This is a genomic window from Synechococcus sp. N19, from assembly GCF_900474045.1.
Classification (GTDB): Bacteria; Cyanobacteriota; Cyanobacteriia; order PCC-6307; family Cyanobiaceae; genus Parasynechococcus.
On the sequence record NZ_UCNR01000015.1, the window covers coordinates 1 to 214,731 of the forward strand.

Sequence of the window (214,731 nt, forward strand, 5' to 3'; positions counted from 1 at the left end):
ACGATTCAGATCAACTGAATCGGAAAGCCCCCTCCTCGGAGGGGGCTTTTTGTTGCTGTGTTCGCTGTGAAGGTTGGGCGGTGCATCAGGCCCCTTCAGGGCACCATCCGATCTGCTTCTCCAGCCGTTGCATCCATTGATGGCAGCGGTGTGTGAGGTGTGCCCCCTGGGGGATGCGCTGTTGGTGGTGTGCACAGGCTGGCTGGGTGACCCCCGCCTCAGCAAGGGTGTGCTGAAAGTGCTGGCAGGTGAGGCACACCATGATGGATCGGCTCGGTCGGAGTTGCCCTGATCCCATCGGTGGCCAGGCGCTTGGCGGCGGAGCGTTGACGATGCCCATACGCGTCTTATTGGTAACTATGTACTACTCGCAGTCCTTTTGGTTGTCAACGTGGTGTTGGGGAGAATGGAGTCATGAGTGAGCCTCGCCCCACCCTCCAGTTCGATCTGGACCTTGAAGCTGTTCGCCTGCTCCACCGCTCGGTGAGCTTTCACCTTGAGAAATGGCCCGGGGGGCCAGATCCCAGAGAGCAGGAGGCCCTGCAGTCGATGAAGACCTTGCTCACGGCAGCGTTGCTTGAGTTCAGCCTTGACCAGGACGGTCAGCGCTGAAACCTGCTCCCTTCACGGGTGAGCAGGGAAGCAGCGACAGCGCTGCGTTGGCCGCTGTACAACTCATTGAGTCGGTTCAGGCCTGGCTGGACTGCATCGCCACCTGTTGCATTAACGATGGAAGAGAACTTGGCTCCAGCAGCTTTGGTTCCTGCGTTGTTCTCTTAAGCCGTTGTCCCCGTGGGTTGGTTGATCGCCCTTGCCATCGTCGTGGTGCTGTCCTGGCTGGGATGGCGTTGGAATCAGCTGGAATGTGCTGAAAGCCGCTCCGTCAGCGGCCGTTTGGTGAAGCGGATGCGTCGTCATTCGCGGCGACGCAAGCACCATCACTAGGCCTTCAATCAGGCCATGGGCATGCGACAACCCATTTGAATCCTGCCTTCGTCGATCAACCGGCCGAGCCGTTGGGCGACAGCCTCCTCAGTTCGTGTGAATTGATCCTGGCGGGCGGTCACCCACGCCATCTCACCGTTGGTGATCACGCCGGTGGACATGGCTTCGAGAAAGAGTTCGCCGAGTGTCATGACACTTGTGCCGTTGGGATCACGTTGATGGGACTCCGAAGGGGGTGCATGACCTGCTCACCTTTCTTCATGGCAAGGGGTCAAGGATGGTTTGGAGGGCCCGGTTGATCTGATCGCTGAGCTGGGGGCCGGCGGGATTGAGGCGAATCAAGCTTGTGAATCCTTCGCTGAGGTCGGGCCTGTTGGGGGGGCTGTTCAGGCTCAGGTGCATCGCACGAATCACGGCCTCTGGAACGCACCGTTGGCGGCTGCGGTTCCAGACCAGGCACTGATTCAACGGTGTCTGCAACCACCAGCCGGTCCATGGCAGGTGCTGGGCCCCCATGCTTCGCTGCATCAACCCCTGGCGCCAGTTGAGTTGCGCATGGGTTGCATCCACCAGCACGTTGTCGCCATCGGCGATGGCGCGGTCGATGGCGCCATGCAGACGGGGTTCCAATTCAGACCAAGGACCCTGCACATTCGCCTCTCCCCACAGTTGTTCCCTCAGCACGTCATTGGCGATCACCCGTGCAGGGAGCAGCGGAGCGAGGATCGCCGCGAGGGTGGACTTGCCGCTGCCCGGGGGGCCGATCAAAAGATGGCCCTGGGGCCGTGGTTCAGGCAACGAAGCGTTTGTAGAGCCAACGCACCAGTCCACCAATTACGGGCACGGGAGCAAACGTGGGGCCGACGAAATCGAAATAATCGCGGTGGTCCCCGATCTTTCCATCTGGATTGAAGCGGAGCCGGGTCGCCCCGGGATAGATGAACTCAATCCCTTTGATCTTGAGGCCCATGCGCCATTCAACAAAGGCTGTTTCACCGTTCACCACCACCGATTCCGTTTCCAGGAACACGTCATCACAGCGCTGCATCAGACCGTCCTGGGCAAGGATGTAGGCGTCAATGCCCTGCCGTTCCTGGGTTGGATCGGTGAAATGCACGTCGCTGGCATAGACGGCTTTCCACTGCGCAGCTGTGGGGCCGGGCGTGCCGTAAGGCTTGGTGAACAGGGCACGGATCTGTTCTGCGCCCAGCGGAGGATGAGGCATGGGTGTTGTCATCAGAAGTCGGCGCCCACCTGAGCTGTCATGGTCTCAGCCCAGCTCACGCTGGGAACCAGGCCGAGGCCGAGAAGTCCAGCCGTGGCGAGGAATCGATGCATGGCGTCAGTTGAAAAACCCCTTGGACTGAAGCCAGAGGCCGATGGCGACCAGGGGCCCGAAGCCGGCGATCAACACCGTGATCTTGAGGCGCAGCGGTGACACCTGGGGTTTGGTCTCTCGAAGAGCCATGGCAAGGCACGAAGGCAACTGGAACCTAAACGCTGTGCTGCGTTCGTTCCTGTTCAGAGCTCGTACTCCTCTTCAAACTGCTCAATCAAGCCCTTGTACAGCGCCAGAAGACCCTCGGTTTCTTCGCAGAATCCGTCCGTTGTGTACTTCGCGATCAGATTCACCACGGCGCTGCGGATCTGCGTGAAGGCGCCGAGGTACTCACCCTGGATGTCTTCATCGCGGATGTCGTTGATCAGCGCGCCCACCAGCTCAATCTTGCGCTTGGCAGCGGCCATCTCCGCTTCCATCTCTTTGTTGAGCTTGCGGCGTTTCTTCGGCATCCCCTCAACCGGTTCAATCAGCGACATTACGGGAGCCGCAGGCCTTCCTCGTTCGAGCGACTTCCCCTAGCGTCGGGTTCGCTAAACCCATGGCCTTGTGAATCGGACCTTCCGCGGTGTTGCCTACGTGTCCGTCTGGGTGGTGATATGGGGAACGGTGGCGTCCTTGATGGACTGGATGCTGCTGACAGGTGAGGTTTACCAAACGGCCAGCTCTGGTCAGGCGGTGACGTTCATCGCCTACGGGGCCGCAACAGTGGTGTTGGCCACGCGTTTTTCGGGGCGTTTCCTTGCAGATGCCGATTCAGAGGCTGCGGATCAGGAGTGATCCGCCCATCAGCAGCGCCAAGATCTCGAACGCTTTTTTGACCAGGCGGCTTCCTTTCACCAGGGAATAGTGGGCCCCCAGGAAGCCTCCGATCAGTGAACCCAGCACCAGAGGTGGAAGCCAGTCCCAACGGATTTCGCCGCTCAAACCCAGCACCAGCGCCCCGGTGCCATTCCACCCCAGGCCCACCAGCACCAGGGTGTGAGCAACGGCTCTGGCGTAGCTCAGCCCAAACCAGCGCACCAGCCACAGGGTGACGAACAACCCCGTGCCTGAGGTGAGTGAACCGTTTAGAACGCCAATGATGAACAGCCCGCAACTGCCAAGCCCAACGGTGCGGGCTGTCAGCGGGTAGGGCTGGTCTGTCGTCCCCAGATCCGGTTTCCGAGCCGAATAAACCCCCAGCCCAAGGGTCAGCAGCCCAAGGCTCGCTGTGGCCACTTGATCGGGCAGCGCAAGAACCATGCTGGCTCCCACAAACACACCTGGAAGACCGGCCGCCAACACCAGCGCTGAGCGTTTCAGATCAAGACTGCTGGCACGCCAATGACGCCCACTCGCTCCCAGCCCCAGCGCAACGCTGGCCACCTTGTGGGTGGCCAATGCCATGGAGAAAGGAAGGCCCAGAAGGATGAGGGCGGGCAGTTGCACCAGTCCTGCTCCCCCTCCCGCCAGAGCCGAGAGGGCATTGGCGCCAATGGCGATGCCCAGCAGGGCGATTTGCATCAGCAGTTCGGACACACTCAATCTCGTGTCAGGAAGGCGATGGGAACTGAAAAGGTGATGATGCGGTGTGGATCTCCCGGAAGAATGGCAACGCAGGCCACTTCACGATCAGCGTGAGCCTCGCGGGACTGCACCACAAAGGCTGTGGCGTCTTCGATGCTCCACATCGGGGCATCACCACAACGGCGTTCATCCCTGTAGGCCTGCCAGACCTCGCAGAACGCCTCCCCATCCTCACCATGTTTCATTTCCGTCAGCGCCTGTTCCAGGCCCACGTCTTCGAACCGTTCGAACAGGCGCACCATCAACGGGTGGGCAATGGTGGATGAGGCCTTCAGGGTTGAGTTGATCGTGCCGATGGCACTCACCATCAGCTTTGGTTTGGAGCGTCGTGCATCGATCACTCCCACAGGCAGATTGAGATCCCAGATTGGGTGTCCGCTGACGGCACAGGCCAGATCGAACAGCCCCAAGCTGCATTGCTTGATCAGGCTCTGAATGGTCTCTCGATCCATAGCTCAGTTCCGCGTGGCCCGATTCACCGTTTGCGTTCCAGTGTTGCCAGGATGGCCATCGGTTGATGCCGCCCTGGATGTCCCTGGTTCAGATCTACCTTGATGCCGTCACCCACCAGGTGATCACCAGTGAAGAGCTTGCCTATGTGGCCGGCCATCAGGAGCAATTTGATCGAACCGAACGGAAACTCACTGCACGGCTTGAACAGTTGATTGGCGCAGGGAATATCAGTGTTGGAACGCGTTGATCATCCGAACAAAAAGCGTTGAAGTCGTTTCAGGAATTGGCGCAGTGGCTTTTTGTCACGGCTAAAGATCTGCCGCTCATCTGACAGCATCGCGCGACTCACCCGATCTGCGCTTCTGATAGGCGGGAAAGGCTGTCCAGTCAACCTTCACGGCAGGGCAACCACCCCCGACCAACTCTGCAGAACGTCAGGTGCGCCTTGGGTCAGGGCGGCAACAGCAGTGGCTGAGCCAATTCCGATTCCCACCACAACTCCCACGGCGAAGACAAGCAGCCCTGTCAGAACGCTGCGTTCGGAAAATTGCATCCACTCAACATCAGCCAACCCGACTTTCCTGCGGCTATCGACCAATGGCCACTGTGGTGTCACAGGACGTGATGGGGCCCGGAGCGGATCTGTTGTGTGGTTTCGGCCACAAAGGTAGATCTACCGACTGATCGATCGGGGTGGTCTTCGCTAACAACCGAATGTCAGCCAGATGACAGTTTCAGTCATGAAAACGATTGACGAGCACATTCAGAAGGACCAGGAGGAGTTCCTTAAGGCCCTGTCTGAGCACAACGAAGGTAAGGTGCGTCATCTCACGGAGGAGCTGCAGTGGCTGTTGGATCACAAGAAGGAATTTCCTGATGATCCCCATGACCCCTCACCCCTTGAGCTGTTCTGCGAGCAGAACCCCGATGAGCCCGAGTGCCTGGTCTACGACGACTGAGTAGAAATACCCATTCCTTGCTCCGTCCTGGCGCGAAGCCGCGTAACTACACGCAACTTATATAAGTTGTGTGTAGTCGATGTGTTCTGTGGTGATTCGCGCCATTCTGACCCGCCCCATTGCTGGCGATCTCGGTCTGCTCCTGCTTCGGGTGTTCACCGGCGCGCTGCTGATTCACCACGGTTACGAAAAGCTCGCCAATATCGAGAATTTTGCAGATGCATTCGTTCGCCCTCTGCATCTACCCTTCCCGATCCTTCTCTCCTACGTCGCAGCGTTCTCGGAGGTGATCGGCAGCTGGCTGTTGATTACTGGCTTGCTGACGCGGATGGGAGCCTTGGCAGTCGCCGGGACCATCTCCGTCGCCATCTATCACGCCATCGTCACAGCGGGCTTCAACATCTATCTATTGGAGCTTCTTGGCCTTTATTTCGCGGCTGCCGTGGCCATTCTCGCCTGTGGCCCAGGTGTCTTTTCCATTGACGAACTCATTGCCCGCCGCCTTGAGCCCGACATGCAGTTTTCCGCTGCGGAAGACACGGATTTCGCCGCTGGCGAAGCCGTTGTTCTGGAAGAAGCCGTGGCCAGCCGCTGAACACCAGCGTGATCAGATTCAAAAGCCCCGCCATCGCGGGGCTTTTTTCATGGCTGGCGACGGTATGGGCGAAAGACGCGTCAGAATCATCGAAGTTGGATCAACGCGATGAAAGAGGTCAGCCTGCTCGAGATGATTGGCCGTTCTCTGGCAAAGGTTGCAGCAGGGGCTGGTGTTGCAGCAGTGCTGATTTGGCTCACCTACGTGATGCTTGATGTTGGTCATATGCAGTCGGGCTTCACCCTGCCCCAATCCAGTTACTGAACTCAGATGCAGTGGAATGATCTTGAATCTCCGGTTCTGATCATTGCTTCGCTGTTGATTGTTCTGCAGGTTTGTTGGATTGGAGCTGCGCTTCGGCGCAACCAACGCAGGCGCCTTGGGGAACCCCTCAGTGCCACAGCATTTCAACGCGAACTCCAGCGGATTTTCTCAAGCGCGAACGGACTGTCCTGAGCCATGAAGCAACTTCCAGGTCAACAGAGCAGAACCCTGCCGCGATGGCTGAAGACGGTCATGGCAGGTGCAATCACCGTGATTGCCACCATTTGGCTGGTGTCGTTGCTCCCCTTTCTGCTTCTCGCAGCCTTGGTGCTTTCAATCGCGCTCATCCCAATCACCCGTCGGCTGAGACGGGAGATGGAAGAAGCTGGATTCAGTGTTGATCAACCCAGGTCGAATGTTCAGCGCCCTGATCTCAACATCACCCCCTGGCACCGACAGATTCGCAATCTCTGGAGAGACTTCAGCTCTTGAACAGGTCGTTAGCCATTGAGCGATAACGACCAAGAGAACTGCCTGCGCGACGAGACTTTGTGGGCACACTTTGTCCCGGCAACAGGTTCAATGGAGCGAAATTCACCAACGTCAGCTCTGAGCGCTGCTGCTGTTCGGCTGCCAGCAATTCGGCAATGGCTTCTGATGTGGTTTGTGCGGGAGCTGCGCTCTCCGAAAAAGCTTCGGTGGTCTCCACCGGCTCGGTCTTGAGAGATGTTTTGGTCTTGGAGGTGCCGAGGGGCCACAGAAAAACCAGACTCAGCAAAAGAGCAACGGCGGCCGTGAGGGTGCCGGTGAGTCCAAAGGCCAAACCCTGAAAATTCCACAGCAACCCGGAACCCGCCATGCCGAAGGTGCCGAGGATCGCCAGCATCAGGCCGAGGAAGGATGCCTGTGGTGCCTTGATCTTGAGGGGCTGGCTGGTTTCAGGGACTTCAACGGGTGAAAGTCGTGGTTCAGGCCGAAGCAGAACAAAGCTGATTCCCAGCAGAACCAATGCCGTAACCGTGCTGCCAAGCCCCAGAGTGCGGCCTTGAAAATTCCAAAGCAAACCACCGCCGGCAAGACCTGAAACTCCGAGGGTTGCCAATGCAAGTCCGCTCAAAAAAGGAAGACGATTGCGCATGGCTCAGTTGCTCCGGTTTTGCATGGCGGCGTAAGCAACGGCTCCGCCAGTGATCACAGTGAGTAGGCCTGTGGTGAGTAAGAAGCTCACCAACATGGCGAATCCAAGAACAGATCCCAGGAGGGACATCTTGATTCGCAGCAATTTCGACTTCATCAACAACACCAACAGCAAGACCACGGTGGTCTTCAAGCCAGCGATTTTTGCCGCACTGATCGGGCAAAAAGGATTAATCAACACCATCGGCCGGTCTTGCCCTTACCAAGCATTTATGAAGTCTGGCGAAAACCAGAGCGCACTGTGAAAAAAGCACCGTGAAGAGGGCGACGGATGGGCACAAAAAAACGGGCCCGAGGGCCCGTTTGGAGCTGACATGTCGTGCGAGCTCAGCGACGACGGTTGCGTGAACGCTGCTTGAGCTTGCGCTTGTATTTCTCAACGGGGGTCTCGTGGTGACGGATCCGACGCAGATCAGAAAAGATGCCGGCTTTGGCGACGGAGCGCTTGAAGCGACGCAACGCGGATTCAATACCTTCGTTTTCGCCGACAGTGACCTGACTCATCCGTTCCCCGAAAGAGAGCAATAAACAATTACTTTACCAGCCGCCCTCTACCCCATCCCCCACCACCTGCCCGGGGTGGGATGGGTCTCTTGCATGACGCTTGTTGAAGAGATCGTGGCGCGTCCCGGCTTCTGCTTTGGGATGGGTCCATCACTCCGGCAGGTCCCTGTCTTGACCCTCACGCACTGCCCCCTGTGCATTGGTCTGGCTGTTCTTTCGGCCGTTCGATTTATGGCCCACTGCGTGATGGCCGTTCAGCTCGAACGCAGCACGGCAGGGGAGTCAACCCATCCCGCCATGCTGCTGGGCACTCTGTTTGAGCTTTAAAGCCGTTCTGCCTCAGGGATCGCTGGGATCAACCAGCTGCAGATAGGCCGTATCGGCGTTCTGCAGGACGACATCATCGTGATGAGCGTCAACGCTGTAGATGAGGTGAAGCAGGCGGCCGCGATCCATGCCACGGTCGGCCACGTCTTTCCAGAGGCGTGAGCTGAGCTCCACATCACGCCATCTGAGCTGGGCATCGACCAGTGCCCGCGTCATCGCGATGTAGCTCTGCCGGTCGTTGCGCAGCCGGTCTTCGGAGAAGCTGTGTTGAGTTGCCGGCTTGAGCAGATTGCGAATCGTCTGTGAGGCCGCCTTCAGCACCTTTGGCATCGTCGTTGTCCGACTCAGTTCAGTCTGATTCGGTCGTCTGGGCTGACAACGGAGTGAAATGCCTATGCCTGGATCAGAAATGAGTATTTGAACTCACTCCAGCGGGACGGTAGTGCTGATGACTTTTTGTAAAGTCAAACCCGTTAAGTTCAATCAGCTGACCTTAAGCCTGTGGAAATATTTGTGATGGCGGCCCTATTTGTGCCCTTTTCTGCCCTCGTGATGAATGCATTTTCTGGTGATTCGGAAGACGATTTCGATTTCCTCTGAATGGAAGCCAAGCTCCTGGCGATGATGGCCTTTGGTGCCGCTGTTATGACCCTTTGGGCTTGGTTGATGGCGAATTTGCCGCGGATGGGGTCTGACCGGAGCAAGCCTGACAACCGCCGTTGATGCGGTAAGGCGCGAGGTGTCCACGCAGGCAAGTTGTGCCGCGGAAGAAGAGTTTTTGTCCCAGTTCTCGTGCGTGAGCATCGGTGAGCGGCAGGGAAAGCCAGCGATCAGGCACTTGACCCTTCAGCTGTGATCTGGCTTCCAGCGCTGCTTGGCGGCGTTGTTTTTCCTCCCGATCGTTTTTGCGATAAACCCCTTCAATTTGAAGTTCGCGGGAACAGATTTCACAGGCATTCACGGTGGGCTTGCGGCGAGCCGTGTTCAGCGACAACTTGTCGCTGGGAACTTCCCGCTCGGCCCCGCAGCTGCAGCGGCACCACCAAAAAGCGTTTCCTGCTTTGGTTCGCCGTTCGGATGCGCGCACCACGGTGAGTTTGCCGTAAACCTCGCCAATGCGGTTGCGTGGACTGGAGGGCATGGCTCAGGCCGATTTCTGATCAGGAGCGTTGTTCAAGTCAGTAAACTTGGCTGCCATAGTTGGATTGCGTCGGGTCAACTTTTTAACGGTCACATCCTGTGCCTTGTCATTGGCAAGCCTCAGGTTTCGATCCGCACCCATCAGGGCATCCTTGGTTTTTTGGAGGTGATCGATCGACTTATCGATTTCATCGATTGCCGTTTGGAAGCGTCTGGAGGCGAGGTCGTAGTTGCGTGAGAAGGCTGTTTTGAAGGTTTCGAGGTCGTTCTCGAAATTGGTGACATCAATGTTCTGTGCCTTCACCAGAGCTAGTTCAGCCTTGTATTCCAGAGACTTCATGGCTGCATTGCGGAGCAATGTGATGAATGGAATAAAGAATTGTGGGCGAATGATGTAGGTCTTCGGGAAGCGATGAGACACATCAACAATGCCTGAATTGTAAAGCTCATTTTCAGGCTCCAGTAGGGAGACGAGCACCGCATACTCGCAATTTTTTTCGTTTCTATCTTTATTTAGCTCTTTGAGAAAGTCTTCGTTTTTCTTTTTCGTGGCCGTTGTATCAGCCTCATTTTTCATCTCAAACATGATCGAGATGATTTCGTTGTTGTGGTCGTCCTGGTCGCGGAAGATGTAGTCACCCTTGCTTCCACTGCGCGCGTCGTTGTCTTTTTCGAAATAGGCCTTGGGGAAAGCCGCTGCACGAATCCTGTTGAATTCGGTTTCGCAGTGTTGCTCGAGAGTTTCTCCCACCATTTTGGTGGAAAGCCGCGCCTTCATGTCGCGCAAGCGTTCAATGGCCTGATCCCGATCACTTAGCTGGGCTTCGTAGCGATCTTTCAGTGACTGAGATTCCAGTTGATGCTTCAGTTCCGCTTCCTTCAAGCCGCTTTGAAGTGCATCGCGTTGCTTCTCCACGGAACTGACCGCTTCATTCACGGCCAGCTGGCGCTGCATGGCTCCAGCCTGGAGCTTCGCCTGCAAATCCCTCACTTCACTGTCTTTTTGCAGCGTCATCGCCTGCATTTCTTTGGCGAATTTGGTTTCAGCCAGGCGTAGTTCTGTGGCCTGCTGCTCACGAATTTGCTGGAGCTCAGCGGCAATGCGATCACGCTGTTTCTCCGCTTTGTTCACGGCATCTTTAATCGCCAGTTCCTGATGGATTGCACTTTGCTTGAGTTGGGCCTCAAGCGTTTGCATTTCCCTATCTTTTTTGGCAACGGCCAACTCGATGGCATTGCGTTTGTCCTGTTCGGCGAGGGCCAGTCGCTTGTTCAGTTGCTGCTCAAATTCACGATCCCTCACCTGTTTGAGGATGTCGGCATACCCGGCCTCATCCACCTTGAAGGCGGTATTGCAGTGAGGGCAAATGATGTCGTGCATGTCTGACGATTTGTGTTGAACGTTCGCGCTACGTGCTGGGATTTTATCCGGCTCTGGCTAATACGAGATCAGCCCACGGTTCATGCCATGCCCGATTGGATCGATCCACGTTCGCTGCTCGACACGGTGATCATCTTGAGCATCGTGGCCTTGGCCGCCATCGGATTCGTGGTTGGCATCAAGGAAATGATCACCGATCTGAGCAAACTGCGTCGCGCCAAGGTTTAAGCGGCCTTCATCTCTCCAGCCCCGACCGCAGCACCGCCAATCGTGCGGCGTTCACACCAAGATCCGAGTCGCCGAGACGCGACTCGGACCGTGCCTGGATCCGGTTGTTGTCGCGATCAGCGAACAGCTCCAGGTCATCTACAAAGCCAAAGAAAGCGCTGCTGGCCTCGGCATGCAGATAGGTCTCGGTTTCATCAATCACAACCGTCCGCAGCGACTCCTGCACCAACCCACTCAGCTTGCTGAAGTCCGCCATCGGGTCGGAGCTCGCCCAGGTTTGGCTGGAACAGTGAGCTGTTGTCGAGCAGTCGCGCAACGCCCCGTTGCTCACGCCGAGATCCGCAGGGACGGGGCCAGAAAGATGGAAGAGCATCAACACGGGGGCCAGTAGGCCGGCGAGGAAGGTCACTGGTCTCTGCGGGAACGACCGCCCCAGTTCAGCATCCATAGCCAGATGCCGAACAGGGTTCCAACTGGTAAGGCGATCACCACCAACTGGCTGATCACGAACTGGCGCGCCTCAGGATCCACGGTTGCACTGATGGGGGGACATGCAGGCATGACTCGCGTCCCGTTCGCCATCATGGAGCGCATTGCTTGGCAACGATGACAAATCCGGGTTGGATTGTGCTCGCATGGTTGGTGGTGGCGCTGGCGTCTGCCCTCAAGTTTTGGTCGATCACGCGCCCCTATCGCGACAAAACAGCTCTTTCCCGTGGGCAAATTGACCAAGCACGTCAGCGATTGGAACGACGCTGGCGAAACGACAGCAAAGTGTGATGCTTATTTCTCGGCGATCACCCAGGCCGTGGCAGCTCTCTGACGCACATAGAGATCTGCGAGTTCCCGTGCCAGAGCTTTCAACTGGTCAAGATCGTCGGTTTCGTTGATGGACCGCTTGATCGCTTCAGCTTCGAACTGCTGAGGCAAGCTCAGGTTCATGACTTCCAAGCAGGTCAACCAACTGTAACCAAGCGTTATTTCTTGTGTGGGCTGGCTGCTGCCCGTGAGCGGGCAATCTCCTGCTGCCAAGCCAGAAGCAGATCTTTGCTGATCTCCTGAAGCTGTTTCACGTCAGTCATTGAATTGATATCGCGACTGCGCTGTTCAATGTCGAATTGTTGGCCAAGTGTCAGAGCGATGGGCTCCATGGTGACGTCGGCAGGTTCAGCTCAAAGTATTGACTCGATCCTGCGTTGTCGTAACAACGGGTACGTTTTATCCCTGCTGTGTGCTGTTCCGTACTTGGTCTGGATAAAAGAACATTGACCCTTATTCTTGCCATCGTGATGTGAAGCAAGCGCCGGTCGCTAAATGTTGATATAGAAGGCGATGCCGTTCTGCATTGCTTATATTTTGTGGGTGATTTAGGTAGAGCTTTGGACGGTTCCGGACAAAATCTCGAGCGCCGTTATCACCTGGAAGTTTGGAGGGAAACGGTGTATTGGATGCAAGCGCGATGTAGCGACTTGCAGGAGCTCGATCGTGAGGGCGATGCCGCTTCGATTTATATGGAATTTCGCCTGAAAGAGATCGGCTGACTCGAAATCAATTCTGGGATTCAGCGACGGGCAGGGAAACAGCCACCAACAGGGCAATTCCGATTTCCGTGGCAGCAATCAGCAGTTCGGTAACGATTCCCATGCTCAGTTGCGGTTCTCGTCGATGGGTGGCATGTCACTTGGACGCATCAGGGCAAACACCACAGCAGCCGTCAACACGATGCCAATGCCCACCATTGCGATGATTGCGGTTGTGTAATCACCCATCAGGTGTGTCCAGCTCTCATTACGTTACACGAATGTAACGCTCTGTAAAGCATCTCTCAGTTGGTTGGAGTCGTTGCCGTTCTCTGATTCAGCAGCTCCTCTCCCCGGCGATGGATCTCCTGGGCATAGTCGGTCCAGGTTCCTTGACCCCAGTAGCGAAAACAACTGGTTTCCAGCAGCAGCACATGCAGCAACGCTTCCTGATAAGCCCGGGTCCCGGTGGTGGTGGGGTCTGCGGCGACTGAGCGGTCGAACAGCGCATGAAACTGAGCGCTGAGTTGATTCATCGGGGCCAGCACATTGGCGTAACCCTCAACCCAGCTCAGGTCGTTGGTCCAGGACGCACCCTCCATGCTGAAGCTGGTGTCGTCAGCCCTCAGTTTGCTGATGGTCTCTTCCATCACTTCGGCTGAGGCGTTGTAATCAAGCTCTTGCCAAAGGCGGTGTTGTTGTACCGCCTGGATGGTGGGGAAGTGGTGGCGATTCACTCCCTTGCGCTCCAGGGCCTCAAGGTATTCACTGCCGTTGATGGCTACGGTGCCGTTGGGGTTGTCACGGATGTGGCGATTGGCCTGCCGGAACGCCTCTGGGAATTCATTCATCATCACCCCACCGTTTTCTCCGTCGGCGATCTGGCTCACCAGAGATGGCAGCGCAACGTCACCAAGACGTTGCCGTTCGCAACCCAATGCCTCGTAATAAGGCTGCATCTGGCCCACAAGTTTGGTGTCAGACCCCTGTGTTTTGATCAGTGCCGTCATGCTGATCTCCTCGCCTCGACTGTTCCTGGCGAGAAGTTGATTGGGAATGAAGCATTGGCTGCGCGGCAGTGGACTGCCGTCCATGCGTTCAACGCTGTGCTCCTGCACCAGAAGCCACTGATATCCAGCTTCTTTGAGGGCTTTGATGAATTCGAACAGGGTGTCGGGATGGTTGGGTAAAGCCATCTCCGGCGGTGAGAACCCCTTCACTCGCTCCAGGGCAGCGCTGCCAAAACAGGCCGCGAACTGCTGTTGCCAGGCGCTGATTTGCAGTTTCAGGTCTGGGATGGGTGTGGATGGAGCCACGGCATGGCTCCAGAAGGTTCCAAGCCACTCCACATGTCCCTGCATCAAAGGGTCACAGGCGAGGTAGTGGAGTGCATCGCCAATGTCGCCGCGCCCCATCTGCTCGATTCCCCAGAGCAGATTGCCCGAATAGTCGAGCATGATTCTTGGGTTGCAGCCTTCGTTGATCAGTTCAGGCAGCAGCTCGGCAAGACGCCGATAGCAGTGGGCGAATGGCTCTGCGTTGTGGTTATCACCCTCGTTGGGGTGATCGAGCATGTATTGAAGATGGGAGATCAATCTGTTGTTCGCCCCCGCCGGCACCGTTGGTTGGTGCATGTGAAGAGCACAGGCAAATCCGGAACGCAGTTGTTCAAGATCGATCGCGCTGTTGGCCCACACGTGACGCGGGGTCAGCATCACAGCGGCGATGTCCGCTTCTCGTCCGCTGATCGGGGGACAGCCTGTCATTGCACTCCGCTTGTTATGACCAGCCGGCACGCGGTGTTTGGCGCAGCATGCCTTCCCAATGATCACGCCAGGTGTGCTGATCGCCAATGCCAGCCAGCAGTTCAACCTCAGCAGGGGCCTGATCCAGCCGATGCCTCCAGCGGGTGATGTCTTCGGCTTGATCGAGCCAGGTGCTCATCACGTCGTGACGAATTGCCTCCCCATCCCAGTGGTGCTGGTCGGCCATGTTTTGCGACCAGTGCATCAATTCATCCAGGCTCAGTGGCCTGAATCCCATGATTGTGAGACCTGTGATCTGCTCGAGTTCAAAGCGACGCAGAACGTCTCCAAGGCCAAAGAAGTGAAGAAGGATCATTGAGCTGATCACTTTTGTGTGAAATTTATGAGCCTTTCTTTCTTCGAATTGTTCAGGTTGATGCTCTTTGTTTGTGGAAATATTTCAATTGGATCAACATCCAGGTCTTGGCACTCCTGGCACGAGAGTGCCAAGCTTCTCCCAGCATTCTTGAGCCGATGCCTCTGATCAATGTGCGCACGTCGCTTCCAGCACTGAAAGACGGATCGGCGTTGCTGCAGGAGCTTTCGTCTGAGTTGGCCAACCAGAAGGGCAAGCCGGAGGCCTATGTGATGACGCTCCTGTAGACGGGCGTGCCGATGACCTTCTCCGGCAGCCACGAGCCGTGCGCCTACGTGGAGGTGAAGTCGATCGGTGCCCTGCGTCCGCCCGCGATATTGGCCGCATTCTGTGAACTGATCCAGGCACGCACGGGAATTCCTGCCAACCGGGTGTACATCGGTTTTGAGGATGTGCAGGCCAGCTGTTGGGGTTGGAACGGCAATACCTTTGGGTAACAACAGCTGCTAACAACAGGTAACAAGCCAATTCGCGTTGTCAATCAACTTGCTTAGCGTTTGCTCAGCACGAATGATTGCTGTGAGTGAATCCTTCGGTTGTCTTCCCAACAAAGAATTGAGTTCTGGTGTGTCGCAGTGGTGGCGCGAACGGGTTCAACACCTGATTGATTGCGGCCGGGCTGAGGATGCCCGCTGCCTCTACCTGGAGTTCGGGGAGGACAGTGCAGGAACTCTGGGTTTCTGAAACTGCATAAAAAAGGAGGGTTCCCTAGGCCCTCCCGGAGTCGACGCATTACCCCTCACCGGGGTGCACCAAGTGTTACGTGCTGAACACTCAAGCGCTGTAAGTGTTGATACTTATTCTTGGACGTAACGATCAACTTAAGGATTGTTCCTGACGCCGCAGAATTTCATAGGCCTGCCAGAGACCTTCAACGTCAGAGCACCCCGCGTATCGATTGCAGACGCGATAGCGGCCCTGGCCGATGGCATCAATGGTTGTGCCCTTGAAGGTGGCACAGATGCGGCTGATGCTCTCCATGGAATTTGCTCAGTGGATCAAGGATCTACAGCCGTGAGGGGGCGCCATGCACATCTGATTTGCAGATCTAAATCTCTTTTGCGGGAGCAAAGATCCATGGCTAACAGCTCAGCGCCATAAAAAAAACCGGGCTTGGCCCGGTTTTGATCAACATTTGCTGGCGTTTTGAACGCTCAGGCTTTGGAAGGCTTGGTTGTGAGTGCAGCAGACATGGCGGAGGCCAGGAGCACGCATCCGGCGACGGCGAGGAAACCCATGGATCAGGGGGAGGGAACGACTTGAGCATCATTCCCACAGCTGGCGTCAGCTTTTGTTGCTGTTGGCACGGAATTCGGAAGAACCTTGCTTTCGGCCGCCCTCGGCCGTTTTCACAGGCATCTCCTGACGGTCGAGACACGATGAGCACAGCAATTTCCCCTTGTTGCGCCAGTACGCCGCCATCGAGCGCTCGATGCGCATGGAGCACCCTTCACAGCGAAATAACGGCATCGACGGCTCCGCGACGCAGCCCTTCTAACGCAACGGCGCGGTTGAACCGGTGTTCTCTGTGACGATGGGTGCGCTTCGCTCGCCCCAGCCTTGTGATGCAGGTCCTGCGTTTGTTGCTGCTCACTCTGATGGCGCCTGTCGCCTCTGCCTCCACGTCGTTTCAGCCCTTGGATCGGGTGGAGGGTTGGTTGATCGAGCGACGTTTGGACACAAACCAGGATCCGATCTGCCGTGCGTCTGTGCCTGGACCTGGCACCTGGTTCTCGGCACGGGTTCATCTGGATGCGAACGACGAGATGGTGGTGCCTGCCGGACTGCATCTGCCGGAAGAAACGAGGCTGGAGGCTGTGCGTGATGCGCTCCGGCGTTGTCGCGCCAGTGTTCTTTATCTGTAGTGGATAAAGCTTTGTGGCCGGGGCCGCTGCTGATCTGAAATCGAGCTATGAAATCGGGGTCGGCTGTTGCAAAATCGTCGACTCCTCACACCACCTGAGCCTCCGCCAAGCGCGGGGGCTTTTTTTTGATTGATCCCGAACAGCACCTTTCGATTTTGTGCTCAGCAAATGTTTTGCGGTTGTGATGTTTTTAACCGCTAGATCTCTGATGTATTGCATCGAGAGGCTTGATACAGGAGGGCAGTGGATCCAGGAGATCTGCTTCAAAACGGAGTTCAAAGCCTTTGTGAATGCCCGCACCAAATCGCGCGCCACGTTGAAGACCTATCGCGTGGTGCATGCCACCTGGAATCAGGTGGTCACCGTTGTGCAGGGATCAGCTGAACCCCATTGATCTGGCTTGCTTCGGCGTTTCCCGAGCCGTTGCGATCCCGAAGACTTCAAGGCTCTTTCTTGGATGTGAAATGTCCTGAGCCATAACCGGTGGCCCAGGCGTCTGTGGGCATGATCCTCACGCGGTATCTCAGCAGTGAAGGTTGGGTGGAGGAGTGTTCCCATGCCAACGCTTTTGATGCCTACATCGACGCAAGGCGACGCTGCGTGCTGCGGGGCTGTCCTTATCTGCTGGTGGATGCAGAGACCGGCAGCACGGTCTCCGTGCTCACTGTGAAACAGTGTTTGCACCAGTACGGCGTCGAGGGGGATTTTCCGGCGTGATCGCTTCAGGGGATCGACGCAAGAGCCGGCAGGATGGCGGTTGCTGAAACTTCCGATGGCGACGTTTCTGGTCACCGGCGCAAACCGTGGAATCGGCTTGGAATACTGCAGGCAGCTCAAGGCCCGTGGCGATGACGTGGTGGCCGTTTGCCGTCAAACCAGTGATGAACTGGAGTGCCTGGGGGTGCGGGTGGAAGCCGGCCTTGAGTTGAGCGACAGCCAAGCCATTGATGACCTGGTGCAGCGACTGGATGGTTTGCCCCTCGATGGCGTCATCCTCAATGCCGGGATTTTGCAGTCGATGGGCCTGATGGATTTGGATCCCTCCGGGATTCGCCGCCAGTTTGAGGTGAACGCCCTTGCTCCTTTGCTGCTGGCCAGGGCGTTGGTGGATCAGATGCCCAACGGAGCGAAGTTGGTGCTGATGACCAGCCGCATGGGCTCCATCGACGACAACAGTTCGGGTGGCTCCTATGGCTATCGGATGTCGAAGGTGGCGCTCAACATGGCCGGAAAGTCGTTGGCGATTGATCTGGAACAGCGGGGCATCGCCGTGGCGATCTTGCATCCCGGATTGGTGCGCACTCGCATGATTCGCTTCAATCCCAGCGGGATCCCCCCCGAGCAGTCGGTGAAGGGGCTGTTGGCCCGGATCGATGGCTTGACCATGGCCACCAGCGGCAGCTTCTGGCATGCCAATGGTGAGTTGTTGCCATGGTGAGGCTGGAGACACGTTTTGGGCTTTGATCCGCGTCAGTGGTCAGGCGGACGCCCTGAACAACGCGTCACTAGCAATGTTGAGGCGTTGCTGGCAGAGAACGACGCTTTGCGTCGCGAGGTGTTGCGGCTTAACCGTGAGTTGGAGCGACTGCAACGTCAGCAACGCCAACGCATTCGTACGGAGCCCAGATCCCATCGCCCCTGGAGTGAGCCATCGGCACAAGTTCCACCGCGCATCAGCAGCCAACAGGTGCGGGCCTGGGGGCAGGCCCTGGCTCAGCAGCCGGGATGGACGGCACTACGTCAGCGCGGATTGGAGCTGTTGATCGAGCAGCTCAACCGCAGTGGTTTTCCTGCCCACTTAACCCTTGAACAGCGGTTGGATCGGTTGGTTCGGGGGCTGGGAACAGATCTCATGGCGGCGGTGGGAGCCAAGCCGAACAAGCAAACAACGGCCGTTCTGGCGGCGTTTGCCTTGTTTGGGGTTCGCGCCAGTGAATGGCTGGATGAGGATCCACAGCGTGTGGTGGAGCAGTTGCGTCAGCGTCAGGACCAATCAGGTTCAAGGCGGCAGGGTCGCCGCACCCGAACGGACCAACGTCAAACGGATCGTCAGGACGATGGCCACGCCCGTGATCCACGCCGTGCCGCTTTAAGGGTGTTGGGCTTGGAGGCCAACGCGTCCCTCGCTGAGATCAAGCAGGCGCATCGAAAACTAGTGAAGCAGCACCATCCCGATCTCGGCGGTTCTGCTGAGGCGTTTCGACGCGTCAATGAGGCGTATCAGTCGTTGGTTCAGTAACGCTTTTGTCCGATGATCTGGGGCAGCAACAGGTGGTGTTGATGCCGGTGGAAGTTGGTGTGGTGCTGATTGGTGCTGGCTTTGCCGTGGGTGTGTCCCTCGCCGTCGCCGTTTGGTTTGAACGTTGGAAGGCAAAATAGCCAGATCCTGAAGGCAAATGAGCCATAAAAAAGCCCCGCCGAGGCGGGGCTTGTAAGAGGTCGTCGTGCTGTTGTCAGCGGGCGACTTTCTGACCGCGATAAACAAGAACCGGACGCTGAACGTTGGATGCAGCAGCGTTGTTCTGGTTGTACTTCTGGCCGCGATAGGTCAGGGTCATGATGGGTTCCTCGAAGCAAGCTCAGGTCCCCGTTCCATGGCCTGAGTCGAACTGCGCCTCGCCGAAGACGAGGTGAACGTGATTGCGTAGCAGTTGCTACAAATCCTTTATAAGGGTGGTGTCAATCCACGTGTCGTTCGTGCTGTTACAGAACAGGAAATCTGTTCAGCTCCGATGGGTTGATTCAGGCCTTTAAGTGCTTCAAGCGCGTTTCGGTGGAGTGTGCACCGGGCGTGGCTTGAGTTGAGGTGCTTTCTGGGTCATCACGGCTGAAGGTGAATTGAATTAATTCTGTCGCCGCTTGAATGGTCGGAATGATGGATCGGCTACCGATCACGAGGTTCAGGCCCTTATCGCTCTGGCTTGGACTCAAAGCTTCCATTAATTCGTTGTTCTGCTGAACAGTTCGGCTGCGATTGAGTGATCCTTGATGCTTACTCAGTGTGAAGCTCATGGCGCCGAAGGACGCCATCCGTACGGTGTGGGCAGGTCAGTTTTCGCGGTTATGAACAGCTCTCAGAGCAAGGATGATTGGGTGAAGGCGCAGCAGCACAAGTTCCATAAACCGATTGATGTCGACACCTTGATGTGGGTGCGCAATCGCCTGATGCGTTTGGAAGTGGAGGCCCGTTGGGCCGACCGCATCTGTGTGTTTGAAGAGTTCTTCCCCAACGACGCGATCATTCCGCGCATCTGAACCTCAGCCATGTTTTTGACTGTCTTTGGCCAGAAGGGTGGTGTGGCAAAAACCTGCACCAGCATTTATTTAGCTTGTGTCTGGGCCCAGCAGGGCCTGTCGGTGTGTGTTGTTGATGCGGATCGCAACCGCTCGGCAACCGCCTACGCAGCCCGGGGGATGCTTCCATTTGAGGTTGTGTCTGTGGAGGCTGCAGCAAAGGCCACCCGCCATTCCCAAGTGATCATCACCGACGGGCAGGCCAGTAGCCACGAAGATGAACTCAAGAATCTTTCGGCCGGAGCAGATCTTGTTTTGCTGCCCACTACGCCGCAAGCGAGATCGGTTGAGCTCACTGTTGAACTCTCCTCAATCCTCAGGCAGATGGACACCATGCATGCCGCATTGTTGGTGAAGGTGGACAGCCGAAAACAACGCCTTGCGCAGGAAGCACGCCAAATTTTGGAGGGTTTTGATGTGGATGTGATGCAGGCGGAAATCCCCTTGTTGGCGGCGTTTGAAAAAGCGGAGGTGGAGGGTGTTTGTGTGTCGAATGCCGTCGATGACCGTGGCCATGCCGATCTGAGGCGCATGGGGGGATGGGCAGCCTATTGCCAGACTGCTGTTCAGATCCGTGATCGCTTGTCGGCAGCAACGCCTGACGCCATTAGTGCTTGATCAAGAAACAGCTCACTTTTGGTGTCGGTCGCCAATCAGACAGATCTTCTGAGCTTCAGCCGTAATCCTTACCTCAGCTGATTGAAGGTTGATGGGTCGCAGTTCTTGGTTGAAGAATCCCACCCGTTGCTCAGCAGCATCCACCTGGCAGCCCCAGGCGCAATCCGCTTCCTCTGGACAGGCGACGGTTACTGCATCCGCTGCGGCGGTTCTGCTCAAGACGCCGAGCATCTCCACCAAAGCCGCATGATCGAAGCCGTGGTGATGCTTGCCATTGGTTTGTCGATGGCAGGCGTGGTTCTTGGCAATCTGAACAACGACGAGTCCGTTTAAGTTCAAAAGCTGTTGCTGCTTTTGATGACGACCTTCTTTGCCTTCATGCTCGGGCAGCTTGAGATCAGCAATCTCACAGCGGCCTTCCTCGCACTGGTGGCGGTGGTTTTTGTGGGCAGCTTCGCAGTGGTGTCGTTGCAGACCGGTGAGCTGATCAAGCCCCCAAAGAATGAGTGACACGTTTGAGCTAAAGGGCCGGCAGATCGTTCTGCAGGCATCCAGCGATCGTGTCGTCGCTGAACGGGTGATGCGCCACATCCAACGGCGGATGGATGAAGACGACTGGCGGCCTTACACCTGCAAGGCCGATGCCGTTCAAGCTTGGTTTCGTCTCGGCGGGATTCGAGCTCAAGTGCTTGAGGCTTTGAATCTGGTCTGATCGCGCCCTGAAGCTCAGAACGATGCCAGCAACTGGGTCATCGCTGCTGCGGCACCGATGCCACCAAAGAACAGCACCAATGGCAGAAAAACAGGCCAGCGGACGGCTGAATCTGAAGCCATAAAACGGTTTCGTCTCCGGACGACCCTATTCATTCCCTCTTCTCTATGGCGATGGCGATCTTTTTTGTGCCATGGCTGCATGATGTGAGGCCTCTCCCAGCGTCTCTGTTTGGTCGATGCCTGAGCTTTCCAAGGCCGCTAACGGTGATGCCTCCCATGTGGTGGTGATCGGTGCTGGCTGGGCCGGCTGGGGTGCTGCCAAAGCTCTTTGTGAAGCCGGTGTTCGCGTCACCCTGGTCGATGGGATGTCGGATCCCACGGGGAGGACGCCGATGCGCACGGCCAGCGGTAAACCCTTCGAAGCGGGCACCCGGGGCTTTTGGAGGGATTACCCCAACATCAGTGCGCTGACCGATGAGCTTGGGCTCACCGACGTGTTCACTGAATTCACCACCAGCGCCTTCTGGTCTCCCGCAGGTCTGGAGGCCACTGCCCCGGTGTTCGGTGACGGGTTGCACTTGCCCAGCCCCCTGGGGCAGGCCATGGCAACGATCAAGAACTTCAAGCGCCTGCCTGTTGCCGATCGCCTGAGCATTGCCGGCCTTTTGGTGGCGATGCTTGATCTGAACCGCAACGAGGAGACTTTCCGCCGCTACGACGCCATCGATGCGTTGACCCTGTTCCGTCAACTGGGAATCACGGAGCGGATGATCGACGAATTCTTGCGTCCGATTCTTTTGGTGGGTTTGTTCAAGCCACCGGAGGAATTATCGGCAGCCGTCACCATGGAGCTGCTCTACTACTACGCCCTGGCGCATCAAGATTCCTTTGATGTGCGCTGGATTCGTTCCGGCAGCATCGCCGAGCAGCTGATCGCTCCCCTGGCGGAACGCTTGCTCGCTTCTGGTCTGCTTACTGTTCTGGGAGGAACGTTGGCCACGCGTCTGAATCTTGATCAGTCAGGCGAAGCGATTCGGTCGGTGGAGGTCCGTTGCAAAGCAACAGGCCGCTCCATCGTTGTTGATGACGTTGATGCGGTTGTGCTGGCGGTGGGTGCCAAGGGCATGCATGCCCTGATGGCGGAGTCGCCGCGTTGCAGTGATGTGCTGCCGGAGCTGGTGGCTGCTGGTGGTTTGGGGGCGATTGATGTGGTGTCGGTGCGGTTGTGGCTGGATCGCACCATTGCGGTCGCCGATCCCGCCAATGTCTTCTCGCGCTTCGACGCTTTACAGGGTGCGGGCGCCACATTTTTCATGCTCGACCAGCTGCAGAACGCGGATCTTGATGCGCTCTGGGGCGGCAGCGAGCCCCAGGGATCCGTGGTCGCCAGCGACTTCTACAACGCCACGGCAATCGCAGCCTTGAGTGATCAGGAGATCGTCGACACCCTGCTGAATGAGTTGTTGCCCCAGGCGGTGCCGGCCTTCCGGCTTGCCCAGGTGCTGGAGTTTGAGGTGCGGCGTTACCCGAGCTCGGTGTCGTTGTTCTCCCCCGGCAGTTTCAGCCAGCGGCCACCGCTGCAGACGGTACTTCCGACTGTTGTCTGCGCTGGCGACTGGGTGCGGATGGGCGAACGCGAGCACGGTGCCAAGGGCCTGTGCCAGGAACGGGCCTACGTCTGCGGCCTCGAGGCGGCCAACGCCTTGATGCGCAGTGGGGTGGTGAGAAGGGCGAATGCTGCGACGCGCCCAGAACATCCGGTGCGGCCGATCCGTCCGGAAGAACCCCATGTGCTGTTGGGCCGGGCCCTCAACAAGCTCGTAATGGACCCCCTGGAGGCGTTCGGGGTCCATTGGCCTTGGCTGGCCTGAGCTCAGAAATTCAGTTGACCTGAAAGCCAGAGTTCCTGCCAAGACCCCGCGGCTGAGGCATTCAGCGCCATCAGGATGGTCACGCTGATGCCACCCAGGGTGAGACCCACCCCCATCATGATCAGGGCGGTCAGTCCTTCCGCTTCGGTGAGCGGTTGCTTTTCGAGAAAGCGACGCTTTGCCATGGCTGCTGATCCGACGCACCCGTTCTGCATCGGCCCAAGGCCACTTGGCAACAGGCCGTATCACTCATTCACGCAGAGCTGCGAGGGGATGACTCAGCGTTGCTTAGGTTGCTGGCCTGCGCTTGACGCCGCACCGATGGGTTTCATCATGCAGCCATGACTGGTTTGATCTGTGGCATGACCGCCCTGTGGCTCCACGCCTGGTGGTGTTGCAGAACAACCAATTCGCCTGCGGTCAAACGCAGCTGGCCCTACCCGCGCTCGTGGAAAAACAGCGCCGATCTGTATGAAAGGCCCTGTCGCCGTCACCGTCATCTCAGGGCGCGCACGCAAATCGGCGCACGCAGCCGCCGCAGCATCGCCGGTAGAACGCCTATCTTGGTAGCGCAAGTTACTGAAAACGCTTAGGTTGGTCCGTCTGGATTTTTCTGTTGAACGGCAGCCAATAGGTCGGGGCCAGAAGTGAGAAGCGCCGTCAGCAGTTGATGGGAGTGTCGTTTGTGGCTGCAGCGGTTGGCGTTCTGGCGTTGTTGACGATCCGTCTTGGCGCCTGTTGCTCCTGGTTCGGTACGCACTGACCTTCTCGGGTTGGCAGCTGGTGGCCTGTGGTGTTGGCTGCCCCGGCAAGGCTGCGATAGCCACCAGATGTGGTGTCCTTAGCCCTTGATTGTGGGTGCAGGGCCGGTATGTTTTGTTTGTTCCCCATCACCTGGCTTCAGCCCATGCGGCTGAGGCTTTTTTATTGCCTTCTTTCAGAAAGTTGTATCCAGGCAGACCAACTTCCGATTGTCTTAAGTGACATTACTTGGTGGCAACGGCCACATCGATATCACGTTCCTTAAGTTGAAAAGAATGTCTTCCCTTGATGTCTCCTGCTGAATTGTCGAGCATCAAATGGGAGAAAGATGGGGAGATGTCTGCGCAAGACACCTGGACTCTGGTGAAAAAGCTCACCAAGGTGGAAGAGCAAGACAAGGCATCCAACCTGTTGCATTCGTCGTCGAAACACAGTCACTCCAAGCGCTCCAATCGCCGTTGAATTCGACCCCCTTTCTTTGCAGGCGGCCTGGTTGTTGATGGAAATGTGGGTGAGGTTGTTCGTTCTGACTCCCCCCCCCCTTTTTGAGGGAGGGCGCCGCCTTGAACACTCCCTCATCTGAGGGATCGACCGTTGGTGTTGGTGGGTTGGCGGCAACCGGGCGAGTGGTGCTGTTCTGGGCCGGAGTGGGTGGTTTGACGCTGGCCTGATCCATTCCTCTGCAGAATCACTGCATTGATGGGGAGTGTGGTGGCTGGAGCTTGTGTGAATCCTGCGGATCAGCGCTGGGGTTTCTGGCCGCTGCTACCGCTCTACCCCTACGGCCGCCGCCGCACGCTGTTCAGTGAGCTGATCCCGGGCCAGCTCTGGAGCCTGGAGCAGCTGCAGGGGGTGTATTACGTGGCCGTGCCGGTGCGGCTCACCGTGGCCAAGGTGCCCGGCGGCTTGATGTTGGTGAACCCTCTGCCGCCCACCGGTGAAGTGCGCCAAGCCATCGCCGGGCTGGAGCAACAACACGGCCCCGTGTGCACGATCGTGCTGCCCACCGCCTCTGGCTTAGAGCACAAGCTTCCCCTCGGTCCCCTGGCCCGCGCCTTCCCGGATGCGGACATCTGGGTGTGTCCGGGCCAGTGGAGCTTCCCGGTGCAGTTGCCTCTGTCCTGGTTGGGTGTGCCGGCTCGTCGCTCCAAGGTGTTGTTCGACGATGGCCTTCCCCATGGCGATGTTTGTGAGTGGTTCTCCCTTGGACCGCTCGACCTTGGCGTGGGCCGTTTCCAGGAGGTCTCCTGTTTGCATCGCCCGTCAGGCGCTCTGTTGGTGACCGATGCCCTGGTGGGCATCAGTGCTGACCCCCCGGCCTTGTTCGACCTCGATCCAACGCCGCTGTTGTTCCATGCTCGCGAACGCGGCGATGAGCCCCTCATTGATTCAGCGGAAGCTCGCCGTCGCGGCTGGGCACGGCTGGTGCTGTTTGCCTCCTACCTGAGGCCGGAACCGCTGGAAGTGCCTGCGCTGCCGGAGTTGCTTCGGGATGCGTTCAAGCCCGGGCTGCGTTCCTTGAAAGCCCACTTCGGCCTCTACCCCTTCCGCTGGAAAGCCGGTTGGCAGGTGGCAGCCGATGGCTTGATCGGCGAAGAAGCGCCCAAGTTGCAGGTGGCCCCGGTGCTTGAGCGGTTGGTGTTGCCCAGAGCCAAAGAGGCTCTGTTGCGATGGCTGCAGGAGTTGAGCGGCCAGGCTGAGCTGCGCTGGCTGGTGCCGGCTCACTACAGCGCGCCGGTCACATTCACGCCCGAAACCGTGCAACACCTGCTCGCGTCATTGCAACAGCGGGACTGGGCTCCAAGTTCTGAGAACTGGGAGTTTCTTGGATCCATTGATCAGCGTTTGCTCGATCTCGGCGTTGTGCCTGATCAGCCCGTGATCAAAGCTTGAGTTCGTCTTCCGGCTCGATCGCCATCTGCTCATCAGCGAACAGGGTCTCTTCCAGTTCCTTGCGCTGTTCCATCTGGCGCAGGAAATAACCCGTCATCATGGCCGAGGCCAGCATGTTGGCGAGGTTGTCGCGGTTGGCCGTCACCTTCACCTCAAAGTGCTCGCCAGGAAGCATTCCCAGCAGACCCTGAACGTTGTGGCGAATGATGTCCTGAATATCGTTGCTTGCTGATTTCGCGACCCGTTGCAAGGTGTCTGGAGACTGCTCCTGCAGGTACTGGATCAAGCTGTTCCCCGCGTGACCGTCACTGCTGTCAGTTGTCAGGAACTCGGGGTTAAACATTCGTGTGTGATCTACATCACGGACTTGACCTTAACGCAAGCCATTGGCATCAACCGCCATCGCTGCTGTCGGTGATCCGTAACGGACCGAACCTCTGCAGCGGCCAATACCGCCACACCGCCGTGCCCAGAACATTGGTTTCCGGCAGTGATCCCCAGAGGTGGGAATCGAGACTGGCATTGCGGTTGTCCCCCATCACCCACAGCTGATCCGCCGGCACGGTGATCGGGGCCATCTCGTAGTAAATCGCTTCCGCTAACCAGGGTTCCGCAGCCGGTTCACCGTTGCGGAACAGCCTGCCGTCGTGCACGTCAAGCTGATCGCCAGGCAGCCCTACCACCCTTTTGATCAGTGCTGCGGATGCGTCGTAGCCAGCGGCCACGAGCTGCTCCGGCGGGGCGAACACCACCACATCGCCCCGGTGCAGATGGCCGTGGCGGCTGCGGGCCAGGCGCGGCCTTACCTTCTCCACCAGGATGCGGTCCTGCAGCTGCAGGGTGGGCAGCATCGAGCCTGAGGGAATCCAGCGCGGTTCCACTACCAACCAGCGCAGCAGCAGCGCCAGCAGGGCCCAGAGAATCAGATTGCGCCAGAAGCCCTTGCTGTCTTCTCCTGGAGTGGGTGTCGTGGGTTGGGTCATCGTTGACCGAAGATCACACCAGCCTGGCCTGCTGCACTGACCATCGCTCGCACCAATTTGCAGGGCGCCCTCACGCTGCTAGAGGCTCTTTGTCTCCAGGGGCTGAAGCAGCTGGTGCTCTGCCCTGGCAGCCGTTCCGGCCCCTTGGCAACCGCGGCTGGAATGCTGGCGTCCCAGGCGAGGCTGCAGCTGGTCACGGCCATCGACGAGCGGTCCGCAGCGTTTCTGGCCCTCGGCATGGCAACCGCCCATGGCCGTGCCGTGGCAGTGGTCACCACTTCCGGCACAGCAGTGGCCAACCTGCTTCCCGCTGCGGTGGAGGCGGACCGTTCCTGTCAGCCCTTGCTGCTGCTCACGGCGGATCGCCCCGCTCGGCTCAAAAACTGCGGCGCCAACCAGACCGTCAATCAGGAATCCTTTCTGCTCTCGGCCTGCCGCTGGTTCGGCAGTGGAGCGGCAGACGGTGTCCATACCCAGGCCAACGACGTCCTCAATGCCCTGGCGGTTCAGGCCTGGCAGCAAGCCCAGGGTTCTGGCACTGGGCCGCCGGGAGCGGTTCACCTCAACTTGCCCTTTGAGGAGCCGCTGCACTCCACCCTTGAACAGCAGCAACAGCTGGTCTCAGCTGCGCTCCCGCCCACGGATTGCCCTGAGCCTTCGCCCGAGATCACGTCTGCGCCTCGCCTCGATCCAGAGCGCCCGGGAGTTGTGATTGCTGGCCCTTGGCGCGGTCTTTCGCCCGCGCTGGAGGCCTATCAACAGGCGCTGCACCATTGGCTGAAACTCAGCGGTTGGCCTCTGTTGGCCGACCCCCTCGCTGCCCTTGCTCCCGATTGCCCCAACCGCATCGAGCACTGGGAGTTGCAACTGGATCGGCTGAACCTGCCTGACGACGCTCAGGTGTTGCGGCTGGGACCTATGCCCGCCAGTCGGCGGTTGGAGGCTTGGCTTCAGCGCCATCAGGGCCCCCAACTTTTGATCACCGAAGCGGATCCAAGGCCGCTGGATCCGCTGCAGGTGGCCAGCCAATGGTCCGGGGGCATGGCTGCTTGGATCGCCCAACAGCCTGGTCTGGAGCCGCTGAGCAAGCCATCGGTTGGCACCGATGACCTCTCGGCCTGGATCGAGGCCCAGCTGCCCTTGCGTGGCGCCGTGAATGAGCCCGCTCTGGCCCACTGGCTTCCCCAGCTCCTACCGGAGCGGTTGCCAGTGATGCTGGCCGCTAGTTCACCGGTGCGCGATTGGTTGACCTGGGGCGGGCCCGCCTGCGGCCGCCACCGTTGCTTCAGTTTCCGCGGCGCCTCGGGCATCGACGGCACCTTGTCCCTTGCCATGGGTCTGGCGGCGAATCTCGGTCCGTTGGCGCTGGTGACCGGTGATCTGGCCCTGCTGCACGACAGCAACGGCTGGCTCCATGCATCGTCTGCTGCTGCAGCTCCACCACTGCTGGTGCTGCTGATCGACAACGGCGGCGGCGGCATTTTTCAGCAGCTGCCCATTGCCACGCCGGGCTTCGAATCACTCTTCGCCATGCCTCAGCAGGTGGATCCCCTGGCCCTGGCGGCGGCCCACGGTGTGCCTGGACGCCAGGTGGCCTGTCTGGAGGATCTGCAGGAGGCCTTGGCCTGGGGCTTGTCGCAGCAACGGCCGGTGTTGTTGCGCTTGTGCAGTGACCGCGGTCGTGATGCTGCCCTGCGTCAGCAGCTGCGCGCCGCTGCTCAGAATGAACGCACCGAGCCCTGAACCCGATGAGTGACATGCGTCAGGTGCTCCCCGGTGCGCCAACCGCGCAATGGACACCGTGGGGCAGCTACCAGGACATCCTTGTGGACCGTTGCGCTGACGGCCTGGCGCGTGTGGCCATCAACCGCCCCGCCAAGCGCAACGCCTTCCGCCCGCAGACGGTGATGGAGCTCTGTGATGCCTTCACGCGCATCCGGGATGACCGTGACATTGGTGTGGTGCTGTTCACCGGCGTTGGTCCAGCCCCCGATGGTGGTTATGCCTTCTGTTCCGGCGGTGACCAGAGTGTTCGTGGCGACGGCGGTTACGTCGGTGAGGACGGCCTGCCGCGCCTGAACGTGCTGGATCTGCAGCGCATCATCCGCAGCCTGCCCAAGGTGGTGATCGGCCTGGTGGCCGGCTATGCCATGGGCGGTGGCCAGGTGTTGCATCTGCTCTGCGACCTCAGCCTTGCCGCCGAGAATGCTGTGTTCGGCCAGACCGGCCCCAAGGTCGGCAGTTTTGATGGCGGCTTCGGTGCGGGCTACCTGGCGCGGGTGGTTGGCCAGCGCAAGGCCCGTGAAATCTGGTTTCTCTGCCGCCGTTATGGCGCCAAGGAGGCGTTGGAAATGGGGCTCGTCAACGCCGTGGTGCCGTTGGAGCAGTTGGAGGCGGAGGGGGTGCGCTGGGCCCGCGAGGTGCTGCAGCACAGCCCCACGGCCATCCGTTGCCTCAAGGCCGCATTCAATGCCGAAACCGATGGCCTTGCCGGGTTGCAGGAGTTGGCGGGCAATGCCACCCACCTCTTTTATCGAACCGAAGAAGCCGTGGAAGGCCGCAATGCGTTCCTTGAGAAGCGGTCTCCGGATTTTTCCGAGACAGGCTGGTTACCCTGACGGGGATGCTTCCTCTCCCCCCGCCGGAACCGCTGGCCCTGCTGCAGGCGGCGGCTGAGGATTCCGTGACGGCAGACCTGGCTTCATTGCCTCAGGATCTGCGGAGCAACAGCCGTCGCCATGTGGTGATGTTGCGCGGCCGTCGCCGTGTGTTTCTGCTCGACAACGGCAGGCTGCGCAACGCCTTTCCCGTGGCCATCGGCATGCCCGGCTGGGAAACCCCCACCGGACGCTTTGAAGTGCTTCAGAAGATCCCCAATCCGGTTTGGGTGCATCCGGTGAGTGGTGAGCGGGTGGAGGAACAGGGGGCCAACAATCCCTTGGGCAGCCACTGGATCGCCTTCCATCGCGATTGCCGCGGCCGTGATGCCCATGACGGCGATGCCTGGATCACGATCAAGGGATGCACCACCACGGGGTTCCACGGCACCACCCATCGCTGGACGGTGGGACGGGCCGTCTCCCATGGCTGTGTGCGGCTTTACAACGAGGATGTGCGTGCCCTGTATCGCCAGGTGTCGCTTGGAACTCAGGTGACGGTTCTTCCCTGACGGAACAGATTCCTAAATTCCCCTTAAAGTCGCCGCGCCAACGCCGATCTGAGACATGCGCATCCTCTTCGCTGCAGCGGAATGCGCCCCGATGATCAAGGTTGGAGGGATGGGCGATGTTGTTGGCTCTCTGCCCCCGGCATTGGCCAAGCTCGGCCATGACGTGCGCCTGATCATGCCGGGCTACGCCAAGCTCTGGAGCCGCCTCAATGTGCCGGCGGAGCCGATCTGGCGAGCCCAGACCATGGGCACCGAGTTCGCCGTCTATGAAACGAAGCATCCCACCAATGGGATGACGATCTACTTGGTGGGTCATCCGGTGTTCGACCCGGAGCGCATCTACGGCGGCGACGACGAAGACTGGCGCTTCACGTTCTTTGCCAGTGCTGCTGCCGAATTCTCCTGGAATGTGTGGAAGCCCCAGGTTCTGCATTGCCACGACTGGCACACCGGGATGATCCCGGTGTGGATGCATCAGGACCCGGAAATCAGCACGGTCTTCACCATCCACAACCTCAAGTACCAGGGTCCCTGGCGCTGGAAGCTCGATCGGATGACCTGGTGCCCCTGGTACATGCAGGGGGATCACACCATGGCCGCTGCCCTGCTCTACGCCGATCGCGTCAATGCGGTGTCGCCCACCTACGCCCAGGAGATCCGCACGGCGGAGTACGGCGAAAAGCTGGAGGGTCTGCTCAACTTCGTCTCGGGCAAGCTGCGCGGCATCCTCAACGGCATTGATCTGGATGCCTGGGACCCAGCCACCGATCGCTCCCTGCCGGCGAACTTCAGCGCCGACGATCTTTCCGGCAAGGCGGCCTGCAAGAAGGTGCTCCAGGAACGCATGGGGCTGGAGGTGCGGGAGGACGCCTTCGTCCTTGGCATGGTCAGCCGCCTTGTCGACCAGAAGGGAGTTGATCTGCTGCTGCAGGTGGCTGATCGTCTGCTGGCCTACACCGATACCCAGATCGTTGTGCTGGGCACCGGCGACCGGGGGCTCGAATCCGGGCTCTGGCAACTCGCATCCCGTCACCCCGGCAAGTGCGCCGTCTTCCTCACCTATGACGACGACCTGTCGCGGTTGATCTACGGCGGCAGCGATGCCTTCCTGATGCCCAGCCGGTTTGAGCCCTGTGGCATCAGCCAGCTCTACGCCATGCGCTACGGCTCAGTGCCCGTGGTTCGCAAGGTTGGTGGTCTCGTTGACACCGTTCCGCCCCACATCCCCGCTGCCGACAGCGGCACAGGCTTCTGCTTCGATCGCTTTGAACCGGTCGACTTCTACACAGCCCTGGTGCGGGCCTGGGAGGCGTTCCGCCACCGGGACAGCTGGGTCGAGCTGCAGAAACGCGGCATGAATCAGGACTACAGCTGGGATCGTTCCGCGGTCGATTACGACCTCATGTACAAGGACGTCTGCGGCATCAAGGAACCCACCCCGGATGCTGCCCTGGTGGAACAGTTCTCTCAGGGCCAGGCTGCTGATCCTTCCCGTTCCGAGGGGCAGACTGAAGAGGCCAGGGTTCCTGCTGAGGTGACCTCCGCCGGTAGGAATCCCCTGAATCGCCTCTTCGGTCGTCGATCCAGTTGAGTTTGAGCGAGCCCTCCCGATCCGACTCCCCACCTGAGGCTCGATCCGAGCTCCAGGGGGTGGAGCCATCGGGCAATCTCCCGGCTCCCTACGTCAGCCCCTGGCAGGAGTTCGGCCGCAACCTGCAGGCGATGGCCGCCGATCTTCGGCTCAGGGGTCAGGAACTCTGGCGCCGCAATCGGGAGGGTGAGCTTTCGGTGCCAGGCTTCTGGCCCAGGGATCTGGCCCCCAGCTTCTGGCCACTGCTGCTGGTGCTGCTCCTGCTGCTGCCGCTGGCTGGGGTCCGCTTCTGGCAGGACCATGCCCCCCCCGCCCCGCGTCCGGAGCCGGTCGTGGAGCAGCGGACGTCTCCCCTTGAGCTCCCCATGCCGGAGCTGATCCCAGCACCACAGCCCATGCTGGAAGAGCCATCCCCTCCGCCGGAAGCCGTGGATGCGGAGCCGGCTTTGGAGCCATTGGAGCCGGAGCAGCCCCTCCAACCCCAACTCAGTTTCTATCCCCTGTTCGAGCTGTTTCAGGACAAGGCCGTCCCGGAAGGACTGCTCCGTTCAGCCAAGCCCGTTCCGGAGCAGGACCGCTTGCTGTTGGAGTTGTCTGTTGACGCTTGGCAGCAGTTGTCTCTCGATCAGCGCCAGACCCTCGCCTCCAGTTGGCTTCAGTCGGCGTTTGAGCTGGATTACGCCAGTCTTCAGTTGGTCAATGAACAGGGCGATCTGCTGGGGCGGTCAGCTCAGGTTGGGGGCGGCATGATCCTGTTTGACCTCGGGTTGGTGGGATGACCCTGACGCTGCGTCAGCTGCTAGATGCCTGGGGAACGCCGCAGGGCGGCAGCTTTGACCCCGATTCCCTAGTGGGACGGGTCTGCACCGACAGCCGACAGCTTCAGGCGGGTGATTTTTTTGTCCCCCTGGTGGGCGAGCGCTTCGATGGTCATCACTTTCTCGCCCAACTGCCTGAACACAAGGTTCAGTCTGCTGTTGTGAGCCGCAGCTGGACTGAACCGTTGCCTTCGGGCCTGTTGCATTGGCGGGTGGACGACACACTGCTGGCCTATCAACAGCTGGCCTTGCTGCATCGCCGTGCCCTGGCCAAGCCTCTGGTGGCGGTGACGGGCTCAGCCGGCAAAACCACAACCCGGGAGTTGATTCGAGCGGTATTGGCTCCGCTGGGAGCGATTCAGGCCAGCGAAGGCAACAACAACAACGATGTCGGCGTTCCCCTTACCGTTCTGGGCGCCAGCGCAGCTGATGCGGCCCTGGTGATTGAGATGGGCATGCGGGGGCCTGGGGAGATCGAGCGTCTCTCCCGCTGCACCGAGCCGGATCTTGCGGTGATCACCAACATCGGCACGGCCCACATCGGTCGTCTCGGCAGCCGTGAAGCGATTGCAGCGGCCAAATGTGAAATCACGGCTGGGTTGAATCCGAAGGGAACCGTGGTGATTCCCGCCGGTGATCCCCTGCTGGAGTCGGCCTTGGCGGCGGTGTGGTCCGGCCGCGTGCTGCGCGTGCGCCTGGCTGACGATCCCGAGGTCGAATCCGATCTGGTTGGAGACGTCAACGGCGACCAGTTGCTGATCGATGCGGATCGTCTCCCGCTACAGCTGGAGGGACGTCACAACGCCCGCAACCTGCTGTTGGCCGTCGCTGTTGCAGACCAGTTGGGCGTGTCCCGCAAGGCGTTGCAAGCCATGCAGGTGACGGTGCCGGGCGGACGCAACCGACGGCTTCAGCAGGGTGGTTTGACACTTCTCGATGAGACCTACAACGCCTCGCCTGAGGCGGTGTTGGCGGCTCTTGAGCTGCTGGCGGCGCAACCGGGGCGACGTTTTGCCGTGTTGGGGACCATGCTCGAGCTTGGGGAGCGCAGCCTGGAGCTGCATCAGGAGGTTGCCGCCCGCGCCGTGCAGCTGGGCCTGGATGGTCTGGTGCTGGTGGATGGCGGTGCGGAGGGCAAGGCGATGGCTGAAGTGGCGGCTCCCCTGCCCCACCTGCAGCTGGTGTCGCATCCCGAAGACGCCGCAGCGCCCCTGGCCGCCTGGCTGAACTCCGGTGATGTTTTGCTGCTCAAGGCCAGCCGCGGTGTCGCCCTGGAACGGTTGATTCCGCTGTTGCCACTCCTCTGAAAAGGCTGGACTAAACCTTTCGTTCCGCCCAGCCGTCCTTGGTCATCTGGCGGGCGCGACCGATTGCCAGGGCGCCATCCGCCACATCCTTGGTGATCGTTGACCCGGCACCGATGGTGGCGCGTTCACCGACGTTGATGGGGGCCACCAGCACGGAATTGGCACCGGTTTTGCTGTGGCTGCCGATCACGGTGCGGTGCTTGTTCACCCCGTCGTAGTTGGCGGTGATGGTTCCGGCCCCCACGTTGACCTTCTCCCCCAGTTGGGCGTCGCCGATGTAGCTGAGGTGGTTCACCTTGGTGCCAGCCCCCAGCTGGCTTTTCTTCACCTCCACAAAGTTGCCGATGCGGCAGCCATCACCGACATCAGCGGCCGGCCGGAGGTGAGCAAAGGGACCGATGGCAACGTCATTGCCGACGTTGGCCTCTCGCACCACAGAGTGCACCACACTGACATTGGTCCCAACCGACGCGTCCTCGATCAGGCTGCCGGGGCCGATCCGGGAGTTGTCGCCGACCACGCAACGGCCGCGGAAGTGGGTTTGCGGTTCGATCACCACATCGCGGCCGAAACTGCAGCCTTCGCTGAGAGTGCAGCTTTCGGGATCAACGAAGGTGACCCCTTCATTCATCCAATGGTGGCGCAACCGTTGCTGCAGCAGGGCTTCGCACTGGGCCAGTTGCCGCCGGTTGTTGATGCCGTTCACCTCATCGGCATCGGCCACCTCAAGGTGCATGGCCTTCGGCAGCATCGCCACCGTGTCGGTGAGATAGAGCTCCCCCTGATCGTTGTCGGTGCTGAGCTTCGGCAGAACGTTGGCCAGGGCTGTCCAGTTGAAGCAGTAGATCCCGGCGTTGGTGAGGTTGTTGCTGCGTTGCTCGTCTGTGCAATCGCGATGCTCAATGATGCTGCTCACCTGGCCCTCGGCATCGGCGAACACACGCCCGTAACCGGTGGGATTCTCGAGCCGTGCCGTCAGAAGGGTGACATCGGCACCGCTGGCCCGGTGCTGTTGCACCAATGCGTCGATGGTTTCACGTCGCAGCAGCGGTACATCGCCGTTGAGCACGAGCAGTTCCCCTTCAAAGCCCTGCAGCGATGGGATCAGCTGTTGCACCGCATGGCCCGTGCCGTTCTGGGGCTGCTGCAGAACAAATTCCAGGCCTCCGAGCGGTGCCAGCTGCTGCTCCACCCGTTCGGCTTGATGCCCAACGATCAGCAGCCGCCGTTCCGGTTTCAGGTTGCCGGCACTGGCGAGCACCCGTTCCACCAGGGTGGCTCCCGCCAGCGGTTGGAGCACTTTCGGGAGTGCGCTCTTCATGCGGGTGCCTTTTCCAGCGGCCAGTACGGCTACGGCAAGCATGCGGAGCGAGGGGAAGACGGGCGGAATCTACCGGGCTCAGGACGGACTGTCCTTGCGCCAGCGCCTTTGCCAGGCATTGGTGGGTTCATAACCGCAATGCTCCTGTTCAAGGCGGCGGCGCTCAAGGATGTCTTCAGCTGTGGCGTTGCCCTGGGGATCACGAAATGGCACGGCCGCCCGGGTCTGCAGGTGTTCCCATTCCATCGCCGAGAGCTGGCGCCAACCGGGGCCGTCCAGAGGACAGGTGGCGTCTGCAGGCGTGGCCATGGTGCCGCTGCTCCATCCCACCCGTTCGCCCGGGGCTGGCAGCAGGGAATAAAGGCTCAATCCCGCCCGCTTCAGGCTGGCCCGCACCGCGGCGGAACGGCTGTAGGTGAGCAACCGTCCCTGCGGAGCCAAGCGCTGCGCCAGCGCTCCCAGGAATTCCTCGCTCCACAGTTCCGGGCAACGCTGGGGCGAGAAGGCGTCCAACAGCACCAGATCAAAGCGAACGGGCTCGGGAATCTCCTGGAGCATCGATCTGGCATCGCCCCAGAGCTGGATCCCTTGGCTGTTGGGTTCTTGCCAGTTGTTGGGTTCTTTCCAGCTGCTGGGCTCTTTCCAGCAGCCGTCGTCGCGAATGGCTTCAAGCTTCGCCAGCACCGGGGCTGACCAGAAGGATTGGAAACTGGCCTGCTCCAAGGCTTGTTCCAAGGGCCGGCGGTCCAGCTCAAGCCCCCACCACTGCAGCTTCGGCTCTGCCGTCGGCAAGGCTTCCAGCACAGCGGCCGTGTTGTAGCCGAGCCCCAGGCACACATCCAGGATCCTTAAATCAGAGCCTTTGCCGAAGCGCTGCAGCTCAGCGGGTTGGACGAACTTGGCCCGGGCCTCATTCAGGGCTCCCGCCGAGTTGTGAAAGGCCTCGCCGAAGTGATCGCTGTGCAGGCTGAAGCTGCCATCCGCCGTCGGATAGACGCGGAGCGCACCGAGCTCAGCAGCGGAGCCGTTCAAGTTCGTCCCAGAACGAGGGATACGACACGGCTGCAGCTTCGCTTCTCGCCAGGCTCGAGTTGCCGTCGGCGAGCATGGCCGCCACGCCGAGGCTCATCGCCACCCGGTGATCGGTTTCGCTGTCCAGCACGGCTCCCTTGAGCGGTCGACCGCCGCGGATGGTCATGCCGTCCTCATGCTCATCAATGTCGGCACCCATGGCCTTGAGCTGACGCGCCATCACCGCCAGCCGATCGGTTTCCTTCACCCGCAGTTCAGACGCTCCACTGATCCGGCTTTCGCCCTCGCAGAAACAGGCGGCGACGCTGAGGATCGGCACTTCATCCACGAGGCGGGGCATGATCTGCTCGCCGAAGTTGAAGGGCTTCAATGGGCCGTGGGTCACCCGCAGATCGCCCACCGGTTCGCCCGCCACGTCGCGGGGGTTGAGCACCTCGATCTGGGCACCCATCTGCTCCAGCACCTCCAGGATCCCGGTGCGTGTTGGATTCAGCCCCACGTTTTCGATGGTGAGATCGGCACCTGGAATCAGGGCTCCAGCCACAAGCCAGAAGGCCGCCGAGCTGATGTCACCAGGGACCACCACGTTCTGGCCCTGCAGGGTGGCGCCGGGACGCACGCTGATGTGCCGTCCCATTTCGCCGCCAACGATGAGATCAGCACCGAAGGCCTTCAGCATCCGCTCGCTGTGATCACGGGACTGGGCCGGTTCGATCACCGTGGTCGGGCTCTCGGCCGTGAGCGCAGCCAGAAGCAGGGCTGATTTCACCTGAGCACTGGCCACGGGCGTGCCGATCACCGTTCCTTTCAGCTGGCGCCCTTGAACCGCCAGCGGCGCCAGGTTGCCCCCATCACGGCCACGCACTTCTGCACCCATCGAGGCCAACGGTTGGCCCACCCGACGCATCGGGCGGCGGCGCAGGGAGGCATCGCCATCCAGCACGAAGTGGCGACCGTCGCGGCCCGCCAGCAGGCCCAGCATCAGTCGCATCGTGGTACCGGAGTTGCCGCAGTCGAGCACTTCTGCTGGCTCCTGCAATCCGTCCAGGCCAACCCCTTCAACGGTGACGATGCCGCCATCGGTGATCGGGCTGATGCTGACGCCCATGGCCCGCAGGCAGGCGGCGGTGCTCAGGGGGTCTTCGGCCGGGAGCAGACCATCAATGGTTGTGGTGCCCTCTGCGATGGCGCCGAACAGCAGCGATCGGTGCGAGATCGATTTATCCCCTGGAACCTTCACCCGTCCCTGGAGGCTTCCTCCGGCCTTGAGCTCACGGGGGTCGTCGGATTGGCCTGTGCCGCTCAAGGTTGTTTCGTCGTTGGGCTGATCCTATTGGCCGGTCTTCAGGCCCTGAATCAGGCGATCGAGGGCATAGCCGAAGAGGCTGGGGTCGGGGTCGTCGGTGCCGAGGTCCTCCAGACCCAGCTCGGCCCAGCGGTCGCTGACCCGCTGTTCCAGATCCGCCGGACGGCTGAGGGGTTCGCCCCATTCGTGATTTTTCTCAGGTCCCACCTTGGTGGTGGCATCAATGGCCAGTCGTCCCCCCAGGCCCAACTGCTCGCTGGCGAAGTCAAGGGTGTCGAAGGGGGTGTTTTCCAGGGTGAACAGGTCGCGCTGGGGATCCACCTGAGCCGCGATGGCCCAGACCACTTGACGCGGGTCGCGCACGTTGATGTGACTGTCCACCACCACAACGAACTTGGTGTAAGTGAATTGCGGCAGGGCACTCCAGAAGGCCATGGCAGCACGCTTGGCCTGCCCCGGATAGGCCTTGTCGATCGAGATCACCGCAAGCTTGTAGCTGAGCGCTTCCATCGGCAGGAAGAAGTCGGTGATCTCTGGGATCTGCTGCCGCAGGATCGGCGTGTAGATCCGGTTCAGCGCGATGGCCAGCATCGCTTCTTCCTTTGGAGGACGGCCGCTGAAGGTGGTGAGAAACACCGGATCCCGCCGTTGGGTCATGCAGTGGAAGCGCACCAGAGGTGAGTCCTCCACACCGCCGTAGAACCCCATGTGATCCCCGAAGGGGCCATCCGGCAGCACTTCACCAGGGGTGATCGTTCCCTCCAGCACCACTTCGCTGTGGCTGGGCACCTGCAGGTCGATGGTTTTGCAGGGGGCCAGACGAACCCCTTCTCCGGCATAGATGCCTGCGAACAGCCACTCGCTGAGTTGCACCGGGATCGGTGTGGCTGCGGCCATCACCAGCAGCGGGTGCACGCCGATGGCCACCGCCACCTCCAGCTTCTTGCCCATGGCGGCTGCTTTGCGCAGGTGGCGGGCACCACCGCGCACGCTCAACCAGTGCACGGTCATCGTGTTCACCGACTGCTTCTGAAGCCGGTAGACACCCACGTTGGGGACACCGGTTTCGGGGTCTTTGGTGATCACCAGTCCAAGCGTGATCACGCCCCCTGCATCCCCTGGCCAGGGCCGGATCAGCGGGATGTTGTTGAGATTGACCTCATCGCCGTGGAACACCTGCTGACGGCAGGGGGGTGTGAGGTCGCGGTCGGGCTTGGCCTTGACCAGGTCCCAGAAGACCCGCGCGAACTGTTTGGTTTCCTCCAGACCTTTGGGGGGGCGGGGTTGCTGCAGCAGGGCCAGGCGTGACCCAAGCTCCTCCAGCTGCTCGGCCCGTTCGAGGCCCATGCTCCACACCACCCGTTCCACGGTGCCGAGGGTGTTGACGGCCACCGGCATCGACGAGCCGATCACGTTCTCGAACAGCAGGGCGGGGCCCCCTTGGCTCAGCACCCGATCGGCAATGGCCGCCAGCTCAAGGTCGGGATCCACCGGTGCTGTGATCCGGCGCAACTGGCCGCGGTCCTCGAGCAGCTTCAGGAAGCCCCGCAGATCTCGGGTGGCCGGACCGGATTGGAACAGGGCCATGGGATGACGGTCTCGGCGCAAGCGGCCTCGGTACTGTGTCGCACGCCGGTGTTCAGCGTGGCCATGCAGATCTCCTACTTCCATGTGCCGGCAGAGATGCCGCAGGACCTCCGCCCCGATGCGGCGGTGGTGATTGATGTGCTGCGGGCCACCACCACCATTGCCTGGTCGTTGCACAACGGTGCCGAGGCGGTGCAGGCCTTCGCCAGCCTCGACGATCTGCGCGCTGCGGCAGCGGCATGGCCTGCCGATGCTCGGTTGCTCCTTGGTGAGCGCGGTGGGCAGATGCTCGAGGGGTTTGACCTGGGCAATTCACCCGTTGCCGCGACGCCGGAGCGGGTGGCTGGCAAGCGTCTGTTCATGAGCACCACCAATGGCACCCGGGCGCTCGATCGTGTCTGCGAGGTTCCCCTGCTGCTTACGGCGGCGTTGCCGAACCGTGAAGCCGTGGCCCAGCGCTTGCTGGAAAAACAACCCAGCCACGTGGCGATTGTCGGCAGCGGTTGGGAGGGGGCCTACTCCCTCGAGGATTCCCTGGCCGCTGGTGCCTTGGGCCATCGCTTGCTGGAGCTGGATCCCACCGGGAGCAGTGCCGCCAACGACGAACTCACAGCAGCCGTCTCCCTCTGGCGTCAGTGGCAATCCGAACCAGAGGCTTGTCTTCGCACGGCGACCCATGGTCAGCGCTTGATTCGCCTTGGCGATCACGACGCGGATTTCCGCTGCTGTGCTGGCCTCGATCAGCTCAGTGTCGTTCCGACACAGGTCGAGCCTGGGGTGCTTCGGGCGGCCTGACCCTCACTAAAGTTCGCTCATCTGATCAGTGCATGTGAGCGACTTCCTGGCGGCTGCTGTCCAGCTGACGAGCGGTCAGGACCCGGCGCTCAACTTCAATGCAGCTGAAGAGCAGATCGATCTGGCTGCCCGCCGTGGTGCCGAGCTGATCGGTCTGCCGGAGAACTTCGCTTTCATGGGCGAAGACAGCCGGCGCCTGGAGCTGGCTCCCACCCTGGCGGAGCAGAGCAGTCGCTTCCTGGTGACCATGGCGCGTCGCTATCAGGTGGCGCTGCTGGGTGGTGGCTTTCCTGTGCCGGTGGGTGATGGATCGCGAACCCTGAACCGCGCTGAGCTTGTCGACCGTGACGGCATGCTCCTGGGCCGTTACGACAAGATTCACCTCTTTGATGTCGACCTGCCGGACGGCAACACCTACCGCGAGTCGGCAACGGTGAACCCAGGCAGGGATCTGCCTCCGGTCGTTGAGATTCCTGGTCTCTGCAAGGTGGGGCTGTCCATTTGCTACGACGTGCGGTTTCCTGAGCTCTATCGCCATCTCGTCGGTGCCGGCGCAGACCTGTTGATGATTCCTGCGGCATTCACGGCTTTCACCGGAAAAGACCACTGGCAGGTGCTTTTGCAGGCCAGGGCCATTGAAAACACGGCCTATGTCCTTGCTCCGGCTCAGACCGGTGTCCACCACGGTCGCCGTCAGAGCCATGGACACGCCCTGGTGATTGATCCCTGGGGAACGGTCCTCGCGGATGCGGGTGTCCAGGCGGGAGCCGCCATTGCTCCGGTGAACACCAACCACCTCGGTCATGTTCGGGGTCAGATGCCGAGCCTTCGGCACCGCCAACCCACGCTGTTCTGAGCGCCATGGCTCCGGCCTCATCCCGACGGATGGCCTGGCTTCTGGCCGCAGCCCTGCAGTGCACGGCATTCACCCAGGCGTTGCCTGCCCGAGCCGCCAGTGCCCTGGCCGCCTGGGCCTTCACCGAGGAGGGGGTGCTCAAGCTGCGCACCAGCCGGAACGCTCGCTTGGAAGCGTTTTTTCAGGCTGCCAGCGATGGCCGCGGCACCCGGGTCTGGATTGATATTCCAGGTGAGCTCAGATTCCCGCGGCGCCTGGCGGGGCGCGGTGCCGTCCGTGAGATCCGGCTGGGCAAACCCCGCGCGGGTGCCACCCGTCTGGTGGTGGAATTCCGCCCTGATGTGGATCTCAACCCCAACGATCTGCGCCTGCGTGGAACCGCTCCGGACCGTTGGGAACTGGTGTTCACAGGCCTGCCCACCCGCGGCTTGGATGATTTCGGTGAAGGTGACCTCAGCGGTCGTGCCACGGCCTGGCTCCCACCGGGTGGATTCCGTCCCACCCGCACGCCGGTGGATCCTTCCGGGCTGCCCACGGTGGCCCGCAACCGCTATCGCATCGTGATCGACCCCGGTCATGGCGGCCCTGATCCGGGGGCCATCGGCATCGGCGGTCTGCGCGAGACCGACGTGGTTTTGGATGTGTCGCTTCAGGTGGCCGACCTGCTGCGGGCGAGGGGCGTGGACGTGCGCTTGACCCGCACCCGTGAAGTGGATGTGGACCTGCCGCCGCGGGTGTCCCTAGCGAACCGCAGTGGGGCCACGGCCTTCGTGAGCATCCATGCGAATGCCCTGAGCATGAATCGTCCGGATGTGAACGGGATCGAGACGTTCTTCTTCTCGGACCCCCGTTCTGGACGCCTCGCGTCCTATCTGCAGCAGCAGATGATGGATGTGTCCCCCGGAACACCGAACCGCGGCGTCAGACGTGGTCGCTTCTTCGTGATCCGGCGCAGCACCATGCCTTCGGCTCTGGTGGAGATGGGATTCGTCACCGGGGCGATTGATGCACCGCGTCTGGCCAAGGCCGACCATCGCCGCCGCCTGGCCTTGGCCCTGGCGGCCGGCATCCTCAACTACCTCAAGCAGGAGGTGCGATGACGAAGCAACTGCTGGGGTTCTTCGACAGCGGCCTCGGTGGCCTGACGGTTCTTCGTCGCGTGCTTGAACGCCATGGACCGGTGCCCTGCGTCTACCTCGGTGATACGGCCCGGGTTCCCTATGGCAACCGTCAACCGGATGACATCCGGCGCATCGCTGCAGAAGTGGTGGGTTGGTTGCGTGGCCAACAGGTTTCCACGGTGGTGATGGCCTGCAACACCACCAATGCCCTGGCGAGGGATGTGGCCGAGGGCCAGGCCGGGGTGCCGGTGATCGGTCTGATCGGCGCCGCCGCCGCGATGGTGGAAACGCGCCGTGTTGGCGTGCTGGCCACACCAGCCACCGTGGCCTCCTCGGCCTACCGGGCCAGCATCGAAGCGCTTCATCCCGGCTCGGTGGTGATCGAGCAGGCCTGTCCTGCCTTTGTACCCCTGATCGAAGCCGGCGAGATGAACAGCGACGACCTGCGTCGTGCGGCCCAGGCCTATCTCGAACCTCTGCTGGCAGCCTCCGTGGACTCGATCGTGCTGGGTTGCACCCATTACCCGTTATTGGTGCCGCTGTTGCGTCAGCTGCTTCCGGAGTCGGTCCAGATCATTGACCCGGCCATCGGCGTGGCCCGTCAGCTGGATGCCGTTCTGGGGCCACCGGCGCGCATCTCGCCGGCCTCAAGGCCGTTTTCCTTGGACAGCTGCCGCTTCTGCGTCACCGCAGACCCCGATGGCTTCGCAGTGCGCGCCACCCCCTGGCTGGGCCAGCGGCCTGCCGTCAGCCTTCAGCTGCTGCAGGACTGAGCGTGGGACCACTAGGATCGCGGCGCCGAGGGGAGTCATGAGCACCGTTACCGAGCTACTCCAACCGGTAGAGACAGATCTTGAAACCCTGCTCGGAGACCTGCGCAGCCTGATCGGGGCAGGTCACCCCATCCTCCAGGCCGCTGCCGAGCATCTGTTCAGCGCCGGTGGCAAGCGGTTGCGCCCCGGCATTGTTCTGCTTCTGTCGCGGGCCCTGTCTCCGCAGGGAGAGCTCACGCCCCGCCACCGCCGCCTGGCTGAGATCACTGAAATGATCCACACGGCCTCGCTCGTTCACGACGATGTGGTGGATGAGGCTTCCACCCGGCGCGGGGTGGACACGGTCCACAGCCGGTTCGATGCCCGGGTTGCCGTTCTTGCCGGCGACTTCCTCTTCGCTCAGGCCAGCTGGCACCTCGCCAATCTCGATGACCTCGATGTCGTCAAGCTGCTTAGCCGCGTGATCATGGATCTCGCGGATGGGGAGGTGAAGCAGGGCCTCTACCGCTTCGATACGGCCCAAACCTTTGAGACCTACCTCGAAAAGAGCTACTGCAAGACGGCATCCCTGATTGCCAACAGCTGCCGTGCCGCAGGCGTGCTCAGCGGTTGCTCACCCTCCCAGCTCGACAGCCTCTATCAATTCGGTCGCCGGTTGGGCCTGGCCTTCCAGGTGGTGGATGACATCCTCGATTTCACCGGAAGCGACCAGCAGCTCGGCAAGCCCGCCGCCAGTGATCTCGCTAGCGGCTATCTCACGGCTCCCACCTTCTATGCCCTTGAGGAGCATCCATCGCTGCAGCCGTTGATCGATCGCCAGTTCTCTGAGCCCGGTGACCTGGACAAGGCACTGGAGATGGTGCGGGCCTCCAAGGCGATTGAACGCACCCGTGAGCTGGCGGAAACCTTTGCCCGCGAATCCCGGGAATCGATCGCTTGGCTGCCGGAGTCTGCGGCGCAACGCGCCTTGATGGAACTGCCGGACTTTGTCCTCAGCCGCCTGTACTGAGCAGCGACTTCAAGCCAACAGCTTCCACACAACAGCCAGGCTGTTGATGGCACAGGGGTTGGTGTTCAGGTCGGGTTGGTCTGAGCCCTTGGGGCTCACCAGCCAGACCTGACACCCAGCGCCAAGGGCTGATTGGCTGCCGGCCTGGGAATCCTCCAGGGCCCAGCACTTGCTTGGGTTGAGCCCCAACCGGTGAGCAGCAAGTCGAAAGGGTGCGGGGTCGGGTTTGCCCGCGTTGAGCTCGGGATCGTCGCCGTAGACCCGTTCCTGGATCAGCTCCAGCCAGGGATGGGGTGCTGCTTTGAATGCAATGGCCTCGCTGCTGCTGCTGGTGACCAGTGCCATGGGGATGCCCCGGTTGTGGCAATGCGCCACCAGCTCCTGCGCGGCAGGCATCGGGGCAGCATCCGGAAGCAGGGCACGCACGATTGGCTGCTGCACCGCCAACAGCGCATCCGCGCCCACCGGTTTCGCCAGCCATGCATCCACCTGGGCCGCACAGTCGAGCCGGCGACGGCCCTTCAGCTGCATCAACTGGGCCTCGCTCAGCTGGGTGCCGAAGTGGGCCGCGGCTTCCCACCAGCCCCGGCCATGCAGCGGCTCGGTGTCGAGCAGAAGCCCATCCAGATCGAACAGGCAAGCGGCAGGTGGCAGTTTCATCCCGGGATGGCGATGCCCAGCTCAATCGTTTCGCATCGACTGCATTATCGTCCGACGGATTGATACGGGACCTGGATCAAGCGGGGTCCTGCTCCTTACCCTTCCAGGAGAAGCACTGCGTAGTCTCCTGTGACCGACGCCAACACCACCATCGAAAGCGTGCTGCAGGAGCAGCGGGTGTTCGAGCCGCCAGCAGACACCTCCGCCAAAGCGCGCATCGGCAGCCTCGAGGCTTACCGGGCCATGGCCGATGCCGCCAAAAACGATCCTGATGCGTTCTGGGGTGAGGCCGCCCGTCGAGAACTGCATTGGTTCGAGCCCTTCCACACCGTGCTCGATTGGTCGAATCCTCCGTTCGCGCGCTGGTTTGAGGGTGGCACCACCAACCTCTCCTACAACTGCCTGGACCGTCATCTCGATGGGCCAACGGCGCAGAAGACAGCGTTGATCTGGGAGGGAGAACCGGGGGATGTGCGCCGGCTCACTTACCAGGAACTTCATGCCGAGGTGTGCAAAGCCGCCAATGGCCTCAAGGCCATGGGCATCGGCAAGGGTGACCTTGTGGCGCTCTACATGCCGATGGTGCCGGAAGCGGCGATCGCCATGCTCGCCTGCGCGCGCATCGGTGCACCCCATTCAGTGGTGTTCGGCGGCTTTTCCGCCGAAGCCCTGAGGGATCGGCTCAACGATGGTGAAGTGAAAGCGGTGATTACCGCTGATGGCGGCTTCCGCAAGGACAAGCCGGTGTCACTCAAGCCCGCGGTGGATGCGGCGCTGGCCAATGGCGCCTGCCCCTCGGTGACCGGCGTGCTTGTGGTGCAGCGCACCAAGCAGGACGTGGAGATGGTCTCCGGTCGCGATCAGTGGTGGCATGACCTGGTGGAGGGTCAGAGTGCCGACTGCCCCGCTGAGCCGATGGCCAGCGAGGACCGACTGTTCGTGCTCTACACCTCCGGCTCCACCGGCAAGCCCAAGGGCGTTGTGCACACCACCGCCGGCTACAACCTCTGGGCGCACCTCACCTTCCAGTGGATCTTCGACATCCGGGATGAGGATGTCTTCTGGTGTACTGCCGATGTGGGTTGGATCACCGGCCACAGCTACATCGTCTACGGCCCCTTGTCGAACGGTGCCACGACGGTGATGTACGAGGGTGCGCCGCGACCGTCCAAGCCCGGTGCCTTCTGGGAGTTGATCCAGAAACACAAGATCTCGATCTTCTACACGGCTCCCACCGCCATCCGGGCGTTCATGAAGAGCGGCCGCTCCGTTCCGGATCAGTTCGACATGAGCAGCCTCCGGCTGCTCGGCACCGTCGGCGAACCGATCAATCCGGAGGCCTGGATGTGGTATCGCGACGTGATTGGAGGCAACCGCTGCCCGATCGTCGACACCTGGTGGCAGACCGAAACCGGCGGGGTGATGATCAGCCCCCTGCCGGGGGCAACGCCCACCAAACCCGGCTCCGCCACCCTGCCCCTGCCCGGCATTCAGGCCGACATCATCGATGCGGAAGGCAACAGCTGCGGTGCCGATGAAGGCGGCTACCTGGCGGTGCGTGCCCCCTGGCCTGGAATGATGCGCACCGTGCATGGCAACCCCCAACGCTTCCGCGAGAGCTATTGGGAGCACATCCGTCCTGCCGATGGGTCCTACCTCTATTTCGCGGGGGATGGTGCCCGTCGGGATGCCGATGGCTACTTCTGGGTGATGGGTCGCGTCGATGACGTGATCAACGTCTCAGGCCACCGTCTCGGCACGATGGAAATTGAATCAGCGCTCGTCAGTCACCCTGCGGTGGCGGAGGCGGCTGTAGTGGGTCGGCCCGACGACCTCAAGGGTGAAGGCATCGTGGCCTTCGTCACCCTGGAGGCGTGCCGCGAGGGCGATGACGCCCTGGTGAAGGAGTTGCGCGCCCACGTGGGAACGGAAATCGGTCCGATTGCCCGGCCGGATGAGATCCGTTGCAGTGATGCCCTGCCCAAGACCCGCAGCGGCAAGATCATGCGCCGGATCCTGCGGGCCCTGGCGGCGGGGCAGGAGGTGAGTGGCGACACCAGCACCCTGGAAGATCGCTCCGTGCTGGATCGCCTCAGGGCCTGATCGCCTGGCCGATGGTTCGGCTCAGCTGACGGATGACCGCCACCCGCCTGGGGTCATCCGCCCAGTCTCCGAGAAAGCTGCGCCGCAGCCCTGCACTGGCCGGGGTCAGGTGATCGCCTGGCAGCTCCAGGGTTGAGCTGGCGTCGGAAGCACGTTCTCGCAGGGCCTGGATCAGATCGCCGCTTTGATCCAGTTCATCGCGCCCGAAGCGCACCACCAGGTTCCGCTCCTGTTGGTAGTGGCGGCTGATCAAGCGAAGCGTTTCAGCTGGGCTTGGGCTGAACTCGGTTTCCACCCCGAGCCTTGGTGCCAGTTCCCCCAGGAGGGGAATCGAGCGATCGGCGTTGAAGTTGTTGAAGCTCAGGGCCACCAGAGCCCTGCTGCCCCGACCCCCATCGGGGGCCAGCAGGTGAAGCTTGCATCCCAGGCTGTGGCCAAGCCGCAGCGGAGCCCCAAAGGTCCCGCAGCGCTCCTCAAGTTGGCGACGCGCAGAGCGGAAGGCACTCCAGGCATCGCGGGCCTGACGTTGATGATCGAACCCGGGCACATAGGCCCAGGCATGCACTGCCAACCCATCCGCCGCCAGCTCTTCCAACAGCCTGCGGTAGCTGATCTGGGGGGTGGCCGCCAGATAGCTGCCGCCAATGAATTCGATCAATCCCGTGGGTTCGGCCGGCCGCAGTTGCCAGATCGCACCCAGCTGACGCCAGTTGGCCATGCTCAACCGCGCAGCTGATTCAGCACTTGCTGTGCTTCACGCACGTGGGCTGGGCCATCCAGGAGGTTGCTGAAGGTGTGACGGATCACCCCCTCGCCATCAACGATGTAGGTGACACGACCGGGCAGCAGACCAAGGGCTTTGGGCACACCCATCTCGCGGCGCAGGGCGTTGTTGCGGTCGCACAGCAGCGGAAACGTGAGGTTGTGGCGGCTGGCGAAACGCCGGTGGCTGACGGCGTCATCACCGCTGATGCCCCAGACCTCTGCATCGAGGGCAGCAAAGCTCTCTGCGTTGTCGCGGAAGCTGCAGGCTTCAGCTGTGCAGCCAGGTGTGTCGTCCTTGGGATAGAAGAACAGCACCAGCCAGCGGCCCTGCACCGAAGCGGGAGTGCGAAGGTCGCCGTTCTGATCCTCCAGGCTGAAGGAGGGGAGCCGGTCGCCGATCCCGAGGGCCATTCGATTGAGATGAAGAGGTTGAACCCTAGGCAGCAGGCACCTTGCCCGGGGCGGGAGAATCAGGGGCGGGAGGAGTCACTGCGCCATGCCTGAACAGCTCGATTTGCTTGCGGGATTTTCAAGGCCTCAGGCGGAGCCCCAAACAGCGGCAATGCCGATGCCTGTTCCACCAGCCGCTGAACCCGAGGCCAAGGCTGATCAGCCCGAGGATGCGCCAAAGGCCTCACCCACCACCCTGCTGATCATCGACACCGAAACCTCCGGTCTGGATCCGCAGCAGGACCAATGTCTTGAGCTGGGCTGCATTTTGTTTGATGTGCCGAGTCGTTCGGTGCTGGCCCAGCAATCGTTTCTTTTGCCGGTGGACTCCAACGCGGCAGAGGCGATCAACCGGATCCCCGCCGCCGTCACCCGCAGGCCCCAGCCCTGGCGGGAGGCGCTGGTGTGGTTTGAGCATCTGCTTGAAGCTGCCGATCTGCTGGTGGCCCATAACGCGGCCTTCGATCGCCAGTGGTTCGGTCTCGGTGTTGTGCCGGCCACCGCAACACCGTGGCTGTGCACCATGGAAGACATCCGCTGGCCGGCGGAGCGTCAGCTGCGTTCGCGGCCGTCGGTGCGGGACCTGGCCCTGGCCTACGGCGTTCCGGTTTGGGCGGCCCACCGCGCCCTCAGCGATTGCATCTACATCGCGGAAGTCTTCGCCCGCTGCGACGACCTGGAGCAGCTGTTGGAACGGGGCTTGGAACCGCGCCAGTTGATGCGTGCCCGAGTGTCGTTCGATGAACGCCATCTGGCCAAGGCAGCGGGTTTCCGCTGGAACGATCCGATCAAGGGAGCCTGGACCCGTCGTTTGAGCGACCGTGAGGTGGCGGAACTTGATTTTCCGGTTGCCCCAGTTGAGCTCGAAGCCGATCGCCTCAGCGCCTGAGTCTGCGCATTTGCTTCAGCACTCCGAAGGGTCTGGGTGATTTTGCAGAGAGTGCCGCTTGAGGCAGCACGCTGAAGCCATGACGGCCTTTCTGCATCCCCATCAACGCCCCCTTCGCTCCCGCCTGCGCCAGTGGCAGCAGGTGCGCACCTGGGCGCGGTTGATCCGCGAAGCCGAAGCGCTCTGGCATGTAGATGTGCGTGCCCTGCGACGCATGGGGGCGGATGAACTCAGCCAGTTGATTGAGGAGGTTCCCTCCCCCCACCGCAAACGGGTGAACCGCTGGCTGCGCTGTTACGCGGTGGCCACGCGGCTCACCGTCGCCTCCACCGTTGTGCCCACCACCTGAAGGTGGACCGATTTAGGCAGTTGTTAGAGGGCTCTTAACCCAAGCTCTCCTGCTCCGCGAGAGGATGGGCTAAATCACACAAACGGTTTTGGCACGTCGTTCCCTTGTTGTTTCAAGCCTGAGTGTCCTCGCTGTTGGCCTCGCCGCCTGTGGTGGCAGCTCCAGTGTGTCCAGCCTCAATGCGGCGGGAGCATCCTTCCCCGCCAAGGTGTACCAGAGTTGGTTTGCCGATCTGGCCGGCTCCGGTGGAATCAAGGTGAACTACCAAGCGGTGGGTTCCGGTTCCGGTCGCAAAGCCTTCATTGATGGCACCGTGGATTTCGCCGCTTCGGACGACCCGATCAAAGAGGCCGATCGCAAGCAGGTGAGCCAGGGAGTGGTTCAGATCCCGATGGTGGGCGGAACCATTGCCTTCGGATACAACAAGCCCGGTTGCGAGCTTCAACTCACCCAGCAACAGGCTGTGGAGGTGGCCACGGGCGGCATCAGCGATTGGAAGGAGCTGGGCTGCGAAGCAGGCACGATCACCTGGGTGCATCGCTCCGATGGCTCCGGCACCACCAAGGCCTTCGCCGATTCCATGCAGGCCTTCTCAACCGATTGGACCCTCGGCAGCGGCAAATCGGTGAAGTGGCCAGTGGGCGTAGGGGCCAAGGGCAATTCCGGGGTGGCCGGAGTGATCGAGAACCGTGAGGGTGCGATCGGTTACGTGAATCAGTCGTACATCAAGGGGAATGTGAAGGCTGCTGCGCTGCAGAACAAATCCGGTGAATTCCTCCAGCCCTCCGTGGAGGCCGGTGCCAAAGCCCTCAACGGCATTGAGCTTGATGAGCATCTGGCGGGCAGCAATCCCAACCCCGAGGCAGCTGGGGCCTACCCCATCGCAACCCTCACCTGGGTGCTGGCCTATGCCAACGGCAATGGCGCCAAGGCCGAGGCTGTGCGGGACGTCTTCAACTACATGCTGGAAGATTCCACCCAGGAGCGGGCGGCGGCCCTGGGCTTTGTGCCTCTGCGGGGCAGCATCCTCGAAAAATCCCGCAGTGCGGTGGCGAGCATTCAGCCCTGAAAACCTCTACTTTCGGTGAATGAAAAGCCCCGGTTTGGACAGTCCGAACCGGGGCTTTTTGGAGCTGCTCGCCAAGGACTTTGGTGAACCCTGTGAGGCCGGGTTGCGGCTCAACCTTCGCCTGACCCATCAGGAGATCGCCAGTGCCCTCAGCACCACACGGGTGACCGTGATCCGCGTGTTGGGGCAGTTGCGGGATGAAGGCTGGCTTCAGATTGATGCCTCCAGGCATCTGATGATGACCGGCGCTGGCCGCCGCTGAAGGCAAAAAAAGAGCCGGCGAAAACGCCGGCTCAATCCCTGAAGTGTTGATGTTCAGGTGGGGAAATAAGACGGTTGAATCGGAGCGGCGGGATTTGAACCCACGACCCCCACTACCCCAAAGTGGTGCGCTACCAAGCTGCGCCACGCCCCGTCAGATTTAAGTTATCACAGTGCATCCCGGCGTCTGAGTCGCCTGAGCAACCGAGTGGTGAGCTGGTCTCTCGTTGCGGATCCGTAGTGGTACAGCCGCAGTTCTGCGGCGACCTGGCGAAGCTCAGCCAGGGTCATCGCCGCCAGACGAAGCTCGGGCAGGGTGCGCCAGGCTCTCGAGCGCATTGGGAGTGAGGCAGGGCCTTTCGCTTGGCCCAGATTCAGGGTTCCATCCGCCAGCCATTCGGGGATGAGCACCACCAGAACGGCGATCAAGCCGTAGAGCTCCACCAGTCCCCTCGGCAGGGGATGCAGTTGACGCTGCTCGGATGGATCAGGCCGTTCACTCACTGCAGAACGGAGGCGTCCTTCTTCACCCACGATCGCACCAACAGGAAGCGTGCCCGCTGGCTGGTGGTCAGATTGCCAAAGGTGTTGCTTTGGGTTGGGGGGTCTCCCGCCACAGCATCGGGGCTTGCTGCTCTCGGTTGTGGGAGACACTGCCGAGGATCAGGCCCAGTACCAAAATCAAGGTGAGGGCAATCGCCAGGATCACCTGCCGATCAGACCAGGGCTCGGGCATGACATGGGTCGGGACCTTGTTCATCTTGGCCGAATCAGCCCAGGGCGATCGGGCTGTTGTCGGATCGAAGCACGCAGTGGCTGATGGACCAGTCGTACTTGTCCCAGACCTGCTTCGGGAGTTTGTAGTTCGATCCCTCGAAGTCACCAAGCAGCGTCTGGGTTGGCATGGCGGAGCAGTAGGGGCGGCTGCCGGGTTTGGCGAGGTATTGCTGGTGATAGTCCTCGGCGAAATAGAAGGTCTGGTCCGCCAGAATTTCGGTGGTGATGGCCCCGTAGCCCTTGGCCGAGAGGGCGACTTGATAGGCATCCCGGCTGGCCAGGGCCAGTTGCAGATGCTCTGGGTTGAACGTGTAGATGGCTGATCGGTATTGGCTGCCGGTGTCGTTGCCTTGCCTGTTGCCCTGGGTGGGGTCGTGGCACTCCCAGAACAGTTTCAGCAGGTCGCTGAAGTCGAGGGCGGGTCGGCTCCACACCACGCGCACCACTTCCGTGTGCCCGGTTCTGCCGGAGCAGACCTCGTTGTAGGAGGGGTTCTCGGTCTGGCCGCCCGCATACCCCACAGCGGTGCTCACCACCCCAGGCAGTCGCCAGAACCCTTTTTCAGCACCCCAGAAGCATCCACAGGCAAAGATTGCTTCCTCCTGGTCCGCCATCAGGGGTGCCTTCAGCGGCGTTCCCAACACGGCGTGCGTTGCCGGGGCCGAGGATTCGGCGCCGCCGCGGGGAGACAGCCAGGAAGGAAGCATGTTGGTTGCGTTGGTCCGCAGAGCTTAGGCAGCGGATTCAGCACAGTGATGCTGACGCGTTGAGGGCCATCTGTGAACTTTCAGTGATGGCTCCTCAAGTGAGGGATACATAGGGAACGAATCAAAGCTTGTCTTGAAGAGTGGTTCTTCTTTGAATAATATTCTGCAGAAAGGTGTTGATTGTTTGTCAGTGGTTTTCAGCCTGAATGGCGCTGTTACTGAGTTGTCTCGAGGGGAGTCTGCGGGTCAGGCACGTCTGATTGTTGACACTATTGGGAATGTCATCAGGGGTGGAGGAGATTGTGCCGATGGCTGGGCTATGGCCAGAAAGAAGACGAATTGGATGGATCAATCAATTGCAAGCCATTGATTGATGGCTTGTTGATGAAGAAAGCTGTTTCTCAGAAACAAAAACAGCTGGTTCATTCTGTTGAACCAGAAAGCGCACCTGCGCCAGGACTGTCTGCCCTTAATCGTTTTGCAGGATGGAACGAGCTCCAGCTGATGGCCGACCAAGGGATCGTGGTCTCGTCTTGCGGAACCATCGCGGGATAGCCGTTCCGGACGTGTTGATAGGCCCTCGTTTGTTGTTGTCGTGGATGCTCAAGACGCGTTGGCTTCCCCCTCAACTGGGTTGAGCTGGATGTGATTCAGCAGCGTTGTGACGAAGGCGAAGAGCAGAAACGGCAGGCTGAGCACCAAAATCAGCCCCACTCCCACCAGCGCAAACACCGGTCGCGATGAGCCCATCAGGGCAAGCCCCGCAGCCAGGCTCACAAAAATGACGGCCATCCAGGCCAGCACCTGTCCGTAGATATCGCCAAAGGTGAGCGTGCAGCGCACCGCGAACGGGGATCCGCTGGTCATAGGCAAGGAGTTGCCTTCACAGCTAAGCCACAAAAGTTGGTGTTGTCAGAAACCGCCCGGAGATTCTTCAGGAAGCCAACGCATCCAGTTGTTGCGACGCCTGCTGACGCTCCCAAAGCCTTTTGTACACACCCGGCTGCTGAATCAAGGCGTTGTGGTGACCCTGTTGAACGATGCGTCCGTTCTCCATCACCAGGATGCGATCACAGGCCGCTGCGGCTGAAAGTTGATGGCTGATCATCACGATCGTCCGGTCGTCCTGAGCTCGGATCGAATCCAGAATCGCCGCGGCCGTGTTGTTGTCAACGCTGGCCAAGGCGTCGTCGAGAACCAAAACCGGCGCCGACATCAGCAGAGCCCGGCCCAGGGCTGTGCGTTGACGCTGACCACCACTCAAGGTGATGCCGCGTTCGCCAACGATGGTTCGGAAACCATCGGGGAAGCCCTTCACGTCATCAGCCAGGCGGGCTTGCTCTGCCGCCAGTTCAACCCGCTGATCACTGGCGTCAGGGTCGCCATAGCGCAGGTTGTCCGCCAGGGTGCTGGTGAACAGAAAGCCCTCCTGGGGAACGATCGCCACGTCACGGCGCAACCTCTTCAGAGGCATCTGGGTGACATCCACACCATCCAGGAACAGCTGTCCAGGTTCCAGTGGAACCATCCGACCGAAAGCCCGAGCCAGGGTGGTCTTGCCGCAGCCCACGGCCCCGACAACAGCCACCAACTCCCCAGGCTCGATGCAGAAGCTCAGGCCATTGAGGGTGTTCTGCTCTGCGCCCTGGTACTGAACCGTCAGGTCACGGGCTTCAAAACGCCCCCGGCGTTCTGCCGTTGGCTGGGGCTGAGCATCAGAGGGATCCGGGTCTTTGATCTTTGGTTCCCGTTTCAGTAACTCCTCCACCCGCTCGAGGCTCACCTGGCCGGTCTGGAAGGTATTGAGCGTGAATCCCAGCAGTGCCGTTGGGAAGACGAGCTGCTCCACATAAAGGATCAGGGCCACCAGTCCTCCAATGCTCAGACGACCGGCTTCGAGCTGGCCGCTGCCGATGGCCAGCAGCAAAAGAACCGAGAGGGAAGAAATGCCCTGTAGCAGCGGGAACAGGGTGCTTTGTGTTCTCGCCAGCTGAATGGCACTGTCGCGGTAGCGGCGGTTGCGCGTGGCAAAGGCCTGCTGTTCTGCTCCCTCCTGGCCGTAGATCTTGATGGCCCCGATTCCCGAGAGATCCTCCTGAATCAGGTTGCTGAGGGCGGAGAGTTCTTCCTGCTGCGCGCGCTTCTGACGCATCATGCGCCCACCGAACAGGCGCACTGTGCTGAGCATCACGGGGTAGAGCCCGACGGCGGCCAGGGTCAGCCACGGATCGATGGCCAACATCGCGGGCAGCGTCAGCGCATAGGCCAGCAGCGTGTTGGTCAGGCTGAGAATCGCGAATCCGAGCAGGCGCCGGATGTTTTCCACATCGCTGGTGGCGCGACTGATCACTTCACCGCTGCCTTTGCTCTGAATCCAATCGGGTTCCTGGCGGAGCATGTGCTCGAACAGGCGCTGACGCAGATCCACCTCCACCTGCCGACCCACGCCGAAGATGAGTTGTCGAGAGGCCAACCGGATCACTCCCATGGTGCTGGCGAGCAGCACAACCCATCCCGCCTGGCGCAGGACTCCGGCGTAACTGAATCCCTCCTGCAGCTCGTCCACAACGCTGCGCACTTCCATCGGGATCGTGACCCGCAGAACGTTGACCACCACCAGGGCGATGGCTCCCAGCAGCACCGTGCGGCGGTGGGGACGCAGATAGCGGCCGATCAGATCGAGACGAAGGGCAGCCATGCGAGCTCGTGGGTCCCGTTGGCAGGCCAACCTAGGCATCCGGCTTCAACGGCTGGTCGTTGGCTGGTCGTTATCCGTTGATCTGGGGGATAGTGGGACTGTCCCCATCACCCGGCCCGGCGTGCCTCGCACCCGGGTTTTTTACTGCCAGCTCCCCTCCATGTCTTCAGACCCTCGTTCCTGGTCCGGTTGCTTGGACCATCTGCTGCAGGGCAACAACCTCAGCTCCGATGAGGCCACTGCTCTCATGCGTGCCTGGCTGGCCGAAGAGCTCGAGCCCGTGCAGACCGGGGCGTTCCTGGCTGGACTGCGGGCCAAGGGGATGGTGGCCGATGAGCTGGCGGCCATGGCGGCTGTCCTGCGCGAGGCCTGCCCCCTTCCCTGCCCCCGGCCCGATCTGGCCATGGTCGATACCTGCGGCACCGGTGGTGATGGTGCCGACACCTTCAACATCTCCACTGCGGTCGCCTTCACCGCCGCCGCCTGCGGGGTCAATGTGGCCAAGCACGGCAACCGCAGCGCCAGCGGCAAAGTGGGTTCAGCCGACGTGCTCGAGGGGCTCGGCCTCAACCTCAAGGCACCTTTGAACAAGGTGGTAGACGCTTTGCCTGGAACCGGTGTCACTTTCCTGTTCGCTCCCGCTTGGCATCCAGCTCTTGTGAATCTGGCGCCGCTGCGACGCAGCCTGGGGGTCCGCACGGTGTTCAACCTGTTGGGTCCTCTGGTCAATCCGCTGCAGCCCCAGGCCCAGGTTCTTGGCGTGGCGCGTCCGGAACTTCTCGACCCCATGGCGGGCGCTCTGCAGCACTTGGGCTTGAGCCGTGCCGTGGTGGTTCATGGCGCTGGAGGCCTCGATGAGGCGTCCTTGGCGGGGCCCAATGCCTTACGTCTGATCGAATCCGGGGGCATCACCACAAAGGAGGTTTCCCCTGAAGATCTGGGCCTCACTCGTGCTGGTCTCGATCAGCTGCGCGGTGGTGACTGCGCGGTGAACCAGCAGATCCTTCAGAACGTTCTGCAGGGGCAGGGATCCCTGGCGCAGACGGAGGTTGTGGCCTTCAACACAGCACTGGTGCTCTGGGCTGCCGGGCTTCAAAGCGATCTGCCGGCTGCTGTTGCTCAGGCTCAGGCTGTTCTCAATGAAGGCAAGGCCTGGGACAAGCTTGTGGCTCTGCGGGATGCCCTGTCCGACGGAGATGGAGAATGAGTGACTGATGACCTGCGGCGGCCCTTCGATGCCCGATTCCCCATCAGACAAGGCTTATCTCGTCCTTGCCGATGGCACGGTTCTCACCGGTGTCGGCTTCGGCCATCGCGGCACCACCATCGGTGAGGTGGTGTTCAACACCGGCATGACCGGTTACCAGGAGGTGCTGACAGACCCCTCATACGCCGGGCAGCTGGTGAGCTTCACCTATCCCGAACTCGGTAATACCGGGGTGAATGCTGACGATCAAGAAGCTGATAGCCCCCATGCCCGTGGCGTGATTGCCCGCCAGCTGGCCCCAGTTCCCAGCAACTGGCGCTGTGAACAGTCTCTTGAAAGCTGGATGCAGACCCACCAGCTGGTGGGCATCAGCGGTTTGGACACCCGTGCCCTGGTGCGTCACCTGCGTGAGGTGGGGGCCATGAATGGCGTGATCAGCAGTGACGGCCAGACCCCGGCGCAGTTGCTTGAGCTCCTGAAGCAGGCCCCATCGATGCAGGGGTTGAACCTGGCGGACCGCGTCACAACCCGTGAGCCCTATCAGTGGAATCAGGCCTGCAGTGTTGGCTTCGATCAGCGTTTGCAGCGCCGCAGCGACGCGCCCTTCCGCGTTGTCGCCATCGATTTCGGCATCAAGCGCGCCATCCTCGATCGATTGGTCGCCCATGGATGCGATGTCACGGTTCTGCCGGCAGACACGGATCTGGAGACGGTTCGTTCCCATCGCCCGGACGGCGTCTTCCTGTCCAACGGGCCTGGCGACCCGGCAGCGGTGACCCGTGGGATCGCCCTGGCCAAGCTGTTGCTGGAGGAATCCGATCTACCCCTGTTCGGCATCTGCCTGGGCCATCAGATCCTTGGTCTGGCCCTGGGCGGAGAGACGTTCAAGCTGCCCTATGGCCACCGCGGCTTGAACCATCCCTGTGGCACCACAGGTCAGGTTGAAATCACCAGTCAGAACCACGGCTTTGCCCTCTCCGCTGATTCTCTGGATTCAGACGTCATTGACGTCACCCATTTCAATCTGAACGACCGCACCGTGGCAGCGATCGCCCACCGTCAGAAGCCGGTGTTCGGGGTGCAGTACCACCCAGAAGCGAGTCCGGGCCCCCATGACGCCGACCATCATTTCGCCCGCTTTGTGACGCTGATGGCCGATCGCCGTTGATGAGGTGGTAGCCAACGCTCAGCATCACTACACTTCGTGCCGATGATGCCTGGGGGGCTTGATCCCATCAGCGAACTGCAGCGACTGACCGTCTCTCTCCGGGGCGGAATCGAACAGAAAGACGGCTGTTTGGTGTTTCATTTCACCGGTCAGCTGGATGCCTACTCCGAGAAGCAGTTCACGGAGTACGTGGGCGATGTTTTGAAGGCCAACAAGCTTCCGTCTGTTCTCGATCTCAGCAAGATCGATTTTCTCGATTCATCCGGCCTTGGGGCGCTGGTTCAGCTGGCCAAGCAATGCACGGATGCCAAACGATCGTTTCTTTTGGTGGGCAACACCAGGGTGACGCAGACGATCAAGTTGGTGCGTCTTGAGGAGTTCCTTCATCTGGTGGAGGATCTGCCCACAGCCCTCAACCAGTTGGCCGCTTGAGCGATTGGATTCGAAGCCAGTCTCCCAGGGACATCAACGAACAGCTGGGACCATTGCAACTGGCTTGGATTGGTGATGCCGTGTGGGAGCTGCATCAACGGCTCCGCCATGGGTCGAGGCCAGGACGTTCTGACGACCTGCATCGTGCCGTCGTGGCTGATGTTCGTGCTGACGCCCAGTCCCGTTTGTTGAGCTGGCTGGAAGAACGCGAGCTCCTCTGCTCAGAAGAACTCGATCTGGTGCGGCGGGGTCGCAACAGTGCCGGGCGGGGGCCACGGCGCGCAGACGCTGCGGTTTATGGAAGGGCCACAGGGTTTGAGACAATGGTGGGCTGGCTGTTTCTGAACAATCCAGCCCGGCTTGCGGAGCTCTTCGATCACTTGGAGCAAGCCGGATCCAACCCATAACGTTGCCTCGCACACCATGAGCCCTCGCTTTGAACGCCGCTCCAGCGGCCCATCCCGCGATGGCCGTTCGGGGCCTGGTGGCAGTGGACGAGCTGCAGGGGGGCGCTCGTCGATGGGCCGTTCCGGCAATGGTCGCCCCATGCCTGGCAACCGCCGTTCTGACGGCGGTCGTTCTCCCTATGCCAAACCTGGGCGTGATGGCGGCGGTTATCGCGAACGACGCGCTCCACGGGATGGAGAGTGGGGCCAGTCGCGAGGGGGCGATCGACCCGGCAATCGGTTTGGTGAGCGCTCTGGTGATCGACCCGGTTATCGGTTCAAGGAGCGGTCTGGGGAGCGTTTCGGTGATCGCGCCGCTGATCGATCCGGTGATCGAACTGGAGAACGTTTCGGTGATCGCCCGAAAGAGCGTTTCGGCAACCGCTCCCGTTCCTTCGACCGAGATCAGAACGCCCCCCGCTCGGGCTATCAAAACGAACGCTCAGGGCCTGGACGTTTTCGCGATCGCAACGATCGGTTCGGCGACCGCCGTCGCTCCGGGGATGAACGGCGCCAACCGTCCCAACGCCCCAGATCCCGCTTCGACGAGGCTCGTCCTCAGCGGCCGGATGCAGCACCGGAGGCTGCAGCGGCCACTCCGCCAGCGGACGATCTGATTTGGGGGCGTCATGCCACCCAGGCCGCGTTGGAGGCCGGACGCCCCATCCATCGCATTTGGTGCACTGCCGAAATGCGCAGTGCCTCCAAATTCCTCCAGCTCCTGCGCGATGCCAAGGCCTCGGGCGTTCTCGTGGAAGAGGTGACCTGGGCCCGGTTGGGACAGATCACAGGTGGGTCCGTTCACCAGGGCATCGCCCTGCAGACGGCGGCGGCGGAAACCCTTGATCTCGACAGCCTCATCGAGGGCTGCTCGGATTTGGGGGAACCCCCCCTGTTGGTGGCCCTGGACGGTGTCACCGACCCCCACAATCTCGGGGCGGTTGTTCGCTCCGCTGAAGCCATGGGAGCCCATGGCGTGGTGATCCCCCAGCGCCGTAGTGCTGGCTTGACCGGTTCCGCCGCCAAGGTGGCCGCCGGAGCCCTTGAACACCTGCCGGTGGCACGTGTGGTCAACCTCAATCGCTCCCTGGAAAAGCTCAAAGACGCCGGCTACAGGGTGGTGGGCCTTGCCGCTGAAGGGGATGTGACCCTCACCGATGTCGACCTCAGTGGGCCGATGGTGCTGGTCACCGGATCTGAGGACCAGGGCCTGTCGCTGATGACCCGGCGCCACTGCGACCAGTTGGTTCGCATCCCGCTGCGGGGCATCACACCGAGCCTCAATGCTTCCGTCGCCACAGCCCTATGCGTCTATGAAGTGGCACGGCGCAACTGGATGAAGGACATTCACGGCCAGGCACCGTCTCCGCCGATTCGCAGGCCCAAGCTTGCGGGTTCTGAATCGACCGTTGACGCAACTGAGGCGTCTGAGGTGGCTTTTACTACTGAAAAGCTTGTTTCCACTGAAGAGCCTGCTTCGCCCGAACAGCCTGAAGCTCCTGTGGAGAAGGCTCCGGAACAGCGGATTGACCTGGATCTGAATCCATCGCAGCCGGATGCTGCCCTGCCGTTCGATCAGAACATCCAGCTATCTCCCTGAAAACAGCGCAGTTGACCAAGATCTCGGGGCACAATGCCCTGAGGTCCTGTTCCTCCCATGAGCCCCCTGATTCGGCCGCTGCGCAGCCTTGCCAATGGCTTTGGAGTCGCTTGGTGGGCTCGCGTTCAGACGTATGGCCCCGATGTGACCTACTGGTTCGGTCCTTTCATCACCCGCAAGGGGCTGGAGAGCGAGCTCAGTGCCTTCCTGAACGACGTCAAGTCGGAGCAGCCCCAGTCGATCAGCCATTCCCTGCTGCGGACCCGGCGCTCCGAGCCCCTCACCATCTCAGCTGAGGGCTGATCCCGCGGCTGATAGCGTCCTCCCTGCAATGAATCGCGGGGACATGACGATCAGCGCGTGGCGTCAGCAACTGCAGAGCGGCGAGGTTTCCTCCCGCGAGCTCGTTGATCAGCACCTCAAGCGGCTTGAAAGTTCAGAGCCTGCGCTGAACGCTTTTGTTGAAGTCACGGCCGACCAGGCCCGTGCTGAGGCGTCCCGCATTGATGAAGCCCGGGCCGCCGGCGAGACGCTCGGCCCCCTGGCGGGATTGCCGCTGGCGATCAAGGACAACCTCTGCACCAAAGGTGTCCGCACCACCTGTTCCAGCCGCATGCTCGAGCAGTTCGTGCCGCCCTACGAATCCACGGTCACCGAGCGGCTCTGGCAGGCCGGTGGTGTGTTGGTGGGCAAGACAAATCTGGATGAGTTCGCCATGGGTGGCTCAACCGAAACGTCCGCGTTCGGGGCCACACAGAACCCCTGGAACACCGCCCATGTGCCGGGTGGAAGCTCCGGTGGCAGTGCAGCGGCCGTCGCCGCCGGCAGTTGCGTCGCTTCGCTTGGTTCCGACACCGGTGGCTCCATCCGCCAACCGGCGTCGTTCTGTGGTGTGGTGGGCCTCAAGCCCACCTACGGCCGCGTCAGCCGTTGGGGCCTGGTGGCCTTCGCCAGCTCTCTGGATCAGGTGGGACCCTTCGCCGGCAGCGTTGCTGATGTGGCCGAACTGCTCCAGGTGATCGCCGGGCCCGACCCCCGCGATTCCACCTGCCTTGAGGCAGAGGTTCCCGATTTCAGTGCCGGCCTCAACCAGTCCATCAAGGGGCTCAAGGTGGGGGTGATCAAGGAGTGCTTCGATGCGGAAGGCCTCGATCCCGAGGTGAAGGCATCGGTGCAGGCCTCTGCTGCCCAGCTGGAGGCTCTCGGCGCTGAACTGGTGGAGGTGAGCTGCCCCCGGTTCAACGACGGCATCGCCACCTACTACGTGATCGCACCATCGGAGGCGTCGGCCAACCTGGCGCGGTACGACGGTGTCAAATACGGCTTCCGTGCCGAAGACGCCGAGAGCCTGGCCGCGATGACGGCGCGAAGCCGTGCTGAAGGATTTGGCGCTGAGGTGCAACGGCGAATCCTGATCGGCACCTACGCCCTGTCCGCCGGATATGTCGATGCCTACTACAAAAAGGCGCAGCAGGTGCGCACCCTGATCCGGCGGGACTTTGATGCGGCCTTTCAGAGTGTTGATGTGCTGCTGACGCCAACAGCGCCGTCCACGGCCTTCAAGGCTGGTGCCCACGCCGACGACCCCCTGGCGATGTATCTGGCTGACCTGCTGACGATTCCGGTCAACCTTGCTGGACTTCCGGCCATCAGTGTTCCCTGTGGATTCAGCGCGGCGGGTCTGCCGATCGGGATGCAGCTGATCGGCAATGTGTTGGATGAACCGCGTCTGCTTCAGGTGGCGCATCAGTACGAGCAGGCTGCTCGGGTGTTTGCGTCACGCCCGGAAGCTGCACTGGTTCCCTGAGTTGCCCCACATGTGGGGGGTTGTGTTCCTCTTGAACGCTTGATCTTGCGTTGGGTCCTAGTCTGACCCCATGGCTTTCGTTCCTCTCCACAACCACAGCGACTACAGCCTTCTGGATGGTGCGTCGCAGTTGCCGGCCATGGTGGAGCGGGCGAAGCAGCTGGGCATGCCCGCCATCGCCCTGACGGATCACGGCGTGATGTACGGCGCGATTGAGCTGCTGAAGCTCTGCCAGGGTTTGGATCTCAAGCCGATCATCGGCAATGAGATGTATGTGATCAATGGGTCCATTGATGACCCGCAACCCAAGAAGGAGAAGAGATATCACCTGGTGGTGCTGGCGAAAAACGCCACCGGTTACCGCAATCTGGTGAAGCTCACCAGCATCAGCCACCTGCGGGGGATGCGGGGACGCGGGATCTTCTCCCGTGCCTGCATCGACAAGGAACTGCTGAAGCAACACAGCGAAGGCCTGATCATCGCCACGGCGTGCCTCGGCGGTGAGATCGCCCAGGCGATTCTGCGGGGTCGCCCCGATGTGGCTCGCAAGGTGGCGGCTTGGTATCAGGAGGTTTTCGGCGACGACTACTACCTCGAGATCCAGGATCACGGATCCCCGGAAGATCGGATCGTCAACGTTGAGATCGTCAAAATTGCCAAGGAGCTCGGCATTCAGATCGTTGCCACCAACGATGCCCACTACCTGAGCAAGCAGGACGTTGAAGCCCACGATGCCTTGCTTTGCGTGCTCACCGGCAAGCTGATCACCGATGAGAAGCGGCTGCGTTACACCGGCACTGAATACATCAAAACCGAAGAGGAGATGGGCCTTCTCTTCGGGGATCACCTCGAGCCTGAGGTGGTTCAGGAGGCGATCGCCAACACCGTCAAGGTGGCCGAGAAGGTGGAGCCTTACGACATTCTCGGGCGCTATCAAATGCCCCGCTTCCCGATTCCCGAGGGCCATACCCCCGTCAGCTACCTGAGGGAGGTGACCGAGCAGGGATTGCGGGATCGGCTCGAGCTCAGCCCTGATGCTGCCTTGCCCGACGACTATGCCGAGCGCATGGCCCATGAGCTCAAGATCATGGAGCAGATGGGATTTCCCACCTACTTCCTGGTGGTGTGGGATTACATCCGTTTTGCCCGGGAACAGAACATTCCCGTCGGTCCGGGTCGTGGCTCCGCCGCAGGGTCGCTCGTCGCGTACTGCCTGGGGATCACCAACATCGATCCGATCACCAACTGCCTGCTCTTCGAGCGCTTCCTCAATCCGGAACGCAAGTCGATGCCTGATATCGACACCGACTTCTGCATCGAGCGTCGTGGTGAGGTGATCGACTACGTCACCGAGCGCTACGGCGAGGACAAGGTGGCGCAGATCATCACCTTCAACCGGATGACCTCCAAGGCGGTTTTGAAGGATGTGGCCCGGGTGCTCGACATTCCCTACGGGGATGCCGACCGTCTGGCGAAGCTGATCCCGGTGGTTCGCGGCAAGCCCGCCAAGCTCAAGGCGATGATCGGCGAGGAATCACCCAACCCCGAGTTCCGCGAGAAGTACGAGGCCGATCCAACGGTGAAGCGTTGGGTGGACATGGCAATGCGGATTGAAGGCACCAACAAAACCTTCGGTGTTCACGCAGCTGGTGTGGTTATCGCTGCTGACCCCCTCGATGAACTGGTGCCGTTGCAGCGCAACAACGATGGTCAGGTGATCACGCAGTACTTCATGGAAGACGTGGAATCCATGGGTCTGTTGAAGATGGATTTCCTGGGGTTGAAGAACCTCACGATGATCGAAAAGACCCTCGAACTGGTGGAGGTGAGTAGTGGCACCCGTGTTGACCCCGACAAATTGCCGCCCCAGGATGAAGAGACCTTTGCCCTTCTGGCGAGAGGTGATCTGGAGGGGATCTTCCAGTTGGAATCCAGCGGAATGCGGCAGATCGTGCGTGATCTCAAGCCTTCATCCCTGGAAGACATCTCCTCGATCCTTGCCCTCTACAGACCGGGGCCTCTCGATGCTGGTCTGATTCCCAAATTCATCAACCGCAAGCACGGCCGGGAGGCGATCGACTTCGCCCACGCGATTCTTGAGCCGATCCTGTCCGAGACCTACGGGATCATGGTGTACCAGGAACAGATCATGCGGATCGCGCAGGATCTTGCCGGTTACTCCCTGGGGCAGGCCGATCTGCTCCGGCGGGCGATGGGCAAGAAAAAAGTGTCCGAGATGCAGAAGCACCGCGGCATTTTCGTTCAGGGTGCTGGAGAGCGCGGCGTTGATGAAAAGGTCGCCGACGAACTGTTCGATCAGATGGTTCTCTTCGCTGAATACTGCTTCAACAAGAGCCATTCCACGGCCTATGGCGCCGTCACGTATCAGACGGCTTATCTGAAAGCGCACTACCCGGTCGCCTACATGGCGGCCCTGCTCACGGTGAACGCCGGAGCTGCCGACAAAGTGCAGCGCTACATCTCCAATTGCAATGCGATGGGGATTGAGGTGATGCCCCCGGATGTGAATGCCTCGCTCACCGATTTCACCCCCAACGGCGATCGGATCCTGTTCGGCCTGTCCGCCGTTCGCAACCTTGGTGATGGTGCGATCCGTCAATTGATCGCTGCCCGCGATAGCGATGGGCCTTTCCGTTCCCTGGCGGATCTGTGTGACCGGATCCCGTCCTCGGTGCTCAACCGCCGTGGTCTGGAGTCGTTGATTCACTGCGGTGCCCTGGATGCCATGGATCCGCAGGCCAACCGTGCTCAGTTGATGGCAGATCTTGATCTGCTGCTCGACTGGGCCTCCTCACGGGCCAAAGATCGAGACAGCGGACAGGGCAACCTCTTTGATCTGATGGCTCCTGCAGCCGATGCCGATGGGCCGGCGGATCTCAGCCATGCACCCAAGGCGGCGCCGGTGCCGGACTATCCCCCAACTGAAAAGCTTCGTCTTGAAAAAGATCTGGTGGGCTTCTACCTCTCCGATCACCCACTCAAACAGCTCACCCCCTCGTCGAAGTTGCTGGCCCCCATCGGTCTGGGTTCCTTGGAGGAACAGCTCGACAAAGCCAAGGTGAGTGCCATTGCGATGGTGGCTGAAATGCGCCAGGTCACCACCCGTAAGGGCGATCGCATGGCGATCCTTCAGCTTGAGGATCTCACCGGAAGTTGCGAAGCGGTGGTGTTTCCCAAGAGCTACGCGCGCCTCGCAGATCACCTGATGGCTGAAGCCCGCCTCTTGGTGTGGGCTGGGGTTGATCGGCGTGACGAGCGCGTGCAGCTGATCATTGACGACTGCCGTGCCGTTGATGAGCTCAATCTGCTGCTGGTTCAGCTCCCCTCCGATCAGGCCAGCGACATTGCCATTCAGCACAAACTGCGGGAATGCCTGAACCAACATCGCCCTGAGCGGGATGAGCTGGGCGTGAAGGTGCCTGTGGTCGCCGAGGTGTGCCACGGCGACAGCGTTCGCTATGTGCGACTCGGTTCCCAGTTCTGCGTCAAAGACGTTGATGCAGCGATCGCGTCACTGCGCACCCAGTCCTTTGAAGCCCGATGCAGCGACCGTCTGGTGCTCACCTGATCGTCTGACCAGGAGTCCTGATCCACAGAACTGGATCAGGACTTCGATTGCTGTTGCTGCTGCTTCTGGGCCCGGATCGACTCCTTCATCCGCTGAATGTTCGGCTTGAAGTTCTCGAAGCCCAGCAGAGAACCCGGTTCGGGATCCCAGCTGGCGGTCAACACGCCAACGCTGAGGCCCACCAGACCCAGGAGGAAAAACAGGCCGGAGCCCGTCAGCGTGAGCCCTGGAGCGATATCGGCGATGCCACGGGTGACGACGAAATAACTGCCAACAAAAACTGCCATCCCGGCGAGGGACGGGAGTCCTGTGAACACAGCAACCCGGCGAGCCATCCGATCGGCTACGTAGCGAGGAATGGCTTCCTGCCGAGGTGTCCCTGAAGCAGGCTTGCTTCCCTTCCCAGACCCTTTGGGCTCAAAGGGGAGGGCGTTGCGTTGCTCAGGCATGGGGGACGTCGATCAGCCGCGGATGCCCAGTTTGGCGATCGTGTCGGCGTAGCGTTGCTCGCTCTTGCTGCGCATGTAGCTCAGCAGGCGCTTGCGGCGGCCAATCATCTTGAGCAGCCCCTGCCGTGAGGAGAAGTCATGGATGTTGTTCTGCAGGTGGCTGCTGAGACGGTTGATCCGCTCACTCAGCATGGCCACCTGGACCTCGGCAGAACCGGTGTCGGTGCCGTGGGTCTGGTGGGTGTTGATCAGCTGCTGCTTCTCGGTGGTATCAAGCGACATGCGCGGGGGGCGGCCCTGTCAGTGCAAACAACCAGCTTACCTTCGCGTGGGGAGGCTCAGGCCGATTCGCGGCTCAGCCATTGCAGGCAGCCCCGCAGCCAGGCGTCCTGGTCGTCTCCAGCAGGCGGTTGGCCATCGGCGCCCTCAGCGATCGCACGGATGGCTCGACGGATTTCCAGATCGTCGTAACCCAGCATCGAGAGGGTCGCTTCCACGTCGGCACCGCTTGCCGGCATCTGCTCCGAGCTGACGCCTTCCGCTAGCGATGGGGCGGGATCCAGGCCCGCGAAGGCCGCAATCGAGGCCCTGAGTTCCACCGCCAGACGCTCAGCGGTGCGTTTGCCGATGCCCTGCGCCTTGCAGAGGCGACGCAGATCACCGCTGCTGATCGCTTCCACCAGCTCCTGGGGCTTGCATTCCTGCATCAGCGCCAGACCGGCCTGGGGGCCCACACCGCTGACGCTGATCAGCAGCCGGAACAGATCCCGCTCCTGGCGCAGGGTAAAGCCGTAGAGGCTGCTGCCGTCCTCCCGCTGCACCTGATGAATCCACAGGTTCAGGTCGCCATCCGCCGGAAGGTTCTGCAGATGCCGCTCGGTCAGGTGCACCTCATATCCGACCGCACCGCAGAGCAGCAGAACGCCGCTACGGTTGCCTTGAGTCCAGCACTCCATCGGTCGTCCCTGCAGCCAGCCGATCATGGGGAGAGGTTTCAACCGCGTCATGTTGCCGCAGCTGTCATTGCCTGTCTCTGCTTTCAAGCGCGTTGTGCGCCGTTTGATTCAGGTGCTGTGTGTCTTATCGATCGTGGTTTCACTGACGGCATGCAATGGATCTCAGCCGCCACGGGCTCTCCTGAATGAAGCGCTGGCCCTGCAGATTCAGCTCACCCAGTCGGCCATTGCCAGCTCCCTCGATCTCACCCCGATGCCCATCGCCCCAAGCGTGAGTCGGGTGCGGGTGGAGGACCAGGAAAGTTTTTCCCTGGGTGACGAGCAGGGCCTCAGGATTTCAGGCCGCTTCGACTGGCAGCTCCCCGGCGACCGTGTGCAGGTGGATAGCCCGTTTGAACTGTTTCTGCAGCGGGGCTCCCGTGGTCAGAGCTGGCGCCTGGCCAGACCCAAAGGCGGATCCGACGACCGCCAGGCCTGGCTGACGTATCCCCTCGGTTTGGACAAAGCCTGAGCTCTAACGTCGCGCCGACAAGCTGATCAGGGTGGCGGCCAGCACCAGCATCCCGCCGCCCACTTGCCAGGCATTGATCGATTCGGCGAACCACAGCCAGCCCCAGCCTGCGGCAAATACCACCTGCACGTAGTTGATCGATGTGGCTCGGGCGGCGGGCAGGCAGCGCAGGCCCTCTGTCACCCAGATCTGGCCCAGCTGGGTCATCACCCCGACCCCCAGGAGCCAGAACCATTCGATGCCTTGGGGCCAGACCCCTTGTTGCAGCACCCAGGGCAGGGTCAGGGGAACCGAGATCATCGGGAAATAGAGGATGATCACCAAGGGGTGCTCGGTTTGCGACAGCCGCCGCACACTCACGTAGGCCAGGGCGGTCATCAGAGCCCCACCAATTCCGATCAGGGCAGGGATCAGTTGCGCAGGTTGGGCTGTTCCCGTGAGCCACTGCGGTTGCACCACGAGGGTGACGCCGATCCAGCCCAGCAGAACCGCTGCACTGATGCGTCGGCGCAGGGGCTCGCCCAGCAGCAACAGCGCTGCCACGGCGGTGAAGGTGGGGTAGGTGTACTGGAGCACCGTCGCTGAAGCGAGCGGCAGCTGGTCAATCGCTTCGAAGAAGCAGAGCAGGGCCAAGCTGCCCAGCACCCCCCGCGCCACCAGCAGCCCCCGTCTCTGGCCCCACGGGGAGACCCCGGCCAGGCGCAGGCCCACAGCGGTCAGAACGATGCTGATCAGGGCCCGGCACAGCACGATTTCCGCTACCGGAAGCCGACTGTTCAGTTGCTTGACGCAGACCGTCATCAGGCTGAAGGCCAGGGAGCTCAGGATCAGGGCTCGGCTGCCCCGCACCGAGTCCCGGTTCCACCAGGGCTGTGGGGTCTGCGGTTCGGCCATGGCTGTTCTGATGACGGGGTGCACGGAACCCTGCGACTTCGCAGAATGGACCGATGGTGAACGCCCGCCTGCACCCAAGAACGATTGAGGCCGTCAAGGAACGCGCCGACATCGTTGATGTGGTGGGCGAGCACGTGGTGCTCAAGAAGAAGGGACGGGAATTCGTCGGGATCTGTCCGTTCCATGACGACAGCAAACCGTCGATGACGGTGTCGCCCGCCAAGCAGTTCTACTACTGCTTCTCCTGTGGTGCTGGCGGCAACTCCATCAAGTTCCTGATGGAGTTCCAGCGCCAGAGTTTCAGCGATGTGGTGCTGGATCTTGCGCGGCGTTATCAGCTGCCGATCGAGACGGTGGATGGTCCGCAGCAGGAACGGCTGCGCCAACAGTTGTCCCGCAGGGACAAGCTGCAGCGAGCCCTGGCCCTAGCTGCCGGTTGGTTTCGCAGCCAGTTGATAGCGCCTGCTGGCGCAGAGGCCCTCAAGTACCTCAGTGAGGCCAGAGGGTTGAGTCCCGCCACCCAGGAGACCTTTCAACTCGGCTATGCGCCGGATCAGTGGGATGGTCTGCTGAAGCATCTTCAGCAAGTTGAGGGGCTGGCGCCTGAGCTTCTCGAGGCTGCTGGGCTGGTGGTTCCCCGCAAGGGGGGCAACGGGTTCTATGACCGCTTCCGCCATCGGGTCATGGTGCCGATCCATGACCGTCAGGGCCGGGTGATCGGTTTCGGGGGACGCAGCCTTGATGGCAGTGAACCGAAATACCTCAACTCCCCCGAGACCGAAGTGTTCGAGAAGGGGAAGCATCTGTTCGGTCTCGACAAGGCCTCCAATGCCATCCGCAAGGACGACAGAGCGGTGGTGGTGGAGGGCTATTTCGATGTGATTGCCCTGCATGCTGCCGGCATCACCAACGCTGTGGCCTCCCTCGGCACGGCCCTGAGCAGTCAGCAGATCACCCAGTTGTGCCGCGTCAGCGACAGCAAGCGGATCGTTCTGAATTTCGACGCCGACGGTGCCGGTGTCCGTGCAGCCAATCGAGCCATTGGCGAGGTGGAGCAGCTGGCGATGCAGGGCCAGCTGGAGCTGCGGGTTCTGCACCTTCCTTCAGGCAAGGACCCCGATGAGTTCCTCAAACAGAACGGGGCCGGCGATTACCGCGCCCTGCTCGATCAGGCCCCCCTCTGGCTGGATTGGCAGATCGAGCAGGTGCTGGAGGAGCGCGATCTCAGCCGGGCCGACCAGTTCCAACAGGCGGTTACGGCCCTGGTGGGGCTGCTGGGCAAGCTGCCCCAGTCCGCCGTGCGCACCCACTACCTCCAACGGGTGGCGGAGCGCCTCAGTGGTGGCCAGGGACGCCTGGCGCTTCAGCTCGAGGACGACCTGCGGCAGCAGGTGAAGGGCCAGCGTTGGCATGGGCGCTCCAGCCGTCACGAACAGCCCGGTGAATCCGGACAGCGGGAGCGTTGTGAGGCCGATCTTCTGCGGCTGTATCTGCATTGCCCCCGACATCGGGCCACGATTCGCCAGGAACTGCGCAAACGCGAACTGGAGGATTTCGCCATTCCCCATCATCGCCATCTCTGGGCGGCCATTACGGATCTCGAGGAGACCAACCTGGGTGAGGGGCGCATGGAGTCGATCAGCCGTTGCGACGACGACGGCGAGGGTCTGGATCTCATCGATCTGCCCCGCTTGCTCACCGATCAGCTCTTGCTGGAGAGCAGTGCGCTGGTGTCCCGCCTGACGCCCCTTTTGGAGCCAGGTGAATTGCAGCGTGTTGCCCTGGCGGAGCCCCTGGAGCAGCTGCGGGGTATTGCTGCCCTGCTGGAGCGTCAGAAAAGCTTGAAGCGCTGCCGGCACCTGTTGGAGGCCTGGGGTGGCCAGCGTCTCCAAACCCTGGAATCCTGCATCGCTGTTCTGATTGATCAGGAGGCTTCGTCAGATCAGGCCTCCGTGGACATGGAGGTGCGGATTCAGGCCCTCTTCGATGACCTCAACCGTGATGCGCTGCGCTACCAGGAGCTGTATTACACCGAGCGAAAACACATCGGCCATCTGGATCAGCAACGTTGCGCCAGCTACACCGTTCCCCCGGCCGCCTGAGCCATGGGCCGGTGGTCTGGGCAAACTGCATCAAGATCTGTTCCTCGAGTTGAAGATGTCTGAATTCTTCGAAGCGATCTGGCACGGTGAGGGCGTTGGCGACGGCGGTGATCTGGAGGAAGCGCTGCAGGCCTACGTCGCGGTGAAGCTGGAGGAGGGGGATTGGGTTGAGGCTTGCGCCGCCGAGGGGGCCGACCCTGTGATCGAGCGCTTCGCCTCGTTTGACGCCTACCTCGACAACGCTGATCCGCTTGAGCGCATTGCCGTCACCCCGCAGATGATCAGCGAAGCCCTTGCGTTGTTGCCGTCCTGATGACTGATTCGCAGCTGGATTTCGCCGCGCTCGATCCGGTCAACCACCTCTGGCCGGCCTTTGTGGAGCGTCTGGGTTCCGAGAAGGCTCAGCGGGCTGTTCGTCAGGCGCTGGATCTGCAGGGCATGCGAGGGCACCAGGGCACCCTGCCGGTGCTGTTCACTGAAACCGGAGGACTGGCGTTGGCCAGCACCGATCTGGTGCGGGAGCAGACGGGTCTCAACGCCCACGGCGAGCGGATGGTCTTGCTGCTCAGCACCCGTGAGCAGGTCATCCAGTTGCTGCAGGAGGTTTGAGGCCTAGATCAACGCTGTGGGTCAGGCCTTCACCACCGGTAGATCCTGCAGACGGGTGGTGGCGGCGCGGCTGAGTTGCTCACGCCGCATCAACCAGCTGGGCTGCAGTCCGCAACCGGCCCATTGCAGGGTTCCACGCCCGTAACGCCGATTGATCCGGTCGATGGTCTGCATCAGGCACTCCCGTTTCTGCTGCTGCTCCTCACTCATCGGCACCATCAGATGGGTCTGCAGGATGTCGTGGCTCTGCAGGTGCTGCATCAGCACGCCGGCCTTGGCCAGTGGACGGTGGGGGCGAAAGATCCGTGCCACCAAGGGGCGTGCCGCCTCCAGCAGCACGGCTGTGTCATTGCTCGGTAGGTCCAGCTGCGTGCTGGCGGCTTGGCTGTAAAACCCAGGAGCGAACGGGCTGGTGCGGGTGTAGATGGTGAGCGCTGCTGCCCGTTGCCGTTGCCTGCGCAATTTCTCGGCGGCGCGCACCACATAGGTGGCGATGGCCTGGTGCAGCTCCTCCTGGCTGGTGATGGGGCGACTGAAGCTGCGGCTCACGCAGGTTTCTTGCTTCGGTGCTGGTGCCAGCTCCAGCGGCAGGCAGGCATGGCCCCGCAGCTCCCGTTGCAGCCGCAGACCCACCACGCCGCATTTGGCGCGCAGTTCACCGCTCGGCATGTCCCGGAGGTGTCGTGCGTTGCTGACGCCCCGCAGGCGACACCAATGGGCCAGTTGTCGACCGATTCCCCAGACATCCTCGATCGCAATGGTTTCCAGCCAGCGATCGGGGTTGTCGCACTGGCCGAGGTCGAACATCCCGGCATGGTCTGGGGTCTGTTTGGCCAGGCGATTGGCCAGCTTGGCCTGGGCCTTGCTGGCCCCTAAGCCGATGGCGATCGGTAGGCCAAGGTTCTGCCGTGCCCGTGCCCGCAGCTGGCGGGCCCAACCCTGTAGGTCGCCATCGCGGGGACGACGAATTCTCCCGAAGGCCTCGTCAATCGAATACACCTCCAGCTCTTCACAGTGGGCCTCCAGCAGGCTCATCATCCGCTGGCTCATGTCGGCATAAAGGGCGTAGTTCGAACTGCGCACCACCACGTTGTGCCGTTCCAGCTCCCGGCGCGCCTTGAAGTACGGCGTCCCCATGCGGATGCCGAGGGCACGGGCTTCGGCACTGCGCGCAACGATGCAGCCGTCGTTGTTGGACAGCACCACCACGGGCTGACCGAACAGAGCCGGATCCAGGCTCTGTTCGCAGGAGGCATAGAAGTTGTTTCCATCGATCAGGGCCGTGGCCTGAGGCATGGCGATGTCGCTTCAGAGCGGATGGATCACGTGGATGGCGACACCCCAGATCTGCACTTCGCCGCAGCGGTGAAGCTCCAGTGGCGGATAGTCCGGATGGGCGGCTTCCAGGCGCAACCGGCCGTGATGACGCATCAGGCGTTTGAGGGTGAAGGCACCGTCGAGCACCGCCACAACCACCTGGCCCGGACGCGGGTCGAGGCTGCGATCGACCACCAGAAGATCGCCGTCGTGGATGCCGGCGTCGGTCATCGATTCGCCGCTCACATGCAGGAAAAAGGTGCTGGTGGGATGCCGGATCAGCTGTTCATTGAGGTCGATCCCCACGTCGATGTAGTCATCGGCGGGGGACGGGAAGCCTGCGGCGACCCGTCCCCCGGCTAGGGGCAGCGTGAGCCGACTGCGCTTGGGCTGCAGGGGAAGCGGTCTGTGTTGGAGCTCCACGGCAGCAGCGACAACTGGTTAAATAGTACGCATGTACTGCTCATTGTGGGGAGGATCCGGTGAGGATGGTGGCCTTCGACATCTGGTGTTGGCTGACTCCCCTTACCTCGTGGCCATGGCGCTGATCGATCAGCAGGGCAGGCGCGCCCTGCCCCTGGGGGGACGGTCTCAGAAAGAGGTGGCTCCGCAGGGTGAGGCCCCGGAGGCGTTGGGCCATGCACTGGTGCTGGAGCTGTTGCTGCGGGTGTGGCAGCGCAGTGATCAGGGTGCGCTGCAGCGTGCGGCTGGAGCCGACAGCCTGCTGCTGGTGGAGCTGCCGATGGAACGGCTGCCGGAGGACGTGCCCAGGCTCAAGGCGGACTGGTTGAACACGGGGGATACGGCCGCGTTCAAAGCGGCATTGCAGGCTTTCTCCCCGCGGGCCTGGACTGTTTCGATCGAAAAATTCAAGCCGGTGGCTCTGCAGCCGTTGTGGTGAGGGGCGCTTGCTCCCAGATGTTCACGGCCACGGAATAGCGCTCGCCTTCGAACGGGTTGATCCGATGCAGGATGCCTGGGGAGAACAGCGCCAGACGGTTCACCACCGGTGGGATCGAGATCACCGAGCTGAATGTGGGTAACGGCCCCTGGTATCCGTTCTCGATCGGAGGGCTATCGGCCACCAGCGGTTCGCCGTCAGCGCAGCTCACGTGGGGTAAAACACGGTGGACAGCAACGGAAGCAGGAAGCGGCCGCTGCGTCGACCTTCCAGCTCGTCCTTGTCGATGTGCCAGTCGAGATCGTTGTTGGTGTTGCACCACCACTCGACTCCGGCCCGCTGGGGTGCGAACGGTGTTGCCAGAGGGAGCAGGGCCTCGTCGAGGTAGTGATCGACGACGGCTTGCTGAGCGGCTGCGTGAATCGAGCGGGGAGAACCGGTTTCGGGTCGCCAGCTGAATTGAGCATCACCGTCGTGTTCCTCCTTGAGTCGCCAGTGGATGTCACAGAGGTCGCGTAGGTCCTGAAGGGCGCTGGCGGGCAGAAGGTTGTCGATGATGTGCAGCATGGTCGTGGCTGAGAGATCAGCGGCCATCGCCGAACCCTAGGCACGGTGATAAGGGCTGCCTTGAACAATCGCCTGGGCTCGGAACAGTTGTTCCACGAGCATCAGCCGCGCCAGTTCGTGGGGGAAGGTCATCGGTGAAAGGCTCAGGCGCCATTGGGCCTGTGCCTTGAGCTCAGCCGTCAGACCGTCGGCCCCACCGATCACGAAGGCCAGCCGTTGGTTGCCGAATTGCTCGAGACGTCGCGCGAAGGGAATCGACGCCAAGGTGTCACCCTGTTCCATCAGTGCAATGAGGGTTTCGTCGGGTCGCAGGGCCGCTCTGATGGCATCGGCTTCCTTGTCTGGATTGCTGTCGCGCAGTTCGCTGATGGTCAACCCAGGCAGGCGTTTGAGGTAGAGGTCAATGCCGTCCTGAATCCAGCCACGACGTACTTTGCCCACCGCAAGAATCCGGCAACGGGCCGAGTTCAAACGTCATCTCCCTCATCTTCGAGCAGCAGCTGCCCGAAAGCCACGTAGAGGCTTTCCTCCTCGCTGCCCGGGTCCACCTTCGGCCGTTTCGGCTGGGTGTTTTTTCCCGGTCCGGGCTGGCTGCGCGCTGGTGCGGCAAGGGCTGGGGTGGTGTCGTTGTTGTTGAACGGCGATGGTTGAGCCGATGGTTTGCGTTGGGCCTCCAACTGTTTGAGGCGGTCCATGAGGTGCTCAGGAACGGTGCCGTCCTGGCTGGCCTTCATCAGTTCCCGGAAGAGCTCCTCGGGGTTCTTCTCCGTTTCAACGCGATGGCGCACCTGGCTGGCTTTGGGAGCTGACGCAGGCTTCTCCGGTTCCGGCAGGCGTGCAGGGAGTTGACGCCCCAACTCACGCAGGCGCTCGAGGCTGCGGGGATCAAAACTCATGGTTCAGGCGCAACCGAGACTTTCACGGGTGCTGCGGCCCGTGACGGAATTCGTTCCGTCGGCAACGGCGCAGAGGCTTTTGAGTTGGTCCCCGCGCATGGGAACGTCGGTGAAGTCGGCCCCCGTGATCAACACATCGTTGAAGCGGGTGTTGAAGGCAAAAGCCCCCTCCAGCACGGCATCCTCAAGGTTGGTGCCTGTCATCACAGCGGCGTCCAGGGTGGCTTCGCGCAGGTCGGTGCCGCTGAGGTCGGCATCCTGCAGCTTGGCGCCGTAGAGGCTGGCTCCCCGCAGATCAGACCCGGACAGGTTGGCTTCGCGCAGGTTGCTGAGGTTGAAGGTGGCCCCCCGCAAGTCCTTGTTGGAATAGTCGGCACCGATCAGCACCTGTTTGGCCACATCCATCGCGGCGTGGGCCGGAGCCGGCATCAGCCACTGGCATGTGAACACAACCAGAGAGATCAGTACGGCCGTGAAGCGTCTGCCCATGATCGGAACCATCACCACCGAACCCTAGAACCGTTCCAGGGGGGAATGGTTTGAACCAAGACGTAAGGGTTCAAGCCGGTGGGGTCTCAATGCAGCGGTGGCTGGGCGGAGCAGCAGGCCTTGCAGCAGCTGGAAGCGCAGGGATGGCGGTTGCTGGACCGCAACTGGCACTGCCGCTGGGGCGAGCTCGATCTGGTGCTGGAGCGGCAGCAGCAGCTGCTGGTGGTGGAGGTGAAGGGCCGTCGCACGGGGCATCGGGACCGCCATGGCCTTGATGCCTTCCATTCCGCCAAACGGCGCCGCATGGCCCGCGCCATCAGTTGCTGGAGAGCTGGGCATCCGGCGTCAGCTGAGCAGCTGCTCCGGGTCAAGCTGGCTCTTGTTCCCTTGATGACGTCCCGCCGAACGATTCACTGGATTGATGTGGAGCGGCTGTGCTGATGCACAGTTGACCCATGGGTTTCTCCGGACATCACGCCCGCAAGCGTTTCGGTCAGCACTGGTTGCGGGACGAATCCGTGCTGCAACGAATCATCGAGGCTGCTGACCTGCAGTCCACCGATCGGGTGCTGGAGGTGGGGCCCGGTCGCGGGGCGTTGACCGAGCGTCTGCTGGCCGCGGGGCTGAAGGCGGTGCATGCGATTGAGCTCGACCGCGATCTGGTGGATGGTCTTCAGGAACGTTTTGAAGCTCAGCCTGGGTTCAGCCTCCATCAGGGCGATGTTCTTGAAGCCCCACTGGAATTGAGTGATGGCCGCATCGCCGACAAGGTGGTGGCCAACATTCCATACAACATCACTGGCCCACTGCTGGAGCGGTTGGTGGGCCGACTGGACCGGCCGGTGGATCCGCCCTACCAACGGCTTGTGTTGCTGGTGCAGAAGGAAGTCGCGGAGCGGATTCGTGCCCGACCCGGCCACAGCAGTTTCAGTGCCCTGAGTGTGCGCATGCAGCTGCTGGCCCGGTGCCGTTCGGTGTGTCCGGTGCCACCGCGGTGTTTTCAGCCACCACCAAAGGTGCAATCGGAAGTGATCTGCCTGGAGCCCTTGCCGGCCGCGGAGCGGGTGGAGCCGGCTCTGGCCGCTCGGGTGGAATCGCTGCTGAAGCAGGCGTTTCTGGCCCGGCGCAAGATGTTGCGCAACACCCTGACGGGTGTGGCTGAGCCAGACCGCTTGAAGGAGCTGGCGGCCTCCGCGGGTTTCAGCCTGCAGCAACGCCCCCAGGAACTCGCGCCCGCCACCTGGGTCGCCCTGGCCAGGGGTTTGAATCGGGGCGACTGAACAACCACCATGATCACGGTGACGGCCCCGGCCAAAGTCAACCTGCACCTGGAGGTCCTGGGGCTGCGCTCGGACGGTTTCCATGAGCTGGCCATGGTGATGCAGAGCATCGAACTGGCGGATCGCCTGAGCTTTCAGAACACCGCTGATGCACAACTCAGCCTCAGCTGCGATGACGCCAGCCTCAGCGTCGGCGACGACAACCTGATCCTCCGGGCGGCTCAGTTGCTGCGGGACCGTTCGGGTTTCAGTGAATTGGGGGCGTCCATTCATCTCGAGAAGCGCATCCCCATCGGTGCTGGCCTGGCTGGTGGCTCCAGCGACGGCGCTGCGGCATTGGTTGGTCTGAATGCTCTGTGGGGCTTGGGCCACAGCCCCGCAGATCTGGAGCGAATGGCCGCTGAGCTCGGTTCAGACATGCCCTTCTGTGTGGCCGGAGGATGTCAGCTCTGTTTCGGGCGAGGCGAACAACTGGAAGCAGTGCCACCAACGCCTCAACCCCTGGCTGTGCTCTTGGTCAAAGACCCCACGGTGAGCGTTTCAACGCCCTGGGCCTACAAGCGTTGCCGTGAGCTCAATCAATCCCACTACCTCGCTGACGAGGCGGCTTTTGAACAACGACGGCAAGCCTTGCGCAGCGTTGATTGGCTCCAGCCATTGCGCAGCGAGCTGCCACCTCCCCTACGCAATGACCTGCAGGAGGTGGTTGCTCCTGAAACAGCTGCGGTGCGTTCAGCGCTCGATCTGTTGAACAGCGTTCCCGAAAGCCTGGCGGTGGCCATGAGTGGTTCTGGACCCAGTTGTTTCGCGCTGTTTTCCGATCTGGCGTCATGCCGCCAGGCGCAGGATCAGCTCACTCCCCAGCTGGACCGCGCCGGCCTGAAGGCCTGGTCTTGCGCCCTTCGCAGCGATGGCGTGAGGATCGAGGCATGACTGATGTCCCCACACCAGAGAGCCCCGAACCACAGGATCCGCGCAAAGGTCCGCTGAGTTTTCTTTCCGGAGCGCTGACGGCCGGGCTGTTGGCCTGGCTGGCCCTGGGCCTGAGTCGGCGGATGGTGGTGTATTTCGCCGTTCATCCCCCGCACTACAGCTCGCCGATTGCCCAGAACATCGCCGTAACCCTGAAGACCCTTCTGGTGGGTTTGTCCTTCCTGGCCACCTTCAGCACAGGTTTTGTGGCCCTTGGCCTGACCCTGGTGTTTCTTCGCAGTCTCTTTACGGCTCGCGATCAGAACCCTGCCTAGCGTCTCCTCATTGCCAGGGTTTGGATGACGCCCCACGACCTCGGCCAGCTGGCGTTGCTGCTGTCTCCGGCCATGCTGCTTTCCGTTTTGTTGTTGTTCACCTTCGCGGCGGGCGGTTGACCCTGCGCTGACTGAGATAGCTTGGCCTCACCACCCGGATTGGCCGGGATCACTGTGACGCCGTGGCAGGAACACTTCTCTTCAACGCCCTCCGGGAAGCCATCGACGAGGAGATGGGGAGAGACCCCCACGTCTGCGTGATGGGGGAGGACGTCGGTCACTACGGCGGTAGTTACAAGGTCACCAAGGATCTGGCGGAGAAATACGGCGATCTCAGGGTGCTCGATACCCCGATTGCTGAGAACGGCTTCACCGGAATGGCGGTTGGTGCCGCGATGACCGGTCTCCGGCCGATCGTTGAGGGCATGAACATGGGCTTCCTGCTCCTGGCCTTCAACCAGATCTCCAACAACATGGGGATGCTCCGCTATACGAGCGGTGGCAACTTCACCATTCCCACCGTGGTGCGCGGCCCCGGCGGTGTGGGTCGTCAGCTTGGCGCTGAGCACAGCCAACGGCTCGAGGCCTACTTCCATGCCGTCCCCGGCATCAAGATCGTGGCCTGCAGCACGCCCACCAATGCCAAAGGCCTGATGAAGGCCGCGATTCGCGACAACAACCCCGTGCTCTTCTTCGAGCACGTTCTGCTCTACAACCTCAGCGAGGAGCTCCCCGAAGGCGACTACACCTGTGCCCTCGATCAGGCGGATCTGGTGAAGGAAGGCACCGATGTGACGATCCTCACCTACTCCCGGATGCGTCATCACTGTCTCAAGGCTGTGGAGCAACTGGAGGCAGAGGGGGTGAGCGTTGAGCTGATCGATCTGATCAGCCTCAAGCCCTTCGACATGGAGACGATCAGCCGCTCCATCCGCAAGACCAACAAAGTGATCGTGGTGGAGGAATGCATGAAGACCGGCGGAATCGGGGCCGAGTTGATTGCGCTGATCACCGAACAGTGCTTCGACGATCTGGATGCCCGGCCTGTGCGTCTTTCCAGTCAGGACATCCCCACTCCCTACAACGGTTCTCTCGAGAACCTCACGATCATTCAGCCGCATCAGATCGTTGAGGCGGCGCAGGCGTTGGTCAACAAGGGCATCTGACGTTGATGGCGCGTTATCAGGGTTGGTTTGCCCTTGTTCTTGCCCTGGCGATCGCCGCCGGGATGTTTTTGGTTCGGACGCCGCTGGAACTTGGCCTCGATCTGCGGGGCGGCAGTCAGCTCACCGTTGAGGTGAAGCCAGCCGGAGAAATCACCCGGGTTGGTGCCGAAGAGATGGAAGCGGTGAAAGCCGTGCTCGATCGTCGGGTCAACGGTCTTGGTGTGGCTGAGTCCACCCTTCAGACGGTGGGTGAGTCGCAGCTCGTGCTGCAGCTCCCAGGTGAGCAGGATCCCACCGCTGCTGCGCGGGTTCTCGGCGACACAGCCCTGTTGGAGTTTCGTGCCCAAAAGGCCGACACCGAAGCAGAGTTCCGAGGTCTGAGGCAGCTCCGTTCCCAGGTGGAAGCGATCCTCAGGTTGCGTGAAGATCAGATCCGCCGTGGTGAGACCCCGGAGCCTCTGGATCTGGCTCAGCTGAAGTCAACCCAGCAGACCCTGGGTCTGGATGGGCAGGCGAGCTCGGAAGAGGAGCAGCTCCGCCAGCTTCTGAACAAGGTTGATGCCGATCTGCTCACAATGCTTGAGCCGGCCGCCCTGACAGGCAAGCAGCTGGTGACGGCAGGCCGCCAACCGCTCCAGAACAACCCGAACAGCTGGGAGGTGACCCTCAATTTCGATGGTGAGGGTGCTGAGGCCTTCGCTGACCTCACCAAATCGATTGCCGGTACCGACCGGTTGCTGGCCATCACTTTGGATGATCAGCTGATCAGTGCCGCCAGCGTTGGCCCCCAGTTCAAAAGTGCTGGAATCTCTGGTGGTGCAGCCACCATCAGTGGCAATTTCAGTGCGGAAACGGCCCGTGAGCTCGAGGTGAAGCTCCGCGGCGGCTCCCTGCCCCTCCCCGTTGAAGTGATCGAGGTCCGCACGATCGGGCCCACGCTCGGAGCAGAGAACATCCGCCGCAGCCTGGTGGCCGCCCTCTCGGGCCTGGCTCTGGTGGCGGTGTTCATGGTGGTGGCCTATCGCCTGCCAGGGGCGGTGGCTGTGATGGCCCTCAGCCTTTATGCCCTGTTCAACCTGGCGGTGTACGCCTTGATTCCGGTCACCCTCACCCTGCCGGGAATCGCTGGTTTCATCCTCTCGATCGGCATGGCCGTGGATGCCAATGTGCTGATCTTTGAACGGATCAAGGACGAATTGCGGCGGGGCAACACCTTGATCCGCTCGATCGATACAGGATTCTCCGAGGCCTTTTCATCGATCGTCGATGGTCACCTGACCACGCTGATCAGTTGTGCAGCTCTCTTCTTCCTTGGCACCGGCCTGGTCAAGGGCTTTGCCGCGACCCTGGGCATTGGTGTTCTGCTGAGTTTGTTCACGGCCCTGACGTGCACCCGCACTCTGCTTCGTTTCCTGATGGGCTACGCCGGTCTGCGTCGTGCCAGCAATTTTCTGCCCACCGGGCAACTTCCTTCCCCCACCGCCTGAACCATGACTGAGGCATCTTCATCGGCACAAGCGGCCACGGTCCTCAGATTGCGCTGGTCCCTCAGCAGCATGCGCCGCAAGGTTTGGCTCGTTTCTGGTCTGGTGGTTCTGATCAGCCTGTTGGGCTTGGTGCTCAGCTGGTTGGATCCTGCGATTCGTGCTCCTCTCCGTCCCGGCCTGGATTTCACCGGTGGCACGCAGATTCAACTGGAGCGTCGCTGTGATGACGCCTGCGCCGAGCTCAAGGCGATTCAGGTCTCGGATGTGATCCGCAGCCTGGAGCTGCCTCAGGAGGAGGGTCAACCTCTCCCCAACTTGGGCGCTCCCCGGGTTCAGCTTCTGGATGGTGGTCAGTCATTGTTGCTGCGCCTGCCAACGTTGTCGGCTGCCCAGGGCCAAGCGGTGATTGAGGCGGTTGAACCCGTTGCAGGGCCATTCCTCTCCGGTGGTCAATCGGTCGACACGATCGGGCCGAGCCTGGGCAAACAATTGCTGCGCAGCAGTCTGATTTCTCTGTTGGTGGCCTTCAGTGGTATTGCGGCCTACATCAGCTTCCGCTACGACCGCCGCTACGCGTTTCTCGCCCTGGTGGCGCTGGCCCATGACGTGGCGATCGTCTGTGGAGTTTTTGCCTGGCTTGGGGTTGTGCTCCAGCTGGAGGTGGACAGCCTCTTTGCGGTTTCATTGCTGACCATTGCTGGTTATTCGGTCAACGACACGGTGGTGGTCTTTGATCGCATCCGTGAACGCAGCAAGGATGCTGCAGACCTGTCGCTTTCAGTGCAGGTGGATCAAGCGGTGTCCGCCACTCTGACCCGCACGCTTTACACCAGCGGAACCACCCTGCTGCCTCTCTTGGCGCTCGTGTTTTTCGGTGGAGCAACGCTGTATTGGTTTGCCATCGCCCTCGCACTCGGGGTTGTTGTTGGTTCCTGGTCGAGCATCGCCCTGGCACCCTCGTTGCTCACGCTGTGGGACCGCTCCTGTGACTAAATCCAGCAGTAATTCAGAGCGGAGACGCCGTGCTGTTTCGGCCCGATGGTTTCCAATTCTGTTGATCCTGCTGGCTCTGGCTGATCTGCGCACAGAAGTTCTGCTCCTCAGTGATCAGTTCACGATCACAGGGCTTGGTTATGCCATTCGGCATCATCAACTCGCTGTGGTGGTCTTGCTGGGCTCCGGCTCTCTCTGGCGTCGTTTCGGTTAGCGCTTGGAGCCGTTGCCGAATTCCCGCCAGATCGAATCCCAGGTGCGTTGTTTCACCTCGGCGTTCCACTGCCCCTGGCTGTGGGTTGAGGCCCACCACGATTCGAACAGATCGTGGGCTTCCTCTTGCAGCAAATCTGGGTCAAGATTCTCGCGAACCAGCTGCATCACGGCCTGCCTCAGTTCCTCGTAACGGGAGAAATTGAAGATGACGTCCAAGCCCGCTCGTCTCACGACCTCTTGGACACACTATTGGATTGAAGAGCGTCAAGCAGGCTTCTTTGGTATCGAGGTGAACGTCATGTCCTGTAAAGGCTGAGTTACGACTCAATTGGTTGCTCAGGTTCCATGGAGTTGAATCCTGGTCTCAGCGAGGTGGTCTTCGACTTGCGTGCTGAGGTTGAGGCTCTCAAGACGCGCTTGAACAAGATTGAGCGTGGCCAAGAGGTCGCGGTTTCTGCGGCCTATTGGCAAGCGGTTGAGCGGGAGCGTGATTCGAGAGAAAAGAAGCGGCGTCAGCTGCTCTGATCTGGCCGAAAAAAATGGGACCCTCTCCCAAGAGTCCCAAGGCTCGACGCGTCGTTCTCACGACTCCGCAAAAATACGCATGCAGGCCGGGTCTCAGGTGTGACCCTTGCTACAGGATGTTCGTGCGGATACAGGTCTTATTGCTGGATTCACGCCCAGCGGTCCATGAGATGGCTAGTAGTAGCAGTCGATTTGAAAGATAAAGCGGCCAAAAGTGTGGCCACAGTCCATGATCTTCAGTCCTCTTCGCGGCTAATCGGGTTCCCAGGGCTGAGTGGTGGGAGCCGGTAAGACCTCGTGTAAGCCCTCTGCAGGGCTTTCCTGGCGCAGAACAGTGTCACCAAGGCGATGACAAACAGCAGGCCTAGGACGCCTTCCATGGCCCCAGTCTGGAGCTGGTCCGTGATCCGGTTATTTCATAACACTATCAAGCATTAAATAAGGGCCACCTAAGTGACCCCTACTTGCTGCGCTGAGCAACCAGCCCACCGTAAGAACTGGTTGTTTTCAGTTTACTCAAAACAGCTATTCTATTTACACCGATAAACAACGCTTTTCAGTGCCTAAGCGTCAGCCACCTATTCAGGCTGACCCGATCATTACCCCTCCCTTTTTAATTGAAAAGAATTGATGAGCACAGCCTAGACGCACTTGATAATCAACATTGCGCCATAGACTGCCGCTTTTTCTACTAGATAGCTTGATTGTAGTGGCGCCTAAACTATTCCAATCCGATGAGGCTTAAAGAATTTACTTCAGCTAAGCGAGTATTGAATGTTCGATTAATCATTGGCATGCAGCCCAAATTCCAGGTCTTAGCTTGCGCATTATGTTGCTTTTAGAGATTAGATATACATGCAATTCAGTCTATGCTTTTAAGTTCAGTCAATAGTAGGGCAACCGCCGCGTAACTGCTATGATAATGCAAAGTTGTCAATTTTTATGTTCGCTTTCTCTCCAGCCAAGAAGTGCGCAACCGTAAAAAAATCGACTAAGTTTGGCGATTACTTAGATCCTCTCAGCCCATTAGATTATTTTAAGTTGGACTATGGCGATAAATCTATCATTGTTGAGTCTACTTTAAAGGAGATATACGCTTCTCCATTTCCTGGATTTAATAGAATCGTTGAAATACCACTAGAGAAACTCGCAAGCACTGCTGAAAAAAAGGTTGATATCTCGACATCTGTATATTTTTGTTTAATGTGTTCTGTTGACAGAGCTCACGCGATTGCTGCTTCTGGGCTCTCTGAAGTAATGCCATTCGTGAATCAATATTTTGAATCAGTAAGTGGCGATTCATTTTACCCAGAAATATTAGATCTTTACAACATTTGGAATGGGTTGTGCTCTCAAAAGCCAGAAGTTGTCATCGAAATAGGTGGCGGCGTCAGCACCTCTCTGATTTCGTATTATTGCTCAAATTTTAATGCAAAGCACATTTTGATTGATCCAGAAGAATATTGGGTTCAGAATACATTTAGTGGTCTCGAGAAATGCGGGTTAACGCCCCCTTTTTATAGCCCCTTACAGGTCATTGAAAAAGATGCTACTAAAGCTGTAGGAATTGATTTTGCAAATTCGACATTTGACAAAAAGACTTACTATGATTTTGATTATGCCAACAGTTTCCTTCTTGACAATATTTCAAACTCAAGCAAGAAGCTTGTGTTTGTTGACGCTAATTGCGACAAATCTTTTTTTCAAGGCGGTGAAATTTTTATTGATCCAGTGATGTCACCGATGCTCTCTAATTCTCTAATACTTGTGGATTGGAGGCTTACGGCTTGCACTCTTTTGTCCGGGATGGAAAATATAAAAAGCGTATACTCGACCAATACGGAAATTTTATTTGATAAATTTCCCTCAGTTGGCAATATGATCAACTATGGGTTTTCTGCATTCACCTATTGATAAAGGTTTTAATGGCCATAAGCAGGCATTCGTTTAATGTCTTTTCATTATAGTTTCTCAGCATTAATTTGATATTTATTGTTTATTCATTATCTGACAGCAGCGGCACTTCCCATCTTCGTAGTCGGGTCGCTTGTTGCCAAGGCGTAGTGATGCTGCAGGCCACGCGCAATCAATCTGCACGCCGCAATAGGTCTGTGAAGTCATGGTGTGATGCAGGAACAACTAGTGAAGGGTTTTGGCTTAGCCGCATGACCCAAACACTTGCGTTGCGTTGTCCTGTGACGGCATTGCTGCCGGACCCCAAAAAGTAGCAGCACTGTCACGCCCACAGAGACACATCGATTTTTTTAGGGGCTGATCCATGGCCAGAACCAGCAGAGCTGAGCGCAACAGACGCCGTGAATCAGCCTTGGCTCTAGTCAGTCAGGGAAAGGGTTTCAGCGATGTTGTGACCGCACAGATGTCGCAATGGGGGTGCTCACGTTCATCTGCCCAGCGGGACTGTCGTTGGGCGCATGATCAGCTCCAACTGAGCATTGATTCACACGATTCTCAGCACCTGATGGTCCACATGGCGACAAGCCTTCAACGCATCTCTCTCAAGGCTGAAGAGGACAAGCAATCCGCCGCTGCTGTCGGTGCCCAGAAGATGCTCTACGAGCTTCTGCTGCGCCGGAAGATGGATCACGAAGCTGCCAAAGCAAGTCGTCCTGGTTGGGGTTGTCGCCACGGCAACGCCCACTCTTAGGCGGCAAGGTCGTTGTGCCAGTCCCATCGCGATCTCAATTCCGGGCTGAGACCCGTGGGCGCTGGACCCGATTTGGACAGCAAAAAACCGGTCTCAACCGGCTCAGATCTCATCTCAATTGCTGGGACCCCAGTCGTTGCCGTTGCTGGGTCTCATCGCGATGGATGGACTGTCCTGCGTACCTGTGATCTGAGCAAGAACGCAGACCCAGGGGGTGGCTTGGTTCAGGGAAACAGGGAAGATCCAGGGGAGGAACTTCTAAAAAGCTAGTTATACCAATGGATTCAACTCCTGGAACCCTCCGGGAAAATACCGGGAATCTGCCGGGAATCAGGGAAAGGTTGTTCCCTGCTCTGTCCCGGTAAGTTCCCGCAAATTGGCGGGAAGGTTTTCCAGCTGTGGCAAGGGGTTTGGAGCGTCATCAGCTCTTTTTTCCCGTTTTCCCGGGTTCCCAGCCCCCCTTGGCAGTAATCGCCTCGACCTCCTGTGACTTCTCAGGCATCAGCTCAGCGAGCTTCAGCCCTCCGGCTTTCGTCAGGTAGAAGCGGCTGTTCTTGCTGGTGATGAGCTTCTGCTTCTTCTGAGGCGTCAGCCAGCGGTTGTAGAGGGTCTTCTTCTCAATGTTCATCACGTTGGCCAACTCAGTGGTGGTGGTTCCTGCGGAATGATTCGCTAATAGTTCGGCGCATAGCTCCGCCTCAGTGCCGGTCTCCGGCTCCAGCAGATTGAACAGTCCCTCCGATTCGTTCAGGACGTAATCGAACTTCCTTTCAGCACTGCCCCGGTACTTCCCAACCCCGTTGAATCCAGTCCTGAACGAATGGTCCGCCTGCGTATTTGATCGCGGCGACTTTCTCGCACATCAGGCCGAACGTGATTTGTTCAGGATCCTGTGGCTCCTCGTATAGGCAGAACGGTTCTGCTGATTTGTCTGGGTCCGGGGTGAACCAGATTTTGTGCTCCTGGTACAGCTGCAGGCTCTCCATGACGATTGCCGTGACGAAGCGGCCTGATTCCTGAAGTCCCTTGCTCATGTGACCTCCGCCAACATCGCGTCTTGCATTTCCCGCGCGGAGATCCAGTTCAAATAGGTCCCTTCGTGCTCCGAAACGGTGTGCCCCAGTGATCGGGCTGCCAGCCGGATATTCGTTCCCCTTCTGATGCTGGAAATCGCCCACGCGTGCCGGAGCGAATAGGCGCTGTATCCGATTCCTGCTTCCAGCCGCGCACGGTTGAACATCATCGAGATGCACTGCTCAGGGTGAGCTGCTTTTTTGCCGAATGTCGCAGGAAGCCTTTCTTGTCCTGTGCCGAAAAGGTCCCATTCCTCGACCAGTTTCTTGTCCCTTGGCATCGCGAACCTCGAGCCTGTTTTGGTGTTTTCACTCACCCGCAGAAGGCAGTTGTCGAGGACCTCGGCTTCCCAAAGCTCATGCGGCCTACAGCCGAAGACAAAAAATATCTGGAACGCCCAACGCCACTCAGGTGCGATTTTGTCGATGTCTTCGAGGATCTGATCGTCGCTGGGGATGTCGCGAGGGTTGAGCGACTGCTTGCCGTATCCGCGTCCCAGTTCCTTGATCTCCTCGACTAGATCGATGGGTTCGCGCATCAGCCGCATCAACCGAACGCACGCGAGTGACAGCCGCTTCCTGGGACTGCTGTTCTTGCGCAGGCTCTCGATGACCTCACGCATGTGGCCAACTGAATAAGGAAGGGCCTGATTCAGCTTTGCGAATTGAGAGCTGTAGTCGGATTGCCAGTAGCGGCGAACTTTTTGCTGCATTGGGTCGTCCTTCCTCTCTTCGAAGAACTGCGTTTTCAGCCGTTCGATGACGGATGCGAAGGATTCCGTCTCATCGCTGCGTTGGCGTCTTTTCCGCGCAATCCATTTGCCCCAGTCGAAGTTTTTCCCCCTTCTCCATTCCTCAATATCGGTATTTAGGTCGATCGCCAGTGCCTCGGCTTCTCCAATGCCTTGCGCGGTGTATGCCACCTCGAGCTTTATGTATCTCCTCCTCGGTGGACCCTGAACCTCTTCCGGCATCGCAGGGAGTGTGGCTCGAAGGTGCAGCGTCCGGTGTCGAGCACTTGGAACGACTACCCGAACACGGCGCTTTGCTTCCTTCAGCCGGTCATTCACCGTCGCGAGCTGCTGCTCAAGAGCTAGTTCGTGTCTGGAGAGGCTCGCCAAAAAGTGTGGCCATTTCTGTGGCCATTATGGACACAATCGAGCGTTCTGCAACGCTATCTAGTGCGATAGCCATTGCTCAGAACGTAGTGAGGGGCTGGAGCTGACGGAATTTCTAGTCAGGGGCTGAATTCTCTTTTTAAGCCCAGCGGTCCATGATCTGCTGCACCACCACCCGCTGCATCAACACCTGAAGCACCACCACCAAAGGAAGGGCCAGCAGCACGCCCGGAAGCCCGAGTAATGCACCAAGGCTGAGCTGAGCCGTTAAGGCCACCGTTGGCAACAGATTCACGGTTTTGCGCAGCAGAAGTGGTGTGAGCAGAAATGCCTCCAGGTTCTGCAGCACCAGCCGGAACACCAGCACCGACAGCATCAATTCCGGCGACTGCAGCAGGGCCAATCCCGTGGGCAGCAGCGTTGCCGCCGTGGGCCCGATGGTTGGCACGAACGTGAGCAGCCCACACACCAGGGCGCTCAACAGGGCCAGGGGTGATTTCAGCAGCAACAGGCCGCCCCAGGTGAGCAGAAAAACGGTGGTGGCGGAGAGGGTCATGCCAATGAGCCAACCCCCCAACGCTTGCCTGCACTCGTCGACCAGGTGCTCCATCCGCTCTCGGGCGGGTTGGGGCGTCATGGCCACCACCATGCGCCTGTGGGCGCTTGGATCCAAGGCCAGCAGGATCGCGAGCAGCACCATCAAGAACAGTTGAATCAGCGAGTTCGCTGCACCTCCTGCGAACCCCAGTAACGGCTGCAGCCCTTTCAGATTGAGGCCCTCCCCCAAAGCGTCATTCAGCTGCGCCAGACGCGGCTCACTGCTCAGCAGGTCGGACACCTTGCTGACCAACTGCGGCAGATCCCGTCCCAGTTGTTGAAACTGGCTAATCAGTTCCGGCACCAGCAGTTGCCCCAGCAGCCCCCCGGCCAAGATCAAAATCCCCAGCACGGCTGCCAGGGCATGGGGCCGCTCCAGTGGGGTTCGCTTCTGAACCTGAACAATCAGCACATCCAGGGCTACGGCCACCACCACGGCGCCAAAGAGCACCAGCAGTACCCAACGCAGGTGCCAGAGCAACAGCACCAGCACCACCAAGGTGAGTGCAATGAGAAACGTGCCGGCGGTCATCGAACCGGCTCCAGGCGTTTCCAGCGATCCAACACATCGTGGATCACGACTTCACGGATGATCACCTGCAGCACCACCGCCAAAGGCAGCGCCATCAGCAGGCCGAGGGGGCCAAACAGGAGTGTGAACAGGAACTGAGCCGCCAGAGTCAATCCGGGCAGCAGCTTCCCCTGGTGGTGCATCACCGATGGTGTGATTACGTAACTCTCGATGTTCTGGATCACCACATAGGCACCCAGCACCGCAGCGGCCTTCCAGGGGGCATCCAACAGAGCCACCGCCATCGGGAAGATCGTGCTCATGGTTGGCCCCACATTGGGGATCACGTTCAACAGCCCTGCCAGGAGTGCATTGGCCAGAACGAGCTTCACGCCCAACAGCGTTAACGCAATGCTGCAAAGCACAAACACGGCCAGGGAGCTGATCAGCACACCCACCATCCAGCTGCTCAAGGCAGCACCGCACTGATCCAGGATGCGACGCCCTCGGCGTCGATAGAAGGAGGGAATCAACTGCAGGCCAACATTCCGATAGGCCTGGGGCTGAATGCTGATCATCAGAGCCACCGCCACCACGAACAACAGCCGCAGGACGCCGTTGCCGAGGTTGCCTGCCAAACCGAGCAGACCCAGCAAGCCACTGCCCACACCAGCGGCGAGGGATGAACTGTCGGGCACAAGTTGGCGTGGACCTTTCAGGCCCAGTTGATCCAGGTCGGGGAATGCATCGGCCCCATAGATGGCCTCACTGATGCTGTCGATCCAACCGATTCCCAGCCGCACAAGGGCCTGACCCGCTTCGGGCAGCTTCTGCAACAGCAGTGCGAATTCCTCGAGAAACGGGGGGACAACAACACCGGCCGCACCGGCGACCAACAACAACAACCCAACGATGCAGAGCGACAGGGCCAGGGGCCTTTGCATCGGCCGCCGCTCGCGAAGAATGCCCACCAAAGTGCACAGAGCCATGGCCAGAACAACTGCTGCGAAGATCAGCAGCAGCAGCTCACGCAGCGACCACAGCAGGACGATGGCTGCAATGAAGGCTGTCAGTAACAGCCACTGGGGCAGTCTCAAGCTTGTTGGTCGTCGGCCCCTTCAGTCTGATTGGAATCCTGGCTTTGTGAATAACCCAAGCCATTGGCATCGGCGTAGCGCTGGGCGAAGCGCATGAACCGCTCGAAGTCCTGCTCGGACTTCCATGAGTAAACGGCTTCAAGGGCACTGGCGGTGCCGTTCACGAATTTGCCATTCACTTCGCGGGTGACCATTTCGCCTTCTTCATCCACCATCCACATTCCGGTGATGTCACCCATGGTTTCGGGAGCAATCGCAGCAGGCTGCTCGAAACGGAAGGTGGCTTGACCAGTGCGGCCGTCGCGGCTGCGGGTCAGACGGATGTCGGGCACCACCGGCTCGTTGACTCCCCGAAAGAACTGAATCGCCGCTTTGCTCATGCCGTTCTCGAACCATCGATGGGGGCGATCTTAATCGGGGATTTCAACAAACCCGCCGTCGATCAAGGTCTCGGCGGCTTGATCAGCGTTGAGCCCTGAGAGATCGATCGTGTCGCGTTTGGGCGATCGCGCCAGTTCATGGTCGTAACAGCGGTCGTAGTAATCGAGCGTGGCGCGGCAGGCGGTGGCCCAGTCTTCCCTGGCAATCGCTTCGAGGGCTTCCTTGGTGCGCTGGGGCCCCAGGCGACGGCTGATCCGTTCGGTCGCCTCAGCCAGAGCGGCTCCCCCCTGGTGGCCGTACACCTGCACCAATTGGTTCACCCGTTCCCCGAGGTCGCGCTGAATCTCCAGTACAGGGGCCTCTTGCATCTGATCGAAAAGGGCCTTGGGAATGCGGCAGCGGCCCACCTGGATGCTTTCCGCTTCCAACCAAATAGCTGTGGCCCCACGGCGTTGGTGTTGATCCAGGGCTTCAGCCAATTGGTTTTCGTAGTGCTCGGTGCTGGGTTGATCCGGCAGACCCAGACCGCCGAAACTGCTGCCGCGGTGGTTGGCCAGCCCTTCCAGATCAACCACGGCTGCACCGCGCGCGGCCATGGCCAACAGCAGATCGGTTTTCCCTGTTCCCGTTCGTCCTCCCATCACGCGAAGGGGCCAGATCTGCTCAAAGCGGCTCTGGGCCCAGCGCCGATAGCTCTTGTAGCCCCCCTGAAGGAGCCTTGGCTTGAGATCGATCTGCTGGGCAAGCCAGGCCACGCTGGCCGACCGCATTCCGCCCCGCCAGCAGTAGATCCGAGGTTCCCCCTGCTGCCGCAGGTTTTCCAATTGGCGGGCCAGGTTGCTGAGCTTGGGGCCGGTGAGTTCAAGCCCCAGGTGAATCGCTGGTGTGCGTCCCTGCTGCTTGTAGGCGGTGCCCACTGCGGCGCGCTCCTCATCGTTGAACAGCGGCACGTTGATGGCCCCTGGCCAATGGCCTTTCTCGAATTCGCCGGGGCTGCGCACGTCCACCAAGGGTCCCTTCAGCTCGCGCAGCTGCTGGATTTCGATTGAACATGTCTCGCCCATGCCTGACATAGTGGGCCAACACCGAGCCAGTTGGGGCCGGTTGCGACTCATGCTCTCCGGTTCCACACCCGCCATCAAACTCAGCGTTGATCAGCTGCTGGATCGTTTCGCGAAGGGAACACCTCGCCAGCGACGTCCGCTGATCAAGCAGATCGAAACCCGCGCCGACGAGTTGGCTGCGGTGGGCCCAGACCTTCTTTCTGGCTTTGACCCCGCCGGTGATGACTGGGCTGCAGGTTGGATCTTGCAGGTGTTGCAGCGACACCATCCCGATGCAGTCACCGCTCTCATCGCGTCGTCCGATCGAGGCTGGTTGACCACTGATTCCGGGGTTGGCCTGGATTACGGGCCGCTCCAGCAGGAGCTGCTCGATCAGAACTTTGAAGAGGCGGATCGCGTCACCAGCCAGTGCCTGCGTGAATTGGCCGGTGATGCCGCCGTGAAACGGGGCTACGTCTATTTCACAGAAGTTGCGCCGATGTCAGGCGTTGATCTGGTCAGTCTTGATCGCCTCTGGACGGTCTATTCCCAAGGTCGCTTCGGCTTCACAGCCCAGTCCCAGCTGCTGTCAGCCCTGGATGGGCGTTACGAACGCCTTTGGCCCCGGATTGGCTGGAAATGTGATGGCGTCTGGACGCGTTATCCCGGTGCCTTCACCTGGTCGATCGAGGCTCCAGAGGGGCACATGCCGTTGATCAATCAGCTCCGTGGCGTTCGCCTGATGGATTCCCTCTTGAATCATCCGGCACTTGTGGCCCGCAGATCCTGACGGGGCTTCCCATCAACGGTAAGTTCGAAACACCGACGTCAACGGGCTCCACTGTGCCGTCCAAGAGGTTTCGCTGGGCTGAGTTCTCCTTGCCGTCGACCCTGCAGCTGGCTCCTCTCCTGGAGCTGCTGACCGAGCCCGTCGGTTGTGTTCTCACCAGTCAGCGGATTGAGCTGGGGTTGCATGAAGCCCTGGTCAATGCCGTTCGCCATGGCAATGCCGAGAACCCCGCCAAGAAGCTCCGTGTTCGCCGCATCCTCACGCCCAACTGGATGGTTTGGCAGGTTCAGGATGAGGGTTGCGGCCTCCCACAACAGTCCCGCACAGCCACCCTGCCGCCGGCTCTCGATGCTCCCAGCGGGCGTGGGTTGTTCCTGATCCATCAATGTTTTGATGATGTGCGCTGGAGCCGCCGGGGGAATCGCCTGCAGCTGGCCTGCCGTCGGCCCGTCAGTGACGCGGACAGCCCGGATCCTTCAGCTCTCCTTTGAACCACCCCAGTGCCTGTTGGGTCAGGTTCTCCACGTCGGCACTGTCCCCTTGGCGGAGTAGTTGCACCATCGCTGCAGCCAGTAACTCAGCACCACGCCGCTGTCGGTTGCTCTTCAGCTGATGCCAGTCGCGATCGCCGATGCGGAGCAACTGGTGCAGTTCTTCCGCCTTGGCTGTAGCGGAGTCGGGCCATGGGGCGTCAGGTGAAGTCATCCCTGAATCATCAGATCGATCTAGTTTCGGTTGATGTGGGTGCAATGGCGTGGAACAGCGCAAAAGCCAACGACGCGTTCGTGAACTGCGTTGGTTGCACCATGCCTCACGGCTGGTGTTGCAAGGGCAACGTCAGGCCCATGCCCGGTCGGGTGTTGCGGCGCGGCGATGGCTGCAGCGCCGCAAACTTGCTGCGAATCTGATCACGCAACGGCCTGTGGGCTGGGCCTTCTCCCCAGTGTACGGAGAGCGCTTCTGGAGATCCTTACGCTTCGGTGGAGCCGGCTTTGCCTTGGCCTGGCTGCTGGCGCAGCTTTGAGCGAATCAGAAGATCAGGCAACCCGTTGGCGATGGGCTTGGCCAACCACCACCAGCGAATTCGAGGCCGGTGCTGATTCCTTCGTGGGTGTAACCCCCGCGGGCTGTGCCATGTCCTGACCGCGAAGCCAGGCATTGTGCAGGGCTCGCCTGCGGCGATCTTCAGACAACACCAAACGATCGGCTGCAGCCTGAGGACTTTCCCCAGGCATCACGGCCGTGCGCAGGCAGATACCGAAGCCATGGGCTTCGACCTGCACATGGCCTTCCATCAGCACCACCTGGAATGTCCAGCCCTGAAGCCAACGCAGCCGGAAGGGATTGGTCATGACGTTCCCTTCGGGATTCAGCACACCCTATGGCTCGCAGCCGTTCTTGCAAGGGACGCTGTCAGGGAATTCCCTCAGCTGGCCTCTGGGATGGGTTTGCGTGCCGACCAGACCCGCGTCATGAAGTGGGTTTCCGCGGTGATGCCTTCGAACCCTGCAGCTGAAAGGCGGGCGTCGATGTCGTCGCCGATGTAGTCGCGGTAGTAAGGCTCATGGAAGACGCGCCTGAAGTTCTCCATCACGGAGGCGAACTTGGCTGAATCGGCCATCTGCACAGAGTCGGCAAGCACGAACACACCACCGGGTTCAAGCACCCGCCAGGCCTCGTTGAGCACGTTCTGGCGGGCATCCGCCGGAAGTTCGTGCAGCAGGAACACACTGGTGACGGCCTGAACCGATTCATCAGCCAAGGGCAGTGATTCCCCGTTGGCACGGATCAGCTGAACCAGCGATGCATCGCCGTCATTCAGCCAGCGGTTGGCTTGACGCAGGTACGACTCGGAGAGATCGGTTCCGATCAGTTGCGCGTGGGGAACGGCGGCGCGGATCTGCTGCAGGGTCCGGCCGGTGCCGGTAGCCACATCGAGAATCTTGAGGGAACCCGGAGCACGGTCTGCGAAGTGCTTCAAGCCGCGTTTCAGGGGAGCCAAAACCCTGCGTCGCATGGCATCGGCGGTGCCATTGAAGAGGATCTCCACTTGCAGGTCGTAAAGACCAGCCGAATGGTCACTTAGGTAGCCGTCGGTTTGATGGTGAAAATTCTGGAGGTAGTACTCGGGGTAGAGCGCTTTTTCGGTTTCCTTGGGCAGATCCCGCACATTGCGCTCGCGGCGTCGATCCCAGGTGGAGGGAAGATCCATCCAAACCTGCGGGTAGCGGCTGACCCAGTCGAGCCAGGGTGCATCAAACAACAACTGCTCGGGGTAGATCCCCTGTTCGGCGTCCTGCCAGTCCTGTTCCTGGAGTTTCCTCATATCCAGCTGCAGCTCTCCAAAAACTTCGGCGGACACGGGCTCGGTTTTCGGCACCGCATCTGGCGCCAACAGCTCCATCAGCTTGGTGCTCAGCTCCTTGTGGGCCAGGCCCGCGATGCTTTTGCCTTGCTGAAGCGTTTGGTACGCAAGCTTGCTCAGGGGCGTTGACGCCATCGCGGATTCAGACAACGGAACCATTCCAACGAATGAGGCGCACAATCGCGTGGCCAGCAGTCCACAAAAAAACCCGCCTCCTTGGAGGCGGGTCGTTGGATGCACGGACGCTGATCAAGCGTCGTAGTACATGGTGAATTCGTGGGGGTGAGGCCGCTGGCGCAGCTGCTGCACCTCCTCGTACTTCAGGTCGATCCAGTTGTCGATGAAGTCGTCGCTGAACACACCGCCAGCGGTGAGGAAGCCGCGATCGGCATTCAACGCTTCCAGGGCACCGTTGAGGGATGCGGGGACCGTGGCGATCTTCGAGAGCTCTTCAGCCGGAAGTTCGAACAGGTCGCGATCTTCGCCATCACCGGGATCGATCTGGTTCTTGATGCCGTCCAGACCAGCCATCATCATGGCGCTGAAGGCCAGATAGGGGTTGGCGAGGGCATCGCCGGAGCGGAACTCGAGGCGCTTGGCTTTGGGGCTCGGGCCGGTGAGCGGGATCCGCACGGCGGCAGAGCGGTTGCCCTCGGAGTAGACGAGGTTCACCGGGGCTTCGAAACCGGGCACCAGACGCTTGTAGCTGTTGGTGGTGGGGTTGGTGAAGGCCAGGAAGGCGGGGGCGTGCTTGAGGATGCCGCCGATGTACCAGCGTGCCGTCTGCGAGAGGTTGGCGTAGGTGCCTTCGCCGAAGAACAGGGGCTGACCGCCTTTCCAGAGGCTCTGGTGCACGTGCATGCCGGAGCCGTTGTCGTTGAAGACCGGCTTGGGCATGAAGGTGGCCGTCTTGCCGTACTTCTTGGCCACGTTGCGCACGACGTATTTGTACGTCATCACGTTGTCGGCGGCCTGGATCAGCTCAGCAAATTTCATGCCGAGTTCGTGCTGACCCGCGCCTGCCACCTCGTGGTGATGCTTCTCGGTGGGAATGCCCAGCTGACCCATCAGCAGGAGCATCTCGGAGCGGATGTCCTGGGCGGTGTCGTTGGGAGCGACAGGGAAGTAGCCCTCCTTCTCCTGAATCTTGTAGGCGAGGTTGCCGCCTTCTTCGATCCGTCCGGTGTTCCAGCCCGCTTCGATCGTGTCGACGCTGTAGAAGGAACCCCCTTCAGCCGAGTTGTAGCGGACGTCGTCGAAGAGGAAGAACTCCGGCTCAGGACCGAAGAAGGCCATGTCGGCCAGGCCGGTGCTGGCCAGATGATTCAGTGCCCGCTGGGCCAGGGCACGGGGGCAGCGCTCGTAGGGCTGGCCGGTGCGTGGCTCCTGAATCGAGCAGATCATGCTCAGGGTTTTATGCCGGTAGAAGGGGTCCACCCAGGCCGTGTTGGCGTCCGGGACCATGGCCATGTCGGAGGCCTGGATGCCCTTCCAGCCGCGGATGGAGGAGCCGTCAAAAGCCAGGCCTTCAGTGAAGGATTCTTCCTCCAGCAGATCGGTGCACACCGTCAGGTGCTGCCACTTGCCGTGCAGATCGGTGAATTTGAGGTCGATCAGTTCGATGCCTTCGTCCTTGATCTGGCGCAGGACGTCCTGGGGGGATTTCGACATAAGAAGGGACTGCTCGACTGAATTGTGCAGTGATGTGACCGTATACAGCCACAAGACACCATTTTGTATCAAGGGGTACGTTTCGGCTGCTGGAAGGCGACTGCGTAACCGTTTCTGTCAACTTGGCTGAAATGCAGGCATGCCAAAGGATCTGCCCGCCTCAACGGTGTTAGCTTCCGCTGGGAATCCTCTGGAGATTCAGGGACATGCGCGATGCAATCAGCGGTCTGATCGGTCGTTACGACCAGCTGGGTCGCTATTTCGACCGCCCGGCGATCGACAGCATCAATGTGTATCTGGATGAATCTGCGCTGCGGATTCAGGCCGTAGAGCTGATCAACGGATCCTCGGCCGAGATTGTGCGTGAGGCCAGCCAGCGCCTGTTCCGGGATGAACCCGACCTGTTGCTGCCTGGCGGCAACGCCTACACCACCCGTCGGCTCGCCGCCTGCCTGCGGGACATGGACTATTTCCTGCGTTACGCCAGCTACGCCCTCGTGGCAGGTGACTACACGATCCTCAATGAGCGTGTGCTGAACGGACTCGACGACACCTACAAGAGTCTCGGCGTTCCCACGGGCCCAACGGTCCGCAGCATCGTTCTGCTGGGAGAGGTTGTTTCCGAGATGCTTCTGGCTAACGGTGCTGCATCCGATCAGCTCGCCACCGTTCTTCAGCCGTTCGATCACCTGGCCAAGGGCCTGGGTGAAACCAATGTCCGCCAGCGCTGATCCAGCACGCTCAACGCAAGATCTGAACAGATTGCAATCAAGCCTCCCCCACCCCTTCCAAGGGGCGTGACTGCGTAGGCTCATCACTCGAACCAATGAACAGGGCTTTGGCGACGACGAACTCACTCCTCTCTGTTGACGATCGTCACCGCAAAGCCTTTGCACCGATCGGCACACCCGACCGCCTCCTGCTTGGACCAGGCCCCTCCAACGCCCATCCAACAGTTCTGAAGGCTCTGTCGCGAACCCCGATTGGTCACCTTGATCCTCTCTATGTGGATCTGATGGGCGAAGTGCAGGAACTGCTGCGTTACGCCTGGCAAACCGATAACCGCCTCACGCTTCCGATGAGCGGCACCGGCAGTGCTGCCATGGAGGCAACCATCGCCAACACCGTCGAGCCTGGAGACACCGTTTTGGTGGCGGTGAAGGGATACTTCGGCCTGCGACTGGCTGACATGGCCGGCCGCTATCGCGCTGAGGTGAAAACCATTGAAAAACCCTGGGGTGAGTGGTTTTCCCTCGATGAGCTGGAAGCTGCCCTGATTGAGCACAGGCCCGCCATCCTGGCGATGGTCCATGCCGAAACCTCAACAGGTGTCTGCCAACCCATGGAGGGCATCGGCGACCTCTGCCGGAAGCATGATTGCCTCCTGCTGCTCGACACCGTCACCTCTCTGGGGGGCGTTCCGCTCTACATCGATGAGTGGAAAGTCGATCTTGCCTACAGCTGCAGCCAGAAGGGCCTGAGCTGCCCTCCCGGTCTCGGACCCTTCACCATGGGCCCCCGTGCCGAGGCCAAGATGACAGCCCGTCAGGGCAAGGTGCCCAACTGGTATCTGGACGTCTCCTTGCTGAACCAGTACTGGGGCAGCGACCGCGTCTACCACCACACCGCGCCGGTCAACATGAATTTCGGCATGCGTGAGGCCCTGCGTCTCCTGGCTGAAGAAGGTCTCGACCAGGCCTGGGCACGCCATCGCAGCAATGCGGAGATGCTTTGGAACGGGCTGGAAAGTCTCGGCCTTTCGATGCATGTGCCGGCCGAGCGCCGACTGCCCACCCTCACCACAGTTCGCATCCCTGAAGGTGTGGATGGCAAGGCCTTCAGTCAGCACCTGCTCAACAACCACGGTATTGAAGTTGGTGGTGGACTCGGCAGCCTGGCCGGCAAAATCTGGCGCATCGGCCTGATGGGGTACAACTCCACCCCTGAAAACGTGAACCGTCTGCTCAACCTGTTTGAGACAGAGCTGCCTCGCTTCAGCGGTTCCGTCGCCGCCGCCGCCTGAACCAGCGTTCCAGCTGCTCCCTCGCCTCGGGTTCGCGCACGCCCTGAATCACGTTCATGTGGTGATGGGCACTGGCATGGGTGGAGAGGTCAAGGCTTCCCCCCAGGCCACCGCGCTTGAGATCTGACGCCGCAAAAATCACGGTTCCCATGCGGGCCTGAACCAAGGCCCCCGCACACATGGGGCAGGGTTCGAGGGTCACGATCAGGGTGCAGCTGTTGAATCTCCAGTCGTTCTGAACGATCGCTGCCTGTTGCAAGGCCACCAGTTCGGCATGCCCGAGGGGATCCCTGTCGTTCTGGCGCCGGTTCCGCCCATGGCCGATGGCTCGGCCCTGTCCATCCAGGATCACTGCGGCCACCGGAACTTCTCCTTCCGCTCCAGCCTCCTCCGCGCGCTGGAGCAGAACATCCATCCAGCGAGTGAACTCATCCCGCTGATCCACTGCTGTTCCACGTTGTCCTTTGAGCACCATCCCACGAGACGCGAAGATCGGTGCAGTTCACGGGTCTCCGTTGCAAGCCTGTTCCGAGTCTCAGCACCCACCGGATCGGCTTGCTCCGTTCGCCATCCCCTCGGCCGAAGACCCTGTGCTGAGGAACTTCCTGCATCGCAGTTCGGATCTGCTCTGCCGTTGGATCGGCTCCGCTGATCGATCAAGCCCGGTCCCCGTCATGCGGCCCTTGCCTGACGTGGCACCAGGGCTTGATGGGGCCAGCGTTGAATCGCTGCTCAGTGATCTTCAGCAGGTGATGGATGGGGCGTATCAGCCGTCCCATCCCGGTGCTCTCGCCCATCTCGATCCGCCCCCGCTTACTGCGTCGATTGCGGCGGAATTGGTCTGTGCAGGTCTCAACAACAACCTCCTGGCCGAGGAGCTTTCGCCTGGTCTGACCGGCCTGGAACATGACCTCTGCCGCTGGTTCTGCCACAGGATTGGCTTGCCCGCCGGTTCCGGAGGGGTATTGGCCAGCGGCGGGACCCTGAGCAATCTCATGGCCCTGGTGGCCGCACGGGCGGCGTTGAAGGCCAGCCATCGGGATCCTGTGCTGCTGTGCAGCCAAGACGCTCATGTCTCGATCAACAAGGCGGCAAAGGTGATGGGGCTGGCGGATGATGCCCTTCAGGCGCTTCCAGTGGCCGCGGATGGTGGCCTTTGCCTCGAGGCTTTGGCCAAGCGTTTGAGAGCTCTGCAAGCGGAGGGGCGGCCTTGTCTGGCGGTGGTGGCCACGGCCGGCACCACGGTGCGTGGAGCTATTGATCCTCTCTCGGATCTGGCAACCCTCTGCCGCGATGCCGGAGTCTGGTTGCACGTTGATGCGGCCATCGGCGGTGTGTTCGCCCTCACGGCCCGCCATGCCTCTCTGATGGATGGCATGGAATCTGCCGATTCGATCACGCTGAATCCCCAGAAATTGTTGGGCATCACCAAGGCGTCATCCCTGCTGTTGCTTCGGGATCGAACCCATCTGCGTCAGGCCTTTTCAACAGGATTGCCCTACATGGAGGCGCCCAAGGGGGTGGATCACGGCGGGGAGATCGGCTTGCAGGGCACCCGACCTGCGGAGATCCTCAAGCTTTGGCTGGGCCTACGCCAGTTGGGCGAGGCGGGCATCGAAGCAACGCTCAGCGGAGCTTTGCAACGGCGAACCGCCTTCGCAGCCCAATTGGACCCGGAGAAGTTCACGTTGCTGGCGGGCGACCTGCACCTGCTGGCCTTTCATCCCAAAGATGGAGATGCTGCTGCAGCCGGCCGTTGGAGTGAAGACACCCGGCAAATGCTGCTGTCTCACGGCTACATGCTGTCGCGACCGTTCTACGGCGACCGTTTCTGCCTCAAGGCGGTTTTTGGAAACCCCCACACCACGGCTCAGCACCTCAGCGACATGTCGGGACGACTGAATGAATCGCTGGCTCCAGCCTGATCGTTCACAATCGCCATCGTTTGAGACGCTTCGATGCCGGAACAGCAGCAGGGTTCACGCTGGGTTGCCATCGTCACCGGGGCGATCTCCGTGGCGATTGGTGTGCTCTATCTGCTTCTGATCACCGTTCTGGATGCCCGGGGGCCGATGCTTCCCCCTCCTGCTGAGGCCCTGGCCGGGGCGGAAGACGTCCTGCCGCCGACTGCTGAAGCGGTTCAACCACTTGCCGCATGGCACTGGCCAGAAAGCGCTGCAGTGAGAGTTCCCGCCGGTTGAGCTCAAAGGCCTGTTGAACCACGGTCTGCATGCCACCGTCACCCCAGTCCTGGTCCTGTTCGAAGTAGCGCATGAAACTGCTTCCGGCGATTCGGGTGAGCCATGCGGTCACCACCCCCTGGAGCACCTGCCCCAGCACCAGAGTGGGCAAGCTCAGGCTCAGGCTGGTGCCCAGCAAGCTCATGGCACCTTTGACGATGCCCAACTTGCCCAGGGTCTGTCCAAGGGACAGGGCCAGATCCTTGGCACGATCACGGGACATCTCGACCCCATAGATCTTGGCCATCTCCAGGATCATCTGGGCATTCACCGCTGCGGTGCTCAACAGATCCATCCCGGGCAGCGGATTGGCAGCGACAATCCCCGCTCCCATCCAGCTGTAGCGGTCAATGCAGCGTTTGGCTTCCCGAGACCGCTGGTCGTTCAACAGGTCACGCCCGCGGCTGTCGAGGGATCGGCACTGCAGAAGGATGTTGTCGGCAATCAATTCCTCCCCCTCGGCGTGCAGCACAACGGCGAGGCGCTGCAGCAGATCGCTGACGTCAGGCAGCGGCTGCAGCGGGCGACGGCCGGGTTGAGGAATCGATTGAGGAGAGGCGCTGCAGGCCACCACATCAGCAGCGTTGAGCTGTCCCTGGCAACGGGAGCGAAGCACCTGTAGGAGCCTTTTCTCCTCGTCAACTCCGCGTAAATCCCGCTTGTTCAGCACCAGGAGCAGCCGCTTGCCGAGCCCGGCGAGCGAGGTCACGACGGCGTATTCCGAGGCTCTGAGGTCCCCATCCACCACCACGATCAACAGATCGGCACGAACCGCCCGACGACGGGCTGTTTCCTCCCGGCTGAGTCCTTCGTCTCCGGCTTCCAGGATTCCTGGGGTGTCCACGAGCTGAAGACCACGCTCCAGGCCTTTCAAACGCAGCCGGTAGGCGCGGCTGGTTTTGGTCACGCCCATGGGCGCTCCCACATCGCCGACCATTTCATTGAGCAGGGCACGGATCAGCGATGTCTTGCCACTGGATCCAGTGCCGAACACCACAACCACCAGATCGCCTCGCTTCAGTTCCTCGGCGACCCGGTCGCGTTCGTTCTGAAGGCTGCGGCGACTGATGTCGTCCTGAATGCGTTCGATCAGACGATCCACATGGCCGAGGCTGGTGGTCGCGGCATCCCGCCGGTTCTGTGGAGCCGGGGTGGCTTGGCGTGGGTGTTGGGTTGGGCGTGATTTCAGGCGTTTCCACATCGGCCAACCCACCTGCACCGCCAGGGTGGCCACCAGCGCGAACCCCAGCAGCAGCACCGGCGTGAGCAACCAAGGAGGTAGGAAGTAACTCAGATCCCACAGCAGGCTGCGGATGGTCTGAACGGCAGCGCCGATCAGCACGAGTGCCACAAAGGCAACGGCGAGACCGATCAGCAACCGGGTTTGGCGTTTCATGCCTGCATCACACCAGCCTCAGGGCAAGTTTGGTTCAGCCACGGCTGTTGTCACGGAGGCTGTTGTCACGGAGGCTGCTGTCCCCCCGGCGGGTCCAGAGGTCGATGGCAAAGCAGAGCACGGCGAGATTGATGGCGATATCCGCCCCGTTGAAGATCGGGAAATCGATCGGTTCGAGGGCCAGAAAATCAACCACGTGGCCCAGACGCCAACGGTCGACCCCATTGCCCACGGTTCCGCCTAGAAGCGCTGCTGCGGCGAGGGCCTGCCAGAACGGCAGCACCCGTTCATGCCAGATCCAGAGGATCAGCCCGATGCCCACCCCCAAGCTGAGCAGCCCAAGCAGGGCAGTGGAGCCCTGCAAAACACTGAAGGCCGCGCCGGTGTTGTGCACCAATTGCAGCGAGAGCAGATGTGGCAGCAGGGGTAGGGATTGACCCTCTCGCAAAGCGCTCGAGGCCGCCGCCTTGCTCAGCTGATCCACCACCACGATCACAAGGGCAATCAGCAGGGTTGAGCGACGTGGAAGTGGTCTCGTCATGGCTCGATGATCAGCAACCGACGCAGCACAATTGAAAGGAATCCTGCACCGATGCAGAGCAGCATCTGAGCCGGTAGCGGACCGATTGAAAACTGCATCAGCAGCTCGGGAAAATCAAGGCTCCATCGCCCCAGCAGTGCCCCGAGGGCGAGATTCAGCACCCCGCAGATCTGGAGAACGAGCAGCCCTGCCAGGGCACAGAGCGACTGTCTGGGCAGGTCATCCATGCCGTCCTGCTGCGCCAGTCGACCGGTGAGCCAGGCTGCGGGCACGAAGCCCGCGAGGTAGCCGAAACCCGGTTCAAGCACGTAGTTCAGCCCTCCACCGCCATGGAACACCGGCAGACTGAACAATCCCAGGGTCAGATAGCCAACAGCGGCCATCACGCCGGCACGCGGGCCACTGACCATGGCGCAGAGAAGCAGCGCTGGCACCTGCCACGTCACCGGCAGAGGGAGAAGGATCGGCTCGGGAGCAGGCAGGAACAACGCGGCCGGCACAAGACCACCGATGAGGATGGCTAGCAGACCCGCCAGGGCACCACACCAGGAGGCGAGAGCCCTCACATCACTCACTCAACTCGGCCCATCCTGCTCGACAATGCAGATCCTGCCCAGTTCAGATGTCGGTATCGATTGGTGATCAGCTGCGCCTGTCGCAGCAGCTTCCGTACCTCAAGTCGGCGGATCCGATGCCGATGCTGCGACCGCCGGATCTGGTGGCCGCCGGTGAAGTGGGCGAGGTGGTTGCACTTCATCCGATGGACACCGTTGCTGTGCGTTTTCGCCGGGGCACGTTTCTGATCCCCCTCGATCGGCTGGATCCTGTGGATGCCGCTGAGGTGGACTAAGCAGCGTCCCGCCGATCCCAGCGCCTTTCGAGCTGCTTCAGTGCAGCGGAGGTTCCGCACAGGCTGAGTCGTGGTTCCCTCAGCCAACGTTGGGCGGCATGGAGCACATCCGTCGGTGTCAGTTCCGCAAGAGCCCGCACACAGCGCTGGTCATGATCGTCGGGGAGCCCTTGGGCCTTCAGCTGAACCCGTCGCTCTGCCCGTTGGGAGCAGGTCTGCAGGCCCTGGGCGAGCTGACCGATGTACTTGGCCCGTGCGAGCTCGAGTGCGGCCTCACTGAGGGGTTGCTCACTCAGCTCGTCCCAGATGTTCAGCAGCAAGTCCAGCGCGAGCTCTGAGCGCTCCTCCACGCTCGAGGCCATCAGCACAAAGGGCGCCGGTCCTGCCAGGGCAGGGAAGTGCGCGGCCACGTCGTAGGCCACGCCATGGTCTTCCCGCAGGCGCTGGAACAGCAGGCTCGACATCCCCACCCCCAGATGGCACTGCAACAGTCGCAACGCCAGTTCATCCGGGTGTCCATGCCCCAGCGTCGCCTGCCCAAGCATCAGAACCACTTGTTCGGTGTCCATTGCTTCGAGCTGGATCGTTTCGGATCCCACCGCTTCGGCGTGGGGACGGCGGCCTGAGCGATCGTTGCAGCTCCCTTCTGGCCAGTCGCGAAAGTCCTCAAGGGAGCCAATCGTGTCGATGATTTGCGGTGGGACGCTGCCCGCCAGGGCGAGAACGCTCGATGCCCTCGGTAGCCGCTCGGCCAGGGGAAGAAGTGCCTCCCGATCCAGGTCATCCAGCTCTTCAGCGATGCCCATCGGGTCGTGGCCATAGCCCCCGTTGCCATAGGTCAGCTGCCGCCATCCGGTCGTGGCGCAATGGAAGGGGTCCTCCCGCTGCCGTTGCAAGGCCTGAATCGTGAGCGAACGTTCAAGGGCCACCTGGCCAGGCTCAAGCCGAGGGGAACGAACCATCTGGGCCAGCAGGGGCAGAAGCTGCTGCGCGTCTTCCACCGTGCAGCGCAGGCTCAGCACGAGCGCATCTTCCTGGGCATCGCATCGCAAACCTGCTCCGCATCCCTCAACCAGGTCCGCCAGGTCAACGTGGTTGTGTCGTCCACAACCGCGGCTGAGCAGAGATGCCAGCAGGTCATGGGCACCCCGTGTTCCTGCAGGGTCGTCGGCGCTGCCGAAAGGAAGCAGCAGTTTCGCGGCCAGAATCCCCGGGCTTGAGACCGGTTCGATCAGCAGTTCGGGGTTGCTCATCCGTTTTTCGTCTTGGCCTGGGCGGTCAGCACAAACGCCTGTTCGGGTTGAAGCCTTGGAAACAGGTCTGAGCGAAGCCGCTCGGCCGTCCATGGCGGCAGGAAAGCAAGAGGATGGAGCAGATCCTGCTGCCGGTCCCAGAGGGTCTGGCTGGCGCTGAGCCCAGACACCTGGCCCGTCGATTCCAAGGCATAGCGCAGTCCGTTGCTCACCAGCTGCTGGCCCCGTTTCAGCTCCTGATCGCTGACGAGCTCGTCCGCCATGGCGCGCAGCTGCCGGTTCACCTCGTTTTCCACGGCCTCCAGATGCTCGTCCGGACAGATCACCTCCAGCGTGATCAGGCTTCCCTGCTCCAGAACCGAGAGGTCCATCGACACGCTTTCAACGATCTGCAGTTCCTCCCTCAAGCTGTTCACGAGACGACTGCGTCGACCTTCCCCCAGCAGGGTTGTGGCGAGATCAGCTGCCATCACGCCTGTTTGATCCTGGGCCCGTGGAGCTTCCCAGAGCATCAGCAGTCGGGCGGATTCGAGCCGGTCCACCACAACGCTTTCGCGTCCAGGACGCACGCTCAGGGGCGATGACGGTGATGAGGGCTCAGGCGCATCCAGGAGGTCCGCTAGAGCCGAGGACCCCAGGGCACTGCGCAGCTCCGCTGACGAAGGCCCGGCCATCGCCAGGCAGCAGTTGGAACCGCGGTACTGCCGCTGATGAAACGCCCGCATGGCCCCGGGCGTCATGGCCTCCAGGCTGCGGGGGGTACCCAGGATGGGGCGGCCGTAGGGGTGCTGGTCACAGCCCTTGCTCAACAGCAGTTGCAGCACCTGCTCGTTGGGTTGATCGGCGTATTGAGCGATCTCTTCAAGCACCACCCCCCGTTCCGTGTTGAACCCGTCAGGCTCGAGGCTTGGCTGCAACACCAGTTCCAACAACAGATCCAACGCTTCGCGGGCTCGATCCGGGGGTGTCAGCACGTGGAAGTGAACGTCATCAAAGCCTGTGGCGGCATTGCTGCTGCCCCCCAGAGCTTCGATGGCTTCATCGAATGCCCCTGCGGCCAGCCGCTCACTTCCCTTGAACACCATGTGCTCCAGGAAATGGGCCATGCCCTCTTCCCCTGGCTGCTCACTGGCACTGCCGGCACGGCACCAGAGATCGAGACAGGTCAGGGGTGCATCCGGCATGTCCGCCGTCACGCAGCGCACTCCGTTGGGGAGGGTCCAATGGTCCAGTGGGGGACCGGAGAACGGAAGGTTCAGAACTGCGTGGCAAAGTTCCATTCTGTGCCTGCCCCTTCGATGCAGCCCAAGCCGCTGGCGCCACCGCCAGGACAGCATCCCCTCGTGCAGGCCTTGGCGGCGTCGATCCGTAGTGCCTGGGCGGGATTGCCCGGATTGGAGATCCTCCCCTGCGATGAGGATTTGCGCTTCATCCAGGGGCAACTCGATGGCGAGGGCCTATCGATCGGCAACGAGCTTTTTCGCTGCATCGGCCTTCGCAAACTTCATCTGGAGGTTGCGCGACTCGGCAACGGCCTGCAGATCCTCCACAGCGTCTGGTTCCCCGATCCCCACTACGACCTGCCGATCTTCGGGGCCGACATCGTGGCCGGCCCTGCAGGCATCTCCGCCGCGATCGTCGATCTGTCCCCCACCTCCGATGCCTTGCCGGAGCAGCTGATCCAGCGGCTTGAGGCCAGGCCATGGCCGGCGTTCCGTCAGGTTCGGGAGCTGCCGGCCTGGGGATCTGCCATCTTCTCGAACAAGGTGTGCTTCATCCGCCCCGATGGTGCTGACGAGGAAGCAGCCTTTCAGGAAGTGGTGAGCCATTACCTGCAGGTGATGGCCACCAGCGTGATCGAGGCGACTCCCGAACCGTCCACGGCTCTCACTACAGTCCGCCGGTACGAGGGTCAGTTGAACTATTGCCTTCAGCAGAAACGCAACGACAAGACCCGCCGCGTGCTCGAGAAGGCCTTCGATTCAGCCTGGGCCGATCGCTACATCGACATGCTTCTGTTCGACAACCCTCCGGAACTCTGATGACCCCCAAGCGCTGGTCTGTTCTGGCTGGAAGTTTGGTCATTGCGGTCATCGGCGGCTGGTTGCTGCGGCCGACGCCCGAACCCAAGCCGGTTGAACCGACGCCTGCAACCACGGTTCGTCCCGAAGCGGTCGCGGCCCTGGGGCAGCTGGAGCCCGCCGGGGACATCCGCAATCTGGCGGCTCCCAATGCGGGGATGGCGGGGACACCCCGGGTGGCAGCCCTCAATGTGAATGAGGGTGATCTGATCAAGACCGGCCAGGTGTTGGCGTCCTTCGATCACCGGGATGGACTGCTCGCTGATCTGGAGCGCGTCGATGCGCAGCTGCGCAGCCTCGATCAGGAGATACAGCTTCAGGCCCTTGAGGTAGAGCGCTTCAGCAGAGCCGCCGATTGGGGTGCGGCCGAATTGACTCTGGTGGACAACAAGCGTGAAGAGCTGGTTCGTCTTCAGGGACAGCGGGATCAGGTCCTGGCGGAGCGCAAAGGGCTTCAGGCCGACCTCGTGCTCAGTCAGCTGATCTCGCCCCTTGATGGTGTTGTGCTCAAGCTGCATGCCCGTGCAGGCGAGCGCCCTGGTGCAGAGGGGGTGATGGATGTGGGGGCCAATCAGGCGATGCAGGCCAGCATCGAGGTCTACGAATCAGACATCTCCCTGATCCGCCTCGACCAGTCCGTGCGCCTCATCAGCGAGAACGGTGGTTTCCGAGGTGAACTCGTCGGGCGCGTCCTGCGCATCAGCCCGCAGGTGGAACAACGGTCTGTTCTCTCCACCGATCCCACCGGCGATGCAGACGCCCGCGTTGTGATGGTTGATGTGGTGCTGAACCCTGAAGATGCCGCCAAGGTCAGTCGTCTGGCGGGTTTGAAGGTGATCGCCCGCTTCGATCCATGAACCGGTTCTGGCGGGGGCGTCGGATTCCCCTCTCCTGGCTGTTGCTGACGCGCCAGCCCGTTCGCTTGCTGGTGGCGCTTGCTGGCATCAGTTTCGCGGGAATTCTGATGTTCATGCAGCTTGGATTCCGTGATGGCCTCTTTGACGCCAGCGTCACAGCGCACCGGCTGTTCGATGCTGATGTTGTTCTGATCAGTCCCCGCTCTGCCAGCTCCGTGAGCATGGAGGCCTTTCCAAGGCGGCGGTTGGTTCAGACCCTGGCTGATCCAGACGTCGATGGAGTGACCCCGGTGCATTGGGGGCTGATGCTGTGGCGGAACCCGGAAACGCGGCGCAACCGGTCGATCCTGGCCTTGGGTTTCAATCCCGACGACCCCTTTTTTGTCGATCCCTCCCTGGCTGAGAAAACTGACGCTCTCAAGCAGAAGGGGCGGATCCTCTTCGATCAGCTGTCACGTCCTGAATTCGGACCGATTGCCGATTGGTATCGCGATGGCCGTGTGGTGGAAACCGAGATCGCTGGCAACCGCGTCCGGGTGGCGGGTCTGGTGAGCCTGGGCACCAGCTTCGGTGCCGACGGCAACCTGCTCACGAGCACGGAGACGTTCCTAGATCTGATGCCTCAGAAGCCGCCTGGGGCGATCGAAGTGGGTCTGGTGCGGTTGAAGCCCGGCGCGGATCCTGAGCAGGTGGTGTCCCGATTGAGACAGCGACTGCCCAAGGATGTTTCGGTGCTGACCAAGCAGGGCTTCATCGATTTCGAGCAGAACTATTGGAAGAGCAGCACCTCCATCGGTTTCATCTTCACGCTCGGCGCCGCCATGGGCTTCGTGGTGGGCTGCGTGATCGTGTATCAGGTGCTGTACACCGATGTGAGTGATCACCTGCCGGAGTACGCCACTTTGATGGCCATGGGCTATCGCCTCAGCCATCTGTTGGGAGTGGTGGTTCGTGAGGGCTTCTATCTGGCGGCGATGGGGTACGTCCCCGCCTACATGGCCGGTCAGGGGCTGTACTGGTTCGTTCGTGACGCCACCAAGCTGCCCGTCGGCATGGATCTGTCCCGGGCGTTGACCGTTCTGGTGATGATCCTGGTGATGTGCATGTTGTCGTCGTTCCTGGCCATGCGTCGTCTCATCGATGCAGACCCTGCGGAGATCTTCTGATGGCAGCTGTTGTTGTCGACAACCTCTCCCACGCTTTCGGCCAAGGGGAGATGCGCCGCGCGGTTCTTCAGAACATCAGCTTCAGCATCGAGCCGGGCGAAGTGGTGTTGCTGACCGGTCCTTCGGGCTGTGGCAAGACGACACTGCTCACCTTGATCGGCGCCTTGCGGACGGTTCAGCAGGGTGAGGTGTCGGTGCTTGGTGAGTCCCTGCATGGTGCAGGCCGTCGGCGCCGCCAGCAGGTGCGCCGGCGCATCGGAATGATTTTTCAGGGGCACAACCTTCTGCGCTGCCTCACGGCTGAACAGAACGTGCAGATGGGAGCCGATCTTCTGCCTGATCTCAGTTACAGGGCGCGCCGGGATGAGGCTCGTCAGTGGCTCCGTGCCGTTGGCCTGGAGGACCACATGGCCAAAGTCCCCCATGACTTGTCCGGTGGACAGAAGCAGCGGGTCGCCATTGCCCGTGCCCTTGCCGCAAACCCCCGCCTTCTCCTGGCTGACGAACCCACCGCTGCCCTGGACAGCCGTACGGGCCGGGAGGTGGTGGAGCTGCTTCGCCGACTCGCCCGTGAACAATCCTGCGCGGTGCTGATGGTGACCCATGACCCGCGCATCGTTGATGTGGCCGATCGCCTGCTTCAGATGGAGGACGGGCGATTAAAGAATGCTGTTTAGTACGATGAAAGTTGACATCAGAGCCCGCAGTTCCGCATGGCCAAGCGCAGAAACCTGAAGAAAGAAAAGCAGGAGCGGAACCGCGCCTACGCCCGCAAGTTCAAGAAGCGCAAGATGCGGAACGATGGCCGTGGTGAAGGCGCTGGTAACGGTGTGACCGGAACCGCCAACAACGGTGGTGCCGCCGACTGATCAACGGATCAGACCATCCATAAAAAAGGGGGCCTGCGGGCCCCTTTTTTGTTGTTCGTAGGGTGGGTGGCCATTTGCATCGGCTGTCGCGATGTTCGTCAGCGTCGTTATTCCGACCTACAACCGACGTCCGATCCTCGAGAAATGCCTCTCGGCACTGGAAGACCAGCAGCTTGCTGGAGCTCTTCAGGACTACGAGGTTGTTGTGGTTGACGACGGTTCCACTGATGGAACGCCGTCATGGCTGATCGAGCAGTCTCAGCGTTTTCCCCATGTGCGTCTGATCGAGCAGGAGCACGGTGGTCCTGCCGAGGGCCGGAACCGTGGTGTGGATCACGCCCGTGGCGATGTGATCGTCTTCATCGACAGCGATCTGGTGGTCACAGAAACCTTTCTGGCCACCCATGCACGGGCGTTGCAGCAGTGCTGGCAACGGCGCGGTGATCGGCTCTGTTTCACCTATGGCGCTGTCATCAACACCTCCAACTTCGAAGCACCCTGCTCGGAGCGCCACAAATTACGAGACTTGTCCTGGGCTTATTTCGCCACCGGCAATGTGGCCATCGATCGGGAGGTGCTGGAGCGCTCAGGCCTGTTTGACACCGGTTTCCGCCTCTACGGCTGGGAGGACCTGGAACTGGGTGAGCGTCTGCGGCGGATGGGGGTTGAGTTGGTGAAGTGCCCGGACGCTGTCGGTTATCACTGGCACCCCGCCCTGAGTCTCGACCAGATTCCCCGACTTGTGGAAGTGGAGGGTGAACGGGCCCGTATGGGGCTTGTTTTTTACCGCAAACATCCCACCAGGCGGGTGCGCTTGATCATCCAGTTCACCTGGTTCCATCGCATCCTTTGGGAAGTGCTCACCCTCGGTGGGCTGATCAATCCCTCCAGCCTTCGCCCGCTGCTCCGTTGGCTGATCCGGCATGGCTATCCCGGAACGGCGATGGAGCTGCTTCGTTTGCCCCTCAATTGCATCGGTGTGCGTGCCCTGTTCCGTGAAGCCAGAGCGGCAGGGCTTCGCTGATCAACGTTTTGATACCTTCTAAAGGTCCTTTCACTCCGCACACCTGCCCGTTTCGGGTGCACCGTGAGACCAGCTCCTGCTGGTTGTTCTGGTCCCTGGCAGGTGGAGGCGAACCCGAAACCCTCAAACCATGGCTGTCGTCACCCTCGCCGAGATGATGGAGGCTGGTGCCCACTTTGGGCACCAGACCCGTCGTTGGAACCCCAAGATGTCGCGCTACATCTACTGCGCGCGCAACGGCGTTCACATCATCGACCTCGTGCAGACCGCCGTCTGCATGAACAACGCCTACAAGTGGACCCGTTCTGCGGCACGTAGTGGCAAGCGTTTCCTTTTCGTTGGCACCAAGAAGCAAGCCTCTGAAGTTGTGGCGCTGGAAGCCGCCCGCTGCGGAGCCTCCTACGTGAACCAGCGCTGGTTGGGCGGCATGCTCACCAACTGGACCACCATGAAGGCGCGGATCGACCGTCTCAAGGATCTTGAGCGGATGGAGTCCAGCGGCGCCATCGCCATGCGCCCCAAGAAGGAAGGTGCGGTGCTGCGTCGCGAACTCGAGCGTCTCCAGAAGTATCTGGGTGGCCTCAAGAACATGCGTCGCCTTCCCGATGTTGTGGTCCTGGTGGACCAGCGTCGTGAGTCGAATGCGGTGCTCGAAGCCCGCAAGCTCGACATCCCCCTGGTTTCCATGCTGGACACCAACTGTGATCCGGACCTCTGTGAGGTGCCGATTCCCTGCAACGACGACGCCGTTCGTTCTGTGCAACTGATCCTGGGCCGTCTGGCCGATGCGATCAATGAGGGCCGCCACGGTTCCAACGATCAGCGTGGTGGCGACAGCGAAGGCTGATCTCCTCTCACCGCTAAGTTCACGCCGTTGATTCCAATCAGGGAATCGGCGGCGACTCAATTTCCCTTCTCACTGCTCCGACCGATGGCTGCTGCCGTATCCGCCAAGCTTGTCAAAGAACTGCGCGACAAGACCGGCGCGGGGATGATGGATTGCAAAAAGGCCCTGGCCGCCACGGAAGGCGATGCCAACAAGGCCGTTGAGTGGCTTCGCCAGAAAGGCATCGCCAGCGCTGAAAAGAAATCCGGCCGCACCGCCGCCGAGGGTGCCATCGGCAGCTACATCCACACCGGTGCCCGCGTGGGTGTGCTGGTTGAGGTGAACTGCGAAACCGACTTCGTGGCCCGGGGCGACATGTTCCAGTCGCTGCTGCGTGATGTCTCCATGCAGGTGGCGGCATGCCCCAACGTTGAGTACGTCACCACCGACGAGATTCCCGATGAGATCCGTGAGCGGGAAAAGGCGATCGAGATGGGTCGTGACGATCTCGAGGGCAAGCCTGAGCAGATGAAGGAAAAGATCGTTGAGGGCCGTATCGGCAAGCGCCTCAAGGAACTCGCCCTCATGGAGCAGCCCTTCATCAAGGACAGCTCCATCACCGTTGCTGACCTCGTCAAGCAAACCGCTGGCAAGATCGGCGAGAACGTGAAAGTTCGTCGCTTCACCCGTTACACCCTGGGCGAGGGCATCGAGGTGGAAGAGAACGATTTCGCTGCTGAAGTGGCGTCCATGCAGAACGCCGGCTGATTCCCTTGTCCGACCCGGACGTCAGGCCTGCTTACGACCCGTCAGAACAGCTGGCACGCCTTCAACGGTTGTGCCGGCTGCGGGCCATCGCCCTGTACAGGGAGCAGGCTCTCTATCTTCAGGTGCTGCGGGAACTGCTGGAAGTCGCCACCCGTCAGGCCCTGTTCAATCTTCTCGGTGAGGTTGATCCCTCCCGTTTTGGTCGACTGCCGGAGTCGACCCGTCAGAATTTCCATGCAGCGGTCACAGACCTGATCGACCGCTGCAGTGTTCTGCTCACAGTTGAGCAGCTGATGCAGCTGGTGGGGCAGATGCAGCAGGAGCAACGGCGCCAGCAGGCCCATGCCAGCAGAAGCATGCTGCAGAAGCTCAGTCGCCAGTCCCAGGAGAGTGCGCCTGAACCCGAGCCACCCACCTCTGAGCTCCCACGGGATGAACCGAGCGGATCCATTCAGTTGAGCTTGGCTTCACCGCTTGAATCCCCCCCGAGGACCGCTTCCCCGGATCCCGTTAAAGAACCCGTCCCTGAACCCGCAGACAACAAATCCTCGGGTGATTTGGATGTGCTCCGCTCACTGTTCGAGCTGGCCGGTGATGCGATGCAGCAGGCCCAACAGCCCCTTGATCCTGGTGCCGCTCTTGATCCTTCGGTGGACGGCAACGACCACTTTCTTCCGAATGAACCGGATGCGCTGTTGCACTGGATCCAGGCCATGGATCAGGCGCTTGAGCGACGCCTTCGCAACCTGTCCCATGCGGTGAATGTGCAGATGCTGCGGTCAGGACTGGCCCAGACCCTTCTTCCCATAAGCCTTCTGGATGCTGTCCTGAAGGGACAGGTCGAAACGCAGCCAACCGCCACGAACGTGCTTCGCCTGCGCCTCCCTCTGGCCGTCGGTGAGCTCGACCAGGGCATGGACGTGCTCTGTGTGCTGTTACGCAGCAACGACCTGGAGTTCGACAGCCCACGTCTGCGTCAGTGCCGCAAACGATTGCGCGCTCACCACCATGCTCTGCTCACAATGGTGCAGCAGCAGCGTCATTGGCAGCGTCGCTCCCTGGATCGTGAGGCCCGGACCCATTGGCAGACCCCATCGGATTCAACGCAGCAGCTGAGCGGGGACTGACCAGCGAGCAGCTGTCGCTGCTCCTCACCTGGATGCTTCCCCTTCAGCGCTCGCTGGGGTTGGAGGCCGACCGTGGTTTTCAGAATCTGCAGGGTCGCCAGCAGCGCTTTCACGCCTTTCTGCAGCAGCAACTCGCAGCGCCTCCGGCCGTTCCCTTCCCCCGGGGGGTCAGTGAACGCATGTCCAAGCTCAGCTCCAGTTTTGCCGACTATCCGGAGCTCGCCGATCCGGCCCGCCGTCGCTTGGTCACCGATGCCCGTCAGTGGCTGCATGAGCTGCGCCATCGCCTGGAACCCTCGGCGCCGATGGCACCGCCACGTCTGAAGGTTCAGGCGTCTCCCCAGCAGCGTGCCAGCTCACCACTGCAGCTCGATAGTCCCATCACCCAGATCCGTGGTGTGGGTCCGAAATTCGCGGCACGGCTGGCTTCGATCGGCCTACTTCTGGTGCGTGACCTGCTCCGCTATTACCCCCGTGATCATGTCGATTACTCCGCGATGCGCCGCATTGAGGCGCTTGTGTCGGGGGAAACAGCCACGATCGTCGCCACGATTCGCCGTTGCAACGGATTCGTCAGCCCACGGAACACCAACCTCGCCATCATTGAGCTCCAGCTGCAGGACCCGACCGGTCGCCTGAAGGTGAGCCGTTTCCTGGCGGGCAAACGCTTCAGTTCTCCGGCTTACCTCAAAGGCCAGCAGCGTCTCTACCCCGTTGGTGCCACCGTGGCCGTCAGTGGTCTGGTGAAAGACGGCCCCTACGGCATCACCTTTCAGGATCCGTTGATTGAGGTGCTGGACAGCCCCTCGTCTCCGGTGAAATCCCCCAGCATCGGCCGGCTTCTCCCGGTGTATCCCCTCACCGAAGGGGTTGGCGCGGATCGGTTCCGCAGCCTGATCGATCAGGTCCTGCCCCTCGCGGCATCGTGGCCTGATCCTCTCCCCGCCGCGATGCAGCGGCAATTCCAGCTGCCGGCACTGTCTGAGGCCCTGCAGACCCTGCATGCGCCCAAGGACCGCGAAATCCTCGATCGGGGACGGCGCCGGCTGGTGTTCGATGAGTTTCTGCTCCTGCAGCTCGGTCTTTTGCGCCGACGCCAGGTGCTGCGCTCCCGGACGGGCCCGGACCTGGATCTCCAATCAAGTGCCAATGGGCTGGTGGGGGAGTTCATGGATCTTCTCCCCTTTCGCTTTACCGCAGCCCAACAACGGGTGTTTCAGGAGATCGAAGCCGATCTGGCGCGCAGCGAACCCATGGCCCGTCTGGTGCAGGGGGACGTGGGTTCGGGCAAAACGGTGGTTGCCATTGCAGCGTTGCTCAGCACCATTGCCTCGGGCTGGCAGGGGGCCCTGATGGCCCCCACGGAGGTGTTAGCCGAGCAGCATTACCGCAACCTCTGTCATTGGCTGCCGCAGCTCCATGTGAGCGTCGCCTTGCTGACGGGATCCACGCCGCGGCCCCGTCGTCGGGAGCTGCTGGATGACCTGGCCAACGGTTCGCTGAAGGTGCTGGTGGGCACCCATGCCTTGCTCGAGGATCCTGTCGTTTTCAACCGCCTGGGGCTGGTGGTGGTGGATGAACAGCACCGTTTCGGTGTGCATCAACGGGATCGCCTGCTCAACAAGGGCTTGCAGCCCCATCTGCTCACCATGACGGCAACACCGATCCCTCGGACCCTGGCGCTTTCGATGCATGGGGATCTCGATGTCAGCCAGATCGATGAATTGCCGCCAGGGCGAACACCGATCCGCACCCGCATGCTCACGGCCGCTAAGCGGGAGAAGGCCTATGAGTTGATCCGCGAGGAGGTGCAGCTGGGCCAGCGGGCCTATGTCGTTCTGCCTCTGGTGGACGAGTCTGAAAAGCTCGAGCTTCGCTCAGCCGTTGAAGTTCACGCTGAATTGGCCTCGGAGGTGTTCCCAGATCTGGCCGTTGGTTTGCTGCATGGCCGTCTCTCCAGTGCTGAAAAGCAGGCGGTGCTGACCGATTTCGCTGCTGGCACGACTCAGGTGCTGGTCTCGACCACGGTGGTGGAAGTGGGCGTGGACGTGCCCGAAGCCAGCGTGATGGTGATCGACCATGCCGAACGTTTCGGCCTGGCGCAGCTGCATCAGTTGCGGGGACGCGTTGGCCGTGGCGCCGCTGCCTCCCATTGCCTGTTGATCAATGGCAGCTCCAATCCCCTGGCCCGGCAGCGTCTTGATGTGCTGGTGCGCTCCACCGATGGCTTCGAGATCGCCGAGATGGATCTGCGCTTGCGGGGGCCTGGCCAGGTGCTGGGAACCCGACAATCGGGCCTGCCTGATCTGGCCCTGGCCAGCCTTGCCGATGATGGTGCTGTGCTGGAGGACGCACGAACAGCCGCCCAGGAGCTGTTAAACAACGATCCTGAGCTTGAGCAGCACCCGTTGCTGCGCGAGACCCTGGAGGCCCAGCAGCGTCGCCTCAGCGGTGGCACCCCCTTGAACTGATCCATCCCGTTGCCGCGATTCGATGCGCCCCTGGAGTCCGATTCCGATCGAAGATTGCGGCGAGCCTTTGCAAGCGCTGCCTCCCGCTTTATTGCGGATGGAACCTCACCCGTACATGGCGCTGGGGGCGCCCTATGGGACGTCGGGGAATCCCTTTCAATTGCGCCTGGGGGTCGTTCAGCGCCTGCTTGATGCACAGCAGCAGCTGGTCGAGCACGATCCTCGCCTGCGTTTGAGCATTTTTGATGCCTGGCGGCCGATCGCCGTGCAAGCCTTCATGGTGGACCACAGCATTGTGGAACTCTGCTGTGAACGCGGCGTGGAAGTGCGCTCAGGGCACGCCTTCGAACAGGTGGTAGCCGATGTGGGGCGCTTCTGGGCTGCTCCCAGTAGGGATCCTGCGACCCCGCCTCCCCACAGCACCGGTGCGGCTGTTGATCTCACCCTCAGCAGCAGCGATGGAACGCCGCTGGCCATGGGGGGAGAGATTGATGCCATTGGTGCGGTGTCTGAACCGCAGCACTACGCCGGTCGGGAGGATTCCGAAGCTCGGTGCTGGCATCAACGCCGGCAGTTGCTGGCTGAAGTGATGGGAGCAGCCGGCTTTGCCCAGCATCCGAACGAGTGGTGGCACTACTCGTTCGGTGATCAGCTCTGGGCCTGGCGAAAAGGTGCAGCTGTGGCGGTCTACGCCGAGGCCGTCAACAGCGCGCTCACTTCCTGATCACCCAGCTTCTCGATGTGGTCCCCGAAGCTGCGACGTCCACCGGCGGCTTTCCAGCTGAGGAGGAGCGGTTCAAGGGTTGTCTCCAGATCATCCAAGGGCAGTTTTTCCAGGTAAGGGCGGGCCAGACGCTGGAGATTGGGGGTGCCGCCGAGCCACAGCTGGTACTGGTTAACACCGTTGCCCACCAAGCCCAGCTCCGCCATATAGGGGCGGGCACAGCCGTTGGGGCAGCCGGTCATCCTCACCAGCAGGGACTTCTCAATCTCGAGCCGTCGCAGCTGGGCATCGAGGCGATCCAGAACATCCGGAAGGATGCGCTCAGATTCGGTGATGGCGAGCCCGCAGGTGGGTAGAGCTGGGCAGGCGATGGCATGCCTGGCCAGAGGTGCTGGAGCTTCAGGTATCTCAAACCCGAGGGCTTCCAGCTGGGTTCGAATGCTGGTTCGCTGGGAGGTGCCGATGTTGCACAGCAGCAGGTCTTGGTTGGCGGTGAGGCGAATCTCCAGCTGGTAGGTCTCTACCAGCTCCCTCAGCCCTGCCTTGAGATCTCCGTTCAGGCGGCCACAGAGCAGGGGAAGTCCCACGAACCACATCCCTGCCTTCTGGCGATGCCAGCCGAGATAGTCCAAAAGTTTGGCCTTGGGCTCATTGCGCAGCCCCTTGAGGCTTCCCTTGAAGTAGGTCGCGCACAGGGTGTCGCGGAACCACTGGATTCCCTTGTCGTGCAGCAGATACTTCATGCGGGCGTGCTTGCGCACCTCCCGATCACCGTGATCCCGTTGCAGCGCCAGGATCGCCTGAACCACATCCAGAACGTCGGCAGCATCGACGTAACCCAAAGGATCGGCCGTGCGGGCGAAGGTCTCCTCTTTGTTGTGGGTGCGGCCCATGCCACCGCCCACGTAGACGTTGCAGCCCCGCAGATCGCCGGAGGGGTCGGTGAAGGCCACCAGGCCGATGTCCTGGGTGAGCAGGTCAACAGAGTTGTCCCCCGGCACGGTGACGGCCACCTTGAATTTCCTGGGTAGGTAGGTGTCTCCGTAGAGAGGTTCCTCAGTGCTTCCGGAAAAAACGCCGCCCTCGCTCTGGCGCTTTCTGGCCTTCTGAACGGCTCGGCTGGGCTTGAAGCGATAACTCAGGTCACCATCCACCCAGAGGTCCAGATAGGCCCCCTCGGCCGCTTCGGGGCTGAGCAGATCAGCAATTTCATCGGCCAGGCGCCGTGCCACGGGATAGCCGCCTTTCTCAAAAGGAGCTGGTGGTGCCATCACATTGCGGTTGATGTCCCCGCAGGCCGCCAGGGTCGAGCCCATGTTGCGAACGATGGTGCCGATCACCTCTTTCAGGTCGGCTTTGGCGATGCCGTGCATCTGGAAGGCCTGACGGGTGGTGGCCCGCAGAGTTCCGTCCCCAAGGCGGTTGGAGAGATCATCGAGTGCGAGGAACAGTCGGGCAGGGATGCGTCCGCCCGGACTGCGCAGCCGCAGCATCATCTGCCAGCTGCGAACCTTGTCTGTCTTGCGCAGTTCGCGGTGGTGCTGTTGGTAGCTGCCGTGAAACTTCAGCAGTTGAACGGCATCTTCCGTGAAGCGAACATCGTCGTTGCTGAGCTCGCTCAACAACGGGTCGCGTAGATGGTCGCTGTCCAGCTTGCGCTGCTCCGCCTTGGACAGCGATTGAGTTCCTGTTTCCGCCACTGCCAAGGAGCCTTCCCCCACCCCGAAAAGGATTTCTTGATTTGAACGTAGCGAAACGGCTTCCAATACAGTCGCTTCCGGCTCTGACCTTGGCGTGACGGCAACCTTTCTTCTGGAAATCGGCACCGAGGAGCTTCCTGCCGATTTTGTCAGGCAAGCGCTTGACCAGCTGCAGCAACGGGTGAGCCGTGATCTGCGTGAGGCAAGGCTTCGCCATGGAGCGGTGTCGGTGTTCGGCACCCCCCGGCGTCTGGTGGTCTCCGTTGCTGATCTGGAGGACCGCCAACCCGATCTTGAGGAAGACCGCAAGGGCCCTCCCGTGGCTCAGGCTTTTAAGGACGGCATCCCAGGGCCAGCGGCGATCGGTTTCGCCAAGCGCTGCGGGGTTGATCCCTCAGCTCTTGAGCAGCGTGACACTCCCAAGGGGCCTTGTGTCTTCGCAACCGTGCTCACCCCCGGTCAAGCCTGCGTTGAACTGCTCCAGGGGCTGATCCCCCAATGGATTGATGCATTGCAGGGCCGGCGTTTCATGCGCTGGGGCACCGGAGCCCAGCGCTTCAGCCGCCCCATCCGCTGGCTGCTGGCGCTGAAGGGTTCAGAGGTGATCCCGGTGGTGCTGGGCGGCGCTGACCCTGAGGTCCGCAGCGATCGTTTCAGCCGTGCCCACCGTCTCCATGGAGACGAGCCCCTCTCCATCGCATCAGCGGAGCAGTTTGGAGAGACCCTTGCCGCAGCTGGCGTTGTTGTCGATCGTGCGGATCGGGCCAAACGAATTCGCACCAGCCTGGACCAGTCGGCACAGGCCGCCAACGGAACTCCCGACTGTCCGGAGTCGCTGTTTGAGGAACTGGTGGACCTGGTTGAAGACCCCAGGATTCTCGAGGGAACCATTGCTGAGCGGTTCCTGCAGCTTCCTCCGGAGGTGATCAGCACGGTGATGCAGGCCCACCAGCGTTATGTGCCGCTGCAGGTGCCTGGTCTGGAAGCTGATCCGCTCCGACTCACCGCTGAGGCTGTGCTTCGGCCCCAGTTCCTTTTGGTGGGCAATGGCCTGGCCCCGGCGTCGTCCTTGATTGTTCGCGGCAATGAACGCGTGCTTGGCGCTCGCCTGGCGGATGCCGAATTTTTCCTCGATGTTGACCGGCGTCAGTCCAGCGAATCCCGGCGTGAAGCCCTCGACCGTGTCACCTTCGCCGAAGGCCTGGGAAGTCTTCTGGACCGCTCCGAGCGAATCGAGCGGCTCACGGGCCTGCTGTTGAAGCAACTCGGTCTGGATCAGAGTGTGGTGGATGCGGCCCAGCGTGCCGCTCATTTCTGCAAGAACGATCTGGTCAGCCAGATGGTGGGTGAGTTCCCTGAACTTCAGGGCCTGATGGGAGGCAAATACCTCCTGGAGGAGGGAGAACCCCGCGATGTTGCTCTCGCTGTGGTGGAGCACTATCTGCCTCGGGGAGCCGGTGATGCTCTGCCCGCAACCCCCGCGGGAGCCGTTGTGGCCTTGGCGGAACGGCTCGAGCTGCTGCTCAGCATCTTTGCCAAGGGAGAGCGACCAACCGGATCCTCCGACCCCTATGCCCTGCGGCGGGCCGGCAATGGTGTTGTGCAGATTCTCTGGGGCCTGGCCTGGCGCCTAGACCTCATGGCCTTCCTCAGCCACGCCGTGGAGGAGTGGGCTGCTCTCTTCCCGGCCTTTGCGGTGGATGCCAGCCAACTGCATAACGACCTCTGTCAGCTGATGCGGCAGCGGATCGTGTCTCAACTGGAAGACGACGGCTTTGCGCCTGATCTGGTGCAGGCTGTGGCTGGTGATGCTGTATCCAGTCAGCGTCTGCTCAGTGATCCCCTGGATGTCAAGCAGCGGATTCAACTGTTGCGTGACCTTCGGGACAGCGGTCAGCTGGATGCCGTCCAGGCGGTGGTGCAGCGGGCAGCGAAGCTTGCCGAAAAAGGTGATCTGGCACGCGATCAGCTTGTGGCCGGCGATGTGGTTGAGGCCGAACGGTTCGAGTCCGCCAGTGAGAAGGATCTGTTCGCAGCTCTCGAGCAGCTACAGCCATTGGCTCAGCGGCGGTCTTATCAGGCCCTTGCCGATGCCCTCGTCGCGGCAACCCCGGCGCTCCAGGCCTTCTTTGATGGTGACACCAGCGTGATGGTGATGGTCGACGATGCCGCGTTGAGGCTCAATCGCCTCAACCTGTTGGCGGTCCTGCGCAATCAGGCTTCGGTCTTGGCCGAATTTGAATCGATTCAATCCAAATGAAGGCAGCCCTGGCCTCTGCGGCTAAGCAGGGGCCAGCCGCTTGAGCCGCAGTCTGATCAACAGACGACCACCACCCAGCAGCCTGTGGTGATCCGCCAGGGAGGAAATGGTCTGGGCAGCGTGATTGTGGCGCTGATCTTGGCTGCTGCCGCCGTTTACGCCGCCAACGTCTGGTCGACGACCAAGAAAGAAACATCCCCCGCCAAGAACATTGAGCAGGGGATTGAGCGGATCAAGGATGCCGCTGGCAAGGCGATCGAGTCGGGCAACTGACCAGCAGCATTGTCATTGATGTTGAAGTGCTGTTGAGGGCCGGCCTCCCTCAGGAGACGCCGGCCTTTTCTTTCGACTCGGAACCTTTGGAGTTCCCCTCCTTGGATTCGCCAGCCTGAGCCTTGATCTGCTGGGCCGCTTCCTCGGCCAGGAAATCACCGTCGGAACGGCCAACGGCCGAAGGAACAGGGTTGTAGACGGATGGAGCCAGAGCCTCGCCCCGGATCAGGCTGCCCAGGGTGCGGAGGGTGAGCTTGATTTGCTGCCAGGGGTTCATCATCACCACCCGTTTGTACAGGTAGCTGTCAAACGTCAGCTTCTGCACGTCCTTGTCGTCGCACATCTCGACAAAGGCTTCCCGGGCAGCGTCGTTGCGATAGAAGATCCGCTGCAGGATGTCGAGCACCGCATAGGTGGCACCGTATTTGCGGTCCCAGCGCTTGAGGTAGGTCGACTTGATCTGCTTTTCGGTGGGGATGGAGGCGCCGTTGTTGGAAATTTCCACAATCGCTTCGGCACACATCCGGCCGCTCTTGGCAGCGAAATAAATGCCTTCCCCGGAGCTTTTGGTGACGTAGCCCGCTGCATCGCCCACCAGCGCCATACGGCCAACAACCCGGCGCGGACGGGGGTGCTCAGGAATCGGGTGGGCTTCCACCTTGATCACTTCGCCCTGGAACAGACGCTTGTTGGCCCGCTCACGAATGCCCCTTTGCAGACCCTTGATCAGGCTCTGGTTCTGCTGCATGGTTCCCGTTCCCACGGCCACGTGGTCGTATTTGGGGAACACCCAGGCGTAGAAGTCGGGGGAGACGTCTGTTCCGACGTACATCTCAGCCAAATCTTCGTAGTAGGTCATCTCCTCAGCAGGAAGCTTGATCCGTTCCTGGAAGGCGATGGCCACGTTGTAATCCCCGGCGTCCATGGCTTTCGCCACCCGGGAATTGGCGCCATCGGCACCAATGATCAGATCCACAGCCAGAGTCTTCTGCTCACCGGTAGGGCCACCACCGCTGTAGTCGGCGTAATGAATGGTGTAAGGGCCCTGACGGTCTGCACCGGTGTCGATCTTCTGCACCAGACCGTTGATCAGAGTTGTGCCCAGATCGGCGGCGCGGTTGCGTAGGAAGGCATCGAACACCTCACGACGGCACATGCCGATGTAGGCGTTTTCGTCGTAACCGAGGGGATCGAGTTTGATGTCCACCTCCCGGTTGGAAGGGGAGATCATCTTCATGTTGCGGACCTTGCGGTCGATGATTTCGTCGGGCAGGTCGAACTCTTCGACCATGCAAAGCGGAATGGCTCCACCACAGGGTTTGGCGTTGTCGAGTTTGCGCTCGAACAGCCAGGTTTCAATTCCCGCCTTGGCCAGAATTTCGGCAGCACATGAGCCACTTGGGCCACCGCCGATCACCGCAACTCGCAACATCTCAGCCCGTCTCCGCTGGATTGTTTTGTGAAGCTATCACTGTCACAACAACCATTGTGGGTTGAGCTGGCTGCTGCCTTTACGATCGAAACAACACGCATCAGCGCCTTGGTTCGGGCCTCCTCTGCGCGACGCATCGAGCGGGAGGACATTCCGGTCGCTCGACGAACACGGCAGCAGCGTCAACGCAAGGGAAATGGCGCAGTTGGATTGCTGTTCGGGCTTGTTCTCGTCTGTGCCGGAAGCCTGGCTGTGGTGATGCTGGTTCCCACGCTGCTGTCACGGCGCCAGCCCACGCAGAGCCTTGAGATTTCAGGCTTTCGCGAACGTCCTGACGCCGATGGCCGACTCCTGGGCCACTTCCCCTACGGAGAGGCTGACGCTGATCAACTCATCGTCTTTGAACCGGGGATCGAGCTGAATGTGAAAGCCGCCGAGGCCCTCGACACGATGATGCGTTCCGCCTTGGCTGACGGGATCGATCTGCGTCTGCTCAGTGGATTCCGCTCCCTGGCCCTCCAGGAATCGATCTTCTTTGATGTGGCCTCCGAACGGAACCAGACCGCCGAAGAGCGAGCCCAGGTGTCAGCTCCACCGGGCTACTCCGAGCACAGCACGGGTTACGCCGTCGATCTAGGCGATGGCCGTTTCCCTGAGACCAACCTCTCCCAGAGCTTTCAAGACACCGCCGCCTTTCGCTGGTTGCAGGACCATGCGGCGAGATATCACTTCGTGTTGTCCTTCCCTGAGGGCAACAAACAGGGTGTGATGTACGAGCCCTGGCATTGGCGCTACGAGGGCAATGCGGATGCGCTGCGTTTGTTCGAGCCGGCCAGTCGGTTCTCCAGGCGCGACCCTTGACCGTTCCCGAACTGCTGTCACCTGCCGGCGACTGGGCTGCGATGAAGGCGGCCGCTGCCTCCGGTGCCGATGCGGTGTATTTCGGCGTTGATGCCTTCAACGCCCGCCAGCGGGCTGAGAATTTCCGACTGCAAGACCTTCCTGAAGTGATGCAGTGGCTGCATCAGCGGGGGGTGAAGGGATTCCTCACCTTCAACGTGTTGGTGTTCAGCGATGAACTGGAGGCAGCGGCTCAGTTGCTGATCGCTGCAGATCGAGCCGGTGTGGATGCGGTGATCGTCCAGGACGTGGGGCTCTGTCGCCTGGCCCAGCGGCTGGTGCCGAATCTCTGTGTGCATGGCTCAACCCAGATGTCGATCACCAGTGCCGCGGGGATTGCCCAGGCTGCGGCGCTTGGTTGCCAGCGGGTGGTGCTGGCCCGTGAGCTGTCCCTGCGTGATCTAGAGCGACTGCAGACACAACTGGTTCAGCGGAACCTTGCGATGCCGTTAGAGGTGTTTGTGCATGGCGCCCTTTGCGTCGCCTATTCCGGTCAATGTCTGACCAGTGAATCCCTCGGGCAGCGCAGTGCAAATCGAGGTGAGTGTGCCCAGGCCTGTCGCCTGCCCTACGAAATGGTGGTGGATGGGCAACCCCACCCCCTTGAAGACCAGCGCTATCTCCTCTCGCCCCAGGATCTGGCGGCTTGGGAGCTGCTGCCGGAGTTGCAGCGCATCGGCGTGGCCAGCCTCAAGATCGAGGGGCGTCTGAAGGACGCTGCCTACGTGGCTGCCGTCACCGACGCCTATCGCCAGCGCCTGGATCAAACCCCCGCTTCGGCGCCGCAGGTGCAACGCCAGCTTGAGCTGGCATTTTCCCGAGGCCTTTCCACCGGCTGGCTGGAAGGGGTGAACCATCGCCGTTTGGTGCATGGCCGCTGGAGCAAGAAGCGGGGCCCGCTGCTGGGGCGGTTGCTACGGGTGGAGCGGGGTGGTTGGTTGCATCTGCGCAGCCGGGAACAGCTGCATCCCGGGCAGGGCCTTGTGCTGGAACAACTGTCGTCCGATCCTCTGCAGCCGCCTCGGGAGATCGGTGGCCGGATCATGGCGTGTGAGCGGATGGGCGACGAACGCTGGAAGCTGCGCCTGGGGCCCGATCGTGTGGATGGCTCTGGCTTGAGACCTGGCGCCTCGGTTTGGCTCACCAGTGATCCCGATTGGCAGTCACGTTGGCAGCGTGCCGCCCGTCGCACGGTGGAGGTTCGGTCCAGGGATCTGGCGCTGCGGGTGTCCGGTCGGCTGGACGCACCGCTGGAGTTGCAGGTGCTGGAGCCCCAGGGATTTGAGCTGAAGCTCTGCAGCACCATGTCGCTCCAGAGTGCTTCGCAGCGCCCCTTGGACCGGGAACGGCTTGAGCAGCAATTGGGACGCCTGGGGGGAACCGGTTGGTCGCTTCAGTATTTGGAGATCGAACTGGAGGGCGATCTTTTTCTGCCCGTGGCGGAACTGAACCGAATGCGCAGGGCTCTGCTGGCGCAGTTGGAGGCCACAGCGGACTGCAGCACCGATTCAGGGCCTGTCCCTGCAGCCACCAAAACGGCAGACCCAACGAAGCTGCTGGCTCAGATGTGCCCACCAGCTGTCGCTCCCCTCAGCGAGACCAAGCCAGGCTTGGTGGTGCTGGTGCGAAGCCTGGAGCAGCTGCAGGCCTTGGTGGATCTCTCCGGCACGGACCTGCCGATTCGCTCGGTGGTGGCGGATCTCGAGCAGCCTCGGGAGCTGCGGGAAGCGGTGGCGATCGGTCGAGGCTGCTGGCCGGAGGGTGTATGGCTGGCCGGTGCACGGATCACACGGCCGAATGAACGCTGGTCGCTTGAGCCACTGATTCGGGCCCGTCCTGACGGTTTCCTGGTGCGAAATGCCGATCAGCTGGAGGTGCTGACGCCGCTGGCCCCCTGCATTGGTGACTTTTCCCTCAACACCGCCAACCCCCTGAGTTTCCACTGGTATCGCGACCATTGGGCGCTGCAGCAGCTCACGGCCAGTTACGACCTCAACCTTCAGCAACTGCTGGATCTGGCCGCCGCCGTTGATCCAGTGCTGCTGGAGGTCACCCTGCACCAGCACATGCCGTTGTTCCACATGGAGCATTGCCTGTTCTGTGCATTCCTCTCGGATGGCAAGGACCACACCGATTGCGGTCGTCCCTGTGAGAAGCACCACGTCACCCTGCGGGATCGCAGTGGCGTTGAACATCCCCTGCGGGCTGATCTGGGTTGTCGGAACACTCTTTTCAATGGCACGGCGCAATCGGGCGTTGAAGCGCTTCCGTCGCTGCTGCGGGCAGGCGTGCGCAGGATCCGGCTCGAACTTCTCGATGAGGATGCCGCTGCGACGCACCGTCGCGTCAGCCTTTACGCCGAGGCTCTGGCGGGTCGGATGGCCACCCAGGAGGTCTGGTCCCAGGAGCAGATCCACCACCAGCTGGGCGTCACCCGCGGCAGCCTGCGCAGCAAGGGTCCGGAGCGCACCAGTCGATTCTCACGTTGAGATAACCTGTCGCACTGCGCCTTTGGCGTTCTTCACAAATACTTACGGTCAGCCCGCATGAGCGCCAACAACAAGGCGATCCGCAACATCGCGATCATCGCCCACGTTGACCACGGCAAGACGACTCTGGTCGATTCGCTGTTGGCGCAGTCAGGAATTTTCCGCGACAACGAGGCCGTCCCCACCTGTGTGATGGACTCCAACGACCTGGAGCGTGAGCGGGGCATCACGATCCTGTCGAAAAACACGGCTGTTACCTACAACGACACCCGGATCAACATCGTTGACACCCCTGGTCACGCCGATTTCGGTGGAGAAGTGGAGCGGGTGCTGGGCATGGTTGACGGTTGCCTGCTGATCGTGGATGCCAACGAGGGGCCGATGCCCCAGACCCGTTTTGTGCTGAAGAAGGCCCTCGAGCAGGGCCTGCGTCCGATCGTGTTCGTCAACAAGATCGACCGGGCCCGGGTGGATCCCGAGACCGCCGTCGACAAGGTGCTTGACCTCTTCATCGAACTCGGCGCTGACGATGATCAGTGCGATTTCCCCTACCTGTTCGGCAGCGGTCTCGGAGGCTTCGCCAAGCCCGACATGAAGACGGACAGCGACAACATGCGTCCGCTGTTCGATGCCATCCTGCGCCACGTTCCGCCCCCGGTTGGTGATCCGGAGAAGCCCCTCCAGCTGCAAATCACCACCCTTGACTATTCCGACTTCCTCGGCCGGATCATCATTGGTCGCGTTCACAACGGAAAAATCAAGCAGGGTCAGAACGCTGCGCTGATCAAGGACGACGGCAGCATCAAGAAGGGCCGCATTAGCAAGCTGCTGGGCTTCGAGGGTCTGCAGCGCGTCGAGATCGAAGAGGCGTCTGCCGGTGATCTGGTGGCCGTGGCTGGCTTTGACGACGTCAACATTGGCGAAACCATCGCCTGCCCCGATGAGCCCACCGCTCTGCCGCTGATCAAGGTGGATGAGCCCACCCTGCAGATGACCTTCGTCGTCAACGATTCACCCTTTGCGGGCAAGGAAGGCAAGTTCGTCACCAGCCGTCAGGTGCGTGACCGCCTGCAGCGTGAGTTGCTCACCAACGTTGCCCTACGTGTGGAAGACACCGATTCACCGGACCGTTTTGCGGTGAGTGGTCGCGGTGAGCTGCACCTCGGCATCCTGATCGAGACCATGCGCCGTGAGGGCTATGAGTTCCAGGTGTCCCAGCCGCAGGTGATTTACCGCACCATCGATGGCACCCCCTGCGAGCCGGTGGAAACCCTGGTGATGGATGTGCCTGAACCAGCGGTGGGCAGCTGCATCGAAAAACTGGGCACCCGCAAGGGCGAGATGCAGAACATGGAAACCAGCGCTGATGGCCGCACCCAGCTGGAGTTCATCGTTCCCTCCCGCGGTCTGATCGGTTTCCGCGGTGAATTCATCCGGGCCACCCGCGGCGAAGGAATCATGAGCCATTCCTTCTATGAATACCGGCCGATGATGGGTGAATTCGACACCCGCCGGAACGGTGTGCTGATCGCCTTCGAAGAGGGAACAGCAACGTTCTATGCCCTCAAGAACGCCGAGGATCGCGGCCAGTTCTTCATCAGCCCGGGCACCAAGGTCTACAAGGGAATGATCATCGGGGAATACAACCGGCCTCAGGACCTCGAGATCAACGTCTGCAAGACCAAGCAGCTCACCAACATGCGTTCCGCGGGCGCTGAGGAACTTGACACGCTGCAAGCACCGGTGCAAATGACTCTGGAGCGCGCGCTGGAATACATCGGTCCCGATGAGATGCTCGAAGTCACGCCCGAGTCGATCCGACTGCGCAAACTTCCCGGCAAGAAGCCGGCCAAGTCCAAGCGCTGATGCCTCAGGCGGACCCTCGCTTTCAGCAGGGTGTCGAGCTCTTCAATGCAGGTGAGTGGTACGCCGCTCATGACCTGTTTGAGGAGCTCTGGCATGAAACAGCTGATCCGGAACGGCGCAGCCTTCAGGGGATCCTGCAGGTGGCAGTAGCGCAGTTGCACCTGCAACGGGGCAACCGGCGGGGGGCCACGATTCTTTTCGGTGAAGCTCTGGGTCGTCTCAAGCGTCCGGGAACCCCAGATCTTGGTCTTGACCTCCCGTTGTTATGCCGTGCTGCGCAACAGCGGCTCGAGGCGCTTCAGCAGGATGGGGATCCCGAGTCATGCACTGTCCCTGTTCTGGAGTTCATGCGCTGAAGCGCCGGTAATCTCGATGAACTTGGGCAGGTGGTGTGGCAGTGAAAGCAATGCTCCGTCTTCGGAGGCTTCTTTTAGCTCTGCCCCTTCTGGCCACTCTGTTGCCCCTGTTGTCGGCCCAGGCTCAGCAAACGGCTGACGCAGGCGTCATCACGATTGAGTCTGATCTTCAATCGGCCGACAACGGTACAGGTGTGATCACCGCCAGCGGCAATGTTCGCTTGGTGCACGCCGGTCGTGGTTTGGTGGCCACCAGCCGACAGGCCCAGTACTTCACGGAGGAAGACCGGATTGTGCTGAGTGGTGATGTGGATGTGATCCAGGCTGATGGCAACCAGCTCCGTGCTGATCGCTTCACCTATTTGCTGGACGAAGGTCGTGCGATTGCCAGCCCTGTTCCCGGCCAGCAAGTGTTCAGTCAGTGGTCGCTCACACCCAGTCAACCCGTGCTTGACGTTCAGGCCGAGACCAACCCGGTGACTCCATGACCCTGGAACTGTCGAATGTCTCGATCACCCTTGGGGGCCGTCAATTGGTGAAGGGCTTGGATCTGAAGCTTGCCCCCGGCGAGGTGGTCGGCCTGCTCGGTCCCAATGGAGCTGGAAAAACCACCACCTTCAACTTGGTGATTGGTTTGCTTTCCCCTGATCAGGGCGAGGTGATTGTGAACGGTGAGCGGGTCACCCATCTGCCCATGCCGGAGCGAGCACGGCTTGGTGTGGGTTACCTGCCCCAGGAAGCCAGTGTGTTTCGCAATCTCACGGTGCGTGAAAATCTTGATGTCGCCCTTGAACAGACCGATCTCAGTTCCGAGCAGCGTCGCGATCGGCGCCAGCAGTTGATCGAGGACTTTCACCTCAGCGCGTTCATCAACCGTCTTGGCTTCCAACTCTCCGGGGGGGAACGTCGCCGTTGCGAAGTGGCCAGGGCACTGGCCTCGGGTGCCAACGGACCGACGTATCTGCTTTTGGATGAACCCTTTGCCGGCGTCGACCCCCTTGCGGTGGCGGATCTGCAGCAGCTGATCGAGGTGTTGCGCTCCCGGAGCATGGGGATTCTGATCACCGATCACAACGTGCGCGAAACCCTGGCCACCACCGATCGGGCTTACATCCTCAACGATGGTGCGGTGTTGGCCGCAGGACGTTCCGAGGAGGTGGCAGCTGATCCAAAGGTGCGTCGTTATTACCTCGGGGAGGGATTCCAACTGTGATTTTGGATCGTCTCAAACGGGCCACCTGGATGCGGCTGGACCTTCTTGATCGTTGGTTGCTCAAGGAGCTTCTTGGTCCGCTTCTGTTCTTCATTGCCCTGTTCACCCTGTTGCTGCTCACGGGTGGCGTGATGTTTGAACTGGTGCGGCAAATGGTCGATAAGAACCTGCCGATCACAGTTGCAGCTCAGGTGCTCTTGTTCAGCATTCCGCGTTGGTTGGCCTTCTCTGTGCCGATTGGAACGCTGATGGCTTCGCTGTTTGTGTTCACCCGTCTTTCCGCAAACAACGAACTCACCGCCCTGCGCAGCCTCGGCATCACCACGAAGCGGATGATCAGTGCCGCTCTCGCCCTCTCGATGGCGATGACTCTGTTCAGCTTCGTCTTGAACGATGTGGTCGTGCCCCGCAGTGAGCGTTATGCAGAAGTCAGCTTAAAGCGGGGTTTGGGCCAAGCTATAGCTAATAAAAATGGAGAAGACATTATTTACCCCCGATTTGGTAGGCGTACTGGAGTAGCTGGAAAGTCGGCAGACAGAGGCTTGTTACAACTGTTTTATTCACGGAAATTTCAGGATGGTGAAATGAAAGATGTAACGGTTCTTGACTTCTCTCGTGCTGGAATTACTCAGATGTTGAGAGCTGATAGGGCTATTTGGAATGAACATCAGGCTGGTTGGTATTTCCTGGATGGACATATACTCACTTTGATGGCTAATGGAAGCTTTACCAAGGCCGATTTCAAACGTTATCTGTACCCTCTTGACTCAGCTCCTCAGCGCCTGGCAGGAATTGAAGAAGATGCGGTCAATATGACTGTTGCTGAAGCATTGCAGGCCCAGAGGCTCTACGAAGAGGCCGGCAGCATCAAGGAAGCCCGCAAAATCCGTGTGCGGATCCAGGAGAAGTTCACGGTACCGATGGCCTGTCTGGTTTTTGGCTTGTTTGGAGCCACCCTCGGCGCTCAGCCCAGTTACCGAAGCAGCCGAAGCTTCTCATTTGTGCTCACCCTCGGCATCATCGCTGTCTATTACGTGATTGGTTTCAGCTTCAGTTCCCTCGGGGTGAAGGGAACCCTTCCACCGGTTCTGGCGGCCTGGCTGCCTGTGATGTTGTTCCTCGGGGCGGGTGGTCTGTTGCTGAAACAGGCCAGTCGCTGATTGGCCGAGGCAGAATCGCCGTGTCTTCTGGAAATGGTGTGCTGAACACGCCTTTTGAGCTGGTCACCAGTCTTGGTTTCGCTGGCTTTGTGTTGCTGCTGCTGGCCATGCCTATGGCTTTCTGGGCGGTGTCCAGCCAGTCCCGGGCTGGCTTGGTACGACTACTTGTGGCCGTCGCCAACCTTCTGTTCACGGCTCAGCTGATTTTGCGTTGGTGGCAATCCGGCCACTTCCCGATCAGCAACCTCTACGAATCCCTGTGCTTTCTCGCCTGGGCTTGCACCCTCACCCAGCTGCTGGTGGAACGGGCCTGGCCTTCTCCCATCGTGGCGGCTGCGGCCACCCCCATGGGCCTTGGTTGCATTGCCTTCGCCAGCTTTGCCTTGCCCGATCAATTGCAGTCAGCGGCTCCTCTGGTTCCTGCCCTTCGCTCAAGCTGGTTGGTCATGCACGTGAGCGTGATCATGGTGAGTTACGCCGCACTGCTGGTGGGATCCCTGCTCTCCTTGGCGGTGTTGGTCACCGATCGCGGCCAATCCCTGGAACTGCGGAGCAGTTCCATTGGCAGTGGTGGATATCGTCAGGCGGCCTCGATCGCGAATGGTGGTTCTGTTCAGCTGCAATCGGTTCAGCTGAGCACCAACGAGCAACTCGACAGCCTCAGTTATCGCACCATCACCGTTGGGTTCTTGATGCTTACGGTGGGCATCGTGAGTGGTGCTGTTTGGGCGAATGAAGCCTGGGGCAGCTACTGGAGCTGGGATCCCAAGGAAACCTGGGCCTTGATCTGCTGGCTGGTGTATGCCGCTTACCTGCACACCCGCCTCAGTCGCGGTTGGCAGGGCCGACGCCCAGCTCTTGTTGCGGTTGTTGGTCTAGTGGTGATCGCTGTTTGCTACATCGGCGTCAATCTTTTGGGCATTGGTTTGCATAGCTACGGCTGGTTTTTCTGAACTCCAGTGAACAACGTGGCATGCTCTCAAGCCACAACTTTCACCCCCGTATGAGGGTTTCTTCTCCCTGTCCTGTAACCCCATCTCAGGGTTCTTTCACTATGGACAGCATCGTGTGGATGTGTGTGCCCGTTAGCGCAAGTTTTCGCATCGCGGGAATCAAGACCCAGTAGGAAGGAATAAATCAACACCGGCGGGGGCTCCGTTTCACTGAGATGAGCGATGCCTGACCGCTTGTTGGAAGGTTTCGCTCTCTTCTGCTTCCGAGCGCAAATAACGCTTCCGCTGCGCCGATTCCAGGCCAGACAGCAAGACAGCGCGTCTTATAGGTGTGACCCGCTGAGGCCGATCAAGACCCCGAAGCAGTGGATGGATGCCTCGTCTGCTCATGCTGTTCTCTCGGTTATGCGTGAATCTCGTGCCGTGACCTGTGGTCCATCACGTCAATGAATAATTCCATGATCTTCAGTCTTGTTTTGTGATCCACGTCACTGACTGGCGTGTTCCCTTCCAAGTTGTTGTTGGCTTCTCAGGACATGCATCAAGCCAACGGGCAAAAAGGAAGACCACCCCTGCAAAGGGATGGCCTAAACCTTGTTGGCGTTCTTTGAAGCTGAACGAAGCGTCTGGCTGTATGGCTTGTCAGACCAGTCAGGCAGCTTCTAGATCTTGCTCAGTTGGACTGTCGTCACGCATTGGACGCCTCCGACTTCGACTCTCCCAGTCTCCTCCAGAGGGGATGCTTTGATCATCCGTATTTCAACTCAGCGGCAGGGAAGAGCGCCTGGGCCTGCCCGATGCGCAAAGTCAACGGAACTATTGAGCAAGATGTTGAAGGACTGCACCGATATTCATGCTCCCTTTGAGATATCCGGCAAAAGCTAATGCGATCACACCAGCATTCAGCGCGAGGAAGGCAGCAACCAATTTGACGTCATCATTCATCCATTGATTATCGGAGGACTGTTCGCATCACTGTGGCCATCAAATCTTTGGAGATGTTGAAACGGTTCAAGCACTGGGTTCTTTCTTGAAGTGCTCATAAAAAAAGCCCGGCATCGGCTGCCGGGCTTGTGGCGGTCATTTGACGCTCTGCTGATCAGGCAAGGACAGCTTCCTTGCTGCTGCTGTTGCGGATGCCCTTGATTGCTTCAGCGTAATCGGGCTGGTTGAACACACCGGAGCCGGACACAATCGCGTTGGCACCTGCTTCGATCACCTTCCAGGCATTGCCGGCTTTGATGCCGCCATCCACTTCGATCCAGGGATCGAGACCCTTCTCGTCGCACATGCGGCGCAGGTCGCGAATTTTCTGAACCTGGTTCTCGATGAAGCTCTGGCCCCCGAAACCGGGGTTCACGCTCATGATCAGCACCAGATCGCAGAGCTCGAGGCAGTACTCGAGGGTGTCGATCGGTGTTGATGGGTTCAGGACTGCACCTGCTTTTTTGCCCAGGTCCTTGATCTGAGCCAGGTTGCGGTGCAGATGAGGGCAGGCTTCAACCTGCACGGAAATGATGTCGGCACCAGCTTTGGCGAAGTCGGGGACGTACTTCTCCGGCTCAACGATCATCAGGTGAACGTCCAGGGGCTTCTGGGTCACCGGCCGCAGCGCCTCAACAATCAGCGGTCCAATGGTGATGTTAGGGACGAAACGGCCATCCATCACGTCAACATGGATCCAGTCTGCGCCGGCTTCATCTACAGCTCTCACCTCGTCACCAAGGCGGGAGAAGTCGGCAGACAGGATTGATGGAGAGATGACAAGTGGCTTCGCGGCCATTCCAGTGCCCAAATTTGTACAGGGCAAAGTTACATCCATCACAGACCCTCAGGCCGGAGTCGGAAGAACCTCCCCAGCCTGGGCTGCCAAAGCGACTCGCCGCAGGTCATCACATCCTTCCTTGAGGGTTGGGTAGGCAAACATCCCGCTGCCTGCAATAAAGCAGTTGGCTCCTGCAGCACAGCACTGAGAAAGAGTCCAGTTCGCCTTGATTCCACCGTCTACCTCTATATCAATATCTAGATTTCGCTCCAAAATGGTGGAACGTAATTCTGAGATTTTGTCAAGCATTGTTGGGATGTAGGCCTGCCCGCCAAATCCAGGATTGACCGTCATCACCAACACATGGTCCACCATGTCGAGCACATTTTTCACCATGTCCATCGGGGTGTGAGGATTCATTGCCACTGAAGGGCTTCCTCCTAATTGCCTGATTCGACCAAGTACACGGTGGAGATGGGCATTGGCTTCAACGTGAGCGATCACGACTCCAGGTTCACCGTTGGGCCCTTTGGTTGCTTCAACGTATTGCTCGAGCATGGTTTCGCAGTTGTATTGGCTGACCATTAACTGTGTTTCAAATGGCACATTGCAATACCGACGGCATGCGGAAATTAGCTCCGGACCAAAGGTGAGATTCGGAACAAAATTTCCGTCCATCACATCAAATTGAATACGGTCAACCCCTGCATCTTCGAGATCTTTCACGCACTTTCCCATCGCTGCCCAGTCCGCAGGGAGAACTGAAGGAATAATCTGAACTGGGCGATGTTGAGTCGACATTGAATACAAATAACTAGCGAAAGTTTATACAACCCGAAGCGTTGGCTAGCCCCCCAAGCTGCACTGATACAGTGAGCCGCGCTCAGAAGTCGAGATCCACTGCGGCGACGGCCAACTGCCCGTCCAGGAGATCTTGCCAACCCGTCCCACCTCATCCGGAGTCCCGTGGATCAGACCCTCATTCAGGAAATTCTCGAGATCGTCGAGCAGGCCGCCATCGCTTCCGCCTCGCTCTCCGGCAAAGGCCTGAAGGATGAAGCCGATGCATTGGCCGTTGATGCCATGCGCAAGCGCATGAATCAGATCCAGATGCAGGGCCGCATCGTGATCGGCGAGGGGGAACGTGATGAAGCCCCGATGCTCTACATCGGAGAAGAGGTCGGCACCGGCACCGGCCCCGGCGTTGACTTTGCTGTCGACCCTTGCGAAGGCACCAACCTCTGCGCCTTCAACCAGCGCGGCTCCATGGCTGTTCTCGCCGCTTCCGACCGTGGCGGTCTGTTCAACGCCCCCGACTTCTACATGAAGAAGCTGGCTGCTCCTCCGGCAGCCAAGGGCAAGGTGGACATCCGCAAATCAGCTACTGAAAACATCAAGATCCTCAGCGAGTGCCTGGGTCTCCCCGTCGACGAGCTGAACATCGTGGTGATGGACCGCGCCCGTCACAAGGACCTGATCGCTGAGATCCGTGCCACCGGCGCTCGCATCCAGCCCATCTCTGATGGAGACGTTCAGGCCGCCATCGCCTGCGGTTTCGCTGGTACCGGAACCCACTGCCTGATGGGCATCGGTGCTGCCCCTGAAGGTGTGATCTCCGCCGCTGCCATGCGCGCTCTTGGTGGTCACTTCCAGGGCCAACTGGTGTACGACCCTGCGATTGCTCAGACCTCCGAGTGGGCTGACATGACCAAAGAGGGCAACCTGGCGCGTCTCGCTGAGATGGGCATCGCCGATCCCGACAAGGTCTATGAGGCTGAGGAGCTGGCCTGCGGCGAGCATGTTTGTTTCGCTGGCAGCGGCATCACGGATGGTCTGCTCTTTGATGGCGTTAAGTTCGAAAAGGACTGCACCCGCACAAGCAGCCTGGTGATCAGCAACCTGGACAACACCTGCCGCTTCACCAACACCGTGCACATCAAAGACGGCGCCCAGAGCATTGCTCTGAGCTGATCGTCATCAACTGGTTGAGAGGAACGTCTTCATGCATATCTCCGTCGTCGGCCTCAGTCATCGGACGGCACCGGTGGAGATCCGGGAACGGCTCAGCATCCCTGAGCAGACCATGGAGACGTCCCTTCAATCCCTGCGCGGCAATGAGCAGGTGCTCGAGGCATCGATCCTCAGCACCTGCAACCGCCTTGAGATTTACACCCTGGTCCGCAATCCGGACCTCGGCGTTTCTGCTGTCAGCGACTTCCTCAGCAGTCACTCCGGTCTTGAGACAGGGGAGCTGACGCCCCACCTGTTCAGTTACCACCACGAAGACGCTGTCGACCACCTGATGCGGGTGGCAGCTGGTCTCGACAGTCTTGTGCTGGGGGAAGGTCAAATCCTCTCCCAGGTGAAAAAAATGATGCGGCTCGGCCAGGAGCACAAATCCCTGGGTCCGATCCTGAACCGCTTGCTCACCCAGGCGGTTTCCACCGGCAAACGGGTGCGCAGTGAAACCAACCTCGGAACGGGGGCTGTTTCGATCAGCTCAGCTGCCGTTGAGCTCGCCCAGCTCAAGCTCGGTCAATCCCGAGGTCTGGATCAACTGGTCACCCTGGAAAGCGAGCAGATCGCCGTTGTTGGTGCAGGGCGCATGAGCCGTCTGTTGCTCCAGCACCTTCAGGCCAAAGGTGCCTCGGGTGTTGTTCTGCTCAACCGCACCGTTGAACGGGCCGAGCAGCTGTCGGCTGATTTCCCTGATCTTCCTGTTCAGTGCAGGCCGCTTACGGATCTGGATCAGTACCTGAGCACCTGCTCGCTGATGTTCACCAGCACCGCCGCCGATGATCCGATCATTGATGCCGCACGTCTGGCTCCTCTGAACCGGCGCAGCAAGCTGCGCTTGATTGATATCGGTGTGCCGCGCAACATCGCTGCGGATGCTGCCGATGTGGACGGCGTTGAATCCCACGATGTGGACGACCTACAAGAGGTCGTTGCTCGTAACCAGGAAGCCCGTCAGGCCATGGCCCGCGAGGCTGAGCAGTTGCTTCAGCAAGAAGCGCAGCAGTTCCTCGAGTGGTGGGACAGCCTTGAGGCTGTGCCGACCATCAACCAGCTGCGCTCTTCGATGGAGTCGATCCGTTCGGAGGAACTCCAGAAAGCCCTCAGCCGAATGGGCCCTGATTTCTCAGCCCGGGAACGCAAGGTTGTCGAAGCCTTGAGCAAAGGAATTATCAACAAAATCCTCCACACGCCGGTGACCCAGCTTCGGGCTCCCCAGACCCGTCAAGATCGCCAACAGGCCCTCCGAATTGTCGAACGACTGTTCGATTTGGAAGCTTCTTGAGCTCTTGAGCGATTCAGTCGCGATCTGAATCCCAGTAATCTCGACTGATTCTTCCGAAAGACGGTTGCGAAGCCAAAAACTCCGGTAAGTTCTTGCGGCAACGCCGATTTGGGACAGCGGCATGAAGCGGGTCTTGGCCATCATTCTGGGCGGCGGTGCAGGCACGCGCCTGTATCCACTCACAAAAATGCGCGCCAAGCCGGCCGTCCCTCTGGCAGGCAAATATCGACTGATTGATATTCCGATTAGCAACTGCATCAACTCCGACATCAACAAGATGTACGTGATGACGCAGTTCAACAGTGCGTCACTGAACCGTCACCTCAGTCAGACCTACAACCTCAGTAATTCCTTTGGTGGCGGTTTTGTTGAGGTGCTCGCAGCTCAGCAAACCCCCGACAGTCCCACTTGGTTTGAAGGCACTGCAGACGCTGTACGCAAATACCAGTGGTTGTTCCAGGAATGGGATGTTGATGAATACCTGATCCTTTCCGGCGACCAGCTCTACCGGATGGATTACAGCCTCTTCATCGAGCACCACCGCCGCTCAGGTGCTGATCTCACCGTTGCTGCCCTTCCCGTTGATCCCAAGCAGGCAGAGGCTTTCGGTCTGATGCGGACCGATGAAAACGGCTCAATCAAGGAGTTCCGCGAGAAGCCCAAGGGTGATTCGCTACTGGAGATGGCTGTCGACACCTCTCGCTTCGGCCTCAGTGCCGATTCAGCCAAGGAAAGGCCCTATCTGGCCTCGATGGGCATTTACGTCTTTAGCCGTCAGACCCTCTTTGATCTGCTCGACAAGCATCCCGGGCACAAGGATTTCGGCAAGGAGATCATTCCCGAGGCTCTCGCGCGGGGCGACAAGCTTCAGAGCTATGTGTTCGACGACTACTGGGAAGACATCGGAACCATCGGTGCCTTCTATGAAGCCAACCTTGCGCTGACCCAACAACCCACGCCCCCCTTCAGCTTTTACGACGAGAAATTCCCCATCTACACCCGTCCTCGCTATCTGCCCCCCAGCAAGCTGGTTGACGCCCAGATCACCAATTCGATTGTTGGCGAAGGCTCGATCCTGAAGTCCTGCAGCATCCACCACTGTGTTCTTGGGGTGCGCAGTCGCATTGAAAGTGACTGCGTGCTTCAGGACACGCTGGTGATGGGGGCCGACTTTTTCGAATCGCCCGACGAACGCGCTGTCTTGAAAGAGCGCGGAGGCATTCCTCTTGGCGTTGGCAAGGGCACCACGGTGAAACGCGCCATCCTCGACAAGAACACCCGCATTGGTTCAGGTGTCTCGATCATCAACAAGGACAATGTGGAAGAAGCCGACCGTTCCGATCAGGGCTTCTACATCCGCAACGGCATTGTGGTGGTTCAGAAAAACGCCACCATCGCTGATGGAACGGTGATCTGAGGGCAAGCAACGCTTTCAGGAATGAGCCGACGTCTTTCTGCCGATGGCTCATTCCTGACATTTATTGGTTGATTTGCGGTCGAGACCAGCCGAGATCAACACACTGAGATCACTCCTCAGTGGTCCTTCAGGCCATGTCCAAGTCTCACTTCGGCCTCATCGGTCTTGGCGTGATGGGCGAGAACCTCGTCCTGAATGCGGAACGCAACGGATTCTCCAGCGTTGTCTACAACCGCACCTACGCCAAAACCGAAGACTTCCTCCAGGGGCGTGGCAAGGACAAGAACATTCAGGGCGCCACCGGCCTCGAAGATTTCGTTGGCAAGTTGGAACGCCCCCGCCGGATTTTGATGATGGTGAAGGCGGGGCCTGCCGTCGATGCTGTTGTTGATCAGCTCTCCCCCTATCTCGAAGAAGGCGATCTGCTGATTGACGGAGGCAACTCCGACTACCACGACACCGAACGTCGGGTGAAGCAACTCGAGAGCAAGAGCTTCGGTTTCATCGGTATGGGTGTGTCCGGTGGCGCCAAAGGTGCGCTGGAGGGGCCGAGCATGATGCCCGGAGGAACCAAGACCTCCTACGAGGCCATCGAGGGCCTTGTGAACAAGATGGCGGCTCAGGTCGAAGACGGACCTTGCGTGACCTACATCGGTCCAGGCGGGTCAGGACACCTGGTGAAAACCGTCCACAACGGGATCGAATACGGCATTGAGCAGATCCTTGCCGAGGGCTACGACCTGATGAAGCGGGTCAAGGGAATGACCGGTGTGCAGATGGCCGACGTTCTCGGTCAATGGAACGCCACAGAAGAGTTGTCGTCGTATCTGGTGGAAATCACCGAGGTGTGTCTCCGCACCAAGGATCCCGTCGATGGCACTGATCTGGTGGAAAAAATCACCGATCAGGCTGGCCAGAAGGGCACGGGCCTCTGGACCGTGGTGACGGCGCTGCAGATGGGTGCCTCTGTTCCCACCATCTATGCCTCTCTCAATGCAAGGGTGATGAGCTCGATGAAGCCCCAACGCGTGGCGGCCGAACCGATCCTCAAAGGACCAACCATCAAGGACTTTGACCTGGGAACGCCCGACGATGCCATGGCTCCGCTGATGGATGCCACGGTGCTCAGCTGCATCGCCAGTTATGCCCAGGGCATGGAGCTTCTGCGAATCGCCTCCCAGGACCTCGACTATGAACTCCACATGCCGTCGATCGCTCAGATCTGGAAGGGTGGCTGCATCATTCGGGCCCGTCTGCTGAAGCGCATTCAGGATGCTTTCCACGCGGATCCCCAGCTTCCCAACCTGATGGTTGATCCCTGGTTCGCTGAACAGATCAACCGACGGCTTCCCGGACTGGCTCAAGTGGTGGCCGGTGCCGCCGAGGCCGGCATTCCCGTTCCCTGCTTCAGCAGCACCCTCGACTACATCAACAGCTACCGCTCCGGTCGCCTTCCTCAGAACCTGGTTCAGGCGATGCGCGATTGCTTCGGCTCCCACACCTACCAAAGGGTCGACAAGGAGGGCACGTTCCACACTGAATGGCTCAGCTGAGTGGTTGAGCGATGACCAACTACCGCATTGAGCGGGCGAAGGATCCTCAGGACCTCGCCCGTCAGGCCTGTGAAACTGTTGCCGCCCAAATTGATCTGGCCTTGGATCAACGGGACCGCTGCCAGATCGCTCTCTCCGGTGGGAGCACCCCCGCCAGTGCCTACTCCCTGCTCGGTCAGGAACGGTTGCCCTGGGACCGGGTGGACGTCGTTCTGGGTGACGAGCGCTGGGTGGCTGCCGACGATGCTTCCAGCAACGCCGGCATGCTGCGCCGCACCCTTCTCGCACCCGGGCCTGGCGCTTCAGCTGCTTTTCATCCCGTGCCCACCGTGGAACTGGAAAGCCCTGAGGCCAGTGCCCAGGCTTTTGCTGACCAGCTTTCTCAGCTGTGCTCAGGAGCCCCACCGGTGTTCGATGTGATGCTGCTGGGCCTGGGGGATGACGGCCACACCGCATCCCTGTTCCCCGGCACCGAGGCTCCAGCGGTGCTGGATCGCTGGACGACCATCGGGCGCGGCAAGGGGTTGGATCGCATCACCATGACGGCTCCTGTGCTTAGTGCCGCCCGTCAGGTGATCTTCCTCGTCAGTGGTGCCGGTAAACAGGAGGCCCTCCGGCGACTGGTCGATCCCTCCGAATCCTCCGATCGCACTCCCGCTCGGCTGGTTCAACCTGCTAGTGATGTGCTGATCCTTGCTGATCAGGATGCAGCCGCTGGCCTCTGAACAGATCCTTTTCCAGGGCAGCGACTTTGCTGACTGGGCCAGCCTGAACGACACGATCATGGGCGGCCGATCCCGTGCCGGTTGCCGCGTGACCCCCGACGGACTCGTGCTGGACGGGGAGCTGGTGGAGACCGGCGGTGGTTTCGTGAGCTGCCGCTCCCCTCGCCTGCAGCCCCCGCTCGATCTGTCCCCTTATTCAGCACTTCAGCTGGATGTTGAGGGTGAGGGACGCACCCTGAAGATTGCCCTTGGTTGCCGGGATGGAGCCATGGGACTCACGGAACTGATTCCCGGTGGTCTCCGCTGGGTGGTGGATGTTGCGACCAAACCGTCCGGTTTGACCCCTGTTGTGGTGCCATTCGCCGACCTCAGACCCACGGTGCGTGCCAAGCCCGTTGGCTTACCGCTGCGCTTCGATCCCAGTGGTATCACCCGCATTCAGGTGTTGCACTCGAAATTCGGCGATGCTGGGGATCTCAATCCGGGGTTTCGCGCTGGGTCCATCCGGGTGCTGATCCGTTCAATCCGCGCCTTGCCCTGAGTCCATGGACCTTCTGGTGTTGATTGCCAAGGCGGCTGACGTTTGCCTCAAGCCCTGGAGCCATGCTGTTGTTCTGATCGATCCTTCGGCTCCAGAACAGATCGACGATCTGCACGTGCGGATTGAATGCCGTGATGGCGACGGCCAGCGTTGCTCCGATCAGGATCTTGAACTGGAGATCTATCGGAGTGGCGATGAAATCAATCTGATGCTGAGCTGGTGGGACCAACCGGAACGTCCAATGCTCTGGCACGGGCGCCATCCGGTCTGGATGGATGGCGCATCGGGGCAGCGCTGTGCGGCACCGCAGGATGCCGCCCCGCTTGAAGCATTGGGTCGGCGCCTACGGGCTCTGGTGCAACCGGCTGTTTGATCGCGCCGAATTCAATCGGCGTGGTCGGTGGTCGCACCCCGGCTTGAGCTGGAGACGAGCCGCGCGTACTTGCCGAGAATACCGTTGCGGTAACGCGGTTCCGGCTTGCTCCATCCCGCCCGGCGGCGATCCAGTTCCGCGTCATCCACGTTGAGTTGGAGCAGCAGCTGATCAGCATCAACCGTGATGCTGTCGCCTTCTTGAACCAGCCCGATCGTTCCGCCAACGGCGGCTTCAGGAGCCACGTGACCCACCACCAGCCCATAGGTGCCGCCGCTGAAGCGGCCATCGGTGATCAGGGCGACCTTGTCCCCAAGGCCCTGACCAACGATCGCCGAGGTGGGAGCCAGCATCTCCCGCATGCCCGGTCCACCGACGGGACCCTCGTTGCGAACCACCACCACATCCCCGGCCTGGATCTTTTTGTCGAGGATGGCGGCAAGGCAGTCTTCCTCGCTTTCAAACACCCGCGCCGGGCCGGTGAGAACAGGTGTCTTCACACCGCTGATCTTGGCCACGCTTCCCTCGCTGGCGAGGTTGCCCTTGAGGATGGCGAGGTGCCCTTTGGCGTAAAGCGGATTGCTCAGGGGACGGATCACGTCCTGCCCGGAGGGCGGCTCCGAGGGCACATCGGCGAGCAACTCCTTCAGGCTTTTGCCCTCCACAGTTCGGCAGTCGCCGTGCAGCAAGCCTGCATCCAGCAGCAGCTTCATCACCTGGGGAATGCCGCCGGCGTTGTGCAGATCAACGGTTACGTAGCGGCCGCTGGGCTTGAGATCACAGATCACCGGCACCCGCTGACGAATCCGTTCGAAGTCATCGATGCTCAGGTCAACGCCGGCGGTGCGGGCAATGGCCAGCAGGTGCAGCACCGCATTGGTGGAGCCACCCACCGCCATGATCACGCTGATGGCGTTCTCAAAGGCTTCCTTGGTGAGCAGATCCAGGGGGCGGATGTTGGCTTTCACGGCCTCCACCAGCACCTCGGCAGAGCGAGCCGCACTGTCGGCCTTTTCCTCGTCCTCGGCAGCCATCGTGGAGCTGTAGGGGAGGCTGAGCCCCATCGTTTCGATGGCGGCACTCATGGTGTTGGCGGTGAACATGCCGCCGCAACTGCCAGCCCCAGGGCAGGCATTTTTCTCAACTGCGGTGAGCTGCTCTTCGTCGATCTTGCCGCTGGTCAGTTGGCCGACCGCTTCAAAAGCGCTCACCACCGTGAGATCACAGCCACCCAGCTTGCCCGGCTTGATCGTGCCGCCGTAGACGAACACCGAAGGGATGTTCATCCGCGCCATCGCGAGCATGGCGCCGGGCATGTTCTTGTCGCAGCCACCAACGGCCAGCACCCCATCCATGCTCTGGCCATTGCAGGCCGTTTCGATGGCGTCAGCGATCACTTCACGGCTCACCAGGGAGTACTTCATCCCTTCTGTGCCCATGGAGATTCCATCACTCACGGTGATGGTTCCGAACATCTGTGGCATGCCTCCGGCCTGCCGGGCCGATTCCTCAGCTCGTTTGGCGAGGTCGTTCAGCCCCACATTGCAGGGGGTGATGGTGCTGTAGCCGTTAGCGATGCCCAGGATGGGCTTGCCGAAATCGCTGTCTCCAAAGCCCACGGCCCGCAACATGGCGCGGTTGGGAGACCGCTGAATCCCCTTGGTGACGGCGTCGGAGCGAAGCATGGAACGGAGCGGACCAGTGGCAATCAAGCCAACCTACCGAGCGCTCATCCTTCGCTACCGAGTCCCTCGAGTTGGGCGCGAACGCGGGCGATCTCCGCGTTGAGTTTTTCCACCCGCTCCTCGAGGTGTCCGTTGCCTGCGCTGTCCAGCACTTCGGAACCGTCCTGCATCCGCGGTGCGTGCAACATCGACTTCTGCGCGCCGTAACGCCTGCGCCTGTCGGCTTCGTTAAGGAGCCACCAGGCCAGGCCTGCAGCACCGAGCACTGCTCCGGTGACCAGAGTTGCCAGGGTGCCTGAGCCCGTGTCGTGCTGCTGGGCCATGGGTGCGTTCAACCTGCCTGAAGGTTAGTCATGCCCTCAAGATCTGAGGTTCAGCCGTCGCACAGGGTCACCGATTCCCGGACGAATATCACCATGCTCCGCCACGCCTTCGTCAATGCAGGCGGTGTGCAGCGTTAGGTCTGGAATCGCTTCACCCAACAGCTTCAGTCCAGGACTGGCGCACAGGGCAGTGATCAGCCGCAGCCGCCGACCATCCACACCCTTGCTCCGGAGCTCCTGCAGAAGTTTGAGGGTGGCCTCACCATCACTGATCTGATCAACAAACAGAATCACCCCGGCGTTGGCTTCGATCTCCTGTGGGCACGACCCCAGGCAGAGGCAGGAATCGGGAAGGACGGATCGTCCTCCCTGCCAAAGCTCGAGGCCTGCTGGCAGCACTGGAATGGCGATCAGCGGTACCGATGTTTCAACGAGGGTGCCTTCGGTGTCCCCATGGAGTCCGGGCACCATCTCTCGGCGATGGGGCAGCCAGTCCCGCAGGGCTTCGTAGGTGAGCCATCGGCCCAGTTCCTGCAGGGCTGTGGCGTAGAGGGCCGCAGGGGTTTCCCGATGCCGAAGCATGGTCAGCCAATGGCCGATCAGGGGATGGGGTGGAACCACCACCCGCAAGCTCATGGCCATATCGACTCGCTCCGCGGACAGTTGCCATAACGTGATTGCTCAAATTACCGGTCTCATGGGCGCCCTTCGACATATGGCCTCGCTGCTGGCGGTGATCACGCTGGCGTTCAGCACTGTTGTTTGGGTTGAATCAGTGCAGGCCATCACCGCTCCCGAGCTGCGTGGTCAGTTCGCAGTTCAGGAGATCAGCGCCGATATGCACGGTCTTGACCTCAAGGAAAAAGAGTTCCTCAAGGCCGATTTGCGCGAGGTGAATCTCAGCGGCACAGACCTGCGCGGCGCTGTGATCAACACCTCGCAACTGCAGGGGGCCGATCTCCGAGATGCCGATCTCTCCGATGTTGTGGGCTTTGCCAGCCACTTCGAGGGCGCCGATCTCCGGGGGGCCAACTTCACTAACGCGATGATGATGCAGAGCCGTTTCACGGACGCGCAGATCGACGGTGCTGATTTCACCAACGCCGTGATCGACCTCCCCCAACAGCGGGCCCTCTGTGCTCGGGCGGATGGATCCAATCCGATCAGTGGTGTGTCCACCCGTGAGAGCCTGGGCTGCCGCCCTTAATCGTCATGGCTAAGCGTCTGCCGGTGACCGTGATCACCGGATTTCTTGGGGCCGGCAAGACCACGGTGCTCCGCCATCTGCTTACCCGTGGCGGTCAGCGATTGGCCGTGATGGTCAACGAATTCGGCAGCGTTGGGCTTGATGGTGATCTGATTCGCAGCTGCGGCTTTTGTCCTGAGGAGGAGGTGGATGGCCGTTTGGTAGAGCTGAACAACGGCTGCCTCTGCTGCACGGTGCAGGACGACTTCCTGCCGACCATGGAGACGTTGCTGGAACGGGCGGATCAATTGGATGGGATCGTTGTTGAAACCAGCGGTCTCGCTTTGCCAAGGCCTCTGCTTCAGGCCCTGGATTGGCCGGCCATTCGCAGCCGTGTGCATGTGAATGGTGTGGTGACGCTGGTGGATGGCGAAGCTTTGGCTGCAGGCAGCCCAGTGGCTGATGCTGAAGCGCTGGAGCGGCAACGGGCCGAGGATCCCAGCCTCGATCACCTCACAGCGATCGACGACTTGTTTGAGGATCAACTCCAGGCCGCTGACCTGGTCTTGATCAGCCGGGCTGATTGCCTGGATGCATCAGCGATGGCTGAGGTGCAGGGGCGGATCAAAGACAAAGTGCGCTCAGGTACTGCTCTGCTTCCTGTGTCTCAGGGACAGGTGGAGACATCCGTTGTGTTAGGCCTTGAGCACCAGCCCACCCCCCAAGAAGCCCACACCCACCACGACAACGACCACGACCACGACCACACCCACGACGACCACGACCATCACGACCACAGCCATGTCGACATGGTCGGCAGCAATGTGCGCGTTGAAGGGGCCTTGGACCGTCAGGCCCTCGAGCAGCTGTTGCCCAGCCTCGTGAGCAATCACCAGGTGGTTCGACTCAAGGGGCGTGTCTGGCTGCCCAGCAAAGCCCTTCCGCTTCAGATCCAGATGGTGGGTCCGCGGTTGAACAGCTGGTTTGAAGCAGCTCCCAGCCATGCCTGGCGTCCCGATCAGGGCTGTGGTGCTGATCTGGTGGTGCTGGCTTTGAACGAGGCTGCAGCTCCGGCTTTGGAATCCGGCCTTCAGAGGCTGGTGCAGGCCACACCGGCCAAGGCCAGCCCCGCGGCAGCCACGCCGGAGAGCTGAATCGGGTCTCCTTCTATTCGGCCCACAAAAAGAGCCATCACTGGTGCCGTAGCCATCAGGGTCACCCCTTCTCCAACGGGCATCGTTTGCAGCACCACCTGTTGCAACAGGATTCCCCCGTTGGTTCCGACCACGGTGGCGATCACAAGCTTCCATTGCTCCCGTTGCTTCAGCTTGGTCTGTCTCCAGATCCCTTTGAGGAAGGGAAGAAGACCAAGCCATCCGCCCAGCAGCCGGATCGATGCCGTCTGCAATGGGGTGAGGTCGCTGCTGATCAGCACGTGACGGGCCAGAAAGGCTCCGCTCAGGCCACAGACCACGGCGGTGAGTGCCAACAGCAGCCCGATGCCGAAGTCAGCAGCGCTGCCCCCCCGCTCCCCTTGGCTTGTCTCTTTCGCCTGCATGGCAATGAGAACCACCGCGCTTGAAACCAAAAGCGCGCCGAGACCGTTCTTCACGGCCAGGCTGTCCCCCATCACCAGAACCCCAGCGATGCTGGCCAGCACCGGACCGCTGGCTTCCACGGTGAGGGTTCGTCGGGTGCCAAGTCGCCGCAACGCCCCTAGATAGAAGCTGTCGCCGGCCGCAATGCCGATCAAGCCGCTGATTAATAGCAGCAGAACAGCATGCACTTCGGTGTTGTGCGGAAGTGTGAGCAGAACCGGCAGAAACAGCAGGCTGGCCAAGCCGTTCTTCATGGCGTTGAGCCGGATCGCCGTGACTCGCCCTGATAGCGATCGCCAGAGTGCACTGGCTCCCGTCCAGGCCATGGCTGCTCCAAGGGCCGCCAATACACCCGTCATGGTCTGGTTTTGATCGTTGTGCAGTCTGCTGTGCGGTCGAGAACTCTGTGCACAATTCAGGAATGTGAGGCCTGGAGACGTGCACGGTGCTGGCGCAATTGCTGGAGACCCTGTCGGGGCATTGGGCGGTTCATCTTGAAAGTCGTGTTCCTCGCACGGAGCTTTATGAAGCGCGGATCGCTTCATCCAAGCCATCGCTTGGTTTTTTCATTCTTCTGATCAGCTCTGCGGTGATCGCCAGCCTCGGGCTGATCTCCAACAGCACGGCGGTTGTGATCGGGGCCATGATCGTCGCTCCGCTGATGGACCCCATCCTCAGCCTGGCTTTTGGCTTGGCCGTGAGCGATGGGAAATTGATCCGACGTTCCGCCATCACCATTGGCTTCGGTGTTGTGGCGATGATTGGAACCGCGGCGTTGATCAGTTTGGGACTGGGCATCAGCCATGTGCAGTCGGAGATCACCGGCCGCACGTCTCCCACCTGATCGATCTGGGCATCGCTATCGCGGCGGCCATTGCCGGGTCGTTCTCGATGACCCGCAAGCAATTGTCGAATTCGATTGCAGGGGTGGCGATTGCTGTCGCCCTTGTGCCACCACTCTGTGTCAGCGGCATTGGCCTCACGCTCGGCTCGGAAATGGTTGCTGTGTTTGGCCGTGGAACGGTGGCGGGTCTCACCAACCAGATCGCGGAGGGATCGTTTCTGCTTTTTCTGGCGAACCTGATCGGCATCACCGTCACCAGCCTTGTGGTGTTCTTGCTGCAGCGTTACGGCTCATTCCGCCGCTGTTGGCGCAATCTTCTGGTCTGGTTGGGATTGCTCGGGCTGTTGAGCCTGCCCTTGTCATCGGCATTGCATGACTTCAGTGTGCGGCAGCAGATGGATGCGGAATTTGGTCGCTTCAAAGCAGGACAACTCAAACGTGTAGCCCTCGCGCGAGGCAACCAGAGGTTGTGGTCAAAAATTCGTCTGATGTACAGCAGCGTGAGTGTTGTTAACAACGAGGCAAGGCTGGATATTGTGCTAAATGCACCCGAAGACATCTTGGATCAATCCTTTATGAACGATGTCAATCAGCAGATGTTGAAACGAGCCAAGGACTTCGGCTTGGATGACCTTGACGTCAACATCAGTGTGATTCCCAACCGTGTGTACAAGTTTCATAATCAGTCAATGAACTAATGCAATGGATGCTGGTTGGTGAACGGTTTGGCGATCAGCGGGATGGCGTCAAAAAAGAGTTGATCAGCTTGTTCGACAACATCCAGAGCATCGTCGCTGTGTCGCTGTTCTTCGCTTCCTCGGAGGGTTCCGTTGGTTTGAATTGATGCCGGCCAGGGCCCAACAGGGCATTGCTCCAGTACCTGAATCCCGGTTGATCAAGTTGTTCATCGATGAGCTGCACCAGCAGTGCCCCTGCCCGCTCAACGCTTTCCGTCAATCGCAAGAGATCCCGAGCGACCAACCCAAACAAGGCCTGCCCAAGTGGATTGGCTTGGCGACTGTTTCTGAAAAACCCCTCTGACGTGCGGGGAATCACCAGTCCCGGACTCCAGGCCACGACAGGCAAATCTTGACACTGCTGGTGGATCTGCAGGGCCATCAGCAGATTGCACAGCTTGCTGTCTTTGTAGGCCTTGTCTGCATTGAACGGACTTTCTCCATCCACCATCGGCGCCCCGGGGCCCTGGCGCAGTCCCTGTAGCGAGCCCAGCCCTGCAGGCTGGCCAACCCGTCCTCCGCCGGTGGCTGGATTGTGCACCTCAGAGGCGGTGATCACGATGGCTTGGCTTTGCTCCTTCAATCCTTCAGCCAGAAGTTGATGGGCCAGGTGGTTCACCGCAAAGGTGAGTTCAATGCCCTGTGCACTCCAGCGGGGGGAATCATGGCCGGCGTATTGCAACCCTGCATTCAGCACTAGTGCATCGAATGGCGTCTCGTGATGGCGGAGTTGTTCGATCGCCTTGGCCACAGACACAAGGTCCGCCAGATCGGCAATGCAGATGTCAACGGAACCCGACAGAGCCGTGCGGATTCGCTCGGCCCGTTCTGCATTGCGGCAAACAACGGTGAGTGCATCACCACGGGCCAGCAGGATTTTTGCCGCTTCAAGGCCAATGCCGCTGCTCGCACCGGTGATCAGAACGCGGCGCTGTTCAGCAGTCGTCATGGAGTTTGAACACGTAGAGATCTGCGTCCCGATCGCTCACCACGTAGATCCTTTTCCGTCCGGGATCGAAGGCAACACCCTCCGGTTTGCGGATCCGTTGTGGCTTGTCTCCCGTGCTGATGGTTAGATCGAGGCGCTGGAGAACAGTGTCGCCTGCCCAGTCGTACTGGAACAGGCACCGCCCCTTGTCGCTGACGATCCAGAGGGTGTCGCTGCTGCTGTCGTAGCTCAGGCCCGAGAAATCCAGCTTCTCGGACTTCAAGTCGGGATGCATGAACCCCTGGCTGGCTTGCAGCATTCGTGTGGAGAGGATTGTGGTGAGTGTGGAATCCAGTTCGATCAGCAGACCGGGCTGGCGCTCTTTAACCACAACCACATGGTTGTTTCTGGTGTTCACAGTGATGCCCTCCAATCCGTTGTTGTCCGGAGGGTTTGGGAAGTGGTGCGCGATCGTGTCGTAGTTGGTCATGGCTGACAGCGGGCGCCGAGACCGTTCGCTCCGGCTGTTCAGATCCACCACCACCACAGAATTGCTCCGCTCCTGCACCACGAGTAGCTCGCTGTCATCGCCACGGAGTGCAATGCCTTCCAAGTCGTCGAGGCCGATGAAGAACGAGTCGCTCACCGACACCCTGCCTTTGAGATCCAAACGAAAAATCGCCTTGGTGTCATCACTGACGGTGTACAGCGCTGATCCATCCGCGTTCAGCGTCAGTCCGGATGGTTCATTCAGGCCGAGGCCTGGGTCTCGAATCCTGTGACGGCTCAGCAGCTCAAGGCGCATCGAGGTCATCCTCATCGGGACCCGTTTCTGGTGATTCTCGAGGCTTGGCTCGTTTTTCCCAGCCATCGCAGGTGAGGATGAATGGATCACGGCCAGGCGCCATGGATCGAATCGCTGTGTATTGCGGCTCCTCGAGCGGCGACTCGAGCCTGTTCAAGCTTGCTGCCACTGAGCTGGGTGCACTGATCGCCACCCAGGACATGGCCCTGGTTTACGGCGGCGCTCGCATTGGCTTGATGGGCGCTGTTGCTGATGCCGCTTTGGCGGCTGGAGGGGAGGTGATTGGGGTGATCCCCGAGGCGTTAACGCAGGATGAAGTGCTGCACTCCGGTTTGACCCATCTCGAGGTTGTGGGATCGATGCACGAGCGCAAAGCGCGAATGCTCGATCTGGCCGATGCAGCCGTTGCCATGCCCGGAGGCCTGGGGACCCTCGACGAGTTGTTTGAGGCCTTGACCTGGGCTCAGCTTCGTTTTCATGCCAAGCCGATCGGCATGCTCAATATCGATGGCTACTTCGATGCGTTGCTGAGCTTTTTGGATCAAAGCGTTTCGACGGGCTTTCTCTCGCAGCGAAATCGCCAGCTCCTCCTGGATGCAACAACGCCAGAATTGCTGATCGATCGACTCCTCAACGCGTCCTGATGCAACGCACGGTTTTGCTTACCGGAGCCAGTCGTGGCATCGGACGTTCCATTGCCAGACGGTTGCTTAAGGATGGTCACCGCCTCAGCCTTGGTCTGCGGGATCCGCAGGCTCTAAGGGGAACAGACCTGGACGTTGAGATGGTGTTGCATCACGCCTACGACGCCAACGATCCAGCCAGTGTTGAAGCCTGGGTTGACAGCACCGTTCGTTACTGGGGTGCCATCGACACCGTGATCCACTGCGCGGGGATTTTGCATCGAACCCCGTTGTTGTTTGCGGATGGCGAAGAGCAGCAGCTTGATGAACTGTGGGCAATCAACGTGAAGGGGCCCTGGTGGCTGACCCGTTCGGCCTGGCCGTATCTGGCGACCAGTGGCCATGGACGAATCCAGGTGCTGGTGTCGATGAGTGGCAAACGCGTCAAAGGTCGAATGGCGGGTTATCCCGTAAGCAAATTCGCCTTGATGGGGCTCTGTCAGAGCATGCGCAATGAAGGGTGGGACAAGGGGATTCGGGTGACCGCCATCTGTCCCAGTTGGGTCAACACCGATATGGCTCGTGCGGTGACGGCCGTTGAACCTGCCGCGATGACCCAACCCGAGGATCTTGCGTCTCTCTCGAGCAGCCTGTTGTCGATCCCCAACGCCGCCGTTCCGTTCGAGTTGGCGATGAATTGCTCGCTCGAAACCTGAATCTTCCGGTGAGGACGATGTCGCCCTCAGATGATGTCGCTATGGATGACCCAGCGTCCCTGCCTTGCGATGTGTCTTCTGGCAGCGATTGGCCTGCTGGCTCCACGCCTGGTTTTGGTGTTGATGTGGTTGATCAACAGCAGTTTCGTGCTGCAGCCCTTCATTGGCACCAGTGTTCCCAACCCGTTGCTTCCCATCCTGGGTCTGTTGTTTCTCCCCACCACAACCCTCGGCTATTGCTGGGCTGCGGCCTCGTTCGGGGGCGTGTCGTCGTTCAGTGGCCTTTTGGTGGTGTTGATCGGTTTGATCATCGACTTCGGGCTGATCGGTAATGGCCGTGGTGCTGTTCGTCGTTGAAGATCATCCGCGTGGAAAACTGCGCCATCTGCCAGCTGCATCTCGATCCCACCGCGCAAGAGCGGTACGAGATTCAGCGCTCTGAACTCTGGGTTTTGCGGCATCATCCGGACCCAGCACCCCTACCATGTTGGCTTCTCTTGGATTCACGAAGGCACTGTTCCGGCCCCGTGGAATTCACGGGGGCCGAGGCTTCTGATTGGGGGTGCGCTGTTCGCGATGCCAGTGATCTCGTGAAACAGATCAGTGGATGCGAGCGCGTGTATGCCATTGCCTTTGGTGAGGGAGCCCAGCACCTTCATCTCCATCTCATCCCACGCCATCTGAATGAACCGGCCTCCAAAGCGTGGGCGGTTGCCGACTTGTACCGGGACATGGATCGCGGCGATCGAGCCGCCGCTGATCCTGCCGTTGTGGTGGCGATGGTGCAACGCTGTCGATCGTTGATCAGCGCCCCGGGTTGAAGCGTTTGCGCGTCTTGGTGCCGTTGGCGTTTTGCTTGAGATTGCCCAAGGGCCAGCCCAGGTGTCTGAGATGGCTCACTGTGTTCGGCGATGCGCTGAAGCAGTTTTCGCTGTAGCTGCTGGCGATACCGATCTCTTTGAGGGTGAGTAACAGCAACCTCTGCTCTCGGCGTGTACCCCGACGGCTGGCGAGCAGCACGAAGTCGCGTTCGCGAAGCTGTTCACCGATCGCATCGATGTTCTCGGAGTACCCCAAGGAGAGGGTTTGATCAATAGCGCGATAGGCGGTGTAGATCCGCCCCTCAGGATTGTTCTCGAGGGTTTGCACCCTTTCGCTCAAGGCAATCACGGCGTCCATCACCGGAGCCTGAAGCGCTTGTTCGATCTGATCAAGCTGCACGATCACAACCCTCCCACAGCCAAACGTTCATCACAGGCAGCCTCATAGGCGCGGATGGCTGCGCTGGGAATGGAGCCATTGCTCTTGAGTTGGCGCACCGACAGCTCCACGCACTGAAGTACAACGCTGGTCAGCTCACGTCCTTCGCACAGGGCCCAGCCGCGAAGAAGCACATGAAGGCTCGGTGGAACGGAGACCGTGAGCTTCACCTGGGTCTCTCGGGTGGAGGTTTTGATCATGACCCGTCTGCTGCCGGAGCATCCCCAGGGTAGCTCAAGAGACGCTGCTAAGCAACTTGTGAGTATCTGTTGGGTGTCTTTGGGGTTGCTTCTGGGTTGCTCCTCGGCATTGCTCGGCCCTTTGGCGTGACCGCCAGGGTGCTGCTTGCATAGCTGATTCATGGGCCACCCCGTTGAGGTGCCAGGCCTGAACCATCTGGCTGCAATTGTTGTGCCTCTATGTCGTCAATTCAGCCCTGTCTGGGCTGCCATCTTTCCTTATCCCGGTGATTCCAGTTGTCGATTGTTGATCACCCAGGCGAAGTTTTTTTATGCAAAATCTGCATATCCATGGATATGATGTTGGCGTGGATTCTTGGGAGCAGATGGGCGCAACTTCGGTTCAGGCTGACAAGGTCGTCAACGTCAGAATGTCTGAATCGGAGCACACTCTGTTGAAGGCTTATTGCGCTTCGTTGAACCGAAGCATGCAAGACGTGCTTCGTGATTTCGCGTTAATGCAAATCCAGAATCAACGCTTTTGTTGCCGCCTTGTGCGCTCTTTGATGGATGAGCATGGGATCGAACAAGACCCCAGAGCTCGTAAGACTTGTTTTGGCTACGCCTGTTATTACTGCCGCCATGCAGAGTCCTGCATGGCTGGTGAAACTGATTTGCTTTATATCCCCCGCCAGGAGATCCGTGAATTGGTTGCTGAGGAATCGGCTTATATCTTCGACTTTGACGGCAGCAGCATTGAGGCTCCAACCCAGATGGGCTGATCGGATTTCAATTGTTCAGTCACTTCACCCATCGATGCACGAGCCTTACGTCAAGAGATTGATCGAGGCCGTCGAGGCAGGAATCAGATTGATTCTTGGGCGCAATTTGTGGATGTCCAGAAATCCCAGCGCAACCCCTTCAAAAATGCCGACGATTCGGCTCATAGTGACACCGCCAAGTCGCTAATCGGGCTTGGAAGCCGGACAGAGCGATGTCCGACGCCTTGGTGTTTGACTCCTGCTTCGGCAGGGGTCAAATCCATTTGTTTCTTAAGAAACCTGGTGATGAATCGATCTGCATTGATTGGCCCATCAAGGTATCGACGTGGTCGAATCGCTCCGGTGGTGCATCACCGTCGGCCACACAACATTTCCTGATTCATTTCAAGACCAACGATCGCCTAGATCATTGATTCAGGTCGTTCAAAACGGAGAGGGTGGGATTCGAACCCACGGTGCCCGTGAAGACACGCTGGTTTTCAAGACCAGAGCCATAAACCACTCGACCACCTCTCCAGAGGGTGTCAGGTGCCCCGCAAGACACCTGACAACTGTATCGGGACGTGCTCCCAGTTCAGTTTTCCGGCTTGGCCAAAGGCAGCAGACACTTATCGGAATCACATCCGGCCGGGCCTGCTTCGGTCAGCTCGCCCTGGTCGTAACGCTGCAGTGCTTCGAAGAAATCACTGCTGACGCGACGCTTCACCACAGCCGATTGCAGCTCCTCGTAGGTGGCTGCATCGATCGGCTCAAAGGGCAGGCGGGGGAAGGTGGCATTGGCATCGAAGCGGGCCAGAAGTGCTGCTGAGATGTAGCCCTCGCCATTCTCCATGGCTTGATGCAGCGCATCAGCCAAGGGTTCGATTTCGTGCTCGCGGAATTCGATGGTGGCGGAGGTGTTGTGAGCGGTGTAGTGCCGCTGCACCTGCATGTAGAAATCGAATTGCGCCATGGCACTGAAGCCGTTGATGTCAACGGCGTCAGCACCGGGCAGGTTGGCCCAGCTCACCTCGGTGGGTATCTCCACCAGCCATTCGGTGCAGCGGGGATCGAAGGGGTCATTCAGCAGACGGCCTTCCTCATCCTTGTCGGACTGGGAGGGAACGATGGTGTAGCCGTAGTCCATGCAGGCCATGGCCACGGGGTCGTTCTTGCGGAAGGTGATCCGACGGATGAAGCGCTGAGCTTTGGGCGGATGCCAGCCAGGGGCAGCACCGGTGAGCAGGCTCTTGGTGCCAGCAGGCTGCACGGTTGTGCAGCGGTTGGGACGACGCAGGCCATGACGGTCGCAGTATTCCCAGACCGTTTGATTGACGATCTCCTTCCAACGGCTCAGGTAAGCGGCTTCCTGCTCCTTGAAGCGCAGACCCACCTCGGTATCAGGCCGGCCAGCCTCCCACCAGCTCAGCCATTCCGTGCCGAAGGCATGGACGAAGAAGTCGAACAGACCGGTGAAGCTGACGCCAACGATCGGGTCCCATTCACGGCTCTGGCGGTACCGCTCCACCTCAAAACGATGGTTGAGCAGACAAGCAACTGACAGAGCGCCTGCACGGAAGGCATCAGCCTGTCCTTCCTCGTCGCTGGGGTCGATCTGGTTGAGGTGCACCTCGGCCAGATTGCAGTGGAAATCTGCGCCCAGGATCTCGCCGCAGGGATTCAAGCCGTAACGGCTGAGGCGGTGCTCCAGCTCGTCGGCGCCGATGGGGCCATGGTTGTCGGACAGCCAACGCCCCGCTTCCTCACGACCCTGGTCACAGTAGATCTCAATGAATTCCGTTCGCAGCTCAGGGGTGGTGAGCAGATCGGCATTGGAGCGAGCGATCGCTTCGGGAGCGAACTGGATCGCGCCTTCGCCGGAGTGGAACTGCTTGGTCACCGCTGCGTGCACAACGTCCTTGCTGGGACGGGTGTGATAAACGCGGGTGTGGTTGGCCATCCGCAGCGCATCACGCTCGGGGTCGATCCTCCAGTTGCCCTCCTCGTCTTGCTGCCAGAGGTTGTCTTTGGAGGACGCAGCCGCCTGGTCGTCCGAAGCGAACTGGCGCATGCCGGCGCTGCGGCGGATGTTTCCAGCCACGATCGTGACGGCGGCTTCGTCGATCAGAAGGCAGCACTCGACTGAGGTGAGCCGACGGCCCTGGGCCTTGTTCAACAGCCGAGCAACGCGCCCGTAGAGATCCTTCAGCTTGACGGGGTTGGCCATGCCGCCGAAACCCTTCAGCGTTTCCCCAACAGGCCGCACATCGCTGAGGTCCACCTCGATCTGAATCGGACCTCCGTTGAACCGTTCATCGCTGCTGAGCTCGAGCATCAGCTGGTAGCTGTCCACCCAGCCGCGACGGGTGTCACCCACCTTGATGGTCACCTTGTTGCCATCAATGCTGTGGGTGCAGTCGTCCTGGCGCTCAGCGGCAGGAGTGATGCCGATTTCGCTGACGCTGAGAACTTCAAAGCTGTTGCGCACCACCGGAAGCCGGTCGATCAGGTGCGGCTCGATGATGGCGCCGGTGCCACAGCCCATCATCGCCAGGTCCATCATCAGACCAAAGGCTTGCCAATCCACCAGGTTGGTGGATGTGCAGTTGTAGGAACCCGAGAAGTTTTCGGGCTGCTCGATCCAGCGGGTACCACCGATCCAGAGCCAGCGGCCGGAGGGAAGAGCTTTTTTCTCGGCCTGCATGCGAGCCAGCAGGGCAACTTCCGCATCGTTGAGGTTGCCCAATTGACGCAGGCCTTCCAGGTTTCGCGCGCCCACCTGACTCCAGCTCTCGCGACCGCTGGGGGTTTTGCGGCTGTAGGTGCGATAGAAGACCGGGTTGGCAGCAGGAGCGGTTGCGGGGAAGTCGCCGAACCCGGCGACAGCTCCCGCAGAGGTCTCCACACGATTTGGAGTGAGGGTCACGTGCGGTGCTGGGGCAAAGGACAAGTATCGAAACCCTAACGCCACAGATGGGGGTAGCAAGGTCTCTTTACCACCATCAACAGTGTCCCGTTCAAACTGAGCTCAGAATCGGCAGCAAATGATGCAGCGGCGGCTGGAGCCTGAGTTGATGAACGGCGACACGCAGGTGCAGGCCTATGCCGCTGCTGACTTCAGTTCCGGCGATCAGGCCACCATCGAAGCGATTCAGCGTCTCCTCTCACGCACATCGCCTTTGCCGCCTAATCCACTGATGGTGGACCTGGGTTGTGGCCCTGGAAACATCACGCTTCGGCTGGCCGGCCTCTTCCCCAAGGCTCGGATCATCGGCATTGACGGTGCCGAATCGATGCTGGCTGTCGCCCGGGAGCGGGCCCAGCAGCAGCAGCTGGAGATCTCCTTCCTTTGTCAGACCCTTCAGGAGGTGCTTCGAGGTGCTCTGCTTGACCAGGCTGATCTGATCGTCAGCAACAGCCTTTTGCATCACCTGCACCAGCCTGATCTGCTCTGGATGGTTACCAGAGACTTGGCAGCACCGGGTTGTCGCACCTTGCACCGGGATCTGCGGCGTCCTGCTTCCGACGCTGAGATTCAACAGCTGCTGCTCAAACACCTGCCATCGGCTCCAGAGGTGTTGCAGAACGATTTCGCTGCCTCGCTGGCGGCGGCCTTCGAACCTCAGGAGGTGACCGCACAGCTCCACCGGCTTGATCTCGACGAGTTGACGGTGTCGGCGGAGGACGACCGTTATCTGGTGGTGTCAGGCTTGGTGAAGTCCTGAAATCCGATGAGCGGCAGTCAAGCGACCACTGATGGTGATCTGGCCCAGGTTTTGGCCTCGGCCGTGGATCGCCGTCGCAACTTTGCGATCATTTCCCACCCGGACGCGGGAAAAACAACCCTCACCGAGAAGTTGCTGCTCTACGGCGGTGCCATTCAGCAGGCCGGTGCGGTGAAAGCCCGGGGTGAGCAGCGCAAGGTGACCTCCGACTGGATGGAGCTTGAAAAGCAGCGGGGCATTTCAATCACCTCCACGGTGCTGCAGTTCGATTACGACGCCACCACGATCAACCTCCTGGACACGCCAGGTCACCAGGATTTTTCCGAAGACACCTACCGAACTCTGGCAGCGGCGGACAACGCCGTGATGCTGGAGGATGCCGCCAAGGGCCTGGAGCCTCAGACCCGGAAGTTGTTCGAGGTCTGCCGTATGCGGCAGATCCCGATCTTCACCTTCATCAACAAAATGGACCGCCCGGGGCGGGAACCGCTCACCCTGCTCGATGAAATCGAGTCGGAACTCGGCCTCACCCCCTGGGCGGTGAACTGGCCGATCGGCAGTGGCGAGCAATTCCGAGGTGTGATCGATCGCCGCAGAAAGGAGGTGGTTCTGTTCAGCCGTGCTGAACGCGGCAAGCAGGCCAGTGAGCAACGCCTCTCGCTGGACGACCCTGCCCTGCGCGAGTTGGTGGAAGAGGACCTGCTGGATCTGGCCATTGAAGAAATGGAGTTCCTGGAGGCGGCTGGCGCCGAGCTGGACATCGAGATGGTCCATGCCGGTGAGCTCACCCCGGTGTTCTTCGGCTCGGCCATGACCAACTTCGGGGTCCGTCCGTTCCTCGACGCCTTCCTTGAGATGGCGCAACGGCCGATCGCCCGATCCAGCAGCGAAGGTCTGGTGGACCCGTTGCGTGAAGGGTTCAGCGGCTTCGTGTTCAAACTTCAGGCCAACATGGACCCCAGACACCGCGACCGGGTGGCCTTCGTCCGTGTCTGCAGCGGACGCTTCGAAAAAGACATGACGGTGAAGCACGCCCGCACGGGCAAAGCGATCCGTCTCTCACGTCCTCAAAAGCTGTTCGGTCAGGACCGAGCCGTGGTGGAAGACGCCTATCCGGGTGATGTGATCGGTCTCAACAACCCCGGCATGTTTTCCATTGGCGACACCCTTTATGTGGGTTCGAAAGTGGAATACGAAGGCATTCCCTGTTTCAGCCCGGAAATTTTCAGTTGGCTGCGCAACCCCAACCCTTCAGCCTTCAAGAACTTCCGCAAAGGGGTGAACGAGCTGCGGGAAGAGGGAGCTGTGCAGATCCTTTATGACACCGACGAGAGCAAGCGGGATCCAATTCTGGCGGCCGTTGGACAACTCCAGCTTGAGGTGGTGCAGCACCGGCTTGAAAACGAATATGGCGTGGAAACCCGACTTGAGCCAATGGGTTTCCAGGTTGCCCGTTGGATCAACGGCGGTTGGGCTGAACTCGAAAAGGTAGGCCGGATTTTCAATTGCAAAACCGTGCGTGATGCCTGGAATCGGCCTGTGCTGTTGTTCAAGAACGAGTGGAATCTCAACCAGCTTCGGGAAGACCACCCCGACCTTGAACTCAGCAGTGTTGCCCCGGTTGTGAGTGGAGTGGAGCCGATCAGTCTCTGAACCGCGCCGATCACCCCATCCACACCTCCACAGCTCTCTCGCCAGAATCGTGCCGCGCCTTCAACTTCCGTGAGTACGTTCTGGCTGCTGAAGAACAGCGCTGACGGCGGCACCGAATACGTGTGTTTCCGTGGTGATGACGAATCGGTGGAAATGCTGGAGGGCTACCACCTTCCTCCGCAGATGCCTTTGATCAAGCGCCGCTCCTGGATGAACCGGGTGGATGCCCTCAGCTGCCGGAGCAGGCTGGAACGCAGCGAGGGTTTTCGTCACGGTGCGCCCCTCTTCTGAACAGGCCCCGATACGCTCATCAAAAGGAACCCGATCGACGCAATGGCAGCCCTGGGTGAATCTGGTCCCGATGCAAACGCAGATGATCCATTTGCCCGTCTCGGCCTTAGCCGTGATGCGGGCTTTGATCAGGTTCAGGCGGCCAAAGCACGCTGTCTCGCCGAGGTTTCCGGTGATGATCAGGCCCGAGCAAAGATCGAAGCGGCCTACGACGCTGTCCTGATGGCTCGCCTGCGGGACCGGCAACAGGGTCAGGTAAGTGCTGCTGCAGCGACGGCATCGGAGCGGGAGGCCATGGCGGGATCCATGCCTTCTCCGCCAGCTCAGGCACCGATGGGCAACGTGTTGGCGAATCTCCGCAACAGGCTGCCCGATCCCTCCCCGACCCTCTCCGGCCTCAAGCCCGACTGGGCCCTGGTGGAAGGGCAGGGGCGTTCCGTTCGCCTGATTGCAGGGATCGTCGGCGTTGCTCTTTTGCTGATCTCGGCCGGGAGCATTCAGTTGGTGCTGGCCCTGGCAACCATCGGCGTTTTTCTCAGTCAGGTTCGCCGTGGTCGCCGCCCACTTGCATCCCTGGGCTGGACGTTGCTGGTGCTCATCCTGGGCTTGGCGACAGGCTCTTTGCTGAACCTGGCGCTCTCCCCCACTGCTGTTGAACAGCTGGCTCTCAGCCCTCTGCAGATCCAGGCTCTGCCTGCAGCTCTGCTGCTGTGGGCTGCAGCCCTGTTCCTGGCCTGAGCATCAGGCCGCCGTCGGTAGGCCGTCAATCAGCTCCTGCAGCTCCGCAGCGCTCACGTCATAACGGTCGTTGCAAAAGTGGCAGGTCAGTTCCGCGCCACCGTCCTTGTCACGCATGTCGGTGAGTTCGTCCCTGCCCAGCAGGAGCAGTGCCGCTTTGCTGCGTTCACGGCTGCAAGGACAGAAAAAACGAAGTTCCTGACTGGCCTCGGCATCGTCGAGGGGTTTGGGATCAAGGTCGGGGAAGACGTCCCGAAGCAGATCCTCCAGCTGGTCGCCACTTGCCGCCAGCCGCTGACTGAATCCAGTGATCTCGCGGCAACGCTGTTCAATCAGCTCCACCAGGGCCGGCTCTTCCGCTGCTTTGGGAAGGATTTGAACCAGGAGGCCACCGCTGGCATGGATGCCGGCGCTGTTCACTTGCTCACCTACAAACACGGCTGAAGGAGTCTGTTCGGAGTGGAGCAGATAGGAGGCCACATCCTCACCAATGCCTCCACTGACGAGTTCCACGGTGCTGTTGAAGGGCTCACCCTTGCCGTCATCACGCATCACGTGGAGGTAGCCGGTGCCAGCGGCCTCCTTGAAGTTGAAGCTGAAATGGCCTGCTTCATCCTGAATCGGGTCGAGTTCTAGGCCCGGCTCGCCCACGTACCCACGAACGGTTCCGTTACGCCCGGCATCCACCATCAAGTTCTTGATCGGTCCGTCGGAACCGAGGCGCAGGTTCACCCGGCCGTGCCGCACCTTCATCGAACTGGCCAGCATCAATCCAGCGGCCATGGCTCGTCCGAGCATCACGCTGGTGAGGAACGACAGACCATGGCGCTCCCTCGCCTCACGCACGATGTTGGTTGTTGATACCGCCACCAATCGGATGCCGCCCTCAGCGGCTGTTGCACGCACCAGCCGGTCGGCCATATCCCCTCGGAAGCTCAGGGCAATGTAGTCATCGGTTCGAGCCGCCCGCCCTGCAAGCGCAGTCTTTGGCAGTCCCAGTCCTGAAACAGCTCGGGTTCATGGGTGACCACGATCAACACCTGCTCACGGGCGAGGCCGGCGAGCAGATCAAGCACGTCCCGTCGCACCGACCAATCCAAACCTGCGGTGGGTTCATCCAGGAGGAGCACTTCAGCGCCGCGGAGCATTTGCACGGCGAGGGCAAGCCGCCGTTGCTGCCCGCCGCTCAGCCGTTCTGGCGCCGTTGTGGAGGCGATGCTGTCGAGGCCAACCCGTTCGAGCACGCTCTGTTCGCGCTCATGACCGAGCCGTCGATGCCCCAGCCGCAGTTCCTGAGCCACGCTCAGCCCGAGGAAATGGCGCTCGGGAAACTGGAATACGATGCCGCAAAGCCAGCGCAGCTGCCGTCGTTTCACTGCGCTGCCGTTCCAGCGGATGCTGCCGGATGTGGCTGATGCCAGGCCACTGATGATTTCCAGCAGCGATGTCTTTCCGGATCCACTAGCGCCAGCAATCAGCAGCGGCCGTCCCTTCTGCGTCTGAAAACCGACGCCGTCGAGGATGGGGGCACCCGCAGTCGCAGGTGCATAGGTGATTCCTGAGAGCTCGAGCATGCGTTCAGCTTGAACGATGATGACGGTGTCGCGATGGCCCCATGGACATTCGTTTTCGTGAAGTCGATCCCTTCAATTGCTGGTTATGGATCCGTTTCTCGGCCCCCCCCAGTCAGGGGGAACGGAACTACGTCGATGGTGTCTTTGACAGCTGGTACGTGATCGGGCGTTTGGGCGGCTTCAACGCAGAAAACCTGCAGGTGCATGACGCGGGCTCCGATCTCAGTTGGATGACCTACGACAACGATGGGGCTGAGTCGGCGATGCCAGCCCTGATGCACAACATGGGGCAGCTCGAATACCAGAACGACTGGGGACGTTGCTGGGTTGATCTCGGTACGTCGGATGGAGTTGCCATCGATGTTCTGATCAATGCCCTGCGTCAACTGGACTCCGACGTGGTTCAGATCGAAGAGCTGGTCGTTGGTGGGGTCAATGAGAATTGGCCGGTTGAAGACCATCCCGACAGTGTTTTCCCTGCCGGTGGCTGAACGCCGGCGCTTGCTTCTGTCGTCGGATCGCCTGGAGCAGGGTGGATCGGTTCTGCTCAACTCCGAAGAGCAGCACTACCTGCGGAGAGTGTTGCGGCTGCGCTGTGGCGAGCAGGTGGATCTGATCGATGGTTGCGGCCGGCTCACGACCGCAACCCTGATGGAAGCCAAGCTGCTCGAGCTCGATCGGCCAGCGCAACTGATTGAGCCCCAGGCCCAACCTCCGCTGGGTCTGGCCGTGGCCTTGATGCGGCGGGGGATGGATGAGGTCGTCCGGATGGCCTGTGAGCTCGGGATTGATCGGATTCAGCCCCTGCGCTGCGATCGCTGTGTTCCCCAGGCCGACCACCGACCCGAGCGCTGGGCCACGATCATTCGTGAAGCGGTGGAGCAGTGCGAACGGTTGTGGACGCCACAGCTGCTCGATCTCAAAGACCTATCTCAATGGATGGGAGATGAGCGGGGCCAGCGTCTGGTTGGGGTGACCCGCGAGACGGCACCACCGGCCTTGGATCAATGGTTGCGTCATCAGGCCGATCCTGTTCAGCTCACATGGCTCATGGTTGGCCCGGAAGGGGGCTGGAGCGAAGAGGAACTGAAGCAGTTCACCCAAGCCCAGATTCAGCCTGTCCAGATGGGATCAACCATCCTGCGCAGTTCGACAGCCGCGGTGGCTGGTGCCGTGGAACTGATTCGTTGGCGTGATCGGCTGATCAGCTCTTGAACAGATCCTGAGCGATCCCCCGGAAGGATTTCAGAGCTGCTCCAGGCCGGCGACTGCGCGGGCGCAGTCCGCCACCAGGCATGAGGTTGCTGGGGGCAAAGGTGGAGTAGGTCACCGCCGGGCGGGATGCCTCTGCTGCAGCTAGTTCAGCGGCGATCGCTTCTGCTGTGGTGAGTGAGGCTGCGGGCTGAGCGCTGGATGCAGCACTGGTTTCTGCAACAGTCTCTTCAACAGCTTCGGGGGCTGAAGGCTGGGCAACCTCTGAGGGCTCGGAGGCTGCGACCACAGCTGCCTCGACCGGTGCCTCTTCGGTTGCTGGAGCCTCTTGTTGAGGCAGCTCGAGGGTGGCCGGAGCGGCGGCGTCATCCAGGGTGAGGAAAAAGCCCTTGTTGCTGTTGAACACCATCCGGTCGACCAGAGAACGAACGCACCCGATTCTCCCTCTGCAATGGCCGCAGGCAGGAGATGCTTAGGGCACTGCAACACGGTGTGATGTCAGCACTCTGGATTCAGGCCCTGCTGGTGAACACGGTTTTGATCGCCCTGGCGCAGCGGACATCTGTGCTCACCCGCAGTGGTTGGGTCCATGCAGCTGCCTTGGGCACGATCCTGTGGGGGTGTTTGGGGTGGTCGGGCTGGTTGGCCGTGGTCGCCTATCTCTGTCTGGGAAGTCTGGTCACCAAGATCGGCTTTCAGAACAAGCAGAGCCGGGGCCTTGCCGAAGCCCGCGGTGGGCAGCGCGGCCCTGAAAACGTCTGGGGTTCTGCGGCCGTTGGAGCCTTCCTGGCACTGCTCATCGGTGCTGGTGTCGAGCCCCGTGAGCTGATGTTGGTTGGTTTTGCGGCGAGTTTTGCCGCCAAGTTGGCCGACACCTTCGGCAGTGAGATCGGCAAACGATTCGGGCGCACCACGGTTTTAATCACCAGCCTGCGGGTTGTTCCACCAGGAACCGAAGGAGCCATCAGCCTTGAGGGAACCCTGGCCAGTGCAGCCGGCAGCATCGCCATGACCCTGTTGATGCTGGCCCTGCAGCTGGTTCCTTCATGGCCTATGGCAGTGCTGGTGATGTTGGTTGGCCTGGTGGCGACCCTCGGCGAAAGCCTGCTCGGTGCCCTCGTGCAGGATCGTGTGGCCTGGTTGAGCAATGAGCTGGTCAATGCTCTCCAGACTCTCTTGGCCGCAGTTCTGGCGATGCTGCTGATGGTGCTCTGATCAGCTGGTTTGGATGGGCATCAGACCATCGCGCTGGGCCCATTGCTGCAGCAGTTGAACGCCCTCATGGAGATGAAGGCGCAGGGTTGAACGGCTGCAATTCATAAACTGAGCCAGATCCTTGAGGGTCTGGCCTTCGATCAAGTGGACTTGCAGCACCGTGCCGGCCAGGCCATCCACCTGGTGCAGCACGCTCTTCAGCCAGTCCAGGTGTTCATCCTCCGCCCTCGAGCTTGCTGGCTCTCCAGGGCTGGCAGCCAGGTCGACGACCTGGCTGGCTCCATGGCTCTGAACCGCGGCAGCCCAGCGCTCTGGTCGAACCGAGAGTTCGGTAGCAAGGTCCTGATCGCTGAGAAGCGGTTGCCGGTTCTGTTCGCGTTCCCGTTGGATCTTCTTTCCGGCTGCGTAAATATCACGCAGTCGCCAGGGAATCCGAATGGTGCTTAATCGATCGCGGCGGTAGTGGAGGATTTGGCCGGTGGCCCGCGAGAGCAGATAGCTGCTGGGGCGGAGGCCTCGTTCTTGATCAAACCGTTCAAGGCCACGGATCAATCCAACCCGGGACTCCTGCAGCAGGCCGTCGAACTCTTCAGGCCCGCGTTGCTGTTGGCCACGGGCCGCGCAGTGGGCCAGGCCCAGGTGCTTGAGAGCCTGCTGATTGCGTCGTGCAATGCAGGGCGGCAGTCCACGCCGGGACTCCTGGTGCAGGTGACGTTGAGAAATCAAGGGATCAGTGCAACTGATCCAACGGTTCAACGCTCAGCCCCGAAGCGGTTGGCCCTTTGGTGTCGCTGATCGGCACTTTCGTGCCGGATCATGGGTGCAACGGTTTTGGATTGATGGACTGGCAACCAGGAGCACTGGCAGCACTCAAGAAAGATGTTCCGTTCTTCGTACGGCCTGCTGTTCGTAAACGCGTTGAGGCGATGGCGGATTCAGATGGACGTTCCGACATCGACCTGGATTTCTACAAATCCGCCAAGCAGGCCATGGCTCCGAGCTGATCCTCAGGAGGGGTCGAGATCGCAGCGCTGCAGTTCCGGCTGGGTCAAGCGGTCAACGATGCGTGCCATATCCAGGGCTGTGAGTTCACCGTTTTCGTCCCACTTGAGCGTGGTTTTGCGCTGGGCAGGGGGGTGGCCGGCAGCGCGTTGTGCAGAGCGGTCAGGTCCCAAGTCCGATCACCAATGTCAGGAGAGCCACACATTAGTCGCCCCCGTCGGTCTCGTTTACATGCTGATAGGTGTTGATGTGTTAAGGGCAGCGAGTCCGGCCCACTCCTGCAGAGGCGCCCACTGACCCAAGCGCTGGTCGAGCCAGCGGTGGCCATCGGCATTGAGGTGGATCCCATCGGGTTCCATCCAGGTCAACCAGTCGGGCTCCTCCTGCATCTCCTGATGCATGGACAGGAAGGGCACATCAGCCTCACGGCACTGTTCAGCCATCACGGCCTCCGTGGCCGCGATCTGGCTGTTGCTGTACCAGAGGCAGCCGGCAAAGGGCATTACGTGCTCATCAACCGCAGTGAGGCCCAGCACAAACACCTGCACCTCCTGGGTCATCTCATTAAGAAGTTGTCCCAGGCCGAACGAAAAGGCCTCCACATCCAGTTGGGGTCTGCCATCGGTCCGACCAACGCGGGCGGTGTCATTCAGCCCGACACTAAGCATAAGTCCGCCCGGCGTTTGGCGACGCAGTTCGCCGCGGCAGCTCCATTCGCTGCGCCAGCGGGCGGCCACGCGTTCTAGGCCGTCCCCGCGGATGCCCAGGGGGTACACCACTGGAGCGCAGGGCAGGTTCATCCAGCGCAGGCGCAGTCGCTGGCACCAGCCACCCGCTTCATGGTCACCCCAACCATGCACGCCACTGTCCCCGAGCACGATCAGCTGACGGGGGGCGTCGTTCGCACCGCTCATAAGGCCATGGCCCGGCTGTTCCAGCTCCCCTGAAGTCGTTCCCCCAGGCTCTCACCCAGCAGTGTGAGCACTGCGGAGATCAGCACGATCCAGAGCACCAACCACCAATGAAACGAGCTGAGGGCTTCCATCAGCTGCCAGCCCAGACCAGCTCCCCCCACCATGCCGATGATCGCGGTGTCGCGAAGGATCACATCAAATCGGTAGGTCGCATAGGTGAGGTAAGCGCGACTCACATCCGCCAGGGGGCCGTAAAGCCAGCTCACCCGGTTGGGGGCGCCGCAGGCCTTCATGGTCTGGGCGGAACGCACTCCCGTGCTGCGGATGTCATCGATCAGCACCCGACCCATCACACCGCCGTGGTGCAGCCCCAGGGCCAGCCCCGCCAGGCTCAAGCTTGGTTTGGCCAGCATCAGCAGCAGGAGTGCGGTGAGAGGGGCCGGGATCAGTCGCAACGCCCCCCACGCCACTCCCTGCAAACGCAGGCTGGCTTGGCTGGGCCAAACCAGCAGCAACAGCGGTGGTAGGCCGGTGGCAACACAACCGGCGATCAGGGTGATCCAAACCGTGGCACCAATCACCCCGGGCCAGGAGATCTCAAGGGCAGCATTGAATCCCTGGGATCCGTCGATGAGGTTGCCGACAACCATCGACCACTCAGCCACTGGCCAGGCCAGCTGCAGATCCAGCTGTGTTCCCCAGCCAAGGGCAACCCAGGGGCTGGCCATGGCCACGGGAAGAATCAGCATGCGTGACCAGCCGCGCAGCGTTCGCAGCAGTCGGTCGAGCACCACCATGGCGATGGCCAGCATCCAAAGCCCACTCCACAGCTCCTGAAATTGGAGCGAGCGCAGGCTGAGGCTGAGGTCTGTCCCCAGTCCTCCGAGGCCGAAAACGCCCAGAATCAAGGCTGAACGAAGTGCGCAATCGAGGCGGTGGCCGATGTGGTCGCTGATCGGCTCTGCCAGCGGTGGGACAAGCCCGGTGAGCATCACCGCCCATGGCGAGGCGCCGGCTCCCTTGAGGACGGGAATGGCCGGTGAAACGTGGCAATCCACCTGATCGGCGATCACCCGCGCCATCAGAACCGTGTAGGGAATCGCGATGGCGCAGATCGCAACCCAGCCATTCAGCCCGTACACCTGCAGCAACAACAGCCCCCAGATCAGTTCATGCACAGCGCGCAGGGGCGCCAGCCAACGGCGCAAGATCACGGCAGGCCAACGCACGCCCGCCTGGATTTCCCAGAAGGTGCTTGAGCTCAGGAGTCCGAGACCCACGCCGAGAACACTGCTGATGCCCCAGGACATCACAGCGATCACCAGGGTGATCTGGAGCCCGTTGAGCAAGCTGCCCAGAACGATGGGATCGATGGAGGGCTGCACTGCCCCAGCCGCGAACTGTTGAAGAACTGAAAGTCCGCCGCCGTGACCATCGCGCAACAACACCCCAAGAATGCCGAGCAGGCTGAGGCCCGGCAGCAATGGGATCAGCGGCAGGGCTGGCTTCAGGCCGATGCGTAGAGCCATTCCAACTGATCCCGATGAATGGTGTTTGGAGCCGCATCGATCACCAGGGCACCACCACGGAGCCCCAGAACCCGATCGAAACGGTGTATCAGATCCGGCCGATGCAGGCTGATCAGACAGCCCGGCAAGAGAAGCAGGATGTTGAGAACGTCTTCGGCGAGGCTGGGATCAAGGGCGGAGAGGGGTTCGTCCGCCAGCACGAGTTCAGGCCGCTGATGCAACAGACGACCCAGAGCCACCCTTTGGCGCTGCCCTCCGGAGAGCTCACGCACGGGCTGTTCAAGCAGATCGGCCTCCAGTTTCACCTGGTGCATCAGCTCCAGGCAGGTGTTTGGTTCCAGCGGACCCAGCAGGTTTCGAATCGCCCAGAGCAGCCCATGGCGTCCCAGGGCACCGCTGTTGATGTTCTGGATCACACTCAGTTCCTCCACCAGGCGCAGGTCCTGCCAGAGCGTGCCGATTTGGCGCCGTTGCCGGCGCGACAACTGCTGATGGGGGCGACCGCACCAGTGCACGGATCCTGCTTCGGGGCTTAAGGCCCCGTTGCAGAGCTTCAGCAACGTGGTTTTTCCGGCGCCACTGGCACCGAGCAAAACCACACGCTGGTCAGCACGAAGGGTGAGGGTGATCGGTTGGAGCCGTTGCCCCAGGCAGACCTGGTGCAGCTCCAGCAGCGCCGTCAACGGATCTTTCCGAGTTGGCGACCCACCGTTTCGATCATCACGTAGTCCTCGTCCTTGGCAGGGATGAAGCGTTCGGCACCGAACAACTCAAGAATCGTGGCGCCGTTCTCTGTGTCTGCCGACAAGTCCAGCAAAGCGCTCTGCAGCTTGTTGGTGAAACCTTTGCCAAAGCGCTCATCCAGACCGGGTCGTACAACCCAGTGGTAATCCACGTAGGGCGGTGTCCTCCAGATCACCGACACCTTGCCGGGATCCACGCGACCGTCCGCCACATTGCTACGCCAGACCTGCTCGTTCAAGGCGCCCACCTCGTAGGCACCGCTCTGAACCACGGCAATGGTGGCGTCGTGGCTTCCGCTGAATCCAGGGCCGCCCCCCGCCAGATCCTCAGGTTTCACGCCGTATTCCCCCATGAAGAACTGGGGCATCAGGCGGCCGGAGGTGGAACTCTCCGAACCGAAGGCCAGTCGGCGTCCCTTCAGCTCAACCAGTTGGTCGGCACTGGTGAAGGGGCGCAAACCACTGGCGCCATTGGCGATGAACACACTGGTGAACTCTGCATCGATGTCCCGTTGTGCCAGCACCCGGGCTCCAGGCGTCTGCAGCCGGGCCTGCACACCGGTGAGTCCACCGAACCAGACCAGATCAAGGCTGCCGGTGCGGAAGGCACTCACCGCCGCCGCGTAATTGCTCACCGGCGCATACCGCACGGGAACATCCAGCTTTTCGCTGAGTTCCGCAGAGAGCGTGCCGTAGAGGCGATTGAGTTTCTCGGGGTTCTGGTCGGGGATGGCACCGATCTGCAGAACGGCCTGTTCGGCGTCGTTCTGGGGTGCGCCGCAACTGGAAACATTGGCCGTGAGGGCGAGGCCGGCAATCAAACCGGTGGCCACCACGGCCCTGCGTTCTCGTACAGACATTCAGAAGAAGGAAGTGATCAGATCGGATCAGAAGGAACGAAGCAGACTCTTCAATCGCATAAGTCCATCGTTGATCGTCTCATCCGCTACGGCACAGGAGAGTCGAATGCAGCGGTCGTCGCCGAAGGCCAAACCGGGAACCACGGCCAGGCCTTCCTGTTCCAGGGCTTGACGGCAAAACTCCATCGAATCCGGCACACCATCCGGCAACCGGGGGAAGGCATAGAAGGCCCCTTGAGGGGGCGTCAGGATGATGCCCTCCAAAGCCTGCAGCCCTTCAGTGAGCAGAGTTCGGCGGCGGTTGTAGCTGATGGCCATCTCGCGCACGCAATCTCGGGGCGCTTCGATCGCTGCAAGGGCACCCCGTTGAGCAAAGCTGCACACATTGCTGGTGCTCTGGCTCTGCAGGGCTGAAGCAGCCTTGATCACTACAGCATCTCCAGCCAGATAACCAAGGCGCCAGCCGGTCATCGCCCAGCCTTTGGCAAAGCCGTTCACGGTGAAGCAGCGCGAGCGGATCTCTTCGGCAATGGCCGCAAAGCTGCAGTGCTGCTGACCATCGGCCAGGAGATATTCATAGATCTCATCGCTCATTACCATCAGCTGGGGGTGACGGGCCACCAGCGCGGCCAGAGCCTCCAGTTCGGCCCGTGTCATCACCTGGCCGCTGGGGTTGCCAGGGGAATTGATCACCAGCAGTCGGCTGCGTGGGGTGATCTGCTGCTCCAGCAGATCGAGGTCGAGACGGAAGCCTTCTTCCGCTTTGGTGGGGATGATCTTGGTGCTCGCCCCGGCCAAGGCCGCCATCTCGGGATAGCTCAACCAGTAGGGCGCCGGCACCAGAACTTCGTCGCCGGGATTGAGCAGCACCTGGAACAGGTTGTAGATGGCTTGCTTGCCACCGTTGGTGACCAGCACCTGCTCGGGCTGGGTTGGAATCCCGTTTTCGACGCTCAGTTTGTGGGCCAGAGCAGCACGCAGATCGGGGTCCCCCGCGGCGGGGCCGTAGCGGGTGAAGCCGGATCCCAGAGCATGCTGAGCCGCTTCAACGATGAATGCAGGCGTCGCAAAGTCCGGCTCACCGGCACTGAGGCTGCAGATGTCCTTACCGCTGTCGCGCAGTGCTTTGGCCTTGGCGCTGATCTCCAGCGTCAGCGACGGTTTGAGGGCGACAGCCCGGTCGGAAAGTTCTGGCGGGCGCGGCATCGGTAACGCACCTCCCCGCGGTGCGTTTAAAACTTCATCATCCTGCCGCAGATGGTGTCGCAGACAACCTTGATTTCTCAGCGCCCATGAATGCGATACAGATCAGCTGGGTCTTGGCTGCGGAAGACAGCGCCAAATTGGCGACGTTCTACAGCGAGCTGTTTCAAGCCACGTTGAAGCCTGGGCTGGCGGAGCACCACTGCATCGTTCAATTCAGCGATGGCACCCAGCTGGAGATCTACAGGCCTTCACGCCGGCGCTCTTTTCCCGCCCGAGGGCGAGCGCTGGCGCCCTGTTTGAGGCTCTCCCCATCGCAGGAACCCCTGCCTGAACTTCAACGGCTGCTCAGTAACGCCCTGAAGCGTGGTGGATCGCTCCTCGAGGAGGCGCGGCTTGAGCCCTTTGGTGCTGAGGCCTGGATCCAAGATCCGGAGGGCAATCCCCTGTTGCTCCTGGCTCCCCTTGCCTCTGTTGCTCCGATGTCATGACTCTCTCCAGCCTGGAGGCCTGCAGTTCTTGCACTGCCTGTGACCTCTCCAGTTCGCGCCAGACCGTCGTAATCAGCCGCGGCAATCCCAAAGCGGATCTGATGCTGATCGGTGAAGCACCAGGGGCTCAGGAAGATGCTCAGGGCGTCCCGTTTGTCGGCCGTTCAGGACGTGCCCTCGATCAACTGCTGCGGGATGTGGATCTGGATCCCGAGCATGACCTCTACATCTGCAACGCGATCAAATGCCGGCCGCCCAACAACCGACGGCCGAAAAAAGCTGAGTTGGCCGCCTGTCGGGCCTGGCTTGACCTTCAACTGGAGGCCGTTGACCCCAAGGTGATCGTGCTGACGGGAGCCACCGCTGTGGAGACCATCCTTGGCATCAAGGGGGGCATGACCCAGCTTCGTGGGCAGTGGCAGAGCTGGAATGGACGGGCGGTGATGCCGATTTTTCACCCCTCTTATCTGCTGCGCAATCCCTCCAAAGCAGCCGGCGCGCCCCTGGATCTGACACAACAGGACCTGGCCGCAGTCCAACAGCGCCTGTGCGAGCCTTGGGTTGCTTCTAACTGAGCTTCATGACTGCCCTGGATCGGCGTTACGACACCAAGATCCATCGACGTGTGACCCGCACCGTGATGGTGGGTGATGTGCCGATCGGCAGTGAGCATCCTGTGGTTGTTCAGTCGATGATCAACGAGGACACCCTCGATATAGATGGGTCCGTCGCAGGAATCCTTCGGCTTGTGGAAGCTGGCTGTGAAATCGTTCGGGTGACGACGCCTTCGATTGGCCATGCGAAGGCCATGGCCAAAATTCGTGCTGCACTTCGAGAGCAGGGCTGCATGGTTCCCCTGGTGGCGGATGTCCACCACAACGGCATCAAAATCGCCCTCGAAGTCGCCAAGCATGTCGACAAAGTTCGGATCAATCCCGGGCTATTTGTTTTCGACAAGCCCGATCCCGATCGGCAGGAGTTCAGCAAAGAAGAATTTGCCGCCATCGGCAGGCGCATCCGTGAGACGTTCGAGCCCTTGGTCACCCTGCTGCGGGATCAGAACAAGGCGCTGCGAATTGGTGTGAACCATGGCTCCCTGGCGGAGCGGATGCTGTTCACCTACGGCGACACCCCTGAGGGGATGGTCGAATCAGCGATGGAATTCGTGCGCATCTGCCACGAACTTGATTTCCACAACATCGTGATTTCGATGAAGGCCTCGCGGGCGCCGGTGATGCTTGCGGCCTATCGCCTGATGGCGGACACCATGGACAAGGAAGGCTTCAATTACCCTCTGCACCTGGGCGTGACCGAAGCCGGTGACGGTGATTACGGCCGGATCAAGAGCACCGCAGGCATTGCCACCCTGTTGGCCGATGGATTGGGAGACACCCTCCGGGTCTCATTGACGGAGGCTCCTGAAAAGGAAATCCCCGTCTGCTACTCGATTCTCCAATCCCTGGGTCTGCGCAAGACCATGGTTGAGTACGTCGCCTGCCCCAGCTGCGGTCGCACCCTGTTCAATCTCGAAGAGGTGCTGCATAAGGTGCGGGATGCCACCAAGCATCTCCAGGGTCTTGACGTTGCTGTGATGGGATGCATCGTCAATGGACCCGGAGAGATGGCCGATGCTGATTACGGCTACGTGGGCAAAGGGCCTGGAACCATTGCTTTGTATCGCGGTCGAGATGAAATCCGCAAGGTGCCTGAAGCTGAGGGCGTTGAAGCTCTGATCCAGTTGATCAAAGAGGACGGTCGCTGGGTGGAGCCCGCCTGATCTCGTTAGTCTGAAGAATCAGTCCTGAAGGGCCATGGTTCGGAGTCAGCGCCTGCGTTCTTTGGTTCGTTCGACTCCTTTGCTGCTGATGCTCGGTGTCGGCGGTGTGGTCACCGCCATGGGCATCAGCTCACCAGGCCTCTCACTTCCATCGGCATCCGGGGGATCGATACACGACAGCCCTAAGGAGGTGATTGATCAGGTCTGGCAGATCGTTTATCGCGATTACCTCGATTCGACGGGCTCCTACGACGAAAGAACGTGGCGCCAGTTGCGGAGCAATCTGCTGAGCAAGTCTTATGGAGGCAGCGCCGAGTCCTACGAGGCGATCCGGGGCATGCTGGCCAGCCTCGATGACCCTTACACGCGTTTCCTTGATCCGAAGGAGTTCAAGGAAATGCAGATCGATACCTCCGGTGAGTTGATGGGCGTGGGGATTCAGCTCAGTCTCGACAAAGACACGAAGGAGCTGATTGTTGTCTCCCCGATTGAGGGCACCCCTGCTTCCCGTGCGGGCGTTCAGCCCAAGGATGTGATCGTTTCCATTGATGGTGCCTCCACTAAAGGCATGACCACCGAGGACGCCGTCAAGTTAATTCGTGGCCCGGAGGGCACCGATGTGGTGCTGGGACTCAGGCGCCAGGGTCAGGTGCTGAATGTGCCGCTGAAACGGGCCCGGATTGAGATCCATGCAGTGAAGGCCATGCTCAACACGGCGCCCAACGGCCGCAAGGTGGGTTACATCCGTCTCAAGCAATTCAATGCCAACGCCACGCGTGAAATGCGTGCTGCCATCAAGGATCTGGAATCTCAGGCTGCTGAGGGCTATGTGCTGGATCTGCGCAGCAATCCAGGCGGCCTGCTCGAGGCCAGTGTGGACATCGCCCGCCAATGGCTCAATGAAGGCACCATCGTCAGCACCCGAACCCGCGAGGGCATTCGCGATGTAAGGCGCGCCACGGGCAGTGCAATCACCGACAAACCCCTGGTGGTGTTGATTGACCAGGGATCCGCCAGTGCCAGCGAAATTCTTTCAGGGGCACTCCAAGACAACTCCCGTGCCCAACTCGTTGGACAGAAGACCTTCGGCAAAGGGCTTGTCCAGGCCGTTCGCGGATTGGCCGATGGATCCGGTCTGACGGTCACCATCGCAAAATACCTGACACCCAAGGGAACCGATATTCATAAGAACGGAATCCAACCGGACATCGAAGCGGCGATGTCGAAACAGGAGATCAAGAACTTCTCGGTTGAAGACCTGGGTACCCAGAAGGACAGTCAGTACCGGAAGGCTGAGGGGACCCTGATCAACCAATTGAAGAAAATTCAGGCAGGCACGACCTATCAACACGGCCGGGCCAATCTCAGCTACGCGCTGCAGTAACTCAGGAGATCGGCTGCATCAGTCCGCCGCCGCCACCACCGTTGGAGTCGTCATCGTCTGAAGCGCCGGGCTGGAACAGGGCATACACACCAAGCGCGGTGGCACAGAAAACGCCGCTGATCAGTTCCAGAGAGACGCCACCAGCACCGATCTCGACGAATTCACCCATGTCCAACGGATTTCGCTTGAACCAATGTAACGAAGAATTGCGTGGTTGGTAACGTTTTTCTCAGAATTGGTTTCAGGCTTCAGACCTGAACCACCTCTGCATTCTTGGCACGCAGCTCTTCCTGGCGCTGTGCCTCCGTTTTGCCATCGGCATCGGGAATCTGGGCTGCCATCAAACGCAGCCATTCCATCAGCTGTTCCAGTTGCTTCTCCATGGGGAGAACACCAAGACCGCGGGCCATCACCTTGTGCTGGATGCCGCTGCCGGCCTGATACACCAAACGGCCATGCAGATGCTGGGGCAACCCCTGGCGCAGCAAACGGAACGCCGGTTCCTCCATGGGAGTTTCAAGCATGATGTTGGGCTTTTCCGGTTTGATCCTGGAGAAGCCGCACCGCTTCGCCAGCAGTTTGAGTTCCATCAGTTGGAGTAGCGACACCACGGCAGCGGGCAGCGCTCCGTAGCGATCGGCCCAACCCGCAGCCAGCTCCACCAGGGCCTCGGCGGTGAGGCAGTCGGCGGCAGCCCGGTAGGCCGCGATCTTCTCATCGGGATCAGTGATCCAGTCCGCAGGCACGAAGGCCGTGACGGGGAGGTCCACCTGGGTGTCTTCAACGCTGGGGATGTCTTGGCCCTGAATTTCCGCCAGGGATTCCTGCAGCATTTCCATGTAGAGGTCAAAGCCGATGGTTTCCATCTGGCCGCTCTGCTGCACGCCGAGGAGATTGCCCACTCCACGGATCTCCATATCACGCATGGCGAGCTGGTATCCACTGCCCAGTTGGGCGAACTCCTGAATGGCGCGCAACCGCTGACGGGCGGTGTCGCTCAGCGATGCGTTGCCCGGATAGAACAACCAGGCATGGGCCTGAATCCCACTGCGACCGACCCGTCCCCGCAATTGGTACAGCTGGGCCAGGCCAAAACGGTGGGCGTCCTCAATCAGGATCGTGTTGACGCGAGGAATGTCCAGGCCGCTTTCCACAATCGTGGTGCAGAGCATCACGTCGGCTTCACCGGCGTTGAACGCCACCATGGCGTTCTCCAGTTCGCCCTCGGCCATCTGACCGTGAGCCACCAAAAGCTTCAGGCCTGGCAGCATTTCCCGTAGGCCTGCAGCCACCTCCTCGATTCCTTCCACCCGGGGAACCACATAAAAGACCTGGCCCCCACGATCCAGTTCCTGGCGGATGGCGCTGCGCACCGCCTCCGGATCCAGAGAAGCCAGATGCGTCTTGATCGGACGGCGCAGTGGCGGTGGTGTGGTGATCAGGCTCATCTCCCGCACCCCCGAAAGGCTCATGTAGAGCGTTCTGGGAATCGGCGTTGCCGACAGGGTCAGCACGTCGACGTCCTTCCGCAGCACTTTGATCTTTTCCTTCTGGTTCACACCGAAGCGCTGTTCTTCATCCACCACCAACAGACCAAGCTCTTGGAACGACGCTCCTTTGCTGAGCAACTGGTGGGTTCCCACCACGGCGTCGATGGTTCCCTGCTTCAGGCCATCGAGAATGGATTTGCGTTCCGACGCCGTCCGGAAACGATTCAGCAGAGCCACCTTGATCGGATATGGCGCGAAGCGTTCCGAGAGCGTGCGCCAGTGCTGCTGAGCCAACACCGTGGTTGGGGCCAGCATCGCCACCTGTTTTCCAGCGGTGATGGCTTTGAAGATGGCGCGGATCGCAACTTCGGTCTTGCCGAAGCCAACGTCCCCGCACACCAGTCGGTCCATCGGCTCCTGCCGTTCCATATCCCGTTTCACGTCGGCCGTGGCCTTCAGTTGATCCGGCGTCGGGTCATAGGGGAACGACTCCTCCATTTCCACCTGCCAGGGGCCGTCGGAGGGGAAGGCAAAGCCTGCGGCCTGTTGCCGTTCTGCGTACAGCTTCACCAGATCAAGGGCAACCTTGCGAACCGCCTTCTTGGCCCGTTCCTTGGCCTTGTTCCAGGCCGTGCCACCCATACGGTTGAGCTGCGGGGGTGTTTCACTCGTGGCCCGATAACGCCCAAGGCTGCCGAGTTGATCGGCGGCAACCCGAAGAATTCCATCGGCGTACTGCACCACGAGGTAGTCGCGGATGTCGCCTGACATCGCGAGTTTTTCCATGGCTTTGAAGCGGCCGATGCCATGGTTCCGATGCACCACGAAATCGCCCGGGCGCATCTTGTTGGGATCCACCGTGCGGCTGGCGGCCTTGCGACGACGGCGCACATAGCCACTGGAACTGAGGCTCTGCTGACCGAAGAATTCACGGTCGGTGACCAGAGCAATCCGCCAAGCCGGCAGCTGCAAACCCTCAAGTTCGGCAGTGCCCCTCACCTTCAGGGCGACGGGGGTGTTCTGCTCAATCAGACGTGAGATGGCATTGCTGTCTCCCGCGTTCGGCACAAACCGACTGATGCAGTCGTGCTCCTCCAGCAGCGCAACCGCTCGGCTGGGTTGTGCAGACACCAACCAAACCGCCGTGCGCTCGGTTTGAAATCCCTTGATCAGTTCCCCGAGTTTTCCGAATTGGTTGGGGTAGGCCGCAACAGGGCGGCTGGCGAGGTCAAAGCTGTTGGGGTGCTGGTCGACTTCGAGCAGTTCTGCCATGTCAAAGCCATGGAAGACCTCCGTCAGGGCATAAGCGGATTCAATCTCACGGTGCAGAACCGCTGGCCAGAGCCGATCACGATCGTCCTCGTCCAGACCCGCCTCTGCAGCCATGTCGTGGTGATGTTCTTCCACATGGCTGAGCCACTGTTGTCCGTGGGCTAGGCCCTGGCGTCGCTCATCGATCACCACTGTTGTGGTATCGGGCAGGTAGTCGAGAAGCGAGGCGGGTTGCTCCCAGGCGAGCCCCATCAGCCGGCGCATGCCTTCCGGGGTCCCGCCGTTCAAAAGCTGCTCTGTGCCCTCAGAACCGAGCAGTTGCTCCAGTCCATCGGGCATCGTCTCCCTGAGCTGGTCCGCAATCAGAGGCCCAAACCCTGTTGGTGTGAGTCGAAGCGCATCGACGGGATCCAGTGAGCGTTGACTGGCGGGATCGAATTCCCGCAGCTTGTCAAGCTCCTCTCCGAAGAATTCGAGTCGAACAGGCAGCTCACTGCTCACCGGGAAGATGTCGACAATGTCGCCGCGACGGCTCCAGCTCCCCTCCTGCTCAATGGTGGTGACCCGCTCGTAGCCAAGTTGGGCCAGCGTCTCGCCCAGTGCCTCCAGATCAACCTCATCTCCTTTGCGCAAGGTGCGCGTTTTCGTTTTCAGAACATCCGGCGGGGGGAGATGGGGCTGCAAACAACGTTCCGTGGCCACGATGGCCCAGGACGCCGCGTTGGGTTCCCCCAGCAGGTCACTCAGAACCTGAAGTTGCCCCCAGGTGATTTCACTTGTGGGATCGAAGGGTTCATAGGGAGAGCCTTCGCTGGTGGGGTACAGGCTGGCCTGGCCCCACCCCATTAATTCCAAAAGCGCTGTCCAGCGTCCCGCTTCCTCAAGCGTTGGCACCACCACAAGCAAAGGGGCGCCCCGCCGCTGTGAGAGCGCGCTTGCCACCAGAGCTCGGCTGCAACGACCAGCCCCGCGCATCAGCAAACGTTCGTGGCGGCTTGAGCGCTCATCAAGCTCACCGGTGAGTGCAGTTTCCTGCAACTTGGTCACCAGGGAACGGAGCGGCATGGAGCAGGCCTCGGCAATCCATGATCTTCGCAATAAGGTGCCTGCAGCTGCGTTTCACCGGTCGATGCCGCGCTACCGCTGCCCCTCCTGCTGTTGCGGCCCGGCCTTGGTGTTGCTTCCACCCAAGGGGGTTGTTCCGCTCTGCTCCAGCTGCGCGACACCGTTGCAGCATCAGCCCCTGGTCCGGCCCATTCCGCTGCTGGTGTTGCTGACTGTGGGCGGCGTGCTGGTTGCTTCCTCGATCCCCATCCTGTTCACCCCCGAACCAGCCCCCAGCTCAAGGCGCGAAAAACTGGCCTAAGGCGGGGTTTTCGGTTCAATACGTCGGTATTGGTGCCTTCATGACCCTCGGCCGTTTTCTGATTTTCTTCGTGATCGGGCTTGTGCTCGCCCTCACCATTCCCCAGTTGACCTGGTTGCTTTGGCCCCTGGCAGCTTCAGCGCTTTTTGTTGTTGTTCAACTGATCCGCTCCTGAATTCCGGTGCGTTTAATGCCGAACCGGCACTTAAGACAACCAGCAGGCATCCACTGAAAAGGTGAGCACGTCGTGGGCATCACGATGGTCTCCCGACGTAATGGCAACACAGGCCAGCTGACCATCGTCAAAACAAGTTTTCGACTTGAGCACAAATTTGGCGGCGTCACTGTGGGACCAGACCGCTAGACCCTGCTGTTGGGCTTCGTCGTTGTAGATGTCCCAGAGCTCTGAGAAACGTTCTGCCTCTGGACCCTGCAGAAATTCATTGAGGGCTTCATCAGCACCAACTTCACGGAAGCGATCCAGAAACGACCGCATCAAGGGATCATCGATCACGTTGCTGGTGGCGATGGCACCAGTGATGCCGCGAACTGAGGTACGAACTACCCGGTTGGGTTCGGTACGTGCATCAATGATGACGACGGGGCATTGGAGATCCCAAGTGCTGCGATTTCTGAGTTCACGGCCCGCTTCGGACATGTCATCCCGAAGCTCATTGATCAGCTGCCGTACAACAAGGGTGGGGTTATCCATGACTGACCATATCGCAAGTGCAGCTGGTGGATTTGGCAGGTTAAAGATTCAAAACGTTGACATATCAGGTGACATTCAGGCCAAAAACGCTCGCAAGGAGCATCCGCCTCAGCTGGTTATCGATTCCTCGTGGTTTGGTCAATCACCTTGGTCTAAAACGCGCTTACGGGATTGCAGGCCTCAAGTAATTTATCTGCACTGAAAAGCATGATGTACAATTCTTCTAGCGGAAGCGAAGTCCATCACAACGGCAATATCTTCAAAGACATCAAGCCAGAAATCTGATTATTTGGCTAAAGCTGCGGAGTACTACTCACGAGCCAAGCAATTAATCGAAGTCGATCAAGACTGGCAGGCCTCGGGCTCCATGATCCTCAAAGCGCTTGCCGAGGAGAGGAAGTCTGAAAATACTGGTCTTCAGGTGATGAATGTGATCAAGTACCAAAAGCCCAAAACCAAGCTGGAGTTCAACTTCCGCAGTTGATCTAGCAGCTCAGCAACCCTTCACTTCTGAGCTCTGATCTCGTTGTAGCCCCATAGGGGCCATTCCCCCCTTCAGGAAAGAAGCGGAGGGAACGACCGGGCTGCGCAGAGTGTGTAGACGATTCACCCTGCTGCAATCGGCATGGACGCCGTATCAGTCCCTGCCGCAAACCCGTTGTAGGCCACTAGCCCCGACCATTCCTGAGTGTTAGTGCTTATTTGGCCTGGCTGAGCGTCTGCTCCTCCAGCAGCATGTTGAACTGCAGCAGCTGTTCATCACCGAGTTGTTGACGACTGGTCGCCCCCAGTCGTTGTTGGAGAAAAGTCCTGGCTTGATCGGAGCTCCAGCCCAGTTGCTTCAACATTGCATCTCCTTGTTGAAGCAGATCACCACGACGGATGGGTGCTGGTGCGGTGGACGCGTCGTCGTTGGCTTGGATCATCTTCAACTGACGCAGATAGGCCACCAGATCGGCATAGCGCGTGAGCTTGTGGCGGCTGCCGAGCCCGAAGGCCCGGGTCAAATACTCCTGCTCCTGCTCTCGAGACCAACCAATGCGTCTGATTTCCATATCGATGGCGGTCAGCTCATCACTCCAGTCGTCAGGATCCGTTGGTGTTTCAGAGGGGGCATTGTCAGCAGGGATGACGGGGACCTGATGGGTGGCAGGGGGGTGTGGAGCAGATGAGGGCTGGGTCTGCTCAATTTTTCTCGGCCGCTCCACGGGCACCTGCTTCGGATTTGGCTCATCCACCTGGGGGGCTTCAGGGAGAGCTGAATTCACGGGCTGTTGTGGCCCCTCAGTGGACCCCAGCCTGGAGTTCAGGCGTCGCAACGCTCTCTCCTCAGCCTCTTCAGCAGTGGCGGCTTCACCGAGGGCGCTGCCCTGCAGAGAACCGTCGAGCCAGGCCTCGACCCGCACGATGCATCTAAGGGTGTCGACGTGACACAGCTCGGCCCGGATCTGCATCGCAATGGAACAGCGCTTGCACTTTCTAGGCTGCCGCGATGGACATCACTTCGCTTCCCTCACTGTCGGATTTCTTCGAAGGTGCCGATCAATGGGGTGAGGTTTTGGCCCTGCTGCCTGTTCTTGTACTGCTGGAGCTGATCCTGTCGGCTGACAATGCCGTGGCCCTCGCGGCCATCGCCCGCAGCAGCCGCCAACCGGAGCGGGAAGGCCTTGCCCTCAACCTGGGCATTGGCATTGCACTGGTCTTGCGGATCGCCTTGATCGTTGTGGCCCAGTGGGTGTTGCAAAACGCCTGGGTGCAACTCCTCGCTGCGGCCTATCTGGTTTGGCTGGTGGTTGATCACTTCAACAACCGATCAGGCGATGATGCCGAGTCCAGCGAAAGACATGAATCCAACGGTCTGTCTCGCCCGTTTCTGAACACGGTTTTGCTGCTGGCTTTCACAGATCTGGCCTTCTCCATCGATAGCGTCGCCGCAGCCGTGGCCATCAGTGATCAGATTGTGTTGATCAGCACAGGTGCCTTCATCGGCATCGTGGCACTGCGTTTTACATCCGCCCTGTTTATCCGCTGGCTTGATCTTTATCCACGGCTTGAAACGGCTGGGTTTCTCGCCGTTGCTTTCGTGGCGCTGCGCTTGATTGTTCACGTTGTCGTGCCCAGCCTCAATCAACCTGATTGGCTCACCTTGGTGGTGGTGCTGTTGCTGTTTGCCTGGGGAATGTCGATCCGCAGCAAGGAACTTGATCAGGACGAAGGCCATGCTTGTTGAACTTCGCCTTATCAGTGGAGACCGTTTGCTCCATCGCGTTGATCTTGAGGATCCGCCACAACCAGGGCGATGGCTTGTTGTGAAAGAGCAATCCTTCCTCGTGATGCAACGTCGTCACCGTTACGCCCTTCGCAACGGTCGCTATGTGATGGCCTCAGTGGCCCTGTTGGTGAAACCCCAGACACGTCCCGCCGATGCAACACCCTGGAAACATGGCTGGGTGATCGGTGATCCCAATTGCCGTTTCAATGCCCGTAGTCCTTTGCTCCGCTGTGCTGTGTGGCCGGAAGGCCCCTGCGAGAACTGCAGCCACCGTGAACTTCGCTGATTGATGAAACCGGACTGGCTCACTGGGCGACTCTGTGCTGGCCATGGCGTCGCCTCCGGAACAAGCAACGATTCACCCTATCCGGATGGCACGATTCGAATGCAATTCCCCGTGTTCCAGTCCTTAGGGCTGGACCTTTCGGGCTGTTACTTCGGCACGCTAAATCTCGACTTTGCCCCCCTCGAGGTTTCACTTTCAAATCCAGATCACCTGTTTGAAAAGGTGCGATGGACCGACCTCCACCCCCCCGAAACGTTCTCGTTCTGGAGTGTTCAGATCAAGACGCCCCAAAGTGAGGTTGTGAACGGCTGGATTTATTACCCCCACCCCGAGACAAAGTTGCGCCATTGGCAACCGCCGACAACGTTGGAATTGCTTGCACCGCGATTATGCGGAGTGGAAACAGGCGGCACCATCTATCTTTGTGATCAAGGCCAACGGATCAAACTCATCGATACGGTTCGCTTGCGCGCAAGGTTGCTGGAATTTCTCAAATTCAGAGTTCTGGCCTCGCAGCAAACATTTTTTGAAGCCGACACCCTGTTGAAGCGCCAACAATGGCTCTCGACGATGTTCCCGGAAGCTCTTCAGCTCTCCGAGCACGATCTCGATCGGGTTTGGTCTCAAGCGCGGATGTTGTACACGGAATCCTGAATCAACCTTCGCCCAATCGATCTCCGGGAGTGGCGTTGAGTTGCTGCAACAGAACGGGGGCTGTGCTGCGTGCTTTCCCTTCCAGCTGTGCCTCCCGGATCAGAAGTGGGCAGCCTGAACTGCTCACCACAAGCCCCAGATCTTCGATCACTTCAAGGATCGTCCCTGGGGGATGCCCGCCGGTGGGCCATTGGCCCACGAGGTTGCGTCCCTCAGGACTGAGTTGATCCTGCAGGCGCTCGATCAACGGCTCCGTGCGCAACACCTTCAGGCGTTTGCCCTGCCACTGGGTGAACGCTCCGGGATGAAGCCCCATCACCTTGCGATGAATGCTGAGAGCAGGGGCAGACCAATCCAATTGGAAATCCTGCTTCTCCAGCATGCGGGCATAGGTCGACCCCTCGGCCTGAACCCGCACGTTGAGCCTTGCCAATCTCTCGTCTTCTGGACCCGGTCCCGCCGCTTCAATCAGTGGCATCGCCTGAACCATCAGCTCTGCAGTGAGAGCACTGAGCCGTTCAGCCAAGGCGATGGAAGGTTCCAGCAGCTGGATCGGGGTGCGTTGCTCGAGCAGAACCGGACCAGTATCGAGCCCTTCTTCCATGGCCATGATCCCCACACCCGTTTCCTGATCCCCTTCGAGCAGGGACCACTGGATGGGACCAGCACCACGCCAACGCGGTAGTAGTGACCCGTGGCCGTTCCAGCAGCCCAGGGGAGGCTGCTCCAACACATCCTTGGGAAGGATCTGTCCGAAGGCCACGACCACAGAGGCATCAGCACCGAGTGCAGCGAGCTTGGCTTTGCAATCGTCATCCCGTCGGATCCGATCAGGGGTAAACACAGGAAGACCGAGTTCTTCCGCCCTCGCCTTGACCGGTGATGGAACCAGCTGTTTGCCTCGACCCCGCCGACGATCCGGTTGCGTGACGACCCCAACGATGGTGTGGCCCGCATCATGCAGTGCATTAAGGGTTGGCACCGCATAGACCGGTGTCCCCCAGAACAGAATCTTCAACGTCAGGCTTCGCCGGTGATGGAGAGTCCATCCACCCAAACATGAGGGGAAACGCCTCGGTGGGTGATTTCAGAATCAGCTTCCAGATGAGCAATGCCGTTGAGAACAGAGCGGATGTCACCGGCAACCGTTGCTGCTTCAACGGAAACCCGTTCGCCGTTGTTCACCAACCATCCATCGAAGGGCAAGGAGAAGGATCCCTGGGTGGCTTTCACACCGGCGTGAAGCGCTGACAGATCCTCAATCAGCACGAAGGGGCCTGACTCGGTGCGGTGGTTGAGGCTGTTACCGCTGCTCACCTGCGAGTTGGAACCAACCACGAACCAGTCTGGACCCACCGAAACCTTGGCGCCAAGTCCAGCGTGGCCGGTGGGTTGAACACCGAAGGCTCGGGCCGTGGCTTCCGAGTGAAGGAAATTCCGCAGGGTTCCGCCCTCAATCAAGGAGAGACGTCGGGTTGGTGTTCCCTCTCCATCGAAGGCTGCCGCACTGATGTGTCCGGGGTGGAGGCCGTCATCGTGGAGATTGAAGAAGGGAACCGCCACATCGGATCCAATCGAATCCCGCTGGCTCAAGCTCACCCCATCGAGCACCGAACGAGCATTGAACATGCTGCTGAAGGCACCAAGCAGTGAGAGAAAGGCCTCGGGGGTGAAGCAAACCCGGTAGATCCCGGTTTCGATCGGTCGATAATCCAGATGGCTGACGGTGCGATCAACAGCCTCGCTGATGCAGCCTTGAACATCCAGTTCGCTGCTGCCAAGACCCAAACGAACAGCTCCTCCACTGCGGGGCTTACGACCTGTTTCCTCCGCCCTCGCGTAGAGATACAGGCTGGCTTGGGTGCGCTCCATCTGGCGCAGTGCTCCCTCACTGTTGAGATAGAGGCTCTGGGATAGGGATTCCGCCAGTCCGTTGTAGGGGACGGTCTGGATCGCAGGGTGACGACACAACAGATCGGCTTCCGCATCTCGAAGGGTGTCCAGCAGGGGGAGGATTCCTTGGCGTGGTTGAAGCGGGCGATCGAGCTCGGGGAGTGGAGCTGTGGCCAGGGGGGAGAACTCAGGGATGTCCTCGGGATTGCCAAAACGGCTGGCCGTATGGGCTCCCACCAGGGCTTGTTCCAAGCCGCTATCGGAGAGGTCGGTGGTGCTGGTGATGCCTACCAGGCCATCGCTGTTCCAAACCCGGACGGTGATGGAGCTCCGCTGCGAAGCCTTGAGTTGTTTGGCTTCACCACGATCCACCTGAACGGAGCAATCGTCACTGCAGGCGGCACCAAGATCCCAACGACGAATGCCTTCGCGCGAGGCGAGGGTCTGAAGGCGATCCCTGAGATCCGTGGCGTTAAGGCTGTTGTTGCTGCTCATCATCAACGGCCCCCCACCGTGATCGAATCAACTTTGATGTGGGGTTGGCCCACGGTGACGAACACACTTCCACTCACGGATCCGCAGAACCCGGCAGCCAGTTCCAGATCGTTGGCGCACATCGAAATGCGTGGCATCACCTCCTTGGCATCACCGATCAACGTCGCCCCTTTCACCGGTTTGGTGAGTTTGCCGTTCTCAATCAGATACCCCTCTTCAACGGAGAAATTGAACTGACCTGTCGGGCCGACGCTTCCGCCACCCATGGCCTTGCAGTACAGGCCTTGATCGACGGATTCAATCAACTGCTCAGGGGTATGCGGACCGCCGTCGATGAAGGTGTTTCGCATCCGGCTCGCAGCTGCAAAGGCATGGCTCTGACGCCGGCCGCTTCCGGTGCGTTTGTGGCCCGTGCGCAGTTCACCGGCCCGGTCACTGATGAAGCGTTGGAGCACCCCGTCTTTGATCAGCACGGTGCGCTCAGGTTCCATCCCTTCGTCATCCATCGAGATTGAACCGAAGGATCCACCACTCAGCCCTTCATCGATTGCGGTGACTGCAGGGTGAGCGATCAGTTCACCAACCCGGTCTGCGAAGGGCGTGGTGCCCCGTTCAATCTGGGTTGTTTCGAGCAGGTGGCCGCAGGCCTCGTGGAAAATCACGCCACCGAACCGGTTGGCGAGAACAGCCGGCATCTGTCCGGCATCCACGTAGTCGGCCCGCAACATCGTTCCAGCGCTGTTGCACACTTCAGCTGCACTGGCTTCGGCATCCCAGTCCCGAAGATCGTCCGGACGATCGGAACTGCCATAACGGCGACCAATGCTAGATCGGTGATCGCCGTCGGCGGCAAGAACGGAGAGACCGGTCGACTGATGCAGGCGGATGTCGCGCGCAAAAGTGCCATCGGATGCAGCCACCAGCACTTCCTGCCAGTCGCGGGCGTAACTGCCACGGCGCACCTGCAGGTGCTGACCAAGACGATTGAGATGGTCTGTGCCTTTGAGCAGGCACTGGCTGGCCTGATCCAGGGAGGGGCAGCGTTCCAGCCAGTCAGCTTTGTTCAAGCCGTGGTCGGTCAGCTGCTTCAACCCTTCAAAAGCTGAAGGGGACGTGAGCTGTTGCGCCTCGAGCCCGAGCATGGCGAGGGCCTGATCGAGGGCGCGCTGGAGGCCGGCTTCGCTGAGATCGTTGGTGCTAACGAAGCCATCACGGCTATCACGGAACACCCTGAGGCCAGCTCCACGGGCGAACGACGGATTCACACTCGTGATCCGATCCTGTTCGGCAAGCAAACCGATGTGGTCGGTGCGCTCAAGAAACACCTCCACCAGGTCGGCTCCTGCGGAGCTGCCACGGTGCAGCAAGGACTCCAAGAGCCCTTGCCACTGATTCGAAAAGGCGTTGGTCAAGAAATCTCCTCGATTGGGCCGGGGGAGTCCCCTCAGCGCACAGCTGGCTGGAAACGATCGCTGTCGATCGCTGGCATCAGGAACAGCTTGGCCATCTCGGCACCGTTTCCGATCCAGAAGGGCAGCTTGCGAAGCACTTTCAGAGGAGCGATGGCATCGCTTGCATCAGCCTTTTCCAATGCGGCGTTGTTGGCCACCAGCCGTTCGAGGCGTGTCCAGAACTTGTCGTTGTTCACATCAAGAACAACGGGGAAAACGCGCGCAGACGTTTCGTTGGTCTTCTCGATCACCATCTTGTCGTAGGTGCGAGCATCCAATCCGAGAGCCTCGTAGAACTCTTTGCGTGCCACGTCGCGCACGTACATGGTGGCGAACACCGCCAACAGGAAGAAGCGGCACCAGAGTTTGGCGATGGGGCCACGAACCGTGTCCGGTTGGGCCTTCATCAGGGCATCAAAGAAATCACCATGTCGGTTTTCGTCCTGACACCAGTTCTCAAAGAAGTTGAAGATCGGGAAGATCTTGCTGTCGGGGTTCTTTTCGAGGTGGCGGTAAATGGCGATGTACCGCCAGTAGCCGATCTTTTCAGACAGATAGGTGGCGTAGAAGATGAATTTCGGCTTGAAGAACGTGTAGTCCTTGTTCGCGGTCAAGAAGCCGAGATCCAGCTGCATGCCGAAATCACTCATCGACTTGTTGAGGAAGCCGGCGTGGCGAGCTTCATCCCGAGCCATGTGAGCAAAGCACTCGGCCAGAAGAGGGTTCTTCGCCTTAATGCGGCGGCTCAGTTCCTTGTAGAGCAGGAATCCTGAAAATTCCGATGTGCAGCTCTGCTCAAGGAATTCGATGAACACCTTGCGGGTTTCAGGATCCAGCTTGTCCGCAGCACCCTCGAACTCCTCGTTACGAACGAAGTGGTGGCGGTTGTAATCCTTCCTGAACTCTTCACAGATGGCTTCAAGTTCAGCCTCATTGGGCTGAAGGTCCATTGCCGCCATCGCTTCGAAATCGGTGGTGTAGAAGCGAGGGGTCAGGATTGTGTCCTTGACAGGATCCTTGATGGCTACAGCGCTGCCTTCGGCCACGGCGGTGGGAGGGACCATCAGTTGCGTTTCACGATCCTGCCAATGTAGGCGTGTCAGCCCAACCCCCGAGGCCAATACGGGCGGTTAGTTACCTCCCAGCCACTTTTGGCCGTTGAGCCGTTGCAAGAGACGGGAAACGAGAAGGGCCAAAGACATCCGCTTCTCATCGATCAGAAAGCTCTCCAGCAGCGTTGGCTCGCTGCCGGCATCAGCCAGGGCAATCACTTTGGCGCTGTTGATGTCGGCCTTGGAGAAGCAGACCCAGAAGCGGCGCCCCCCTGGAAGCTCACCAACCACCATTGGACATTCACCACCGACAACGGGACGCTGCCCATCCACGCGCTCGAGCCGATCAGCGGTGATGTCACGTTCGGCCAACTGTTTGGCGACGGCCGGCAAAAACAGTGTGTCGATGAATTCAGGGAAGGGCTTGTCCTCCGGCTTGGGCGGCTTCGCTTTCGGCGCCGCTTTGGCAGGGGCCTCTTGACCTGAAGACTGCTTCTCGACTGGGGTTTCGCTCACCGAACCAGCATTGCTGGCGCAACTGTAAGCAGCTTGGTGCACTGCTCACCAGTTCGCCTCCGGATCATCTCCCCAATCACTGAACTCCTGAGAAGGAGAGCCCACAGCTGAAGTGCCTGATGAAGCGTCTGACTGCGGGGGGACTGACGAAGGGCGTTGAATCACGCGGTAGGCCACAGACACCGTTGGAGCCGGTTCTCTCACATCTCGTTCGGGGCCTGGGGTTGTGCTGGATCTGGGTGTCGGTTCGTCGGCGGTGTAGCTCCTCTCCTCAAACTCCGGTTGAACAGGGGATCGCCTCTGGCGACTCAAAGGACGCTCCACTGGGGAGACCAAAACCGCTGCGACAGCGGCTCCGGCCGCACCACCAACACCAGCCAGCGCTGTCCACGCCCCAACGGGGAGCGGAGGTGTTGTCCAAACCAGCAGACGGATCCGGATCTTGTCTCCGACATTGGTGGCCGAAAGAACCAGCAACGCCAGCAGTGGCGCCAGGCAGGGAATCAGCAGCAACCGCTGAAACAGACTCATTCCAGGGGGCCCTGCCAGCGCTTCAGGGGTGCAAGGTCCTCCTCCAGGCCGTCGAACAGGCGCACCACCAGAAAGTCCACCATCTCCTCCAAGGAATCGGGCCGTGTATACCAGGCCGGAATGGGAGCGGCAATGGTGGCTCCAGCTTCAGCGAGGCCGGTGAGGTTGCGGAGGTGAATCAGGTTGAAAGGCATCTCCCGGGGAGCAATCACCAGGGGCCGACGCTCCTTGAGATGCACATCCGCACAACGTTCGATCAGATCTGCGGCGATACCGGCATGGATCCGCCCGACGGTTCCCATGCTGCAGGGAACGATGACCATCGCCCGGGTTCTGTAGCTGCCACTGGCAATGCAGGCAGCCTGATCATTCCAGCGATGACAGGTGAGCTCGCCACTCTCCACCGACAGCCTCTCTCGCCAGAACGCACGTTGTTTCAGGGAGTCAACAGGGATCGTCAGGCCCTGTTCCGCACGAAACACCTCATGGGCACCATGGCTGAGCACAAGATGCACCGAGCGGCCGCGCTGAAGCAGCAGCTGTAGGGCACGCTCGGCCAGGGGTTGAGCGGATGCACCGGTGACTGCCAGAACGTAGGGATGCATCACTCAGCGCTCGCTGAGGGCAACGGGCAGCGGCTCCGAGGATTCAGGCGCTGAGGATTCAGGTTCCGTGGAGCCATTGGAACCCTGGCTGATGACCTCAAGGTCGATCTGGTTGCGCAGAACATCCACATTGATCACGCGCACCTGTACGGCGTCGCCGAGTTGATAGGTCTGACGGTTCTTGCGCCCGACCAAGCGATTCTGGCGTGATCTGTATTCGTACCAGTCATCGTTGAGGGAGCTCACATGAACCAGCCCTTCAACGCGACTTTCACCAACTTCCACGAAAAAGCCATAGCTCTGCACACCACTGATGCGCCCTTCCACCTGTTCGCCGATCAGGGGTTGGGCTGAACGGGCCTGGATCATCGAAAGCAGATCCTTTTCCAGTTCCAACACCTGACGCCGTCGCGTGTTGAGCCGCTGCACGGTGCGCTCGTTCACCAATCCGTTCAACTTCTCGTCCTGGGATGCGGTGAACAGGGGCCACGTGAGATCAGCACCAGCACCCTTGAGGCCAAGCTTCAGACGGGTCTTGTGACGGACGGTTGGACGATCCTTGGCATCGGTCAGCAGCGCAACGATCACCTGTTGATTCACCAGGTGGGCGTAGTGCTGGGTGGCACAGGTCCACGGGGTCAGTGAGCTGTTCCGGCTTGACGCAGCAACCTCGTCCCCATCGGAATCTGCTGCAGCAGGGGGGGCCTCTGTGGATGCCACAAGGGTGAGAGGTGGCAGGGCGTGACTGAGTTGTTGTTCCAGCACCCGGCGCTGACTGCTGTCTTTGAACACCTGAACCAGCTCCGAAGCTGATGGACAGCCGTCGTCATCCAGTTCAAGGGGAAGATCCAGGGCAATGGCTGTCTTTGCCACATCGGTGAGCACGCTGCCATCGGGTTCATCCGCCTCAACAGTGATGCCCGGCAGTTGGAGCTCGAGTCGTTGTGCGGTCCACGCACGGTCGGCGGCCCTCAACAGAGGCTGAAGGAACGCATGGGGGTCGACCGGGTTGAACGCATCAACCCAGCGATGCCGCAACCCGGAGGGATCTGCGCTGCAGAGGTCACCAAGGGCCTCCAGCTGCGGAGGGCAGAGATCGAGCTGCACAACCCCGTTGGCACGCTCCTGCTCCAACAACAGCGTGCTGCAGAAGCGCAGGGTCTCCAGCTGACCGAGTTGGTCTTTGATCGGCTTGAGGGCGGTCGGGACGCTGCGCGCCTTGGGTTTGCGTTCCGCCAGGGCGACCAACTGATCGGCGCTCACCTCGGCGACGGGGCGCACCGTGCTGAGCATGAACTCCCAGTCGCTCACCTCACCGTTGGCAGAGATGTCGAGCCGAACGCTGATGGCATCAGCCTCGGACCCGGCCGAGAAGCTGGTGGCCTTGTGGAGGGCTGGAGTGAGAAGAGGTTGCCAGACTTCACCGAGGCAAAGGGCTTCACCGCGGTCGCGCAGGCAGGCATCGAGGCTGTTGCCCAGACCGATCCGCTCGCCCACGCTGGGCGCATGGACCCAGAGGCGACAACCGCCGTCCCTGGCTTCAACGTGCACGGCAGGTAACCCCGGTGCATCGTCCTGACTCCATCCTTTGAGCAGCAGCGACGGTTGTGCGGTGAGATCGACCCGTCCTTTGGAAGCAGGGGTTTTGCCAGAGCTCCTGGGTGCCGTTGGACGGACCTGGAGACCAACCTTGGTCAGCAGCAGGTCCCGGTCGGCTGCTGGTCCGCCATTGAGCGGGAGAGATCGCACAACGTGGCCGGCCGCAGGATGCTGAGCCACGGGATAGCGATCGATGCGCACCTCGACAACGCTGGAGACCTCATCACCGGGCAGATGCTTGGAATCCTCTGCTGGCAGCTCAATGCCGGCAAGCACTCTGTCGTCCAAGGGGGAGGCCAGCAGCTGGTCGCTCTGCTGCTCCACCTGAGCCAGGAGAGATTGCGTGGCCCGTTCCAGGATGCATTGCACACCTCCTTCAGGAGAGCGGCGGCGTCCGCCCTCCCGCGTTACCCGCACCAGCACACGATCGCCATTCCAGGCGTGGTTCAGCTGATGGTCACGGATGTAGATGTCCTCGCCGCCGTCATCGCGAATGGCGAAGCAGAAGCCTTTGCTGCTGCAACGCAGGCGAGCATCAATAAGATCACTCTCCTGAGGCCGTGTGAGACCACCCTCACTGGTCTTTTCGATCACACCGATTTTCATCAGTGATGAAACGGCAAGCTCAAGCGCCGCTTTATCCGTCTTGTTGCTGAGCTTGAGGATCTTGGCCAGTTGGTCGGGCTCAGAGGAGTGCTCCGTTGAGAGCTGATCCAGCAGATCGGCAACCGTAAATTTCATCGTGGCGTGCGCAGAAACCGACCATCAGGGCCGGGAGAGAGGGAAGGGGTGGTCGACGCTCTTCAGCAGGCCGTGCAGAGTCAGCCCTTCAAAGATCACTTTAGGACTCAGAAGTTTGATCCCCGTCCGAGTTGGCTTCGCCATCACGGACGAGAGGAACCAGCAAGCGGCCACCGATCAAGAGGAAACCAACGGAAGCCAGCAGTTGAAGCAGATCGCTGGGAATCACGGTTGCAACGGAACCACCGGCGAAGGCCCCCAGCAAACTGGCCAGAACCAACGCCGATGATGAGCCGAGAAACACGGCCAGGGGGCGATTGGACGTGCCACTGATGGCAACGGTGGCCAGTTGGGTCTTGTCACCGAGTTCGGCAAGGAAAACGGTCAAGAACGTGGAGATCAGAAGGGGAAAATCCATCGTCAGCTCGCTGCATTGAGCCAAAGGGAGCTGGCGGCCTGAAGACCGAGCCAGATGCCGAGCGCCACCATCAGCACCCCAGCCATCAGTTCAAGACGGTCGGGCGGAAGGTTTTTGGCCAACCATTGACCGACGAGAACGCCCACAAGGCTGGATGAAATCAATGCCAGCGCGGCACCGATGAACACCAGAACAGGAGAGCCGGACTGGGCCGAGAGCAACAGCGTTGCCAACTGGGTTTTGTCGCCCAGTTCAGCCACAAACACTGTGGTGAAGGTGCTGAACAACACGGCAGCAAAGCTGCGCGACTCAGGGCTTGTTTGCTCACTCGTCAACAGAACCTCCCGCGGTCTGAGCGCGCTTGAACCTACGCATCACGCCACTGCGGCCGCCATAGGTGCTGCGGATCTGTTGTTGGCAACAGGTGATGGCGAAGGCATCGAACTGATTATCGGGAATGTCAAAAAGACGGCCCAGACCACTGACACGACAGAAATCAGGTCGCTCCTCATAAACCGTGCAGCGCTGACTGCCCGTGTCGTAGTGGATGCACCAGCCGTCAGGGCCAACCATGGCCAGATAGGTGCGTTGTTGCTCTTCGTTCAAGGCCGCTAGGGCATCAGCCCGTTCCTCCGGAGCGAGTCGGCAACAGGCTCCACAGTGTTTGATGCAGGACCATTGCGGCGTCTCTCGGCTCATGATTGAAGCTGTGACAAGCCATCACAGAGATCAGAACCAATCCGTCGCACTTGGGACAGAGCCCCGTAGCCTGGGAGGCGTAACGATTTTGGACAGCGCTGCATCGCCATGGGCTTTGACATTCACCTGATCGCCAACTTTGCCGCCCTGGCGATGATCACCATTGCCGGTCCCGCTGTCATCTTCATCCTCTTCTACCGCCGCGGCGCACTCTGATCTCCTCGTCTTAAGGACGTAGCCCCAACCCAAGGCAGGCTTCCTCGATCAACTGAATCACCCGCTGATCCCTCGCCAGATCGTTGTCGCTGGTGAGGGATTGTTCTTGTTGAATGCTCGCCTGAAGCGTCTCACCCTCGCCATTGGTGAGCTTCAGCCCTGAGGTTTCCGTCAACTGGGCGGTGTACTGCCGTGTGCCGCGGTCGATCAACACCAACTCCGTATGGGCACGGATGGCTTTGAGCTCAAGCTGCAGACGCTGTTCACCCTGCCAACGGTTGATCGAAATGCTGTAAGCCACGTCAGAGCATGCGGGAACAGGCGCCGCTGGATCCCATCGCCAGGCGATGGCGCGACGCTCACTTTCACCCTGGCGCAGCGTCAGGGCCAGATGTCCTCCTTTGAGATCGCGCCGATCCTCAACGCTCACCCCCCGTGACCAGAACAGGGGTTTGGGATGACCGATGCCGAAGGGCGCCAGGGATTGCAGGTGGCGCCAAAGATCCCAGTTCACGTCCTTCAACTGCAGCAGAGCGTCAGGTTGCACGGGACGCCCCTGGGCCTGGGTCACCAACCAGCCATCGGCTTCGGCGCAGAGGCGCTCATGCAGGGCATGCACGAATTCCGCTTTAACGGTGAACCCCCCGGCAGCGGGATGGCCTCCAAAGCGGGTGAGTAGATCGCGGCAATTGGAGAGAGCACGATCCACCGCGAAACCGATGGGTCCCCGTACCGAAGCCCGCAGACTTCCATCTCCATCTCCGGCCAGAAGAGCGGTGGGGCGGTGGTAGCGCTCCATCAGCCGCGCAGCAACAATGCCAATCACCCCGTGGTGCCAGTGGCTTTGCGCCAACAGCAGGAATGAGGGGAGAGCGTCACTGGACTCCGCTTCCACCAGCGCCACGGCCTCCGCTTCAATTGCGTCGCAGAGATCCCGTCGCTGGCGGTTGTAATCATCACAACGGCGTGCGAGGGCCATCGCTGAATCGGGATCTTCAGCCGTGAGCAGATCCACCACAAGTCTCGGTTCCCCAAGGCGGCCCACTGCATTGATGCGCGGTGCAAGCTGAAACCCGATGTCTTCTGCCGTCAGCGGACGTTCCCCGAGACCCGCCAGGCGCTGAAGCGCTTGGACGCCCTTGCACTCGGAGCGATGCAGATGGTTCAGCCCCTCCAGCAACCAACTGCGGTTGGCCCCCACCAGAGGAGCCATATCGGCCACCGTGCCGATGCAAAACAGATCCCGGGCCACGCGGATGGCTTCTGGTTTGTTCAGAACATCGGCAACGGCATGGGCCAGCACATAGGCCAGCCCCACACCGGCGAGTCCGCGGTAAGGCGAGCCCTCCGGGGTGGTGGCCGGATGAATGAGCGCAGTCATGGGCGGCCGTTGCGCCGGGATCGTGTGGTGATCGGTCACGATCACCTGCATCGACAAACTTGCGGCCAGTTCGAGGGCTTCCCTCGCGGCAACACCGTTATCAACTGTGACCAGCAATCGCACGCCATCGTCGTAGAGCCGCTGCACCATGGCGGGATTGAGGCCATATCCCTCCTCCATCCGCGAGGGGATAGCGGGTTCCGGCTCAGCACCCAACGGGGCCAACGCCCGAAGTAACAACGCAGTGCTGGTCATCCCATCGGCGTCGTAATCACCACATATGGCGACGCGTTCACGGGAACGGCAGGCCGCTACCAAGCGCGTACAGCCCTGCTCGAGATCGGGGAAATGATCACGTGTGGGCGGTAGATCACCAGGGGAGAGAAAGCTCTCGGCCTCGGATATTGAGCTGAATCCCCTGCGCCGCAGCACACAGCGCAGCGACAGCGGCAGATCAAGCCCTTGCAATGGCGATGGTTCCACCACGGCTGGAAGGGACCAGGACCAATGCAGCGGAACAGCCGGCAAGGGAACGCAACAGGCGGTGATGTCCCAGCATTGTGCCGTTGCTGCTCCTAAAGGTGAACAGGCTTTCAGCGGTCTTCTGGGATGTGGATGGCACCTTGGCCGACACGGAAATGGACGGTCATCGACCGGCCTTCAACCTGGCCTTCCAGGAACTGGATCTTCCCTTTGTTTGGGATGAAGAGCTCTACAACAGGCTGCTGGCGATTCCTGGCGGGCTGCGCAGGGTGAAACTCCACGCTGAAACATGTGGGGTGCATCTCAGCCAGAACCAACTGGACCAGGTGCGTGATCGCAAACGCGTCCATTACCTGGAACGGGTCCGCCAAGGGCATGTGCGTCTCCGTCCCGGAGTGAAGAGGCTTTTGCAGGAGTTGAACAGGGCCGGCGTGCAGCAGTGGATCGTCACCTCCAGCGGATCGGCCTCGGTGATGGCTCTGCTGGAACAGATCCAACAGCAAATCCCCAGCTTCGATGGGGTGGTGACATCGGATGACGTTGCTTCGGGAAAGCCAGCACCGGACGGCTACCGACTCGCTCTCGAATGCAGTGGGGCCAGCAGTGCTGATGGCCTTGCCATCGAAGATTCTGCGGCAGGTCTTTCGGCGGCAAGAGCCGCAGGTCTGCGTTGTCTGCTGACCCCTTCCCCCTGGGATGTCGATGCTCTGCGTGAGTCCGGAGGCGAGGCTGCTGCGGTGTTGAATCACCTGGGGGACCCTGGACAGCCAGCAACCGTGCTTTCCGGTACCTCTTGCCAGGAGGGGGCAGTAACGCTGAAGTATCTGGAGTCCCTGCTGTCGGTGCCGGATCGATGAGCTCAATCCAGCGCACACGTCTGGCGGGGCTTCAGAACGCGTGGGGCGCTGGGATCCGGCGGTCCTGGTCTGGCCCCTGGTGGCGCCGCAGCGCTTCGTTGTTGCTGCTGCTGCTCGGATTTTTCATTGGCAGCAACCTTCCGGTCTACATCCTGGATGCTGTTGAACTCAGGACGTACACAGCGTTCTATGCCCTCATCGCCTGTGAATTGATGGTTCTTGGGCGCCGTCGTCTTCCCTGGCTGGACAACCTCCGGCTTGGATTCGTTTACGCCGTTGTTCTGGAGGCGTTCAAAGTTGGATCCTGAGGGCCAACGCGTCATCCCCAGCAAGGATCAGCAGCGGTTGCTGCAGCATCTCGAGTTGGGCGACCTTCCGAGTTGGTCTGCACTGCAGCGCAACTCTGGGTGGCATCGGGTCGCCATCGATCACTGGCATCCTCTGGCGACACCGGATTGGCTGTGGTCTGTTGGTCTGCCGCTTCTGAACCTGGGCCAGCAATGGCAGGGACAACGCCGACTGCTCGGATTCAGTGCTTTGCCGGGTTGCGGGAAAACCACCCTGGGGCAGTGGATTGAAGCTGCCGCACGGGCACTTCACCTCTCGATCCAGGTGGTTTCTCTCGATGACTTTTATTTCGAGGCTGAACGGCTTGATGCGGCGATGCAGGGCAACCCCTGGGGTGTGCCTCGCGCGCTTCCTGGCAGCCATGACCTGGAGCTCCTGCAGGAGTGCCTTCAGACATGGCGACAGGGTGAGAACGTTCTGATGCCCCGCTTCGACAAAGCCAAACGCCATGGCCGAGGAGATCGAAGCGGTTGGCGCCGCTGCGATGCCGACTTGCTGATTTTTGAGGGTTGGTTTGTGGGCTGCAGCCCAAATGCCGACGCAACTGCGGATGAGCCCCATCTCGAGAGCCCCCTAACGGCGCAGGAGTTGGAGTGGCGCCTGAAGCTGCAACCCGTGCTCGCCCACTACGAACCCACCTGGAGGTGTTTCGATCAACTCTGGCAACTGCGAGCAACCGACTTCAACGCGCCTTGGCGATGGAAGCGCCAACAGGAAGCCACCCTTGAAGCGGAACGCGGTGCGTCGCTTTCGAATGCCGACTTGGATCGTTTTATCCGCATGATTCTCTGCTCGCTGCCATCGAGCAGTTTTCACACCATGCGAGCGGATGTTGTTGTGGAGGTGGATCCGGATCGAACTCTGCGGCGGATCCACCTCCCGAGTACGACTCAGGATTCGCCGTCTTCGGACTCACTCACCGGGTAAACAAAACCCTGGGCGCGGCCACTCAGCACAGACTTGCCGATGGACATGGCGCGCTGTGCGGCAACGGCTGCCTTGGCCTTCCAGGTGGCGCTGCGCTGGTTGCGCTTGGCCTTGGATGTTTTCTTCTTCGGGACGGCCATTGCGCCTGGTGAATTTCCAAACCGAGATTGTCTCGTTTGGAACCCCCTTGCGTCAAATCGCTAGGCTCCGTGCAGCGCAGTGAAGACGTGGCACCAGGTTCGGACGACTCCAGTGGTTCCGCGGCCCCTCAGAAGGCTCAACCTTCTTCGATTCAGGGTTTTTGGACGAGGCAGGACACGGTGAGTTACTCCACCCTGCTGAGAGATATCGATGCGAAAGAGATCAAACAGTTGGATTTTGTGCCCGGTCGTCGGGAGGTAAGAGTCCAATACAACGATGGCCGACGGGTCACCGTTCCTGTTTTCGCCAACGACAACCAAATTCTTCGGGCCGCTGAAAGCTCCGGCACGCCCCTGACGGTTGTTGACATCCGCCGCGAACAAGCAGGACGCGAACTGGCGGGAACCCTGATGTTGGTTCTGCTGGTGGTAGTCGGCTTGTCGTTTCTGTTGAAGCGTTCAGCTCAAATGGCGAACAGAGCTCTTGGGTTTGGGCGTAGTCAACCTCGGTTGAAACCCCAGGAAGACCTTCAGCTTCGTTTTGAGGATGTTGCCGGCATCAACGATGCACGGCTGGAACTTGAGGAGGTGGTCACCTTTCTCAAGCAGCCCGAGGCCTTCATCCGCCTGGGCGCCAAGATTCCGCGGGGAGTGCTGCTGGTCGGCCCCCCTGGAACCGGGAAAACGCTTCTTGCCAAGGCGATTGCAGGCGAGGCGGGCGTGCCGTTCTTCTCCATCGCGGCCTCTGAGTTTGTTGAGCTGTTCGTGGGTGTTGGTGCGAGCAGGGTTCGCGATCTGTTCCGCCAAGCCAAGGAAAAGTCCCCCTGCATCGTTTTCATTGACGAAATCGACGCTGTGGGTCGCCAGCGGGGTGCTGGTATCGGTGGCGGCAACGATGAACGGGAGCAGACCCTCAACCAACTCCTGACGGAGATGGACGGCTTTGAGGAGAACTCCGGTGTGATTCTGCTGGCGGCCACAAACCGTGCCGACGTGCTCGACACCGCACTGTTGCGTCCAGGACGCTTCGACCGGCGCATTGATGTGGGCCTTCCCGATCGCCGAGGTCGCGAGGCAATACTCGCCGTTCATGCGAGAACTCGCCCCCTCGACGACGCGGTCTCACTATCGGATTGGGCGAGCCGCACGCCGGGTTTTTCCGGGGCTGACCTCGCCAATCTTCTCAACGAAGCGGCCATCCTCACGGCCCGCCAGAACATGCTCCGTATCGGTCAGTTCCAGCTGGAGGGGGCCTTGGAACGGATCACCATGGGGCTGTGCAATCGTCCCTTGCAGGACAGCGCCAAAAAACGGCTAATCGCCTATCACGAGGTGGGTCATGCCCTGGTGGCCAGTCTTCTTCCAGCGGCCAACGCGGTGGACAAGGTCACGATTCTTCCCCGGGGAGGGGCCGGTGGTTATACCCGCTTCATGCCTGACGAGGAGGTGCTTGATTCCGGGTTGATCACCCGCTCCTCCTGCCTCGCTGATCTGGTGGTGGCCCTGGGGGGACGAGCAGCTGAGCAAGTGGTTTTCGGGTCCCTCGAGATCACCCAGGGAGCCAGTGGAGATCTCCAGATGGTGGCGCAACTCGCACGGGAGATGGTGACGCGCTTTGGCTTTTCCAGCCTCGGACCGATGGCCCTCGAGGGTCCGGGTACGGAGGTTTTTCTGGGGCGCGATTGGTTCAACCAACGGCCGGGATACGCCGAATCCACTGGCCAGGCCATTGACGCTCAAATCCGCCAGCTCGCCAAGAGTGCTCTGGCGCAGGCCATCGCCCTGCTGGAGCCCCGCCGTGAGTTGATGGATCAACTGGTGGACGTTTTGATTGCCGAGGAAACGATCAACGGTGATCGATTCAGAGACATCGCTGGCCTCCCATGAGACGCCTCCTCCTTCTGCTGCCGCTGGTTGTTGTTGCAGCCCGGATGCAGATCGAGTGGCTCTGGTTCGATCAGTTCGCCTGGAGCAACGTTCTCCTCAAGCGCTGGCTTCTGCAGCTTCTCTTCGCGGGTGTGGCTGTGCTGCCGCTGCTGGCAGCCCAGGCCTGGTCAAGGCAATTCAGGCAACACAGCTCGAGTTCATCCAAGGCGATGAGCCTGACCGGATGGTCCTTTGGATTCACGCTGTTGATCAGTGGTGGTGCTGTGCTGATCAGTGCCTTGCTCACGCTGGATCTGTTGGCATTGGCCATCCACGATCCGTTTCAGCTTGGGGAATGGCAGCCAGTTGCGGGGCTCCAGCACCGCATCAGCTCAGCTGCAGGACTCGTTCAGGCAGGGGCGATAGGGCTTGCGATGGCCTGGCCGCGGTTGAGGCTGTGGTTGGCACGGATCATGTCGGGTTCGCTGGTGGCTGTCGTCAGCCGGGCGTGGGGCATCTGGTCGCTGGCGCTATGGATTCCCGATGAATCCACGAGAGACCCCTTGCTGGGAGCGGATCTGAGCTTCGGCTTGGGTCGTTTTGCCGGATTGCATCTGGCCCTGGACCTGCTGCTCTTGGCTGCCGCGTTCACCCTTGCCTTTGAGCTCTGGCGGGTGCTGGCGAGCTCAAAATCGATTTCTGACTGGGCCAGTCCAGTCTTCTCTGCTCGACAGATCAAATTGTTCAGGTTGCTTTCGGCGCTTCTGCTGGTCGGAGTGGCGGGGCAGGTGTGGTTATCGAGGCATCAGCTGCTGTGGACCCAACACGGCCTTGTGGCAGGGGCGGGCTGGCTCCAGGCCCACATGACCCTTCCGTTGCGCGGCTTCGCAACACTGCTACTGGTGCTGATCGCATGTGCACTGCTTGTCCCGTGCCGGCGACGCCTCCGTCAGGGCCTTGTACTGGTGTTGGTGTCTCTTGTTGTGTTGGAAACGGTGGCAACTCCGTTAACGCGCTGGCTGGTGGTGCGGCCAAGGGAATTTGCACTGCAAGAGCGCTATCTGAACAATGCCATTGAGGCCACGCAATGGGGCTTCCAGTTGGATCAAATCAAGAGTCAGGTCGTCGACCCGACAAGGTTCAGCGCCGCTGATCGCGAGCAAGGTGTTAGCACCCTCGAAAATGTTCGTCTCTGGGACAGCAGCCCTCTGCTGGAAGCCAACCGGCAACTGCAGCAACTGAGGGTGTACTACCGCTTTTCCAATGCAGCTGTTGATCGCTACCCGCTGAATGAAAACAGCGATTCATCGCAGCAAGTGATCCTCTCGGCCCGCGAATTGGATCAATCCGCTTTACCGCGTCAATCCAAAACCTGGCAGAACCGTCACTTCATCTTCACTCACGGCTATGGATTCACCGTCAGTCCGGTGAATGACAGAAGCAGTGATGGCCTTCCCTCGTATTTCATTAAAGGTCTTGGCCCAGAAACAGTCATTGCGGGAAATCCTGGACTGGGTATTGAACGATCGGAGGTGCAGAAGGCTATCCCCGTTGGTGATGCAGCGATCTATTACGGGATGCTTCCTTCGCCCTATGCAATCGCTCCAACGCAGATTGAAGAATTCGACTACCCCGAAGGCGATATCAATGTTATGACGCACTATCAGGGTTCTGGCGGAGTACCGATTGGATCCTGGCTTCAACGATTCGCAGCTGCTGTTTATCTGCGTGACCCTCGACTGCTGATCACCACAACGATCAATACTGATTCCAAACTTTTGATCCGGCGTGATGTGCGCAGTCGGGTTCAGGCCATCGCTCCCTTCATTGATTTTCGTGGTGAGCCCTACCTGATTTCCATTCCAAACCCTGAGCAAGACAGCTCCAACACCAACAAGGCAACTTCAGAACAACGCAGCCAACATCAGTATTGGGTTGTCGAGGGTTACACCCACAGTTCAACCCTGCCCTACAGCGCAGCGGTATCAGCAGATGATCCCGATCGCTATTTAAGAAACTCAGTGAAGGCTATCGTTGATGCTTATAACGGCAGCATTCGGTTTTTCATCTCGGAGCCTGAGGATCCAATCGTGATGGCCTGGGCTCACGCTTTTCCAGGCTTAATGGAGCCGATGGAGGCAATGCCAAAGCCTTTTCTTGATCACCGCAGAGTTCCTGAGGACTTCTTCAATGCCCAGGTCAATCAATTGAAGCGGTACCACGTTTCGAATCCCAGGATTTTCTACAACGGTGATGATGTTTGGCAGGTGCCAAGCGAGATCTACGGCGGCCGCAAAGTTGATGTTGCTCCATATCACATCACGGCTCAGCTTCAAAGCAACGACAATTCTGAATTTCTGCTGCTCCAACCCCTGACCCCCTTATCAAGGCCAAATCTCACCGCGTGGTTAGTGGCTCGTAACGATGGCGATCACTACGGTGAATTGAAACTGATCGACTTTCCCAAAGACAAATACATCCCCGGCCCGGAGCAGGTTCAGGCTCTGATTCATCAGGATCCAGATGTGAGCGAGCAGTTCGGTCTATGGGATCAGGAAGATCTGGAACTCCTGCAGGGAAATCTTCTTGTGCTTCCCGTGGGCTCCGGACTTCTCTATGTGGAACCGGTGTATCTGCGCACCAAGAAGGTGGGGCTGCCTTCTCTGGCCAGGATTGTTGTAAGTGACGGCCGATTGGTTGCCATGGACCGCGACCTCAATCTTGCTTTGGATCAACTCATGAAAAAAGCCCCACCCGTTTGACGGGCAGGGCGAAACGAATTGACCGTTCGGGTTGATCGAACGATCAGCCGATGGCGGAGAAGTACTCCTTGGAACCCTTAGGGTCGGGCTTCATGGTCTTTTCACCAGGAGTCCAGTTGGCAGGGCAAACCTCGTCGGGGTTGGACTGCACGTACTGGAAGGCCTGCAGAACGCGAAGGGTTTCATCAACGTTCCGTCCAACAGGCAGGTTGTTGATGGTGGCGTGCATGATCACACCGTCGGGGTCGATGATGAAGAGACCACGCAGGGCAACACCCTCAGCCTCGTCGAGAACGTTGTAGGCCGTGGAGATTTCCTTCTTCAGGTCGGCAACGAGGGGATAGTTGATATCGCCCAGGCCACCCTGATTGCGAGGGGTCTGGATCCAGGCCAGGTGGCTGAACTGGCTGTCCACGGAAACGCCGAGAACCTCGGTGTTCTTGCTGGAGAAATCGGCGTAGCGGTCGCTGAAGGCCGTGATCTCAGTAGGACAAACGAAGGTGAAATCCAGCGGATAGAAGAACAGCACCACGTATTTGCCCCGGTACTGGGACAGGGTGACTTCCTTGAACTCCTGGTCCACCACAGCGGTGGCTGTGAAATCAGGGGCCTGCTGGCCCACACGCAAGCAACCGGTGTCGGTCATGTTCGAGAGGTGAATGAGTGAGCTGAAGGCCGCAAACGACTTAACACGTAGTCGATTCGACTTCCAGTTTCAGGATTGAACCTATCACGACCCTAGCCATCCGTCGCCATAAACTCAGTTAATGACTGACCAACTCACGAGCTGGGATCCTGCGCTCCTGCGCAAGTTCAGTTCCACCGGACATTTCCGTTTGTTGAACCAGCTGAAGGGCGATCTGCGCAAGAAACCCCTGGATCGAGACCGGCGCACTGGTCAGCTGAAGACTCTTGGCGGGAATCGCGGCGCAACCCGACGTTCAACGGCAACGCGGAGCATCGAGCCGGCCCCAGCTCCAGCTCCAACACCTGTTGTTGAGACGGCAGCCCCACTCACCAAGGACGATCAACCGAAATCCTTCCGCGATCGCCTCAATGCCATCGACATGCGCTGAGGCCGAACCCCTGAGATGTATGATGGGCACTGGCCTGAAGGGCCTGCGTCAGAGTAGCTCAGCTGGTTAGAGCACAGGATTCATAACCCTGAGGTCGGGAGTTCAAGTCTCCCCTCTGACATTCATTGATTCATGCTGTTAATCAGCTCGTTCGAACCCTTGTTGGGTTCGGGCATGCCTGATTCAGGCCTTGCGTGCCGGTAGTTTCACCAGGGGATTGAGAGCAGCGCCACCGGCCCGACGGATTTCAAAGTGAAGGTGAGGTCCGGTGCTACGTCCGGTGCTTCCCATCAGTGAAATGCGAGACCCACGGGGAACAATCTGTCCTTTTTTGACCAAAAGACGGCTGTTGTGCGCATAACGCGTGAATTCGCCATCACTGTGGGCGATTTCAACCAGATAGCCGTAGGCGCCTCTCCAGCCGGAAAATGAAACGATCCCATCACGGGCCGCAACAACGGGCGTGCCAGTGTTGTTGGCGATATCAATGCCTTTGTGCATGCGTCCCCAGCGCCACCCATAACCAGAGGTGAAAACCCCCTTGGTGGGCCACTGGTAACCAACAATCGGCGGCTTGAGGCTGTCGGGCTGATCGGCTGAAGACGACAGGGGGCGCTCAGGCCATGCAGCACCTCCACTGCTGAGGGGGCGTACAGCCAGGAGTGACTGACCGGAAGTGGCTTCAGCGATCTGCAGTTCCTGGCCAATCGTCAAAGCAGTGAGCTGAAGGCCTGGATTCCAACTCAACAGCTGCTGTTGCGTCACGCCGTGGCGTTTGAGGAATGACGCCAGAGAATCTCCGGTCTTGATTTTGGCCGTTGCGCGAAGCGGAGGTGGGGCAACCAACGGAATCGTCTCACGTTCACTGGAGCGGTTGAGTGACGACAACGTCACGGCAACAACCCGTGCAGAGTCCGGCAGGGAAAGCCAACTCTCTTTTTCAAAAACGTGGGAGCTTGGCACGTTGTTCAACGAGGCCAGCTGCTCACGATCAAGCTTTAACAGCTCGGCATAACGCCGCAGGGACGTGGCACGAACAACTTGGAACCAGACCTGACTGCTGGAATCGACTTTGCTGACAACAGCAACGGGATTATTCGGGGAGAGAGCTGGCAGAGGGGGCAGCTCGGCAAGATCAAAAGTGGTGTTATCGGCAATCCCGGGCAGAGAACTCCACAGACCCAGGGACAGAACAGGGGTTACAGCAGCTGCCAGAGCAAGCGTTGCGCGCATGAAACCACTAAGACGCGTTGAAGGTAACGAGCCGAACATCCCCGCGCAAGGGGGTTTGGAGCAGTGGTGGGATCACCACAACCGCAACTGTTGTCCAGCCACGTAGGTCACCAGGGCGCAGGCCACGGAAAGATTGAGGCTGCGAACACCTCCCTGGCCTGCGTCATCAGCAGCTCCAGGCATGGGGATCGTGAGGATGCTGTCGCAGGCTTCGCGAACCGGTTCCGGTAGCCCCGTATCTTCCCGGCCGAAGAGCAGAACATCTCCCCGTTGAAACGTGAACGAAGAGAGCGATGAACCACCACGACGACTGCAGCCGATCAACCTCTGCTCAGGACGAAGCTCAGCTTGAAACTCGGCAAAGTTCGAAAAGATGGAAAGCTGAACGTGGGGCCAGTAATCAAGTCCAGCACGACGAACGCTCCGATCATCCACCTTGAAGCCGAGGGGTTCAATCAGGGTCAACGGCACCCTGAAGGCCGCCGAGGTGCGGGCGATGTTGCCGGTGTTCGGAGGGATCTGAGGTTCGAACAGGGCAATCCGCAGGGGGGCGATCTCAGTCATGGCACCACCTGGCCAAGGGCATGAAGATCAAGTGCACGACCCTGGAGAACGAGCCAGGCAGCGTCAGCAACTGGGTCAAGTGCCTGCGCGAGGGTTCCAAGACGATCACGGAACAAGCCTCCGATGCGTGTTGGGGGAACGACGCCCCAGCCTGTCTCTTCGATCACCAGAACAAATGTGCAGTGCGATGCCCTGATCGAGGCGATCAGCTGTTCACAGAGGTGATCCCACTCCTGAGCAGTGAGGTCCAGGTGGTGGGCAACAAAGCCACCGAGGGCATCAATCAGAACAGATTGCCCAGGAGCCAGGCCGTTGATCACGCTCACCAGCTCTGCCCCACATTCAGAAACGCTCCAATGGTCGGGCCGACGCTGCCGGTGGGCCTCCAAACGCTTTTGCCAATCACGATCATCCGGCCGGGCGGCCGCCGTGGCGATGTAGGTGACAACGGGGTGGTGTTTCAACAGGTGCTCAGCCCAGCGGCTCTTGCCACTGCGGGTTGGCCCACTCACCAGGATCAGCCGGCTGTTCTGGCCGGCAACGAGGGGCTCCACTGTGGGGGAGGGGTCAACCACTGCCATTCATTCCCTTCAGAGTCGCGACGGAAGACGGAGACACACGGTTGAGGTACCTGAAAATCCAATACTTGAAGATCGTCGCCAACACCACCGGGAATGTCGCGATGAAGAGGTTGACGAAACTTTGGCTGGAGGGAAGACCGAAATGCTCGGCAATCCCTTCCAGCAAGACCTGCCAACCTTCCGGGCTGTGGTATCCGACGAAGATGTCGGTGAACAGGATGATGGCGAAGGCCTTGGCGGAATCACTCAGCCCGTAAACCGCCTCATCAACAAATCCACGCAGAACACGCAGTTCATCACGGCTCAGAAAACACACCGCGGCGAAAGCGATCAGGCCCGCCAGATCCGCAAACACATTCTTGATCGCCTTGAGACTGTCCTCATCGGCATCGTGCTTGAGCTCAGTCGCCTTTTCGGTGAGCTTGTCGCGCAGCGCACCATCATCAAGGGGCTGCACGCCCTTGAGGAAGGCATCGAATTCCAGTTCTTGCTTGTAGAGCCGAAGTTTTTCAGCCGCCTTCTCTTCCAGCTGAGGCTTGGGGTAGCTCAGGAAAGGGAGTTCGGGGGAAAACTGATTGACCGCAGGCGAGATCAGATAGGTACCAGCAATCTGCTGAACAAGAAGAGGAACCAGAACGAGCAGAAGCAGAACCCTCAGGGAAATCAGCGTGCTGTCCCGCCGGCGTCGATACCCCGCCACGACGCTGTCTTCCGTTGAGGGATCCAACTGGAGGCGAATGCTGTCGAAGACACCCAGAAGCGATCGGGGGAGGGCATCCGGTGAGCGGCTGATCGACGGCAAACTGCTGGATCGTCGCGATCCATAGCGGCTCACGACGGATTCAATCAGTTGAAGTTGACGCAACTCCTGGGAATCCAGTTGGCCCCGTTGTTTCGAGAGAGTTGCTGCTGAATTGCGGCAGATGGCCAGCGCGGTTTTGAAGCGGCGAAGAATCGTGGTCTGAACAGAACGCGGCACGGAAAGCTTGAGCTCCGGCCGAATCTGCCGGTCGCCGTAGTACTCCAACTCCAGGCTTTGGATGAGCAGAGCCGCCTCGTAGCCACGTTCAAGATCACTGGAGAGCTCGATCGCTTGGCTGTTGCTGAACAGGTTGATCCAGTTACGGCGGCTCATTGCAGTCGGCTGATCGCAGTCGGGTCATCAGCGCGAGAACACCCACCAAGTGGCCATAGGAATGATGGTTCCAAGCACCAACAGGATGATCACCCACTTGGTGGCATCGCTTTCGGCGGTTTCCGCCTTGGTGGGAATGTTGGTGGGCAGGGTGACCCGTTCGATCTCCTTCGGAGGGCCTGGATCCTCGCCACCCGAGAGAACGGTTGAAAGTCGGGTGAGTCCATCAACGGATGCCTGGCGATAACGATCGCCCTCCCTCAGGGGCACAGTCATCGTTGTACGGGCGGTGCTCTTCAGCAGGCTGGGAGGAAGCTGTGCCTCAAGCTCCTGATTGGCCACCACAGCGGAACGCTTGTTCGAGGCTTCGATCAACATCAGCAGCAAGGGATTGCCGCTGGGTGAGCTCCACGTCTCGAGGAGTTCCTCACCGAAGCTGTTCAAGGTGATGCCGTAATCCAAACGCCGCAGCGTGATCAGGCGGGCATCGACCCGTTGATCTTCAAAGCTGCGTAATTTCGTTTCCAATTCACCACGGCTGGCGCGGCTGAACACATCGGCATCGTCGATCACCAATGCATCCGGCAGGCTTTCACCCAGGGCACCAGGTGAGATCGCCAGGCTGGCTGGGGCCCAGAAGAGAAGACAGACCCCGAAACTGAGCAGGCTGGCCAACAGGCGTCGGGCGGAACGGGGCATCCCTTCAAGCGTCATGACTGCCTCAGTCTGCCGTTAGCTGTCCAGCATGTCGCGGTTCAAAGCTGCAATTGCCTCAACAACCATGCGGGCTTCGTTGTCGGGCAGAGTCATCTGACGGGTGAGCTGTTCGAGGAGATCGGTTTCCTCCACTGTGATCTTGCGGTCGGCATGCACCAGATGCGCTGCCACAGCCAGGGCGGACTGCTGCTGAATTCGATTGAGCTGAGGCAAGGCGGACGTGATCAAGCCCTGAACGCCCTGCTCCCGCAACAGCAACAGCAGGCGGTCAAACAATTCACCCATGGCAGCTTCAGAGCTGTCGCTGTACAGCGATCGGTTCTCCAGCTGACGGCGCAGGGCATGGGCCTCATCCCGCCCCAGCCTTCCATCACAGGCAACAGCGGCAAGGGCAACAGCAGCAAAAGCCTCGGGAGTCGTCATGGCAGAGACGCACATGTCCGTATTTGAGCAGGATGATTGCGTTCTGACAGCACCCTCTGTTGATGCCAGGTCCCGCCCGAGCTGTTCTGATCTGTGCGCTTCTGTTACTGGGTCTGACCGTGACCAATGCAGGGGTAGCGCAGACCGTGACACCGGACTTTCAACGGGCCGAAGTTCTGGCGGGGATGGCAGCGGTGGGCCTGATGCTGGTGGCTGTGCTGTGGACACGGGCGAACCCCAAGTCAGCAGAGAAAGTTCCGTTGCAGGGGGAACAGGGACTTTTGATGGCGGATCAGTTCAGCGAAAACCAACAACAGGAGCTGGCCTGGGGCAGCCACATGCTGTTGACGGCGACGCCAGCGGCATCCGTGCTCGTGTTCTGGCGCCATCAGGTTGTGCTGCGTCGGGGCCTGATCAATCAGGAGGCTTTCGAACCAGGAGCGATCACCCAACGGGCCATGGAGCGTGAGCAAACCATCTCCTTGGTCAACACAACGCTCTTTCCAGGCCGAGCGGAATTCGACGCGATGCTGCCATCACTTCCCGCCATCGTTGTTTGCCCGATGGGGAAGGAGGGGGCTGTGATCGTGGGGGGATGGTCGCCCCGTTGTTTCACCCGCTCCGATGAGCGATGGATTGAGGGCTGGACCCAGCGGCTCAGAACGACACTTGCGGCCGGCGAGGCTTCTCCTGTGCAGCCGGACTCAGCTTGATCGTCGATTCAACCCTCGCTCCGGCTTGGCCGAAGCGGATCGCACCGTCGTCGGAAATCTTGGCCTCCATGCGCGAAGCCCGCGTGATCTGCTCCGGTTCGGTCCGCTGCAGAACCACATCGCCATCAGCGACAACCCGTTCACTCCGCCAGTTCCAAGCGCAGCGTTGGGCCGTCAATGTTTCCAACGTCTGCTCAACGCGACATGAGTTGGAAATGATCACGGTGCCAGTGCGCTGATCAAGCTTGAACCCCCTCCCCTGCACCTTGCTGTTTTTCAACTCAGCCTGAATGGGTTGATCGGATTCAAGTTGCTCCGCCGAAAACAGCCAACGCGTCCGGCCGGCAGTGATCCGACCGCGGTCGCTTTCCAGCACCAGCGTGACCGGTTGTTGTAGGTCGAGGTAACCCTGGCGGGTGTTGCCATCCAGTCCTGAAGCACTGAGCGTGCGGCCATCGCTGCGGATGGCCTGCACCGGTCCAGGCGCCTGGAACAAACCACTCTTCAGATTCCAGGTTCCATGTCCACCCCGCACCACTGTTGAAGCAGCATTGGTGCCATCAACACGGTTCAGCTGGGTTGGGCCCTTGAACTCCAGCACCTCGGTGTCCTGCTGGAACACCAGCTCGCGTGAGCGGATTTGCGCCTTGCCATCATTGGCCTTGGGCCGTTGATTGATCACCATTCGCGACTGCGATGGCGTCCAAATCAGATTGTCTCCCTCAATCGTCAGCCCCCGTTGGTTCAACTGCCGCAGCTGCACCGATCCTTCAAGAACGACGAGCTCTCCATCCCGCAACATCGTGGCGAGATCGGCGGTGATCCTGTAGTGAGGTTGATCATTCCGATAGAGAACGCCCTCGGGACGTCGTGCACGGATGGTTCGACTGCTCAGGTCGTAACGCGCCTCGGGGCTGGTGAGATCCCAGCCACGATTGCCATCGTCGGCCCGGTGGCTCAAATCCAGCGACCGGAAGACAAAGGACGGCGTTGGTTCAAGCGCAATCGGTCGCCGCGTTGTGCACCCGGTGAGCCATGCACTCGCCACAAGGGCTGCTGCCAGACCACAACGTGACAAGCGACCCAGCATGCTTTGTTCAGAGCGGTTCATCCAGTTCCAACCGCTGCATCACCGGTGTTGGCTTCGGCAGCGCGGAACCGCTGCACAGCCTGCCCCAATTCAGCTGTTTCGACCAGTTGTCTGGATCCAAGCGTTCCCCAAGTTGAGACAGGATCCGCTCGCTGAGGTCGGGCAAGAGCGGGGCAAGCAGGAGTCCAACGATGCGGGTGGTTTCCAGCACAGCAAACAAATCCTCGGCCACGCTCTGCTCTTGACCGGGCTCCTTCATGCGACTCCAGGGAGCCGTGTCATTGAGATGACCGTTCGCGGCAATGGCCAACTGAAGGATCGACTCGGACGCGGTCTTGAACGCGAGCTGCGGCATCGCCTCCATCACCGTGCTGACGGTTTCCGCAGCCTTGAGGGCCAGGGGATGGTCAGCACTTGAGGCTGCTCCTGCCGGGGGAACGCCGTCATCGAACCATTTGCGCGCCATCGACGAGGTGCGATTCAGCAGGTTGCCGATGGTGTTGGCCAGATCGTTGTTGACCAGATCAACAAAGCGTTGCTGTTGGAAATCGCCGTCGTCTCCGAATTGGATGTCGCGCAGGAGGTACCAACGAACGGCATCACTGCCGCATCGCTCCAGCAACAGTTCGGGGTCCAGCACATTGCCGAGGGATTTGCCCATCTTCTGGCCCTCACGGGTGAGGAAGCCATGGCCGAAAACCTTTTGCGGCACCGGCAGTCCTGCAGACATGCACATGGCAGGCCAGAACACAGCGTGGAAGCGAAGGATGTCCTTGCCGATCACGTGCACGGAGGCGGGCCAACCGCAGGAGGCGAGCCGATCGAGCGATACCGCTTCTCCATCATCAAGAAGTGCTGTGAGATAACCCACCAGGGCATCAAACCAGACGTAGAAGGTGTGGCCTGGATGGTCGGGTACCGGAAGTCCCCAGGACACATTCACCCGCGAAATGGAGAAGTCGCGCAGACCTTGAGCGACGAAGTTGCGCACTTCCTGTCGTCGGCTGGCTGGGGCGATGAAGTCATCGCGCGCCACCAACTCCTCTATGGCGGATTGATAGCGGGAGAGCCGAAAGAACAGGTTCTCCTCATCGCGCCACTCGAGAGGCTTGCGATGGATCGAACAGGAGGGCGACTCCGCTTCGGCCGGATCATCCTTGTATTCCTCGCAATCGACGCAGTACCAGCCGGTCTGCTTGCCGACAACGATGTCGCCGGATGCCTTGACCCGTTCGTAGAACTGTTCCACCAATTCCAGGTGGCGCGGGTTGGTGGTGCGCACAAAGCGATCGTCAGAAATCCCCCACTGATTCCAGAGATCGCGGTACCGGCTGCTGACTTTGTCGCAGTGGTCCTGGGGGCTCAGCTGCTGACGTTCTGCCGTGCGCTGAATCTTCTGGCCGTGCTCATCAACACCGGTCACGAAGGTCACCTTCTCCAGCTGCAGCCGCTCAAAGCGAGCCAAGGCATCACAGGCCAGGGTCGTGTAAGTGCTGCCCAGATGGGGACGATCGTTGACGTAATAGAGCGGAGTCGTAAGGGTGTAAGGCATCAGAAAAGTTCGAACTCCGCTGCACCGCAGCGACGACAGACTCTAACGAGCATGCCCATCTCGCTCCACGCCAAACAGCCCTCCTCATGACGCACCGCGACGTGGTGGTCTGGGGTGGTGGCTGCGGCGGCGTTGCTGCTGCACTGCAGAGCGCAAGATCAGGAGCAGACACGACACTGTTCACCCCCGGCCCCTGGCTGGGGGGCATGGTGAGTTCAGCAGGAGTCTGTGCCCCGGATGGCCATGAACTCACCTGTTGGCAAACCGGAATCTGGGGCGCCTTTCTGCGGCAGTTGGAGTTGGAGGAGCCGAGCGGGCTCGACCACAACTGGGTGAGTTGTTTCGGATATAGGCCGCAAACAGCCGAACGGATCCTGCAACGCTGGGTGGCGGCTGAGCCCAGGCTGGACTGGCGTCCCCACTGCAGGCTGGAACAGGTTCACGGCCAGGAGAGTCGCCTCCAGTCTGTGGAGATCCACAGCGCCAATGGCGTCGAAAGCTTTTCCGCCGACATGTTTGTGGATGGCAGCGATCTGGGTGACCTGCTTGCCCTGTCGTCCGCCCCCTACCGCTGGGGGTGGGAAGCCAAGGAGATCTGGGATGAACCCAGCGCCCCCGAGCAGTCCCGGCTTGAGAGCGACGCATTCTTTCAAGAGCAAGCGATTCAGTCACCCACCTGGGTGGTGATGGGCCAATTGCATGGGGAACTCGCTCCGCGCCAAGCCGCAGCGATCCCGCGGATTCCGTTCGATCGGAGCACCGCCAGCTTCGGCCTCGAGAAAACCATCACCTATGGCCGTCTGCCCAGCGGCCTGGTCATGCTCAATTGGCCCCTTGAGGGCAACGACTGGCACCACAGCCTCGATCGAGCCCTCAGTGCTGATGGCGAGGTTCGTGCGGAGCTGGCCCAGGAGATGCAACGGCACAGCAAGGATTTCCTGGCGGCCCTGGAGGAATGCAGCGGTGGTTGGATCACTGCCGGTAACGCCTTCCCGGGAGCCGATCCCAGCCTGGCGTTGATGCCGTACTGGCGAGAAAGCCGGCGGCTGATGGGTCGCACAACGGTCACGGAACGCGACCTCTTGCCGATATCCAAACAAGCCTTGCGGGGACCGCTCCCCATCGATGCCCAGGGACGCTGCACCAGCATCGCTGTGGGCACCTATGCCAATGACCATCACTACCCCGGCGACGACTGGCCCCTCGCCCCGAAAAGTATTCGTTGGGGAGGACGTTGGAGCGGTACGCCCTTCTGCATCCCCTTCGATGCCCTGATCACAGACTCAATCCCCAACCTTGTGATGGCCGAGAAAGGCTTCAGCGTCAGCCACATGGCCAATGGGGCCACGCGCCTGCAGCCTTTGATCCTCAATCTGGGCCAGGTGGCGGGTCTGGCGGCGGCTATGGCGGTTCGTCAGGGCTGTAACCCTGCTGATCTGCAAGTTGAGGCCATCCAGTCAGCCCTGATCCACGAGCCGCAGGCCCCTGCAGCAGTTCTCCCGATCTGGGACTGGCCGCTCTGGCATCCGCACTGGGTTAAGGCACAGGAGCAGGGCTTGGCTCAGGCTGAACACCTGGACGCCATGGGTCGCCTTTCAGGCCCAAGGGCCAGCATGCTGCTTCCCCCTGGCGTGAACCAGGCGCCAAATCAGCCCCATGAGGTTGGCCTCAGTGGCGTGCTCACCGGCAACCTCCATGAGGGCTACCACTTGGAAACCGCTGAGAGGATCTGGCCTCTGATCACCCTGGAACCGGCAATCCATCGCTGGCTATCCAACGAGGATCATTCGGGCCGAACCCTGAACCTCCGCGGCATTAAGAATCCCTGGGGGCCCTGGGTGCGGATCACTGGGGTTCTGGATCAAGCCAACTGAAGCTGCAGCTCACCGCGTACCGGGTCAGCCCGCCCCACCCTGAGTTCAAGAGCATCACCAGGAGCAGGGTCTGCTGCAGACACACAACCGACGAGATCCATGGCCAGCTCGCTCACATGAACCAGGGCCAAGCGATCATGCGGGCGCAGCCAGCGCAGGAACACGGCCGACCAAACGGTGTTCTGATGCTCGGCGAACCACACCTGCTGCCAGTGGCGCTGATCCTCACGGCTGATCTGAATGGATTGGCGCAATGGATCATCGAGGTCATCGATCACTTCCCGCAGACGCTCTTCATCCATCGGTGCCAGCGCCGAGAGCTGGGCAATGATCTGCCGGTGGGCGACGAGATCGGCGTAGCGTCGGATGGGTGACGTCGCCTGCACATAGGCCTCAAGCCCGAGGCTGAAATGGGGCATGGCTCGCGTGCCCTGCACGCCTCGGCTCAAGCAGCGCTTGATCGCCGCATCACGGGCTGGTCCCTCGGGGATTCGATCGAGTTCATCGCTGGAGGGCAGCTCCGCCGCAGGCTGACTGCGGAAGGGCAACGGCAGGCTGTGCTCTTGCCCAAAGCCGGCCACAACAGCTCCCATCAGCAGCATCGCTTCACTCACCATCAGACGGGAGGGTGAAGGGTCAATCACCTGCAGCGTCAAGGCTCCATCGCTGCGGCGGAAGCGTCCTTCAGGCCGGTCAAACATCACGGCTCCTTTGGAACGGCGCCAGCGCATGCGCAACATCAGAAGTCCCGAGAGATCCGAGAGGGCTTCATCCCCTGGGGGTGCCAACTCGATCAGCTCATCACCATCGGTGTAGCTGAGGCCGTAGCGGGGTCGGATCCAGCTGCGCGCAATCCGTTGCTCCGCCACAGCACCATCCTCATCGAGGCGAACGGCCACACTGAGGGCTGCACAGCGCTGTCCAGCCCGAAGACTGAGGGGACCGGCCGCCAGCTCCAGAGGCAGCATGGGCATCACACCCTCCGCCAGATACAAACTGGTGGCTCGACGTCTGGCTTCCTGATCAAGGGGGGAGTCAATGTCGATCAGACGGCTGGGATCAGCGATGTGGATCCAGATCCAATCGACGCCATCACGACGCTCCAGCGAGAGCGCGTCATCAATTTCTCTAGTGCCCGCATCGTCCAGGCTGTAGGTGGCCAGGTGAGTGAGGTCGATGCGTTGCTCATCCCCAGGTCGCTCTTCATTCGAAAGAGCAACAAGACGATTCGCTTCCTCCACCAGATCAGAGGGAAAACAGCGGGACCAGACGCTGCCCCTCAGGCCAATGGGCTCATTGGGATCGAGCAGCCCACGCACGATCAACCACTGCCGAAGATCGGCGGCATCTGATCCAATCGCCAACGCTGCCGACCACTGCTGGAGATCCAGGTCGGAACCCACCGCAGCGGGATTGTCTTTCAGCAACTGAATCCAGTGGCTGAAGCGCTCGTCCCAAACCGGGTCCAGCTCCAGGCGTTCATCGTCGCTGAGGCCACGCTCTGCCCGCAGCAATGCGAGCTGCCGTTGTTCATGTTGTTGCGCCTGCCGCTCAGCTCGGCGTTGGCGCCGCAGGCTGGCCCTCTCTTCGCGGGAGAGTGGCTGGATCAAACGGTCACGACGCCAGCGGAACAACTGTTGGTTTCCATGCAGCCAGGCCCACAGCGCTGCCAGACCAGCGAGGTTGAGCGGGGTCAACACCAACTCGCCCAGTTCGCAGAGGCTCAGCCGAGCCAATCCCCCCGGTTGATCCGTTTCCAACAGCTGCCAGGCCTCCACAACAGCCCGCGCTGATGGAGCGCTGTCCTGCACCTGCTCAGGGGCAGGTAGTTCACTGCCATTGAACAGATGCTCGGGATCGATGGCAATCAGATCGCGCAGGGGCAGGCCCTGGTCACGACGTTGACCACCAAAAGAAAGAACCGCCTTGCTGCCCTTGATGGACAGAAGACGGCCGAAGAGAGGAGAACCCTTGAGAACAACCGCGACGGTGTCTCCGGGTTGGATTGAATTGTTCAACGCCCGAGGATCAACCTTCGGGGTTCACAAACGGCAGAAGAGCAACGATGCGGGCACGCTTAACGGCGTTGGTGAGATCGCGCTGCTGCTTGGCGGTGAGGCCGGTGAGGCGACGGGGAAGAATCTTGCCGCGTTCGGTGATGAACTTCTTGAGAAGATCCACATCCTTGTAATCGATGGGATCACCGGGCTTGATCGGCGAAAGACGCTTCTTGAAGAAGGAGCTGGACATGACTCAGGAACGGATGGAGGAAAGACGGACCTGCAAGGTCACTTGATCTCCTTATGGAGCGTGGACTTGTTGCAGTGGGGACAGAACTTTTTGATCTCCAGCCGTTCGGTGGTGTTCCGGCGGTTCTTTTCCGTCGTGTAGCGAGACACGCCGGGTGAACGCTTGGCGGGATTGGACCGGCATTCGGTGCACTCGAGAGTGATCACGATCCGGACGCCCTTGTTCTTGGCCATAAAGGACGTTGCGCCGCAGGTGCGAAGCGAATTGACAAACATCGAGCTTACCCCCTGACCCGACAGGTTCAGAGCAGCTCCCCCAGAGGGGACTTCCTAAGATCGCGCGCTGTCTGGCTTAGATCCGATGCGGGTATCCATCTCCTGGCTGAAGCAGCTGGTCCAGGTGAATGAGTCCGTGGACGATCTCTCCGAGCGCCTCTCGATGGCGGGCTTCGAGGTGGACGACGTTGATGACCTCAGCGCTAGGGCCCAGGGCGTGGTGGTTGGCCACGTGCTGGAACGGGCGAAGCACCCCAACGCCGACAAGCTCAGCGTCTGCAGGGTGGATGTGGGAGCTCAGGACCCCATCCAGATCGTGTGTGGAGCCAGCAACGTGCGTGCCGGGATCCACGTTCCGGTGGCCATGGTCGGAGCCACCCTCCCCGCCGTTGGCTTGACGATCAAAGCCGGTGAATTGCGGGGTGTGGCCAGCAACGGAATGATCTGCTCCCTGACGGAGCTGGGCCTGACGGAGCAGTCCGACGGCATCGCCATCCTGGATGAGCTTGGGGAGTCGCTACCGGCCAACGGGACGCCCGTGGCGCCTCTGCTGGGACTCGACGACACCGTTCTGGAGCTGGCCATCACCGCTAATCGCCCCGACGGCCTCTCGATGGTGGGTATTGCCCGCGAGGTGGCGGCCCTGACCGGTGGCAGTTTGAGCCTGCCCGAGCTGGATCTGGATCCCAGCACCACTTCGCTTAACGCAGAACTGGATGGCTGCTTCTACTCGATCACCAGGATCGAGGGTGTGGACGGCTCCAAGCCCTCACCCACCTGGTTGCAGCAGCGCCTTGAGCGTGGTGGCGTGAACAGCGTCAATGCGGTGGTTGACGTCACCAATCTGGTGATGCTGGAGCAGGGGCAGCCCCTCCACGCCTTTGATGCCGATGCGCTTGAACAACTGACCGGGCAACCGGTGGACGCCAAGAGTTTTGCCGTCCGTTCCGCTCGCGATGGGGAAATTTTCGTGGGTCTGGATGACCAGAAGCGCACCCTCGACAGCCGTGTGCAGGTCGTCACCTGCCATGACCGGCCTGTCGCCGTCGCTGGTGTGATGGGGAGTCTCGAGAGTGGGGTGACTGCCGGTACGCGGAACATCTGGCTCGAATCCGCTCTGTTTGCTCCGCCGCGGGTCCGTCAGTCGGCCCGGGCCCTGGGTTTGCGCACGGATGCCAGCAGCCGTTTCGAAAAAGGGTTGCCTGTGGAAATGACCCTGCCCTGTTCGGCCCGTGCTTTGGCCTTATTGAGTCAGGAGTTTTCCTGCTCTGAGAGCGGCCGCTGGGTGGGCGGTAACGGTCCAGCAGAAGCGGAACCGGTGCTGTTGAGGCGCAGTGCCCTGCATCAACTGCTTGGCCCCCTCGATGCTGCCGATGGCCCGGAGGATCTCGATGACACCAGCATCGAAAACTGCCTGACAGCCCTCGGTTGCCAGCTCTCAGCCCATGAGCAGGGATGGCAGGTGATTGCACCGCCCTCAAGACGACAAGACCTTCAGCGTGAAGTTGATCTGATCGAGGAGGTGGCTCGTCTTGTGGGCTTCGATCGGTTTGAGGCTCACCTGCCGGATCCGCTGGAGCCCGGTGCCCTCACCCCGCGCCAGCAGGCGGAACGGCGCCTGCGGCAGCTGTTCTGTTCAACAGGGTTGCAGGAGGTCACCACCCTGTCTCTCGTCCCGGCTTCGGAGCAGGAACAGCGCATCGCCATCAGCAATCCGTTGTTGGCCGATACAAGCCATCTGCGCACGAACCTCTGGGAGGAGCACCTGCAGATCTGTGTTCGCAATCTGAAGGCATCACAGCGCGGTTGCTCTGTTTTCGAGATCGGCAACACCTACAGCGGTTCACCGGAAGCCGTCAGCCAGACCGCCATTCTTGGTGGCGTGATCTGCGGAGATCGACGCCTCTCTACCTGGGCCACCAGCGGCAAGCCGCAGGCGCCCGACTATTTCCAGGCCCGTGGCGTTCTCACCCGGGTGATGGAGGCCTTGCAGCTGGAGCTGTCTGACCGTCGCCTGACGGACGACGCACGACTGCATCCGGGTCGTGCCGCCACCCTGGTGTTGGAAGGACGCCCCTTGGGTTGTTTCGGTCAGCTTCATCCAGCCATGGCTGAGGAGCTGGATCTCCCAGAAGCCACCTACTTGTTTGAACTGGATCTGACACGACTGGTGGATGCTGCAACCCGCAGCAACCGTTGGACGCCGGCCTTCAAGCCCTACCCAACCGTGCCGTTCAGCGAGCGGGATCTTGCCGTCATCGTCGACCGATCCAGTGCAGCTGCTGATCTGATCCAAGCCATCCGCAAGGCGGGCAAACCCCTTCTGGAGCAGGTGGAACTTGTGGATCGCTTTGAGGGCGAACAGCTGGGCGACAACAAAGTGAGCCAGGCATTCCGTCTGCGCTACCGCGGCAAGAACGAGACCCTCACAGACGACAAAATTCAGCCTGTTCACGACAAGGTGCGTGCCGCTTTGAGCAAGCAGTTTCAGGCTGAGCTCAGGAGCTGACTCGTTTCAGCAGCGCCAACGATTCGAGGTGCGTTGTCTGGGGGAAGAAGTCCACGGGCTGGAGCCTCTCCAGCTCGTAGGGGCCTGATGGGGCGAGCAGTGCTTTGAGATCCCGAGCTTGCGTGGCGGGGTCACAGCTGAGGTAAGCCAGCACGGCAGGTGGCCGCTCAAGGATGCTGGCCACCACGCGTCGATCGAGCCCCCGGCGCGGGGGATCCAACACCAGCGCCTGACAGTCGTCCAGCTGAGCAGCGAGAAGGTCGGCCACATCGCCGGCATCAAAGGCACAGCGGGAGGAAAGGCCGTTGTGCATGGCATTCAGCCGGGCCTGCTCCACCGAGTCGGGGTTGAGTTCCAGACCATGAACATCAAAACCGGCCTTGGCCAGGGGCAGGGCAATGGTTCCGACTCCGCAATAGGTGTCGACCACCCGTGCGCCGGCGAACTGAGTCAAAAGCCAGTCTGTGAGGCGCTGAACGATCCGTTCCGCCTGCGGCGTATTCACCTGAACAAAGGTGGTGCTGCTGAGGGCGAGCTTGATGCCGCAGAACTGTTCCTCAATGGTGGGAACACCGGCGAGACAATGGGTGGTGCGACCGAGCACCAGGTTGTTGGCCTTGGGTTGAAGGTTGAGGCAGACCCCTTTCACCGCGGGCCAACGCTCCAGCCAGCTCTGTGCGAGGGCCTCAAGGCCTCGAAGCTGAGCATGGCTGCTGATCAGCGTGATCAACACGTCTCCTGTGGCGCTGGCCAGACGAAGCCCGAGGTGGCGGAGCCCCTGGGCTTCGTGCAGGTCATGGTCGGCCGGCCACCCCCCTGCATCCAGGTCCTGCTTGAGAGGCTCCACCAACGCGTCCAGGCGTGGATCGAGCACCGGGCAGTGATTCAGGTTGACGATCTTGTGGGTCTTCGGTCGGAAGTAGCCGGCCTTCAAGCGTCCGTTCTGGTCTCGCTTCAGAGGGATCAAGGCCCTGTTGCGGTAACCGAAGCAGCGTTCCGCATCAACAAGCGTGGGCTCAGGGGCAACGTCAATTCCCCCGATGCGCTGCAAGGTCTGTTGAATCTGCTGGGCTTTCCA

At 60.4% G+C, this 214,731-nt stretch carries 258 protein-coding genes, 3 tRNA genes and 3 pseudogenes (1 of these 264 only partly in view); 141 read left to right on the plus strand and 123 right to left on the minus strand.

All coding sequences use genetic code 11. From position 1 onward, the window contains the following. Positions 1–127: 127 nt before the first annotated feature. The 3 genes from DXY02_RS12560 (at position 128) to DXY02_RS12565 (ending at position 945) form a co-directional block, all read left to right on the plus strand. On the plus strand, positions 128–292 hold the full coding sequence (locus DXY02_RS12560) for a hypothetical protein (RefSeq protein ID WP_206749637.1): 165 nt from the start codon (positions 128–130) through the stop codon (positions 290–292). Positions 293–414: 122 nt separating this feature from the next. Continuing rightward, positions 415–612: a hypothetical protein gene (locus tag DXY02_RS08580; protein WP_006851951.1), complete on the plus strand. Its 198-nt coding sequence runs from the start codon at positions 415–417 to the stop codon at positions 610–612. Positions 613–792: 180 nt separating this feature from the next. Next, the gene (locus DXY02_RS12565; RefSeq protein WP_170950581.1) at positions 793–945 is read left to right on the plus strand and encodes a hypothetical protein; all 153 of its coding nucleotides are present in this window, start codon (positions 793–795) and stop codon (positions 943–945) included. A gap of 8 nt (positions 946–953) precedes the next feature. Here DXY02_RS12565 and DXY02_RS08585 read toward each other — a convergent pair whose 3' ends face one another. The 5 genes from DXY02_RS08585 to DXY02_RS08600 form a co-directional block, all read right to left on the minus strand. Next, the gene (locus DXY02_RS08585; protein ID WP_114988961.1) at positions 954–1,136 is read right to left on the minus strand and encodes a hypothetical protein; all 183 of its coding nucleotides are present in this window, start codon (positions 1,134–1,136) and stop codon (positions 954–956) included. A 67-nt stretch (positions 1,137–1,203) separates the two neighbouring features. After that, entirely contained in the window at positions 1,204–1,743 is a 540-nt protein-coding gene (locus tag DXY02_RS08590; RefSeq protein WP_114988962.1) for an ATP-binding protein, read from the minus strand. Next, on the minus strand, positions 1,736–2,170 hold the full coding sequence (locus DXY02_RS08595; RefSeq protein WP_114989184.1) for a nuclear transport factor 2 family protein: 435 nt from the start codon (positions 2,168–2,170) through the stop codon (positions 1,736–1,738). Before DXY02_RS08595 ends, DXY02_RS08590 begins: the two co-directional genes overlap by 8 nt. 117 nt (positions 2,171–2,287) lie before the next feature. Further along, positions 2,288–2,413, minus strand: coding sequence for a hypothetical protein (locus tag DXY02_RS13085; protein WP_006850359.1), 126 nt, complete (start codon positions 2,411–2,413; stop codon positions 2,288–2,290). Positions 2,414–2,466: 53 nt separating this feature from the next. Beyond that, a complete protein-coding gene (locus DXY02_RS08600; protein ID WP_006850218.1) occupies positions 2,467–2,736 on the minus strand; it encodes a hypothetical protein in 270 nt (89 codons plus the stop codon). A gap of 97 nt (positions 2,737–2,833) precedes the next feature. On the opposite strand from DXY02_RS08600, the gene DXY02_RS08605 reads away from it, so the two are divergent. Further along, positions 2,834–3,064: a hypothetical protein gene (locus DXY02_RS08605; RefSeq protein WP_114988963.1), complete on the plus strand. Its 231-nt coding sequence runs from the start codon at positions 2,834–2,836 to the stop codon at positions 3,062–3,064. Here the strand turns inward: DXY02_RS08605 and DXY02_RS08610 are convergent. Further along, on the minus strand, positions 3,041–3,790 hold the full coding sequence (locus DXY02_RS08610) for a sulfite exporter TauE/SafE family protein (RefSeq protein ID WP_114989185.1): 750 nt from the start codon (positions 3,788–3,790) through the stop codon (positions 3,041–3,043). The two genes, DXY02_RS08605 and DXY02_RS08610, sit on opposite strands and share 24 nt — an antisense overlap. A 17-nt stretch (positions 3,791–3,807) precedes the next feature. After that, positions 3,808–4,305 carry a hypothetical protein gene (locus DXY02_RS08615; RefSeq protein ID WP_114988964.1) on the minus strand — a complete coding sequence of 166 codons (498 nt, stop codon included), beginning with the start codon at positions 4,303–4,305 and terminating at the stop codon, positions 3,808–3,810. A 65-nt stretch (positions 4,306–4,370) separates the two neighbouring features. Here DXY02_RS08615 and DXY02_RS08620 point away from each other — a divergent pair, with 65 nt between their 5' ends. Next, the gene (locus DXY02_RS08620; protein ID WP_114989186.1) at positions 4,371–4,553 is read left to right on the plus strand and encodes a hypothetical protein; all 183 of its coding nucleotides are present in this window, start codon (positions 4,371–4,373) and stop codon (positions 4,551–4,553) included. Positions 4,554–4,700: 147 nt separating this feature from the next. On the opposite strand, the gene DXY02_RS12570 is transcribed toward DXY02_RS08620, so the two are convergent. After that, positions 4,701–4,859: a hypothetical protein gene (locus DXY02_RS12570; RefSeq protein WP_170951537.1), complete on the minus strand. Its 159-nt coding sequence runs from the start codon at positions 4,857–4,859 to the stop codon at positions 4,701–4,703. A 187-nt stretch (positions 4,860–5,046) separates the two neighbouring features. Here DXY02_RS12570 and DXY02_RS08625 point away from each other — a divergent pair, with 187 nt between their 5' ends. The 4 genes from DXY02_RS08625 (at position 5,047) to DXY02_RS08640 (ending at position 6,616) form a co-directional block, all read left to right on the plus strand. Next, the gene (locus DXY02_RS08625; RefSeq protein ID WP_006852050.1) at positions 5,047–5,265 is read left to right on the plus strand and encodes a CP12 domain-containing protein; all 219 of its coding nucleotides are present in this window, start codon (positions 5,047–5,049) and stop codon (positions 5,263–5,265) included. A 91-nt stretch (positions 5,266–5,356) separates the two neighbouring features. After that, complete coding sequence (locus tag DXY02_RS08630; protein WP_371640081.1) at positions 5,357–5,860, plus strand: DoxX family protein; 504 nt, start codon at positions 5,357–5,359, stop codon at positions 5,858–5,860. A 108-nt stretch (positions 5,861–5,968) separates the two neighbouring features. Beyond that, positions 5,969–6,124, plus strand: coding sequence for a hypothetical protein (locus tag DXY02_RS12575; protein ID WP_006850963.1), 156 nt, complete (start codon positions 5,969–5,971; stop codon positions 6,122–6,124). A gap of 195 nt (positions 6,125–6,319) precedes the next feature. Then, a complete protein-coding gene (locus DXY02_RS08640) occupies positions 6,320–6,616 on the plus strand; it encodes a hypothetical protein (protein WP_244276230.1) in 297 nt (98 codons plus the stop codon). Here the strand turns inward: DXY02_RS08640 and DXY02_RS08645 are convergent. The 3 genes from DXY02_RS08645 to rpsU all read right to left on the minus strand — a co-directional run bounded on the left by DXY02_RS08645 (position 6,606) and on the right by rpsU (position 7,825). Beyond that, positions 6,606–7,226, minus strand: a complete 621-nt coding sequence (locus DXY02_RS08645) for a hypothetical protein (protein WP_244276232.1) — start codon at positions 7,224–7,226, stop codon at positions 6,606–6,608. The two genes, DXY02_RS08640 and DXY02_RS08645, sit on opposite strands and share 11 nt — an antisense overlap. A 39-nt stretch (positions 7,227–7,265) precedes the next feature. Further along, on the minus strand, positions 7,266–7,505 hold the full coding sequence (locus DXY02_RS12950) for a hypothetical protein (protein ID WP_114988968.1): 240 nt from the start codon (positions 7,503–7,505) through the stop codon (positions 7,266–7,268). 143 nt (positions 7,506–7,648) lie between these two features. Further along, complete coding sequence (gene rpsU / locus DXY02_RS08655) at positions 7,649–7,825, minus strand: 30S ribosomal protein S21 (RefSeq protein WP_009790002.1); 177 nt, start codon at positions 7,823–7,825, stop codon at positions 7,649–7,651. Positions 7,826–7,918: 93 nt separating this feature from the next. On the opposite strand from rpsU, the gene DXY02_RS08660 reads away from it, so the two are divergent. Next, positions 7,919–8,152, plus strand: coding sequence for a hypothetical protein (locus DXY02_RS08660; protein ID WP_114988969.1), 234 nt, complete (start codon positions 7,919–7,921; stop codon positions 8,150–8,152). 12 nt (positions 8,153–8,164) lie between these two features. On the opposite strand, the gene DXY02_RS08665 is transcribed toward DXY02_RS08660, so the two are convergent. The 3 genes from DXY02_RS08665 to DXY02_RS08675 form a co-directional block, all read right to left on the minus strand. Then, positions 8,165–8,482 (minus strand): hypothetical protein, encoded by a 318-nt coding sequence (locus tag DXY02_RS08665; RefSeq protein ID WP_114988970.1) that lies wholly within the window; start codon positions 8,480–8,482, stop codon positions 8,165–8,167. 313 nt (positions 8,483–8,795) lie between these two features. Beyond that, complete coding sequence (locus tag DXY02_RS08670) at positions 8,796–9,293, minus strand: early protein (E6) (protein WP_114988971.1); 498 nt, start codon at positions 9,291–9,293, stop codon at positions 8,796–8,798. 3 nt (positions 9,294–9,296) lie between these two features. Further along, entirely contained in the window at positions 9,297–10,673 is a 1,377-nt protein-coding gene (locus DXY02_RS08675) for a DUF2130 domain-containing protein (protein WP_114988972.1), read from the minus strand. 87 nt (positions 10,674–10,760) lie between these two features. Between DXY02_RS08675 and DXY02_RS12585 the strand changes: the two genes are divergently transcribed. Beyond that, positions 10,761–10,901, plus strand: coding sequence for a hypothetical protein (locus DXY02_RS12585; protein ID WP_170950994.1), 141 nt, complete (start codon positions 10,761–10,763; stop codon positions 10,899–10,901). A gap of 7 nt (positions 10,902–10,908) precedes the next feature. Here DXY02_RS12585 and DXY02_RS08680 read toward each other — a convergent pair whose 3' ends face one another. The 3 genes from DXY02_RS08680 to DXY02_RS12595 form a co-directional block, all read right to left on the minus strand. Next, positions 10,909–11,310, minus strand: coding sequence for a DUF1499 domain-containing protein (locus DXY02_RS08680; RefSeq protein WP_244276234.1), 402 nt, complete (start codon positions 11,308–11,310; stop codon positions 10,909–10,911). Beyond that, positions 11,307–11,462 (minus strand): hypothetical protein, encoded by a 156-nt coding sequence (locus DXY02_RS12590; protein ID WP_170951534.1) that lies wholly within the window; start codon positions 11,460–11,462, stop codon positions 11,307–11,309. Before DXY02_RS12590 ends, DXY02_RS08680 begins: the two co-directional genes overlap by 4 nt. A gap of 222 nt (positions 11,463–11,684) precedes the next feature. Next, positions 11,685–11,843: a hypothetical protein gene (locus tag DXY02_RS12595; RefSeq protein ID WP_170950585.1), complete on the minus strand. Its 159-nt coding sequence runs from the start codon at positions 11,841–11,843 to the stop codon at positions 11,685–11,687. 437 nt (positions 11,844–12,280) lie between these two features. Between DXY02_RS12595 and DXY02_RS12600 the strand changes: the two genes are divergently transcribed. After that, positions 12,281–12,442 carry a hypothetical protein gene (locus DXY02_RS12600; protein WP_170951539.1) on the plus strand — a complete coding sequence of 54 codons (162 nt, stop codon included), beginning with the start codon at positions 12,281–12,283 and terminating at the stop codon, positions 12,440–12,442. A 105-nt stretch (positions 12,443–12,547) separates the two neighbouring features. Here the strand turns inward: DXY02_RS12600 and DXY02_RS13090 are convergent, their stop codons facing one another. Genes DXY02_RS13090 through DXY02_RS08695 form a run of 3 tightly spaced genes read right to left on the minus strand, consistent with a single transcriptional unit; the run spans position 12,548 to position 14,542 of the window. Then, entirely contained in the window at positions 12,548–12,670 is a 123-nt protein-coding gene (locus DXY02_RS13090) for a hypothetical protein (RefSeq protein ID WP_255441949.1), read from the minus strand. A gap of 56 nt (positions 12,671–12,726) precedes the next feature. Beyond that, complete coding sequence (locus DXY02_RS08690) at positions 12,727–14,187, minus strand: glycosyl hydrolase family 57 (RefSeq protein ID WP_114988975.1); 1,461 nt, start codon at positions 14,185–14,187, stop codon at positions 12,727–12,729. A 13-nt stretch (positions 14,188–14,200) separates the two neighbouring features. Next, a complete protein-coding gene (locus tag DXY02_RS08695; protein WP_114989188.1) occupies positions 14,201–14,542 on the minus strand; it encodes a hypothetical protein in 342 nt (113 codons plus the stop codon). 158 nt (positions 14,543–14,700) lie between these two features. Here DXY02_RS08695 and DXY02_RS08700 point away from each other — a divergent pair. Together DXY02_RS08700 and DXY02_RS12605 are read left to right on the plus strand one after the other, a co-directional pair. After that, positions 14,701–15,039: pseudogene (locus DXY02_RS08700) on the plus strand (phenylpyruvate tautomerase MIF-related protein). 82 nt (positions 15,040–15,121) lie between these two features. After that, positions 15,122–15,286, plus strand: a complete 165-nt coding sequence (locus DXY02_RS12605) for a hypothetical protein (protein WP_170951540.1) — start codon at positions 15,122–15,124, stop codon at positions 15,284–15,286. Between the two features lie 132 nt (positions 15,287–15,418). Here DXY02_RS12605 and DXY02_RS12610 read toward each other — a convergent pair whose 3' ends face one another. Further along, a complete protein-coding gene (locus DXY02_RS12610; RefSeq protein ID WP_170951541.1) occupies positions 15,419–15,583 on the minus strand; it encodes a hypothetical protein in 165 nt (54 codons plus the stop codon). 303 nt (positions 15,584–15,886) lie between these two features. Next, entirely contained in the window at positions 15,887–16,042 is a 156-nt protein-coding gene (locus tag DXY02_RS08705) for a hypothetical protein (RefSeq protein WP_244275955.1), read from the minus strand. 125 nt (positions 16,043–16,167) lie between these two features. Here DXY02_RS08705 and DXY02_RS08710 point away from each other — a divergent pair, with 125 nt between their 5' ends. From DXY02_RS08710 to DXY02_RS13095, 6 genes are all read left to right on the plus strand, one after another. Next, positions 16,168–16,467 carry a hypothetical protein gene (locus DXY02_RS08710; RefSeq protein WP_114989189.1) on the plus strand — a complete coding sequence of 100 codons (300 nt, stop codon included), beginning with the start codon at positions 16,168–16,170 and terminating at the stop codon, positions 16,465–16,467. Positions 16,468–16,675: 208 nt separating this feature from the next. Further along, a complete protein-coding gene (locus tag DXY02_RS08715; RefSeq protein ID WP_114988977.1) occupies positions 16,676–16,861 on the plus strand; it encodes a hypothetical protein in 186 nt (61 codons plus the stop codon). 89 nt (positions 16,862–16,950) lie between these two features. Then, positions 16,951–17,184, plus strand: a complete 234-nt coding sequence (locus DXY02_RS08720; RefSeq protein ID WP_244276238.1) for a hypothetical protein — start codon at positions 16,951–16,953, stop codon at positions 17,182–17,184. Between the two features lie 55 nt (positions 17,185–17,239). Continuing rightward, on the plus strand, positions 17,240–17,905 hold the full coding sequence (locus DXY02_RS08725; protein WP_114989191.1) for an SDR family oxidoreductase: 666 nt from the start codon (positions 17,240–17,242) through the stop codon (positions 17,903–17,905). A 15-nt stretch (positions 17,906–17,920) separates the two neighbouring features. Beyond that, positions 17,921–18,706, plus strand: a complete 786-nt coding sequence (locus DXY02_RS08730) for a J domain-containing protein (protein WP_114988978.1) — start codon at positions 17,921–17,923, stop codon at positions 18,704–18,706. A 5-nt stretch (positions 18,707–18,711) separates the two neighbouring features. Next, positions 18,712–18,846 carry a hypothetical protein gene (locus DXY02_RS13095; RefSeq protein ID WP_256377316.1) on the plus strand — a complete coding sequence of 45 codons (135 nt, stop codon included), beginning with the start codon at positions 18,712–18,714 and terminating at the stop codon, positions 18,844–18,846. 74 nt (positions 18,847–18,920) lie between these two features. Here DXY02_RS13095 and DXY02_RS08735 read toward each other — a convergent pair whose 3' ends face one another. Next, positions 18,921–19,025 (minus strand): DUF4278 domain-containing protein, encoded by a 105-nt coding sequence (locus tag DXY02_RS08735; protein ID WP_114988979.1) that lies wholly within the window; start codon positions 19,023–19,025, stop codon positions 18,921–18,923. Positions 19,026–19,209: 184 nt separating this feature from the next. Further along, positions 19,210–19,497 carry a hypothetical protein gene (locus tag DXY02_RS08740; RefSeq protein ID WP_170951535.1) on the minus strand — a complete coding sequence of 96 codons (288 nt, stop codon included), beginning with the start codon at positions 19,495–19,497 and terminating at the stop codon, positions 19,210–19,212. A gap of 33 nt (positions 19,498–19,530) precedes the next feature. Here DXY02_RS08740 and DXY02_RS08745 point away from each other — a divergent pair, with 33 nt between their 5' ends. The 6 genes from DXY02_RS08745 to DXY02_RS08765 all read left to right on the plus strand — a co-directional run bounded on the left by DXY02_RS08745 (position 19,531) and on the right by DXY02_RS08765 (position 22,964). Next, the gene (locus DXY02_RS08745; protein ID WP_244272209.1) at positions 19,531–19,722 is read left to right on the plus strand and encodes a hypothetical protein; all 192 of its coding nucleotides are present in this window, start codon (positions 19,531–19,533) and stop codon (positions 19,720–19,722) included. Positions 19,723–19,731: 9 nt separating this feature from the next. Further along, positions 19,732–20,379, plus strand: coding sequence for a ParA family protein (locus tag DXY02_RS08750; protein WP_114988982.1), 648 nt, complete (start codon positions 19,732–19,734; stop codon positions 20,377–20,379). 126 nt (positions 20,380–20,505) lie between these two features. Further along, positions 20,506–20,712: a hypothetical protein gene (locus DXY02_RS08755; protein ID WP_206749638.1), complete on the plus strand. Its 207-nt coding sequence runs from the start codon at positions 20,506–20,508 to the stop codon at positions 20,710–20,712. Positions 20,713–20,736: 24 nt separating this feature from the next. Beyond that, on the plus strand, positions 20,737–20,889 hold the full coding sequence (locus DXY02_RS12615) for a hypothetical protein (protein WP_170951542.1): 153 nt from the start codon (positions 20,737–20,739) through the stop codon (positions 20,887–20,889). Next, positions 20,882–21,091: a hypothetical protein gene (locus tag DXY02_RS08760; RefSeq protein ID WP_114988984.1), complete on the plus strand. Its 210-nt coding sequence runs from the start codon at positions 20,882–20,884 to the stop codon at positions 21,089–21,091. The genes DXY02_RS12615 and DXY02_RS08760 overlap by 8 nt, the downstream gene beginning before the upstream one ends. 238 nt (positions 21,092–21,329) lie before the next feature. Beyond that, the gene (locus tag DXY02_RS08765) at positions 21,330–22,964 is read left to right on the plus strand and encodes an FAD-dependent oxidoreductase (protein ID WP_114988985.1); all 1,635 of its coding nucleotides are present in this window, start codon (positions 21,330–21,332) and stop codon (positions 22,962–22,964) included. Positions 22,965–22,966: 2 nt separating this feature from the next. Here the strand turns inward: DXY02_RS08765 and DXY02_RS08770 are convergent, their stop codons facing one another. Beyond that, on the minus strand, positions 22,967–23,149 hold the full coding sequence (locus DXY02_RS08770; RefSeq protein WP_170950632.1) for a hypothetical protein: 183 nt from the start codon (positions 23,147–23,149) through the stop codon (positions 22,967–22,969). 865 nt (positions 23,150–24,014) lie between these two features. Between DXY02_RS08770 and DXY02_RS12620 the strand changes: the two genes are divergently transcribed. Further along, on the plus strand, positions 24,015–24,188 hold the full coding sequence (locus DXY02_RS12620; RefSeq protein WP_170951543.1) for a hypothetical protein: 174 nt from the start codon (positions 24,015–24,017) through the stop codon (positions 24,186–24,188). A 237-nt stretch (positions 24,189–24,425) separates the two neighbouring features. Beyond that, a complete protein-coding gene (locus tag DXY02_RS08775; protein ID WP_114988987.1) occupies positions 24,426–25,619 on the plus strand; it encodes a DUF4336 domain-containing protein in 1,194 nt (397 codons plus the stop codon). On the opposite strand, the gene DXY02_RS08780 is transcribed toward DXY02_RS08775, so the two are convergent. Then, entirely contained in the window at positions 25,609–25,962 is a 354-nt protein-coding gene (locus DXY02_RS08780; RefSeq protein WP_006849758.1) for a DUF760 domain-containing protein, read from the minus strand. The genes DXY02_RS08775 and DXY02_RS08780 overlap by 11 nt on opposite strands. A 49-nt stretch (positions 25,963–26,011) precedes the next feature. Further along, positions 26,012–26,602: a signal peptidase I gene (lepB, locus tag DXY02_RS08785; protein WP_114988988.1), complete on the minus strand. Its 591-nt coding sequence runs from the start codon at positions 26,600–26,602 to the stop codon at positions 26,012–26,014. A 57-nt stretch (positions 26,603–26,659) separates the two neighbouring features. On the opposite strand from lepB, the gene menD reads away from it, so the two are divergent. From menD to murF, 6 genes are read left to right on the plus strand one after another with little or no spacing between them, the layout of a single operon-like run. Beyond that, the gene (gene menD, locus DXY02_RS08790) at positions 26,660–28,345 is read left to right on the plus strand and encodes a 2-succinyl-5-enolpyruvyl-6-hydroxy-3-cyclohexene-1-carboxylic-acid synthase (protein ID WP_114988989.1); all 1,686 of its coding nucleotides are present in this window, start codon (positions 26,660–26,662) and stop codon (positions 28,343–28,345) included. A 5-nt stretch (positions 28,346–28,350) separates the two neighbouring features. Next, the gene (gene menB / locus DXY02_RS08795) at positions 28,351–29,220 is read left to right on the plus strand and encodes a 1,4-dihydroxy-2-naphthoyl-CoA synthase (protein WP_114988990.1); all 870 of its coding nucleotides are present in this window, start codon (positions 28,351–28,353) and stop codon (positions 29,218–29,220) included. 5 nt (positions 29,221–29,225) lie between these two features. Then, positions 29,226–29,771, plus strand: coding sequence for a L,D-transpeptidase (locus tag DXY02_RS08800; protein WP_114988991.1), 546 nt, complete (start codon positions 29,226–29,228; stop codon positions 29,769–29,771). Between the two features lie 55 nt (positions 29,772–29,826). Next, positions 29,827–31,362: a glycogen synthase GlgA gene (glgA, locus tag DXY02_RS08805; protein WP_114988992.1), complete on the plus strand. Its 1,536-nt coding sequence runs from the start codon at positions 29,827–29,829 to the stop codon at positions 31,360–31,362. Then, a complete protein-coding gene (locus DXY02_RS08810) occupies positions 31,359–32,141 on the plus strand; it encodes a hypothetical protein (RefSeq protein WP_170951544.1) in 783 nt (260 codons plus the stop codon). The genes glgA and DXY02_RS08810 overlap by 4 nt, the downstream gene beginning before the upstream one ends. Beyond that, on the plus strand, positions 32,138–33,487 hold the full coding sequence (murF, locus tag DXY02_RS08815) for a UDP-N-acetylmuramoyl-tripeptide--D-alanyl-D-alanine ligase (protein WP_114988993.1): 1,350 nt from the start codon (positions 32,138–32,140) through the stop codon (positions 33,485–33,487). Before DXY02_RS08810 ends, murF begins: the two co-directional genes overlap by 4 nt. Positions 33,488–33,497: 10 nt before the next feature. Here the strand turns inward: murF and glmU are convergent, their stop codons facing one another. Genes glmU through DXY02_RS08835 form a run of 4 tightly spaced genes read right to left on the minus strand, consistent with a single transcriptional unit; the run spans position 33,498 to position 38,733 of the window. Next, a complete protein-coding gene (gene glmU, locus DXY02_RS08820) occupies positions 33,498–34,850 on the minus strand; it encodes a bifunctional UDP-N-acetylglucosamine diphosphorylase/glucosamine-1-phosphate N-acetyltransferase GlmU (RefSeq protein WP_114988994.1) in 1,353 nt (450 codons plus the stop codon). A gap of 36 nt (positions 34,851–34,886) precedes the next feature. After that, positions 34,887–35,840, minus strand: a complete 954-nt coding sequence (locus DXY02_RS08825) for a tRNA (5-methylaminomethyl-2-thiouridine)(34)-methyltransferase MnmD (RefSeq protein ID WP_114988995.1) — start codon at positions 35,838–35,840, stop codon at positions 34,887–34,889. After that, positions 35,821–37,146, minus strand: coding sequence for a 3-phosphoshikimate 1-carboxyvinyltransferase (gene aroA / locus DXY02_RS08830; protein ID WP_114988996.1), 1,326 nt, complete (start codon positions 37,144–37,146; stop codon positions 35,821–35,823). Before aroA ends, DXY02_RS08825 begins: the two co-directional genes overlap by 20 nt. Positions 37,147–37,170: 24 nt before the next feature. Next, positions 37,171–38,733: a UbiD family decarboxylase gene (locus DXY02_RS08835; RefSeq protein ID WP_114988997.1), complete on the minus strand. Its 1,563-nt coding sequence runs from the start codon at positions 38,731–38,733 to the stop codon at positions 37,171–37,173. A 63-nt stretch (positions 38,734–38,796) separates the two neighbouring features. On the opposite strand from DXY02_RS08835, the gene DXY02_RS08840 reads away from it, so the two are divergent. The 5 genes from DXY02_RS08840 to sds are packed head-to-tail and all read left to right on the plus strand — an operon-like array spanning position 38,797 to position 43,287. Next, a complete protein-coding gene (locus tag DXY02_RS08840; protein ID WP_114988998.1) occupies positions 38,797–39,528 on the plus strand; it encodes a 2-phosphosulfolactate phosphatase family protein in 732 nt (243 codons plus the stop codon). Between the two features lie 34 nt (positions 39,529–39,562). After that, on the plus strand, positions 39,563–40,384 hold the full coding sequence (locus tag DXY02_RS08845; protein ID WP_114988999.1) for a carbon-nitrogen hydrolase family protein: 822 nt from the start codon (positions 39,563–39,565) through the stop codon (positions 40,382–40,384). A 5-nt stretch (positions 40,385–40,389) separates the two neighbouring features. Then, positions 40,390–41,484, plus strand: a complete 1,095-nt coding sequence (locus tag DXY02_RS08850; RefSeq protein WP_114989000.1) for an N-acetylmuramoyl-L-alanine amidase — start codon at positions 40,390–40,392, stop codon at positions 41,482–41,484. Beyond that, positions 41,481–42,278, plus strand: a complete 798-nt coding sequence (gene murI / locus DXY02_RS08855) for a glutamate racemase (RefSeq protein ID WP_114989001.1) — start codon at positions 41,481–41,483, stop codon at positions 42,276–42,278. Before DXY02_RS08850 ends, murI begins: the two co-directional genes overlap by 4 nt. A gap of 37 nt (positions 42,279–42,315) precedes the next feature. Beyond that, positions 42,316–43,287 (plus strand): solanesyl diphosphate synthase, encoded by a 972-nt coding sequence (sds, locus tag DXY02_RS08860; protein WP_114989002.1) that lies wholly within the window; start codon positions 42,316–42,318, stop codon positions 43,285–43,287. Between the two features lie 9 nt (positions 43,288–43,296). On the opposite strand, the gene DXY02_RS08865 is transcribed toward sds, so the two are convergent. Beyond that, positions 43,297–43,947: an HAD family phosphatase gene (locus DXY02_RS08865; RefSeq protein WP_114989003.1), complete on the minus strand. Its 651-nt coding sequence runs from the start codon at positions 43,945–43,947 to the stop codon at positions 43,297–43,299. A 129-nt stretch (positions 43,948–44,076) separates the two neighbouring features. Between DXY02_RS08865 and acs the strand changes: the two genes are divergently transcribed. Continuing rightward, a complete protein-coding gene (gene acs / locus DXY02_RS08870; RefSeq protein ID WP_114989004.1) occupies positions 44,077–46,050 on the plus strand; it encodes an acetate--CoA ligase in 1,974 nt (657 codons plus the stop codon). Here acs and DXY02_RS08875 read toward each other — a convergent pair. Both DXY02_RS08875 and DXY02_RS08880 read right to left on the minus strand, forming a co-directional pair. After that, complete coding sequence (locus tag DXY02_RS08875; protein WP_114989005.1) at positions 46,040–46,768, minus strand: DUF1350 family protein; 729 nt, start codon at positions 46,766–46,768, stop codon at positions 46,040–46,042. The two genes, acs and DXY02_RS08875, sit on opposite strands and share 11 nt — an antisense overlap. 2 nt (positions 46,769–46,770) lie before the next feature. Next, a complete protein-coding gene (locus tag DXY02_RS08880) occupies positions 46,771–47,226 on the minus strand; it encodes a peroxiredoxin (RefSeq protein WP_114989006.1) in 456 nt (151 codons plus the stop codon). Between the two features lie 85 nt (positions 47,227–47,311). On the opposite strand from DXY02_RS08880, the gene DXY02_RS08885 reads away from it, so the two are divergent. From DXY02_RS08885 to DXY02_RS08900, 4 genes and pseudogenes are all read left to right on the plus strand, one after another. Then, positions 47,312–48,154: a 3'-5' exonuclease gene (locus DXY02_RS08885; RefSeq protein ID WP_114989007.1), complete on the plus strand. Its 843-nt coding sequence runs from the start codon at positions 47,312–47,314 to the stop codon at positions 48,152–48,154. Between the two features lie 79 nt (positions 48,155–48,233). Further along, positions 48,234–48,503 (plus strand): hypothetical protein, encoded by a 270-nt coding sequence (locus DXY02_RS08890; protein WP_114989008.1) that lies wholly within the window; start codon positions 48,234–48,236, stop codon positions 48,501–48,503. Positions 48,504–48,591: 88 nt separating this feature from the next. Beyond that, positions 48,592–49,572, plus strand: a complete 981-nt coding sequence (gene pstS / locus DXY02_RS08895) for a phosphate ABC transporter substrate-binding protein PstS (protein WP_114989009.1) — start codon at positions 48,592–48,594, stop codon at positions 49,570–49,572. 49 nt (positions 49,573–49,621) lie between these two features. Further along, positions 49,622–49,834 (plus strand): annotated as a pseudogene (locus DXY02_RS08900) (replication/maintenance protein RepL); the annotation flags it as partial. Positions 49,835–49,913: 79 nt separating this feature from the next. On the opposite strand, the gene DXY02_RS08905 reads toward DXY02_RS08900, so the two are convergent. From DXY02_RS08905 to msrA, 4 genes are all read right to left on the minus strand, one after another. After that, a tRNA-Pro gene (locus DXY02_RS08905) sits at positions 49,914–49,987 on the minus strand. A 14-nt stretch (positions 49,988–50,001) separates the two neighbouring features. After that, on the minus strand, positions 50,002–50,337 hold the full coding sequence (locus DXY02_RS08910; RefSeq protein ID WP_114989010.1) for a hypothetical protein: 336 nt from the start codon (positions 50,335–50,337) through the stop codon (positions 50,002–50,004). A 67-nt stretch (positions 50,338–50,404) separates the two neighbouring features. Beyond that, positions 50,405–50,593 carry a hypothetical protein gene (locus DXY02_RS12265; RefSeq protein WP_137024499.1) on the minus strand — a complete coding sequence of 63 codons (189 nt, stop codon included), beginning with the start codon at positions 50,591–50,593 and terminating at the stop codon, positions 50,405–50,407. A gap of 10 nt (positions 50,594–50,603) precedes the next feature. Further along, the gene (msrA, locus tag DXY02_RS08915) at positions 50,604–51,317 is read right to left on the minus strand and encodes a peptide-methionine (S)-S-oxide reductase MsrA (RefSeq protein ID WP_114989011.1); all 714 of its coding nucleotides are present in this window, start codon (positions 51,315–51,317) and stop codon (positions 50,604–50,606) included. 300 nt (positions 51,318–51,617) lie between these two features. On the opposite strand from msrA, the gene DXY02_RS08920 reads away from it, so the two are divergent. Then, complete coding sequence (locus tag DXY02_RS08920) at positions 51,618–51,872, plus strand: hypothetical protein (protein ID WP_114989012.1); 255 nt, start codon at positions 51,618–51,620, stop codon at positions 51,870–51,872. A 48-nt stretch (positions 51,873–51,920) separates the two neighbouring features. Here DXY02_RS08920 and DXY02_RS08925 read toward each other — a convergent pair whose 3' ends face one another. Further along, a complete protein-coding gene (locus tag DXY02_RS08925; RefSeq protein ID WP_011364125.1) occupies positions 51,921–52,184 on the minus strand; it encodes a hypothetical protein in 264 nt (87 codons plus the stop codon). A gap of 67 nt (positions 52,185–52,251) precedes the next feature. Further along, positions 52,252–54,015, minus strand: a complete 1,764-nt coding sequence (locus tag DXY02_RS08930) for an ABC transporter ATP-binding protein (RefSeq protein ID WP_114989013.1) — start codon at positions 54,013–54,015, stop codon at positions 52,252–52,254. Positions 54,016–54,175: 160 nt separating this feature from the next. On the opposite strand from DXY02_RS08930, the gene trpD reads away from it, so the two are divergent. The 8 genes from trpD (at position 54,176) to DXY02_RS08970 (ending at position 64,264) form a co-directional block, all read left to right on the plus strand. Further along, positions 54,176–55,222, plus strand: coding sequence for an anthranilate phosphoribosyltransferase (gene trpD / locus DXY02_RS08935; protein WP_114989193.1), 1,047 nt, complete (start codon positions 54,176–54,178; stop codon positions 55,220–55,222). Between the two features lie 7 nt (positions 55,223–55,229). After that, complete coding sequence (carA, locus tag DXY02_RS08940) at positions 55,230–56,390, plus strand: glutamine-hydrolyzing carbamoyl-phosphate synthase small subunit (protein WP_170951545.1); 1,161 nt, start codon at positions 55,230–55,232, stop codon at positions 56,388–56,390. A 42-nt stretch (positions 56,391–56,432) separates the two neighbouring features. Continuing rightward, the gene (locus DXY02_RS08945; protein ID WP_114989014.1) at positions 56,433–56,822 is read left to right on the plus strand and encodes an STAS domain-containing protein; all 390 of its coding nucleotides are present in this window, start codon (positions 56,433–56,435) and stop codon (positions 56,820–56,822) included. Then, the gene (locus tag DXY02_RS08950; protein ID WP_114989015.1) at positions 56,819–57,229 is read left to right on the plus strand and encodes a Mini-ribonuclease 3; all 411 of its coding nucleotides are present in this window, start codon (positions 56,819–56,821) and stop codon (positions 57,227–57,229) included. The genes DXY02_RS08945 and DXY02_RS08950 overlap by 4 nt, the downstream gene beginning before the upstream one ends. A 16-nt stretch (positions 57,230–57,245) precedes the next feature. Beyond that, the gene (rlmB, locus tag DXY02_RS08955; RefSeq protein WP_114989016.1) at positions 57,246–58,868 is read left to right on the plus strand and encodes a 23S rRNA (guanosine(2251)-2'-O)-methyltransferase RlmB; all 1,623 of its coding nucleotides are present in this window, start codon (positions 57,246–57,248) and stop codon (positions 58,866–58,868) included. Between the two features lie 57 nt (positions 58,869–58,925). After that, complete coding sequence (locus tag DXY02_RS08960) at positions 58,926–59,171, plus strand: DUF1816 domain-containing protein (protein ID WP_114989017.1); 246 nt, start codon at positions 58,926–58,928, stop codon at positions 59,169–59,171. Positions 59,172–59,199: 28 nt separating this feature from the next. Next, positions 59,200–60,675: an Asp-tRNA(Asn)/Glu-tRNA(Gln) amidotransferase subunit GatA gene (gatA, locus tag DXY02_RS08965; protein ID WP_114989018.1), complete on the plus strand. Its 1,476-nt coding sequence runs from the start codon at positions 59,200–59,202 to the stop codon at positions 60,673–60,675. Between the two features lie 70 nt (positions 60,676–60,745). Beyond that, the gene (locus DXY02_RS08970; protein ID WP_114989019.1) at positions 60,746–64,264 is read left to right on the plus strand and encodes a DNA polymerase III subunit alpha; all 3,519 of its coding nucleotides are present in this window, start codon (positions 60,746–60,748) and stop codon (positions 64,262–64,264) included. Positions 64,265–64,299: 35 nt separating this feature from the next. Here DXY02_RS08970 and DXY02_RS08975 read toward each other — a convergent pair whose 3' ends face one another. Genes DXY02_RS08975 through ruvA form a run of 3 tightly spaced genes read right to left on the minus strand, consistent with a single transcriptional unit; the run spans position 64,300 to position 65,696 of the window. Then, a complete protein-coding gene (locus tag DXY02_RS08975) occupies positions 64,300–64,713 on the minus strand; it encodes a PAM68 family protein (protein WP_114989020.1) in 414 nt (137 codons plus the stop codon). Between the two features lie 12 nt (positions 64,714–64,725). Continuing rightward, complete coding sequence (rpsO, locus tag DXY02_RS08980; protein WP_006851408.1) at positions 64,726–64,995, minus strand: 30S ribosomal protein S15; 270 nt, start codon at positions 64,993–64,995, stop codon at positions 64,726–64,728. Between the two features lie 56 nt (positions 64,996–65,051). Then, positions 65,052–65,696, minus strand: a complete 645-nt coding sequence (gene ruvA, locus DXY02_RS08985) for a Holliday junction branch migration protein RuvA (protein WP_114989021.1) — start codon at positions 65,694–65,696, stop codon at positions 65,052–65,054. A gap of 22 nt (positions 65,697–65,718) precedes the next feature. Here ruvA and DXY02_RS08990 point away from each other — a divergent pair, with 22 nt between their 5' ends. After that, a complete protein-coding gene (locus DXY02_RS08990; protein ID WP_170951546.1) occupies positions 65,719–66,180 on the plus strand; it encodes a hypothetical protein in 462 nt (153 codons plus the stop codon). A 3-nt stretch (positions 66,181–66,183) separates the two neighbouring features. Here the strand turns inward: DXY02_RS08990 and DXY02_RS08995 are convergent, their stop codons facing one another. Next, positions 66,184–67,074: a DMT family transporter gene (locus tag DXY02_RS08995; protein WP_114989023.1), complete on the minus strand. Its 891-nt coding sequence runs from the start codon at positions 67,072–67,074 to the stop codon at positions 66,184–66,186. Between the two features lie 53 nt (positions 67,075–67,127). Here DXY02_RS08995 and dnaG point away from each other — a divergent pair, with 53 nt between their 5' ends. The 3 genes from dnaG to DXY02_RS09010 are packed head-to-tail and all read left to right on the plus strand — an operon-like array spanning position 67,128 to position 69,785. After that, positions 67,128–69,176, plus strand: coding sequence for a DNA primase (dnaG, locus tag DXY02_RS09000; RefSeq protein ID WP_114989024.1), 2,049 nt, complete (start codon positions 67,128–67,130; stop codon positions 69,174–69,176). 55 nt (positions 69,177–69,231) lie between these two features. Then, positions 69,232–69,489, plus strand: a complete 258-nt coding sequence (locus tag DXY02_RS09005; RefSeq protein ID WP_114989025.1) for a hypothetical protein — start codon at positions 69,232–69,234, stop codon at positions 69,487–69,489. Further along, a complete protein-coding gene (locus DXY02_RS09010; protein WP_006851716.1) occupies positions 69,489–69,785 on the plus strand; it encodes a hypothetical protein in 297 nt (98 codons plus the stop codon). The genes DXY02_RS09005 and DXY02_RS09010 overlap by 1 nt, the downstream gene beginning before the upstream one ends. Positions 69,786–69,806: 21 nt before the next feature. Here DXY02_RS09010 and DXY02_RS09015 read toward each other — a convergent pair whose 3' ends face one another. Both DXY02_RS09015 and DXY02_RS09020 read right to left on the minus strand, forming a co-directional pair. Further along, entirely contained in the window at positions 69,807–71,081 is a 1,275-nt protein-coding gene (locus tag DXY02_RS09015; RefSeq protein WP_114989026.1) for a Y-family DNA polymerase, read from the minus strand. 12 nt (positions 71,082–71,093) lie between these two features. Next, positions 71,094–71,525, minus strand: a complete 432-nt coding sequence (locus tag DXY02_RS09020) for a LexA family transcriptional regulator (RefSeq protein WP_114989027.1) — start codon at positions 71,523–71,525, stop codon at positions 71,094–71,096. A gap of 88 nt (positions 71,526–71,613) precedes the next feature. Between DXY02_RS09020 and DXY02_RS09025 the strand changes: the two genes are divergently transcribed. After that, positions 71,614–72,003 carry a hypothetical protein gene (locus DXY02_RS09025; RefSeq protein WP_244276240.1) on the plus strand — a complete coding sequence of 130 codons (390 nt, stop codon included), beginning with the start codon at positions 71,614–71,616 and terminating at the stop codon, positions 72,001–72,003. Here DXY02_RS09025 and DXY02_RS09030 read toward each other — a convergent pair. From DXY02_RS09030 to DXY02_RS09050, 5 genes are read right to left on the minus strand one after another with little or no spacing between them, the layout of a single operon-like run. Beyond that, positions 71,972–72,187 (minus strand): 2OG-Fe(II) oxygenase, encoded by a 216-nt coding sequence (locus tag DXY02_RS09030; protein ID WP_244276242.1) that lies wholly within the window; start codon positions 72,185–72,187, stop codon positions 71,972–71,974. The two genes, DXY02_RS09025 and DXY02_RS09030, sit on opposite strands and share 32 nt — an antisense overlap. Positions 72,188–72,210: 23 nt before the next feature. Continuing rightward, a complete protein-coding gene (locus DXY02_RS09035) occupies positions 72,211–72,597 on the minus strand; it encodes a hypothetical protein (protein WP_114989030.1) in 387 nt (128 codons plus the stop codon). Between the two features lie 9 nt (positions 72,598–72,606). Then, positions 72,607–73,041, minus strand: a complete 435-nt coding sequence (locus DXY02_RS09040; protein ID WP_114989031.1) for a 23S rRNA (pseudouridine(1915)-N(3))-methyltransferase RlmH — start codon at positions 73,039–73,041, stop codon at positions 72,607–72,609. Then, complete coding sequence (locus tag DXY02_RS09045; protein WP_114989032.1) at positions 73,038–73,466, minus strand: hypothetical protein; 429 nt, start codon at positions 73,464–73,466, stop codon at positions 73,038–73,040. The genes DXY02_RS09040 and DXY02_RS09045 overlap by 4 nt, the downstream gene beginning before the upstream one ends. A 3-nt stretch (positions 73,467–73,469) precedes the next feature. Further along, positions 73,470–73,955 carry a pentapeptide repeat-containing protein gene (locus tag DXY02_RS09050; protein WP_114989195.1) on the minus strand — a complete coding sequence of 162 codons (486 nt, stop codon included), beginning with the start codon at positions 73,953–73,955 and terminating at the stop codon, positions 73,470–73,472. A gap of 78 nt (positions 73,956–74,033) precedes the next feature. Here DXY02_RS09050 and DXY02_RS09055 point away from each other — a divergent pair, with 78 nt between their 5' ends. The 8 genes from DXY02_RS09055 to DXY02_RS09090 all read left to right on the plus strand — a co-directional run bounded on the left by DXY02_RS09055 (position 74,034) and on the right by DXY02_RS09090 (position 80,342). Then, positions 74,034–74,396, plus strand: a complete 363-nt coding sequence (locus DXY02_RS09055) for a YraN family protein (protein ID WP_114989033.1) — start codon at positions 74,034–74,036, stop codon at positions 74,394–74,396. A 14-nt stretch (positions 74,397–74,410) separates the two neighbouring features. Beyond that, the gene (gene rsmA, locus DXY02_RS09060) at positions 74,411–75,235 is read left to right on the plus strand and encodes a 16S rRNA (adenine(1518)-N(6)/adenine(1519)-N(6))-dimethyltransferase RsmA (RefSeq protein WP_114989034.1); all 825 of its coding nucleotides are present in this window, start codon (positions 74,411–74,413) and stop codon (positions 75,233–75,235) included. Between the two features lie 9 nt (positions 75,236–75,244). Further along, positions 75,245–76,168: a 4-(cytidine 5'-diphospho)-2-C-methyl-D-erythritol kinase gene (gene ispE, locus DXY02_RS09065; RefSeq protein WP_114989035.1), complete on the plus strand. Its 924-nt coding sequence runs from the start codon at positions 75,245–75,247 to the stop codon at positions 76,166–76,168. Beyond that, positions 76,165–76,482, plus strand: a complete 318-nt coding sequence (locus DXY02_RS09070; protein ID WP_114989036.1) for a DUF3082 domain-containing protein — start codon at positions 76,165–76,167, stop codon at positions 76,480–76,482. Before ispE ends, DXY02_RS09070 begins: the two co-directional genes overlap by 4 nt. Positions 76,483–76,664: 182 nt before the next feature. After that, on the plus strand, positions 76,665–77,648 hold the full coding sequence (locus tag DXY02_RS09075; RefSeq protein ID WP_011364166.1) for a pyruvate dehydrogenase complex E1 component subunit beta: 984 nt from the start codon (positions 76,665–76,667) through the stop codon (positions 77,646–77,648). 5 nt (positions 77,649–77,653) lie between these two features. After that, entirely contained in the window at positions 77,654–79,135 is a 1,482-nt protein-coding gene (gene secD / locus DXY02_RS09080) for a protein translocase subunit SecD (protein WP_114989196.1), read from the plus strand. A 3-nt stretch (positions 79,136–79,138) separates the two neighbouring features. Then, positions 79,139–80,128, plus strand: coding sequence for a protein translocase subunit SecF (gene secF / locus DXY02_RS09085; protein WP_114989037.1), 990 nt, complete (start codon positions 79,139–79,141; stop codon positions 80,126–80,128). Next, positions 80,121–80,342 carry a hypothetical protein gene (locus tag DXY02_RS09090; protein ID WP_114989038.1) on the plus strand — a complete coding sequence of 74 codons (222 nt, stop codon included), beginning with the start codon at positions 80,121–80,123 and terminating at the stop codon, positions 80,340–80,342. The genes secF and DXY02_RS09090 overlap by 8 nt, the downstream gene beginning before the upstream one ends. On the opposite strand, the gene DXY02_RS09095 is transcribed toward DXY02_RS09090, so the two are convergent. Then, positions 80,339–80,560 carry a hypothetical protein gene (locus DXY02_RS09095; RefSeq protein WP_114989039.1) on the minus strand — a complete coding sequence of 74 codons (222 nt, stop codon included), beginning with the start codon at positions 80,558–80,560 and terminating at the stop codon, positions 80,339–80,341. The two genes, DXY02_RS09090 and DXY02_RS09095, sit on opposite strands and share 4 nt — an antisense overlap. A gap of 129 nt (positions 80,561–80,689) precedes the next feature. Here DXY02_RS09095 and DXY02_RS09100 point away from each other — a divergent pair, with 129 nt between their 5' ends. From DXY02_RS09100 to DXY02_RS12625, 3 genes are all read left to right on the plus strand, one after another. Further along, positions 80,690–80,869 (plus strand): hypothetical protein, encoded by a 180-nt coding sequence (locus tag DXY02_RS09100; RefSeq protein ID WP_114989040.1) that lies wholly within the window; start codon positions 80,690–80,692, stop codon positions 80,867–80,869. 942 nt (positions 80,870–81,811) lie between these two features. Further along, positions 81,812–82,783 carry a hypothetical protein gene (locus DXY02_RS12270; RefSeq protein ID WP_137024501.1) on the plus strand — a complete coding sequence of 324 codons (972 nt, stop codon included), beginning with the start codon at positions 81,812–81,814 and terminating at the stop codon, positions 82,781–82,783. 574 nt (positions 82,784–83,357) lie between these two features. Next, positions 83,358–83,534, plus strand: coding sequence for a hypothetical protein (locus DXY02_RS12625; protein ID WP_170951547.1), 177 nt, complete (start codon positions 83,358–83,360; stop codon positions 83,532–83,534). A gap of 421 nt (positions 83,535–83,955) precedes the next feature. Here the strand turns inward: DXY02_RS12625 and DXY02_RS09110 are convergent, their stop codons facing one another. The 7 genes from DXY02_RS09110 to mnmH all read right to left on the minus strand — a co-directional run bounded on the left by DXY02_RS09110 (position 83,956) and on the right by mnmH (position 89,384). Then, positions 83,956–84,174, minus strand: a complete 219-nt coding sequence (locus DXY02_RS09110; protein WP_114989042.1) for a hypothetical protein — start codon at positions 84,172–84,174, stop codon at positions 83,956–83,958. Positions 84,175–84,304: 130 nt separating this feature from the next. After that, positions 84,305–84,568, minus strand: coding sequence for a hypothetical protein (locus DXY02_RS09115; RefSeq protein ID WP_114989043.1), 264 nt, complete (start codon positions 84,566–84,568; stop codon positions 84,305–84,307). Then, a complete protein-coding gene (locus DXY02_RS09120) occupies positions 84,565–85,728 on the minus strand; it encodes a hypothetical protein (RefSeq protein WP_137024503.1) in 1,164 nt (387 codons plus the stop codon). The genes DXY02_RS09115 and DXY02_RS09120 overlap by 4 nt, the downstream gene beginning before the upstream one ends. A 136-nt stretch (positions 85,729–85,864) precedes the next feature. Then, positions 85,865–86,854, minus strand: coding sequence for an AI-2E family transporter (locus DXY02_RS09125; RefSeq protein WP_114989045.1), 990 nt, complete (start codon positions 86,852–86,854; stop codon positions 85,865–85,867). Next, on the minus strand, positions 86,851–87,930 hold the full coding sequence (locus tag DXY02_RS09130) for an AI-2E family transporter (protein WP_114989046.1): 1,080 nt from the start codon (positions 87,928–87,930) through the stop codon (positions 86,851–86,853). Before DXY02_RS09130 ends, DXY02_RS09125 begins: the two co-directional genes overlap by 4 nt. Beyond that, positions 87,927–88,310 carry a photosystem II reaction center protein Psb28 gene (gene psb28 / locus DXY02_RS09135; RefSeq protein WP_025362320.1) on the minus strand — a complete coding sequence of 128 codons (384 nt, stop codon included), beginning with the start codon at positions 88,308–88,310 and terminating at the stop codon, positions 87,927–87,929. The genes DXY02_RS09130 and psb28 overlap by 4 nt, the downstream gene beginning before the upstream one ends. A 30-nt stretch (positions 88,311–88,340) precedes the next feature. Further along, positions 88,341–89,384 (minus strand): tRNA 2-selenouridine(34) synthase MnmH, encoded by a 1,044-nt coding sequence (gene mnmH, locus DXY02_RS09140; protein WP_114989047.1) that lies wholly within the window; start codon positions 89,382–89,384, stop codon positions 88,341–88,343. Positions 89,385–89,424: 40 nt separating this feature from the next. Between mnmH and DXY02_RS09145 the strand changes: the two genes are divergently transcribed. Beyond that, positions 89,425–90,144, plus strand: coding sequence for a GUN4 domain-containing protein (locus DXY02_RS09145; RefSeq protein WP_114989197.1), 720 nt, complete (start codon positions 89,425–89,427; stop codon positions 90,142–90,144). Positions 90,145–90,197: 53 nt separating this feature from the next. Further along, positions 90,198–90,635, plus strand: coding sequence for an ATP-binding protein (locus DXY02_RS09150; RefSeq protein WP_114989048.1), 438 nt, complete (start codon positions 90,198–90,200; stop codon positions 90,633–90,635). Here DXY02_RS09150 and DXY02_RS09155 read toward each other — a convergent pair. After that, a complete protein-coding gene (locus tag DXY02_RS09155) occupies positions 90,595–90,849 on the minus strand; it encodes a DUF6439 family protein (RefSeq protein WP_114989049.1) in 255 nt (84 codons plus the stop codon). The two genes, DXY02_RS09150 and DXY02_RS09155, sit on opposite strands and share 41 nt — an antisense overlap. Positions 90,850–90,898: 49 nt before the next feature. Between DXY02_RS09155 and DXY02_RS09160 the strand changes: the two genes are divergently transcribed. Next, complete coding sequence (locus DXY02_RS09160; RefSeq protein WP_114989050.1) at positions 90,899–91,168, plus strand: hypothetical protein; 270 nt, start codon at positions 90,899–90,901, stop codon at positions 91,166–91,168. A 13-nt stretch (positions 91,169–91,181) separates the two neighbouring features. Here the strand turns inward: DXY02_RS09160 and DXY02_RS09165 are convergent, their stop codons facing one another. The 3 genes from DXY02_RS09165 to glnA form a co-directional block, all read right to left on the minus strand. Further along, on the minus strand, positions 91,182–91,496 hold the full coding sequence (locus DXY02_RS09165; RefSeq protein ID WP_114989051.1) for a copper-binding protein: 315 nt from the start codon (positions 91,494–91,496) through the stop codon (positions 91,182–91,184). A gap of 74 nt (positions 91,497–91,570) precedes the next feature. After that, positions 91,571–92,644 (minus strand): class I SAM-dependent methyltransferase, encoded by a 1,074-nt coding sequence (locus DXY02_RS09170; RefSeq protein ID WP_114989198.1) that lies wholly within the window; start codon positions 92,642–92,644, stop codon positions 91,571–91,573. A gap of 114 nt (positions 92,645–92,758) precedes the next feature. Continuing rightward, positions 92,759–94,180: a type I glutamate--ammonia ligase gene (glnA, locus tag DXY02_RS09175; RefSeq protein ID WP_114989052.1), complete on the minus strand. Its 1,422-nt coding sequence runs from the start codon at positions 94,178–94,180 to the stop codon at positions 92,759–92,761. Positions 94,181–94,386: 206 nt separating this feature from the next. Here glnA and DXY02_RS09180 point away from each other — a divergent pair, with 206 nt between their 5' ends. After that, positions 94,387–94,911 (plus strand): allophycocyanin subunit beta, encoded by a 525-nt coding sequence (locus tag DXY02_RS09180; protein ID WP_114989053.1) that lies wholly within the window; start codon positions 94,387–94,389, stop codon positions 94,909–94,911. Between the two features lie 95 nt (positions 94,912–95,006). Beyond that, a complete protein-coding gene (locus DXY02_RS09185; protein WP_114989054.1) occupies positions 95,007–96,203 on the plus strand; it encodes an alanine--glyoxylate aminotransferase family protein in 1,197 nt (398 codons plus the stop codon). Here the strand turns inward: DXY02_RS09185 and DXY02_RS09190 are convergent. Continuing rightward, complete coding sequence (locus DXY02_RS09190) at positions 96,175–96,678, minus strand: nucleoside deaminase (RefSeq protein WP_114989055.1); 504 nt, start codon at positions 96,676–96,678, stop codon at positions 96,175–96,177. The genes DXY02_RS09185 and DXY02_RS09190 overlap by 29 nt on opposite strands. A 40-nt stretch (positions 96,679–96,718) precedes the next feature. On the opposite strand from DXY02_RS09190, the gene DXY02_RS09195 reads away from it, so the two are divergent. Next, the gene (locus tag DXY02_RS09195; RefSeq protein WP_114989056.1) at positions 96,719–98,128 is read left to right on the plus strand and encodes an aminotransferase class V-fold PLP-dependent enzyme; all 1,410 of its coding nucleotides are present in this window, start codon (positions 96,719–96,721) and stop codon (positions 98,126–98,128) included. Positions 98,129–98,249: 121 nt separating this feature from the next. Here the strand turns inward: DXY02_RS09195 and DXY02_RS09200 are convergent, their stop codons facing one another. The 3 genes from DXY02_RS09200 to DXY02_RS09210 are packed head-to-tail and all read right to left on the minus strand — an operon-like array spanning position 98,250 to position 100,946. Further along, positions 98,250–99,839, minus strand: a complete 1,590-nt coding sequence (locus tag DXY02_RS09200) for a YcjF family protein (RefSeq protein WP_114989057.1) — start codon at positions 99,837–99,839, stop codon at positions 98,250–98,252. 34 nt (positions 99,840–99,873) lie between these two features. Further along, entirely contained in the window at positions 99,874–100,380 is a 507-nt protein-coding gene (gene lspA, locus DXY02_RS09205; RefSeq protein WP_114989058.1) for a signal peptidase II, read from the minus strand. Beyond that, the gene (locus DXY02_RS09210) at positions 100,377–100,946 is read right to left on the minus strand and encodes a biotin transporter BioY (RefSeq protein ID WP_114989199.1); all 570 of its coding nucleotides are present in this window, start codon (positions 100,944–100,946) and stop codon (positions 100,377–100,379) included. The genes lspA and DXY02_RS09210 overlap by 4 nt, the downstream gene beginning before the upstream one ends. Positions 100,947–101,002: 56 nt before the next feature. Here DXY02_RS09210 and DXY02_RS09215 point away from each other — a divergent pair, with 56 nt between their 5' ends. Then, positions 101,003–101,230 (plus strand): DUF3148 domain-containing protein, encoded by a 228-nt coding sequence (locus tag DXY02_RS09215; protein WP_006849608.1) that lies wholly within the window; start codon positions 101,003–101,005, stop codon positions 101,228–101,230. Here DXY02_RS09215 and DXY02_RS09220 read toward each other — a convergent pair. Together DXY02_RS09220 and DXY02_RS09225 are read right to left on the minus strand one after the other, a co-directional pair. Next, positions 101,227–102,483: a pitrilysin family protein gene (locus tag DXY02_RS09220; RefSeq protein ID WP_114989059.1), complete on the minus strand. Its 1,257-nt coding sequence runs from the start codon at positions 102,481–102,483 to the stop codon at positions 101,227–101,229. The two genes, DXY02_RS09215 and DXY02_RS09220, sit on opposite strands and share 4 nt — an antisense overlap. Then, a complete protein-coding gene (locus DXY02_RS09225; RefSeq protein WP_114989060.1) occupies positions 102,480–103,763 on the minus strand; it encodes a pitrilysin family protein in 1,284 nt (427 codons plus the stop codon). Before DXY02_RS09225 ends, DXY02_RS09220 begins: the two co-directional genes overlap by 4 nt. An 18-nt stretch (positions 103,764–103,781) precedes the next feature. Between DXY02_RS09225 and DXY02_RS09230 the strand changes: the two genes are divergently transcribed. The 11 genes from DXY02_RS09230 to DXY02_RS09280 all read left to right on the plus strand — a co-directional run bounded on the left by DXY02_RS09230 (position 103,782) and on the right by DXY02_RS09280 (position 114,396). Continuing rightward, positions 103,782–104,525 (plus strand): phycocyanobilin:ferredoxin oxidoreductase, encoded by a 744-nt coding sequence (locus DXY02_RS09230; protein WP_114989200.1) that lies wholly within the window; start codon positions 103,782–103,784, stop codon positions 104,523–104,525. Then, the gene (locus DXY02_RS09235; protein WP_114989061.1) at positions 104,525–105,421 is read left to right on the plus strand and encodes an HlyD family efflux transporter periplasmic adaptor subunit; all 897 of its coding nucleotides are present in this window, start codon (positions 104,525–104,527) and stop codon (positions 105,419–105,421) included. The genes DXY02_RS09230 and DXY02_RS09235 overlap by 1 nt, the downstream gene beginning before the upstream one ends. Further along, entirely contained in the window at positions 105,418–106,587 is a 1,170-nt protein-coding gene (devC, locus tag DXY02_RS09240) for an ABC transporter permease DevC (RefSeq protein WP_114989062.1), read from the plus strand. The genes DXY02_RS09235 and devC overlap by 4 nt, the downstream gene beginning before the upstream one ends. Continuing rightward, a complete protein-coding gene (locus DXY02_RS09245; RefSeq protein ID WP_114989063.1) occupies positions 106,587–107,264 on the plus strand; it encodes a DevA family ABC transporter ATP-binding protein in 678 nt (225 codons plus the stop codon). Before devC ends, DXY02_RS09245 begins: the two co-directional genes overlap by 1 nt. Positions 107,265–107,300: 36 nt before the next feature. Continuing rightward, on the plus strand, positions 107,301–107,456 hold the full coding sequence (locus DXY02_RS09250; protein WP_006850288.1) for a hypothetical protein: 156 nt from the start codon (positions 107,301–107,303) through the stop codon (positions 107,454–107,456). A 91-nt stretch (positions 107,457–107,547) separates the two neighbouring features. Beyond that, positions 107,548–108,480: a glycosyltransferase family 2 protein gene (locus DXY02_RS09255; protein ID WP_114989064.1), complete on the plus strand. Its 933-nt coding sequence runs from the start codon at positions 107,548–107,550 to the stop codon at positions 108,478–108,480. 130 nt (positions 108,481–108,610) lie between these two features. Continuing rightward, positions 108,611–109,327 carry a 30S ribosomal protein S2 gene (gene rpsB, locus DXY02_RS09260; protein ID WP_006850376.1) on the plus strand — a complete coding sequence of 239 codons (717 nt, stop codon included), beginning with the start codon at positions 108,611–108,613 and terminating at the stop codon, positions 109,325–109,327. 84 nt (positions 109,328–109,411) lie between these two features. Next, positions 109,412–110,074, plus strand: a complete 663-nt coding sequence (tsf, locus tag DXY02_RS09265) for a translation elongation factor Ts (RefSeq protein ID WP_038555235.1) — start codon at positions 109,412–109,414, stop codon at positions 110,072–110,074. A gap of 5 nt (positions 110,075–110,079) precedes the next feature. Next, positions 110,080–111,201, plus strand: coding sequence for a hypothetical protein (locus DXY02_RS09270; protein WP_114989201.1), 1,122 nt, complete (start codon positions 110,080–110,082; stop codon positions 111,199–111,201). Next, complete coding sequence (gene recG, locus DXY02_RS09275; protein WP_114989065.1) at positions 111,156–113,672, plus strand: ATP-dependent DNA helicase RecG; 2,517 nt, start codon at positions 111,156–111,158, stop codon at positions 113,670–113,672. Before DXY02_RS09270 ends, recG begins: the two co-directional genes overlap by 46 nt. A gap of 22 nt (positions 113,673–113,694) precedes the next feature. Continuing rightward, complete coding sequence (locus tag DXY02_RS09280) at positions 113,695–114,396, plus strand: M15 family metallopeptidase (protein ID WP_114989066.1); 702 nt, start codon at positions 113,695–113,697, stop codon at positions 114,394–114,396. Here the strand turns inward: DXY02_RS09280 and DXY02_RS09285 are convergent. Further along, the gene (locus tag DXY02_RS09285; protein ID WP_114989202.1) at positions 114,360–116,102 is read right to left on the minus strand and encodes an NADPH-dependent assimilatory sulfite reductase hemoprotein subunit; all 1,743 of its coding nucleotides are present in this window, start codon (positions 116,100–116,102) and stop codon (positions 114,360–114,362) included. The genes DXY02_RS09280 and DXY02_RS09285 overlap by 37 nt on opposite strands. An 88-nt stretch (positions 116,103–116,190) precedes the next feature. On the opposite strand from DXY02_RS09285, the gene glyS reads away from it, so the two are divergent. Further along, on the plus strand, positions 116,191–118,356 hold the full coding sequence (gene glyS / locus DXY02_RS09290; protein ID WP_114989067.1) for a glycine--tRNA ligase subunit beta: 2,166 nt from the start codon (positions 116,191–116,193) through the stop codon (positions 118,354–118,356). Between the two features lie 87 nt (positions 118,357–118,443). Beyond that, positions 118,444–118,629, plus strand: coding sequence for a hypothetical protein (locus DXY02_RS09295; RefSeq protein ID WP_114989203.1), 186 nt, complete (start codon positions 118,444–118,446; stop codon positions 118,627–118,629). Between the two features lie 49 nt (positions 118,630–118,678). On the opposite strand, the gene chlP is transcribed toward DXY02_RS09295, so the two are convergent. Continuing rightward, positions 118,679–120,061 (minus strand): geranylgeranyl reductase, encoded by a 1,383-nt coding sequence (gene chlP, locus DXY02_RS09300; RefSeq protein ID WP_114989068.1) that lies wholly within the window; start codon positions 120,059–120,061, stop codon positions 118,679–118,681. Between the two features lie 108 nt (positions 120,062–120,169). Here chlP and DXY02_RS09305 point away from each other — a divergent pair, with 108 nt between their 5' ends. Genes DXY02_RS09305 through ccsB form a run of 8 tightly spaced genes read left to right on the plus strand, consistent with a single transcriptional unit; the run spans position 120,170 to position 128,998 of the window. Beyond that, positions 120,170–120,922 carry a M15 family metallopeptidase gene (locus tag DXY02_RS09305; protein ID WP_114989204.1) on the plus strand — a complete coding sequence of 251 codons (753 nt, stop codon included), beginning with the start codon at positions 120,170–120,172 and terminating at the stop codon, positions 120,920–120,922. Beyond that, positions 120,919–123,450: a U32 family peptidase gene (locus tag DXY02_RS09310; RefSeq protein ID WP_114989069.1), complete on the plus strand. Its 2,532-nt coding sequence runs from the start codon at positions 120,919–120,921 to the stop codon at positions 123,448–123,450. Before DXY02_RS09305 ends, DXY02_RS09310 begins: the two co-directional genes overlap by 4 nt. Positions 123,451–123,507: 57 nt before the next feature. Beyond that, on the plus strand, positions 123,508–125,316 hold the full coding sequence (gene typA, locus DXY02_RS09315; RefSeq protein WP_114989070.1) for a translational GTPase TypA: 1,809 nt from the start codon (positions 123,508–123,510) through the stop codon (positions 125,314–125,316). Further along, on the plus strand, positions 125,316–125,672 hold the full coding sequence (locus DXY02_RS09320; protein ID WP_114989071.1) for a DUF309 domain-containing protein: 357 nt from the start codon (positions 125,316–125,318) through the stop codon (positions 125,670–125,672). The genes typA and DXY02_RS09320 overlap by 1 nt, the downstream gene beginning before the upstream one ends. 50 nt (positions 125,673–125,722) lie before the next feature. After that, complete coding sequence (locus tag DXY02_RS09325; RefSeq protein ID WP_114989072.1) at positions 125,723–126,160, plus strand: LptA/OstA family protein; 438 nt, start codon at positions 125,723–125,725, stop codon at positions 126,158–126,160. After that, positions 126,157–126,885 (plus strand): LPS export ABC transporter ATP-binding protein, encoded by a 729-nt coding sequence (lptB, locus tag DXY02_RS09330; RefSeq protein ID WP_114989073.1) that lies wholly within the window; start codon positions 126,157–126,159, stop codon positions 126,883–126,885. The genes DXY02_RS09325 and lptB overlap by 4 nt, the downstream gene beginning before the upstream one ends. 29 nt (positions 126,886–126,914) lie before the next feature. After that, a complete protein-coding gene (locus tag DXY02_RS09335) occupies positions 126,915–128,045 on the plus strand; it encodes an LptF/LptG family permease (RefSeq protein WP_170951548.1) in 1,131 nt (376 codons plus the stop codon). Positions 128,046–128,083: 38 nt separating this feature from the next. Beyond that, positions 128,084–128,998, plus strand: a complete 915-nt coding sequence (gene ccsB / locus DXY02_RS09340) for a c-type cytochrome biogenesis protein CcsB (protein ID WP_114989075.1) — start codon at positions 128,084–128,086, stop codon at positions 128,996–128,998. A 1,099-nt stretch (positions 128,999–130,097) separates the two neighbouring features. Here ccsB and rpe (DXY02_RS09350) read toward each other — a convergent pair. Next, positions 130,098–130,781 (minus strand): ribulose-phosphate 3-epimerase, encoded by a 684-nt coding sequence (gene rpe / locus DXY02_RS09350; protein ID WP_114989077.1) that lies wholly within the window; start codon positions 130,779–130,781, stop codon positions 130,098–130,100. A 48-nt stretch (positions 130,782–130,829) separates the two neighbouring features. Continuing rightward, complete coding sequence (rpe, locus tag DXY02_RS09355) at positions 130,830–131,564, minus strand: ribulose-phosphate 3-epimerase (RefSeq protein ID WP_114989078.1); 735 nt, start codon at positions 131,562–131,564, stop codon at positions 130,830–130,832. Positions 131,565–131,729: 165 nt separating this feature from the next. Between rpe (DXY02_RS09355) and glpX the strand changes: the two genes are divergently transcribed. From glpX to DXY02_RS09390, 7 genes are all read left to right on the plus strand, one after another. Further along, a complete protein-coding gene (glpX, locus tag DXY02_RS09360; protein WP_006851350.1) occupies positions 131,730–132,734 on the plus strand; it encodes a class II fructose-bisphosphatase in 1,005 nt (334 codons plus the stop codon). Positions 132,735–132,765: 31 nt separating this feature from the next. Next, positions 132,766–134,064 (plus strand): glutamyl-tRNA reductase, encoded by a 1,299-nt coding sequence (locus DXY02_RS09365; RefSeq protein ID WP_114989079.1) that lies wholly within the window; start codon positions 132,766–132,768, stop codon positions 134,062–134,064. Between the two features lie 121 nt (positions 134,065–134,185). Continuing rightward, the gene (locus DXY02_RS09370) at positions 134,186–135,481 is read left to right on the plus strand and encodes a glucose-1-phosphate adenylyltransferase (protein ID WP_114989080.1); all 1,296 of its coding nucleotides are present in this window, start codon (positions 134,186–134,188) and stop codon (positions 135,479–135,481) included. Positions 135,482–135,615: 134 nt separating this feature from the next. Beyond that, positions 135,616–137,034 carry an NADP-dependent phosphogluconate dehydrogenase gene (gene gndA / locus DXY02_RS09375; RefSeq protein WP_114989081.1) on the plus strand — a complete coding sequence of 473 codons (1,419 nt, stop codon included), beginning with the start codon at positions 135,616–135,618 and terminating at the stop codon, positions 137,032–137,034. Positions 137,035–137,045: 11 nt separating this feature from the next. Further along, the gene (pgl, locus tag DXY02_RS09380) at positions 137,046–137,759 is read left to right on the plus strand and encodes a 6-phosphogluconolactonase (protein ID WP_114989082.1); all 714 of its coding nucleotides are present in this window, start codon (positions 137,046–137,048) and stop codon (positions 137,757–137,759) included. Next, on the plus strand, positions 137,740–138,300 hold the full coding sequence (locus tag DXY02_RS09385) for a CIA30 family protein (protein ID WP_114989083.1): 561 nt from the start codon (positions 137,740–137,742) through the stop codon (positions 138,298–138,300). The genes pgl and DXY02_RS09385 overlap by 20 nt, the downstream gene beginning before the upstream one ends. Positions 138,301–138,304: 4 nt before the next feature. Then, positions 138,305–138,673, plus strand: a complete 369-nt coding sequence (locus DXY02_RS09390; RefSeq protein WP_114989084.1) for a hypothetical protein — start codon at positions 138,305–138,307, stop codon at positions 138,671–138,673. A gap of 11 nt (positions 138,674–138,684) precedes the next feature. Here the strand turns inward: DXY02_RS09390 and ilvD are convergent, their stop codons facing one another. From ilvD to DXY02_RS09405, 3 genes are read right to left on the minus strand one after another with little or no spacing between them, the layout of a single operon-like run. After that, positions 138,685–140,358: a dihydroxy-acid dehydratase gene (gene ilvD / locus DXY02_RS09395; RefSeq protein WP_114989085.1), complete on the minus strand. Its 1,674-nt coding sequence runs from the start codon at positions 140,356–140,358 to the stop codon at positions 138,685–138,687. A gap of 44 nt (positions 140,359–140,402) precedes the next feature. After that, a complete protein-coding gene (locus DXY02_RS09400; RefSeq protein ID WP_114989086.1) occupies positions 140,403–140,681 on the minus strand; it encodes a hypothetical protein in 279 nt (92 codons plus the stop codon). Between the two features lie 36 nt (positions 140,682–140,717). Then, entirely contained in the window at positions 140,718–141,323 is a 606-nt protein-coding gene (locus tag DXY02_RS09405) for a uracil phosphoribosyltransferase (RefSeq protein ID WP_114989087.1), read from the minus strand. Between the two features lie 73 nt (positions 141,324–141,396). Between DXY02_RS09405 and DXY02_RS09410 the strand changes: the two genes are divergently transcribed. Together DXY02_RS09410 and cobW are read left to right on the plus strand one after the other, a co-directional pair. Then, complete coding sequence (locus DXY02_RS09410; RefSeq protein ID WP_244276246.1) at positions 141,397–141,888, plus strand: pentapeptide repeat-containing protein; 492 nt, start codon at positions 141,397–141,399, stop codon at positions 141,886–141,888. A 5-nt stretch (positions 141,889–141,893) separates the two neighbouring features. Next, positions 141,894–143,021 carry a cobalamin biosynthesis protein CobW gene (cobW, locus tag DXY02_RS09415; RefSeq protein ID WP_114989089.1) on the plus strand — a complete coding sequence of 376 codons (1,128 nt, stop codon included), beginning with the start codon at positions 141,894–141,896 and terminating at the stop codon, positions 143,019–143,021. Here the strand turns inward: cobW and DXY02_RS09420 are convergent. Further along, a complete protein-coding gene (locus DXY02_RS09420) occupies positions 142,958–143,824 on the minus strand; it encodes an EamA family transporter (protein WP_114989090.1) in 867 nt (288 codons plus the stop codon). The genes cobW and DXY02_RS09420 overlap by 64 nt on opposite strands. Before the next feature lie 302 nt (positions 143,825–144,126). On the opposite strand from DXY02_RS09420, the pseudogene DXY02_RS09425 reads away from it, so the two are divergent. Continuing rightward, positions 144,127–145,007 (plus strand): annotated as a pseudogene (locus DXY02_RS09425) (DUF389 domain-containing protein). Positions 145,008–145,041: 34 nt separating this feature from the next. Here the strand turns inward: DXY02_RS09425 and DXY02_RS09430 are convergent. Together DXY02_RS09430 and DXY02_RS09435 are read right to left on the minus strand one after the other, a co-directional pair. Beyond that, positions 145,042–145,995: an SDR family NAD(P)-dependent oxidoreductase gene (locus DXY02_RS09430; RefSeq protein ID WP_114989091.1), complete on the minus strand. Its 954-nt coding sequence runs from the start codon at positions 145,993–145,995 to the stop codon at positions 145,042–145,044. Next, entirely contained in the window at positions 145,982–146,788 is an 807-nt protein-coding gene (locus DXY02_RS09435; protein ID WP_114989205.1) for an SdiA-regulated domain-containing protein, read from the minus strand. The genes DXY02_RS09430 and DXY02_RS09435 overlap by 14 nt, the downstream gene beginning before the upstream one ends. 92 nt (positions 146,789–146,880) lie before the next feature. On the opposite strand from DXY02_RS09435, the gene DXY02_RS09440 reads away from it, so the two are divergent. The 4 genes from DXY02_RS09440 to DXY02_RS12955 all read left to right on the plus strand — a co-directional run bounded on the left by DXY02_RS09440 (position 146,881) and on the right by DXY02_RS12955 (position 148,939). After that, positions 146,881–147,423: a TIGR00730 family Rossman fold protein gene (locus DXY02_RS09440; RefSeq protein ID WP_244276248.1), complete on the plus strand. Its 543-nt coding sequence runs from the start codon at positions 146,881–146,883 to the stop codon at positions 147,421–147,423. Then, positions 147,423–148,118, plus strand: coding sequence for an SDR family NAD(P)-dependent oxidoreductase (locus tag DXY02_RS09445; RefSeq protein WP_114989093.1), 696 nt, complete (start codon positions 147,423–147,425; stop codon positions 148,116–148,118). Before DXY02_RS09440 ends, DXY02_RS09445 begins: the two co-directional genes overlap by 1 nt. A gap of 69 nt (positions 148,119–148,187) precedes the next feature. Beyond that, entirely contained in the window at positions 148,188–148,475 is a 288-nt protein-coding gene (locus DXY02_RS09450) for a hypothetical protein (protein ID WP_114989206.1), read from the plus strand. Positions 148,476–148,645: 170 nt separating this feature from the next. Beyond that, positions 148,646–148,939, plus strand: coding sequence for a hypothetical protein (locus DXY02_RS12955; RefSeq protein WP_244276250.1), 294 nt, complete (start codon positions 148,646–148,648; stop codon positions 148,937–148,939). Here DXY02_RS12955 and DXY02_RS09460 read toward each other — a convergent pair. Continuing rightward, the gene (locus tag DXY02_RS09460; protein ID WP_370586287.1) at positions 148,923–149,339 is read right to left on the minus strand and encodes a hypothetical protein; all 417 of its coding nucleotides are present in this window, start codon (positions 149,337–149,339) and stop codon (positions 148,923–148,925) included. The genes DXY02_RS12955 and DXY02_RS09460 overlap by 17 nt on opposite strands. 2 nt (positions 149,340–149,341) lie before the next feature. Then, positions 149,342–149,578, minus strand: a complete 237-nt coding sequence (locus tag DXY02_RS09465; protein ID WP_006850194.1) for a hypothetical protein — start codon at positions 149,576–149,578, stop codon at positions 149,342–149,344. Positions 149,579–149,889: 311 nt separating this feature from the next. On the opposite strand from DXY02_RS09465, the gene DXY02_RS09470 reads away from it, so the two are divergent. Then, positions 149,890–150,339, plus strand: coding sequence for a hypothetical protein (locus tag DXY02_RS09470; protein WP_114989096.1), 450 nt, complete (start codon positions 149,890–149,892; stop codon positions 150,337–150,339). A 429-nt stretch (positions 150,340–150,768) separates the two neighbouring features. Here DXY02_RS09470 and DXY02_RS09475 read toward each other — a convergent pair. After that, a tRNA-Ser gene (locus DXY02_RS09475) sits at positions 150,769–150,855 on the minus strand. A 58-nt stretch (positions 150,856–150,913) separates the two neighbouring features. Next, positions 150,914–153,244 carry a ribonucleoside-triphosphate reductase, adenosylcobalamin-dependent gene (gene nrdJ / locus DXY02_RS09480; protein WP_114989097.1) on the minus strand — a complete coding sequence of 777 codons (2,331 nt, stop codon included), beginning with the start codon at positions 153,242–153,244 and terminating at the stop codon, positions 150,914–150,916. A 148-nt stretch (positions 153,245–153,392) separates the two neighbouring features. Between nrdJ and DXY02_RS09485 the strand changes: the two genes are divergently transcribed. From DXY02_RS09485 to DXY02_RS09500, 4 genes are all read left to right on the plus strand, one after another. Continuing rightward, positions 153,393–154,043 (plus strand): trans-aconitate 2-methyltransferase, encoded by a 651-nt coding sequence (locus tag DXY02_RS09485; RefSeq protein ID WP_371640107.1) that lies wholly within the window; start codon positions 153,393–153,395, stop codon positions 154,041–154,043. Positions 154,044–154,049: 6 nt separating this feature from the next. Continuing rightward, complete coding sequence (locus DXY02_RS09490; protein WP_114989099.1) at positions 154,050–155,696, plus strand: peptide chain release factor 3; 1,647 nt, start codon at positions 154,050–154,052, stop codon at positions 155,694–155,696. 69 nt (positions 155,697–155,765) lie between these two features. Continuing rightward, complete coding sequence (locus DXY02_RS09495) at positions 155,766–155,987, plus strand: hypothetical protein (protein WP_114989100.1); 222 nt, start codon at positions 155,766–155,768, stop codon at positions 155,985–155,987. A gap of 42 nt (positions 155,988–156,029) precedes the next feature. Next, a complete protein-coding gene (locus DXY02_RS09500) occupies positions 156,030–156,725 on the plus strand; it encodes a CPP1-like family protein (protein WP_114989101.1) in 696 nt (231 codons plus the stop codon). A gap of 3 nt (positions 156,726–156,728) precedes the next feature. Here DXY02_RS09500 and hslO read toward each other — a convergent pair whose 3' ends face one another. Both hslO and DXY02_RS09510 read right to left on the minus strand, forming a co-directional pair. Continuing rightward, positions 156,729–157,646 carry an Hsp33 family molecular chaperone HslO gene (gene hslO / locus DXY02_RS09505; protein ID WP_114989102.1) on the minus strand — a complete coding sequence of 306 codons (918 nt, stop codon included), beginning with the start codon at positions 157,644–157,646 and terminating at the stop codon, positions 156,729–156,731. Positions 157,647–157,660: 14 nt separating this feature from the next. Next, positions 157,661–158,299, minus strand: coding sequence for an ABC transporter ATP-binding protein (locus tag DXY02_RS09510; protein WP_114989103.1), 639 nt, complete (start codon positions 158,297–158,299; stop codon positions 157,661–157,663). Positions 158,300–158,340: 41 nt separating this feature from the next. Between DXY02_RS09510 and DXY02_RS09515 the strand changes: the two genes are divergently transcribed. Together DXY02_RS09515 and DXY02_RS09520 are read left to right on the plus strand one after the other, a co-directional pair. Then, on the plus strand, positions 158,341–158,790 hold the full coding sequence (locus tag DXY02_RS09515; protein WP_114989104.1) for a DUF3531 family protein: 450 nt from the start codon (positions 158,341–158,343) through the stop codon (positions 158,788–158,790). Continuing rightward, the gene (locus DXY02_RS09520) at positions 158,783–159,514 is read left to right on the plus strand and encodes a 16S rRNA (uracil(1498)-N(3))-methyltransferase (RefSeq protein ID WP_170951549.1); all 732 of its coding nucleotides are present in this window, start codon (positions 158,783–158,785) and stop codon (positions 159,512–159,514) included. Before DXY02_RS09515 ends, DXY02_RS09520 begins: the two co-directional genes overlap by 8 nt. On the opposite strand, the gene DXY02_RS09525 is transcribed toward DXY02_RS09520, so the two are convergent. Continuing rightward, positions 159,504–159,920 carry a hypothetical protein gene (locus DXY02_RS09525; RefSeq protein ID WP_114989105.1) on the minus strand — a complete coding sequence of 139 codons (417 nt, stop codon included), beginning with the start codon at positions 159,918–159,920 and terminating at the stop codon, positions 159,504–159,506. The genes DXY02_RS09520 and DXY02_RS09525 overlap by 11 nt on opposite strands. Positions 159,921–160,006: 86 nt before the next feature. Between DXY02_RS09525 and DXY02_RS09530 the strand changes: the two genes are divergently transcribed. Then, positions 160,007–160,726: a TIGR00297 family protein gene (locus DXY02_RS09530; RefSeq protein WP_244276252.1), complete on the plus strand. Its 720-nt coding sequence runs from the start codon at positions 160,007–160,009 to the stop codon at positions 160,724–160,726. Here DXY02_RS09530 and DXY02_RS09535 read toward each other — a convergent pair whose 3' ends face one another. Then, on the minus strand, positions 160,727–161,452 hold the full coding sequence (locus tag DXY02_RS09535) for a sigma-70 family RNA polymerase sigma factor (RefSeq protein ID WP_170951550.1): 726 nt from the start codon (positions 161,450–161,452) through the stop codon (positions 160,727–160,729). Between the two features lie 113 nt (positions 161,453–161,565). On the opposite strand from DXY02_RS09535, the gene DXY02_RS09540 reads away from it, so the two are divergent. Beyond that, a complete protein-coding gene (locus DXY02_RS09540) occupies positions 161,566–161,730 on the plus strand; it encodes a PCP reductase family protein (RefSeq protein WP_114989208.1) in 165 nt (54 codons plus the stop codon). 3 nt (positions 161,731–161,733) lie between these two features. Here the strand turns inward: DXY02_RS09540 and DXY02_RS12630 are convergent, their stop codons facing one another. The 6 genes from DXY02_RS12630 to DXY02_RS09565 are packed head-to-tail and all read right to left on the minus strand — an operon-like array spanning position 161,734 to position 166,980. Beyond that, positions 161,734–161,901, minus strand: a complete 168-nt coding sequence (locus DXY02_RS12630) for a hypothetical protein (protein ID WP_011364263.1) — start codon at positions 161,899–161,901, stop codon at positions 161,734–161,736. A gap of 54 nt (positions 161,902–161,955) precedes the next feature. Next, positions 161,956–162,642: a GDSL-type esterase/lipase family protein gene (locus tag DXY02_RS09545; RefSeq protein ID WP_114989108.1), complete on the minus strand. Its 687-nt coding sequence runs from the start codon at positions 162,640–162,642 to the stop codon at positions 161,956–161,958. Then, positions 162,639–164,171 (minus strand): ABC transporter permease, encoded by a 1,533-nt coding sequence (locus DXY02_RS09550; RefSeq protein WP_114989109.1) that lies wholly within the window; start codon positions 164,169–164,171, stop codon positions 162,639–162,641. Before DXY02_RS09550 ends, DXY02_RS09545 begins: the two co-directional genes overlap by 4 nt. After that, positions 164,150–164,854: an ATP-binding cassette domain-containing protein gene (locus DXY02_RS09555; protein WP_114989110.1), complete on the minus strand. Its 705-nt coding sequence runs from the start codon at positions 164,852–164,854 to the stop codon at positions 164,150–164,152. Before DXY02_RS09555 ends, DXY02_RS09550 begins: the two co-directional genes overlap by 22 nt. Then, positions 164,851–165,774 carry a putative selenate ABC transporter substrate-binding protein gene (locus tag DXY02_RS09560; protein ID WP_114989111.1) on the minus strand — a complete coding sequence of 308 codons (924 nt, stop codon included), beginning with the start codon at positions 165,772–165,774 and terminating at the stop codon, positions 164,851–164,853. Before DXY02_RS09560 ends, DXY02_RS09555 begins: the two co-directional genes overlap by 4 nt. A gap of 27 nt (positions 165,775–165,801) precedes the next feature. Further along, entirely contained in the window at positions 165,802–166,980 is a 1,179-nt protein-coding gene (locus DXY02_RS09565) for a pyridoxal phosphate-dependent aminotransferase (RefSeq protein WP_114989112.1), read from the minus strand. Positions 166,981–167,093: 113 nt separating this feature from the next. Between DXY02_RS09565 and DXY02_RS09570 the strand changes: the two genes are divergently transcribed. Genes DXY02_RS09570 through DXY02_RS09585 form a run of 4 tightly spaced genes read left to right on the plus strand, consistent with a single transcriptional unit; the run spans position 167,094 to position 170,629 of the window. Next, positions 167,094–167,468, plus strand: coding sequence for a VOC family protein (locus tag DXY02_RS09570; RefSeq protein WP_244276254.1), 375 nt, complete (start codon positions 167,094–167,096; stop codon positions 167,466–167,468). Beyond that, positions 167,465–168,043, plus strand: coding sequence for a uracil-DNA glycosylase (locus DXY02_RS09575; protein ID WP_114989114.1), 579 nt, complete (start codon positions 167,465–167,467; stop codon positions 168,041–168,043). The genes DXY02_RS09570 and DXY02_RS09575 overlap by 4 nt, the downstream gene beginning before the upstream one ends. 5 nt (positions 168,044–168,048) lie before the next feature. Continuing rightward, positions 168,049–169,245 (plus strand): (E)-4-hydroxy-3-methylbut-2-enyl-diphosphate synthase, encoded by a 1,197-nt coding sequence (gene ispG / locus DXY02_RS09580; protein ID WP_114989115.1) that lies wholly within the window; start codon positions 168,049–168,051, stop codon positions 169,243–169,245. Positions 169,246–169,279: 34 nt separating this feature from the next. Further along, positions 169,280–170,629 (plus strand): S41 family peptidase, encoded by a 1,350-nt coding sequence (locus DXY02_RS09585; RefSeq protein ID WP_114989116.1) that lies wholly within the window; start codon positions 169,280–169,282, stop codon positions 170,627–170,629. 1 nt (position 170,630) lies between these two features. On the opposite strand, the gene DXY02_RS12635 is transcribed toward DXY02_RS09585, so the two are convergent. Beyond that, a complete protein-coding gene (locus tag DXY02_RS12635) occupies positions 170,631–170,798 on the minus strand; it encodes a hypothetical protein (protein WP_006849887.1) in 168 nt (55 codons plus the stop codon). A gap of 79 nt (positions 170,799–170,877) precedes the next feature. After that, positions 170,878–174,456 (minus strand): transcription-repair coupling factor, encoded by a 3,579-nt coding sequence (gene mfd, locus DXY02_RS09590; protein ID WP_114989117.1) that lies wholly within the window; start codon positions 174,454–174,456, stop codon positions 170,878–170,880. 64 nt (positions 174,457–174,520) lie between these two features. Here mfd and DXY02_RS09595 point away from each other — a divergent pair, with 64 nt between their 5' ends. Next, entirely contained in the window at positions 174,521–174,757 is a 237-nt protein-coding gene (locus tag DXY02_RS09595) for a hypothetical protein (RefSeq protein WP_114989209.1), read from the plus strand. Between the two features lie 40 nt (positions 174,758–174,797). Continuing rightward, positions 174,798–174,932 carry a hypothetical protein gene (locus DXY02_RS13100; protein ID WP_006851938.1) on the plus strand — a complete coding sequence of 45 codons (135 nt, stop codon included), beginning with the start codon at positions 174,798–174,800 and terminating at the stop codon, positions 174,930–174,932. A gap of 30 nt (positions 174,933–174,962) precedes the next feature. Here DXY02_RS13100 and DXY02_RS09600 read toward each other — a convergent pair whose 3' ends face one another. Continuing rightward, positions 174,963–175,469 carry a hypothetical protein gene (locus DXY02_RS09600; protein ID WP_114989118.1) on the minus strand — a complete coding sequence of 169 codons (507 nt, stop codon included), beginning with the start codon at positions 175,467–175,469 and terminating at the stop codon, positions 174,963–174,965. A gap of 289 nt (positions 175,470–175,758) precedes the next feature. Here DXY02_RS09600 and DXY02_RS09605 point away from each other — a divergent pair, with 289 nt between their 5' ends. Continuing rightward, complete coding sequence (locus DXY02_RS09605; RefSeq protein ID WP_114989119.1) at positions 175,759–175,953, plus strand: hypothetical protein; 195 nt, start codon at positions 175,759–175,761, stop codon at positions 175,951–175,953. Between the two features lie 214 nt (positions 175,954–176,167). Here DXY02_RS09605 and DXY02_RS09610 read toward each other — a convergent pair whose 3' ends face one another. Then, on the minus strand, positions 176,168–176,923 hold the full coding sequence (locus DXY02_RS09610; RefSeq protein WP_114989120.1) for a hypothetical protein: 756 nt from the start codon (positions 176,921–176,923) through the stop codon (positions 176,168–176,170). Between the two features lie 38 nt (positions 176,924–176,961). On the opposite strand from DXY02_RS09610, the gene DXY02_RS09615 reads away from it, so the two are divergent. From DXY02_RS09615 to DXY02_RS13215, 3 genes are all read left to right on the plus strand, one after another. Next, the gene (locus DXY02_RS09615; RefSeq protein WP_114989121.1) at positions 176,962–177,699 is read left to right on the plus strand and encodes a DUF475 domain-containing protein; all 738 of its coding nucleotides are present in this window, start codon (positions 176,962–176,964) and stop codon (positions 177,697–177,699) included. Further along, positions 177,689–178,027, plus strand: a complete 339-nt coding sequence (locus DXY02_RS09620; RefSeq protein ID WP_114989122.1) for a DUF6464 family protein — start codon at positions 177,689–177,691, stop codon at positions 178,025–178,027. The genes DXY02_RS09615 and DXY02_RS09620 overlap by 11 nt, the downstream gene beginning before the upstream one ends. A 300-nt stretch (positions 178,028–178,327) precedes the next feature. Then, positions 178,328–178,681, plus strand: coding sequence for a hypothetical protein (locus DXY02_RS13215; protein ID WP_371640113.1), 354 nt, complete (start codon positions 178,328–178,330; stop codon positions 178,679–178,681). 1 nt (position 178,682) lies between these two features. On the opposite strand, the gene fmt is transcribed toward DXY02_RS13215, so the two are convergent. The 11 genes from fmt to DXY02_RS09680 all read right to left on the minus strand — a co-directional run bounded on the left by fmt (position 178,683) and on the right by DXY02_RS09680 (position 188,681). Further along, complete coding sequence (gene fmt / locus DXY02_RS09630; protein ID WP_114989123.1) at positions 178,683–179,699, minus strand: methionyl-tRNA formyltransferase; 1,017 nt, start codon at positions 179,697–179,699, stop codon at positions 178,683–178,685. A gap of 2 nt (positions 179,700–179,701) precedes the next feature. Next, positions 179,702–181,072, minus strand: coding sequence for a TldD/PmbA family protein (locus DXY02_RS09635; protein ID WP_114989124.1), 1,371 nt, complete (start codon positions 181,070–181,072; stop codon positions 179,702–179,704). Then, the gene (locus DXY02_RS09640) at positions 181,072–182,481 is read right to left on the minus strand and encodes a TldD/PmbA family protein (RefSeq protein WP_114989125.1); all 1,410 of its coding nucleotides are present in this window, start codon (positions 182,479–182,481) and stop codon (positions 181,072–181,074) included. The genes DXY02_RS09635 and DXY02_RS09640 overlap by 1 nt, the downstream gene beginning before the upstream one ends. A 32-nt stretch (positions 182,482–182,513) precedes the next feature. Then, positions 182,514–183,584: a magnesium-protoporphyrin IX monomethyl ester (oxidative) cyclase gene (gene acsF, locus DXY02_RS09645; RefSeq protein ID WP_114989126.1), complete on the minus strand. Its 1,071-nt coding sequence runs from the start codon at positions 183,582–183,584 to the stop codon at positions 182,514–182,516. A gap of 66 nt (positions 183,585–183,650) precedes the next feature. Continuing rightward, a complete protein-coding gene (locus DXY02_RS09650; protein WP_114989211.1) occupies positions 183,651–184,088 on the minus strand; it encodes a DUF2996 domain-containing protein in 438 nt (145 codons plus the stop codon). A 45-nt stretch (positions 184,089–184,133) separates the two neighbouring features. Then, positions 184,134–184,619, minus strand: a complete 486-nt coding sequence (locus DXY02_RS09655) for a hypothetical protein (protein ID WP_114989127.1) — start codon at positions 184,617–184,619, stop codon at positions 184,134–184,136. Next, positions 184,616–185,224 (minus strand): flavin prenyltransferase UbiX, encoded by a 609-nt coding sequence (locus DXY02_RS09660; protein WP_114989128.1) that lies wholly within the window; start codon positions 185,222–185,224, stop codon positions 184,616–184,618. The genes DXY02_RS09655 and DXY02_RS09660 overlap by 4 nt, the downstream gene beginning before the upstream one ends. 3 nt (positions 185,225–185,227) lie before the next feature. Further along, a complete protein-coding gene (locus DXY02_RS09665) occupies positions 185,228–187,564 on the minus strand; it encodes an RNB domain-containing ribonuclease (RefSeq protein ID WP_114989129.1) in 2,337 nt (778 codons plus the stop codon). A gap of 100 nt (positions 187,565–187,664) precedes the next feature. Beyond that, the gene (locus tag DXY02_RS09670; RefSeq protein ID WP_114989130.1) at positions 187,665–187,982 is read right to left on the minus strand and encodes a TMEM165/GDT1 family protein; all 318 of its coding nucleotides are present in this window, start codon (positions 187,980–187,982) and stop codon (positions 187,665–187,667) included. A 2-nt stretch (positions 187,983–187,984) separates the two neighbouring features. Continuing rightward, the gene (locus DXY02_RS09675) at positions 187,985–188,317 is read right to left on the minus strand and encodes a TMEM165/GDT1 family protein (protein WP_114989131.1); all 333 of its coding nucleotides are present in this window, start codon (positions 188,315–188,317) and stop codon (positions 187,985–187,987) included. Continuing rightward, on the minus strand, positions 188,307–188,681 hold the full coding sequence (locus tag DXY02_RS09680) for a YkgJ family cysteine cluster protein (protein WP_114989132.1): 375 nt from the start codon (positions 188,679–188,681) through the stop codon (positions 188,307–188,309). The genes DXY02_RS09675 and DXY02_RS09680 overlap by 11 nt, the downstream gene beginning before the upstream one ends. Positions 188,682–188,789: 108 nt before the next feature. Between DXY02_RS09680 and psb30 the strand changes: the two genes are divergently transcribed. After that, entirely contained in the window at positions 188,790–188,897 is a 108-nt protein-coding gene (psb30, locus tag DXY02_RS09685) for a photosystem II reaction center protein Ycf12/Psb30 (RefSeq protein ID WP_025362280.1), read from the plus strand. A gap of 10 nt (positions 188,898–188,907) precedes the next feature. Here psb30 and recJ read toward each other — a convergent pair whose 3' ends face one another. Next, on the minus strand, positions 188,908–190,806 hold the full coding sequence (recJ, locus tag DXY02_RS09690) for a single-stranded-DNA-specific exonuclease RecJ (RefSeq protein ID WP_114989133.1): 1,899 nt from the start codon (positions 190,804–190,806) through the stop codon (positions 188,908–188,910). A gap of 32 nt (positions 190,807–190,838) precedes the next feature. Here recJ and DXY02_RS09695 point away from each other — a divergent pair, with 32 nt between their 5' ends. Genes DXY02_RS09695 through DXY02_RS09705 form a run of 3 tightly spaced genes read left to right on the plus strand, consistent with a single transcriptional unit; the run spans position 190,839 to position 192,893 of the window. Continuing rightward, the gene (locus DXY02_RS09695) at positions 190,839–191,618 is read left to right on the plus strand and encodes an HAD-IA family hydrolase (protein ID WP_114989134.1); all 780 of its coding nucleotides are present in this window, start codon (positions 190,839–190,841) and stop codon (positions 191,616–191,618) included. Beyond that, the gene (locus tag DXY02_RS09700) at positions 191,615–191,926 is read left to right on the plus strand and encodes a DUF565 domain-containing protein (protein WP_114989135.1); all 312 of its coding nucleotides are present in this window, start codon (positions 191,615–191,617) and stop codon (positions 191,924–191,926) included. The genes DXY02_RS09695 and DXY02_RS09700 overlap by 4 nt, the downstream gene beginning before the upstream one ends. Then, the gene (locus DXY02_RS09705; RefSeq protein WP_114989136.1) at positions 191,916–192,893 is read left to right on the plus strand and encodes a phosphoribulokinase; all 978 of its coding nucleotides are present in this window, start codon (positions 191,916–191,918) and stop codon (positions 192,891–192,893) included. Before DXY02_RS09700 ends, DXY02_RS09705 begins: the two co-directional genes overlap by 11 nt. Here DXY02_RS09705 and rpmF read toward each other — a convergent pair. After that, positions 192,857–193,033 carry a 50S ribosomal protein L32 gene (gene rpmF, locus DXY02_RS09710; protein WP_006851068.1) on the minus strand — a complete coding sequence of 59 codons (177 nt, stop codon included), beginning with the start codon at positions 193,031–193,033 and terminating at the stop codon, positions 192,857–192,859. The genes DXY02_RS09705 and rpmF overlap by 37 nt on opposite strands. 87 nt (positions 193,034–193,120) lie before the next feature. Between rpmF and ftsH the strand changes: the two genes are divergently transcribed. After that, positions 193,121–194,920 carry an ATP-dependent zinc metalloprotease FtsH gene (ftsH, locus tag DXY02_RS09715; protein ID WP_114989212.1) on the plus strand — a complete coding sequence of 600 codons (1,800 nt, stop codon included), beginning with the start codon at positions 193,121–193,123 and terminating at the stop codon, positions 194,918–194,920. Then, positions 194,917–197,661: a UPF0182 family protein gene (locus tag DXY02_RS09720; RefSeq protein WP_114989137.1), complete on the plus strand. Its 2,745-nt coding sequence runs from the start codon at positions 194,917–194,919 to the stop codon at positions 197,659–197,661. Before ftsH ends, DXY02_RS09720 begins: the two co-directional genes overlap by 4 nt. Before the next feature lie 43 nt (positions 197,662–197,704). Here the strand turns inward: DXY02_RS09720 and DXY02_RS09725 are convergent, their stop codons facing one another. Continuing rightward, entirely contained in the window at positions 197,705–198,307 is a 603-nt protein-coding gene (locus tag DXY02_RS09725) for a peroxiredoxin (RefSeq protein WP_114989138.1), read from the minus strand. Positions 198,308–198,428: 121 nt separating this feature from the next. Here DXY02_RS09725 and DXY02_RS09730 point away from each other — a divergent pair, with 121 nt between their 5' ends. Both DXY02_RS09730 and DXY02_RS09735 read left to right on the plus strand, forming a co-directional pair. Next, positions 198,429–198,737, plus strand: coding sequence for a hypothetical protein (locus tag DXY02_RS09730; RefSeq protein ID WP_114989139.1), 309 nt, complete (start codon positions 198,429–198,431; stop codon positions 198,735–198,737). 47 nt (positions 198,738–198,784) lie between these two features. Then, positions 198,785–198,858: transfer RNA gene (locus DXY02_RS09735), tRNA-Met, on the plus strand. Between the two features lie 62 nt (positions 198,859–198,920). On the opposite strand, the gene DXY02_RS09740 is transcribed toward DXY02_RS09735, so the two are convergent. The 6 genes from DXY02_RS09740 to DXY02_RS09765 form a co-directional block, all read right to left on the minus strand. Beyond that, positions 198,921–199,970 (minus strand): M23 family metallopeptidase, encoded by a 1,050-nt coding sequence (locus tag DXY02_RS09740; RefSeq protein ID WP_170951551.1) that lies wholly within the window; start codon positions 199,968–199,970, stop codon positions 198,921–198,923. A gap of 72 nt (positions 199,971–200,042) precedes the next feature. Further along, positions 200,043–200,534: a tRNA (cytidine(34)-2'-O)-methyltransferase gene (locus tag DXY02_RS09745; RefSeq protein WP_114989141.1), complete on the minus strand. Its 492-nt coding sequence runs from the start codon at positions 200,532–200,534 to the stop codon at positions 200,043–200,045. Then, the gene (gene cobU, locus DXY02_RS09750; protein WP_114989142.1) at positions 200,531–201,115 is read right to left on the minus strand and encodes a bifunctional adenosylcobinamide kinase/adenosylcobinamide-phosphate guanylyltransferase; all 585 of its coding nucleotides are present in this window, start codon (positions 201,113–201,115) and stop codon (positions 200,531–200,533) included. Before cobU ends, DXY02_RS09745 begins: the two co-directional genes overlap by 4 nt. Then, positions 201,102–202,250, minus strand: coding sequence for a proton extrusion protein PcxA (gene pxcA, locus DXY02_RS09755; RefSeq protein WP_114989143.1), 1,149 nt, complete (start codon positions 202,248–202,250; stop codon positions 201,102–201,104). The genes cobU and pxcA overlap by 14 nt, the downstream gene beginning before the upstream one ends. 27 nt (positions 202,251–202,277) lie before the next feature. Continuing rightward, complete coding sequence (psb32, locus tag DXY02_RS09760) at positions 202,278–202,949, minus strand: photosystem II repair protein Psb32 (RefSeq protein WP_114989144.1); 672 nt, start codon at positions 202,947–202,949, stop codon at positions 202,278–202,280. Between the two features lie 33 nt (positions 202,950–202,982). After that, positions 202,983–203,390, minus strand: coding sequence for a tellurite resistance TerB family protein (locus DXY02_RS09765; protein ID WP_114989145.1), 408 nt, complete (start codon positions 203,388–203,390; stop codon positions 202,983–202,985). A gap of 62 nt (positions 203,391–203,452) precedes the next feature. On the opposite strand from DXY02_RS09765, the gene DXY02_RS09770 reads away from it, so the two are divergent. After that, a complete protein-coding gene (locus DXY02_RS09770) occupies positions 203,453–204,103 on the plus strand; it encodes a cofactor assembly of complex C subunit B (RefSeq protein WP_114989146.1) in 651 nt (216 codons plus the stop codon). Here the strand turns inward: DXY02_RS09770 and lptC are convergent. Both lptC and metG read right to left on the minus strand, forming a co-directional pair. Further along, positions 204,048–205,214 (minus strand): LPS export ABC transporter periplasmic protein LptC, encoded by a 1,167-nt coding sequence (gene lptC, locus DXY02_RS09775; RefSeq protein WP_114989147.1) that lies wholly within the window; start codon positions 205,212–205,214, stop codon positions 204,048–204,050. The genes DXY02_RS09770 and lptC overlap by 56 nt on opposite strands. Further along, positions 205,201–206,745, minus strand: a complete 1,545-nt coding sequence (gene metG / locus DXY02_RS09780; protein WP_114989148.1) for a methionine--tRNA ligase — start codon at positions 206,743–206,745, stop codon at positions 205,201–205,203. Before metG ends, lptC begins: the two co-directional genes overlap by 14 nt. Positions 206,746–206,831: 86 nt before the next feature. Between metG and DXY02_RS09785 the strand changes: the two genes are divergently transcribed. Continuing rightward, positions 206,832–208,619: an FAD-dependent oxidoreductase gene (locus tag DXY02_RS09785; RefSeq protein ID WP_114989149.1), complete on the plus strand. Its 1,788-nt coding sequence runs from the start codon at positions 206,832–206,834 to the stop codon at positions 208,617–208,619. On the opposite strand, the gene DXY02_RS09790 is transcribed toward DXY02_RS09785, so the two are convergent. Genes DXY02_RS09790 through rpmG form a run of 3 tightly spaced genes read right to left on the minus strand, consistent with a single transcriptional unit; the run spans position 208,607 to position 211,102 of the window. Beyond that, entirely contained in the window at positions 208,607–210,637 is a 2,031-nt protein-coding gene (locus tag DXY02_RS09790; protein WP_114989150.1) for a ribonuclease catalytic domain-containing protein, read from the minus strand. The genes DXY02_RS09785 and DXY02_RS09790 overlap by 13 nt on opposite strands. A gap of 10 nt (positions 210,638–210,647) precedes the next feature. After that, positions 210,648–210,869: a 30S ribosomal protein S18 gene (gene rpsR, locus DXY02_RS09795; RefSeq protein WP_006041316.1), complete on the minus strand. Its 222-nt coding sequence runs from the start codon at positions 210,867–210,869 to the stop codon at positions 210,648–210,650. A gap of 38 nt (positions 210,870–210,907) precedes the next feature. Next, positions 210,908–211,102 (minus strand): 50S ribosomal protein L33, encoded by a 195-nt coding sequence (rpmG, locus tag DXY02_RS09800; RefSeq protein ID WP_006851071.1) that lies wholly within the window; start codon positions 211,100–211,102, stop codon positions 210,908–210,910. Between the two features lie 127 nt (positions 211,103–211,229). Between rpmG and pheT the strand changes: the two genes are divergently transcribed. Beyond that, positions 211,230–213,653, plus strand: a complete 2,424-nt coding sequence (gene pheT, locus DXY02_RS09805; protein ID WP_114989151.1) for a phenylalanine--tRNA ligase subunit beta — start codon at positions 211,230–211,232, stop codon at positions 213,651–213,653. Here pheT and rlmD read toward each other — a convergent pair. Beyond that, positions 213,643–214,731 carry the 3' portion of a 23S rRNA (uracil(1939)-C(5))-methyltransferase RlmD gene (gene rlmD / locus DXY02_RS09810; protein WP_114989213.1) on the minus strand. The gene runs 309 nt beyond the window's last position, so only the last 1,089 of its 1,398 coding nucleotides appear in the window; its start codon lies off the right edge, out of view — the gene reads right to left on this strand; the stop codon is at positions 213,643–213,645. The two genes, pheT and rlmD, sit on opposite strands and share 11 nt — an antisense overlap.

Bases quoted from the DNA above. Each gene is read 5' to 3' on its own strand.
- DXY02_RS09665 (WP_114989129.1), bottom strand. From the start codon at position 187,564: ATGAAATTTACGGTTGCCGATCTGCTGGATCAGCTCTCAACGGAGCAC.
- gatA (WP_114989018.1), top strand. From the start codon at position 59,200: ATGAATCGCGGGGACATGACGATCAGCGCGTGGCGTCAGCAACTGCAG.
- mfd (WP_114989117.1), bottom strand. From the start codon at position 174,456: ATGCCGCTCCGTTCCCTGGTGACCAAGTTGCAGGAAACTGCACTCACC.
- DXY02_RS09010 (WP_006851716.1), top strand. From the start codon at position 69,489: ATGACTGATTCGCAGCTGGATTTCGCCGCGCTCGATCCGGTCAACCAC.
- DXY02_RS12950 (WP_114988968.1), bottom strand. From the start codon at position 7,505: ATGGTGTTGATTAATCCTTTTTGCCCGATCAGTGCGGCAAAAATCGCT.
- DXY02_RS08850 (WP_114989000.1), top strand. From the start codon at position 40,390: ATGGCTCCGGCCTCATCCCGACGGATGGCCTGGCTTCTGGCCGCAGCC.
- DXY02_RS12585 (WP_170950994.1), top strand. From the start codon at position 10,761: ATGCCCGATTGGATCGATCCACGTTCGCTGCTCGACACGGTGATCATC.
- DXY02_RS09440 (WP_244276248.1), top strand. From the start codon at position 146,881: ATGGATCGAATCGCTGTGTATTGCGGCTCCTCGAGCGGCGACTCGAGC.
- carA (WP_170951545.1), top strand. From the start codon at position 55,230: ATGACCTGCGGCGGCCCTTCGATGCCCGATTCCCCATCAGACAAGGCT.
- glnA (WP_114989052.1), bottom strand. From the start codon at position 94,180: ATGTCGAAATCCCCCCAGGACGTCCTGCGCCAGATCAAGGACGAAGGC.
- rpsU (WP_009790002.1), bottom strand. From the start codon at position 7,825: ATGAGTCAGGTCACTGTCGGCGAAAACGAAGGTATTGAATCCGCGTTG.
- DXY02_RS09740 (WP_170951551.1), bottom strand. From the start codon at position 199,970: ATGCGCGCAACGCTTGCTCTGGCAGCTGCTGTAACCCCTGTTCTGTCC.
- ruvA (WP_114989021.1), bottom strand. From the start codon at position 65,696: ATGATCGGCTGGCTGCAGGGACGACCGATGGAGTGCTGGACTCAAGGC.
- murF (WP_114988993.1), top strand. From the start codon at position 32,138: ATGACCCTGACGCTGCGTCAGCTGCTAGATGCCTGGGGAACGCCGCAG.
- DXY02_RS09185 (WP_114989054.1), top strand. From the start codon at position 95,007: ATGAACAGGGCTTTGGCGACGACGAACTCACTCCTCTCTGTTGACGAT.
- DXY02_RS08975 (WP_114989020.1), bottom strand. From the start codon at position 64,713: ATGCCTGAGCAACGCAACGCCCTCCCCTTTGAGCCCAAAGGGTCTGGG.
- DXY02_RS09725 (WP_114989138.1), bottom strand. From the start codon at position 198,307: ATGACCGACACCGGTTGCTTGCGTGTGGGCCAGCAGGCCCCTGATTTC.
- DXY02_RS09335 (WP_170951548.1), top strand. From the start codon at position 126,915: ATGCGGCTGGACCTTCTTGATCGTTGGTTGCTCAAGGAGCTTCTTGGT.
- DXY02_RS08705 (WP_244275955.1), bottom strand. From the start codon at position 16,042: ATGCGCATCGAGCGCTCGATGGCGGCGTACTGGCGCAACAAGGGGAAA.
- DXY02_RS12620 (WP_170951543.1), top strand. From the start codon at position 24,015: ATGTCTCCTGCTGAATTGTCGAGCATCAAATGGGAGAAAGATGGGGAG.
- DXY02_RS09100 (WP_114989040.1), top strand. From the start codon at position 80,690: ATGGAGTTGAATCCTGGTCTCAGCGAGGTGGTCTTCGACTTGCGTGCT.
- sds (WP_114989002.1), top strand. From the start codon at position 42,316: ATGAGCACCGTTACCGAGCTACTCCAACCGGTAGAGACAGATCTTGAA.
- DXY02_RS08990 (WP_170951546.1), top strand. From the start codon at position 65,719: ATGTTGCCGCAGCTGTCATTGCCTGTCTCTGCTTTCAAGCGCGTTGTG.
- DXY02_RS09540 (WP_114989208.1), top strand. From the start codon at position 161,566: ATGGACTGGCAACCAGGAGCACTGGCAGCACTCAAGAAAGATGTTCCG.
- DXY02_RS09635 (WP_114989124.1), bottom strand. From the start codon at position 181,072: ATGATGAGCAGCAACAACAGCCTTAACGCCACGGATCTCAGGGATCGC.
- DXY02_RS09745 (WP_114989141.1), bottom strand. From the start codon at position 200,534: ATGACTGAGATCGCCCCCCTGCGGATTGCCCTGTTCGAACCTCAGATC.
- rpe (WP_114989077.1), bottom strand. From the start codon at position 130,781: ATGGCCGCGAAGCCACTTGTCATCTCTCCATCAATCCTGTCTGCCGAC.
- DXY02_RS08595 (WP_114989184.1), bottom strand. From the start codon at position 2,170: ATGCCTCATCCTCCGCTGGGCGCAGAACAGATCCGTGCCCTGTTCACC.
- lepB (WP_114988988.1), bottom strand. From the start codon at position 26,602: ATGACCCAACCCACGACACCCACTCCAGGAGAAGACAGCAAGGGCTTC.
- DXY02_RS09400 (WP_114989086.1), bottom strand. From the start codon at position 140,681: ATGGCCCAGCAGCACGACACGGGCTCAGGCACCCTGGCAACTCTGGTC.
- DXY02_RS09255 (WP_114989064.1), top strand. From the start codon at position 107,548: ATGTTCGTCAGCGTCGTTATTCCGACCTACAACCGACGTCCGATCCTC.
- psb30 (WP_025362280.1), top strand. From the start codon at position 188,790: ATGGGCTTTGACATTCACCTGATCGCCAACTTTGCCGCCCTGGCGATG.
- murI (WP_114989001.1), top strand. From the start codon at position 41,481: ATGACGAAGCAACTGCTGGGGTTCTTCGACAGCGGCCTCGGTGGCCTG.
- mnmH (WP_114989047.1), bottom strand. From the start codon at position 89,384: ATGTCAGGCATGGGCGAGACATGTTCAATCGAAATCCAGCAGCTGCGC.
- DXY02_RS12590 (WP_170951534.1), bottom strand. From the start codon at position 11,462: ATGCCTGCATGTCCCCCCATCAGTGCAACCGTGGATCCTGAGGCGCGC.
- DXY02_RS09230 (WP_114989200.1), top strand. From the start codon at position 103,782: ATGCAGCCCAAGCCGCTGGCGCCACCGCCAGGACAGCATCCCCTCGTG.
- DXY02_RS09410 (WP_244276246.1), top strand. From the start codon at position 141,397: ATGGCCTCGCTGCTGGCGGTGATCACGCTGGCGTTCAGCACTGTTGTT.
- chlP (WP_114989068.1), bottom strand. From the start codon at position 120,061: ATGTTGCGAGTTGCGGTGATCGGCGGTGGCCCAAGTGGCTCATGTGCT.
- DXY02_RS08760 (WP_114988984.1), top strand. From the start codon at position 20,882: ATGAGTGACACGTTTGAGCTAAAGGGCCGGCAGATCGTTCTGCAGGCA.
- DXY02_RS08670 (WP_114988971.1), bottom strand. From the start codon at position 9,293: ATGCCCTCCAGTCCACGCAACCGCATTGGCGAGGTTTACGGCAAACTC.
- DXY02_RS09525 (WP_114989105.1), bottom strand. From the start codon at position 159,920: ATGGTGTTCAACAGCAACAAGGGCTTTTTCCTCACCCTGGATGACGCC.
- DXY02_RS08890 (WP_114989008.1), top strand. From the start codon at position 48,234: ATGACGGCCTTTCTGCATCCCCATCAACGCCCCCTTCGCTCCCGCCTG.
- typA (WP_114989070.1), top strand. From the start codon at position 123,508: ATGAGCGCCAACAACAAGGCGATCCGCAACATCGCGATCATCGCCCAC.
- DXY02_RS09070 (WP_114989036.1), top strand. From the start codon at position 76,165: ATGACTGATGTCCCCACACCAGAGAGCCCCGAACCACAGGATCCGCGC.
- DXY02_RS12635 (WP_006849887.1), bottom strand. From the start codon at position 170,798: ATGGGTGAATTCGTCGAGATCGGTGCTGGTGGCGTCTCTCTGGAACTG.
- DXY02_RS09125 (WP_114989045.1), bottom strand. From the start codon at position 86,854: ATGACCGCCGGCACGTTTCTCATTGCACTCACCTTGGTGGTGCTGGTG.
- DXY02_RS08665 (WP_114988970.1), bottom strand. From the start codon at position 8,482: ATGCCAAAGGTGCTGAAGGCGGCCTCACAGACGATTCGCAATCTGCTC.
- DXY02_RS08620 (WP_114989186.1), top strand. From the start codon at position 4,371: ATGCCGCCCTGGATGTCCCTGGTTCAGATCTACCTTGATGCCGTCACC.
- DXY02_RS09615 (WP_114989121.1), top strand. From the start codon at position 176,962: ATGGACATCACTTCGCTTCCCTCACTGTCGGATTTCTTCGAAGGTGCC.
- DXY02_RS12265 (WP_137024499.1), bottom strand. From the start codon at position 50,593: ATGAACAAGGTCCCGACCCATGTCATGCCCGAGCCCTGGTCTGATCGG.
- DXY02_RS08625 (WP_006852050.1), top strand. From the start codon at position 5,047: ATGAAAACGATTGACGAGCACATTCAGAAGGACCAGGAGGAGTTCCTT.
- lspA (WP_114989058.1), bottom strand. From the start codon at position 100,380: ATGACGAGACCACTTCCACGTCGCTCAACCCTGCTGATTGCCCTTGTG.
- DXY02_RS08770 (WP_170950632.1), bottom strand. From the start codon at position 23,149: ATGGCAAAGCGTCGCTTTCTCGAAAAGCAACCGCTCACCGAAGCGGAA.
- DXY02_RS12270 (WP_137024501.1), top strand. From the start codon at position 81,812: ATGTTCGCTTTCTCTCCAGCCAAGAAGTGCGCAACCGTAAAAAAATCG.
- secF (WP_114989037.1), top strand. From the start codon at position 79,139: ATGACTGAGGCATCTTCATCGGCACAAGCGGCCACGGTCCTCAGATTG.
- DXY02_RS08715 (WP_114988977.1), top strand. From the start codon at position 16,676: ATGTATTGCATCGAGAGGCTTGATACAGGAGGGCAGTGGATCCAGGAG.
- DXY02_RS09035 (WP_114989030.1), bottom strand. From the start codon at position 72,597: ATGGCCGCTGATCTCTCAGCCACGACCATGCTGCACATCATCGACAAC.
- DXY02_RS08865 (WP_114989003.1), bottom strand. From the start codon at position 43,947: ATGAAACTGCCACCTGCCGCTTGCCTGTTCGATCTGGATGGGCTTCTG.
- DXY02_RS09730 (WP_114989139.1), top strand. From the start codon at position 198,429: ATGACTGACCAACTCACGAGCTGGGATCCTGCGCTCCTGCGCAAGTTC.
- trpD (WP_114989193.1), top strand. From the start codon at position 54,176: ATGTCTTCAGACCCTCGTTCCTGGTCCGGTTGCTTGGACCATCTGCTG.
- DXY02_RS13090 (WP_255441949.1), bottom strand. From the start codon at position 12,670: ATGGGTGATTACACAACCGCAATCATCGCAATGGTGGGCATTGGCATC.
- DXY02_RS09585 (WP_114989116.1), top strand. From the start codon at position 169,280: ATGGTTCGGAGTCAGCGCCTGCGTTCTTTGGTTCGTTCGACTCCTTTG.
- DXY02_RS08615 (WP_114988964.1), bottom strand. From the start codon at position 4,305: ATGGATCGAGAGACCATTCAGAGCCTGATCAAGCAATGCAGCTTGGGG.
- DXY02_RS09560 (WP_114989111.1), bottom strand. From the start codon at position 165,774: ATGTCTGTACGAGAACGCAGGGCCGTGGTGGCCACCGGTTTGATTGCC.
- rpsR (WP_006041316.1), bottom strand. From the start codon at position 210,869: ATGTCCAGCTCCTTCTTCAAGAAGCGTCTTTCGCCGATCAAGCCCGGT.
- DXY02_RS09225 (WP_114989060.1), bottom strand. From the start codon at position 103,763: ATGGAACTTTGCCACGCAGTTCTGAACCTTCCGTTCTCCGGTCCCCCA.
- DXY02_RS08580 (WP_006851951.1), top strand. From the start codon at position 415: ATGAGTGAGCCTCGCCCCACCCTCCAGTTCGATCTGGACCTTGAAGCT.
- DXY02_RS08970 (WP_114989019.1), top strand. From the start codon at position 60,746: ATGGCTTTCGTTCCTCTCCACAACCACAGCGACTACAGCCTTCTGGAT.
- DXY02_RS08695 (WP_114989188.1), bottom strand. From the start codon at position 14,542: ATGATCCTTCTTCACTTCTTTGGCCTTGGAGACGTTCTGCGTCGCTTT.
- DXY02_RS08585 (WP_114988961.1), bottom strand. From the start codon at position 1,136: ATGACACTCGGCGAACTCTTTCTCGAAGCCATGTCCACCGGCGTGATC.
- DXY02_RS08945 (WP_114989014.1), top strand. From the start codon at position 56,433: ATGATGCCTGGGGGGCTTGATCCCATCAGCGAACTGCAGCGACTGACC.
- devC (WP_114989062.1), top strand. From the start codon at position 105,418: ATGAACCGGTTCTGGCGGGGGCGTCGGATTCCCCTCTCCTGGCTGTTG.
- DXY02_RS09005 (WP_114989025.1), top strand. From the start codon at position 69,232: ATGTCTGAATTCTTCGAAGCGATCTGGCACGGTGAGGGCGTTGGCGAC.
- ispE (WP_114989035.1), top strand. From the start codon at position 75,245: ATGATCACGGTGACGGCCCCGGCCAAAGTCAACCTGCACCTGGAGGTC.
- DXY02_RS09145 (WP_114989197.1), top strand. From the start codon at position 89,425: ATGCTCTCCGGTTCCACACCCGCCATCAAACTCAGCGTTGATCAGCTG.
- secD (WP_114989196.1), top strand. From the start codon at position 77,654: ATGGCGCGTTATCAGGGTTGGTTTGCCCTTGTTCTTGCCCTGGCGATC.
- DXY02_RS09215 (WP_006849608.1), top strand. From the start codon at position 101,003: ATGTCGGTATCGATTGGTGATCAGCTGCGCCTGTCGCAGCAGCTTCCG.
- DXY02_RS09490 (WP_114989099.1), top strand. From the start codon at position 154,050: ATGAGCGGCAGTCAAGCGACCACTGATGGTGATCTGGCCCAGGTTTTG.
- DXY02_RS09235 (WP_114989061.1), top strand. From the start codon at position 104,525: ATGACCCCCAAGCGCTGGTCTGTTCTGGCTGGAAGTTTGGTCATTGCG.
- DXY02_RS08775 (WP_114988987.1), top strand. From the start codon at position 24,426: ATGGGGAGTGTGGTGGCTGGAGCTTGTGTGAATCCTGCGGATCAGCGC.
- DXY02_RS09320 (WP_114989071.1), top strand. From the start codon at position 125,316: ATGCCTCAGGCGGACCCTCGCTTTCAGCAGGGTGTCGAGCTCTTCAAT.
- rpmF (WP_006851068.1), bottom strand. From the start codon at position 193,033: ATGGCCGTCCCGAAGAAGAAAACATCCAAGGCCAAGCGCAACCAGCGC.
- gndA (WP_114989081.1), top strand. From the start codon at position 135,616: ATGTCCAAGTCTCACTTCGGCCTCATCGGTCTTGGCGTGATGGGCGAG.
- DXY02_RS08740 (WP_170951535.1), bottom strand. From the start codon at position 19,497: ATGGCGTCCTTCGGCGCCATGAGCTTCACACTGAGTAAGCATCAAGGA.
- DXY02_RS09620 (WP_114989122.1), top strand. From the start codon at position 177,689: ATGCTTGTTGAACTTCGCCTTATCAGTGGAGACCGTTTGCTCCATCGC.
- DXY02_RS09450 (WP_114989206.1), top strand. From the start codon at position 148,188: ATGTGTCTTCTGGCAGCGATTGGCCTGCTGGCTCCACGCCTGGTTTTG.
- DXY02_RS08610 (WP_114989185.1), bottom strand. From the start codon at position 3,790: ATGCAAATCGCCCTGCTGGGCATCGCCATTGGCGCCAATGCCCTCTCG.
- DXY02_RS09545 (WP_114989108.1), bottom strand. From the start codon at position 162,642: ATGAGCGGTGCGAACGACGCCCCCCGTCAGCTGATCGTGCTCGGGGAC.
- DXY02_RS09680 (WP_114989132.1), bottom strand. From the start codon at position 188,681: ATGAGCCGAGAGACGCCGCAATGGTCCTGCATCAAACACTGTGGAGCC.
- DXY02_RS08725 (WP_114989191.1), top strand. From the start codon at position 17,240: ATGGCGACGTTTCTGGTCACCGGCGCAAACCGTGGAATCGGCTTGGAA.
- rpsO (WP_006851408.1), bottom strand. From the start codon at position 64,995: ATGTCGCTTGATACCACCGAGAAGCAGCAGCTGATCAACACCCACCAG.
- psb28 (WP_025362320.1), bottom strand. From the start codon at position 88,310: ATGAGCAAAGCGGCGATTCAGTTCTTTCGGGGAGTCAACGAGCCGGTG.
- DXY02_RS08640 (WP_244276230.1), top strand. From the start codon at position 6,320: ATGAAGCAACTTCCAGGTCAACAGAGCAGAACCCTGCCGCGATGGCTG.
- DXY02_RS09770 (WP_114989146.1), top strand. From the start codon at position 203,453: ATGCCAGGTCCCGCCCGAGCTGTTCTGATCTGTGCGCTTCTGTTACTG.
- glgA (WP_114988992.1), top strand. From the start codon at position 29,827: ATGCGCATCCTCTTCGCTGCAGCGGAATGCGCCCCGATGATCAAGGTT.
- DXY02_RS09670 (WP_114989130.1), bottom strand. From the start codon at position 187,982: ATGGATTTTCCCCTTCTGATCTCCACGTTCTTGACCGTTTTCCTTGCC.
- DXY02_RS09595 (WP_114989209.1), top strand. From the start codon at position 174,521: ATGCCGCGCTACCGCTGCCCCTCCTGCTGTTGCGGCCCGGCCTTGGTG.
- DXY02_RS09500 (WP_114989101.1), top strand. From the start codon at position 156,030: ATGGCAGCCCTGGGTGAATCTGGTCCCGATGCAAACGCAGATGATCCA.
- DXY02_RS08875 (WP_114989005.1), bottom strand. From the start codon at position 46,768: ATGGCCAACTGGCGTCAGCTGGGTGCGATCTGGCAACTGCGGCCGGCC.
- menB (WP_114988990.1), top strand. From the start codon at position 28,351: ATGAGTGACATGCGTCAGGTGCTCCCCGGTGCGCCAACCGCGCAATGG.
- DXY02_RS08660 (WP_114988969.1), top strand. From the start codon at position 7,919: ATGACGCTTGTTGAAGAGATCGTGGCGCGTCCCGGCTTCTGCTTTGGG.
- DXY02_RS09435 (WP_114989205.1), bottom strand. From the start codon at position 146,788: ATGACCTCGATGCGCCTTGAGCTGCTGAGCCGTCACAGGATTCGAGAC.
- DXY02_RS09050 (WP_114989195.1), bottom strand. From the start codon at position 73,955: ATGGGCAGACGCTTCACGGCCGTACTGATCTCTCTGGTTGTGTTCACA.
- acsF (WP_114989126.1), bottom strand. From the start codon at position 183,584: ATGGTCCCTCCCACCGCCGTGGCCGAAGGCAGCGCTGTAGCCATCAAG.
- DXY02_RS12615 (WP_170951542.1), top strand. From the start codon at position 20,737: ATGACGACCTTCTTTGCCTTCATGCTCGGGCAGCTTGAGATCAGCAAT.
- DXY02_RS09660 (WP_114989128.1), bottom strand. From the start codon at position 185,224: ATGCATCCCTACGTTCTGGCAGTCACCGGTGCATCCGCTCAACCCCTG.
- glmU (WP_114988994.1), bottom strand. From the start codon at position 34,850: ATGCTTGCCGTAGCCGTACTGGCCGCTGGAAAAGGCACCCGCATGAAG.
- DXY02_RS09700 (WP_114989135.1), top strand. From the start codon at position 191,615: ATGAGCTCAATCCAGCGCACACGTCTGGCGGGGCTTCAGAACGCGTGG.
- DXY02_RS09485 (WP_371640107.1), top strand. From the start codon at position 153,393: ATGAACGGCGACACGCAGGTGCAGGCCTATGCCGCTGCTGACTTCAGT.
- DXY02_RS09155 (WP_114989049.1), bottom strand. From the start codon at position 90,849: ATGACTTCACCTGACGCCCCATGGCCCGACTCCGCTACAGCCAAGGCG.
- DXY02_RS09785 (WP_114989149.1), top strand. From the start codon at position 206,832: ATGACGCACCGCGACGTGGTGGTCTGGGGTGGTGGCTGCGGCGGCGTT.
- DXY02_RS08750 (WP_114988982.1), top strand. From the start codon at position 19,732: ATGTTTTTGACTGTCTTTGGCCAGAAGGGTGGTGTGGCAAAAACCTGC.
- DXY02_RS08600 (WP_006850218.1), bottom strand. From the start codon at position 2,736: ATGCCGAAGAAACGCCGCAAGCTCAACAAAGAGATGGAAGCGGAGATG.
- pxcA (WP_114989143.1), bottom strand. From the start codon at position 202,250: ATGAGCCGCCGTAACTGGATCAACCTGTTCAGCAACAGCCAAGCGATC.
- DXY02_RS08880 (WP_114989006.1), bottom strand. From the start codon at position 47,226: ATGGCCCTCGGGATCGGCGACCGGCTCCCCTCCTTCAGCCTGGAGGAT.
- DXY02_RS09325 (WP_114989072.1), top strand. From the start codon at position 125,723: ATGCTCCGTCTTCGGAGGCTTCTTTTAGCTCTGCCCCTTCTGGCCACT.
- DXY02_RS08765 (WP_114988985.1), top strand. From the start codon at position 21,330: ATGCCTGAGCTTTCCAAGGCCGCTAACGGTGATGCCTCCCATGTGGTG.
- DXY02_RS08930 (WP_114989013.1), bottom strand. From the start codon at position 54,015: ATGGCTGCCCTTCGTCTCGATCTGATCGGCCGCTATCTGCGTCCCCAC.
- DXY02_RS09610 (WP_114989120.1), bottom strand. From the start codon at position 176,923: ATGCAGATCCGGGCCGAGCTGTGTCACGTCGACACCCTTAGATGCATC.
- rlmB (WP_114989016.1), top strand. From the start codon at position 57,246: ATGAGCCCTCGCTTTGAACGCCGCTCCAGCGGCCCATCCCGCGATGGC.
- DXY02_RS09600 (WP_114989118.1), bottom strand. From the start codon at position 175,469: ATGGATAACCCCACCCTTGTTGTACGGCAGCTGATCAATGAGCTTCGG.
- DXY02_RS09515 (WP_114989104.1), top strand. From the start codon at position 158,341: ATGGACATTCGTTTTCGTGAAGTCGATCCCTTCAATTGCTGGTTATGG.
- DXY02_RS08735 (WP_114988979.1), bottom strand. From the start codon at position 19,025: ATGACCCTGACCTATCGCGGCCAGAAGTACAACCAGAACAACGCTGCT.
- DXY02_RS09015 (WP_114989026.1), bottom strand. From the start codon at position 71,081: ATGCCTCAGGCCACGGCCCTGATCGATGGAAACAACTTCTATGCCTCC.
- DXY02_RS08800 (WP_114988991.1), top strand. From the start codon at position 29,226: ATGCTTCCTCTCCCCCCGCCGGAACCGCTGGCCCTGCTGCAGGCGGCG.
- DXY02_RS12610 (WP_170951541.1), bottom strand. From the start codon at position 15,583: ATGGAGAGCATCAGCCGCATCTGTGCCACCTTCAAGGGCACAACCATT.
- DXY02_RS09765 (WP_114989145.1), bottom strand. From the start codon at position 203,390: ATGACGACTCCCGAGGCTTTTGCTGCTGTTGCCCTTGCCGCTGTTGCC.
- pgl (WP_114989082.1), top strand. From the start codon at position 137,046: ATGACCAACTACCGCATTGAGCGGGCGAAGGATCCTCAGGACCTCGCC.
- DXY02_RS09165 (WP_114989051.1), bottom strand. From the start codon at position 91,496: ATGACCAATCCCTTCCGGCTGCGTTGGCTTCAGGGCTGGACATTCCAG.
- ilvD (WP_114989085.1), bottom strand. From the start codon at position 140,358: ATGCTTCGCTCCGACGCCGTCACCAAGGGGATTCAGCGGTCTCCCAAC.
- cobW (WP_114989089.1), top strand. From the start codon at position 141,894: ATGGCTAAGCGTCTGCCGGTGACCGTGATCACCGGATTTCTTGGGGCC.
- DXY02_RS09220 (WP_114989059.1), bottom strand. From the start codon at position 102,483: ATGAGCAACCCCGAACTGCTGATCGAACCGGTCTCAAGCCCGGGGATT.
- cobU (WP_114989142.1), bottom strand. From the start codon at position 201,115: ATGGCAGTGGTTGACCCCTCCCCCACAGTGGAGCCCCTCGTTGCCGGC.
- DXY02_RS13100 (WP_006851938.1), top strand. From the start codon at position 174,798: ATGACCCTCGGCCGTTTTCTGATTTTCTTCGTGATCGGGCTTGTGCTC.
- DXY02_RS08995 (WP_114989023.1), bottom strand. From the start codon at position 67,074: ATGGCCGAACCGCAGACCCCACAGCCCTGGTGGAACCGGGACTCGGTG.
- DXY02_RS09470 (WP_114989096.1), top strand. From the start codon at position 149,890: ATGCAAAATCTGCATATCCATGGATATGATGTTGGCGTGGATTCTTGG.
- DXY02_RS08745 (WP_244272209.1), top strand. From the start codon at position 19,531: ATGAACAGCTCTCAGAGCAAGGATGATTGGGTGAAGGCGCAGCAGCAC.
- DXY02_RS09550 (WP_114989109.1), bottom strand. From the start codon at position 164,171: ATGGCTCTACGCATCGGCCTGAAGCCAGCCCTGCCGCTGATCCCATTG.
- DXY02_RS09370 (WP_114989080.1), top strand. From the start codon at position 134,186: ATGAAGCGGGTCTTGGCCATCATTCTGGGCGGCGGTGCAGGCACGCGC.
- DXY02_RS09385 (WP_114989083.1), top strand. From the start codon at position 137,740: ATGCAGCCGCTGGCCTCTGAACAGATCCTTTTCCAGGGCAGCGACTTT.
- msrA (WP_114989011.1), bottom strand. From the start codon at position 51,317: ATGCTTCCTTCCTGGCTGTCTCCCCGCGGCGGCGCCGAATCCTCGGCC.
- DXY02_RS08925 (WP_011364125.1), bottom strand. From the start codon at position 52,184: ATGACCAGCGGATCCCCGTTCGCGGTGCGCTGCACGCTCACCTTTGGC.
- DXY02_RS12595 (WP_170950585.1), bottom strand. From the start codon at position 11,843: ATGAACCTGAGCTTGCCTCAGCAGTTCGAAGCTGAAGCGATCAAGCGG.
- DXY02_RS12575 (WP_006850963.1), top strand. From the start codon at position 5,969: ATGAAAGAGGTCAGCCTGCTCGAGATGATTGGCCGTTCTCTGGCAAAG.
- DXY02_RS08710 (WP_114989189.1), top strand. From the start codon at position 16,168: ATGCAGGTCCTGCGTTTGTTGCTGCTCACTCTGATGGCGCCTGTCGCC.
- DXY02_RS09510 (WP_114989103.1), bottom strand. From the start codon at position 158,299: ATGCTCGAGCTCTCAGGAATCACCTATGCACCTGCGACTGCGGGTGCC.
- hslO (WP_114989102.1), bottom strand. From the start codon at position 157,646: ATGGCCGACCGGCTGGTGCGTGCAACAGCCGCTGAGGGCGGCATCCGA.
- DXY02_RS09390 (WP_114989084.1), top strand. From the start codon at position 138,305: ATGGACCTTCTGGTGTTGATTGCCAAGGCGGCTGACGTTTGCCTCAAG.
- DXY02_RS08675 (WP_114988972.1), bottom strand. From the start codon at position 10,673: ATGCACGACATCATTTGCCCTCACTGCAATACCGCCTTCAAGGTGGAT.
- DXY02_RS09530 (WP_244276252.1), top strand. From the start codon at position 160,007: ATGTCAGCACTCTGGATTCAGGCCCTGCTGGTGAACACGGTTTTGATC.
- metG (WP_114989148.1), bottom strand. From the start codon at position 206,745: ATGCCTTACACCCTTACGACTCCGCTCTATTACGTCAACGATCGTCCC.
- DXY02_RS09575 (WP_114989114.1), top strand. From the start codon at position 167,465: ATGACTCTCTCCAGCCTGGAGGCCTGCAGTTCTTGCACTGCCTGTGAC.
- rpmG (WP_006851071.1), bottom strand. From the start codon at position 211,102: ATGGCCAAGAACAAGGGCGTCCGGATCGTGATCACTCTCGAGTGCACC.
- DXY02_RS09405 (WP_114989087.1), bottom strand. From the start codon at position 141,323: ATGGCCATGAGCTTGCGGGTGGTGGTTCCACCCCATCCCCTGATCGGC.
- DXY02_RS09045 (WP_114989032.1), bottom strand. From the start codon at position 73,466: ATGAGTTTTGATCCCCGCAGCCTCGAGCGCCTGCGTGAGTTGGGGCGT.
- tsf (WP_038555235.1), top strand. From the start codon at position 109,412: ATGGCTGCTGCCGTATCCGCCAAGCTTGTCAAAGAACTGCGCGACAAG.
- DXY02_RS08885 (WP_114989007.1), top strand. From the start codon at position 47,312: ATGCCTGAACAGCTCGATTTGCTTGCGGGATTTTCAAGGCCTCAGGCG.
- DXY02_RS09430 (WP_114989091.1), bottom strand. From the start codon at position 145,995: ATGACGACTGCTGAACAGCGCCGCGTTCTGATCACCGGTGCGAGCAGC.
- DXY02_RS12570 (WP_170951537.1), bottom strand. From the start codon at position 4,859: ATGCAATTTTCCGAACGCAGCGTTCTGACAGGGCTGCTTGTCTTCGCC.
- DXY02_RS09655 (WP_114989127.1), bottom strand. From the start codon at position 184,619: ATGAGTCTGTTTCAGCGGTTGCTGCTGATTCCCTGCCTGGCGCCACTG.
- DXY02_RS09365 (WP_114989079.1), top strand. From the start codon at position 132,766: ATGCATATCTCCGTCGTCGGCCTCAGTCATCGGACGGCACCGGTGGAG.
- psb32 (WP_114989144.1), bottom strand. From the start codon at position 202,949: ATGCCCCGTTCCGCCCGACGCCTGTTGGCCAGCCTGCTCAGTTTCGGG.
- DXY02_RS12625 (WP_170951547.1), top strand. From the start codon at position 83,358: ATGGCGACAAGCCTTCAACGCATCTCTCTCAAGGCTGAAGAGGACAAG.
- DXY02_RS09115 (WP_114989043.1), bottom strand. From the start codon at position 84,568: ATGAGCAAGGGACTTCAGGAATCAGGCCGCTTCGTCACGGCAATCGTC.
- DXY02_RS09200 (WP_114989057.1), bottom strand. From the start codon at position 99,839: ATGAAACGCCAAACCCGGTTGCTGATCGGTCTCGCCGTTGCCTTTGTG.
- DXY02_RS09280 (WP_114989066.1), top strand. From the start codon at position 113,695: ATGCGCCCCTGGAGTCCGATTCCGATCGAAGATTGCGGCGAGCCTTTG.
- DXY02_RS09250 (WP_006850288.1), top strand. From the start codon at position 107,301: ATGGCCAAGCGCAGAAACCTGAAGAAAGAAAAGCAGGAGCGGAACCGC.
- DXY02_RS09180 (WP_114989053.1), top strand. From the start codon at position 94,387: ATGCGCGATGCAATCAGCGGTCTGATCGGTCGTTACGACCAGCTGGGT.
- DXY02_RS09420 (WP_114989090.1), bottom strand. From the start codon at position 143,824: ATGACGGGTGTATTGGCGGCCCTTGGAGCAGCCATGGCCTGGACGGGA.
- DXY02_RS09245 (WP_114989063.1), top strand. From the start codon at position 106,587: ATGGCAGCTGTTGTTGTCGACAACCTCTCCCACGCTTTCGGCCAAGGG.
- ispG (WP_114989115.1), top strand. From the start codon at position 168,049: ATGACTGCCCTGGATCGGCGTTACGACACCAAGATCCATCGACGTGTG.
- dnaG (WP_114989024.1), top strand. From the start codon at position 67,128: ATGGTGAACGCCCGCCTGCACCCAAGAACGATTGAGGCCGTCAAGGAA.
- DXY02_RS09720 (WP_114989137.1), top strand. From the start codon at position 194,917: ATGAGACGCCTCCTCCTTCTGCTGCCGCTGGTTGTTGTTGCAGCCCGG.
- DXY02_RS08690 (WP_114988975.1), bottom strand. From the start codon at position 14,187: ATGACAGGCTGTCCCCCGATCAGCGGACGAGAAGCGGACATCGCCGCT.
- lptC (WP_114989147.1), bottom strand. From the start codon at position 205,214: ATGAACCGCTCTGAACAAAGCATGCTGGGTCGCTTGTCACGTTGTGGT.
- DXY02_RS08960 (WP_114989017.1), top strand. From the start codon at position 58,926: ATGAGCCCCCTGATTCGGCCGCTGCGCAGCCTTGCCAATGGCTTTGGA.
- rpe (WP_114989078.1), bottom strand. From the start codon at position 131,564: ATGTCGACTCAACATCGCCCAGTTCAGATTATTCCTTCAGTTCTCCCT.
- DXY02_RS08840 (WP_114988998.1), top strand. From the start codon at position 38,797: ATGCAGATCTCCTACTTCCATGTGCCGGCAGAGATGCCGCAGGACCTC.
- DXY02_RS09170 (WP_114989198.1), bottom strand. From the start codon at position 92,644: ATGGCGTCAACGCCCCTGAGCAAGCTTGCGTACCAAACGCTTCAGCAA.
- pheT (WP_114989151.1), top strand. From the start codon at position 211,230: ATGCGGGTATCCATCTCCTGGCTGAAGCAGCTGGTCCAGGTGAATGAG.
- DXY02_RS08780 (WP_006849758.1), bottom strand. From the start codon at position 25,962: ATGTTTAACCCCGAGTTCCTGACAACTGACAGCAGTGACGGTCACGCG.
- DXY02_RS13085 (WP_006850359.1), bottom strand. From the start codon at position 2,413: ATGGCTCTTCGAGAGACCAAACCCCAGGTGTCACCGCTGCGCCTCAAG.
- DXY02_RS09445 (WP_114989093.1), top strand. From the start codon at position 147,423: ATGCAACGCACGGTTTTGCTTACCGGAGCCAGTCGTGGCATCGGACGT.
- rsmA (WP_114989034.1), top strand. From the start codon at position 74,411: ATGGGTTTCTCCGGACATCACGCCCGCAAGCGTTTCGGTCAGCACTGG.
- rpsB (WP_006850376.1), top strand. From the start codon at position 108,611: ATGGCTGTCGTCACCCTCGCCGAGATGATGGAGGCTGGTGCCCACTTT.
- lptB (WP_114989073.1), top strand. From the start codon at position 126,157: ATGACCCTGGAACTGTCGAATGTCTCGATCACCCTTGGGGGCCGTCAA.
- DXY02_RS09565 (WP_114989112.1), bottom strand. From the start codon at position 166,980: ATGCCGCGCCCGCCAGAACTTTCCGACCGGGCTGTCGCCCTCAAACCG.
- DXY02_RS08835 (WP_114988997.1), bottom strand. From the start codon at position 38,733: ATGGCCCTGTTCCAATCCGGTCCGGCCACCCGAGATCTGCGGGGCTTC.
- DXY02_RS09465 (WP_006850194.1), bottom strand. From the start codon at position 149,578: ATGATCAAAACCTCCACCCGAGAGACCCAGGTGAAGCTCACGGTCTCC.
- DXY02_RS09190 (WP_114989055.1), bottom strand. From the start codon at position 96,678: ATGGTGCTCAAAGGACAACGTGGAACAGCAGTGGATCAGCGGGATGAG.